This window comes from Lonsdalea populi (genome assembly GCF_015999465.1).
GTDB lineage: Bacteria > Pseudomonadota > Gammaproteobacteria > Enterobacterales > Enterobacteriaceae > Lonsdalea > Lonsdalea populi.
On the sequence record NZ_CP065534.1, the window covers coordinates 922,747 to 1,153,432 of the forward strand.

At 55.5% G+C, this 230,686-nt stretch carries 182 protein-coding genes, 4 tRNA genes, 1 other RNA gene, 3 pseudogenes and 1 other annotated feature (1 of these 191 cut by a window edge); of the genes and pseudogenes, 114 read left to right on the plus strand and 76 right to left on the minus strand.

Features of this window, described 5'->3' with window-relative positions:
• Positions 1-108: 108 nt before the first annotated feature.
• A tRNA-Phe gene (locus I6N93_RS04150) sits at positions 109-184 on the minus strand.
• Positions 185-791: 607 nt separating this feature from the next.
• Here I6N93_RS04150 and I6N93_RS04155 point away from each other — a divergent pair.
• Positions 792-2,945, plus strand: coding sequence for an ornithine decarboxylase (locus I6N93_RS04155; RefSeq protein WP_085686751.1), 2,154 nt, complete (start codon positions 792-794; stop codon positions 2,943-2,945).
• A 49-nt stretch (positions 2,946-2,994) separates the two neighbouring features.
• Here the strand turns inward: I6N93_RS04155 and ansP are convergent, their stop codons facing one another.
• The 4 genes from ansP to mutY form a co-directional block, all read right to left on the minus strand.
• The gene (gene ansP, locus I6N93_RS04160) at positions 2,995-4,473 is read right to left on the minus strand and encodes an L-asparagine permease (protein ID WP_085686749.1); all 1,479 of its coding nucleotides are present in this window, start codon (positions 4,471-4,473) and stop codon (positions 2,995-2,997) included.
• Positions 4,474-4,948: 475 nt separating this feature from the next.
• A complete protein-coding gene (gene mltC / locus I6N93_RS04165; RefSeq protein WP_085686747.1) occupies positions 4,949-6,022 on the minus strand; it encodes a membrane-bound lytic murein transglycosylase MltC in 1,074 nt (357 codons plus the stop codon).
• A gap of 55 nt (positions 6,023-6,077) precedes the next feature.
• Positions 6,078-6,350 (minus strand): oxidative damage protection protein, encoded by a 273-nt coding sequence (locus tag I6N93_RS04170; protein ID WP_085686745.1) that lies wholly within the window; start codon positions 6,348-6,350, stop codon positions 6,078-6,080.
• A 2-nt stretch (positions 6,351-6,352) separates the two neighbouring features.
• Positions 6,353-7,441, minus strand: a complete 1,089-nt coding sequence (gene mutY / locus I6N93_RS04175; RefSeq protein ID WP_085686743.1) for an A/G-specific adenine glycosylase — start codon at positions 7,439-7,441, stop codon at positions 6,353-6,355.
• A gap of 194 nt (positions 7,442-7,635) precedes the next feature.
• On the opposite strand from mutY, the gene trmB reads away from it, so the two are divergent.
• The 4 genes from trmB to I6N93_RS04195 all read left to right on the plus strand — a co-directional run bounded on the left by trmB (position 7,636) and on the right by I6N93_RS04195 (position 13,147).
• Positions 7,636-8,355, plus strand: coding sequence for a tRNA (guanosine(46)-N7)-methyltransferase TrmB (trmB, locus tag I6N93_RS04180; RefSeq protein WP_085686741.1), 720 nt, complete (start codon positions 7,636-7,638; stop codon positions 8,353-8,355).
• Entirely contained in the window at positions 8,355-8,699 is a 345-nt protein-coding gene (locus I6N93_RS04185; protein WP_085686739.1) for a YggL family protein, read from the plus strand. The genes trmB and I6N93_RS04185 overlap by 1 nt, the downstream gene beginning before the upstream one ends.
• A gap of 94 nt (positions 8,700-8,793) precedes the next feature.
• A complete protein-coding gene (locus I6N93_RS04190; RefSeq protein ID WP_099017419.1) occupies positions 8,794-9,516 on the plus strand; it encodes a YggN family protein in 723 nt (240 codons plus the stop codon).
• A 529-nt stretch (positions 9,517-10,045) separates the two neighbouring features.
• Positions 10,046-13,147 carry an autotransporter serine protease gene (locus I6N93_RS04195; RefSeq protein WP_176222534.1) on the plus strand — a complete coding sequence of 1,034 codons (3,102 nt, stop codon included), beginning with the start codon at positions 10,046-10,048 and terminating at the stop codon, positions 13,145-13,147.
• A 57-nt stretch (positions 13,148-13,204) separates the two neighbouring features.
• On the opposite strand, the gene I6N93_RS04200 is transcribed toward I6N93_RS04195, so the two are convergent.
• The 4 genes from I6N93_RS04200 to mutH all read right to left on the minus strand — a co-directional run bounded on the left by I6N93_RS04200 (position 13,205) and on the right by mutH (position 16,360).
• Complete coding sequence (locus I6N93_RS04200) at positions 13,205-14,245, minus strand: NADP(H)-dependent aldo-keto reductase (RefSeq protein WP_085686735.1); 1,041 nt, start codon at positions 14,243-14,245, stop codon at positions 13,205-13,207.
• A gap of 117 nt (positions 14,246-14,362) precedes the next feature.
• Positions 14,363-14,581: a YgdI/YgdR family lipoprotein gene (locus I6N93_RS04205; RefSeq protein WP_085686733.1), complete on the minus strand. Its 219-nt coding sequence runs from the start codon at positions 14,579-14,581 to the stop codon at positions 14,363-14,365.
• Between the two features lie 295 nt (positions 14,582-14,876).
• Positions 14,877-15,593: a TerC family protein gene (locus I6N93_RS04210; RefSeq protein ID WP_085686731.1), complete on the minus strand. Its 717-nt coding sequence runs from the start codon at positions 15,591-15,593 to the stop codon at positions 14,877-14,879.
• Positions 15,594-15,673: 80 nt separating this feature from the next.
• Positions 15,674-16,360, minus strand: coding sequence for a DNA mismatch repair endonuclease MutH (gene mutH / locus I6N93_RS04215; protein WP_085686729.1), 687 nt, complete (start codon positions 16,358-16,360; stop codon positions 15,674-15,676).
• A 687-nt stretch (positions 16,361-17,047) separates the two neighbouring features.
• Here mutH and rppH point away from each other — a divergent pair.
• The 11 genes from rppH to recD all read left to right on the plus strand — a co-directional run bounded on the left by rppH (position 17,048) and on the right by recD (position 32,887).
• Positions 17,048-17,572 carry an RNA pyrophosphohydrolase gene (rppH, locus tag I6N93_RS04220; RefSeq protein ID WP_085686881.1) on the plus strand — a complete coding sequence of 175 codons (525 nt, stop codon included), beginning with the start codon at positions 17,048-17,050 and terminating at the stop codon, positions 17,570-17,572.
• 11 nt (positions 17,573-17,583) lie between these two features.
• Positions 17,584-19,830: a phosphoenolpyruvate--protein phosphotransferase gene (ptsP, locus tag I6N93_RS04225; RefSeq protein ID WP_085686727.1), complete on the plus strand. Its 2,247-nt coding sequence runs from the start codon at positions 17,584-17,586 to the stop codon at positions 19,828-19,830.
• A gap of 179 nt (positions 19,831-20,009) precedes the next feature.
• Positions 20,010-20,876: a prolipoprotein diacylglyceryl transferase gene (gene lgt, locus I6N93_RS04230; protein WP_085686725.1), complete on the plus strand. Its 867-nt coding sequence runs from the start codon at positions 20,010-20,012 to the stop codon at positions 20,874-20,876.
• 31 nt (positions 20,877-20,907) lie between these two features.
• Complete coding sequence (gene thyA, locus I6N93_RS04235; RefSeq protein WP_085686723.1) at positions 20,908-21,702, plus strand: thymidylate synthase; 795 nt, start codon at positions 20,908-20,910, stop codon at positions 21,700-21,702.
• A 272-nt stretch (positions 21,703-21,974) separates the two neighbouring features.
• Entirely contained in the window at positions 21,975-22,466 is a 492-nt protein-coding gene (locus tag I6N93_RS04240) for a prepilin peptidase-dependent protein (protein ID WP_085686879.1), read from the plus strand.
• Entirely contained in the window at positions 22,466-23,059 is a 594-nt protein-coding gene (locus tag I6N93_RS04245; protein ID WP_309251402.1) for a prepilin peptidase-dependent protein, read from the plus strand. Before I6N93_RS04240 ends, I6N93_RS04245 begins: the two co-directional genes overlap by 1 nt.
• Positions 23,049-23,498, plus strand: coding sequence for a YgdB family protein (locus I6N93_RS04250; protein WP_085686719.1), 450 nt, complete (start codon positions 23,049-23,051; stop codon positions 23,496-23,498). The genes I6N93_RS04245 and I6N93_RS04250 overlap by 11 nt, the downstream gene beginning before the upstream one ends.
• Positions 23,485-23,883, plus strand: coding sequence for a prepilin-type N-terminal cleavage/methylation domain-containing protein (locus I6N93_RS04255; protein WP_085686717.1), 399 nt, complete (start codon positions 23,485-23,487; stop codon positions 23,881-23,883). The genes I6N93_RS04250 and I6N93_RS04255 overlap by 14 nt, the downstream gene beginning before the upstream one ends.
• Before the next feature lie 26 nt (positions 23,884-23,909).
• A complete protein-coding gene (gene recC / locus I6N93_RS04260; RefSeq protein ID WP_112111541.1) occupies positions 23,910-27,326 on the plus strand; it encodes an exodeoxyribonuclease V subunit gamma in 3,417 nt (1,138 codons plus the stop codon).
• 148 nt (positions 27,327-27,474) lie between these two features.
• Positions 27,475-31,041, plus strand: a complete 3,567-nt coding sequence (gene recB, locus I6N93_RS04265; protein ID WP_085688227.1) for an exodeoxyribonuclease V subunit beta — start codon at positions 27,475-27,477, stop codon at positions 31,039-31,041.
• Positions 31,034-32,887: an exodeoxyribonuclease V subunit alpha gene (recD, locus tag I6N93_RS04270; RefSeq protein WP_085688239.1), complete on the plus strand. Its 1,854-nt coding sequence runs from the start codon at positions 31,034-31,036 to the stop codon at positions 32,885-32,887. Before recB ends, recD begins: the two co-directional genes overlap by 8 nt.
• A gap of 83 nt (positions 32,888-32,970) precedes the next feature.
• Here recD and argA read toward each other — a convergent pair whose 3' ends face one another.
• Positions 32,971-34,308 carry an amino-acid N-acetyltransferase gene (gene argA / locus I6N93_RS04275; protein ID WP_167459580.1) on the minus strand — a complete coding sequence of 446 codons (1,338 nt, stop codon included), beginning with the start codon at positions 34,306-34,308 and terminating at the stop codon, positions 32,971-32,973.
• Between the two features lie 219 nt (positions 34,309-34,527).
• Here argA and amiC point away from each other — a divergent pair, with 219 nt between their 5' ends.
• Complete coding sequence (gene amiC, locus I6N93_RS04280; protein WP_085688223.1) at positions 34,528-35,766, plus strand: N-acetylmuramoyl-L-alanine amidase AmiC; 1,239 nt, start codon at positions 34,528-34,530, stop codon at positions 35,764-35,766.
• 112 nt (positions 35,767-35,878) lie between these two features.
• Here the strand turns inward: amiC and I6N93_RS04285 are convergent.
• The 3 genes from I6N93_RS04285 to I6N93_RS04295 all read right to left on the minus strand — a co-directional run bounded on the left by I6N93_RS04285 (position 35,879) and on the right by I6N93_RS04295 (position 36,206).
• Positions 35,879-35,955: transfer RNA gene (locus I6N93_RS04285), tRNA-Met, on the minus strand.
• Positions 35,956-36,003: 48 nt separating this feature from the next.
• Positions 36,004-36,080, minus strand: a tRNA-Met gene (locus tag I6N93_RS04290).
• A 49-nt stretch (positions 36,081-36,129) separates the two neighbouring features.
• Positions 36,130-36,206: transfer RNA gene (locus I6N93_RS04295), tRNA-Met, on the minus strand.
• 226 nt (positions 36,207-36,432) lie between these two features.
• Between I6N93_RS04295 and mltA the strand changes: the two genes are divergently transcribed.
• Both mltA and tcdA read left to right on the plus strand, forming a co-directional pair.
• Positions 36,433-37,608, plus strand: coding sequence for a murein transglycosylase A (gene mltA / locus I6N93_RS04300; protein ID WP_085688221.1), 1,176 nt, complete (start codon positions 36,433-36,435; stop codon positions 37,606-37,608).
• A 176-nt stretch (positions 37,609-37,784) separates the two neighbouring features.
• A complete protein-coding gene (gene tcdA, locus I6N93_RS04305) occupies positions 37,785-38,609 on the plus strand; it encodes a tRNA cyclic N6-threonylcarbamoyladenosine(37) synthase TcdA (protein WP_085688219.1) in 825 nt (274 codons plus the stop codon).
• Here tcdA and csdE read toward each other — a convergent pair.
• Together csdE and csdA are read right to left on the minus strand one after the other, a co-directional pair.
• Entirely contained in the window at positions 38,597-39,040 is a 444-nt protein-coding gene (csdE, locus tag I6N93_RS04310) for a cysteine desulfurase sulfur acceptor subunit CsdE (protein WP_085688217.1), read from the minus strand. The two genes, tcdA and csdE, sit on opposite strands and share 13 nt — an antisense overlap.
• Before the next feature lie 5 nt (positions 39,041-39,045).
• Positions 39,046-40,251, minus strand: a complete 1,206-nt coding sequence (gene csdA, locus I6N93_RS04315) for a cysteine desulfurase CsdA (protein ID WP_085688215.1) — start codon at positions 40,249-40,251, stop codon at positions 39,046-39,048.
• 184 nt (positions 40,252-40,435) lie between these two features.
• Here csdA and I6N93_RS04320 point away from each other — a divergent pair, with 184 nt between their 5' ends.
• The 4 genes from I6N93_RS04320 to rlmM all read left to right on the plus strand — a co-directional run bounded on the left by I6N93_RS04320 (position 40,436) and on the right by rlmM (position 43,475).
• Positions 40,436-40,657, plus strand: coding sequence for a YgdI/YgdR family lipoprotein (locus I6N93_RS04320; protein ID WP_085688213.1), 222 nt, complete (start codon positions 40,436-40,438; stop codon positions 40,655-40,657).
• 347 nt (positions 40,658-41,004) lie between these two features.
• A complete protein-coding gene (locus I6N93_RS04325; protein WP_085688211.1) occupies positions 41,005-41,934 on the plus strand; it encodes a transcriptional regulator GcvA in 930 nt (309 codons plus the stop codon).
• Positions 41,935-41,986: 52 nt separating this feature from the next.
• Positions 41,987-42,382: a DUF423 domain-containing protein gene (locus tag I6N93_RS04330; RefSeq protein ID WP_085688237.1), complete on the plus strand. Its 396-nt coding sequence runs from the start codon at positions 41,987-41,989 to the stop codon at positions 42,380-42,382.
• Entirely contained in the window at positions 42,375-43,475 is a 1,101-nt protein-coding gene (rlmM, locus tag I6N93_RS04335; RefSeq protein ID WP_085688209.1) for a 23S rRNA (cytidine(2498)-2'-O)-methyltransferase RlmM, read from the plus strand. The genes I6N93_RS04330 and rlmM overlap by 8 nt, the downstream gene beginning before the upstream one ends.
• Before the next feature lie 28 nt (positions 43,476-43,503).
• Here rlmM and xni read toward each other — a convergent pair whose 3' ends face one another.
• Positions 43,504-44,256: a flap endonuclease Xni gene (gene xni, locus I6N93_RS04340; protein ID WP_085688207.1), complete on the minus strand. Its 753-nt coding sequence runs from the start codon at positions 44,254-44,256 to the stop codon at positions 43,504-43,506.
• Between the two features lie 72 nt (positions 44,257-44,328).
• Positions 44,329-45,693, minus strand: coding sequence for a nucleotide 5'-monophosphate nucleosidase PpnN (gene ppnN, locus I6N93_RS04345; RefSeq protein ID WP_085688205.1), 1,365 nt, complete (start codon positions 45,691-45,693; stop codon positions 44,329-44,331).
• Between the two features lie 227 nt (positions 45,694-45,920).
• On the opposite strand from ppnN, the gene syd reads away from it, so the two are divergent.
• From syd to I6N93_RS04365, 4 genes are all read left to right on the plus strand, one after another.
• Positions 45,921-46,475, plus strand: coding sequence for a SecY-interacting protein (gene syd, locus I6N93_RS04350; protein WP_085688203.1), 555 nt, complete (start codon positions 45,921-45,923; stop codon positions 46,473-46,475).
• A gap of 665 nt (positions 46,476-47,140) precedes the next feature.
• Positions 47,141-47,461, plus strand: a complete 321-nt coding sequence (locus I6N93_RS04355) for a YqcC family protein (protein WP_085688201.1) — start codon at positions 47,141-47,143, stop codon at positions 47,459-47,461.
• A 4-nt stretch (positions 47,462-47,465) separates the two neighbouring features.
• Positions 47,466-48,221: a tRNA pseudouridine(65) synthase TruC gene (gene truC / locus I6N93_RS04360; protein ID WP_085688235.1), complete on the plus strand. Its 756-nt coding sequence runs from the start codon at positions 47,466-47,468 to the stop codon at positions 48,219-48,221.
• Positions 48,222-48,267: 46 nt separating this feature from the next.
• A complete protein-coding gene (locus I6N93_RS04365) occupies positions 48,268-48,726 on the plus strand; it encodes a flavodoxin (protein WP_085688199.1) in 459 nt (152 codons plus the stop codon).
• A gap of 94 nt (positions 48,727-48,820) precedes the next feature.
• On the opposite strand, the gene I6N93_RS04370 is transcribed toward I6N93_RS04365, so the two are convergent.
• From I6N93_RS04370 to map, 4 genes are all read right to left on the minus strand, one after another.
• Complete coding sequence (locus tag I6N93_RS04370; protein WP_085688197.1) at positions 48,821-49,210, minus strand: DUF3461 family protein; 390 nt, start codon at positions 49,208-49,210, stop codon at positions 48,821-48,823.
• 120 nt (positions 49,211-49,330) lie between these two features.
• On the minus strand, positions 49,331-50,155 hold the full coding sequence (gene dapD, locus I6N93_RS04375; RefSeq protein WP_085688195.1) for a 2,3,4,5-tetrahydropyridine-2,6-dicarboxylate N-succinyltransferase: 825 nt from the start codon (positions 50,153-50,155) through the stop codon (positions 49,331-49,333).
• Positions 50,156-50,194: 39 nt separating this feature from the next.
• Positions 50,195-52,888, minus strand: coding sequence for a bifunctional uridylyltransferase/uridylyl-removing protein GlnD (gene glnD / locus I6N93_RS04380; RefSeq protein ID WP_085688193.1), 2,694 nt, complete (start codon positions 52,886-52,888; stop codon positions 50,195-50,197).
• A gap of 41 nt (positions 52,889-52,929) precedes the next feature.
• Positions 52,930-53,724 carry a type I methionyl aminopeptidase gene (gene map, locus I6N93_RS04385; protein ID WP_085688191.1) on the minus strand — a complete coding sequence of 265 codons (795 nt, stop codon included), beginning with the start codon at positions 53,722-53,724 and terminating at the stop codon, positions 52,930-52,932.
• A 338-nt stretch (positions 53,725-54,062) separates the two neighbouring features.
• On the opposite strand from map, the gene rpsB reads away from it, so the two are divergent.
• From rpsB to tilS, 19 genes are all read left to right on the plus strand, one after another.
• Entirely contained in the window at positions 54,063-54,788 is a 726-nt protein-coding gene (gene rpsB / locus I6N93_RS04390; protein ID WP_026738759.1) for a 30S ribosomal protein S2, read from the plus strand.
• Positions 54,789-54,900: 112 nt separating this feature from the next.
• The gene (tsf, locus tag I6N93_RS04395) at positions 54,901-55,758 is read left to right on the plus strand and encodes a translation elongation factor Ts (RefSeq protein WP_085688189.1); all 858 of its coding nucleotides are present in this window, start codon (positions 54,901-54,903) and stop codon (positions 55,756-55,758) included.
• A gap of 141 nt (positions 55,759-55,899) precedes the next feature.
• The gene (gene pyrH, locus I6N93_RS04400; protein ID WP_026738761.1) at positions 55,900-56,631 is read left to right on the plus strand and encodes a UMP kinase; all 732 of its coding nucleotides are present in this window, start codon (positions 55,900-55,902) and stop codon (positions 56,629-56,631) included.
• A 135-nt stretch (positions 56,632-56,766) separates the two neighbouring features.
• The gene (frr, locus tag I6N93_RS04405) at positions 56,767-57,324 is read left to right on the plus strand and encodes a ribosome recycling factor (RefSeq protein WP_085688187.1); all 558 of its coding nucleotides are present in this window, start codon (positions 56,767-56,769) and stop codon (positions 57,322-57,324) included.
• A gap of 200 nt (positions 57,325-57,524) precedes the next feature.
• On the plus strand, positions 57,525-58,718 hold the full coding sequence (ispC, locus tag I6N93_RS04410; RefSeq protein WP_085688185.1) for a 1-deoxy-D-xylulose-5-phosphate reductoisomerase: 1,194 nt from the start codon (positions 57,525-57,527) through the stop codon (positions 58,716-58,718).
• A 189-nt stretch (positions 58,719-58,907) separates the two neighbouring features.
• Positions 58,908-59,669, plus strand: a complete 762-nt coding sequence (gene ispU / locus I6N93_RS04415) for a (2E,6E)-farnesyl-diphosphate-specific ditrans,polycis-undecaprenyl-diphosphate synthase (RefSeq protein WP_085688183.1) — start codon at positions 58,908-58,910, stop codon at positions 59,667-59,669.
• Positions 59,670-59,678: 9 nt separating this feature from the next.
• On the plus strand, positions 59,679-60,536 hold the full coding sequence (gene cdsA, locus I6N93_RS04420; RefSeq protein WP_085688181.1) for a phosphatidate cytidylyltransferase: 858 nt from the start codon (positions 59,679-59,681) through the stop codon (positions 60,534-60,536).
• A gap of 21 nt (positions 60,537-60,557) precedes the next feature.
• Complete coding sequence (rseP, locus tag I6N93_RS04425) at positions 60,558-61,913, plus strand: sigma E protease regulator RseP (RefSeq protein ID WP_085688179.1); 1,356 nt, start codon at positions 60,558-60,560, stop codon at positions 61,911-61,913.
• A 35-nt stretch (positions 61,914-61,948) separates the two neighbouring features.
• Entirely contained in the window at positions 61,949-64,375 is a 2,427-nt protein-coding gene (bamA, locus tag I6N93_RS04430) for an outer membrane protein assembly factor BamA (protein WP_085688178.1), read from the plus strand.
• A 142-nt stretch (positions 64,376-64,517) separates the two neighbouring features.
• The gene (gene skp / locus I6N93_RS04435) at positions 64,518-65,015 is read left to right on the plus strand and encodes a molecular chaperone Skp (RefSeq protein WP_085688176.1); all 498 of its coding nucleotides are present in this window, start codon (positions 64,518-64,520) and stop codon (positions 65,013-65,015) included.
• A 4-nt stretch (positions 65,016-65,019) separates the two neighbouring features.
• Positions 65,020-66,042: a UDP-3-O-(3-hydroxymyristoyl)glucosamine N-acyltransferase gene (gene lpxD / locus I6N93_RS04440; protein WP_085688174.1), complete on the plus strand. Its 1,023-nt coding sequence runs from the start codon at positions 65,020-65,022 to the stop codon at positions 66,040-66,042.
• A gap of 150 nt (positions 66,043-66,192) precedes the next feature.
• Positions 66,193-66,648, plus strand: coding sequence for a 3-hydroxyacyl-ACP dehydratase FabZ (gene fabZ / locus I6N93_RS04445; RefSeq protein WP_026738770.1), 456 nt, complete (start codon positions 66,193-66,195; stop codon positions 66,646-66,648).
• A gap of 4 nt (positions 66,649-66,652) precedes the next feature.
• On the plus strand, positions 66,653-67,441 hold the full coding sequence (lpxA, locus tag I6N93_RS04450; protein ID WP_085688172.1) for an acyl-ACP--UDP-N-acetylglucosamine O-acyltransferase: 789 nt from the start codon (positions 66,653-66,655) through the stop codon (positions 67,439-67,441).
• Between the two features lie 5 nt (positions 67,442-67,446).
• On the plus strand, positions 67,447-68,592 hold the full coding sequence (gene lpxB / locus I6N93_RS04455) for a lipid-A-disaccharide synthase (protein WP_085688170.1): 1,146 nt from the start codon (positions 67,447-67,449) through the stop codon (positions 68,590-68,592).
• Positions 68,589-69,185 (plus strand): ribonuclease HII, encoded by a 597-nt coding sequence (gene rnhB, locus I6N93_RS04460; protein ID WP_085688169.1) that lies wholly within the window; start codon positions 68,589-68,591, stop codon positions 69,183-69,185. Before lpxB ends, rnhB begins: the two co-directional genes overlap by 4 nt.
• A 78-nt stretch (positions 69,186-69,263) precedes the next feature.
• Positions 69,264-72,746: a DNA polymerase III subunit alpha gene (dnaE, locus tag I6N93_RS04465; RefSeq protein WP_085688167.1), complete on the plus strand. Its 3,483-nt coding sequence runs from the start codon at positions 69,264-69,266 to the stop codon at positions 72,744-72,746.
• Between the two features lie 12 nt (positions 72,747-72,758).
• Positions 72,759-73,718 (plus strand): acetyl-CoA carboxylase carboxyl transferase subunit alpha, encoded by a 960-nt coding sequence (accA, locus tag I6N93_RS04470; RefSeq protein WP_085688165.1) that lies wholly within the window; start codon positions 72,759-72,761, stop codon positions 73,716-73,718.
• Between the two features lie 102 nt (positions 73,719-73,820).
• Positions 73,821-74,210, plus strand: coding sequence for a VOC family protein (locus I6N93_RS04475; RefSeq protein WP_085688163.1), 390 nt, complete (start codon positions 73,821-73,823; stop codon positions 74,208-74,210).
• Positions 74,200-75,555, plus strand: a complete 1,356-nt coding sequence (tilS, locus tag I6N93_RS04480; protein WP_232100118.1) for a tRNA lysidine(34) synthetase TilS — start codon at positions 74,200-74,202, stop codon at positions 75,553-75,555. The genes I6N93_RS04475 and tilS overlap by 11 nt, the downstream gene beginning before the upstream one ends.
• Before the next feature lie 51 nt (positions 75,556-75,606).
• Here tilS and rof read toward each other — a convergent pair whose 3' ends face one another.
• Both rof and I6N93_RS04490 read right to left on the minus strand, forming a co-directional pair.
• Positions 75,607-75,867 (minus strand): Rho-binding antiterminator, encoded by a 261-nt coding sequence (rof, locus tag I6N93_RS04485; RefSeq protein ID WP_085688159.1) that lies wholly within the window; start codon positions 75,865-75,867, stop codon positions 75,607-75,609.
• Entirely contained in the window at positions 75,854-76,054 is a 201-nt protein-coding gene (locus I6N93_RS04490) for a YaeP family protein (RefSeq protein WP_085688157.1), read from the minus strand. The genes rof and I6N93_RS04490 overlap by 14 nt, the downstream gene beginning before the upstream one ends.
• Positions 76,055-76,265: 211 nt before the next feature.
• On the opposite strand from I6N93_RS04490, the gene I6N93_RS04495 reads away from it, so the two are divergent.
• Entirely contained in the window at positions 76,266-76,814 is a 549-nt protein-coding gene (locus I6N93_RS04495; protein ID WP_085688156.1) for a YaeQ family protein, read from the plus strand.
• 147 nt (positions 76,815-76,961) lie between these two features.
• Here the strand turns inward: I6N93_RS04495 and mutS are convergent, their stop codons facing one another.
• A complete protein-coding gene (gene mutS / locus I6N93_RS04500; RefSeq protein ID WP_085688233.1) occupies positions 76,962-79,520 on the minus strand; it encodes a DNA mismatch repair protein MutS in 2,559 nt (852 codons plus the stop codon).
• Between the two features lie 270 nt (positions 79,521-79,790).
• On the opposite strand from mutS, the gene I6N93_RS04505 reads away from it, so the two are divergent.
• The 12 genes and pseudogenes from I6N93_RS04505 to I6N93_RS04560 all read left to right on the plus strand — a co-directional run bounded on the left by I6N93_RS04505 (position 79,791) and on the right by I6N93_RS04560 (position 96,666).
• The gene (locus I6N93_RS04505; RefSeq protein WP_176222554.1) at positions 79,791-80,447 is read left to right on the plus strand and encodes a phage integrase central domain-containing protein; all 657 of its coding nucleotides are present in this window, start codon (positions 79,791-79,793) and stop codon (positions 80,445-80,447) included.
• Positions 80,448-80,524: 77 nt separating this feature from the next.
• Positions 80,525-81,407: pseudogene (locus tag I6N93_RS04510) on the plus strand (nucleotidyl transferase AbiEii/AbiGii toxin family protein).
• Between the two features lie 676 nt (positions 81,408-82,083).
• Positions 82,084-83,742: a methyl-accepting chemotaxis protein gene (locus tag I6N93_RS04515; RefSeq protein WP_085688154.1), complete on the plus strand. Its 1,659-nt coding sequence runs from the start codon at positions 82,084-82,086 to the stop codon at positions 83,740-83,742.
• A 1,004-nt stretch (positions 83,743-84,746) separates the two neighbouring features.
• Entirely contained in the window at positions 84,747-85,853 is a 1,107-nt protein-coding gene (locus I6N93_RS04520) for a glycerol dehydrogenase (RefSeq protein WP_085688152.1), read from the plus strand.
• Positions 85,854-86,142: 289 nt separating this feature from the next.
• Positions 86,143-86,793 carry a DUF421 domain-containing protein gene (locus tag I6N93_RS04525; protein WP_085688150.1) on the plus strand — a complete coding sequence of 217 codons (651 nt, stop codon included), beginning with the start codon at positions 86,143-86,145 and terminating at the stop codon, positions 86,791-86,793.
• A 272-nt stretch (positions 86,794-87,065) separates the two neighbouring features.
• Complete coding sequence (locus I6N93_RS04530; RefSeq protein WP_085688148.1) at positions 87,066-87,407, plus strand: zinc ribbon domain-containing protein YjdM; 342 nt, start codon at positions 87,066-87,068, stop codon at positions 87,405-87,407.
• A 1,396-nt stretch (positions 87,408-88,803) separates the two neighbouring features.
• Positions 88,804-89,430, plus strand: coding sequence for a hypothetical protein (locus I6N93_RS04535; RefSeq protein ID WP_085688144.1), 627 nt, complete (start codon positions 88,804-88,806; stop codon positions 89,428-89,430).
• 715 nt (positions 89,431-90,145) lie between these two features.
• Complete coding sequence (locus I6N93_RS04540) at positions 90,146-91,255, plus strand: 5-methyltetrahydropteroyltriglutamate--homocysteine S-methyltransferase (protein ID WP_085688142.1); 1,110 nt, start codon at positions 90,146-90,148, stop codon at positions 91,253-91,255.
• A 132-nt stretch (positions 91,256-91,387) separates the two neighbouring features.
• Positions 91,388-93,043: a multidrug ABC transporter permease/ATP-binding protein gene (locus tag I6N93_RS04545; protein WP_085688140.1), complete on the plus strand. Its 1,656-nt coding sequence runs from the start codon at positions 91,388-91,390 to the stop codon at positions 93,041-93,043.
• Between the two features lie 332 nt (positions 93,044-93,375).
• A complete protein-coding gene (gene aroL, locus I6N93_RS04550) occupies positions 93,376-93,897 on the plus strand; it encodes a shikimate kinase AroL (protein WP_085688138.1) in 522 nt (173 codons plus the stop codon).
• An 86-nt stretch (positions 93,898-93,983) separates the two neighbouring features.
• On the plus strand, positions 93,984-94,268 hold the full coding sequence (ppnP, locus tag I6N93_RS04555) for a pyrimidine/purine nucleoside phosphorylase (protein ID WP_085688136.1): 285 nt from the start codon (positions 93,984-93,986) through the stop codon (positions 94,266-94,268).
• Positions 94,269-94,875: 607 nt separating this feature from the next.
• Entirely contained in the window at positions 94,876-96,666 is a 1,791-nt protein-coding gene (locus I6N93_RS04560) for a methyl-accepting chemotaxis protein (protein ID WP_085688231.1), read from the plus strand.
• Positions 96,667-96,718: 52 nt separating this feature from the next.
• Here I6N93_RS04560 and rdgC read toward each other — a convergent pair whose 3' ends face one another.
• From rdgC to sbcD, 3 genes are all read right to left on the minus strand, one after another.
• Positions 96,719-97,630 carry a recombination-associated protein RdgC gene (gene rdgC, locus I6N93_RS04565; RefSeq protein ID WP_112104295.1) on the minus strand — a complete coding sequence of 304 codons (912 nt, stop codon included), beginning with the start codon at positions 97,628-97,630 and terminating at the stop codon, positions 96,719-96,721.
• A gap of 141 nt (positions 97,631-97,771) precedes the next feature.
• Positions 97,772-101,455: an AAA family ATPase gene (locus tag I6N93_RS04570; protein WP_197669188.1), complete on the minus strand. Its 3,684-nt coding sequence runs from the start codon at positions 101,453-101,455 to the stop codon at positions 97,772-97,774.
• Positions 101,452-102,684: an exonuclease subunit SbcD gene (sbcD, locus tag I6N93_RS04575; protein WP_085690262.1), complete on the minus strand. Its 1,233-nt coding sequence runs from the start codon at positions 102,682-102,684 to the stop codon at positions 101,452-101,454. The genes I6N93_RS04570 and sbcD overlap by 4 nt, the downstream gene beginning before the upstream one ends.
• 211 nt (positions 102,685-102,895) lie before the next feature.
• On the opposite strand from sbcD, the gene phoB reads away from it, so the two are divergent.
• The 5 genes from phoB (at position 102,896) to proY (ending at position 109,438) form a co-directional block, all read left to right on the plus strand.
• Positions 102,896-103,585 carry a phosphate response regulator transcription factor PhoB gene (gene phoB, locus I6N93_RS04580; RefSeq protein WP_112094847.1) on the plus strand — a complete coding sequence of 230 codons (690 nt, stop codon included), beginning with the start codon at positions 102,896-102,898 and terminating at the stop codon, positions 103,583-103,585.
• Between the two features lie 27 nt (positions 103,586-103,612).
• Positions 103,613-104,938 carry a phosphate regulon sensor histidine kinase PhoR gene (phoR, locus tag I6N93_RS04585; protein ID WP_094107278.1) on the plus strand — a complete coding sequence of 442 codons (1,326 nt, stop codon included), beginning with the start codon at positions 103,613-103,615 and terminating at the stop codon, positions 104,936-104,938.
• A 237-nt stretch (positions 104,939-105,175) separates the two neighbouring features.
• The gene (locus I6N93_RS04590; protein WP_085688471.1) at positions 105,176-106,282 is read left to right on the plus strand and encodes a cobalamin-independent methionine synthase II family protein; all 1,107 of its coding nucleotides are present in this window, start codon (positions 105,176-105,178) and stop codon (positions 106,280-106,282) included.
• Positions 106,283-106,680: 398 nt separating this feature from the next.
• A complete protein-coding gene (gene brnQ, locus I6N93_RS04595) occupies positions 106,681-108,000 on the plus strand; it encodes a branched-chain amino acid transport system II carrier protein (protein WP_085688473.1) in 1,320 nt (439 codons plus the stop codon).
• A 73-nt stretch (positions 108,001-108,073) separates the two neighbouring features.
• A complete protein-coding gene (proY, locus tag I6N93_RS04600; protein ID WP_085688475.1) occupies positions 108,074-109,438 on the plus strand; it encodes a proline-specific permease ProY in 1,365 nt (454 codons plus the stop codon).
• A 108-nt stretch (positions 109,439-109,546) separates the two neighbouring features.
• Here proY and I6N93_RS04605 read toward each other — a convergent pair whose 3' ends face one another.
• Positions 109,547-110,149, minus strand: coding sequence for a peroxiredoxin C (locus I6N93_RS04605; protein ID WP_085688477.1), 603 nt, complete (start codon positions 110,147-110,149; stop codon positions 109,547-109,549).
• Between the two features lie 154 nt (positions 110,150-110,303).
• Positions 110,304-110,903: an acyl carrier protein phosphodiesterase gene (locus tag I6N93_RS04610; protein ID WP_085688479.1), complete on the minus strand. Its 600-nt coding sequence runs from the start codon at positions 110,901-110,903 to the stop codon at positions 110,304-110,306.
• Positions 110,904-111,019: 116 nt separating this feature from the next.
• Between I6N93_RS04610 and queA the strand changes: the two genes are divergently transcribed.
• From queA to secF, 5 genes are all read left to right on the plus strand, one after another.
• Positions 111,020-112,090: a tRNA preQ1(34) S-adenosylmethionine ribosyltransferase-isomerase QueA gene (gene queA / locus I6N93_RS04615; protein ID WP_085688481.1), complete on the plus strand. Its 1,071-nt coding sequence runs from the start codon at positions 111,020-111,022 to the stop codon at positions 112,088-112,090.
• 93 nt (positions 112,091-112,183) lie between these two features.
• Positions 112,184-113,314, plus strand: coding sequence for a tRNA guanosine(34) transglycosylase Tgt (gene tgt, locus I6N93_RS04620; protein WP_085688483.1), 1,131 nt, complete (start codon positions 112,184-112,186; stop codon positions 113,312-113,314).
• A gap of 93 nt (positions 113,315-113,407) precedes the next feature.
• On the plus strand, positions 113,408-113,743 hold the full coding sequence (yajC, locus tag I6N93_RS04625; protein WP_085688485.1) for a preprotein translocase subunit YajC: 336 nt from the start codon (positions 113,408-113,410) through the stop codon (positions 113,741-113,743).
• 28 nt (positions 113,744-113,771) lie between these two features.
• Positions 113,772-115,619 carry a protein translocase subunit SecD gene (secD, locus tag I6N93_RS04630; protein WP_085688487.1) on the plus strand — a complete coding sequence of 616 codons (1,848 nt, stop codon included), beginning with the start codon at positions 113,772-113,774 and terminating at the stop codon, positions 115,617-115,619.
• Between the two features lie 10 nt (positions 115,620-115,629).
• Positions 115,630-116,598: a protein translocase subunit SecF gene (secF, locus tag I6N93_RS04635; RefSeq protein WP_027063691.1), complete on the plus strand. Its 969-nt coding sequence runs from the start codon at positions 115,630-115,632 to the stop codon at positions 116,596-116,598.
• Between the two features lie 122 nt (positions 116,599-116,720).
• Here secF and I6N93_RS04640 read toward each other — a convergent pair whose 3' ends face one another.
• Together I6N93_RS04640 and mgtA are read right to left on the minus strand one after the other, a co-directional pair.
• Positions 116,721-117,293: a DUF3251 domain-containing protein gene (locus I6N93_RS04640; protein WP_085688489.1), complete on the minus strand. Its 573-nt coding sequence runs from the start codon at positions 117,291-117,293 to the stop codon at positions 116,721-116,723.
• A 225-nt stretch (positions 117,294-117,518) separates the two neighbouring features.
• Complete coding sequence (gene mgtA / locus I6N93_RS04645) at positions 117,519-120,221, minus strand: magnesium-translocating P-type ATPase (RefSeq protein WP_085688491.1); 2,703 nt, start codon at positions 120,219-120,221, stop codon at positions 117,519-117,521.
• A gap of 453 nt (positions 120,222-120,674) precedes the next feature.
• Between mgtA and nrdR the strand changes: the two genes are divergently transcribed.
• From nrdR to pgpA, 6 genes are all read left to right on the plus strand, one after another.
• On the plus strand, positions 120,675-121,124 hold the full coding sequence (nrdR, locus tag I6N93_RS04650; protein ID WP_026738810.1) for a transcriptional regulator NrdR: 450 nt from the start codon (positions 120,675-120,677) through the stop codon (positions 121,122-121,124).
• Between the two features lie 35 nt (positions 121,125-121,159).
• Complete coding sequence (gene ribD, locus I6N93_RS04655; RefSeq protein ID WP_085688493.1) at positions 121,160-122,275, plus strand: bifunctional diaminohydroxyphosphoribosylaminopyrimidine deaminase/5-amino-6-(5-phosphoribosylamino)uracil reductase RibD; 1,116 nt, start codon at positions 121,160-121,162, stop codon at positions 122,273-122,275.
• A gap of 119 nt (positions 122,276-122,394) precedes the next feature.
• Positions 122,395-122,877, plus strand: coding sequence for a 6,7-dimethyl-8-ribityllumazine synthase (gene ribH / locus I6N93_RS04660; protein WP_085688495.1), 483 nt, complete (start codon positions 122,395-122,397; stop codon positions 122,875-122,877).
• A 19-nt stretch (positions 122,878-122,896) separates the two neighbouring features.
• Entirely contained in the window at positions 122,897-123,310 is a 414-nt protein-coding gene (gene nusB / locus I6N93_RS04665) for a transcription antitermination factor NusB (RefSeq protein WP_085688497.1), read from the plus strand.
• 61 nt (positions 123,311-123,371) lie between these two features.
• Positions 123,372-124,346 carry a thiamine-phosphate kinase gene (gene thiL / locus I6N93_RS04670; RefSeq protein ID WP_085688499.1) on the plus strand — a complete coding sequence of 325 codons (975 nt, stop codon included), beginning with the start codon at positions 123,372-123,374 and terminating at the stop codon, positions 124,344-124,346.
• Positions 124,327-124,842: a phosphatidylglycerophosphatase A gene (gene pgpA / locus I6N93_RS04675; protein WP_085688501.1), complete on the plus strand. Its 516-nt coding sequence runs from the start codon at positions 124,327-124,329 to the stop codon at positions 124,840-124,842. The genes thiL and pgpA overlap by 20 nt, the downstream gene beginning before the upstream one ends.
• A 90-nt stretch (positions 124,843-124,932) precedes the next feature.
• Here the strand turns inward: pgpA and dxs are convergent, their stop codons facing one another.
• The 3 genes from dxs to xseB are packed head-to-tail and all read right to left on the minus strand — an operon-like array spanning position 124,933 to position 127,990.
• Complete coding sequence (gene dxs, locus I6N93_RS04680; RefSeq protein WP_085688503.1) at positions 124,933-126,795, minus strand: 1-deoxy-D-xylulose-5-phosphate synthase; 1,863 nt, start codon at positions 126,793-126,795, stop codon at positions 124,933-124,935.
• A gap of 33 nt (positions 126,796-126,828) precedes the next feature.
• Positions 126,829-127,740, minus strand: a complete 912-nt coding sequence (ispA, locus tag I6N93_RS04685; protein ID WP_085688505.1) for a (2E,6E)-farnesyl diphosphate synthase — start codon at positions 127,738-127,740, stop codon at positions 126,829-126,831.
• A gap of 7 nt (positions 127,741-127,747) precedes the next feature.
• Positions 127,748-127,990, minus strand: coding sequence for an exodeoxyribonuclease VII small subunit (gene xseB / locus I6N93_RS04690; protein ID WP_085688507.1), 243 nt, complete (start codon positions 127,988-127,990; stop codon positions 127,748-127,750).
• Between the two features lie 235 nt (positions 127,991-128,225).
• On the opposite strand from xseB, the gene thiI reads away from it, so the two are divergent.
• On the plus strand, positions 128,226-129,674 hold the full coding sequence (gene thiI / locus I6N93_RS04695; protein ID WP_085688509.1) for a tRNA uracil 4-sulfurtransferase ThiI: 1,449 nt from the start codon (positions 128,226-128,228) through the stop codon (positions 129,672-129,674).
• A gap of 68 nt (positions 129,675-129,742) precedes the next feature.
• On the opposite strand, the gene yajL is transcribed toward thiI, so the two are convergent.
• Together yajL and panE are read right to left on the minus strand one after the other, a co-directional pair.
• Positions 129,743-130,333: a protein deglycase YajL gene (gene yajL / locus I6N93_RS04700; protein WP_085688511.1), complete on the minus strand. Its 591-nt coding sequence runs from the start codon at positions 130,331-130,333 to the stop codon at positions 129,743-129,745.
• Positions 130,296-131,204: a 2-dehydropantoate 2-reductase gene (panE, locus tag I6N93_RS04705; RefSeq protein ID WP_085688513.1), complete on the minus strand. Its 909-nt coding sequence runs from the start codon at positions 131,202-131,204 to the stop codon at positions 130,296-130,298. Before panE ends, yajL begins: the two co-directional genes overlap by 38 nt.
• Positions 131,205-131,382: 178 nt before the next feature.
• Here panE and I6N93_RS04710 point away from each other — a divergent pair, with 178 nt between their 5' ends.
• Positions 131,383-131,874 (plus strand): YajQ family cyclic di-GMP-binding protein, encoded by a 492-nt coding sequence (locus I6N93_RS04710; protein ID WP_085688515.1) that lies wholly within the window; start codon positions 131,383-131,385, stop codon positions 131,872-131,874.
• Positions 131,875-131,923: 49 nt separating this feature from the next.
• Here the strand turns inward: I6N93_RS04710 and putA are convergent, their stop codons facing one another.
• From putA to I6N93_RS04765, 11 genes are all read right to left on the minus strand, one after another.
• A complete protein-coding gene (gene putA / locus I6N93_RS04715) occupies positions 131,924-135,703 on the minus strand; it encodes a trifunctional transcriptional regulator/proline dehydrogenase/L-glutamate gamma-semialdehyde dehydrogenase (protein ID WP_085688517.1) in 3,780 nt (1,259 codons plus the stop codon).
• An 80-nt stretch (positions 135,704-135,783) separates the two neighbouring features.
• The gene (locus I6N93_RS04720) at positions 135,784-137,325 is read right to left on the minus strand and encodes an amino acid ABC transporter permease/ATP-binding protein (protein WP_085688519.1); all 1,542 of its coding nucleotides are present in this window, start codon (positions 137,323-137,325) and stop codon (positions 135,784-135,786) included.
• 251 nt (positions 137,326-137,576) lie between these two features.
• Positions 137,577-138,416, minus strand: coding sequence for a transporter substrate-binding domain-containing protein (locus I6N93_RS04725; protein WP_085688521.1), 840 nt, complete (start codon positions 138,414-138,416; stop codon positions 137,577-137,579).
• Between the two features lie 466 nt (positions 138,417-138,882).
• On the minus strand, positions 138,883-140,262 hold the full coding sequence (locus I6N93_RS04730) for an MFS transporter (protein WP_085688523.1): 1,380 nt from the start codon (positions 140,260-140,262) through the stop codon (positions 138,883-138,885).
• Between the two features lie 147 nt (positions 140,263-140,409).
• Positions 140,410-141,300 (minus strand): heme o synthase, encoded by an 891-nt coding sequence (gene cyoE / locus I6N93_RS04735; RefSeq protein ID WP_085688559.1) that lies wholly within the window; start codon positions 141,298-141,300, stop codon positions 140,410-140,412.
• Between the two features lie 16 nt (positions 141,301-141,316).
• Positions 141,317-141,649: a cytochrome o ubiquinol oxidase subunit IV gene (locus I6N93_RS04740; RefSeq protein WP_085688525.1), complete on the minus strand. Its 333-nt coding sequence runs from the start codon at positions 141,647-141,649 to the stop codon at positions 141,317-141,319.
• Entirely contained in the window at positions 141,649-142,263 is a 615-nt protein-coding gene (locus I6N93_RS04745) for a cytochrome o ubiquinol oxidase subunit III (RefSeq protein WP_085688530.1), read from the minus strand. The genes I6N93_RS04740 and I6N93_RS04745 overlap by 1 nt, the downstream gene beginning before the upstream one ends.
• Positions 142,253-144,247 carry a cytochrome o ubiquinol oxidase subunit I gene (gene cyoB / locus I6N93_RS04750; RefSeq protein ID WP_085688532.1) on the minus strand — a complete coding sequence of 665 codons (1,995 nt, stop codon included), beginning with the start codon at positions 144,245-144,247 and terminating at the stop codon, positions 142,253-142,255. Before cyoB ends, I6N93_RS04745 begins: the two co-directional genes overlap by 11 nt.
• A 20-nt stretch (positions 144,248-144,267) precedes the next feature.
• Complete coding sequence (cyoA, locus tag I6N93_RS04755) at positions 144,268-145,215, minus strand: cytochrome o ubiquinol oxidase subunit II (RefSeq protein ID WP_085688534.1); 948 nt, start codon at positions 145,213-145,215, stop codon at positions 144,268-144,270.
• 399 nt (positions 145,216-145,614) lie between these two features.
• Complete coding sequence (ampG, locus tag I6N93_RS04760; protein ID WP_085688536.1) at positions 145,615-147,084, minus strand: muropeptide MFS transporter AmpG; 1,470 nt, start codon at positions 147,082-147,084, stop codon at positions 145,615-145,617.
• A 52-nt stretch (positions 147,085-147,136) separates the two neighbouring features.
• A complete protein-coding gene (locus I6N93_RS04765) occupies positions 147,137-147,715 on the minus strand; it encodes a lipoprotein (protein ID WP_085688538.1) in 579 nt (192 codons plus the stop codon).
• Between the two features lie 345 nt (positions 147,716-148,060).
• Here I6N93_RS04765 and bolA point away from each other — a divergent pair, with 345 nt between their 5' ends.
• The 8 genes from bolA to I6N93_RS04805 all read left to right on the plus strand — a co-directional run bounded on the left by bolA (position 148,061) and on the right by I6N93_RS04805 (position 158,055).
• Positions 148,061-148,375, plus strand: a complete 315-nt coding sequence (gene bolA, locus I6N93_RS04770; RefSeq protein ID WP_085688540.1) for a transcriptional regulator BolA — start codon at positions 148,061-148,063, stop codon at positions 148,373-148,375.
• Positions 148,376-148,663: 288 nt separating this feature from the next.
• Positions 148,664-149,968, plus strand: a complete 1,305-nt coding sequence (gene tig / locus I6N93_RS04775; RefSeq protein WP_085688542.1) for a trigger factor — start codon at positions 148,664-148,666, stop codon at positions 149,966-149,968.
• Between the two features lie 388 nt (positions 149,969-150,356).
• Positions 150,357-150,980, plus strand: a complete 624-nt coding sequence (gene clpP / locus I6N93_RS04780) for an ATP-dependent Clp endopeptidase proteolytic subunit ClpP (protein WP_085688544.1) — start codon at positions 150,357-150,359, stop codon at positions 150,978-150,980.
• Positions 150,981-151,142: 162 nt separating this feature from the next.
• Complete coding sequence (gene clpX, locus I6N93_RS04785; RefSeq protein WP_085688546.1) at positions 151,143-152,417, plus strand: ATP-dependent protease ATP-binding subunit ClpX; 1,275 nt, start codon at positions 151,143-151,145, stop codon at positions 152,415-152,417.
• A gap of 188 nt (positions 152,418-152,605) precedes the next feature.
• Positions 152,606-154,966 (plus strand): endopeptidase La, encoded by a 2,361-nt coding sequence (gene lon, locus I6N93_RS04790; RefSeq protein WP_085688547.1) that lies wholly within the window; start codon positions 152,606-152,608, stop codon positions 154,964-154,966.
• Between the two features lie 193 nt (positions 154,967-155,159).
• Complete coding sequence (hupB, locus tag I6N93_RS04795) at positions 155,160-155,432, plus strand: nucleoid-associated protein HU-beta (protein ID WP_085688561.1); 273 nt, start codon at positions 155,160-155,162, stop codon at positions 155,430-155,432.
• A gap of 235 nt (positions 155,433-155,667) precedes the next feature.
• Positions 155,668-157,548, plus strand: a complete 1,881-nt coding sequence (gene ppiD, locus I6N93_RS04800; RefSeq protein ID WP_085688549.1) for a peptidylprolyl isomerase — start codon at positions 155,668-155,670, stop codon at positions 157,546-157,548.
• Positions 157,549-157,686: 138 nt separating this feature from the next.
• Entirely contained in the window at positions 157,687-158,055 is a 369-nt protein-coding gene (locus I6N93_RS04805; protein ID WP_085688551.1) for a ComEA family DNA-binding protein, read from the plus strand.
• A gap of 278 nt (positions 158,056-158,333) precedes the next feature.
• On the opposite strand, the gene queC is transcribed toward I6N93_RS04805, so the two are convergent.
• Together queC and I6N93_RS04815 are read right to left on the minus strand one after the other, a co-directional pair.
• On the minus strand, positions 158,334-159,029 hold the full coding sequence (queC, locus tag I6N93_RS04810; RefSeq protein ID WP_085688553.1) for a 7-cyano-7-deazaguanine synthase QueC: 696 nt from the start codon (positions 159,027-159,029) through the stop codon (positions 158,334-158,336).
• Positions 159,030-159,140: 111 nt separating this feature from the next.
• Entirely contained in the window at positions 159,141-160,214 is a 1,074-nt protein-coding gene (locus tag I6N93_RS04815) for a PLP-dependent cysteine synthase family protein (RefSeq protein ID WP_085688555.1), read from the minus strand.
• A gap of 120 nt (positions 160,215-160,334) precedes the next feature.
• On the opposite strand from I6N93_RS04815, the gene I6N93_RS04820 reads away from it, so the two are divergent.
• The 5 genes from I6N93_RS04820 (at position 160,335) to amtB (ending at position 166,407) form a co-directional block, all read left to right on the plus strand.
• Entirely contained in the window at positions 160,335-160,796 is a 462-nt protein-coding gene (locus I6N93_RS04820) for an Lrp/AsnC family transcriptional regulator (RefSeq protein WP_085688557.1), read from the plus strand.
• Positions 160,797-160,877: 81 nt separating this feature from the next.
• On the plus strand, positions 160,878-162,647 hold the full coding sequence (locus tag I6N93_RS04825; protein ID WP_112092406.1) for a SmdA family multidrug ABC transporter permease/ATP-binding protein: 1,770 nt from the start codon (positions 160,878-160,880) through the stop codon (positions 162,645-162,647).
• On the plus strand, positions 162,640-164,430 hold the full coding sequence (locus I6N93_RS04830; RefSeq protein ID WP_085689881.1) for a SmdB family multidrug efflux ABC transporter permease/ATP-binding protein: 1,791 nt from the start codon (positions 162,640-162,642) through the stop codon (positions 164,428-164,430). The genes I6N93_RS04825 and I6N93_RS04830 overlap by 8 nt, the downstream gene beginning before the upstream one ends.
• A gap of 305 nt (positions 164,431-164,735) precedes the next feature.
• The gene (glnK, locus tag I6N93_RS04835; RefSeq protein ID WP_009114005.1) at positions 164,736-165,074 is read left to right on the plus strand and encodes a P-II family nitrogen regulator; all 339 of its coding nucleotides are present in this window, start codon (positions 164,736-164,738) and stop codon (positions 165,072-165,074) included.
• A 40-nt stretch (positions 165,075-165,114) separates the two neighbouring features.
• On the plus strand, positions 165,115-166,407 hold the full coding sequence (gene amtB, locus I6N93_RS04840; protein ID WP_085689883.1) for an ammonium transporter AmtB: 1,293 nt from the start codon (positions 165,115-165,117) through the stop codon (positions 166,405-166,407).
• 104 nt (positions 166,408-166,511) lie between these two features.
• On the opposite strand, the gene tesB is transcribed toward amtB, so the two are convergent.
• Complete coding sequence (tesB, locus tag I6N93_RS04845) at positions 166,512-167,375, minus strand: acyl-CoA thioesterase II (protein ID WP_085689915.1); 864 nt, start codon at positions 167,373-167,375, stop codon at positions 166,512-166,514.
• Between the two features lie 209 nt (positions 167,376-167,584).
• Between tesB and I6N93_RS04850 the strand changes: the two genes are divergently transcribed.
• Positions 167,585-168,157 carry a YbaY family lipoprotein gene (locus I6N93_RS04850; RefSeq protein ID WP_085689885.1) on the plus strand — a complete coding sequence of 191 codons (573 nt, stop codon included), beginning with the start codon at positions 167,585-167,587 and terminating at the stop codon, positions 168,155-168,157.
• A gap of 20 nt (positions 168,158-168,177) precedes the next feature.
• On the opposite strand, the gene I6N93_RS04855 is transcribed toward I6N93_RS04850, so the two are convergent.
• The gene (locus I6N93_RS04855; RefSeq protein ID WP_085689887.1) at positions 168,178-168,498 is read right to left on the minus strand and encodes an MGMT family protein; all 321 of its coding nucleotides are present in this window, start codon (positions 168,496-168,498) and stop codon (positions 168,178-168,180) included.
• A gap of 162 nt (positions 168,499-168,660) precedes the next feature.
• On the opposite strand from I6N93_RS04855, the gene ffs reads away from it, so the two are divergent.
• Positions 168,661-168,757: signal recognition particle sRNA small type (gene ffs, locus I6N93_RS04860), an RNA gene on the plus strand.
• A gap of 347 nt (positions 168,758-169,104) precedes the next feature.
• Here ffs and I6N93_RS04865 read toward each other — a convergent pair.
• The 5 genes and pseudogenes from I6N93_RS04865 to I6N93_RS04880 all read right to left on the minus strand — a co-directional run bounded on the left by I6N93_RS04865 (position 169,105) and on the right by I6N93_RS04880 (position 176,344).
• The gene (locus I6N93_RS04865; protein ID WP_009114000.1) at positions 169,105-169,308 is read right to left on the minus strand and encodes an HHA domain-containing protein; all 204 of its coding nucleotides are present in this window, start codon (positions 169,306-169,308) and stop codon (positions 169,105-169,107) included.
• Between the two features lie 52 nt (positions 169,309-169,360).
• A complete protein-coding gene (gene tomB / locus I6N93_RS04870; protein WP_085689888.1) occupies positions 169,361-169,729 on the minus strand; it encodes an Hha toxicity modulator TomB in 369 nt (122 codons plus the stop codon).
• Between the two features lie 1,103 nt (positions 169,730-170,832).
• Positions 170,833-171,752 (minus strand): annotated as a pseudogene (locus tag I6N93_RS17425) (transposase); the annotation flags it as partial.
• A 241-nt stretch (positions 171,753-171,993) separates the two neighbouring features.
• Positions 171,994-175,140 (minus strand): efflux RND transporter permease subunit, encoded by a 3,147-nt coding sequence (locus I6N93_RS04875; RefSeq protein WP_085689892.1) that lies wholly within the window; start codon positions 175,138-175,140, stop codon positions 171,994-171,996.
• A gap of 16 nt (positions 175,141-175,156) precedes the next feature.
• Entirely contained in the window at positions 175,157-176,344 is a 1,188-nt protein-coding gene (locus tag I6N93_RS04880; RefSeq protein WP_085689918.1) for an efflux RND transporter periplasmic adaptor subunit, read from the minus strand.
• Positions 176,345-176,486: 142 nt separating this feature from the next.
• Between I6N93_RS04880 and acrR the strand changes: the two genes are divergently transcribed.
• Both acrR and mscK read left to right on the plus strand, forming a co-directional pair.
• Positions 176,487-177,125: a multidrug efflux transporter transcriptional repressor AcrR gene (gene acrR / locus I6N93_RS04885; RefSeq protein WP_085689894.1), complete on the plus strand. Its 639-nt coding sequence runs from the start codon at positions 176,487-176,489 to the stop codon at positions 177,123-177,125.
• Between the two features lie 121 nt (positions 177,126-177,246).
• On the plus strand, positions 177,247-180,621 hold the full coding sequence (gene mscK / locus I6N93_RS04890) for a mechanosensitive channel MscK (protein WP_085689896.1): 3,375 nt from the start codon (positions 177,247-177,249) through the stop codon (positions 180,619-180,621).
• Positions 180,622-180,676: 55 nt separating this feature from the next.
• On the opposite strand, the gene rsmS is transcribed toward mscK, so the two are convergent.
• The 3 genes from rsmS to miaE all read right to left on the minus strand — a co-directional run bounded on the left by rsmS (position 180,677) and on the right by miaE (position 181,695).
• Complete coding sequence (gene rsmS / locus I6N93_RS04895) at positions 180,677-180,841, minus strand: pleiotropic regulatory protein RsmS (protein ID WP_085689898.1); 165 nt, start codon at positions 180,839-180,841, stop codon at positions 180,677-180,679.
• Between the two features lie 71 nt (positions 180,842-180,912).
• Entirely contained in the window at positions 180,913-181,449 is a 537-nt protein-coding gene (gene priC, locus I6N93_RS04900) for a primosomal replication protein PriC (RefSeq protein ID WP_085689900.1), read from the minus strand.
• Between the two features lie 30 nt (positions 181,450-181,479).
• Complete coding sequence (miaE, locus tag I6N93_RS04905) at positions 181,480-181,695, minus strand: tRNA isopentenyl-2-thiomethyl-A-37 hydroxylase MiaE (protein WP_085689920.1); 216 nt, start codon at positions 181,693-181,695, stop codon at positions 181,480-181,482.
• A gap of 155 nt (positions 181,696-181,850) precedes the next feature.
• Between miaE and I6N93_RS04910 the strand changes: the two genes are divergently transcribed.
• The 8 genes from I6N93_RS04910 to hemH all read left to right on the plus strand — a co-directional run bounded on the left by I6N93_RS04910 (position 181,851) and on the right by hemH (position 190,072).
• The gene (locus I6N93_RS04910; protein WP_085689902.1) at positions 181,851-182,219 is read left to right on the plus strand and encodes a DUF454 family protein; all 369 of its coding nucleotides are present in this window, start codon (positions 181,851-181,853) and stop codon (positions 182,217-182,219) included.
• Positions 182,220-182,394: 175 nt separating this feature from the next.
• Entirely contained in the window at positions 182,395-182,940 is a 546-nt protein-coding gene (apt, locus tag I6N93_RS04915; RefSeq protein ID WP_085689904.1) for an adenine phosphoribosyltransferase, read from the plus strand.
• Positions 182,941-183,014: 74 nt separating this feature from the next.
• Positions 183,015-185,024 (plus strand): DNA polymerase III subunit gamma/tau, encoded by a 2,010-nt coding sequence (gene dnaX, locus I6N93_RS04920; protein ID WP_085689906.1) that lies wholly within the window; start codon positions 183,015-183,017, stop codon positions 185,022-185,024.
• Positions 184,351-184,415 (plus strand) — a sequence feature (DnaX frameshifting element). (Overlaps the previous gene by 65 nt.)
• A 37-nt stretch (positions 185,025-185,061) precedes the next feature.
• Positions 185,062-185,391: a YbaB/EbfC family nucleoid-associated protein gene (locus I6N93_RS04925; protein ID WP_026738860.1), complete on the plus strand. Its 330-nt coding sequence runs from the start codon at positions 185,062-185,064 to the stop codon at positions 185,389-185,391.
• Entirely contained in the window at positions 185,391-185,996 is a 606-nt protein-coding gene (gene recR, locus I6N93_RS04930) for a recombination mediator RecR (protein WP_085689908.1), read from the plus strand. Before I6N93_RS04925 ends, recR begins: the two co-directional genes overlap by 1 nt.
• Positions 185,997-186,159: 163 nt before the next feature.
• Positions 186,160-188,043 carry a molecular chaperone HtpG gene (htpG, locus tag I6N93_RS04935; protein WP_176222573.1) on the plus strand — a complete coding sequence of 628 codons (1,884 nt, stop codon included), beginning with the start codon at positions 186,160-186,162 and terminating at the stop codon, positions 188,041-188,043.
• Between the two features lie 172 nt (positions 188,044-188,215).
• A complete protein-coding gene (gene adk, locus I6N93_RS04940) occupies positions 188,216-188,860 on the plus strand; it encodes an adenylate kinase (protein ID WP_085689912.1) in 645 nt (214 codons plus the stop codon).
• A 252-nt stretch (positions 188,861-189,112) separates the two neighbouring features.
• Complete coding sequence (gene hemH, locus I6N93_RS04945) at positions 189,113-190,072, plus strand: ferrochelatase (protein ID WP_085689914.1); 960 nt, start codon at positions 189,113-189,115, stop codon at positions 190,070-190,072.
• Between the two features lie 61 nt (positions 190,073-190,133).
• Here hemH and I6N93_RS04950 read toward each other — a convergent pair.
• Together I6N93_RS04950 and ybaL are read right to left on the minus strand one after the other, a co-directional pair.
• Positions 190,134-191,280: pseudogene (locus I6N93_RS04950) on the minus strand (IS4 family transposase).
• Positions 191,281-191,437: 157 nt separating this feature from the next.
• Positions 191,438-193,120 carry a YbaL family putative K(+) efflux transporter gene (ybaL, locus tag I6N93_RS04955; RefSeq protein ID WP_085687135.1) on the minus strand — a complete coding sequence of 561 codons (1,683 nt, stop codon included), beginning with the start codon at positions 193,118-193,120 and terminating at the stop codon, positions 191,438-191,440.
• Positions 193,121-193,765: 645 nt separating this feature from the next.
• On the opposite strand from ybaL, the gene ushA reads away from it, so the two are divergent.
• Positions 193,766-195,418: a bifunctional UDP-sugar hydrolase/5'-nucleotidase UshA gene (gene ushA, locus I6N93_RS04960; RefSeq protein WP_085687133.1), complete on the plus strand. Its 1,653-nt coding sequence runs from the start codon at positions 193,766-193,768 to the stop codon at positions 195,416-195,418.
• A 78-nt stretch (positions 195,419-195,496) separates the two neighbouring features.
• On the opposite strand, the gene ybaK is transcribed toward ushA, so the two are convergent.
• From ybaK to ubiG, 8 genes are all read right to left on the minus strand, one after another.
• A complete protein-coding gene (gene ybaK, locus I6N93_RS04965; protein ID WP_085687131.1) occupies positions 195,497-195,976 on the minus strand; it encodes a Cys-tRNA(Pro)/Cys-tRNA(Cys) deacylase YbaK in 480 nt (159 codons plus the stop codon).
• Positions 195,977-195,997: 21 nt separating this feature from the next.
• Entirely contained in the window at positions 195,998-196,801 is an 804-nt protein-coding gene (locus I6N93_RS04970) for a TraB/GumN family protein (RefSeq protein WP_085687129.1), read from the minus strand.
• A 327-nt stretch (positions 196,802-197,128) separates the two neighbouring features.
• On the minus strand, positions 197,129-197,584 hold the full coding sequence (locus I6N93_RS04975) for an NfeD family protein (RefSeq protein WP_085687127.1): 456 nt from the start codon (positions 197,582-197,584) through the stop codon (positions 197,129-197,131).
• Entirely contained in the window at positions 197,584-198,498 is a 915-nt protein-coding gene (locus I6N93_RS04980) for an SPFH domain-containing protein (protein WP_085687125.1), read from the minus strand. The genes I6N93_RS04975 and I6N93_RS04980 overlap by 1 nt, the downstream gene beginning before the upstream one ends.
• A 420-nt stretch (positions 198,499-198,918) precedes the next feature.
• Positions 198,919-199,182, minus strand: a complete 264-nt coding sequence (yfaE, locus tag I6N93_RS04985; RefSeq protein WP_085687123.1) for a class I ribonucleotide reductase maintenance protein YfaE — start codon at positions 199,180-199,182, stop codon at positions 198,919-198,921.
• A 2-nt stretch (positions 199,183-199,184) separates the two neighbouring features.
• Positions 199,185-200,315, minus strand: coding sequence for a class Ia ribonucleoside-diphosphate reductase subunit beta (gene nrdB / locus I6N93_RS04990; protein ID WP_085687146.1), 1,131 nt, complete (start codon positions 200,313-200,315; stop codon positions 199,185-199,187).
• Between the two features lie 187 nt (positions 200,316-200,502).
• Positions 200,503-202,791 carry a class 1a ribonucleoside-diphosphate reductase subunit alpha gene (gene nrdA, locus I6N93_RS04995; protein ID WP_085687121.1) on the minus strand — a complete coding sequence of 763 codons (2,289 nt, stop codon included), beginning with the start codon at positions 202,789-202,791 and terminating at the stop codon, positions 200,503-200,505.
• Positions 202,792-204,592: 1,801 nt separating this feature from the next.
• Positions 204,593-205,318, minus strand: coding sequence for a bifunctional 2-polyprenyl-6-hydroxyphenol methylase/3-demethylubiquinol 3-O-methyltransferase UbiG (gene ubiG / locus I6N93_RS05000; protein WP_085687119.1), 726 nt, complete (start codon positions 205,316-205,318; stop codon positions 204,593-204,595).
• 242 nt (positions 205,319-205,560) lie between these two features.
• On the opposite strand from ubiG, the gene gyrA reads away from it, so the two are divergent.
• Together gyrA and rcsC are read left to right on the plus strand one after the other, a co-directional pair.
• A complete protein-coding gene (gyrA, locus tag I6N93_RS05005; protein ID WP_085687115.1) occupies positions 205,561-208,194 on the plus strand; it encodes a DNA topoisomerase (ATP-hydrolyzing) subunit A in 2,634 nt (877 codons plus the stop codon).
• 131 nt (positions 208,195-208,325) lie between these two features.
• Positions 208,326-211,187 carry a two-component system sensor histidine kinase RcsC gene (gene rcsC / locus I6N93_RS05010; RefSeq protein WP_085687113.1) on the plus strand — a complete coding sequence of 954 codons (2,862 nt, stop codon included), beginning with the start codon at positions 208,326-208,328 and terminating at the stop codon, positions 211,185-211,187.
• Positions 211,188-211,321: 134 nt separating this feature from the next.
• Here rcsC and rcsB read toward each other — a convergent pair whose 3' ends face one another.
• Genes rcsB through I6N93_RS05025 form a run of 3 tightly spaced genes read right to left on the minus strand, consistent with a single transcriptional unit; the run spans position 211,322 to position 215,835 of the window.
• The gene (gene rcsB / locus I6N93_RS05015; protein WP_026738877.1) at positions 211,322-211,972 is read right to left on the minus strand and encodes a response regulator transcription factor RcsB; all 651 of its coding nucleotides are present in this window, start codon (positions 211,970-211,972) and stop codon (positions 211,322-211,324) included.
• A gap of 6 nt (positions 211,973-211,978) precedes the next feature.
• On the minus strand, positions 211,979-214,648 hold the full coding sequence (gene rcsD / locus I6N93_RS05020) for a phosphotransferase RcsD (RefSeq protein WP_085687111.1): 2,670 nt from the start codon (positions 214,646-214,648) through the stop codon (positions 211,979-211,981).
• Positions 214,649-214,653: 5 nt separating this feature from the next.
• Complete coding sequence (locus I6N93_RS05025) at positions 214,654-215,835, minus strand: MFS transporter (RefSeq protein WP_085687110.1); 1,182 nt, start codon at positions 215,833-215,835, stop codon at positions 214,654-214,656.
• A 556-nt stretch (positions 215,836-216,391) separates the two neighbouring features.
• On the opposite strand from I6N93_RS05025, the gene menD reads away from it, so the two are divergent.
• Genes menD through menE form a run of 5 tightly spaced genes read left to right on the plus strand, consistent with a single transcriptional unit; the run spans position 216,392 to position 222,041 of the window.
• Complete coding sequence (gene menD, locus I6N93_RS05030; RefSeq protein ID WP_085687108.1) at positions 216,392-218,074, plus strand: 2-succinyl-5-enolpyruvyl-6-hydroxy-3-cyclohexene-1-carboxylic-acid synthase; 1,683 nt, start codon at positions 216,392-216,394, stop codon at positions 218,072-218,074.
• Positions 218,074-218,835 carry a 2-succinyl-6-hydroxy-2,4-cyclohexadiene-1-carboxylate synthase gene (gene menH / locus I6N93_RS05035; protein ID WP_085687144.1) on the plus strand — a complete coding sequence of 254 codons (762 nt, stop codon included), beginning with the start codon at positions 218,074-218,076 and terminating at the stop codon, positions 218,833-218,835. Before menD ends, menH begins: the two co-directional genes overlap by 1 nt.
• 13 nt (positions 218,836-218,848) lie before the next feature.
• Positions 218,849-219,706: a 1,4-dihydroxy-2-naphthoyl-CoA synthase gene (menB, locus tag I6N93_RS05040; RefSeq protein ID WP_085687106.1), complete on the plus strand. Its 858-nt coding sequence runs from the start codon at positions 218,849-218,851 to the stop codon at positions 219,704-219,706.
• On the plus strand, positions 219,706-220,674 hold the full coding sequence (gene menC, locus I6N93_RS05045; protein WP_085687104.1) for an o-succinylbenzoate synthase: 969 nt from the start codon (positions 219,706-219,708) through the stop codon (positions 220,672-220,674). The genes menB and menC overlap by 1 nt, the downstream gene beginning before the upstream one ends.
• Complete coding sequence (menE, locus tag I6N93_RS05050; protein WP_085687102.1) at positions 220,662-222,041, plus strand: o-succinylbenzoate--CoA ligase; 1,380 nt, start codon at positions 220,662-220,664, stop codon at positions 222,039-222,041. Before menC ends, menE begins: the two co-directional genes overlap by 13 nt.
• A 54-nt stretch (positions 222,042-222,095) precedes the next feature.
• Here menE and katA read toward each other — a convergent pair whose 3' ends face one another.
• On the minus strand, positions 222,096-223,535 hold the full coding sequence (katA, locus tag I6N93_RS05055) for a catalase KatA (RefSeq protein ID WP_085687100.1): 1,440 nt from the start codon (positions 223,533-223,535) through the stop codon (positions 222,096-222,098).
• 274 nt (positions 223,536-223,809) lie between these two features.
• On the opposite strand from katA, the gene I6N93_RS05060 reads away from it, so the two are divergent.
• Together I6N93_RS05060 and I6N93_RS05065 are read left to right on the plus strand one after the other, a co-directional pair.
• The gene (locus tag I6N93_RS05060; RefSeq protein ID WP_085687098.1) at positions 223,810-224,349 is read left to right on the plus strand and encodes a YfaZ family outer membrane protein; all 540 of its coding nucleotides are present in this window, start codon (positions 223,810-223,812) and stop codon (positions 224,347-224,349) included.
• Between the two features lie 236 nt (positions 224,350-224,585).
• A complete protein-coding gene (locus I6N93_RS05065) occupies positions 224,586-225,785 on the plus strand; it encodes a nicotinamide mononucleotide deamidase-related protein YfaY (RefSeq protein WP_085687097.1) in 1,200 nt (399 codons plus the stop codon).
• A 67-nt stretch (positions 225,786-225,852) separates the two neighbouring features.
• On the opposite strand, the gene I6N93_RS05070 is transcribed toward I6N93_RS05065, so the two are convergent.
• From I6N93_RS05070 to tesA, 3 genes are all read right to left on the minus strand, one after another.
• Positions 225,853-226,713 carry a co-chaperone YbbN gene (locus tag I6N93_RS05070; protein ID WP_085687095.1) on the minus strand — a complete coding sequence of 287 codons (861 nt, stop codon included), beginning with the start codon at positions 226,711-226,713 and terminating at the stop codon, positions 225,853-225,855.
• Between the two features lie 61 nt (positions 226,714-226,774).
• The gene (locus tag I6N93_RS05075) at positions 226,775-227,551 is read right to left on the minus strand and encodes an SDR family oxidoreductase (protein WP_085687093.1); all 777 of its coding nucleotides are present in this window, start codon (positions 227,549-227,551) and stop codon (positions 226,775-226,777) included.
• A 29-nt stretch (positions 227,552-227,580) separates the two neighbouring features.
• Positions 227,581-228,219, minus strand: coding sequence for a multifunctional acyl-CoA thioesterase I/protease I/lysophospholipase L1 (gene tesA / locus I6N93_RS05080; protein WP_139829922.1), 639 nt, complete (start codon positions 228,217-228,219; stop codon positions 227,581-227,583).
• Between tesA and ybbA the strand changes: the two genes are divergently transcribed.
• Both ybbA and ybbP read left to right on the plus strand, forming a co-directional pair.
• Complete coding sequence (ybbA, locus tag I6N93_RS05085) at positions 228,187-228,873, plus strand: putative ABC transporter ATP-binding protein YbbA (RefSeq protein ID WP_085687142.1); 687 nt, start codon at positions 228,187-228,189, stop codon at positions 228,871-228,873. The two genes, tesA and ybbA, sit on opposite strands and share 33 nt — an antisense overlap.
• Positions 228,870-230,686: the 5' portion of a putative ABC transporter permease subunit YbbP gene (ybbP, locus tag I6N93_RS05090; RefSeq protein ID WP_085687089.1), read on the plus strand. It continues 616 nt past the right edge of the window; only the first 1,817 of its 2,433 coding nucleotides appear in the window; the start codon lies at positions 228,870-228,872; its stop codon lies beyond the right edge, outside the window. The genes ybbA and ybbP overlap by 4 nt, the downstream gene beginning before the upstream one ends.

Consider the following 230,686-nt stretch of genomic DNA (forward strand, 5'->3'; position numbering starts at 1 on the left):
CTACGGATGTCAAAAAAACTGGTAGTACCTGTTGGTACTCCAGATTCTTATCAACTCACTGATTTTTCTATGTTCCCGGACGCATAAGGACATCCTGAAACTAAATAATGGTGCCCGGACTCGGAATCGAACCAAGGACACGGGGATTTTCAATCCCCTGCTCTACCGACTGAGCTATCCGGGCAACGGGGCGCATTAAACCGTATATCACCGGAGTCGTCAACGGGTTTCTGCCTTACGGTGCCTGCTTGCTCTATTTTCAAACAATGCCCCTAAATTCCTGCATGGGAGTGCTGCCTGCCACATCAAGGAAGGCGGTCTCTGATTTTCGCGGCTGTGTGGCGGGGGCTTTCTTGAATTCGATAAAAAATAGTGCGACTATTGCCCGGTTTTTGGCTTTTCTTTCATCTGTGATTATCGAGGGTCGTTGTTATGTCGGACTCAATGCTTTTGGTGCAGACGCTTGGCGCCATGACTTTGATGATGTCCCGGGACTCCGGTCACACTGCTGTAGCGCTTTCCTTCCCCAGTCTATCTCCCTTCATTATGCGGTGAGGCGTGTCGACGCTCATTGTTAGGCATGATTAAAAATAGAGTTATCGCTCTGATTTTACTGATGTCTATCGGATGGAGCTGGCTCCCGTTTTCCCTTTGTTCCGGCAGTTTTCTACATGAGCCATACACTTGAAGATATTGGCTGGCGGAACACGATCGGCGACGGCTGAGCGCGTCATCCCTGCGCTGTGTCTTTCAGGCACGTATACTCATCCTTGATCGTTTGGATTTGTTACATGAAACAGTTGAAAATTGCGGCTAATTCAGCGGTTGCCGCCCGTTTAATCACTGAACGACCGGTAGTAGCCCTGAGTCAGACCGACTTTACGGATATCGCTGCGGTAGTGGTCTCCGTAGAAGAAGCTCATAGCGGCATTTTGTCTGTGTTACATCACACGGGATTTTCCATTCCGGCCTTTGTGCTGCGCACGCCGGAAGAGGGCCGTCTCGAAATGCTCCCTCTGGGGAGTGAGTGGTTGATCCTGGACGACGCGGGTGAGCATGTCGCTCTGCTGGAGAATGCGGCCCGTGCCTATGAAGATGCGCTGTTGCCGCCGTTTTTCGACACGCTGACCCAATATATTGAAATGGGCACAACCACATTTGCGTGCCCGGGGCATCAGGGAGGGCAGTTCTTCCGCAAGCATCCCGCAGGGCGTCAGTTTTATGAATTTTATGGCGAAACACTGTTTCGATCGGATATCTGCAATGCGGATGTGACGTTGGGCGACCTGCTGATCCACGAAGGCGCCGCGAAAAAGGCCCAGAAATTTGCAGCCAAAGTCTTTAACGCGGACAAAACCTACTTTGTGCTGAACGGCACCTCGGCGGCGAACAAAGTCGTCACCAATGCCCTGCTGACGCGGGGCGATCTGGTGCTTTTCGACCGTAACAACCACAAGTCAAACCATCACGGCGCGTTGATTCAGGCAGGCGCAACGCCGGTGTATCTCGAAACGGCGCGAAACCCCTTCGGCTTGATTGGCGGCATCGACGCACACTGCTTCGACGAGGCTTATCTGCGTGAACAGATCAGGGCGGTAGCTCCTGAACGTGCGGAGGAAGCGAGGCCATTCCGTCTGGCGGTGATCCAATTGGGTACCTATGACGGCACCATTTATAACGCGCGTCAGGTGGTCGACAGCATCGGTCATCTGTGTGACTACATTTTGTTTGATTCCGCCTGGGTGGGCTACGAACAGTTTATTCCGATGATGGAGCAGTGCTCGCCGCTTCTGCTGGAACTCAATGAGAACGATCCGGGGATCTTCGTTACGCAGTCGGTACATAAGCAACAGGCCGGGTTCTCCCAGACGTCGCAGATCCACAAGAAAGACACGCACATCAAGGGGCAGAAGCGCTTCTGTAACCATAAGCGGCTCAACAACGCCTTTATGCTGCATGCCTCGACGAGTCCGTTCTATCCACTCTTCGCCGCGCTGGATGTCAACGCTAAGATGCATGAAGGTACCAGCGGCCGCCGTCTATGGCAGGAGTGTGTGAAGCTGGGGATTGAAACCCGCAAACAGTTGCTTGAACTGTGTGCCATGATCGCGCCTTTCGTCCCGACCTCGGTAGGGGGCATTCCCTGGCAGGATCACGACACGGACGCGATGGCGCAGGATGTGCGCTTTTTCCTCTTTGAGCCGGGAGAGCGCTGGCATGCCTTTGAGGGATATGCGCAGGATCAGTATTTCGTCGACCCGTGTAAGCTGCTGCTGACCACGCCCGGTATTGATGTGGAAACCGGTGAGTACACGCCGTTCGGTATACCGGCCACCATTCTGGCCAACTATCTACGCGAACACGGCATCATCCCGGAAAAATGCGATCTCAATACGATTCTGTTCCTGCTGACTCCGGCGGAAGATAGTCTCAAAATGCGGCATCTGGTGCAGGCGCTGGTGCGTTTCGAGCAGCTGATTGAGCAAGACGCCCTGCTGAGCGACGTTCTGCCGAGCCTGTATCAGAAGTATCGTCAGCGTTATGAAGGTTATACGCTGCGTCGGCTGTGTCAGGAAATGCACGATTTCTACGCGCGTCATGACGTGAAATGTCTGCAGAAGGCGATGTTCCGTCAGGTGGAGTTCCCGGCGGCGGTTATGCTGCCGCAGGAGGCGCACAGTTATTTCATCCGTGGCGATATCGAACTAATTGCGCTGGACGAGGCCGAAGGACGTATCGCCGCTGAGGGGGCGTTGCCGTATCCGCCGGGCGTGCTGTGCGTGGTGCCGGGAGAAGTGTGGGGGGGGGCGGTGCTACGTTACTTCCTGGCGCTGGAGGCCGGCCTGAGTCTGATGCCGGGCTTTGCGCCGGAGCTGCAGGGCGTCTATGCGGTGACGGAAGAAGATGGGCGCAAACGGCTATACACCCATGTGGTGTCGAACTAGGAACCGGATGAACCGGGGCGAAAGCCCCGGTGATAGACGTCAGGAAGCGTTACTGCTGGCTTGAGACTTCCTGCTGCTGCTCGTGCTCCTGTTTGACCAGATTCGCATCCTGCTTTTGGCGGCGCAGGCTGTACCAGCCCAACGTCAGCATGATGGCAAGCAGCGGCAGCGTAGAGATGGTGTAGGTGCCGTTGGGGTAATCGAACGCCATTAGTACTAGTACCGAAAGCAGGAATCCAAGCGTCAGCCAAGAGGTCACCGGCGCGCCGGGCATTTTGAAGCTGACCGATTTGGCTTTCCCTGCTTTAATCGCCTGACGCAGCTTCATCTGGCAGACAATGATAAAGCCCCATGAGCTGATGATGCCGAGCGAAGCGATATTCAATACGATCTCAAACACCTGCGACGGAACGATATAGTTCAGGAACACGCCGATGGCGTGGATACCTACGGTGACCAGAATACCGGCGTAAGGCACGGACTGCGCGCTCATTTTGGACATGAACTTCGGCGCAGAGCCGCCCAACGACAGCGAGCGTAGAATACGTCCAGTGGAGTACAGCCCGGAGTTGAGGCTGGACAGCGCCGCCGACAGCACCACGATATTCATGATGGTGCCGATGTAGGGGACGCCCAATTTGCTGAAGAACGTCACGAACGGACTTTGCCCTGCCTGATAGGCATTCCACGGCAGCAGACACACCAGCAGAATTACCGAGCCGACGTAGAACAGACCCACGCGCCAGATAACGCTGTTGATCGCCTTGGGCAGCATTTTCTCGGGATCTTTACACTCACCGGCGGCGGTACCGATTAGCTCCACCCCAGCAAAGGCGAATATGACGCCTTGTATCAGCACCAGCGCCGGCAGCATGCCGTGCGGGAATAGCCCGCCATTGTCGGTAATAAGATGGAAGCCGGTACGATTGCCGTCGAGCTCAAGGCCGGTGCCGAGATAAATGGTCCCCACGATCAGGAACAGTGAAATCGCGACGACTTTGACGAGCGCGAACCAGAACTCCGCTTCCGCAAACCATTTCACGCCGATCATGTTCATGGTGGTGATAAGCGCCAGCGCGCTGAGGGCGAAGACCCACTGCGGCACGTCGGCAAATGTGCCCCAGTAGTGCATGTAGAGCGCTACGGCGGTGATGTCGACGATACCGGTCATTGCCCAGTTAAGAAAATACATCCAACCTGCGACGTATGAGGCTTTCTCTCCGAGAAACTCTCGGGCATAGGAGACGAAGCTGCCGCTGCTAGGGCGGTGCAGTACCAGTTCACCCAATGCGCGCAGAATGAAAAAGGAAAAAATACCGCAAGCCAGATAAACGAGAGCCAAGGAGGGGCCGGCCATCTGTAAACGAGCGCCCGCGCCTAAAAACAGGCCGGTACCGATAGATCCGCCGATGGCGATCATCTGTACCTGTCGGTTACCCATGGTTTTGTGATATCCCACTTCGTGTGAATCGAGCCAGCGTCGCTTGGCCGCATGGCGTTCAGAGTCTTTGCTTTTATGCTGATTCATTACCCGTCCAGATCCCTTTTCTTATCATTCATAAGAAAGAAATGACATATTATTTAATAAGTTAACCGTTAAAGTTCGGCCTCTGCATATGCCGCCAGTCCCTAGCGGTATGCTGGGGCAGGAATTAAGAAACGACTGCGATGCTACCTTTTCTTGGCATCCTAGGCAAAAATTGTCTGCGTTAGTAGTGCATGAAATAAAGATAATAATCATGCTTGATTATAATAACATAGTGAAATATTGGGGTGTTTTAGGTTTTTTGTAGTGATTGTCACTGTTCAACAGAGTGGGCATAGCATTTGCTTATAAGCGCTCTCTTGCTGGTGCTGGCCGCAAATTCGTCAAGGAACGGGGCACTGGAGTGAAGCCGTTAACCGCGATGAACGCGATAGACAGTGGTCTGGCATCCTCAACAGAGTACCGAGGGAGGCTTACCGCTCCCGAACCTCCAGCCGGGCCGGAGGTTCGGGCGTCATCAGCGACGGTAGTTTCTCTGCGCCGAGTTCACCTTGTACAGATAGCGGCGGGACTCCTGAGAAGGGTGCCGCGTCGTCAGCGTTTGGTAGACATCGTTAGGAGACATGCCGTTAATGGCGCTCACCGCGGCGTCTTTGTCGCTGGAAAACACACGCAGCACGCTGCCCGCGCCGCCATTATAAGCGGTGATGACCGCATAGCGTTGTGATGTCGGGTTCTTGATGCCCGCCAGATACACATTTTTCAGTATGGCTAGATAAGCCGCGCCGGTATCGATATTGTTTTCCGGATCGAACAGGTAGCTGCGGCTCGGCTGCCCCCATTTCCCCTTCATCTTGAAGACATCGCGTCCTGCGCTGTGCTGCACGACCTGCATCAGACCCAGGGCGTCGGAATGGCTGACGGCATAGGGGTTGAAGCTCGATTCGGTCTGCATGATAGCCAAGATCAGGGAAGGTTCGACACCATAGCGATCCGCAGCCTTACGTACCAGCGGCAGATATTTGTGGGCACGCTTGTCCAGATGGTTCGGCACCAGCTGAAGGGTGACCGTCCAGATCACATGCACGCCCGAGGTGCGGCGTTGCAGCTTGTGCTGGATCAGATAATCCGCAAAGCTGCCGGCGCGGCCTTCCCAACGGATAGGTTCGCCGGTGTTATCCAGCACCTGACCGTACAGCAGCGGCTCACGGCTGATCTGAATATCGTTGGCATCCGAATACAGGTCGGCGTTACTGGCGTCATCGCCCATCAACAGCGTGGTGACGATCGCCTGACGGAGGCTGGTTTCGTAGTTAGTCGGGTTAATGGTTTCGATCGTGATCGTACCGGCATCGAAGTTGACGTGGCTACGGGTCAGATATTGGTCGGAATATTTAACGTAATCCTTGGGGCCGGCGATCAACACTTCGTTGATGCCCCAGATGTTTTCGATGTTATTGGCGAATTGCCCCATCAAAATATCAAAGGCGTTGGTGTCTTTGACATAGGCTTCAGCATCCTCGCTGCCTTTGTTGCTGGAACAAGAGATCAGCAGCGGAGCGATGCACAGCAAAGCTAGCAGTTTCTTCATCATATCAGGCCATGTCGGGAGCGTGAGTTATCAGGGCCGGCAGGCCCCTGCGCGATTACTGATCTTCCGGCGTGTAGCCGTCGATTTTCACGTCCTTGCCTTCAAAAAGAAACTTTCTCATCTCTTCTTCCAGCAGCTTACGGTCTTCCACATTCATCATGCTGAGCTTTTTCTCGTTGATCAGCATCGTCTGCTTGGTTTGCCACTGGCCCCAGGCTTCCTTGGATATTTCGTTATAAATGCGTTTTCCCAGCTCGCCCGGATACAGCTGAAAATCCTGGCCTTCGGCCTCACATTGTAAAAAAGTACAAAAAATAGTTCTGCTCATGCTTATTCCTCGTGATTGGGCGCGCAGACGTCTACGAAGACAGACTGCGACTGAGCCAACTGTTGCAGCAGGCGTTCTACCGGGGCTGCAAGCCCCACAGATGGCGGCTGGGCTAAGTTATACCAGAGACCGGCGCCTTCATCCATGCAGGCGCTCTGGCTGGAAACATCCAGCAACAGAGGGACGATATCCAGATGAAAGTGGCTGAAGGTATGTCGAAACGCGATACCCTGTTGTAGTCCGGTTAATGGCATTCCCCGCTGGCGAAGCCAGGTGTGCGCTTCATCATGGGTCGCGAACTGGGGAAAACAGAATAATCCGCCCCACAGCCCCACGGCCGGACGCTGTTCCAGCCAGACGCGCTGTTGTTGCCGGACCATCACAAACCAGGCGCTTTTCTCCGGAATCGTCTGCTTGGGTTTTTTGCCCGGATAATCCGCCCAGTTGTGGTTAGCGTAGGCGATACACTGGGCGTTGAGCGGACAAAGTTCGCATTTGGGGCGGCTGCGTGTGCAGATCATCGCGCCCAAATCCATCATAGCCTGATTAAACGCGCCTACGCCTTTTGCTGGCGTAACGGTTTCGCTGATATTCCACAGGCGGTTCTCCACCTCTTTTTTACCCGGCCAGCCGGTGACGGCGTAGCAGCGTGCGAGCACGCGCTTCACGTTGCCATCCAGAATAGGGTAGTGCTGGCCCTGAGCCAGAGAAAGAATAGCGCCTGCGGTCGAACGACCAATGCCAGGCAGCGCGACGATATCGTCGAAGGTCGTGGGGAATTCACCGCCATGCTGTTCGACGATGATCTGCGCCGCTTTGTACAGGTTCCGTGCCCGGGCATAGTAGCCAAGCCCGGTCCAGAGGTGCAGCACCTCATCCAACGGCGCGGCCGCCAGCGCGCGAACGTCCGGGAAGCGGTCGATAAAGCGCTGAAAGTAAGGGATAACGGTGGCGACCTGCGTTTGTTGCAGCATGACCTCGGACAGCCAGACCTGATAGGCCGTTTTATCGCGTTGCCAGGGCAGCGTTTTACGACCGTAGCGTTCGTACCATTCCAGCACCTGTTGTGCGAACTGTTGCGCTTGCATCATAAGAAAGAATCGCTATACGGCGGCTAAAAATTGACAGCGATTCCAGCACAGTGTGAATGGGCTGTAAACCCGAACTTTCATGATCTTCTTCCCGCCCAAGCCGGCGGGCCTGCCGAGGAGATAGGAAAGCATTTTTCATAGGTATCCATTATACTGCGCGCTTGTTTCATAACCCCTGACCACGTGTAAGCACTATGATCAACAACGTCATCTCTCCGGAATTTGATGAAAATGGTCGCCCTATGCGGCGTATTCGCAGTTTCGTTCGTCGCCAGGGGCGATTGACCAAAGGGCAACAACAGGCGCTGGACAGCCTGTGGCCGGCGATGGGCGTGGAGTATCAGGACGACGCGCTGGACTTTACCTCGCTGTTCGGACGCGATGCGCCGGTAGTGCTGGAAATCGGATTCGGCATGGGCGCTTCGCTGGTCAAGATGGCCGAACAGCATCCGGAACAGAACTTCCTGGGCATCGAAGTGCATCTGCCCGGCGTGGGCGCCTGCCTGGCTTCCGCGCACGAAGCCGGCATCGAGAATCTGCGCGTGATGTGCCACGATGCGGTAGACGTGATGAACAAGATGATCCCCGCGGGATCGCTGTCCATGGTGCAGTTGTTCTTCCCCGATCCGTGGCACAAAGCGCGGCACAATAAGCGGCGTATCGTACAGCCGCCGTTTGCCGAGCTGGTGCGCAGCAAGTTGAACATCGGCGGTGTGTTCCATATGGCGACCGACTGGGAACCTTATGCCGAGCACATGCTCGAAGTGATGGGGGCGCTCGACGGTTATCGCAACCTGTCCGACAGCCAGGACTATGTACCGCGTCCGGCGTCACGCCCGTTAACGAAATTTGAAGCCCGCGGCCAGCGTTTAGGCCACGGCGTTTGGGATCTCATGTTTGAGAGGAAAGAGTAATGGCGATTAATCGCAGCCGACGTTTACGTAAAAAGTTACACATTGAAGAATTCAAGGAACTGGGTTTCTCAGTCGGCTTCCGTTTCGCGGAAGGCTCGTCTGTTGAAACTATCGACGGGCTGCTGAATAGCTTTGTTGACGATGTTATCGAACCCCGCGGTCTGGCTTTTGAAGGCAGCGGCTACCTACAGTGGCAGGGACTGGTTTGCCAGCAGAAACTGGGCAACTGTACGGACGAACACCGTCAGTGGGTCAAAGAGTGGCTGGAGTCACAGCCACTGAGCGACGTGACCGTCAGCGACCTGTTCGACATCTGGTGGGATCTGCCGCCGAACCTTGGCTAAAGCGCAGGCGCATGGCGGCAGGCCGATTTTGATCCTGTGCCTATACTGCTATCGTTGAGGCGCCTGATGGGCGCCCTTTTTTTCAGGAGTCACTATGTTGTTGCGTAATCTTGTCTTCGGTGCACTGATGCTATTGACCTGGCAGGCGCGGGCGGAGTACCAATGCCCGGTTCAGCCGCAGGATGACATCACCATCACTCCGCAAAGCGTGAAGGTGGTGGGTGCCAGCGGTAACCTGCAGTTCTCGCCGGAAGGGAATGTGGTCAAAGATAACCGTGAGCTGACCCTGACGTCTGAACAGCGGCGGCAGGCCAGAGAATATCAGGCGGAACTGCGCGAGCAACTGCCGTGGATAGATGCGGGCGCGCAACAGCATCTGGAAAAGGCGCGTCAGTCGCTGGATAAAGTGATCGTTCAGCAACTGGGGAGCGACAGTCATGTCCGTAGCCGCCTGACCACGCTTAATACCCAGCTCAAACAACAAATGAATCGCATCATTGAGCACCGTCCCGACGGGCTGGCCTTCCACCATCAGGCGATTAAGCAGGTAGAGCAGGATGGCCGCCAGATGGTGCAGCAGACGCTGGGCGGCGTGTTGCAGGACAGCCTGAATGAGATGGGCGTCAAACAAATGGCCAACGCCGGCGGCGATAACCCGTTGCAGGCCGTCATGAGTAATCTCGGCGGGCTGCAACAGGCGATTCAAACGGAATGGAACAATCAGGAAATGGATTTTCAACGCTTCGGACGTGACGTGTGCCAGCGCGTGACCGGTCTGGAAGAACAGCGTAAAACGCTGCTAAAAACTCTGCCTTAACGGGCACCAGACGACGGGGCTGCATGCCCCGTTTCTTTTTCGTACATCGTTACGCCGCCTGTTTCTTTGGCTTTTCAGCGCTCAAGGCCATTGATCTCTCCCCCTTTTGCCATTCTATTAAATTCCTTATGTGCCTTATCCAATATCGTCAGGATAGCGTAAAGAAAGCGTCCTTTTCTCGTTATTGAAAGCGGGGTTCCTGCCTATAATGGCCGCTGCAGCGACGACATTGCATGGATGCAGAGGCAGTGTGAAAGGCTATTTCTTTCGTCGCGGGTATAGGCATCATCGCCCCCGCGCAACGCGACGCATTCCTCAGGCTGACACCGTCTTATGGACGCCTCTCTTTGCTGAGAGGAGAGCCGTGCATTACCCGTATTTCGTACAACGTCATTTCTGTTTTCACGGCAGCCCACCGACTACGCGCCCCACATAAGGCGAGAAAGTCAGAGGGAATGCCATGTGCACTGCGCGTTCGGAATTAATACGCGGCACCACCATCACGTCAACGTTTCACAGGGAGCAGTCTATGAAGGGAATTCTCAACCCGCATCACGCGGGCGGCACGGATCAATACCGCCGCAGACTGACGCCGCTGGCCTGTATGGTCATCACGTCATTATTATCGCCCGCGTTTTCCGCCGGGGCGGAGAGCGCCGATGACTTTCGTACCCGGGAGTATCAGAACAATGGCCTCGCGCTGGATGCGATGTCAGCGGCGGAGGCCTACTCGCTGGGATACAGCGGCGCCGGAGCTACGGTGGGCATCATCGATAGTCAATCCGACTTGAGCGGCCCCGAATTCTTGGGGCGCGTGGCGGACGGTACGCAGTGGATATCCACTCCGAATCAGTACAACAGACATGGCTACGCGGTTGCAGGAGTGGTGGGAGCGGCTAAAAATAACGTCGGCATACACGGCCTGGCCTTTAACGCCAATATTCTGTCTCTGGGCGTCGATTTATCGACGTCGAGTATAGCGTATGCGCTGGATATCATGGCACAGCACCCTGAAGCGAAGATCGTTAACAACAGCTGGGGCTTCAATATTTATCCCGATGAGCTGTTTTCCTATGATGCGGACGTGCAAAGCGAGCTGCTCGACATCTTGATACCGGGATTCAGCGAACTGACGACGCGTAACGCGGAGCAGGGGCAACTGCTGGTTTTCTCCGCGGGTAATGAGGGGCATCTGACGCCAACCTTGCTGTCTGCATTGCCTACCGTGCTGGATATGACGGGCTTCGAGAACAAAATAGCCAACAACTGGCTTAGCGTGATGTCTTTCGACGCGACGCAGCCGACGACCAGCGCTGCGTTTATCGCGTCGTTCAGCAACTTGGCGCAGGGGGCCGCTGAGTACAGTCTGCTTGCGCCGGGCGTCGGCATTTATACGACTTACGATCAGACCTATTACTCCTCGCTCAGCGGAACGTCGTTCTCCGCCCCCTATGTAGCGGCCGTGGGCGCGCTGGTCAGTGAGGCCTTCCCCTATATGTCAGGCAAACAGCTGGCCGATGTGCTGCTGTCTACCGCAACGCCCCTAAGCGGAGCGCAGCTGCCGCGGGCCGTGGTGCTGGTGCGCAACAACGTCGACAGCGCCCTCAACATGACGGGCGTGGAAATCAAAGTCTATGCGGCGGCAGGCGGCATCACGTTTAGCGACGAGGAAATGGCCGCGCTGGTAAAATCTCTTAAGCTCGATAATCCGTTTTACAGCATGAGTAACGGTGACGTGGAGGCCGCGATTTTGGCGGCGGCGGCCGATGGCTCGATGACGCTAATGCCGCAGGAGGAGTATCAGGCGCTGTTCGGTCAGGGGATCGTCAACGCCTATAAGGCAGTGCAGGGGCCGGGAAAACTGGACGCTAAACGGCTGACCGACGGCGATCTGAGTTCGGACGCCTATGGAGGACGCTATGCGCTGTACAGCGTCGATACTCAGGGGAGCGACAGCACCTGGAGCAACGACATTATTCAGGTACGGACCCCCCATGCCAGCAGCGCGTTGTACGATCTGGACGTCGGTTTACGCAAGCAGGGAGACGGCACGCTGTACCTGACGGGCGTTGACACCTATCGCGGTCCGACCGTGGTGGAGGGCGGAAGGCTGGTTGTGGCGAAAAGCGCCGGCGGCAGCGGTAGTTTGGCCGGGGACGTCTGGGTGATGTCGAGCGCGGTGCTGGGCGGGCACGGCAAAATCGGCGGCTCTGTCACTATCGACTCGGGCGGCACGTTGGCGCCTGGGACATCTATCGGTACGTTAACCGTCGGCAACGTCCGCTTCACGCCGGGTTCGATCTACGAATTCGAGATCGATGCACAAGGGCAGTCGGACCAGCTTATCGTCGAGCAAAATGCCAGTTTGGCAGGCACCGTGCGGGTGATCAATCTTCGTCGCGGTACGCTCGGCACTCGCTATACGCTGCTTGATGCCAGTGGCACGATATCCGGTCGATTCGATGCGCTGGAGCTCAGCAGCGATGGGGGATCGTCTGCCGATGCCTTGTTTCTGACCGACGCCTTAGGCTATGGCGACCATCGTGCATGGCTTGAAACGGTGCGCAACAGCCTGAGGTTTAGCGATGTCGCGGCAACCGCCAATCAGCAGGCGGCGGCTGATGCGCTCGATAGCCTGAACGGCGGGGCGGCATATAGCGCCATCGCGAATTTAAGATCGGCTGATGTGGCGCGCGATGCCTTCGATAACCTTAGCGGCGAGTTCTATGCGGCTTCGCGCTCAGCCATGATTCTGCGTAGCCAGAACGTGCGTGATGCGCTCAACGGCGCGATGCGCTCCCGTCACGACGCCCCACTTTGGCTGACAACCTGGTCCAACGACGGGCGATTATCGGGTCAGCAGGGCGAGGCGACAGTGGACCATCAAGGTTACGGCTTCCTGCTGGGCAGTGGCGTTCAGTGGGGCGAGTCGAGCGCTTTGGGTGTCGCGGTCGGCAGCGAAAAGAGCCGAATCAGCATGAACGATAGAGCGTCTCGCGCGGATATCACCGCCTATCATGCGGCGCTTTATCTGGAGGGCGCACTGGCGGGAATGGATTGGCGTACTGGTCTGAACTACAGCTATCTGGATATGTCGAGTCAGCGCACGCTCCACGTACCTGGTCTGGAAGGCAAGGCCCGCGCGAGCTATCACGCCCATCAGGCGCAGGGCTTTATTGAGGGCAGTCGGCATTTCTCCATCACGCAGAATCTGGGGCTAGAGCCCTATGCCAACGCCGCTTACGCCTGGCTACAAACGCCGGGCGCTCGGGAGTTCGGCAGCGAGGCGGCGCTGGGTTGGAATACGCAAAATACCTCTTCAGCGTTTTCAACGCTGGGACTGCGCGGCGATGTGCATTTCACCGCCGTTCTGCCGCTGTCGTTATACGGTGATATCGGTTATCAACATCGTCTGAGCGAACGGGAGCGCGCGGCGCGGCTGCATTTCACGCGCGGGGGCGATGATTTCAACGTTGACGGCGTGGCGACGCCAAAAAATGCCGTATTGATGCATGCCGGGTTAGCGGCGGACCTCAGTCAGCATGCCCGCCTGTCTCTGGGCTATCAGGGGATGCACGCCAGCAAAGTCCGCGACGACGGTGTACGTATGCAGTTCAGCGTGGCATTTTAAGCGGGGAATCGGGTCAGTAGCAGGGCCGAGGCTGGCCCTGTCATGACGAAAGAAAAGTTATGGGGCCGGGAAGGTGAAGCGCTGGTGGATAGCTTCCAGCTCGTTCAGCACGTCTTCATCCAGCGTGACCGTCAGGCTCTCCAGATTCATGCGCAGCTGTTCGAGGGACGTGGCGCCCAGCAAAGTGCTGGCAACAAACGGCTGTTGTCGGACAAACGCCAACGCCATTTGCGCCGGGTTAAGCCCGTGACGCTGCGCCAGCGCGACATACTCTGCGATGGCCTGCTCGGTATACGGTCCGTTATATCGGGAGAAACGGCTGAACAACGTGTTACGTGCGCCTGCCGGCTTGGCGCCGTTGAGGTATTTACCGGTCAGCGTACCGAATGCCAGTGCGGAGTAGGCCAGCAGCTCGACCCCTTCATGCTGGCTGATTTCAGCCAGACCGACCTCAAAACTGCGGTTGAGCAGGCTGTACGGGTTTTGAATGGAGACGATGCGCGGCAAGTCGTGTTTTTCCGCCAGTTGCAGATAGCGCATCACGCCCCACGGCGTTTCGTTGGAGACGCCGATGTAGCGAATTTTCCCTGCCCGAACCTGTTCGTTGAGCGCCTCCAGCGTTTCCAGCAGCGTGACCACCGGTTTTTCGTCGGTATAGTGATAGTTCAGTTTGCCGAAGAAATTGCTTTGGCGCTGCGGCCAGTGCAACTGATACAGATCGATGTAGTCGGTGTTCAGACGCGTCAGGCTGTCGTTGAGAGCTTCACGGATATTCTTGCGATCCAGCGCCTGCTGAGGGCGAATGTTGTGATCGCTGCCACGTACCGGGCCGCTGACTTTCGAGGCAATGACCAGTTTTTCGCGACCGCCGCGCTGTTTCAACCACGAGCCGATGTAGCTTTCTGTCAGCCCCTGCGTTTCCGGGCGCGGAGGAACCGGATACAGTTCGGCGGTATCAATCAGATTAACCCCGGCTGCAATGGCGTGATCCAGCTGGGCGTGAGCGTCTGCTTCACTGTTTTGTTCACCGAAAGTCATGGTGCCCAGTCCCAGCTTGCTGACTTCTAGAGCAGTATGAGGGATACGATGATATTGCATTGTGCCAGCTTCCTTTTTATTTGAAGAGGAACCGGTGCGTTTGAAAGCACCTTCCATTGACTATAACCAAGCCTCGTCAAGGGGGAAAGCCTCTTGGCACATCATCGTCATTCAGCCTCAGCGTTCGACGACCTGCGAAATATCATTGTTGTCGATCGCATGCTTGTGCCCATCTTCATCCGTAAAAATCATCAGTCCCGTGCTTTCATCCACCTGAGGTTTACCCTTGGTCAGCAGTACCTGACCCTCTTTGGTGGCGACGACATAATGGCTGGAGCAGCCGGCGAGCAGAGTGATGACGCTGAGCGCCGCCAGCGTTTTCATGACTGAGTGCATAAGGGGTTACCTGTTGTTGACCGCAATAATTCTGAAAAATTGAGCTAAGTTTAGCAAAGGAAGTCACAGGTTCGATTCGGATTCATGGAAAGAAAAGATGGGCAAAATGTAAAAATTTAGTCGGCGAATGGCCTCATTGACGGCGTTGCTGCGGCAATCACTCAGGCCTTTTTCTTTTACGGCATGGCGTTGTCATTTCTGAATCGACTTGTCTGGAAAAAAATGCCTCCGCAACGAGTCGGAGGCATCTGGCGTTATGGTTCTTTCGCGTGGGAAACTTCTGGCGAGGCGGGCATCACTTTTGCTGTGCCGCTTTGTTACCGCGCAGCAGGTTGAGGGTTTCCACCGCCATCGAGAAGAACATGGCGAAGTAGATGTAGCCTTTTGGCACATGAATATCCACGCTTTCGAGAATCAACGTGAAGCCCACCAGCACCAGGAAGGCGAGCGCCAGCATTTTTACCGACGGATGCTTATCGACGAACTCGCCGATAGGCCGCGCGCTCAGCATCATGACGCCGACGGCGATGACGACGGCGGCCATCATGATGAACAGGTGGTCGGAAAGGCCGACGGCGGTGATCACCGAGTCGAGGCTGAAAATGATATCCAACAGCATGATCTGCACGATAGCGCCGAAGAATGAATGCACCTTCGAATCATGCGTTTCCGAACCGCCTTTGATGGTCTCATGAATCTCTTTGCCGGATTTCCAGATAAGGAACAGACCACCGAAGAACAAGATGAGGTCGCGGACGGAAATGGCCTGATCCAGAACGTAAAACAGCGGGTTGGTCAGTTTGATCACCCAGGCGATGGAGGCGAGCAGCCCCAGGCGCATCAACATCGCGCCCAGCAAACCGATACGGCGGGCTTTGTTCTGATGGTGTTTGGGCAGTTTAGCGACAACCAGAGACAGGAAAATGATGTTGTCGATGCCGAGAACGATTTCCAGAATGGTGAGTGTGCCCAGCGCCAGCCAGGCATTGGGATCCGCAATCCAATCAAACATTGTATCAATACACCTTAAATAAATCGTAAACGATAATTATACTCTGCTCTCTGTAGCGGCAGGCAAGGAAAGAGTGGCCATTAAAGCAGAAAGTGGCGAGCGAGCAGAGGGCCGGTAAAGGTTTTTTTAAGATAAAAACCACGAGGGAGCGTCATGATCGGCTGTCCGAGTTCGCCTATCGCTTCTGTCAGAGCACGGCTGTTAGCGGCTTTAGGCCTCAATTGCAGCACTTCACCGTGGCGGGCCGTGATGTTTTCCACCTTGCCGAGTACGATCAAATCCATCAGTTCTTCCCAATCCTGACGTAACTGTTCCTCTTCCTCTGGGCTGGGGCTCCACAGCAGCGGTGCGCCGATGCGCCGCTCGCCCAGAGGGATTTGCCTGCCGCCTTCCACCGGCATCCATAGAACCCGGGTCAGTTTATGGCGAACATGGCAGCGCTCCCAGGTGACGCCGCTATTACCCGTTAACGGCGCGACGCAGACAAAGGTGGTTTCCAGCGGCCGTCCCTGTTCATCGATAGGGATCGTTTTCAGCTCGACGCCGAGATCGGGAAAATCTTGTTCTGGTTTGCTGCCAGCGCTGGCGCCTAGAAAACGCTCCAGCAAGATGCCTGTCCATCCTTTGTCCCGCTTCAGATTTGCAGGCAACGGCAGTTCAGCGATCGCGGCCAGCTCAGCCAGATTATATCCGGCGAGGGACTGGGCGCGCTGTAGCAATGTCAGCTCGTCAGGAGGCGGATCGCGGTACAGAAATGGGGTGTTCATAAGTCTCCCGGGTTGTATAAAAAAAGCACAGCTCCCGTCGGGGAATAGTTTTTAGTGGTCCCGTTCATGAGATGAAAATAATAATAGCATGATTACGCAGTGGTTTTTTCCCCGTGGCGTAGAGGTGGTAAACGGATTAGGTGACTTGTTCACGATAAGCCACCGGGAATGAACAGGATTCTACACCCTGTTATCCACAGATTTTTGGGATAACTGGGGTAATTCTGGAGCACTGTTTCCATCCACAGCCTTGACGAAGGGTTTTTTTGCCGGTTCCGCTGGTTTTTTGGCATAAATCAGGAGGGGGATTGTGGATAAGCTCTCGGTAGTGCGATCTTTCGCCACTTTGGAAAAGGCTGAATTCTGTGCAACGTTTTTGATGGGGAAAAACGGTAGAAAAGTGACTTAACTATATTAATTTAAAGAACTATTTTTACGGTCATGGATGGGCGTGTGAAACCTTGAAACCGATTTTCGCACTTTCTTCACGGTGTTCTTCACAAAGATGTCCACAGAAAAAGTGAATAAACCGGTGATATTGGCCAGGTAATGTTTATAACTTTGATTCTATCTGTGGGTTACCGGCTTCTTATTATAAAGAAGACGATGATAAGCAGGAGTTTACCGTCTGCCGGGAGTATGAAACAATCAGGTTATCTTAGCATTTCAGTTTATCGAGGTAGTCCGGTGATCGATGATGATGGCTACCGCCCGAATGTTGGTATTGTAATTTGTAATCGGCAGGGGCAGGTGCTGTGGGCCCGCCGCTACGGCCAGCACTCCTGGCAGTTTCCACAGGGGGGAATCAATCCTGGTGAAACGGCGGAACAGGCGATGTACCGTGAGCTGTATGAGGAAGTTGGACTGCGGAAAAAGGATGTGCGTATTCTGGCGTCGACTCGCAGCTGGTTACGCTATAAATTGCCAAAACGTTTGGTGCGTTGGGACACAAAACCCGTCTGTATCGGCCAGAAGCAAAAATGGTTTCTGTTGCAGTTAATGTGCAATGAGTCAGAGATCAACATGCAAAGCAGCGGCACGCCGGAATTCGATGGCTGGCGCTGGGTTAGCTTTTGGTATCCGGTGCGGCAGGTCGTCTCCTTTAAACGTGACGTCTATCGGCGGGTCATGAAGGAGTTCATTTCCCCGGTTATTCAATTGCAGGAGAATTCGGCCCGGTCGCCCTCCAGTCCCCGACGGAAGAGAGGATAATTCAGCCCACCATGCTCACGCGCCTGCGAGAAGTCATTGAGAAAGTCGCCGCGACGGCGCAGTTATCGGATGCGCTGGATATTCTGGTCAACGAAATCTGTCTGGCGATGGACACCGAAGTCTGTTCTATCTACCTGGCCGATCACGATCGTCACTGTTATTACTTGATGGCGACCCGAGGGTTAAAAAAACCGCGTGGTCGTCCCGTCACTCTCGCTTTCGGGCAAGGGATCGTCGGATTGGTCGGCGAACGCGCCGAACTCATCAATCTGGCCGACGCTCAAAGCCACCCCAGCTTTAAATTCATCCCTGCGGTCCGGGAACAGCAATTCCGCTCTTTCTTGGGTGTGCCGATCATTCACCGGCGTCAGTTGCTGGGGGTTTTGGTTGTGCAGCAAAGGGAACTGAGACAGTTCGATAAGAACGACGAATCTTTCATGGTGACGCTGGCCACTCAGATGGCGGCCATTCTGTCCCAGTCCCAGATCAAAGCGCTGTTTGGGCAATATCGGCAAACGCGGATCAACGCGCTGGCCGCCGCGCCGGGCGTGGCAATCGCCTCCGGCTGGCAGGATCGCAGTCAGCCCTCGCTTGAGCAAGTCTTCCCCGCATCCAGCCTGGATAGTGACCGTGAGCGTTCGCGACTGCTGCTGGCGATGGAAAATGCCGCAGCGGAGTTCCGCCGCTACAGCAAACGCTTTAGCGCCAGCGCGCAGAAAGAAAGCGCCGCGATATTCGATCTCTATTCCCATCTGCTAAACGACGCTCGGCTAAAGCGAGAGCTGAGCCAAGAGGTTGATACCGGCAGTTCCGCGGAGTGGGCGGTCAAGGTGGTCATCGAGCGCTTTTCGGCCCAGTTCGCCGCGCTGCAAGATACCTATCTGCGCGAACGCGCCGGCGACCTGCGAGCGCTGGGACAGCGGTTGCTGTTTCATCTTGATGATAGCGTTCAGGGAACGGCGCAGTGGCCGGAACGTTTTATTCTGGTGGCGGATGAACTGACGGCGACGCTGCTGGCCGAGTTGCCGCAAGACAGGCTCGCCGGGATCGTGGTTCACGAAGGCGCCGCCAACTCGCATGCCGCGATCCTGGTCAGGGCCATGGGGATCCCCACCCTGATGGACGCGGATATTCAGCCAGCTTTGTTGCATCAGCGGCTGCTGATCCTTGACGGCTATCGCGGTGAGCTGCTGGTCGATCCTGAGCCGGTGCTGGTGCAGGAATACCAGCGCGTACTGGATGAAGAGCAGGAGCTCAACCGGCTGACGGAAGATGACGGCAACCGCCCGGCCATGCTGAAAAGCGGAGAGCGGGTTCGCGTTATGCTCAATGCCGGTCTCAGCGCAGAGCATGAAAAACGCTTCATCGATCAGGTCGACGGCGTCGGGCTGTACCGCACGGAAATTCCCTTCATGGTGCAAAGCGGGTTTCCGTCTGAGGACGAGCAGATGGCGCAGTATGAAAGCATGCTGCGTCTTTATCCCGAAAATCCGGTCATGCTGCGCACGCTGGACATCGGCGCCGACAAACCTCTGCCCTATATGCCGATCAGCGAGGAGAACCCCTCTCTCGGATGGCGAGGCATTCGCGTCACGCTCGATCAGCCGGAAATCTTTCTGATCCAGGTGCGCGCCATGCTGCGCGCCAATGCGGCGCTGGGTAACCTACATATCCTGCTGCCGATGATCAACAGCCTGGATGAGATTGACGAAGCGCGTCGGTTGATCGACCGCGCGGCGGGCGAAGTGACGGAAATGCTGAACTGCCCGCAGCCCCGGCCGCGTATTGGGATTATGATCGAAGTGCCCTCGATGCTGTTCCTGTTGCCTCACCTGAGTTCACGCATTGATTTCGTTTCGGTGGGAACGAACGACCTTACGCAGTATTTGCTGGCGGTGGATCGCAACAATCCCCACGTTGGCGCTCTATACGACAGTCTTCATCCGTCGATGTTGCAGGCGTTGCATTTGATCGTCACGCAGTGCCGCCAGGCGCGTATGCCGGTTTCGGTCTGCGGTGAGATGGCGGGCGAACCTATTGGCGCCTTGCTGTTAATCGGCATGGGTTATCGATCGCTGAGTATGAACGGACGCAACGTGGCGCGTATCAAGTATCTGCTGCGGCATATCGAGCAGGAAGAGGCGGGATGGCTTGCGGACAAAGTGCTGACGGCGCAGACCGCCACTGAGGCGAGACAGTGGGCATCGCTGTTTATTGAAGAGCGCGGTCTGGGCGGCCTGATCCGCGGTGGCCGATGATGCCATGTGACCGTGGGTAATGAAGCGATGTTTTACAGATCTTTTGCTGCAGCACCGGCATAGGGCCTGATGCGTTATGCTATTATGCGCAACCGCGAAATGCGGCAGGTTTTCCATCGGTTTTCCTGCCTTTAGCTGAACCCGTAATCAGGGATAAAACAACGAGAATGTGGTGATTGATGACGACGAGCTATCTGGAATTTCCTCAATTTGATCCGGTAATTTTTTCCATCGGCCCCGTATCGCTGCACTGGTACGGTCTGATGTACCTGGTTGGCTTTGTCTTTGCCATGTGGCTGGCGGTTCGCCGGGCGAACAAACCGGGCAGCGGCTGGAAAAAAGACGAAGTCGAAAACCTGCTTTATCTGGGTTTTCTCGGCGTATTTATCGGCGGTCGACTGGGATACGTGTTGTTCTATGCTTTTTCCAGCTTCGTGGAGAATCCGCTGTACTTATTTAAGGTCTGGGATGGCGGCATGTCGTTCCACGGGGGCCTGATCGGCGTGATTGTCGTCATGCTGTGCTTCGCTTACCGCACCCAGCGCAACTTCTTCCAGGTCTCCGACTTCATTGCGCCGCTGATACCGTTCGGCCTTGGCGCGGGGCGCTTGGGTAATTTCATCAACGGCGAACTATGGGGCCGCGTAACGACCGATACGCCGTGGGCGATGCTCTTTCCCGGTTCGCGCGGTGAAGACATGGTGTTGGCGGCGACGCATCCGGAGTGGCAGGATATCCTTAGCCAGTATGGCATGTTGCCGCGTCACCCGTCGCAGCTGTATGAACTGCTGCTGGAAGGCATTGTCCTGTTTATCATTCTGAATCTTTTTATCCGCAAACCGCGCCCGATGGGCAGCGTGTCCGGCCTGTTCCTGATCGGCTACGGCATGTTCCGCATCATCGTTGAGTTTTTCCGTCAGCCGGACGCTCAGTTGGGACTTTTCGGCGGCATCATGAGCATGGGACAAATCCTGTCGATTCCGATGGTGCTGGTAGGTCTTTTTATGATGATTTGGGCTTACCGCCGTCAGCCGGCCCGGCAATGATGGCAATGACTCGATTTTTAAATGAGGTAGTATGAAACAGTATCTGGAACTGATGAAAAAAGTGCTTGATGAGGGGACGCCAAAAGACGACCGCACGGGCACGGGGACGCTGTCGATTTTCGGTCATCAGATGCGTTTCAACTTGCAGCAGGGATTCCCGCTGGTGACGACTAAACGCTGCCATTTGCGCTCCATTATCCATGAGCTGCTGTGGTTCCTGAACGGCGATACCAACGTCGGTTATTTGCACGAAAACAAAGTCTCCATTTGGGATGAATGGGCCGATGATAATGGAGACCTGGGGCCGGTGTACGGCAAACAGTGGCGCGCGTGGGGCGCGGCGGATGGCAGTCAGATCGATCAACTGGAGAAAGTGATGACCCAGTTGAAGCAGGATCCTGACTCGCGCCGCATCATCGTCTCCGCCTGGAATGTAGGCGAGATCGACCAGATGGCGCTGGCGCCTTGCCATGCGTTTTTCCAGTTTTACGTCGCCGACGGCAAGCTCTCTTGCCAGCTTTACCAGCGTTCATGCGATGTATTCCTGGGGCTGCCGTTTAACATCGCCAGCTACGCGCTGTTGGTGCACATGGTGGCGCAACAGTGTGATTTGGACGTCGGTGACTTCGTCTGGACCGGGGGCGATACGCACCTTTACAGCAACCATATGGAGCAGACGAATCTGCAACTGACTCGGGAACCGCGTCCGTTGCCAAAACTAATCATCAAACGCCGTCCCGCCTCTCTGTTTGACTATCGTTTCGAAGACTTCGAAATTGAAGGTTACGATCCGCATCCGCCGATCAAAGCGCCTGTCGCGATCTAATCGTTGGTGTGAGGCGTTCACGCCTCTGGTCCTGACTCCGGCGGCATCGCCTGATCTCGCCTGAGTGAATGTAGACCTCGCTCGGTCAGTCATAACAATATCCTGTGGGCAATTCGCCGACAGGATATTTTTTATGGCAAAGACGGTTTTTGCAAACCGCTTCGCATTTAATTAGTAATAAACTGTTTTCGCTTCAAAAAATCTACGCGTCGCTGCGCAAAGCCGATACCATTTTGCTGTCGGTAATAGGAATTGTCGCTACACTGAGCGGCATGAAAAAATGCAATGGATGGCAACAGGGGTTCACCCTGCTGGAGTTAGTGATGGTAATAGCGGTGATATCACTCCTGGTCGGCACAGGGCTACATAGCTGGTTGGGATATCGTCAGGCAATGCTACTGGAGCAGAATGCCCGGCAGTTGATGGGCGTAGTGGCGCGCATACAAACTCAGGCCAATTGGCGCAACGCGACGCTTACGGCGCAGATACACCGCATCGGGGAACGTTGGTGTGTCGGGCCGGGAACATCAGGCGGTGACTGTCCGGCTGACAGCGCGCTTTTTTTTACCGCGACATCCCGCGACGTTGAGCTGGTAGACGCTACGGCGCAGCAGTTTTCCTTCTTTGGTCTACGCCACACGGCGCAATCGGGTCACTTGACGCTGAGAAGTGCGGCGGGGCGTGTCCGGCTGGTGCTTTCCGTACGTGGCCGATTACGTCTGTGCAGTGAAGGTCAGCCGCTGCTGAGTACCCCGATATGCTGATGCCGGATAAAAAATGTCGCATCGGCGGTTTTTCTCTGCCGGAAGTGATACTGGCGCTTGCCATTGTCAGCATTATTATTCTTGCTGTCGTACAGCTATTTTCAGTGTTGAATAAGCAGAGCCAGCAGGGACTTAACGCGTTTCGTCTCGAGCAGACGCTCAGCGAGGCTTTATCCGTTATCGAAAAAGATATCCTTCGCGCGGGATATTGCGCGGGCCGCTGTCGGGGCGAAGCGGTTACATTGAGCGCCGACGACACGAATTCGGCTCAAAGTTGCCTGACGGTGTCTTACGACGTGAATCATAGCGGTCACTGGGATCCCGGCGAACGGCAGGAGGGAGAATTTTTCAGCTACCGCCTGCGCAACGGCGCTCTGGAGGTTCAGACCGGCTACGCCCGGTGTCGGGGAAAACGCTGGGAGAAATTCTTCGATCCGAATGAAGTGACCATCACCGGGTTTCAGGTCTCTTCGCAACAGGGCAGTCGAGGAACATTGTACCTGCTGGATCTTTCAGGCTACTGGACCGACAGGCCGCAGATCAAACAGCAGGTGCAGCGATGGGTCGCGAGGCGTAATCACGATGCCGTCTAAATGTCACCAGTCGGGCAACGCCCTGATGATTGTCATGGTGCTTATCTCGCTTGGCGTGCTGCTGCTGGTCGGTATGCAAAAGCAACTGGAAACCTGGACGGAGCAGGGCAAGGACGAACAGCATTATTGGAAAGCCTTTAATCAGGGACTATCTTCTCTTGAATGGGGGATTAGCCAACGTTGGCAGGACAGCGGGGATGTGTGGCAGTGCCGCACGCTCTCTGTGGACCGTCTGCGGGTATGCCTGCATTTATCGTCCTCCGGCAATCAGGGCGTGCTGCGGGGCGAGGGTCAGTTTGAGGTGAATACTCCGCCGTTGCGGTTATACCAGCGCGTAGCGGCGCAGACCATCGACGGTGCCGTGCTGCTGCAAGCGATGTCGCAGGGATGGCTCGACTTCTGCCCGGAACCGGAGGCGCATTACTGTGTCGTTTATTAAGAAACTGTCGTTCGAAGGAAATCAAAGCGGGTTCAGCCTGCTTGAAACGCTGATCGCCGCATTGCTGTTCGCGGTTTCTCTAACCGGATTATTGCAATATCATTTAATCCTTCAACGGTCATTACAGTACCAATGGCAGCAGCGTCAGGCCTGGCGGTGGGTGAATGAACAGCTGGAGGCGCAGGACGCAGGCGTGCCCGTTCGAACCGTCACCGCGCCGTTGCCGGAAGGCTGGACCAGCTCTATAAACGTGCAGCCTTATGGCCCGCAGTGCCAGCGGGTCACGGCTGCCGTAGTGACGCCGCGGCACTATTCCGCCTCGCTCACCCGTTGGCTCTGCTCTCCGCCGACGGAAACTGAAGAGCCAACCTCAAAGACATCATAAACGGCAGCGAACGGTCAGGAGTCACCATGTTCACGGTTTACCATTCCAATCAGCTGGATATATTGAAGGAACTGACGGTGGTGCTGATGCAGCAACAGCCGCTTACCGACCCTTTCCAGCAGGAAGTGGTGTTAGTGCAAAGTCCGGGTATGGCGCAGTGGCTCCAAATCGAACTGGCCGAAAAATTTCATATCGCCGCTAATATCCAATTTCCGCTGCCGGGCGTCTTTTTGTGGGACATGTGTCGGCGGTTGATCCCCGAAATCCCCAAAGAAAGCGCCTTTGGCAAAGAAGCCATGAGCTGGAAGCTGATGCATCTGCTGCCTCAGCAACTGGACGATCCGGCTTTTGCTCTCTTGGCCCACTATCTGGAAGAGGACGACGGCGACCGCAAGCTTCATCAACTGGCCGGTCGCACGGCCGACCTATTCGATCAATATCTGATTTATCGCCCTGACTGGATTATGCGCTGGCAGCAGGGACAATGGGTGGACGAGGCTGGGGAAGCTCAGCAGTGGCAGGCGCCGCTCTGGCGGCGGCTGGTGGAGTACACGCAGTCTCTGGGTCAGCTCGAATGGCACCACACCATCCTGTATCAGCGTTTTATTCAGGTGCTTGACCGGGCGGAAAGCCGTCCTCCCGGTCTACCGGATCGGGTTTTTATCTGTGGCATTTCCGCACTGCCGCCGGTTTATCTGCAAGCCCTGAAGGCGCTGGGTAAACATATCGACGTACACCTGCTGTTTACCAATCCCTGCCGCTACTATTGGGGCGATATTCAGGACGAAGCGTCTCTGGCCCGCCTGAAAGGGCGCCAGTGGCGCTTGTATCAGCATCGGCAGATGACGGCAGAAAGCCGGCCGTTGTTCCGCGACCCGACGCGTGCCGAGTCCTTGTTTAAAGAGGATGGCGAACAAAATGTGGGTAACCCGCTGCTGGCCTCCTGGGGCAAGCTGGGGCGCGACAATTTACACCTGCTTGAGCAGTTGGATGAGGCGAACGGCGTCTCCGCGTATGTCGATATCGAGGCGCAACACCTGCTCAGTGCGCTACAGCGGGACATCCTGGAGCTGGAGGATAGCCGTGTCGTCGTGACCGGCAACAATAGTGAAATTGCACCGGCGGCAGACGATAGCGTAGAAAAAAAACGCCGCAAACGTCCGCTGATGCCGGAAGATCGTTCAGTGTCCGTTCATGCCTGCCACAGCCCGCAGCGTGAAGTGGAAGTGCTGCATGACCAACTGCTAGCGATGATGGCTGACGACCCTGAGCTGATGCCGCGCGACATTATCGTGATGGTGGCGGACATCGACAGCTATTCGCCGTTTATTCAGGCGGTGTTCGGCAACGCGCCGGAAGATCGCTATCTGCCGTTTTCCATTTCCGATCAGCGCGCGCGGCATGCGCATCCCGCCTTGCAGGCGGTGCTGACACTGCTGGAACTGCCAACCAGCCGATTTATGGCGGAGCAGGTATTGGCGCTGTTGGAAGTTCCGGCGCTGGCGAACCGATTCGGCATTCATGAAGAGGGGCTGAGACGCCTGCGGCTATGGGTGACGGAGTCCGGCATCCGCTGGGGGCTGGATGACGACAACGTCCGAGAACTGATGCTGCCGCCCACCGGTCAGCACACTTGGCGTTTCGGCATCACGCGTATGCTGCTGGGATATGCGATGGACAGCCATGCCGGAGACTGGCGGGGCGTGCTTCCCTACGATGAGTCTAGCGGGTTGATCGCCGAACTGGCCGGACAACTGGCGGATCTGCTGATGCGGCTGAGCCAGTGGCGGCAGCGTTTGCAGCAGTTGCGCACGCTGGAAGAGTGGCAGCCGCTGTGCCGTCAATTGGTGGATGATTTCTTTTTGCCGGACGGCGACGCCGAAGCGGCGTTGACGCTGATTGAGGAGCACTGGCAGCAGATCATCAACACCGGCATGCTGGCGCGCTATCCGCAGCCTATCTCCGTAACGCTTCTACGCAGCTCCCTGTCGGGCCGGCTCGACAGGGAGCTGCTCAGCCAGCGTTTCCTGGCTGGCACCGTGAATTTTTGTACGCTGATGCCTATGCGCTCTATCCCTTTCAAGGTGGTTTGCCTGCTGGGGATGAACGACGGCGTTTATCCGCGCACGCTTCCGCCGTTGGGGTTCGACCTGATGTCGCGGCACCGTCGGCGCGGCGATCGCAGCCGGCGTGAAGACGACCGCTATCTGTTTCTGGAGGCGTTGCTGTCGGCGCAGAATCGGCTTTATATCAGCTATATCGGCCACTCTATTCAGGATAACAGCCAGCGTTTTCCCTCCGTTCTGGTCAGCGAACTGCTGGACTACATCGCTCAAAGTTACTGTGTGCCCGGCGATGAAGATTTGAACGGCGATGTCGGCGTTGAGCGTCTTTTGGCGGAGCTCTGCTGCGAGCATCCTCGCATGCCATTCGATGCGGATAACTTTGTCGCCGACGGCACCTCGCAGAGTTTTGCCGCCGAGTGGCTGGCCGCGGCAGGGCGTGAAGGCGAGTCCCAACCGCCGTTCGACCTGCCTTTGCCGGAGCAGCAGTACAGCGAAGTGACGCTGGATGAGTTGAGACGCTTCTACCGTCATCCTGTACGCGCATTTTTCCAACTGCGTCTCGGCGTGAATTTTGTGCTCGACGATCAGGAGCTGCGGGAAGAGGAGCCGTTTTTAGTCGATCACCTCGATCGCTATCAGATGAATACCCTGCTGCTGAACGCCCTGATCAACGACGGTGACGTGGAACTGCTGTTTCGTCGCGTGCGTGCGGCCGGAGCGCTGCCTTATGGTGCCTTCGGCGAGCTGTATTGGCAGACGCAGCTGGATGAAATGCGTAATCTGGCGGCGCGCGTGCGTGAGGAGCGGCAGTTGGAGACGTTGGACAGTCAGGAACTGGATATCATGCTGGATGGCGTGCGTGTCACAGGCTGGCTGACGCAAATTCAGCATGACGGCCTGCTGCGCTGGCGTCCCGGTAAAATTTCGCTGGTGGATGGCATGATGCTATGGCTGGAGCATCTGATCTACTGTTTAAGTGGTGGGCAGGGTGAAAGCCGGATCTATGGGCGCGAAGACGGCGGCTGGCGTTTTCCCTCGCTGAGCGAAGCGCAGGCGCGGGAGTTTATGGCATTAATGATTAACGGTTATCAGCAAGGAATGAATCAACCGCTGTTGCTGCTTAATCGCTCCGGCGGCGCCTGGCTGAAGGTCGTCTACGATCGCGACAGCGATAGCTTGCTGACCGATGACGCCTCCCTCAATAAGGCGCAGCAAAAACTGCTGGAAGCGTGGCAGGGCACCTATAACCTGCCCGGCGAAGGAGAAGATTATTACCTGCAGCGTATCGTGCGGGAGATGGACAGCGAAAGGATCGCGCAGGTAACGGCCGCGGCGGCGACATGGCTATTACCCGCCGTAAGGTTTAATCAGTTTTGAGCGGCAACCGGTGGAGTAAAACAGCAAAAGCGCAGCGACAGGGGGCGGGCCAAGAAAGTTGGGCGTTCGGCGCGGTAGTGCGACAGCGTCGTCATTTCAACATCTGCGCCTTATCCTGCATCTTGTCACCTCAGCAGGTAGAAAAACCATGACGACTGCGACTCCGCACTCTCTTAATTTATTCACGCTGCCGCTGTCTGGCGAGCGGTTGATTGAAGCGTCGGCGGGAACGGGTAAAACATACACCCTGTCCGCGCTTTATCTACGTTTGCTGCTTGGGCTAGGCGGTGAACACGCCTATCCGCGTCCTTTGCTCGTCGAAGAGATTCTGGTGGTCACCTTTACGGAAGCGGCGACGGAAGAACTGCGCGAGCGTATCCGCAAAAACATCCATACGCTCTATCTCGCCTGTCTAGGCGGGGAGCACTGCGATGCGCTCATGCAGCAACTGCTGGCCGAGATCCCGCAGGACTGGTGTCACCAGGCGGCCGAAGTGCTACTGCGCGCCGAACGGCAGATGGATGAAGCGGCCATCTATACCATTCATGGCTTTTGCCAGCGGATGCTGACAACCCACGCCTTCGAGTCCGGCATCCTGTTTGAACAGCGTCTGCTAGAAGATGAGCAGCCGTTGCGCCGTCAGGCCTGCGCCGACTTCTGGCGTCGCTACTGCTATCCGCTTCCCCTGGAAGTAGTGAGGGTGTTGAGCGAACAATGGCAAGGTCCAGAAGCCTTGTTGCAGACGCTGCAGCCGTATTTGCACGGCGAAATGCCGACGCTGCGCGAACCGCCACAGCAGGAAGAAACCCTGCTGGATCGCCATCAGCGTATCGTAGCGATCATTGACGCTTTTAAACAGACGTGGCGTGAGGCGTCCGATCTGGAGGCATTGATCCGCGGTTCGGGCGTAGATAAACGACGCTACAGTAGTCGCAATCTGCCCAATTGGCTGCGCAGGGTGGGAGAGTGGGCCGATCAGCCGACGCAGAGTTACCATCTGCCTAAAGATCTGGAACGCTTTAGTCAGCAGGAGCTGGTTGAACGAACGACCAAGGGCGAACCCCCGCTGCACCCGGTATTCAGCGCGGTGGAACGGTTGCTGCAAGAATCTTTGACGCTCAAGGATCTGGTCATCTGGCTGGCGCTCAAAGAGATCAAGCGCACGGTGCGGGAAGAGAAGCAGCGGCGGGCGGAGCTGGGCTTCGACGATCTGTTGGGGCGTCTGGATGAAGCATTGCAGCAGCCGGACGGCGGCCAATTGGCCGAGGCGATCCGCACGCGTTATCCGGTGGCGATGATCGATGAGTTCCAGGATACGGATACCCAGCAGTATCGTATTTTCCACACGATCTATGCTGACCAGCCGCAGTGCGGCTGGTTAATGATCGGCGACCCGAAACAGGCGATTTACGCATTTCGCGGGGCGGATATCTTCACCTACATGCGCGCGCGCGCGGAGGTGCGGTCGCACTATACGCTCGACACCAACTGGCGTTCCGCGCCGGGTATGGTGGCCGCGGTGAATCATCTGTTTCAGCGCGTCGATGCTCCCTTTATCTTCGAACAGATCCCGTTCCTGCCCGTCAATCCGGCTCCGCCAAACCAGTCTTATGTCTTCGAAATGGACGGTACAAAAACGCCGGCGCTTCGGTTCTGGCTGACTGGACAAGAAGGGACCGGGGTCGGTGAATATCAGCAGATGATGGCCCGTCAATGTGCGGGACAGATCCGCGACTGGCTGACCGCCGGACAGTCGGGGCAGGCATGGCTGGTCAAAGATAAGAACAAGAAGAGGCCGGTGCGGGCGGCGGATATTACCGTACTGGTGCGCAGCCGCCGCGAGGCGATGCTGATCCGCCGGGCGTTGAGCCGCCTGAATATCCCATCCGTCTACCTGTCCAACCGCGACAGCGTGTTCACCACCGTGGAGGCACGGGAGATGCTATGGATCCTGCAGGCGGTGCTGGCGCCGGAACAGGAGCGCGCGCTGCGTGCGGCGATGGCAACCACCATGATGGGAATGGATGCGCCTTCGTTAGATGCGCTAAGCCGCAGCGAAGCGAGTTGGGACGCCCTGGTGGACGAATTTGCCCGCTACCGGCAGCTCTGGCTTAAACGCGGCGTTTTGCCCATGTTGAGAGCGTTGATGATGCACCGTCGGCTGGCGGAGGATCTGCTGGCGAGTGCCGATGGCGAACGCCGTCTGACAGACATGATGCATATCGGCGAACTGTTGCAGGAGGCCTCGGCGTCGTTGGACAGCGAACACGCGCTGGTGCGCTGGCTGGCCCAGCAGATCGCCCAGCCTAATCCGCAGGCAGAGAATCAGCAGCTGCGGCTGGAAAGCGACCGCCATCTGGTGCAGATAGGGACCATTCATAAATCCAAGGGCCTGGAATATCCGCTGGTCTGGCTGCCCTTCATCGGCAACTTTCGCTCTCAGCAAGAGGGCATTTACCACGACAGGCAGAACTTCCGGGCCATGCTGGATCTGCAAAACGGCGAAGAGAGTCAGCTACTGGCAGAAGAGGAGCGTCTGGCGGAAGATTTACGGTTGTTGTACGTGGCTTTGACCCGAGCTGTTTATCACTGCGCGGTTGGGGTTGCGCCGCTGTTTCAGGGAACCCGCAAGAAAGAGGGCGAAAGCGATATGCACCACAGCGCGTTGGGCTATCTATTACAGCGCGGTCAGGCCGCTACCGCCCAGGCGTTAATCGCCGAGCTGGAAGGCATGGTGGGAGAGGATATCGCGCTAAGCATGGCGACCGAACAGGACGAACAGCCGTGGCAGCCTGAGTCGGCGCTGCCGCCATTGCTCGAGGCGCGGCGGACTACCCGGCGGCTGCGCGACGGCTGGCGGGTGACCAGCTATTCAGGATTGCAGCAGCACGGTTCCGATACCATTCAGGCGTTGTTGCCCCATTTTGATATCGACTCGATGGGCGAAACGGCGGAAGAGGAAGCGGCGGAGCGTTCGCCGCACTCATTTCCGCGCGGTGCAGCGCCGGGGACGTTTTTGCACAGCCTGTTTGAAACGCTGGATTTTACCCAACCGATCGACGACGAGTGGCTGCTGGAACGGCTGCGGCGCTATGGCATTGATGATGCGTGGCTGCCGGTGCTGAAGCTCTGGATGGAGAACGTCCTGAGTCTGCCGCTCAACGGTGACGGTATTCGGCTCGCCGAACTGGATAACGGACATAAACAGGCCGAGCTGCAGTTCTACCTGCCGATCCAGCGGATGCTCACCGCTGACGCGCTGGACCGTCTGACTAGACATCATGATCCGCTCTCCGCGCTCTGCCCGGCGTTATCGTTTCAGCAGGTCAAAGGCATGCTGAAGGGATTTATCGACCTGATATTTGTCTGGCAGGGCCGCTACTACTTGCTGGATTACAAATCCAACTGGCTGGGGCATGACGCCAGCGCCTATACGCAGGACGCCATGATGCGGGCGATGGCGGAACATCGCTACGACCTGCAGTATCAACTCTACACGCTGGCGCTGCACCGTTATCTGCGGCATCGACTGCCGGACTACGGCTATGAACAGCATTTCGGCGGCGTTTTTTATCTGTTTCTGCGCGGCGTCAGCGCCGAGCATCCCGGCAACGGGATCTACTTCTCGCGTCCTTCCCGGGCGTTTATCGACGATATGGATGGTTTGTTTTGCGGGGAAGCGTTAACGGAGGGTACGCATGTCGAGCATGATTGATCTATTGGAAGAAGCCCGTCAGCGGCGATGGTTGCGTCCGCTGGACGTGCAGTTTGCCCGGATGCTGGCGGAAGACGACCAGCCGCATCTCCTGCTGGCGGCGGCGTGCCTCAGCGCCTACGCCGGTGCGGGGCACGTTTGCCTGCCGTTGTCACAGCTTCATCCCAACGCGCTATTTGACGGGCGGGATCGGGCGCTGGCTCAGGACATCTGGCAGCGGTTGGGAAGGCCGGATGAAGCTGAATGGCGGCAGCATTTGTCGAACGACCCAGCCGTCGGCGAGGGTGAAGATCCCACCCCGCTGGTTTTTCAGCAGGACAATCTGTACTTGCAGCGCAGTTGGCAGGGAGAGTGCCGCGTCGCGCAGTTTATCGCCGGCAATCGTGCCGAGCCTGTCTATGACGAAGCCCGTATCCGTGCGGTGTTGGATGACCTGTTTCCTGCGGTTGAGGGCGAAGCCGACTGGCAAAAGATCGCCGCGGCGGTCGCGTTGACCCGCAGGATTGCGGTGATTTCCGGGGGGCCGGGCACAGGTAAAACGACGACGGTCGCCAGACTGCTGGCGGCCCTGATAGAGCTGCAGGATGGGCCGTCGCCGCGTATTGAGCTGGCTGCGCCGACAGGAAAGGCCGCCGCCCGTCTCACCGAGTCTTTGGGCAGCGTGTTGAGTCAACTGCCGCTCAGCGACGCGCAGCGGCAGGCTTTCCCGCAGGAGGCCACCACGCTGCATCGCCTGCTGGGCGCGGTGCCGGACAGCCAGCGCCTGCGCTACCATCAGGATAATCCGCTGCACTTGGATGTACTGGTGGTGGACGAAGCCTCAATGGTCGATCTTCCGATGATGGCGAATCTGATAGCCGCGCTGCCGCCGCAGGCCCGCATCATACTGTTAGGCGACCGCGACCAGCTGGCTTCGGTCGAGGCCGGGGCGGTGCTGGGCGACGTCTGCCGTTTCGCCGAACAGGGGTACAGTAGGAGGCGGAGTCAGCAGTTGAACCGTCTCACCGGCTGCACGCTGGAACCGGGCACGGCGGAAAACGCCTCGGTGACCGACAGTATTTGTCTGTTGCGCAAGAGTTACCGTTTCACTGCGGACTCGGGCATAGGACAGCTGGCGAAGGCGGTAAATCGGGGCGACGAGGCGCAGCTGCTGGCCGTTTTGCAACAGGGCTATGGCGATATCGCGTGTCTGCCGCTGGCGGATAATTCAGATTATCAGCGCCTGCTGGATCAGGCGGTGGAAGGATACACGGATTATCTCCAACGTATCGCCAGCGGTGACGCTCCGGAACAAGTATTACACGCCTTTCAACGTTACCGACAACTGTGCGCGCTAAGAGAGGGGCCGTTTGGCGTTTCCGGACTGAATCAGCGGATTGAACGCGCGTTGCAGGCGGCGGGATTGATTCAACGACCCGCGCTCAACGGCGGGCGCTGGTATGTCGGCCGCCCGGTGATGATTGAGCGCAACGACGCCGTGCTGGGGCTATTCAACGGCGACATCGGCATTAGTATGACAAACGATCAGGGTGAGCTCCGTGTCTATTTCCAACTGCCGGATGGTCGAACCAAATCGGTCGCTCCCAGCCGGCTGCCGCCGCATGAAACGGCCTATGCCATGACCGTGCATAAGTCTCAGGGCTCTGAGTTCGAACACACGGCGTTGGCGCTGCCGAATCACTTTCTGCCTGTTCTGACGCGGGAATTGGTGTACACCGCGATCACTCGCGCCCGGAAGCGGCTGTCGCTATACAGCGATAGGGCATTACTGTGCCGGGCGGTGAGCACGCCGACGCAGCGCTATAGCGGACTCGAGGCGCGTATTCGATCCTTGATGGCGGAGTAGACGGTCGAATCCGGAAAGGGTAGGCCAAGGGAGCGGCGCGAAAGAACAGGGCTTGCGCGCCGGTCTGGTCCGGCGATAGTGCTTTAGAGATCCATAACCAGTATTTTCGAACGGCGCTGATAGTTATACAGCTCCTGCTTACGCCTCGGCAGCATCGCGACCTCAGCGGGCTGGAAGCCGCGCTCCTGGAACCAGTGGATACTGTGCGTCGTCAGCACGAACAGGCGTTTAAGCCCCTGATGACGAGCCTGAGTCTCGATGTGATGCAGCAGTTGGTCGCCGCGGGAAGAGTTGCGGTATTCCGGGTGAACCGCCACGCAGGCCATCTCGGCAATGCTTTCTTCAGGGAACGGATAAAGCGCCGCACAGGCGATAGTCAGGTTATCCCTGACGACCACGGTGAATTTGTCGATTTCCATTTCCAGCTGTTCGCGGGAGCGACGCACCAGAATGCCTTGCTGTTCCAGCGGATGAATCAGTTCCAGAATCCCCCCGATATCGTTGATGGTCGCGCGGCGCACCTGCTCGGCGCTCTCCATGACGACCTGCGTCCCGATACCATCACGGGAAAACAGTTCCTGCAACAGCGCGCCATCTTCCTGATAGCTAATCAGATGGCTGCGGCGTACTCCGCTGCGGCAGGCTTTCACGGCGCCGCGCAGGAAACGTACCACTTCGGAATTGAAGTCTTCTAATTCCTCCTGGTTATGGATCAGGCGCTGAGCCTCTTCCGGCAGCATTTCAGGGATGACTTTACCGTTCTGGTCAGTGACGCCTTGCTCGGCGCAGAAGCCAATCATCTTTTCCGCCCGCAGTTTTATCGCCAACTGCGTCGCGACCTCTTCTGAGGTCAGATTGAAGCTTTCGCCGGTCACGGAAACCGCGACGGGGCCAAGCAATACGATAGCGCCGCTCGCCAACTGGCGGTGGAGCGCCTCTTCATCAATACGGCGAATGCGCCCGCTGTGACAGTAGTCCACGCCGTCGTCGACGCCGAGCGGCTGGGCGATAACAAAATTGCCGCTGACAACGTTGATATGCGCGCCCTGCAGCGGCGTATTGGTCAGGCTCATAGACAGACGGGCGGTGATATCCAGTTGCAGCATGCCGGCGGCTTGCTTGACCAGCTCCAGCGTGGTGCTGTCGGTGATGCGGGTATGTTTGTGGTAGGTCGGCTCGCAATGGTGTGCGACCAGATTGGCGTCGATCTGCGGACGGGCGCCATAGACCACAACCAACTTGATGCCCAGGCTGTGAAGCAGACCGATGTCGCTGACGATATTACTGAAGTTTTCATGTTCAATCGCTTCACCGCCTAGCATGATGACGAACGTTTTGCCGCGATGCGCGTTGATATAAGGAACTGAATGGCGGAAGCCTTGGACCAGTTCTGTACTACGTTCCTTCACTGCAAGCCTCATGAATTTTTATTCGGTATTTTTGTATTTTTATTCTTAATGGCGTAAAAGGCAAGCGTTTCGTCGTCCGCGTGTGTTCTTGCGCAAACCCCGTATTCACGCTTTACCAGAAAACATTTTTCATGACAGTATCGGGCAGATTCGCTAAAGTTTCGGGCATTTCCAAAAAACATAACCTTTTTTATCGTCATTGGTTGTTATCCCGTACTTAACCGGAGCTGCATGTCTGATTCGACCCCCCCTCTGACCCGCCGACGACTATTGCAGGGTGCGGCCGCGACCTGGCTGCTGAGCGTCACCGGCGTGGGTATCGCCGCCACATCGCAGGTTATTGCCGTGCGTATCTGGCCCGCATCGGCCTATACCCGCGTCACGCTGGAATCCAGTCATCCTCTGAAGTATCGGCAATTCATGCTGGATAACCCCCGGCGGTTGGTGGTGGACATCGAAAATGTCTCGCTGAACAGCGTGCTGAAAAATGTAGGCCAACGCTTCAATCAGGGTGACCCTTATATCAAGACCGCCCGGGCAGGACAGTTCGATAAGCAGACGGTGCGGCTAGTGTTGGAACTTAAGCAGCAGGTCAGCCCCAAAACGTTTGCGCTTTCTCCGGTCGCCGGATTCAAAAATCGTCTGGTGCTCGATCTATACCCGGTAGAAGGACGCTACGACAATGCGGACGATCCGCTGTTGGCGCTGCTGGAGGATTACAACAAGGGCGATCTTGAACGAACGCTGCCGACGGAAGCGCCGCTTGCCGGGAAACCTGGGCGGGAGCGGCCGCTGGTGGTGATGTTGGATCCGGGGCATGGCGGGGAAGATCCCGGCGCGATCGGCAAAAATCGGACGCGTGAAAAGGACGTTGTGCTGCAAATTGCACGTCGCCTGAAGGCATTGATCGATCGCGAGCCCTACATGAAAGCGTTTATGACGCGCAATGAAGACGTGTTTATCCCGCTACAGGTGCGTGTGGCGAAAGCCCGCAAGCAGCGGTCCGATTTGTTTATCTCTATTCATGCGGATGCCTTTACCAACCGAGCAGCTAAAGGTTCGTCGGTGTTTGCGCTGTCGAAGAAAGGCGCGACCAGTTCCGCCGCGCGTTTTCTGGCCCAGACGCAGAACGAATCCGATTTAATCGGCGGGGTCAGCATGAGCGGCGATCGTTATCTTGACCACACCATGCTGGATATGGTGCAGACGCTGACAATCAACGACAGCCTCAAATTCGGCGGAGAAATTCTGCGTCGCATGGGGCGGATCAACCATCTGCATAAAAACAGCGTCGATCAGGCGGGATTTGCGGTATTAAAAGCGCCGGATATTCCTTCTGTACTGGTGGAAACGGCCTTTATCAGTAATCCGGAAGAAGAGCGTAAATTGCGTACCGCGCGATTCCAACAGCAGGTGGCGCAGTCAATTCTCGAAGGGATCAAAGCGTATTTCGCTCAGCGGGCCAGATAGGTCAGGAGTCGAAGAGGGGGATGAGCTGCGGCGCACCCCTCCCAGTTCACAGATCTCAGGATGAGGTGGCCTTAAAACGCAAAAAACACCTGTTAAGGTGTTTAATGATAATTGGTTGCGGGGGCCGGATTCGAACCGACGACCTTCGGGTTATGAGCCCGACGAGCTACCAGACTGCTCCACCCCGCGTCCCTATTATAACTTTTCTTTCTGACTGCTTTCACTTCTCAGGCATAATGGTTGCGGGGGCCGGATTTGAACCGACGACCTTCGGGTTATGAGCCCGACGAGCTACCAGGCTGCTCCACCCCGCGGCCGTATTATGGCTTTCTTTCTGACTGCTTTCACGTCTCAGACGTAAATTGGTTGCGGGGGCCGGATTTGAACCGACGACCTTCGGGTTATGAGCCCGACGAGCTACCAGGCTGCTCCACCCCGCGTCCGTGGAAGCGCACTATACTCTCCGAGCGTTTCTATGCAACCCCTTTTTAGCAAAAATCCATGATTTCACTTGTCTTTGTTTGTTTCTTCATCTATTGCCGTAAAATAGGTAAGGATATTGTTTACGTAGAACGGCGCGGTTTGGGATATGGGGCGCATTTCATTTTACCCACCCGTTTGCTATCGTTCCATGTTGGACACCACTTAAGAAGAGAGCGCGGAACAATGAAAGGATGGCGGGGCAGTTGTGTGTTGGTCGGTTTAGCGATCGCCGTTTTGGCAGGATGTCAGAGCCGGCCTACCGATCAGGGTCAGCAGTATAAAGACGGACATCTCGCTCAGCCACTAAAAATGGTGAACGAGCCGAACACGCACGGCAAGCCGATCAACGCCGGCGACTTCGCCAATCAGGTCACCCACATTCAGACGGATTCTCCCACGCTTCATAGCAACAATAACGCCACGTTCCAGGCCGTTCAGAACTGGATGCTGTCGGGTGGCGATACGCGCGAACTCAGCAAGTTTGGTCTGGGCTCCTGGCAAATGGAAGGGGTAGATGGCTTCGGCAACGTTCAGTTCACCGGCTACTACACTCCGGTAGTGCAGGCGCGCTACACCCGGCAGGGTGAGTTCCAGTATCCCATCTACGGCATGCCGTCACGTGGCAAGAAAAACCGTCGTCTTCCCGATCGCGCGGGCATTTACGCGGGCGCGCTCGGCAATGCGCCGATTCTGGGCTGGAGCAACTCTTTAATGGATAACTTCATGATGGAGGTTCAGGGGAGCGGGTATGTTGACTTCGGCGACGGCCGCCCTCTGACGTTCTTTGCCTACGCGGGCAAAAATGGTCACGCCTATCGCAGCATCGGCAAAGTCCTCATCGATGAAGGCGAAGTCGCGAAAGAAAATATGTCGATGCAGGCGATTCGTCGCTGGGCGGACACCCACTCTGAACAGGAAGTTCGCCAACTGCTGGAACAGAACCCTTCCTTTGTATTCTTCAAGCCGATGGATGCGGCGTTAGTGCGTGGCGCGAGCGCGGTGCCGCTGATCGCCAAGGCCTCTGTTGCCTCCGACCGCTCGCTAATCCCCGAAGGCAGCGTGTTGCTGGCGGAAGTTCCGCTGCTGGATAATCAGGGCAAATTCAACGGCAAATATGAGATGCGCCTGATGATCGCGTTGGACGTCGGTGGTGCGATCAAAGGACAGCACTTTGACATCTATCAGGGGATCGGCCCTGAAGCGGGTCACACCGCCGGTTTCTATAACCACTACGGGCGAGTCTGGGTGTTGCGAAACACGCAACCGCAAAGTTCCGGGCTGCTGCTGAGCGCTGCGCCAGCGCAGACAACAAGCGGCGGGTTACCTGGAAAGCCGCCGGTCGCGACCTTCTTTGAGTAATGGCGTCACGAAGCGGGTACCGCCGCCGCGCCCGCTTCATCATACTTGCGCTCTGACAGTAAATTATCCACAAAGCATACATTTGGTTTTATCTCTTACTCCGCAAATGCGCCGCTCTGCGTTATTATCCTCGCCGTTTGATTTCTACACGTTGTTACCCGTTAAGGTGGTGAGTCATGAGTTCACGGTTATCTGAAAGCTATCTGCAGCGCTTCGGCGGCACCGCCCGGCTGTACGGCCGGCAGGCGCTGTCGCTGTTCGCCGAGGCTCACATCTGCGTGATCGGCATCGGCGGGGTGGGCTCCTGGGCGGCGGAAGCGCTGGCGCGCACGGGCATCGGCGCGATTACCTTGATTGATATGGACGATGTCTGCGTCAGTAATACCAACCGGCAGATTCATGCGTTGCGTCAGCATACCGGGCAGCCGAAAACGGCAGTGATGGCGGAGCGCATACTGGCGATCAACCCAGAGTGTCGAGTGACCTGCGTGGACGACTTTATCAGCCCTGACAATATGGCGGAGCTGTTGAATAACGAATTCAGCTATGTGATTGACGCCATCGACAGCGTGCGGGCGAAGGCTGCGCTGTTGGCGTACTGCCGGCGCAACAAAATCCCGGTCGTCACCACCGGCGGCGCCGGCGGGCAGATCGATCCCACTCGCATCGCCGTGGCGGATCTGGCCAAAACCATTCAGGATCCGCTGGCGGCCAAGCTGCGTGAGCGTCTGAAACATGATTTTAATGTCGTGAAAAACAGTAAAGGAAAGCTGGGCATCGACTGCGTATTTTCCAGTGAAGCGCTGGTTTATCCTCAGCCGGACGGCAGTGTCTGCGCGTTCAAACGAACCGCCGATGGCGTTAAACGGATGGATTGCGCGTCCGGATTCGGCGCGGCGACGATGGTAACCGCCACCTTCGCATTTGTGGCGGTTTCGCATGCCTTAAAGAAAATGATGGCGAAAGCCCAGCGTCAAACAGCCTCTAATCATGACTCCTGACGCGTAATATCCTTGATTCTGGTGGCCAGCGCCGCCAGTCCGGCTGAGCGTGACGCGCTCAACTGAGCTTTCAGAGCCAATGTCTCCAGCAGCGCTAACGGGTCTTGCGTTTGCAGCTGCGCTGCAGTTTTGCCTTCAATGGCCGTAAGCAGTATCGCCAGCAATCCACGAACGATGCGGCCATCGCTGTCGCCATAGAAATGCAGGGCGCCAGACGCTGCTTGTTCGTATCCCAACCACACCTGATTTTCACACCCCGATAGCGCAATGGCGGACTGCTTTTTATCTTCGGGTAATGGGGGAAGCTGTTTGGCCAGTAGGATGATCTGGCGATAGCGATCTTCCCAACTTCGGCAGGCGCAGAAACGTTGACGCAGATCGTCTTCAGTGATGTCGGTGCCAAAGGGATGGCGAGTCGAATTCAGAGTCATGTCATTTAGTCCAGCAGCAGGTCGAGCGCCTTACGCGATGCAGCGATCAATTGCGCCACGTCCTGCTCATTATTATAAGGAGAGAATGAGGCCCGCAGTGTGCCTTTCACGCCGAGCGCAGTCATCAGCGGCTGCGCGCAGTGATGCCCGGCGCGCAGCGCGATGCCCTCTTCCGCCAGCAGGGGGACGAGATCGCTGTGGTGTACGTCGTTGAACGTAAAGGACAGCAGGCTGCTATCGGCGCTGCGCCAACTGCGAAAGCCAGGCAATGTCATCAGTGCTTTTTCCGCCTGCTCGGCCAGCGCGACGCTATATTGTTCCGCCGCGTGGCGGTCGTAGCTTTTAAGCCATTCGAGGGTGGCCGAGAGCCCGATGACGCCTGCGATATGCGGCGTTCCTGCTTCAAACTTCTGCGGGCTGTCCTGGGGGATAAAACCGTCGAAAGAGACTTCCTGCATCATCTTCCCTCCGCCTTGCCAGGGCGGCATTCCCGCCAACAGCTCCGGTTTGCCATATAGGATGCCGATGCCGGTGGGGCCATACAGCTTGTGAGCCGAAAACGCATAAAAATCGATATCTAATGCCCTAACATCGACGGACTTATGTACGATCCCCTGTGCGCCATCGACCACAACGACGGCGTCAGCCTGATGCGCCAGTGCGATAGCGCGTTGCAGGTTCGGTTGACCACCGGTGACGTTGGACATCTGGGTGAGCGCCAGGATTCGCGTTCGAGATGACAGCAAGGCGGGCAGGCATCCAACATCCGGCAGCAGATCGTCGCCCAACGGCCATTTAACAACGTTCGCACCGGTTTGCCGGGCCACCATCAGCCAAGGCAACAGGTTGGCGTGGTGCTCAGCCTCGCTGACCACTATTTCGTCGCCGGGCGTGAGCAGAGGGCGGGCAAAGCTTTGCGCGACCAGATTGATCGATTCCGTCGCCCCTCGCGTCCAGATCACGCTGTGCGGATCTGGCGCGCCGATCAGCGCCGCTACCTGCCGCCGCGTCTCCTCAAAGCACTGGGTCAGTCGTTGCGCCTCGCGATGCTGGCTGCGATGCACATTGCCGCCTTGCAAGCCATAGTAGCGGCCAATCGCGTCGATCATCGACTGAGGTTTGAGTGCGGTCGCAGCGCTGTCCAGATAGACGCCGGGCTGCTGTAGAGCCGGGAACTGTTGGCGAAAGTGGGGGGCGTTAAACGATATCATGACTGTCCTCTGTTCAAGGGGAGGATCCTGTCCCATTTTTCAGGCTTAAACAAGTTTCAGACAATACTTACACGTTCTCGGTGGCAAAAATTATGCGGGTTGCTACGCTTAGTAGTATCAATTTGTGGAATTTAATGGCGTTCAATAGAAGATATTAAATTTATAAAACTACTTGGAGTGTAATATGAAGAATAAAATATCAATCATTGCGGCCATTGTGATGGCCTTCTCTGTGGCGGCCTGTTCCAGCAACTATGTCCTGCATACTAATGACGGACGGACCATCATCTCGGACGGCAAACCGAAAGTGGATAATGATACCGGCCTGATTAGTTACACCGACGCCTTTGGCCATGAACAGCAGATCAACCGTTCCGATGTGAAACAGATGACGGAAGTGAAATAAACGTCTCTCGACGCCCATGAGCGATTCGCATCAAAAAAAAGCACCGCAATCTTGCGGTGCCCTACACAATATTGTGAATAGACAGGGGAAAAACAGGAAATGAAAAGGTAGCAGGGCTACCTTGTCTGAAATCCAGACGGTAAATAGCAAACACAACATCACATTCACAAGCCAAAAGCACTTTGGTACCCCCTCCGTACTTTTCATTCCGGCTCAGGAAGTGGCGCTAATATAGGTATTTGCTGGTGCATCCTCAACGGACAATTTATAATGTCTCGGATTAAAAAAACTAATGAATGAGCATGCGTCAGCCCCGCGCTGACGGGCCTGAGCCAAGAATCCGATCTATGTCAAAACGACTTCCTCCCCTTAATGCGCTGCGCGTGTTTGATGCCGCCGCGCGCCACCTGAGTTTTACCAAAGCCGCTGAAGAGCTGTTTGTGACTCAGGCGGCGGTAAGCCATCAAATCAAATCTCTCGAAGATTTTCTCGGCCTTAAATTATTTCGTCGTCGCAATCGTTCACTGCTGCTAACGGAGGAAGGGCAGAGCTACTTTCTGGACATCAAAGAAATTTTTCTCGCCTTGAACGACGCCACGCGCAAGCTGCAGGCCCGCAGCGCGAAAGGGGCGCTGACGGTGAGCATGCTGCCTAGTTTCGCTATCCATTGGCTTGTACCTCGACTGTCCAGTTTCAATGCCGACTATCCGGGGATCGATGTCCGCATTCAGGCGGTATCACGAGAGGAAGATCACCGTCTGGCGGATGATGTCGACGTGGCGATTTTTTATGGCCGTGGCAACTGGTCTGGACTGCGGGTGGAGAAGCTCTATGCCGAATATTTACTGCCGGTTTGCTCGCCTCAACTGTTGACGGGGGAGCACCCGCTGAATGCTCCAGCAGATTTGGTTCTCCATACTTTATTGCATGATGCTTCCCGCCGGGACTGGCTGACTTATACGCGGCAATTGGGCGTTCAGCAGATCAACGTTCAACAGGGGCCGATATTCAGTCATAGCGCGATGGTATTACAGGCGGCGATCCACGGTCAGGGTATCGCGCTGGCCAATAATGTGATGGCGCAGACGGAAATCGAAGCGGGCAGATTGGTGTGTCCATTCAATGATGTGCTGGTGAGTAAAAACGCTTTTTATCTGGTATGTCATGACAGTCAGGCCGAACTGGGTAAAATAGCCGCCTTTCGCCAGTGGATACTGGCGCGTGCGGCGAGCGAACAGGAGAAATTTCGCTTCCGCTATGACAGCGGCTCGCGCTGAGTCTTCGGGATTCGAGCACCTTGCTTACTTCAAAAGAAAATGGATAACGATGATGAATAGCCGTTTCATGCTGATCTTTGCGGCCATCAGTGGATTTATATATGTCGCTTTAGGCGCGTTCGGCGCTCATGTTCTAAGCCGTTCGCTCGGCGAAGCTGAACTGGATTGGCTTCATACCGGGCTGCAGTATCAGGCCGTGCACACGCTGGCGATTCTGGCGTTGAGCGTGGCCATGAACCAACGCGCTAACGTGTGGTTTTACTGGAGCGCGGCGCTCCTTGGGCTGGGAACCATACTGTTTAGCGGCAGCTTATACTGTCTGGCACTGTCCCAACTGAGGATATGGGCTTATGTGACGCCGGTGGGCGGCGTTTGCTTCCTGGGCGGCTGGTTATTGTTGTTGATAGGCGCTCTGCGCCAGAAAAGAAAGGCTGACTCGCATGAATAAAGTCATTTTGTACTGCCGTCCCGGCTTTGAAAAAGAGTGTGCGGCGGAAATTACCGATAAAGCCGCACAGCATAACGTTTACGGCTTCGTGCGGGTCAAAGACAACAGCGGCTACGTCATTTTTGAGTGCTATCAGTACGAAGATGCCGATCGCCTGATTAAGGAGCTTCCGTTCAAGAGCCTGATCTTCGCCCGTCAGATGATGGTGTGCGGTGAGCTGTTGCGCGACCTGCCGCAGGAAGACCGCATCTCGCCGATTGTCGGCATGCTGACCGGGGTATTGGAGCGTGCGGGTGAGCTGCGCGTTGAGGTGCCCGACACCAACGAAAGCAAAGAATTGATGAAGTTCTGCCGTAAGTTCACCGTGCCGCTGCGCGCGGCGTTGCGTGAAAGTAAGATATTGTTACCTCAAGAAAAACCCGGTCGGCCGGTGATACATGTAATGTTTATCGCGCCAGGCTGCTGCTACGTGGGTTACTCCTACAGTAACAACAATTCTCCGTTCTACATGGGGATCCCGCGTCTTAAGCTTCCGGCGGATGCACCGAGCCGTTCCACGCTCAAACTGGAAGAAGCCTTCCACGTGTTCATTCCGGTGGATGAGTGGGAAGAGCGTTTGGGCAGCGGCATGTATGCGGTGGATTTGGGCGCCTGTCCCGGCGGCTGGACCTATCAATTGGTCAAGCGCAGCATGATGGTTCATGCGGTGGATAACGGGCTGATGGCGCAGAGCCTAATGGATACCGGTCAGGTAATTCATCATCAGGCAGACGGTTTCCGGTTCGAACCGCCGCGCAACAACGTGTACTGGCTGGTGTGCGATATGGTGGAGAAACCGGCCAAAGTCACCAACCTCATGGCTGACTGGCTTGTGAAAGGCTGGTGCCGCGAAGTGATTTTTAACCTCAAGCTGCCGATGAAAAAACGCTACGAGGAAGTGAATCAGAATCTGGGACTGCTTATGGAGCGCCTGCACGAAAACGGCATTAATGCGGAAGCTCACGCCAAGCAGCTCTACCACGATCGTGAGGAAATCACGATCCACGCCCGACGGATCTGGGGTGCGGTTCCCGGTCGTCGCGACGAGCGTTAAGACAAAGGCGGGCACTCTAGCCCGCCTTCTATGCCAGTCGCAGCTGCTGCAAATTGCCGTTCAAAGTGAGATCGGTTTTTAGCGTGGCGACCTGGCGACAAATCCAGGCCGCTTCCCGCTGCGGCTCCAGCTTTTTACGCCATTTTACCGGCAGTTGTTCCAACTGCTGGTAAAGCTGTTCCAACGACCCCGCCTGTTGCAGGAGCTGTGCTGCGGTTTTTGCGCCGATGCCGCTGACGCCGGGGATCTTGCTGCTGCTGATGCCCGCCAATCCCCAATAGTCGGGAAGCTGCTGCGGGGGGACGCCAAACTCTTGGCGGATAAAAGGCACATCCAGCCAGCGTTTTTGAAAGTAATCCCGGATTTGAATCGTGGGAGCCAGCAACTGACAATATCCCTTGTCCGTTGAAACGATGGTGGCCTGATGGCCCAGCGCGGCAACTTTGCAGGCCAGGGTTGCGGCTAAATCGTCCGCTTCGTCTCCAGGGGAGTGCCAGCTTTCGACACCCAGTTCTCTGAAGGCCTCTTTGATTTGCGGCAACTCCTGATGCAGCGAGTCCGGCATTGGAGGACGCCCGGCTTTATAGTCAGGTAAAAGTTGGTGACGCCAGCTCGACGCTCTCTGTTCGTCGTCGAATACGGCAACGGCATGAGTCGGTTGGCTGTGTTGCAACAGCAGGCTCAGCGCATGTCGGCAGGCAGGTAAACAGGGGGAGCCCTGTACGGCATGGATGCGTCTGATAAGGTTCAGCGCATCCACAATCAATAGATGCAAGGGCATGATTCGTCTCCGCGAATAAACGCTCTGCCGCCGCCCTGACGAGTACAGAACAATGGCAGAGAAGACATCTTGTCAGGCCAAAATGTCATAGCAGGGGATATAGGCGCTGCCCGGCAGCTTCATCCGCTGTTGCGCGACGAAGCCCTGCAGCAGGCGGTCCATGTTTTTCATGATCTCCGCGTTGCCGTCGAGCTTATAGGGGCCGAATTGTTCGATGGCCTGAATGCCGCCTTCTTTAACGTTGCCCGCCACGATACCCGAAAACGCCTTGCGCAGCGCCGCGGCGAGTTGTTCGGTCGGCTGGTCGGGGTGCAGATGCAGATTCGCCATGTTTTCATGCGTGGGTTCGAACGGTATCTGCAAATCAGGCGCGATACGCAGCGACCAGTTGAAGCTATAGGCGTCGCCAGTATGACGGCGATGCTCTTTCACCAGCGGCATCGACTTCTTCATCTCTCGCGCGACTGCGGCGGCATCGTTAATGATGATGTTGTAGTAACGGCGGGCCTGACGTCCCAGCGTGCTGACGATGAATTCGTCCAGCACCCGGAAATAGTCCGCACTCTCTTCAGGCCCTGTCAGAATGATCGGCAGAACCTGCTCGCTGTTGGCGGGATCCATCATGATCCCAAGCAGGTACAGGAACTCCTCTGCCGTGCCGACGCCTCCCGGAAAAATAATGATCCCATGGCCGATGCGGACAAAGGCTTCCAGCCGTTTTTCAATATCCGGCATGATGATCAATTCGTTGACCAGCGGGTTCGGCGGCTCGGCTGCGATGATTGATGGCTCCGTCATGCCGATGAAACGGCCGTCTCTATAGCGCTGCTGCGCATGGCCGACGGCGGCGCCTTTCATGGGCGCTTCCATTGCGCCGGGTCCGCAGCCTGTGCAGATATTCAGTTCGCGCAGCCCCAGCTGGCTACCCACCCGGCGGGCGTAAAGATACTCTTTTTCGTTGATGGAGTGGCCGCCCCAGCAAACAACCATGTTGGGTTCTTCGCCCACGTGCAGCGCCCGGGCATTGCGGAGAATGGAAAAGACGATGTTGGTGATATGCGTCGAATTCTCCAGATCGAGATTCTGATACTGCCCTGTTTTCGTGATCTGACCGTTGACGAACAGAATATCGCGCAGGACGGCGAACAGGTTGGCCTGCAACGAACGAATCAACTGACCATCCACGAACGCTTCTTCAGGCGGATTAACCAGTTCAAGCTTCACGCCGCGCTCACGTCGCAGCACATTGATGTCGAAACTCTCGAAACGGGAAAGTAATTCTTTGCTGTTGTCCGTCTGGCTGCCGGAGTTCAATACAGCCAGCGAGCAGTTACGAAATAAACGGTAAAGGTCACTGCTGGCGCTGCTTTTCAGCCTGTCTACTTCCAACTGTGACAGCAAATCCATAGACCCGAGCGGGCTGATATGTGTGATCAATTTTGCTCCTTGATACGCAGGGTATGACGTCGGTTCTTTCATCGGACTTTTTTCGACTCGCCTCTTCACCTTAACGTGAGCTAATCATTTTGCCAATCTTCGACAGCGTCGTGACGTCGGCTCTGCGCGGCGTTACGCATTTTGGCCGTGAGGCTATCGACGACCGGCAGTACTCTCAGGTTACAATGCGGGGTAGTGTAACCCGACCGGTAGAGTAATAAAGAATGATGGATCAACACGTGTTGCAGGCGTTAACCGATTTTACCCAGCGCTATGTGGATCGTTGGCTGGATCTTGAGGGGCATCCTCCCGCGTCTGAAGCGCTGTATGGCATTCCCTCGCCTTGTATCGTCGGCACCCATGACGGACAGGTGCGGTGGTTGCCACAGTCAGGCGGAGACGACAAGTGTCTGGACGGCGTCGAACGTGCGATGGATATCCAACTGCACCCAGACGCACACGTGTTCTACACCAGCCAGTATGCCGGAGATATGGAGGCGTGCTTTGACGATATTCATTGCACATTGTTGCAGGCATGGAGCGATGACGACCTTATCCGCATGCAGGAAAACCTGATCGGTCACCTGGTGACGCAGAAGCGACGGAAGCTGCCGCCGACGCTGTTTTTAGCGACAACGGCGTCGGAAATGACGTTAATATCTCTGTGCAATATAAGTGGTGACGTCATTCTGGAAGAGTTTGGAACGCAGAAAAGACGTGTGCTTGCCGCGACATTAGCTGAATTTTTATATAAGCTTCAGCCATTGATTCAGAACCATTGAAGCGTGTTTCGCTTTTTAGCGTGTGAGAAATGTCTCACAATAGCTGTAGGTTATCGCTTATATTTTATATTAACGTAGTGTTAAAATAACAATTAACCATTATTTTTCAGCTAATTGCAAATTATGGTATTGAGGTTGACCGAGCGGAAGGTATGTTGCTTTGAATTAGGGGCTTGCTGATTTGCTTTAATTAATACATCTTATTATTCGCCAGGCAACATGGTAACAGGACGAAGTAATACCGTTATTTAATGATTACTCGTCCGTTCCAGCCGAAAAGCTGCAGGATGAAATGTTTTCAGGATGAAAACACGGACACCTCCATGATGGAGAATGGGAGCCGGCTTGGACATGCTGGTGGGGCTGGAGCCTAAAGGGAACAAGATTAGGACGATCGTGAAGGAACGGCAGTCAGGGAAGAAAGAGGGATCGCCAGCGAAGGAATCGCGGGTCGGGATGACCACAAAGGAAAAGTTTTCAAGGATGAGCAGGGAAGCAATTGTGTAGCTGGATTGCTATAAAACGAATCGGGGGTACTGAGCAATCGGTACCCCCATTTTTTTGTTCCGGCGATATCTCGACGCGAAGACATTTCGCTGGATGCCATCGCGCGGCATCAATGCTATCCTTTGCCGCCCTACCGTTAGTCTGTTTGAGACCCCTGTATGAGTGAAGAAATTCATCTTCGGCAAACTCTGTTCGCGGTTGAATACGCCCTGAAACAAAGTGAATTGTGGCAGAACAAACCGCCGGAGGCGGAAGCCTTCTCCAGCGCCGAGCCTTTCTGCGTGGATACCATGGAAGCTTCACAGTGGCTGCAGTGGGTGCTGTTGCCGCGTATGCATGCCTTGCTGGACAGCGGCGCGCCATTGCCTGAGAGTTTTGCCATCCACCCCTATTTCGAAATGGCGTTCGAAGGACGCAAAGAGGAATTACAGCCTCTTTTGAACACGCTGCGCGAGCTGGATGATTTCTTTGGAGAGTAAACCGATGTTGGACATTCTCTATCAGGATGATTATCTGGTGGCGGTTAATAAGCCGCCCGGATGGCTGGTACATCGTAGCTGGCTCGACCGCAAAGAAAAAGTGGTGGTCATGCAGACGGTGCGCGACCAGATAGGTCGGCACGTTTATACCGTGCATCGTCTCGATCGGCCGACTTCCGGCGTGCTGCTGCTGGCGCTATCCAGCGATGTCGCTCGCCAGCTGTCCTCGCTGTTTGAACAGCACGACCTTAAGAAAACCTATCATGCCGTTGTGCGCGGACACATTTTTGATTCTGCTACCATTGACTATGCATTAACGGAAGAGCTGGACAAGATTGCGGACAAGTTCGCCAATCCCAATAAGGGCCCACAGCCTGCGGTCAGCCATTATCGTGCGCTGGCGCAGGCGGATATGCCGGTTGCCATCGGCCGCTATCCGACGTCTCGTTACACGTTGATGGAACTGCGACCGGAAAACGGGCGTAAGCATCAGCTTCGGCGGCATATGAGTCATATCCATCACCCCATTATCGGTGACAGCACGCACGGCGATTTGAAGCAAAATCGCGGTATGGCCGCCCATTTTGGCTGTCAGCGGATGATGCTGCATGCCAGCTGTCTGTCGCTCGTCCACCCTGCTACAGGGGAGCCGTTGGAGCTTAAGGCACGTTGGGATGAGACTTGGCAGAGCGTGATGTCGCAGTTCGGTTGGGAGGGTATTCTCCCTGATATTGAAAGGGTTGAGTTTCCCGCAGCCTGAGGTCAGGATAGCGGGGTTAAATCTGTCTGATTGAGGGAGTCGCGTCATGGCTCAGATCGGTATTTTTGTTGGCACCGTTTACGGTAATGCGTTGTTGGTAGCAGAAGAAGCGGAAAATATTCTCAGAGAGCGCGGACACGAAGTGAAAATTTTCGAGGGTGCCTCGTTGGAAGACTGGCTGACGTATCGTGAGCAGTGGGTGCTGGTTGTGACCTCCACGACAGGGCAGGGGGAACTGCCTGAGTCTATCGTCTCTTTGTACACGGCACTGCGCGATACCTGCGGGCCTTTACCTCATATGGGCTACGGTCTGATTGCGCTGGGCGACAGTAGCTATGACGTTTACTGCGGCGGCGGGCGTCAATTCGATGCCTTGTTGCAAGAGCTGGGGGCCGAGCGAATCGGCGAGCGGCTAGAGATCGACGCCACCGAGCAGCCGGAGCCGGAAGTCGTGTCCTGTGCATGGGTTGAAACCTGGGCTGACCAGGTGGAAAGTCGCGCCTAATTTCGACTTTTGCGGTTGCGGTACAAATTCAGCGCATAAAAAACGGGGCTTCGGCCCCGTTTTGCTGCATAGCGCAATAAGTAATTAGACGCTTTTAACGGTTTTTGGTCAGTTTTTCCAAATCAGATTCAATCTCGCTTATCTTGTTGGTGACGACGCTTTCAAGATGACGCAAATCGGCCAGAATTTTGCTTTTCAAGTCGACTTCCACCTGTTCGCGCTGACAGATTTGGTCAAGCTCATCAACGACATAACGGAGATTGGGACTGATTTCGTTAATTTCCCGGAAGCCCTGACCCGCATTATCCGCCGCAATGGTTTTGCGTTGACGGGGATATTTGAATTTCACGCTTTTGGCGAAAAACTCTCCTTTATCCTTGCGGAAATAGATTTTCAGAATGTCATTGCTGGCTTCCTGCCGCAGGCTATAACGGTCGATATCTCCCGGGTTGCTGATCCCCAGGCTCTTCAGATTGTCATACATAGCATCACCTCTTCCTGTTCTAAGCCATGCTACATTTTTATGCAATGCAGCGGGTCCGTAGCGCCGTGTCCCGACCGGTCATAAAATGGCGGGTCATTTCACCCGCCAAATGTATGTTTATCAGTCGATGGTGCGCAACAGCTCGTTGATGCCCACTTTACCGCGGGTTTTCGCATCGACTTTCTTGACGATGACGGCGCAGTAAAGGCTGTGGCTGCCATCTTTGGAGGGCATATTGCCGGAAACGACGACAGAGCCTGCCGGTACGCGACCGAAGTGGACTTCACCGGTTTCGCGGTCATAAATGCGGGTGCTTTGGCTGATGAATACGCCCATTGAAATGACGGAGCCTTCTTCGACGATCACGCCCTCCACGATTTCGGAACGCGCGCCGATGAAGCAGTTGTCTTCAATGATGGTCGGATTGGCCTGCAGCGGTTCCAGAACGCCGCCGATACCGACGCCGCCGGACAGGTGGACGTTTTTACCGATCTGCGCGCAAGAGCCCACGGTGACCCAGGTATCGACCATTGTGCCTTCATCGACATAGGCGCCGATGTTGACGTAGGAAGGCATCAGGACGGTATTCCGCGCGATAAAGGCGCCCTGACGAACGCTGGCCGGCGGCGCGACACGGAAGCCTTCGCGCTGGAAGCGTGCTTCGTCGTAGTCGGCGAATTTCATCGGCACTTTGTCGTAGTAACGTGTTTCGTTGCCATCAATGATGCGGTTTTCATTGATACGGAAGGAAAGCAGTACGGCTTTTTTCAGCCACTGATGAGTGACCCACTGACCGTCGATTTTCTCTGCGACGCGCAGCGCGCCGCTGTCCAGCAGGCTAATGGCCTGGTTGACCGCTTCACGCGTGGCGGTATCTGCATTAGCCGGAGTGATTTCTGCGCGGCGTTCGAAGGCGGTTTCGATGACGTTTTGTAATTGCTGCATCCTGACTCTCTATCTCGTGATTACCAAAGTGATGATTAATTAACACAAGCCTACTTTATCGTTTGGGTTGAGGGCCTCTGTCAACCGTTGTTGCAATTTAAGCTGCAATTCCAGGCTCAATGCCCGCCGATCGTTGTCCGCCAGAATAAATAAATCCTCTACGCGTTCGCCGATGGTGGAAATACGGGCGCCGTGCAGCGATATGCGAAGTTCGGCGAATACCTCACCGACCTGAGCCAACAGGCCGGGTTGATCGAGGGCGACCAGCTCCATGTAACTGCGGCGATCGGTGTGCGTCGTCGGCAGAAAGCCGACTTCGGTCTCGACGCTGAAATGACGGAGCTTGGACGACGTGCGGCGAATGCGGGGAGAGTGATAGTCCTTCTGCGTCAGCGCCTGTTCAATCGCAAGCTGAATCATGTTGTGACGATCCTGCGCTACCGGGGTGCCCTCGGGCTCCAGCACGATGAAGGTATCCATCGCCATCCCGTCACGGCTGGTAAAGATCTGCGCATCATGAACGTTCAGATTACGGCGATCCAGCTCGCCGGCTACGGTAGCGAACAGATAGGGGCGGTCGGGACTCCAGATAAAGATTTCCGTGCCGCCGCGCGTGGTGTCATCACCGATTAGCACCAGCGGTTTGCTGGGATCGTGGTTCACCAGGTGTACGGCATGCCAGGCCAGCTGATTGGGCGTATGGCGCAGGAAATAGTCGGCGCGGCAGCGGCTCCAAATACCATTCAGCGCAGTTTCGTCGATATTTTCCATACGCAGCAGCGCCAGCGCCTGCTGACGATGATGCCGTACCCGCTTCCGAAGGTCGGGGGAATGTTGCATACCGCGTCGTAGCTGTTTTTCGGTGGCGAAGTACAGTTCGTGCAACAGGCTCTGTTTCCAGCTATTCCACAGCGTTTCATTGGTCGCACAGATATCGGCGACGGTCAGATTAATCAGGTAGCGCAGCCGGGTTTCACTCTGTACTTCCTCGGCGAACTGCTGAATGACCGCCGGATCCTGAATATCGCGGCGTTGTGCGGTGACCGACATCATCAGATGACAGCGTACCAGCCACGAAACCAGCTGCGCTTCACGCAGGTTCAGTCCATGCAACGCAGCGAACTCCAGCGCATCTTTCGCGCCCAGCTCCGAGTGGTCGCCGCCGCGGCCCTTGGCGATGTCGTGGAACAATGCGGCCAGCAGCAGCAGTTCCGGTTGAGGCAGCCGCGGATACAGTTTCACGCACAACGGATGCTCCTCCAGCGTGGACTCATCGGCGAAGCTTTCCAGCTTGAGCAAGACGCGAATGGTGTGTTCGTCCACGGTGTAGGCGTGGAATAAATCGAACTGCATCTGGCCGACGATATTACTCCACTGCGGCATATAGGCCCACAGCACGCTGTGCCGGTGCATAGGCAACAGCGCCTGAGTGACCGCGCGCGGGTGACGGAGAATATTCATGAACAGGCTGCGGGCTTCCGGGATGGTGCACAACGGTTTGGCAAGGTGACGGCGGGCGTAACGCAGTCGGCGCAGCGTCGTCGAATAGATGCCGGTGATTTCAGGATGACGCACCATGGCATAGAACATGCGCATGATGGCTTCGGGTTTATTATCGAACAGCGTATCATCCTGCAGATCGATAAGCGTGCCGCGCAGCTGGAACTCGTCGTCCAGCATTCGCGGTTTTTCATGCGGATCGAGCGCCAGAATGGCTTCATCGAACAGCTGAAGCAGCATCTGATTAAGCTCATATACCCGTCTCGTGACCCGGAAAAAGTCTTTCATCATGCGCTCGACGGGCGCGTTTCCCTCTCCCTGATACCGCAACAACTGCGCCACGTTCAACTGGCGGTCAAACAGCAAACGGTTGTCGTAGCGGCTTAGCAGTAAGTGCAGAGCGAAGCGGATGCGCCACAGAAAGCTTTGGCATTCGTTGAGTTCGTTGCGCTCGGCTTCTGTCAGGTATCCGAAACCGACCATTTCATTCAGAGACGTCGCGCCGAAGTGGCGCCGCGCAACCCAAAGCAGCGTATGGATATCGCGCAGGCCGCCGGGGATGCTTTTGATATCCGGCTCCAGGTTATAGCTGGTGCCGTGGTAGCGCTGATGACGTTCTCGCTGTTCGGCGACTTTAGCGGCGAAGAAGGAGGCCGACGGCCAGAAGTCGACGCTGAAAATGTGTTTCTGCAGAGACAGAAACAGGGCGACGTCGCCGCAGATCATGCGGGATTCGATCAGGTTGGTCGCGACGGAGATATCCGCCTGACCTTCCTCCAGACACTCGTCCAGCGTTCTTACGCTGTGACCGACCTCCAGACGCAGATCCCAGAGCAGGGTAATCAACTGGCTGACGGCCTGTGACTGCGCTTCGTCAAATCCATCACGGCTCAGAACAAGCAGATCGATATCGGAGAGCGGATGTAGTTCTCCGCGCCCGTAGCCGCCGACGGCAACCAAAGCCGTTTGCTCCGCGCTGTCCAATTGGTAGAAGTGCCACAGCCGTTGCAACAGGCGGTCGATGAACAGTGTCCGGGCGTCGATCAGGGTTTCCGCGCTGACGCCGGCCTTGAACTCATCCGTCAGCCACATCTGGAACTGTTCTAGATGCTGTTTTAGCGTCTGGCGTTCCAGCATGTCGTCGCTGAAGGTCAGCGGAGATTGGGGGGCGGGGTAGGCCGTCGTCGGCGTCCCTTGAGTGATGTGCGGCAGGTTCTGATCGATTTCGTTCATGTACGGCGCCCATAAAAAAGCCGGCGATTGCCGGCAGCTGTTTATTCCTGATGCGTGATGATTTTTGGGATGGTGTCATCCTTACGCAACGTCATTATTTCGCATCCGTCTTCTGTCACCACAATAGTGTGCTCGTACTGCGCCGACAAGCTGCGATCTTTGGTTTTCACCGTCCAGCCGTCTTTCATGGTGCGAATGCGGAAATCACCGGCATTGACCATCGGCTCGATGGTGAACGCCATGCCGGGCTTCAGTACGACGCCGCCATCGTCCGCATTATAGTGCAGAACCTGCGGTTCTTCGTGGAAGCCGGTGCCGATACCGTGTCCGCAGTATTCGCGCACCACCGAGAAATCCTGCGCTTCGACGAACTGCTGAATGGCTTTACCGAGCGAACGCAGACGAATGCCGGGTTTCACCATTTTTATCGCCAGATACAGGCTGTCCTGCGTGACGCGACACAGACGTTCGCCCAGGATCGTAGGCTTGCCGACGATGAACATTTTGGAGGTATCACCGTGGAAACCGTCCTTGATAACCGTCACGTCGATATTGACGATGTCGCCGTCTTTGAGGTGTTTCTCATCAGAGGGAATACCGTGGCAGATGACTTCATTGATGGAGATGCACACCGACTTGGGAAAGCCGTGGTAACCCAGACAGGCTGAAATCGCATGCTGCTTGTTGGTGATGTGATCGTGACAAATGCGATCCAGTTCACCCGTAGTGACGCCCGGTACGACGTGAGGCTCGATGATTTCAAGCACTTCAGCCGCCAGTCGCCCAGCTACACGCATTTTTTCAATATCTTCCGGAGTTTTAATAGAAATAGCCATTGAGTGTGTCCGCAGGTGTGAATGTTCCTAACGAAAATAGGGTCAGCAAAGAGTGACTTATGGTATCAGCCCTGCCGGGGACTGCCAAATCATCATTGGCGCGCGGGCGCAAAAGCGCAAGTAAAGTTGGTGTCAGTGGGCTGTTTATGGTATAAAGCGCGCCGGTGATCCGGCTGGCGATGAAACGCTGATGTCTGCTTCGGATAACTAAATACTCACTATGTGTAAATAACACACACGTGTCGGCACATTTGCCGGGGTGCTCTGCAGCATGCTGCGGGGTCGGCATAATGGGACACGTGGAGGCATAACCCCATACTTAATTTATAGAGGTAATCATGGCAACTGTTTCCATGCGCGACATGCTCAAGGCTGGCGTACACTTTGGTCACCAGACCCGTTACTGGAACCCGAAAATGAAGCCCTTCATCTTCGGTGCACGTAACAAAGTTCACATCATCAACCTTGAAAAAACCGTACCGATGTTCAACGACGCACTGGCTGAGCTGAGCAAAATCTCTTCTCGCAAGGGCAAAATTCTGTTCGTTGGTACCAAACGCGCAGCAAGCGAAGCGGTAAAAGAAGCTGCTACCAACTGCGATCAGTTCTTCGTGAACCATCGCTGGTTGGGCGGCATGCTGACTAACTGGAAAACAGTTCGTCAGTCCATCAAACGTTTGAAAGATTTGGAAACGCAGTCTCAGGACGGCACTTTCGATAAGCTGACCAAAAAAGAAGCCCTGGTTCGTACTCGTGAACTGGACAAGCTGGAAAACAGCCTGGGCGGTATCAAAGACATGGGCGGTCTGCCTGACGCGCTGTTCGTGATCGATGCCGATCACGAACACATTGCGATCAAAGAAGCTAACAACCTGGGTATCCCGGTATTCTCTATCGTTGATACCAACTCCGATCCCGATGGCGTTGACTACATTATCCCTGGTAACGATGACGCCATCCGCGCCGTTAGCCTGTACCTGAATGCCGTTGCCGCAGCAGTGCGCGAAGGCCGTTCTCAGGACCTGGTTGAGCAGGCTGAAGAGAGCTTCGTCGAAGCTGAATAATAAGGCTGGCTCTGTAGAGCCCTTATTAACCAGGTATTGATATATGTTGGTTAGGGGGCCTGTAAAGGCCCCCTTTTACTTATCTCCCCCACGAGATAACGAGGAAAAGATAATGGCTGAAATTACCGCTGCCCTGGTAAAAGAACTGCGCGAACGTACTGGCGCAGGCATGATGGAATGTAAAAAAGCGCTGGTTGAAGCGAATGGCGACATTGAGCTGGCCATCGACAACATGCGTAAATCCGGCCAGGCTAAAGCTGCCAAGAAAGCGGGTCGAGTTGCTGCCGAAGGCATCATCCTGACCAAGATTTCTGCAGACGGCAAATACGGCGTCATCGCTGAACTGAACTGTGAAACTGACTTTGTCGCCAAAGATGCCGGTTTCAAAGCGTTTGGTGAAGAAGTCGCTACCGCTGCTCTGAACGATCGCATTACCGACGTTGAAGAACTGAAAGCCAAGTTTGAAGATCAGCGTACTGCGCTGGTGGCCAAAATCGGTGAAAATATCAACATCCGTCGTATCTCCGTACTGTCCGGCGACGCGCTGGGTTGCTACCTGCACGGCGCGCGTATCGGCGTTATGGTTGCTGCAACGGGTGCCGACGAAGAGCTGATCAAGCACATCGCTATGCATATCGCCGCCAGCAAGCCTGAATACGTGAAGGCCGAAGATGTTCCGGCTGACGTTGTTGCCCGCGAGCACCAGATCCAGCTGGACATCGCCATGCAGTCCGGCAAACCGCGTGAAATCGCAGAAAAAATGGTCGAAGGCCGTATGCGTAAATTCACCGGCGAAATCTCTCTGTCCGGCCAGCACTTCGTGATGGACCCGAGCAAAACCGTCGGCCAGTTGCTGAAAGAGCACAACGCAGACGTCACCAGCTTCATTCGTTATGAAGTGGGTGAAGGTATTGAGAAAGCTGAAGTTGATTTTGCTGCTGAAGTTGCAGCAATGAGCAAGCAGTCTTAATAAAAAAAGGAGCCGCCGGTTGGCGGTTCCTTTTTATCCAGCCAAAAGAGTTCATGACATCGGGTAGCTCGCTATTCTGCGAACCGGGTGTAGCAGTGTAACCATCCCCAATACGACGACAGCCTGTTAGGACAAAACACCATGGCAACCAACGCAAAACCCGTATATCAACGTATCCTGCTCAAGCTCAGCGGCGAAGCCCTGCAAGGCGCGGACGGTTTCGGTATTGATGCTAGCATTCTGGATCGCATGGCTCAGGAAGTGAAAGAACTGGTTGAGCTGGGCATTCAGGTCGGTGTGGTTATCGGCGGCGGCAACCTGTTTCGCGGCGCTGGGCTCGCCAAGGCGGGAATGAACCGTGTTGTGGGCGACCATATGGGGATGCTGGCGACGGTAATGAATGGTCTGGCGATGCGTGATGCCTTGCACCGCGCATACGTCAATGCCCGACTGATGTCGGCGATCCCGCTGAACGGCGTGTGCGATAACTATAGTTGGGCGGAGGCCATCAGCCTGCTGCGTAACAACCGCGTCGTCATTTTCTCCGCCGGCACCGGCAACCCGTTCTTCACCACTGACTCCGCGGCGTGTCTGCGCGGCATTGAGATCGAAGCCGACGTGGTATTAAAGGCGACTAAAGTCGATGGCGTTTACTCCGCCGACCCGGTAAAAGATCCTAACGCGACGTTGTACGAAACGCTGGACTACCAGGATGTGCTGGAGCGTGAGCTGAAGGTCATGGATCTTGCCGCATTTACGCTGGCGCGAGACCACAATCTGCCGATCCGCGTGTTCAACATGAACAAGCCTGGCGCATTGCGTCGTGTGGTGATGGGTGAAAAAGAAGGCACGTTGATCAGTAATAACGGCTAACGTCAAAGTAGGGTAATATCCTGTTTCGGCGATACAAGATAGCGCTATCTCTGCCTGCTACGGCGGGCATAAATTATTCACCGGATTATGCTAAGGCGTGATCTGACAGGCAACCAGTTTTCAAGGGTTCACAACGTGATTAATGAAATCAGAAAAGATGCTGATACTCGCATGGAAAAATGCGTAGAGGTTTTCAAAAACCAAATCAGCAAAGTCCGTACCGGACGGGCTTCTCCCAGCCTGCTGGACGGCATCCATGTAGAATATTACGGTAGCGCAACGCCGCTGCGTCAGGTCGCCAACGTCGTTGCGGAAGATGCCCGCACTTTGGCTGTGACGGTCTTCGATCGCTCTCTGAGCGCGGCCGTTGAAAAAGCGATCATGGCGTCCGATCTCGGTCTGAATCCGATGTCCGCCGGTACGGTCATTCGTGTACCGCTGCCTGCGTTGACCGAAGAACGCCGTAAAGATCTGATCAAAGTGGTTCGCGGCGAAGCCGAGCAGGGGCGCGTCTCCGTGCGTAATGTGCGTCGCGATGCGAACGACAAGCTGAAGGCGCAGTTGAAGGATAAAACCATCAGCGAAGACGAAGAACGCCGCGCTCAGGATGAGATCCAAAAGCTGACCGACAGCTTTATTAAGAAAATCGACACCGCGCTGGCTGACAAAGAAAAAGAACTGATGGATTTCTAAATCCATCGGTCAGGATAGCGCCGCCAGTAGGTGAAGGTTTATCCCTTCCTCTCGCGGCGCTTTATTTTTTTATGCTTCCTTGATTCAGGTTTGGCGGTATCTATACCGGTTCAACCCACATTGCCGACAGCAATGGAAGAGTCGATTCCCGCCTGCTGCCACATCTGACCATCAATCGCTATATGTATTAGAGCATCCCTATGAAGAAGCTGACAATTTTAGGTTCAACGGGTTCGATCGGCATGAGTACGCTGGCTGTGGTCAAGGCGAATCCGAACGACTTTTCGGTGAACGCGCTGGTGGCCGGACGAAATGTGCCGCGAATGGTGGAACAGTGTCTGGCGTTCCGCCCTGAATTTGCTGCGATGGCGGATGAAAACAGCGCGAGTGAATTGCGCCGACGGCTAAAAGAGCAGGGTTGTAAAACCGAGGTGCTGTGCGGCGAGCAGGGCGCCTGTGAGTTAGCCGGCCTTGACGGCGTCGACCAGGTTATGGCGGCCATCGTGGGGGCGGCGGGACTATTGCCGACGCTGGCGGGGATTCGCGCGGGCAAGCAGGTACTATTGGCGAATAAAGAGTCGCTCGTAACCTGCGGGCACCTGTTTATGCGTGAAGTCGCGGCTAACCGAGCCCAGCTCCTGCCTATCGACAGCGAACATAATGCCATTTTTCAGAGTTTACCTGAGCAAATTCAGCATCAGCTGGGTTACGCTGACCTGATGGATTACGGCGTTGAACAGATTGTCCTGACCGGTTCCGGTGGTCCTTTCCGTGATACCTCGTTGGCGGAACTGAAGGCGATGACGCCCGATCAGGCTTGCGCTCATCCCAACTGGTCGATGGGACGCAAGATTTCCGTGGATTCCGCGACCATGATGAACAAAGGTCTGGAATACATCGAAGCCCGCTGGCTGTTCAACGCGTCGGAAGCGCAGATGGAAGTGGTGATTCACCCTCAGTCGGTCATCCATTCCATGGTGCGTTATCGGGACGGCAGCGTATTGGCGCAGTTGGGATCTCCGGATATGCGGACGCCCATTGCGCACGCGATGGCTTATCCGGCACGCGTGGCCTCTGGGGCGCCGAAGCTGGACTTTTGCCAACTGGGCGCGTTGACGTTTTCGGCGCCGGATTATCAGCGATATCCTTGTCTGACGCTGGCGATAGAAGCCTGTAACCACGGGCAGGCGGCGACAACGGCGTTGAATGCAGCCAATGAGGTCGCCGTCGGGGCTTTTCTGCAGTCGGCTATCCGTTTTACGGACATCGCTCTGGTCAACCGACAGGTTCTGGAACAGTTGGCACTGCCGGAGCCCGCCAGCGTGGATGATGTGCTTGCTATCGACCGCTGGGCAAGGATACAGGCACAACAGGAACTGCAGCGCCACCGCTGATCGGGCAAGGGTGTGCGTTTGTGGCACGTGTTTTGAAATGATATAGTCTGCGCCGCTAGGCGTAGGCTGTTTACGTGATAAGCCAATGGTAACGATAAGCTGTGCAAGTTCACGGCTTTTTTTGCGCTGCCAGGTCCGATGACTGAAAGAACCTATCGATATTCTTGCTTGAGGAAATCAGTACACGCTATGCCCTCCAAAAATCAACAAGGCAGCCAAAGCCAGCAGCTATGCAGTCCTCGTCATGTGGCCATCATCATGGATGGTAACGGACGTTGGGCAAAGCAGCGGGGTAAACTACGCGTTTTTGGCCATCAGGCGGGAGTCAAATCCGTTCGCCGGGCAGTCAGTTTCGCCGCCCGTCACCAGTTGAATGCCCTAACGCTCTATGCGTTCAGTAGCGAGAATTGGAGTCGGCCGGCGCAAGAAGTGTCCGCGTTAATGCAGCTGTTTATGCGTGCGCTGGATAGCGAAGTCAAAAGCTTGCACAAACACAATGTTAAACTGCGCATTATTGGCGATATCAGTCGCTTTAGCTCACGTTTGCAGGAGCGTATTCGTTTCTCGGAGGAACTCACTGCGAATAATACCGGTCTGACCCTGAATATTGCTGCGAATTATGGCGGCCGTTGGGATATCATTCAGGGTGTCAGACAAATCGCCGAGCAGGTCCAGGAAGGTGCGCTGCGTCCCGATACCATCGATGAAGCCACCCTGTGCCAGTACACCTGCCTTAACGAGCAGGCACCGGTTGATTTAGTAATAAGAACGGGCGGAGAACATCGCATCAGCAACTTTTTATTGTGGCAAATAGCCTATGCTGAATTGTATTTTACCGATGTCCTCTGGCCCGATTTTGATGAAGAAGTCTTTGAAGGTGCGCTGAATGCTTTTGCTCAACGAGAGCGTCGCTTCGGAGGAGCCACACCTAACGATGTCGTTGCATCCTAGGGGGACCTTTTGCTGAAGTATCGCTTGATTACCGCTTTAATTCTTATTCCTGCCGTTATTGCCGCGCTCTTTTTTCTGCCGCTGCTGGGCTTTTCTTTGGTGACGTTGGCCGTTTGTATGCTGGCCGCCTGGGAATGGGGACAGTTGGCTGGATTCGTCTCGTACAGTCAACGGATCTGGCTGGCGCTGCTCTTTGGGCTATTGCTGGCCGTCATGTTGTTAACGATGCCCGCTTACCAACGCTCGGTGCACATGATGCAGGTCGCGGCGTCTCTGTGGTCCTCGGTCGCCTGGTGGTGCCTGGCGCTGGTGATGGTACTGTCCTATCCGGCTTCGGCCCTGGCCTGGCGCCATTCACGCATACTGCGGCTGGTCGCCGGTATGCTGACCATTATCCCGTTCTTTTGGGGAATGGTGGCGCTGCGCCAACTGGGCTACGAAGCCAACTCCTTCACCGGTGCGTGGTGGCTACTGTACGTCATGTTGCTCGTGTGGGGCGCCGACAGTGGCGCTTACGTTTTCGGCAAGCTCTTTGGCCGACACAAGCTGGCGCCGAAAATCTCTCCGGGAAAAACCTGGGAAGGTCTGATCGGCGGGCTGGCGAGCTCTGCGTTGATTTCCGTTGTTTTCAATTACTTTGTTCCGCTGACAAATTCGGGTCATATCCTGCTGATTTGCTCGATTGTCGCCGTGCTGGCTTCCGTATTGGGCGATTTGACCGAAAGCATGTTCAAACGCGAAGCGGGCGTTAAAGACAGTAGTCATCTTATTCCCGGTCACGGCGGGGTAATGGATCGCATTGATAGTCTTACGGCGGCGGTGCCTGTGTTTTCCTGCCTGATGCTATTACTGTTCAACGCTGTTTAGGGATACCGATAGAGCCTGTTTATGATGAATATTCTCTGGAGTCTGGCCGCATTTATCGTCGCCCTTGGCGTGCTGATCACGGTTCATGAATTCGGCCACTTCTGGGTCGCCCGTCGGTGCGGCGTCCGGGTGGAGCGTTTTTCTATCGGCTTCGGAAAGGCGCTATGGCGACGTTGGGATCGCCAAGGCACCGAATATGTCATCGCACTTATCCCGCTGGGCGGCTATGTGAAAATGCTTGACGGCCGCGTGGTGGATGTTCCGCCTGAGTTGGTCAATCAGGCGTTTGACCGCAAGACCGTCTGGCAGCGCGCGGCCATCGTCAGCGCCGGCCCCATGGCTAATTTCATCTTTGCCATTTTCGCCTATTGGCTGGTCTTTATTCTTGGCGTTCCAGGCGTCCGTCCGGTGGTTGGCGAAGTTTTGCCCGACTCGATTGCCGCCCAGGCGCAAATTTCGCCGGGGATGGAACTAAAGTCAATTGACGGTATCGAAACGCCTGATTGGGACAGCGTTCGTCTCGCTTTTATCAGCAAGATCGGCGACGCTGATATGACGATAGGCACCGCCCCGCTTGGGTCGTCGCTTATCGAACAGAAAAAACTGGATCTGCGCAGCTGGAGTTTCGAACCGGACAAGCAGGATCCGGCGGTTTCTCTGGGCATCGTGCCCCGTGGGCCGCAGGTTGAAGCGGTGTTGGCCGAAATACAGCCCCATTCAGCCGCTGAAAAAGCAGGTTTGCAAGCTGGGGACAGGATCGTTAAAGTCGATGGTCGACAGTTGTCTCGCTGGCAGCAATTTGTCATTGCCGTCCGCGAACGGCCCGGTGAGCGCGTCGAGTTGTCGGTAGAGCGGGAAGGGGAAACCTTGTCAATCGTCCTGACCCCCGACAGCAAAATGCTAGGAAAAGACAGGGTTGAAGGGTTTGCCGGCGTTGTCCCGCGGGTGACGCCGCTGCCTGAAGAGTATAAAACCGTTCGCCAGTACGGACCGTTCAGCGCCGTTTACGAAGCCACTGACAAAACGTGGCAGTTGATGAAGTTGACGGTCGGCATGATAGGCAAACTGATTGCTGGCGACGTTAAGCTGAATAGCCTGAGCGGGCCGATATCCATCGCTCAGGGTGCAGGAATGTCAGCTGATTATGGATTGATTTATTACCTGATGTTTTTGGCACTGATAAGCGTCAATTTGGGGATCATCAATCTGTTCCCGCTGCCGGTATTAGATGGTGGTCACCTGCTCTTTCTGGCGATAGAGAAGCTAAAAGGTGGACCGGTTTCCGAGCGTGTGCAGGACTTCAGTTATCGTATTGGCACTGTGCTGCTGATGATGCTAATGGGACTCGCACTTTTCAATGATTTCTCGCGCCTTTAAGGTGTGGATTAAGTTAGGAAAAACGCATAACAACGATGGCGATTAAAAAGTTGCTCATAGCGTCGCTACTGTTCAGTAGCGCCACCGTATACGGTGCAGACGGATTCGTAGTGAAAGACATTCATTTCGAGGGCCTGCAACGGGTTGCCGTCGGTGCGGCATTGCTCAGCATGCCGGTCCGTGTCGGAGATAACGTCAGCGATGAAGACATCGGGAATATTATCCGTGCTTTATTTGCGACCGGAAACTTCGAAGATGTTCGAGTTCTGCGAGATGGCGATACGCTGCTTGTTCAGGTGAAAGAACGTCCCACTATCGCCAGCATCACTTTTTCCGGCAATAAGTCGGTGAAGGAAGACATGCTGAAAGAGAACCTGGAAGCATCCGGCGTTCGCGTGGGCGAAGCGCTTGACCGCACGATGATTTCCAACATCGAAAAAGGGTTGGAAGACTTTTACTACAGCGTCGGTAAATACAGTGCAACGGTGAAAGCCGTGGTCACGCCGCTGCCGCGTAATCGTGTCGATCTCAAGCTGGTGTTCACCGAGGGCGTTTCCGCCAAAATCCAACAGATCAACATCGTTGGCAACGAAGCGTTCAGCAGCGATGAGCTGATTTCACGCTTCCAGTTGCGCGACGAAGTGCCTTGGTGGAACGTCGTGGGCGACCGCAAATATCAGAAGCAGAAACTGTCAGGCGATCTCGAAACGCTGCGTAGCTTCTACCTCGATCGCGGCTACGCGCGCTTCACTATCGATTCCACTCAGGTGAGCCTGACGCCGGATAAAAAAGGCATCTATATCACCATCAACCTGACGGAAGGCGACCAGTACAAGCTTTCCGGCGTAGATGTCCGTGGCAATCTGGCCGGGCACTCCGCGGAAATCGAAGGGTTGACCAAAATCCAGCCGGGCGAGCTGTACAACGGCACGAAAGTGACCCGGATGGAAGAAAGCATCAAGAAACTGTTGGGTCGCTACGGTTACGCCTATCCGCGCGTCGTCACTCAGCCGGAAATCAACGATGCCGATAAGACGGTGCGCCTGAACATCAATGTGGATGCGGGCAACCGCTTCTCTGTTCGCCGCATTCGCTTTGAAGGCAACGACACCTCTAAAGACTCTGTGCTGCGTCGTGAGATGCGCCAGATGGAGGGCGGCTGGCTCGGCAATGATTTGGTCGATCAGGGTAAAGAGCGTCTGAATCGACTCGGTTACTTCGAAAGCGTCGATACGGAAACGCAGCGCGTTCCCGGTACGCCGGACCAGGTCGACGTGGTTTATAAGGTGAAAGAACGTAACACCGGTAGCCTGAACTTCGGTATCGGTTTCGGGACCGAGAGCGGCGTGAGCTTCCAGGCCGGGGTCCAGCAGGACAACTGGCTGGGTACGGGGAACTCTGTCGGGATCACCGGAACGAAAAACGACTACCAGACCTATATCGAACTGTCGATGACAGACCCTTACTTTACGGTGGACGGCGTCAGTCTGGGCGGCCGTATCTTCTATAACGACTTCAAGGCGTATGACGCCGACTTGTCCGACTACACCAACCGCAGCTATGGCGTGGGCACGACGCTGGGCTTCCCGATCAACGAGAACAACTCGTTGCGTCTGGGCCTCGACTACGTTCACAACGACCTGTCCGACATGGAGCCGCAGGTCGCGATGTGGCGCTACCTCTCTAAATCCGGCGTTGAACCGGGCGTCGTGACCGGCAGCTCCGACAGCGCGGACTTCTCGGCTGATGACTTCTTCCTGACGCAAGGGTGGACGTACAATAACCTCGACCGGGGTTATTTCCCGACGTCGGGTAGCCGCGTGACGCTGAACGGTAAGGTGACGATTCCTGGTTCGGACAACGAGTACTACAAAGTCACTCTGGATTCGACCAGCTATCTGCCGCTGAGCGAAAATCGTAACTGGGTGCTGATGGGCCGCTCTCGTCTGGGTTATGGCGATGGGCTGGGCGGTAAGGAAATGCCGTTCTACGACAACTTCTACGCCGGTGGTTCGAGTTCAGTGCGTGGTTTCCAGTCTAATACCATCGGTCCTAAAGCCGCCTACTACAAATGTAACGGAACAGAGTCTTCCTATACAGGTTGTCCGATCGACAAAGACAATCTCGATGATGCAGTGGGCGGTAACGCAGTCATGGTGCTGAGCGCCGAACTGATCGTGCCTACGCCGTTCATCAGCGAAAAATATGCTAACTCCGTGCGCACATCCTTGTTCGTCGATGGCGGCACGGCGTGGGATACCAATTGGGAAAACACGCCGGCGACGCTTGCCGCCGGCGTACCGGATTACAGCAAACCGGGTAACTTCCGCGTATCAAGTGGTATTGCGCTGCAGTGGATGTCTCCGCTGGGGCCGTTGGTCTTCTCCTATGCCCAGCCGATCAAAAAATACGATGGGGATAAATCGGAGCAGTTCCAGTTCAACATAGGAAAAACTTGGTAATCTGAGGCCAGCAGAACGTATGCAGGCAAGCCGCACGGCAGGCAGCGTTGAGGACGCCGGCCTTTATGGAGCGTCACCGCGCTGCCTGTTGCGCATATACGAGTGTGTTAAGACACAAATAGGTTAGCGTGAGGAGTTTATAGTGAAAAAGTGGTTGTGTGCCGCAGGTCTTGGCCTGGCATTAGCTGCATCAGCAGGCGTTCAGGCTGCTGATAAAATTGCAGTGGTAAACGTATCCAGCATCTTCCAGCAATTGCCGCAACGCGAAACCGTCGCCAAGCAGCTGGACAGTGAGTTCCGTGGCCGTGCGTCAGAGCTCCAGAATATGGAACGCGATCTGCAGCAGAAAATGCAGAAACTGCAGCGTGATGGCTCTACGATGAAAGCCAGCGAACGCAGCAAGATGGAAAAAGACGTCATGGCACAGCGCGAACAGTTCTCTACCAAAGCGCAGGCATTTGATCAGGACAACCGTCGTCGCCAGATGGAAGAACGTAACAAAATCCTGAGCCGTATTCAGGATGCTGTGAAAAGTGTTGCCAACAAGCAGGGTTACGACATCGTCATCGATGCCAACGCTGTCGCCTACGCGGACAATGCGAAAGACATTACTGCCGACGTGCTGAAACAGGTTAAATAATTCGATGTTTTCAATTCGACTGGATGCTTTGGCACAACAGTTGGATGCACAGTTGCACGGTGATGGCGATATTGTCATCACCGCCGTCGCATCAATGCATTCTGCTCAGTCAGGTCAGATCACTTTCTTGTCTGACAGCCGTTATCGCGATCGCCTTGCGACCACTCAGGCTTCCGCCGTCGTAGTGACCGAAGCCGATTTGCCTTTCTGTCACACCGCCGCTCTGGTGGTGAAAAACCCTTATTTGACCTATGCGCGTATGGCGCAGGTGATGGATACGACGCCGGCGCCGGCCGAGCAGATCTCCCCTGCGGCGACGATTGCGTCGGACGCACGTTTGGGTAAAGGCGTCTCAATCGGGCCGAATGCGGTGATTGAGTCCGGCGTTGAGCTGGGCGACGGAGCCGTAATTGGCGCTAACTGTTTCATCGGCAAGAATGCGCGCATCGGCGCGGGCAGCCGTTTGTGGGCCAATGTCACGATTTATCACAATGTCGTGCTGGGTGAACAGTGCCTGATTCAGTCTGGGGCGGTCATCGGCTCGGACGGTTTTGGTTATGCCAACGATCGCGGCAACTGGGTGAAGATCCCTCAGTTAGGTACGGTCATGATTGGCGATCGCGTTGAGATAGGTGCCAATACGACGATCGACCGTGGCGCGTTGGATGACACGATCATCGGCAACGGCGTCATCATCGATAACCAATGCCAGATTGCACACAACGTGGTGATTGGCGACAATACCGCCGTTGCCGGGGGCGTTATCATGGCGGGCAGTCTGACCATCGGACGTTACTGCATGATTGGCGGTGCCAGCGTGATAAATGGTCACATGGAAATTTGCGACAAAGTTACGGTGACGGGAATGGGGATGGTTATGCGTCCTATCACCGAGCCTGGTGTATACTCCTCTGGCATACCACTGCAGCCGAATAAAGCATGGCGTAAAACGGCGGCTTTGGTCATGAATATTGATGACATGAGCAAGCGATTGAAGGCCATAGAGCGAAAACTCGATAAAAGTTAAGTCCGTTGGCTTCAGTTCTACCGAGCTTTGCTGCAGGGAAGGGCAAAGCTGTTTTGCTTTGTTATTGGCAGACTGTGTGAGGCTCCCTCGATTGGGGAGCCGCAGCCTGCATTGTTGATGACGTTTTTTTATTAAGACAGGAAGAGTATTTTGAATACTGACACCCATACTCTGCACATTGAAGAGATTCTGGAACTGTTGCCGCACCGCTATCCGTTTTTGCTGGTAGACCGCGTACTGCATTTCGAGGAAGGCAAATTTTTACGTGCAGTGAAAAACATTTCCTTTAATGAACCTTTTTTCCAGGGGCATTTCCCAGGTAAACCGATTTTCCCCGGCGTACTGATCCTGGAAGCCATGGCTCAGGCTACTGGTATTCTGGCGTTTAAAAGCGTCGGTAAACTCGAACCCGGCGAGCTGTACTACTTTGCCGCGATCGACAATGCGCGCTTCAAACGTCCTGTTGAGCCGGGCGATCAGATGGTACTGGAAGTGGAATTCATCAAAGAACGCCGTGGCGTCGCTCGTTTCAGAGGCGTTGCGAAAGTGGATGGTGAAATCGCTTGTGAAGCAGAGATGATGTGCGCTCGTCGTCGGGAGGCCTGATAACGTGATTGATCAAACCGCCTTTATTCATCCCAGTTCGATTGTTGAAGACGGAGCCGTCATCGGTGCCGGCGTACACATCGGCCCCTTCTGCTGGATCGGTTCTCAGGTTGAGATCGGTGCGGGAACGGTGCTGAAATCGCACGTCGTGGTTAACGGAGTCACCCGCATCGGAAACGATAACGAGATCTATCAGTTCGTTTCCATCGGGGAAGTTAATCAGGACCTGAAATACGCTGGTGAGCCGACCCGCGTTGAGATAGGCGATCGCAACCGCATCCGCGAAAGCGTGACCATCCACCGGGGTACAGCGCAGGACGAGGGGTTGACTAAAGTCGGCAGCGATAACCTGCTGATGATCAATACGCATATCGCCCACGACTGTATCGTGGGAAATCACTGCATCCTGGCGAATAACGCGACGCTCGGCGGCCATGTCTCCGTCGATGATTATGCCATCATCGGCGGTATGACCGCTGTGCATCAGTTCTGCGTCATCGGTGCGCACGTCATGGTAGGGGGATGCTCCGGCGTTGCCCAGGACGTGCCGCCGTATGTGATTGCTCAGGGGAACCACGCCACGCCGTTCGGCATCAATATCGAAGGGCTGAAGCGCAGGGGCTTTGATAAAGCGACGTTGCATGCAATACGCAACGCCTACAAGCTTATCTACCGTGGCGGTAAGACGCTGGATGAGGTCAAGCCGGAGATTGAAGCGCTGGCCGCGGACCACCCAGCGGTCCAGGCGTATCTGGACTTCTTCACCCGCTCTACGCGCGGCATTATTCGCTGACGCTTATGACCCGTCCCCTGACGATTGCCCTTGTCGCCGGAGAAACCTCCGGCGATATTCTTGGCGCCGGTTTAATTCGCGCCATTAAAAACCACGTCCCGGATGCATGCTTTGTGGGCGTGGCCGGTCCGCGTATGCAAGCCGAAGGTTGTGACGCCTGGTACGAGATGGAAGAGCTGGCGGTGATGGGCATCGTGGAGGTGCTGGAGCGCCTGCCGCGCCTGCTGAAAGTTCGCCGTGATCTTACCCAGCGTTTCACCGAGTTACAGCCGGATGTTTTCGTCGGTATCGACGCGCCGGACTTCAATATCACGCTCGAAGGGCGTCTGAAGCAGCGCGGGATCAAGACCATTCATTACGTCAGCCCTTCCGTATGGGCATGGCGCCAAAAACGCGTTTTCAAAATCGGTCGAGCCACAGATTTGGTATTGGCCTTTTTGCCTTTTGAAAAAGCGTTTTACGATCGTTTTAACGTTCCTTGTCGTTTCATCGGGCACACCATGGCCGACGCGATGCCGTTGCATCCCGACAAACGGGCCGCCCGGTCAACGCTGGGGATCGCTCCTGATGTCTGCTGTCTGGCGATACTGCCGGGGAGCCGTGGCGCGGAAGTCGACATGCTGAGCAAGGATTTCCTTCTGACGGCCAGACTCCTGCGCGAAGCCCGTCCCGATCTGGAAATTGTCGTCCCGATGGTCAATGCCAAGCGACGGCAGCAGTTCGAAGAGATCAAAAATGCGGTCGCGCCGGATTTGAACGTCCGCCTGCTGGATGGGTTAGCGCGCGAAGCGATGATCGCCAGCGATGCGGCGCTGTTGGCCTCGGGAACTGCGGCGCTGGAGTGCATGCTGGCGAAGTGTCCGATGGTGGTGGGGTATCGGATGAAGTCGTTCACCTTCTGGCTGGCCAGCAAGCTGGTCAAAACGCCGTGGGTTTCATTGCCCAATCTGCTGGCCGGTCGTGAGCTGGTAAAAGAGCTGCTGCAAACCGAATGCACGCCGGACAAACTGGCTGAGGCGCTGTTGCCTTGGTTGCAGGACAGCGTTCAGGTCCACGAACTACAAGAAACCTTTTTACATCTGCATCAGCAGATACGTTGTGATGCCGATGAGCAGGCGGCTCAAGCGGTACTGGAGTTGGCAAAATCATGAATGATGTTTTCGTTTATCCGCAGGCGACCTGTATTGCCGGTGTGGATGAAGTTGGACGGGGTCCGCTGGTGGGCGCTGTTGTGACCGCCGCCGTCATTCTCGATCCGGCTCGACCAATCGTCGGTCTGGCCGATTCCAAAAAGCTCAGCGCGAAACGGCGTGAGGCGCTATATCATGAAATCAAAGAAAAAGCGCTGGCATGGAGCCTGGGCCGGGCAGAACCGGACGAAATCGATAGCCTGAACATCCTGCACGCCACCATGCTGGCGATGCAGCGCGCCGTGGCCGGGCTGTCTGTGACGCCGAACTATGTGTTGATCGACGGCAACCGCTGTCCTGTTTTGCCGATGCCGTCACAAGCGGTCGTCAAAGGCGATAGCCGGGTGCCCGAGATCAGCGCCGCGTCTATTCTGGCGAAGGTGACGCGGGATCGTGAGATGGAAGCGCTGGATTTGCTTTTCCCGCATTACGGTTTTGCGAAGCATAAAGGCTATCCCACCGCCTTCCATCTGGAAAAATTGGCGATGCACGGCGTAACCCATCTTCATCGCCGCAGTTTTGCTCCGGTGAAGCGGGCGTTGGGGCTGGCGTAACGTCAGGCAGACTATGTGATGCTTGCGAACGCATGAATCGCAGGCGACATTCGATTTAATCAATACTGGGATCTGGAGATGGCCGAACCACGTTTTGTTCACCTGCGTGTTCACAGTGACTATTCCATGATCGATGGGCTGGCTAAGGTCGGACCGTTGGTGAAAAAAGCGGCGTCGATGGGCATGCCTGCGCTGGCGATCACCGACCACTCCAACCTGTGCGGTCTGGTGAAATTTTACGGCGGCGCGCATGGCGCTGGCGTCAAGCCGATCGTCGGCGCGGATTTTTATCTTCAGAGCGAGGAGCTGGCCGACGAACTGGCGCACCTCACTATTCTGGCGATGAACAACGCCGGCTACCAGAATCTGACGCTGCTGATCTCCCGCGCCTACCAGCGCGGCTATGGCGCTGCTGGCCCGACGATAGATCGCGACTGGCTGGTGGAACATCAGGAAGGCCTGCTGTTGCTGTCCGGCGGTCGTCAGGGTGATATCGGCAAATTCCTGCTTCGTGGCAATGACGCGTTAGTGGAACAGTGTCTGGCTTTTTATCAGGAACATTTCCCGCAGCGTTACTATCTGGAGCTGATTCGTACCGGTCGGTCGGATGAAGAAAGCTATCTGCATGCGGCGGTAGCGCTGGCGACCCAGCACGGCCTGCCGGTCGTCGCGACCAACGACGTGCGTTTCATCAACGCCGACGAATTCGACGCCCACGAAATTCGCGTCGCGATCCACGACGGCTACACGCTGGACGATCCCAAGCGGCCGCGCAACTACAGTCCTCAGCAGTACATGCGCAGCGAAGAGGAAATGTGCGGGCTGTTTGCCGACGTTCCTGAAGCGCTGGCCAACAGCGTTGAAATCGCCAAGCGCTGCAACGTGACGATACGGCTGGGTGAATATTTCCTGCCGCAGTTCCCCACCGGCGATATGTCGACGGAAGATTATTTGGTCATGCGTTCCCGGGAGGGACTGGAGGAACGTCTTGCTTTCCTGTTCCCCGATGAAGAAGAGCGCATCCAGCGGCGGCAGGTCTATGACGAGCGTCTCGATATTGAGTTGCAGGTCATCAACCAGATGGGATTCCCCGGCTACTTTCTGATCGTAATGGAATTTATCCAGTGGTCGAAAGATAACGACGTGCCCGTCGGGCCGGGACGAGGTTCCGGCGCCGGGTCGCTTGTCGCCTATGCGCTGAAAATCACCGATCTCGATCCGTTGGCCTTTGACCTGCTGTTCGAACGATTCCTGAACCCGGAACGTGTGTCCATGCCCGACTTCGACGTCGACTTCTGCATGGAAAAACGCGATCTGGTTATTGACCACGTGGCGGATATGTACGGCCGCGATGCGGTATCGCAGATTATCACATTCGGTACGATGGCGGCGAAGGCGGTGATCCGAGACGTGGGGCGCGTGCTGGGCCATCCTTACGGATTTGTTGATCGCATCTCCAAGCTGGTGCCGCCCGATCCGGGAATGACGCTGGAAAAAGCGTTCGCCGCGGAGCCGCAGCTGGGCGAAATCTATGAGGCGGATGAAGAAGTCAAAGCGCTGATCGACATGGCGCGCAAACTCGAAGGGGTTACCCGTAACGCCGGTAAACACGCCGGGGGCGTGGTGATTTCACCGACCAAAATTACCGACTTCGCGCCGCTGTATTGCGACCCGGAGGGGCAGCACCCGGTCACCCAGTTCGACAAGAGCGATGTGGAGTACGCCGGGCTGGTGAAGTTCGACTTCCTTGGTTTGCGCACGTTGACCATCATCAACTGGGCGCTGGAAATGATCAACCCGCGCCAGGAAAAGCACGGGTTGCCGCCGGTCGATATTGCCGCCATTCCGCTCGACGACAAGAAAAGTTTCGACATGCTGCAGCGGTCGGAAACCACCGCGGTGTTCCAGTTGGAATCCCGTGGCATGAAGGACTTGATCAAACGTCTGAAACCCGACTGCTTTGAGGACATGATCGCGCTGGTGGCCCTGTTCCGTCCAGGCCCGTTGCAGTCAGGAATGGTCGATAACTTTATCGACCGTAAACACGGCCGGGAGGCCATCTCTTATCCGGATATCGAGTGGCAGCACGAGTCGCTGAAACCGGTGCTGGAACCGACCTATGGTATCATCCTGTATCAGGAACAGGTGATGCAGATCGCGCAGGTGCTCTCCGGCTATACGCTTGGGGGCGCGGATATGCTGCGTCGCGCTATGGGTAAGAAAAAGCCCGAAGAGATGGCCAAGCAACGCTCAGTTTTTAAAGCCGGTTCAGAGAAGATGGGCATCGACGGAGAACTGTCGATGAAGATCTTCGACCTGGTGGAGAAATTCGCCGGTTACGGCTTCAATAAGTCGCACTCGGCCGCCTATGCGCTGGTGTCTTACCAGACGTTATGGTTGAAGGCGCATTACCCGGCGGAATTCATGGCGGCGGTCATGACGGCGGATATGGATAACACCGACAAGATCGTCGGACTGGTGGATGAATGCTGGCGTATGGAGCTCAAAATCCTGCCGCCGGATATCAACAGCGGTCTGTACCACTTCCACGTCAACGACGCCGGTGAGATTGTGTATGGCATCGGCGCAATCAAAGGCGTGGGCGAAGGGCCGATTGAGGCTATCATCGAAGCCCGTAATCAGGGCGGTTATTTTCGCGATCTGTTCGACCTTTGCGCGCGCGCGGACATCAAAAAGCTCAACCGCCGCGTGCTGGAAAAGTTGATCATGTCCGGCGCGTTCGACCGTCTTGGCCCGCATCGCGCGGCGCTGATGAACTCACTGCAGGATGCGATGAAATCGGCCGAACAACATGCCAAAGCGGAGGCTACCGGTCAGGTGGACATGTTCGGCGTGCTGGCGGAAACGCATGAGCAGGTCGAGCAGTCCTACAGCACGGTTGCCCCCTGGCCGGAACAGGTCGTATTGGACGGTGAGCGGGAAACGCTGGGACTGTATTTGACCGGCCATCCCATCAACCAATATCTGAAGGAAATCGAACGTTATGCCGCCGGCGTGCGTTTGAAAGATATGCGCCCAACGGATCGGGGAAAAATCACCACTGCGGTGGGTCTGGTGCTTTCCGCCCGCGTTATGGTGACCAAACGAGGCAACCGCATCGGTTTGTGTACTCTGGACGATCGCTCCGGTCGTCTGGAGGTGATGTTATTCACCGATGCATTGGATAAATACCAGCATTTGCTGGAGCAAGACCGTATTTTGATCGTCAGTGGACAGGTCAGTTTTGATGATTTCAGCGGTGGGCTTAAAATGACCGCTCGCGAGATTTTGGATATCAGCGAAGCGCGGGAAAAATATGCGCGTGGACTTGCTATCTCGCTGACTGACAGGCAAATTGATGACCAGTTGTTAAACCGTCTCCGTCAGTCGTTGGAACCCCATCGATCAGGGACGATTCCGGTGCATCTTTATTACCAGAGGGAGGATGCGCGAGCTCGGCTACGCTTCGGCGCAGCATGGCGCGTGACCCCGACCGACGTGCTCCTGAACGATCTGCGCACCGTAGTGGGTAATGAACAGGTAGAACTGGAATTTGACTAATATAGGATTACTATGAGTCTGAATTTTCTTGATTTTGAGCAGCCGATTGCAGAGTTGGAGGCGAAAATTGACTCTCTGACCGCCGTCAGCCGTCAAGACGAAAAATTGGATATAAACCTGGACGAAGAGGTTAAGCGTCTGCGCGAAAAAAGCGTAGAATTGACGCGTAAAATCTTCGCCGACCTGGGCGCATGGCAGGTTGCTCAACTGGCGCGTCATCCTCAGCGTCCTTATACGCTTGACTATATCAACCGCGTTTTCACCGATTTCGATGAGCTGGCAGGCGACCGCGCCTACGCTGACGATAAAGCGATCGTTGGGGGCATTGCGCGTCTGGATGGCCGTCCCGTCATGGTTATCGGTCATCAGAAAGGCCGTGAAACCAAAGAAAAAATTCGTCGTAACTTTGGTATGCCGGCGCCGGAAGGCTATCGTAAAGCACTGCGCCTGATGGAAATGGCCGAGCGTTTTAAAATGCCGATCATCACCTTCATCGACACCCCTGGTGCTTATCCGGGCGTGGGCGCGGAAGAGCGCGGCCAGTCTGAAGCGATTGCCCGTAACCTGCGTGAAATGTCAGAGCTGAGCGTGCCCATTATCTGCACCGTGATTGGCGAAGGTGGTTCCGGTGGCGCGCTGGCAATCGGCGTTGGCGACAAGGTCAATATGTTGCAGTTCAGCACCTACTCCGTGATTTCCCCAGAGGGCTGCGCCTCTATCCTGTGGAAAAGCGCGGACAAGGCGCCGTTGGCCGCAGAAGCGATGGGCATTATCGCCCCGCGTCTGAAAGAACTGGGCCTGATCGACACGGTGATCCCTGAACCGCTGGGTTCAGCGCATCGCGACGTGGACGCCATGTCCGCATCGCTGAAGTCTCAACTACTGGCCGATCTGCGCGAGCTGGATGCGTTCAGCGAACAGGAGCTGTTGAACCGTCGTTATCAGCGGTTGATGAACTACGGCTACTGCTGATTGTTCTCTCCGTCCGAAAAAGTCCGTGGTCAGCAATGACCGCGGACTTTTTGTTATGATGGCCTTTATCCTTTCCTCACACCGCGCTTGTCGGGAGTCGCTATGCTGAAACTTCAGGGAATTCATCATATTGCCATCATTGCGTCTGACTACGAACGGAGCAAACGCTTTTACTGCGGCCTGCTGGGATTTACCCTGCAGCACGAGATTTATCGTGCCGCCAGAGACTCCTGGAAGGGCGATTTGGCGTTGAACGGCCACTACGTCATTGAGCTGTTCTCCTTCCCTGATGCGCCTTCGCGCGTGAGTCGTCCCGAGGCCCAGGGACTCAGACACCTGGCTTTTGCCGTTGAAGATATAGCCCAAGCGGTCAGCGAGCTGACCCGCTTGGGCGTAAACTGCGAGCCCATTCGTATTGATGAAGAGACCGGTCAACGGTTCACTTTCTTTGCCGATCCAGATGACTTGCCGTTGGAATTGTATGAACGATAACGCATCGACTCGCAGCGATGAGGTGCTGTTAAACGCGGTCTCGCGCCAGGTGACGTCCGGAGGCAGTTACCTGCTCGCCTACAGCGGCGGGTTGGACTCCACCGTCCTGCTGCATCTGTGTGTGCGCTTAAGAGAACAGTATGGATTCTCGCTGCGGGCGGCGTATGTCCACCACGGACTCAGTGCATTCGCCGATAGCTGGGCGCAGCACTGCGCGGGTCAGTGTTCAGACTGGCATGTTCCTTTCAGCGTTCTGCCGGTGCAGGTGGATGCGCAGCAGGGCGGGATTGAGGCCGCAGCGCGTGAGGCGCGCTATCAGGCTATCCGTAAGCATTTGCACATGAACGAGGTGCTGCTCACGGCACAGCATCTGAACGATCAAAGTGAAACTTTTCTGCTGGCGCTCAAGCGCGGCAGCGGTCCTGCGGGGTTGTCGGCGATGGCGTCGGCGACACAATTTGGCGAACAGACACATTTACGACCGCTGCTGGCTTTCAGCCGCGCTCAACTTGCCGAGTATGCGGCGCATCATGACCTGAGTTGGATTGAAGACGATAGCAATAATGACGATCGCTTTGATCGTAATTTCCTTCGTCGCCAGGTTTTACCCGTTTTGACGCAGCGCTGGCCGCATTTCCCGGCTGCGGTCTCCCGCAGCGCCGAGCTCTGTGCGGAGCAAGAGCAACTGCTGGATGAGCTGCTGGCCGAGTCGCTGCAATCGCTTCGCCGCGCCGACGGCGGGTTGTCGATTACGGCTCTTGAATCTTATGGCCCGCTGCGGCGCGCCGCGTTATTACGGCGTTGGCTGGCGGCTGAAGGTGTGAGGATGCCTTCGCGGGAACAGCTGCAACGGTTGTGGCAAGACGTGGCGCTTAGCCGGCGGGATGCTGAACCGCAGTTGGTACTAGGGCCGTGGCAGATCCGGCGTTTTCGCGATGGTTTATATGTTTTGCCGCAGTGGACGTCGGTCCGAGATACGGTGTTGACCTGGGAACCGGCGTCAGCGCCGCTGGCGCTTCCCTCTGAACTGGGAACGCTGGCATTGGGGCCACAGGGTGTCGCGGTGCGCCGTCCTTATCCCGACGAAGCGGTGACGGTACGCTTTCATGCGCAGGGAAAATTTCACATCGTCGGGCGCGATCATGGGCGTCAGTTGAAAAAACTGTGGCAGGAGTCAGGCGTCGCACCCTGGATGAGAGAGCGCACGCCGCTAATCTTCTACGGTGAACGGCTTATCGCGGCGATGGGGACGTTTGTCACGCGTGAAGGGCGCCCCGAGTCGGAAAACGCCGCCTGGCGTATCGTCTGGCATCCAGCGTCTTTGCCGTCAATGAGGAATTTTTAATGTGAAAACGGACAACCAGGTTGTCCGTTTAATTGGCGAGATAAAGTTCGGTCAGGGTTCGCTAACCACGACTTTACCTATTTCGGGATGGCTGAAGCTGAGGATATGGTCAAGCCGAACTTCCCTGACGTGGCCCGCATCATCAAGCAGCAGATATTCGACATGCTTGCGAGAGATGATGTCGCTGGCTTTCCCGGCCACCACTTCACCGTTACGCAATTCCACCGTCAACGTCAGGCGCTGTTGGCAGGTGGCTTCAAGATTATCGTAATCATCACAATTGATGGGTTGATATTCATTACTCATTGACATAATCGCTCACCAATAAGTTAGCGGCGGCATACGCCGCCTGTTCCCTGACTGAGGACGGCAAATCGCTATTTAAGGCAATTTCGTCCAGGGTTTTTAATACACAACCCAGTGCATCGGGTAGATAACCTAGGTTACCGCTGGCGATCTCTGCATAGAGACGACGTACTAATTCACCGTATTGTTGCACTATACCCTCCCTTAGAGCTCAGCCTGGTAGCCTTCATATTGACGTCACCGGAGGTATAAACCTATGAAGAAAATGAACGCTATCCTGCCAGCCGACTATAGCATAGGCATTTACTGGTTATCATTATTATGCCTGAGGCCTAATACAAAACCTGGGGTGTGAGGCACGGCGGTTCTCCAGTACACTGTCGGCCCAAACCAAGAGGTGAAACATGGCGTTAAAAGCAACGGTGTACAAAGCGGCAGTCAATATTGCCGATATGGATCGCCATTTTTTCCACGATGCCACATTGACGATAGCGCAGCATCCTTCCGAAACCGACCAGCGAATGATGCTGCGTCTGCTGGCGTGGATTTGCCACGCCGACGAGACATTACGGTTCACAAAAGGACTGTGTGCGGACAACGAACCCGAAATCTGGCGGCACAGTGACGATCAGCAGATTGAGCAGTGGATCGAACTGGGATTGCCGGACGAGAAGCGTTTGAAGAAAGCGTGCAGCCTGACGCGCGAGGCGGTGTTGTATGCCTACAACGAGCGCGCGGCCCGAGTCTGGTGGCAGTCGATGGCGGATAAAGCGGCGCAGCTCCCCAATCTGACGGTGCGTTTTTTGGATGATAAACAGCTGATGCAGCTGACCACATTGGTCCGCCGCAATATGTCGCTGCAGGCCACGTTGCAGGAAGGCACCATCTGGTTGTCAGACGATCAGCATCATCTGGAAGTCGTTTTTGATGACTGGCAAATCGTGCGGCAATAGGGATGTTGGCTATTTAATCACCCCATCCTTTCCTTTGTTTCTGCGCTGAACGAGTGGCAGTGTAGAAAGCCGCCGTCACGTGGAACTCATGCGATAGGCGTGAGTCACGGCCGCCTTGCGACAGCCGTGTGATAGTTTGCCTTCGATTCAGAGCATCTTTTTCAACTGATAGAGCCAGTCAAGCGCCTGACGCGGAGTCAGCATATCGGGGTCGAGGGTTTCCAACGCTTCAATTGCGGCAGACGGCTCTTCGGGAGCCAGCAACATTAACTGGGCTCCGTCGATATGGCTGCTTGAAGCATTATTGGACAGCGTTTCCAGCTCTTTCAGTTTTTGGCGGGCGCGTTTGATCACGTCTTTCGGCACGCCGGCCAGCGCAGCCACCGCCAGGCCGTAGCTCTTGCTGGCGGCCCCATCCTGCACGCTGTGCATAAAGGCGATGGTATCGCCGTGCTCCAGAGCATCCAGATGAACATTGACGACGCCTTCCATTTTCTCCGGCAGATTGGTCAGTTCGAAGTAGTGGGTGGCGAACAGCGTCATGGCTTTAATCTTGTTCGCCAGCGTTTCTGCGCACGACCAGGCCAGAGACAGGCCGTCATAGGTCGACGTCCCTCGGCCGATCTCATCCATCAGCACCAGACTTTGCTCCGTCGCGTTATGCAGAATATTGGCGGTCTCGGTCATTTCCACCATGAAGGTGGAGCGACCTGACGCCAGATCGTCCGCTGCGCCGACGCGGGTAAAGATGCGGTCGACCGGGCCAATGACGGCCTGATCCGCCGGTACATAGCTGCCGATATGGGCCATCAGTACGATAAGCGCCGCCTGACGCATATAGGTACTTTTCCCGCCCATATTCGGACCGGTGATGATCAGCAGGCGACGCTGCGGGGACAGTGACAGCGGATTGGCGATAAACGGCTCGCTCAGCACCTGTTCCACGACGGGGTGCCGGCCGCCGGTAATCTTGATACCGGGCCGGTCGCTTAACGTCGGACAGATATAGTTGAGCGTGTCCGCGCGCTCCGCCAGGTTGGTCAGGACGTCCAGTTCCGCCAGCGCGCTGGCGCTTTGTTGCAGCGCCTCCAAATGGGGAAGCAGCATGTCGAATAACTGATCGTAAAGCGCCTTCTCCAGCGCCAGCGCCTTGCCTTTAGAGGTGAGAACTTTGTCTTCGTATTCTTTCAGCTCTGGGATGATGTAGCGTTCGGCGTTTTTCAGCGTTTGGCGACGCACATAGTGCATCGGCACCAGATGGCTCTGGCCGCGGCTAACCTGAATGAAATAGCCGTGTACGCCGTTGAAACCGACTTTGAGCGTATCGATGCCAAGCTTTTCGCGTTCACGGATTTCCAGTTTGTCCAGATAGTCGGTGGCGCCTGCGGCAAGGCTGCGCCACTCGTCCAGCTCTTCATTATAGCCGGTGGCGATAACGCCGCCGTCCCGGACCAGAACCGGCGGCGCTGCAACCAGCGCACGCTCCAAGAGATCGCGCAGCTCATCGAACTGGCCTATTTGGCTGGAAAGTCGCTGAACCGCATCAGCGTCGATTGATGACAGCAGGGCATGAATGTCCGGCAGTTGATGGAAAGCATGGCGCATTCTCGCCAGATCGCGCGGACGCGCCGTGCGCAGCGCCAGCCGCGCCAGAATACGCTCCAGATCGCCGACCTGACGCAGAAAAGGCTGCAATTCCACGGCCAGATCCTGTAGTGCTCCGATGGCCTGCTGACGTTGCGTTAACGTCTGAACGTGACGGCTCGGCATGTGCACCCAGCGTTTCAGCATTCGGCTGCCCATCGGCGTCACGGTACAGTCCAGCACGGCTGCTAACGTATTTTCGGGGCCGCCGGACAGGTTTTGCGTGAGTTCCAGATTGCGTCGCGTCGCGGCATCCATGATGATGCCGTCCTGCTGGCGCTCCATCGTGATGCCGCGAATATGCGGCAGCGTAGTACGCTGCGTGTCTTTGGCATATTGCAGCAGACATCCGGCAGCGCGCAGCCCGAGCTTGGCCTGTTCGACGCCAAAGCCCGTCAGGTCGCGCGTACCGAACTGCAGATTCAACTGCTGGCGGGCTGTATCCAGCTCGAACTCCCACAGGGGACGGCGGCGCAGCCCGTTGCGATGCTCAATAAGCGACATCAGTTCAAACGTCTCGGGGTAAAGCAGCTCAGCCGGATTAGTGCGCTGCAGTTCGGCGGCCATGCTTCCAGCATCGGCGGGTTCCGCCAGTCGAAAACGCCCTGAGCTGATGTCCAGCGTGGCATAACCGAATCCGCGACCATCCTGCCAGATAGCCGCCAGCAGGTTATCCTGACGCTCCTCAAGCAACGCTTCGTCGCTAATCGTGCCCGGCGTCACGATGCGCACGACTTTCCGTTCTACCGGCCCTTTACTTAAAGCGGGGTCGCCGATCTGTTCGCAGATGGCGACGGACTCACCCAATTGCACCAGCCGGGCCAGGTAGGTTTCCACAGCATGATGGGGGACGCCAGCCATTGGAATAGGCTCTCCCGCAGAGGCACCGCGTTTGGTTAATGAAATATCCAGCAGCTGCGATGCCCGCTTAGCGTCATCGTAGAACAGCTCGTAAAAATCGCCCATGCGGTAGAACAACAGGATTTCCGGATGTTCTGCTTTCAGCCTAAGGTACTGCTGCATCATGGGCGTGTGATTATCGAGGTTGTCGGTGGTTTTCATGCGGTTTTTTATAATCCATTGATTTTGAGTTATATTTTTTTGTTCTTGTGGGGTGTCGCCGTCGTACCGCAGCGAGCTGCTGAACATGTTCGCATTAAAGTCGGAATGCGACTCCTGCGTATCAATCAGCGGGTCATCATAGCGGAGTGCGTTCGACAGGAAAACAGGTTGGCAAAACGCTCTTGTTTAACGCCAGCAAAATGGTGAGACGGCGGACTAGCTTACCGACGACGCTAGCGGGAATAACAGGCTGAAAGAACATCTACGGCAATGGATATCTCGACCTTTATTGAACGCTATATTAGCTTAGCGACTTGCAAACTGACACAGGCAAAAGCGGGAAGCGCCCTGCAAACTTTGTGTGAAATGGCATGTTTGGAATTGCAGGAATTGACGCAAATCAGGAATGAAGGTCTCTGCCCTGCAACCGAGTTAAGAAAAAAAGCAAAAACAGATCTAAGAAAGCCAGAAACAGCCAACCCTGCCCTCATTTCTCAGAGATTGGTCGAGATTTATCTGTCGGAGCGAATTAAAGATCGTAATAGTACGGAGGGTAAAATCATCCCCGGAGCGCGTAAGAAGAAAGGGCAGATGGAAGTGCGCCGCATTTTGCAGCATGATGCGGTTGCTATAATAGGGGATAAGATTGCCGCCGAAGTGACGCGTAAGGAGATTATCGATCTGGTCAATATCGTGCTTGCACGCGGTGCCAACGTTCAGGCCGGACATTTATTGCGAGAGCTATCTTCAGCCTATGAATTCGCTATTGGCTCAGGCCGTCTCGATGAGAACTTTGCCAATTCGGCGCCGTTGGCGAAATCCAGTCTGCGGCAGATAAAAATCAAGCTGACTTGTGGTCGTGGAACACGTGTTCCGAATGAGAAAGAACCGGCTAAGTTTTCGCGTTGGCTCCCCGGTCCGCATTGACGTCGTCAATCAAGAATGTATTGCGCCTCACGCTATGACCGAGTGCCGAACCGGGGAAGTGTATAACATCGCTATTGATGCGATCATTGCCGCTTGTTGCCACAGAACGCCGTTTTGCATTAAAAGGCGGGACGGCGATTAACTTGTTTTTTCGTGATTTTCCCCGCTTATCGGTTGATATCGATTTGGCTTACATCACGCTGGAAAGCAGGAATGAGGCATTGCCAAATGTCCGCGCCGCATCGAACCATATTGCTGAAATACTGTAACGACAAGCCGATATTTCGGCGGTGCTGCAAACAAATCACCCTGATGAAATGCGCATTGTGGTTTCTTCTCAGAGGGGGCACAGATAAAGATAGAGGTGTCTCCTGTTGCGCGAGGTACGCTGTACCCTTCTGAGGAAAGTGATGTTGTTGACGCGGTAGAGGACGAAACCGGTTTTGCCACCGTTCAGGTTGTCTCTCTTGCCTACCTTTAGGGTGGTAAGCTTTGTGCCGCCATGGACAGGCAGCATCCCCGGATTTTTATGACGTCAAAATGCTACTCGAAACGCAGGGTATTGATCGCCGCATCTTTAATGGTTTCATCACTGATCTACTGGGACACCCATGCCCATTATCAGAGGTACCAAATCCCCGCTGGAAAGATATTTCTGAGCTATGTGCGCATGAATTTATCGGAATGACATTCGATGCGGTCTCTCTGGAAGAACTCAATGCGATACCCAAATTAATGGTGACTGCTTTCAAAGCACAATTCACGCGGCGGGACTATGATTTTTTGATGTCTTTCAAAAGTGGTCAACCAGATTGGAGTCTCGCGCCTGAAGACCAGATTGAGCATTCACAGGCGGTAAAATGGAAGTTGCAAAATATCGGTCGAATGCAAAAAGAAAAGCATATTCAGGCGCTGGAGAAGCTTGAAGAGGGGGGGGAGCGGGTGGCTGAAGTAGTTTAGGATTTTACTCTTACATTCACTGTTGGTTTAACTAAATTGTATTTTGTAAACTATATACAACAATCTATCGATGTACCTTGCCTCTTTCCACGCGACACGCAGTGTGTCGATAAGCTTCTACATCCCAATGCGTTATCCCACTCTTTTAACCCATCGGATCACACTTTGCCGATATGTTGATTGTTCGTTGAAGTACGGCTCCGCGCCAATCGGATATATTGTCTTTGTTCATCATTTCTACGTATTTGTGCTGAAAAATGCGTGGCTTAATGAATATTTATGGAATAATCCCCTTAGTTAAGGATGAATAATTCTTCACGATTATGGGTGATGTTTCACTTTTCTTGGCATCAGTTCCTCTGTCTTATTTTTGATCAAGCAATGACTGATAATCTGTCTGTCATCAGAGCATAAATATAGGCGCGATTTTCCATGCCTTTCCGAATGCCTTCCGCGTGATATTCAATGTCAAAAGACAGTCGTATTGAAGCCCACTGAGTTAATTTGTTATTTATAATCAATGGTTTTTTGTGTTTAGGTTGATCTTGGTTGGCTTTTTGATAAAAAGTCGGTACCAAGTCATATTTAGAGTCCAATTGAGCTTAACTGCGCGCTTTCTCTGCCGATAGTAATCATGTCGGCAATATCGTCACTTTGCTCATTTATAGGACTTATCATGTCAATAAAACGCTTCTCTTTTATTATTCTTGGTACACTTTTACTTATTTTTTTCGCCAGTACGATATCGAATGTCTGGATGCTGATACGCAGCAACGATTCACTGGATAGTGTGAATAAAGAAATACGCGTTGTGCTGTCGGTCATTGACCCCATCAATCACAGCCGCACCATGCGAGTACGTATCATGGAATATATGGAGGATATGGAAGAAGGGGGCCGTCAGAATTCCCAGACGATGCGGGAGGGCGTAAACGCCGTCCTGGCGAAAGCGGATGCGGCATTTCAGGCTTACCTTAATGCTCCCAAGCAACCGTCGGAAGGTCCGCTGGCCGACGCGTATCGCACCACTTATCTCGCCTATCGTCAGGATGGATTGCAGCCTCTGCTGGATGCGGCTGCCAAAAACGACGAACCCACATTTTATGCGCAGCTGGCGGTTGTCCGAAAGCTGGACCGTCAGTACGAAATCGCACTGGATAAACTCCTGGAATTCCGTGAGCAATATGCCAAACAGCTGAATCAGGATGCGCAGAGTAACTTCACCTTCTCAATGGCCCTGATTGTTATCTCCGCTGTGGTGTTTATCGCTATCATCGCCGGGATGATTTTCCTGCTGAAACGCTTTGTTCTGGATCAACTGGGTATTGCCAAAGATCACTGCAGTCAGATTGCCCGCGGTCATCTGGAAACCTCGGTGAATGTGCATCTGAAAGGCGAGATTGGCGATCTGATGCGCTCCATGGAGCAGATGCGTCTCTCACTGGTGCAGATTATCGGGCAGGTGCGCAACTCGAGCTATACCGTCGCTCACGCGTCCCAGGAAATTGCGGCGGGCAACATCGACCTGTCTTCCCGCACAGAACAGCAGGCGTCCGCGCTGGCGCAAACGGCGGCGAGCATGGAAGAGCTGGGCGCGACCGTCAAACAGAATACGGCGAACGTGTATCAGGCGACTAGCCTGACTCAGGACGCGGTGAAAGCGGCGCAGGAGGGGGAAAAGGTGGCCAAAGAAGTGGGTGAGACCATGCTGGGCATCACCTCTAGTTCGAAGAAAATCGAAGATATTACTAGCGTCATCAACGGTATTGCATTCCAGACCAATATACTGGCATTGAACGCGGCGGTAGAAGCGGCCAGAGCCGGAGAGCAAGGGCGGGGGTTCGCTGTTGTGGCCGGTGAGGTCCGCAATCTGGCGCAGCGCAGCGCTCAGGCGGCAAAAGAGATTGAAGGGCTGATTAGCGAATCGGTGAGCGGCGTGCGTATGGGATCGGAGCAGGTCACGAAGACCGGAGAGGCGATGTCCGCCATTATCACCTCCATCACGCGCATTAACGATTTGATGGGAGAAATCGCCACGGCGTCCGACGAGCAGAGCCGCGGTATCGGTCAGATAGAACAAGCGGTGACGGAAATGGATGGCGTGACGCAGCAAAATGCGGCGTTGGTTCAGGAATCCGCGGCAGCAGCCGCGTCGCTGGAAGAGCAGGTGCATCATCTGACTCACGCCGTCTCCTCTTTCAAACTCCCCGCAGATGAAAACACGCTGTTACGGCCTACGCTAACGAAGAAAACGTCATCTTCCTCCAACGCCAAAACGCTGCCTGCGAGCACCGGCAGTAAGAAAACGGGCGAGGATAACTGGGAAAAATTCTAACAACAGGCGCGTCAATCACTCACCGCTGTTAAGTTTTCCCAAGCTGTGGCGGTGACCCGGGTAACTGGCCGAGCCGTATAATGGATATACGGTCAGCAAGTGGACTTCCCGTTTGCCGACAGGCGGTTGGCGATAGGGTGTCGCGGACTGGCAACCTGCGATGCCCGCCTGCCCGGCGTTCGCCCTCTAATTCCCCTTTCTTGTCTTCTCTTCTCTATTTCACGATGAATCGCGATGTCTTGTGGCAGGTCTCTTATGGGAAGTGCTGCGCCGGTCTGGTGGTAATACACCCCCCGTTTTCGTGTGATAACGGCGCTGCTGTCACTGATTTCCGCTCCGATAATCCATCGCATCGGGCAGTTATTTGAATCAGTAATTAGAGAGCCACTCGGTGATTATTTGAACCGATTGTCCGGGAGATAATCGGTTTATTTTTCTTTAATGTCGCAACAACCGGTCGGAAATGATGCCGTATTTATCATCAAATAGGCTGAGTGAAAATGGGGAATGATGATTTAAATGAAACTTATTTTCCTAAGAATAAAAAGATGTTTTCATTCGGGGAGTAATAGTTGTCAAAGCGTAATTTTATGGCCTGGGATCAGGCTAATTGGGGACTCGGGGAGATTAAAAAACGGCACCTGTTTTTATATTCAAATCCCGAGTCATTTCATCAGGTATTGTTGTTTTATTGTCCTTTTCTCAGTTTTATAATTTGTTTTTTAGTTAAAAAACAATGGATTGAGTTTTTAGGTGTGTGGAGCGTGGTATCACACACTTCTAATGTAATTTTATCGAAAAAATTCATTGATTTTTATTCCTTTTATAGCGTTTTTTTGTTTTGTTTTTCATGTTTTACCGGTTTTTGATTTGCGGCAACACGGGTTTGATAAAAATGATTACTTTAGTTTCATAATGGCGGTGTTATTATATCGCGACACCAGGTTGCCGTACGGGTAATCAAACTGGCACGGCAAAACTTAATGATTCAGGAGCTTCAGATAATGAAAACGCCTCGCACTATAACCTCTCCTAAAAAATTCTTTATCGGCAATGGTATTCTCAATCAGCTTCACGATTTCGTAAAAGATTTCGGAGATAACGCATTAATCATTTGTGACGAATTCATTCTGCAAAAAGTCAAAGATGACGCCGTTCCGCCCCTGCTTGAAAAGGGGATGAAATGTACCGCCGAGAAATTCAATTACGAGTGTACCGACGTTGAAATCAATCGCCTTGGCGACATCGTCAACGCTCAGAAAGCGAATATTATTGTCGGCGTGGGCGGGGGTAAAACGCTTGACGTATCTAAAGCTGTGGCGTTCTACCAGAAACTGCCTGTCATCCTGTTCCCGACTATTGCGTCTACCGATGCGCCTTGCACCGCGCTGTCCGTTATCTATAAAGAAAACGGCGAATTTGACCGTTACCTGTTCCTGCCTCAGAACCCGGATGCGGTGATTGCGGACACCGCTATCATTGCTTCTGCGCCGGTCCGTTTCTTTGCGGCGGGCGTGGGTGATGCGCTGGCGACCTATTTTGAAGCTCGCGCCTGTTATCAGGCGGACGGCATCAACCTGGTGCTGAAAAAACCGTCAAGAACGGGGCTGGAACTGGCAAAACTGTGTTATCAACTGCTGAGTGAAAATGTTGAATCCGCCATGGATGCCATCAAAAACAAGGTGGCGACGCCTGCGCTGGAACAGTCGATTGAAGCGACCATCTATTTGAGCGGCGTCGGCGCTGAATCCGGTGGTCTGGCGGCCGCCCATGCGGTGAATAATGGGATGTCCGTCGTGCCGGATTTGCACAGAGCTCAGCACGGTGAAAAAGTGGTGTTCGGCCTGCTGACGCAACTGGTGCTGGAAAACGCGCCGGTGGCTGAGTTTGATGAAGTGATTCGCATCATCAAAACGGCCGGCCTGCCGTTGACGCTGGAAGATATGGGACTGAAAACGTTTGTTGAAGCCGAATGGCGTAAAGTGGCGGAAATCGCCTGCCACAAAGACGACACGATGGGCAACATGCCGATGGAAGTGACCGCAGACGATGTTTACAACGCGATGGTCGCGGCTAACAGCCTGGCCGAGCGTTACAAAGCGAAAGCCTAACGTTAAAACCCGCAATGCTTCATGCCGACCCGCTCGCCGGGTTGGCATGTCTTTGTCTCTCCATTTCGTGCGGCACGCTTTTGCTAGGCCGCGCCAGCTGAACCTCCTTTATCATCCACCGCAGCATTGCGTACCGCTAATAGGCTGCCTGGTCGTGATGCTATGGCGGATTATTATTCGGCATGAATTAATTCCTGGCGGTGCCGAGGTCAGGCGAAGTTCTCATTCTCTATTATACTGTCTTCGGTCATAAAACTGAGGCGCAGCAGACGCTGTGAATAGAGCAGAGATGGAATATTATTGCTTAGTATTAATTAAGTTCATTATTGGTTTTACCATTGTTATCACTCACCTGAATATTTCAGGTAAAACACAGTTATCGCAAATGACGCCGGTGGATTTCATCGGTAACTTCGTTCTCGGGGGGATTATCGGCGGGGTTATTTATAGCGACAGCATACCGCTTTACCAATACATCATCGTATTATTTATCGGCGTCGGACTTATTTCATTGCTGAATTTCATCAGCAAGCATTTTCATCTGTTTCGTTCTATCGCTATTGGCGATCCTTTGCCGATCGTCAAAAAAGGCCGTTTTCTAATGGAAAATATCCTGCGACAGAAAAACAAAATCGATATCCTCAATGTCGCTTCACAGCTTCACTCGCAGGGGATTCGTTCATTTCAACAAATCACCTATGCGCAGATCGAGCCCGGCGGTCAGTTGACGGTGGTCTGCGAAGACACCGAAATGCCCTCTGTGATTGTCATGAAAGATGGCGAAATCCGGCGAAGAGAGTTGGAACAAATCGAAAAAGATGAGGATTGGCTGGCAAAACAGCTCAGAAGGCATGAACTCAAAGAAGACGACATCTTTATCGCCGAATTTTGGGACGGCAATATGATGTTTATCCTGCGTGATGGTTCGATCATTAAATAGCGTATGTGCGCAATTCGGCGAGATAGCAGCCGTTTCGTTCGGTCGAACCTTCGGCATAGACGCCGATAACTTCCTGTCGAGCAGCTTCTTTTTCCCTTTACCGGGACCGTCAACCTGCGTTGATGGTCCCGGTTTTCGTGTCGCCCGAAAGACCTTTACGTAAAGATGGCTACTCAGCGGGGCCTTAAAACGTTAAAATATGCTCAGCTAAATATACTGCTATTGATTTTATTTGTTTTTTACATACATTTTTTATTTTTAGGAATTTTATCATGCAACAGCTACCCAATTGCCCAAAATGCCAATCTGAATACACCTGGCAGGACAACGACATGCTGAACTGTCCTGAGTGCGGGCATGTTTGGTCAATGGCGGGTGAAGCCGCGGAGCAGGAAGAGGGACTGGTCGTTCGCGATGCCAATGGCAACCTGCTGGTTGACGGCGACACGGTCACCGTGATCAAGGATCTGAAAGTGAAGGGCAGTTCTACTCCGCTTAAAATCGGTACGCGCGTGAAAGGGATCCGTTTGGTGGAAGGCGACCACAACATCGACTGCAAAATCGACGGTTTCGGCGCGATGAAGCTGAAATCCGAGTTCGTGAAGAAGAACTAATCCGTCGTTCTCTTGCTTCCTGAAATAGCCGTATTGATTTCAGGAAGCGTCTCTGTTTATTTATTCCACGCGTTAAATTCTCGGTATTTTTAATTACCTCGTTTTTTTATTCCGTAGACTTTTTGATTACCTCCTCCTATTAGCTGAATAAACAATGAATAATACTTTGGCGCAGCGGTATTTTATTTCGACGTACAATAATGAAACTATTTATTTCATGGCACCTTACCGTCGATGATGAGGCGTTCGAAGGGGGGCGCTATCCAGAGAGCAGCCCGGCAGTCACCCGTTCCAGCGCGAGTTCGGTCAAATCGATGGTGGCGCTGAGGTTAAAAACATCGCTCAAGAGATTGTGGGTCGCTTTTTATATTGGCTTGACCACCAGCGAGCGGAGCCGGTTGTTGCGTTGGGCCAGCTCTGGGGCTGCGGGTTCAGGCTGGTGCCTGACTCCCCTGAGGGGAGTGTCGTTTCGTCACTGCTGCCTGCCTTGCTGGATTTTATGCTGCCGCGTCATATGATTAGCCAGTCCCTGCATGGATAGCGACGGCGTTTTTTTGCAGCAGGTGCTGAAATGTCGGCCTCTGATAGTCATAAGGCGCCCTATACTCATGCAGTCTGACTCCAGCTCTAAACAGACGTTTTGCGCCTCCGTGATGATAAAGCGGACATACGCCAACTGCTCTCGTACAAGTGCCCGCTTCCGGTATCGACGAACAGCGCGATAGAATCGCACCTGTCGTTGGAGACCGAGGCCTGGCCGGATTTAATATAGCGATTGATCGGCACGTAGAGGCCTCCGTCGTTCACGACCGGCAGTCTGACCTGAACTTCATTCCTCGTTGAAAAGCTGCAGCACCGTCGCATTGCCTGTCGACGGCGATACCACGTGCTTCTCAATACACAAATCCTGTGCGCTGGGGATCTCAAGAGAAAATAGTGGGTCGAAATACCGAAAGGGCATATCGCGTATTATCTTTGTACTGGATGTCGTTTTGTAAAAAATAACGATGGCGTATGAGGGAATCATGACATCCGTTTTCAACGGGAAATCTGTACAAGGGTGAAATAGTAGCGTGTGCCATGAATAGCCTATTTTTATTCTTTTTTAGTCTTAACAAAAAAATACATTAGCCGATATATTTTAGAGAACAGACTCTTTTTTGACGCTGAAGTCAGCAATCGCTAATTCATGATGTCCTTTCATGGCAAGACGACAGAGGAGCCTGTTTTTTTAATGTGTGATATTCGCCACCAGGAGCCTGTTTGCATTTCCCATAATCGCTGTCGGGATGACGGCATTTGAACTTTATTTCAATGTTTTGGTGTTAGTTATTACGATAACTTGTAATTTTTACGGTGTGACGGCATTAATTGAAATATAACAAGGAGACACATTGTGGCCATATCGGGTATTGAGACACACAGTCAAAACGTTAAGCCTTATTATCCCCTCGTGACATCCATTAACGTGGCGAATAAGAGCGGCTCATCCACGGCGGATAACACAGGCGGTTTTCCGCTGGACAGTCAGACGACGACGAACTGGGACGACGCTTCCACGCCGACGTTTACCACGGCGATCGTGAGCGCGTCGGATTCAACTCAATCGACCGACGAGCGGCTGAAGGATCTGGAGACCCAATTACAGTCTCGCGAAGCCGAGCAGGCTAAGGACGATAGAGAAGAAGTGCAGTCCGACTCGCTTGAACGTTCTCTGCAAATGATGAATGGGATCCCCATGTACGGCGGCACGTTGGTGTCGATGATCAGCTACCCCGACGGGAGTTGGGAAGCATACGATGCTTTCTCCGGCCAGCCCGTCACCACCGAAGAGTTGGTGAATATGGGGCAAGACGGCAGCAGTTCGGACAGCAATATGTTCAGCTTCTACAGCAAAGGGATATACAAAGGCCTCTCCGCCGCTGAAATTTATGAAAAGATACAGCAGATGATGGGAAATGGTTCGGAAGAGATGACCTGGGGAATAATCGGTTCTTCTAAAGTCTCTTCGACGAACTCATAATGATGACTTCGTTGTTTTCCGAGCCTGCTATGGGCGTAGGGGGAGCCGGGCAAAAGTTATTCCAGGCAGTCAGGAGCGACGCCAGTTGTATCTTGACTTTCACACCGCTTCGGACGAATTGGCGTTTTGAACGGCGACCGGAACATTAGTATTTATCCTTATTAATGATGAACCCGCTTTATGTGCTGTTGGCCACCGACAAATCTTCATGCTACACACCTTGTTGATACGAGCGGACCGCCTTTTCCGGTCCGCCCGTATTGACGTTAACGCCAGGGTGCATAACTTATCTTCAGCGTTACGCATCAAACTTTCTTCGTTTTCCATTCTTCAATAACCAAAACCGCCGTCACCTCGGGAAGTCCGACGAGTTCAACACGTTTCTTCGGGTATCCTTGCGCTGAATAAGTTGCCTGACCGCCTCATTCGCCCCCGGTTTATACGACGCTTTTCCCGTTTTCACTCTTCGATACCGGCCCTTCCTGTGATGGGCTCGGTGAAAAACCGGATCTAAATGTTTCAAGAAAAATAATTACTAAAAGTGACTCTTGCTAGCAACTTCAATAAGTTAAGCAATCTTTCGTCATCACTGACCGACCGGTGTTCGCTGTAAAGGGGCGATATCTGCCGCCAACGCGGCCTGGTGATGGCGTTAAGTGAAAGACAGAGCGCAAAGAAGCGCAAATTACTCAAGATATCAAAAGGATCCGTTTTCATGAGTCGTACCACTCACACGTTGTTTCCTCCTTTCCATGCCGAACACCTCGGTAGTCTCGTATGCCCGCCGCGGCTACGACAGGCGCGTCAGGATTGGGAACTGGGGCGGCTTTCTCACGACGCACTGGCTAAAATCGAAGACGAAGAAATCATGCATGCGATAGACCAGCAGAAAGCCTGCGGATTGCGTGTACTTACCGATGGTGAACTGAGATGCGTATGCCGGAAGACCGATTTTTTCACGCATTTCTCGGGTATCGAGCGGCTCTCCGAACCGTCCGCCGGGAGAAAGAAAGGCGCGATCGGCATGAAGATTGTGGGAGAGATTGAATTTGATGCATCCCACCCGTTTCTATCGCATTTTCGCTTTCTGCATCAAGCCATCAGCCGCGAATCTGAGCTGCTGGCCAAGCAGACGCTGCCCAGCCCAACCATGCTGCTGTGTCCCTCCCTACGCAATAACGCGTGTTATCCGTCGCTTGAGGCTTACGGTAGCGCGTTGTCCCACGCCTACCGTCAGGTGATTCGGGCATTTTATGAAGCGGGTTGCCGCTATCTACAGTTTGACGACGCGATGTGGGCTTCTCTATCCGATCGCGCTGTCATCGCTCGCGAGCAGGGCATGGGTAACGATCCGCAGTATCTGCTGGAGTTGTACATTCGTACACTAAATCAGGCGATAGCGGACAAGCCGGAAGACATGTTTATCAGTCTGCATCTGTGCCGGGGCGGGTTTTCCGGTAACTGGCGCTATGGCGACGATTTCAATGCCATGACTTATGCGATGACACACGCACTGGTCGATTGCCTGATGGTGGAATATGACGATCTCCGTCCGGCGGAACTGGAGTTGCTCCGTCATATCACCCATCAAAAGGTCGTTCTCGGAATTGTGAGCAGCCGGCAGGCTGAGCTGGAGGATCCGTCGCGGGTCATGATGGCGGTCAATACGGCATCCCTGTATGTGCCGCTGCGCAGGCTGGCGCTGAGTCCGACCTGCGGTTTCGCCTCAGGAAATGGGGATGCCGTTTTGAGTGAAGCGGAGCAGTGGGCCAAGCTCAAGCACGTCGTCGACATCGCAAAAGCCGCCTGGAAGATCCCTGATTAAGCCCGGGGCTCTGGGCGCAGGTCAAGGTGATGGGCGACGCTTATCGCAGTCGCCTTTCATCTAATCACCGATTGATATCGTTTTGCCGCTAACTAAACTGGCTGCATCCAACTTCCTATCAAGCGGGATCCTATGAAGCTGATTCACCTTGTTTACCGGCGACATCGCTGGCCTTTTATCGCCGTCATCTTCCTGAGTCTGGCCAGTGCGGCGCTGGGAATCGGCCTGATCGCGTTCATTAACCAGCGGCTGATTGTCACAACGCACTCAGATCTCTGGGTCTTGCCGCAGTTTCTGGGCTTACTTCTGCTTTTGATGGTGGTTACTCTAGGTGCCCAACTGGCGCTGACGCTATTGGGGCACCATTTCGTCAGCCGTATGCGCGGGGAGCTCATCAAACGCATTTTGGATACTGGTCTGGAGCGCATTAACCATATTGGTCATGCTCAACTGCTGGCCAGCCTCTCTAACGATATCCGCAGTATCACTATTGCTTTCGTCCGCCTGCCGGAACTGGTGCAGGGCGTCGTCCTGACCGTAGGAGCGGCCTGCTATCTGGCGTGGCTGTCGCCGCGGATGATGCTGTTTACCACGCTGTGGGTGACAATCACCATCTGGGGCGGTTTTTGGCTGGTTTCCCGCGTATACCGCCATTTCAACCGCGTTCGGGACATGGAGGATAGTCTGGATGAAGACTATGAACGGGTCATTTCAGGAGGTAAAGCGCTGAGACTGAATCGGGACCGCGCCCGGCGGCTGTACGAAGAGGATTATCAGCAGCATGCCATCGAATATCAGCACCATATCGTGTGTGCTGACTCCTATCATCTCAGCGCAATCAACGGGTCGAACATTATGATGCTGGGCACGATCGGCGCGGCGTTCTTCATGGCCAACAGTCTCGGATGGGCGGACAACGCGGTGGCCGCGACCTATTCGCTGACGCTGTTGTTCCTGCGCACGCCGTTGTTGCAGGCGGTTGGCGCATTGCCGACGCTGCTCAGCGCACAGGTGGCGTTTGATAAACTGCGCCGACTTAAGCTGGACCCTTATCAGGAAGGTTTTCCGGCGTTCGCCGCGCCTCAGCACTGGCAGTGCGTCGAGCTACGCGACGTCCGCTTTCGCTATGGTCAATCCGGCTTTGACGTCGGTCCGATCAACGTGCGTATTCGACGTGGTGAACAGGTGTTTGTCATTGGTGGCAACGGCAGCGGAAAGTCCACGCTGGCGATGCTGCTGACCGGGCTTTACACGCCGGTCAGCGGCCAGATTCTGTTGGATGGCAATCCGGTGTCGCTGCCGGACTATCGGGCGCTGTTTTCCGCAGTCTTCACCGATTGTCACCTGTTTGACCGCTTGATGGGACCGCAAGGCGAAGCGCCGCCAACGGGGCTGATCGAACGCTGGGTGGAACGTCTCGATATGCAGCACAAACTGAAGCTAAACGGGGCTCAAATCGAAAACCTGTCGTTGTCTCAGGGGCTGCGTAAGCGGGTCGCTTTGCTGCTGGCGCTGGCGGAGCAGCGAGAAATCCTGCTGTTGGACGAATGGGCCGCGGATCAGGATCCCCAGTTTCGACGCGTGTTTTATCAGATGTTGTTGCCGCACCTGATGGCCGAAGGCAAAACGGTCATCGCCATTAGTCATGACGATCGCTACTTTGGCCTGGCGGATCGGCTACTGGAGATGCGCGCCGGCCAACTGGTTGAACTGACCGGACAGTCTCGTGCCGACGCCAGCCGCGATGCCGTCGCGAGGACCAGTCGTGAGGAGGGGGGAGAGCGCTGACAAACCGTTTTTCGTCGCGGCTTTTCGTCGGCGTTGGGTAATCGCCGCGTTGCGGCGGTTCAATATTCTTATTCATTCGCTTTGCTTGTATGATTCAACTCTGGGTATGACAGAAGCCGGCTAATGCGCTGGTCGTCGGCTAAGAGCCTCTCCCCGGCGGGCAATGTCAGCTGCATTTGGGCTCTGACATGCTCGAATAGGCTCCGACATGCTCGAAATCCGCTCGTACTTTCGTGTCCGTGCCGGTTTCTTCACGCTATTGGGCCCAAATGGGCGGCGGCAATTACGCCTTGTGGGATAGGTTCTATGATTAATTAAGGACTCGTCATTACATGACACGACCGATTTTTATGGTTGGCGCCAGAGGGTGTGGCAAGACTACCGTGGGAGGAGCGCTGGCGCGCGCGCTCGGCTATCAGTTCGTCGATACCGATATTTTCATGCAGGAAACCAGCCAGATGACGGTGGCCGATGTCGTAGCAGCGGAAGGCTGGCCGGGTTTTCGCCGCCGCGAGAGCGCAGCGCTTCAGGCGGTGACGCAACCAGAAAGCGTGATTGCCACCGGCGGCGGCATCATCCTGCTGGAGGAAAATCGCCGCTTTATGCAGGAGCGGGGAAGCGTCATCTACCTGCATGCGCCGGCAGGACTGTTGGCCCAACGGCTGGTTGACGATCCCCTGGCTGAACAACGGCCGACGCTGACGGGGCGCCCTATCGCGGTGGAGATGGCGTTGGTGCTGGCTGAACGCGAGGCGTTCTATCAGTCCGTCGCGCATCACGTCATTGATGCGACACAGACCCCACAATCCATTGTGGCGGATGTATTGCAGGCGCTCAGACTGGCGGCGGCCTGAGCTCGCATTGCGGGCGATAGCCCATGCGGCCTTTTTCCAAAATGATTTTTCATAACACGATGACTGTTCGATAAGAGGATGTTTGTATGTTGCAGGTGAACGAGTATTTCTCAGGAAAAGTAAAATCGATTGGCTTAGACAACAGCGTTGATGGCCGCGCGAGCGTTGGGGTAATGGCGGAGGGCGAGTACACCTTCGGGACCGGTCAGCCAGAAGAAATGACGGTCATCAGCGGCGCGTTGAACGTGCTTCTGCCGGGCGCGGTGGAGTGGCGATTGTTCTCCGCAGGGGAAACGTTTTCCGTGCCGGGGAAGAGCGAATTCAATCTTCAGGTCGCCGAACCCACGGCTTATCTGTGCAAATACCTTTGATTCAGGTCGTCTGAAAGGCGGGCACCGCCGGAAACGGTGCTCGCTTCGTCAACGCCTTCGGATTGGGTTGTGTCATATTCCATTCCCCTCGCCGTTTATTTCTTCGCAACGTTGTCAGCGCGTCATTCTTTTTCTCTGCACTTTTTCCTGAAGAAATCATGGTCCGCCTATTTACGCTTTGATGCGTTATTTTCCTTATGATGAAATAAATTGAATCTTGGCTTGAGGCTATTTATTTATTGCGAATTGCTATGTCGGTCGCTATTTTCGGCGCATTATCGGCAGTCAAAATAAAAACTTTATATGCTTTTTTTATAATATAAAAATTGCCTATGGAATTCGGCGTTCTATTTTTTGGCGTTGATCGGAAGCGTAACTCATCAATATTTATTCTATTTTCTTATATTTAAAAAAAGGACATAACGCTGTGAATAATTGTCCTTCCGTTGTATTTTGCTGAAGGGGCCCGCGGCGGTGCGGGAGAAGATAGTGCTTGTCAGGGAGGGAAAGCGAAACGCGGCCTAATTCATAAAGAAAAGAAAACCTCTGAATTGATTGAGGTATTTTTATCGGATATTTAAATCTTTATTACAAGTGGTTGACTATGATGCTCAAGACTACACGCGCACGTATTTTGGCTGTATGTACCGCAATTATCGTATTTTCTCTGATGGTTAATACCTTCCTGAATTACAAGGTGGCAGGGGAATATAACGATAAATCCATTAACAATATGTTATCAGCCGTGACGGAAAGCCACAGCCTGGCCATTGGCGACTGGGTGGAATCGAAAAAACAGATGATGGCCTCGTTGTATGACGTTGCTGTGGGTAGCGACGATCCTGTGCCGATATTCCGGCAGATCACCCTGTCGGGCGACTTTATCAATGTGTATATGGGCTACCCCAACGGAACGGCGAAGTTCGTCGAGACCGGCGGCATTCCCGCGGACTATAACCCAACGCTACGGCCGTGGTATCAGCAGGCGGTGAAAGCCGGAAAGCCGCTGGTAACCGCTCCCTACGTGGACATGGTCACGAACACCATTGTAGTGTCGTTTGTCGCACCGGTGGTGGATAACGGCACGCTTAAAGGCGTGGTCGGCAGCGATATGGCGATGAAGAATGTGATCGCCAACGTCAACGCCATTCATCCCACCACGGAGAGTTACGGCCTGCTCATTCAGGCCGACGGCACCATCATCGCCCATCCCAACCCTGAGCTGACGATGAAACCGCTGAAGGACATCGCGCCTGAGGTGGCCTTAGATCGCATTCTGTCCGCCAAAACTCCCGTCGAGGTGACGCTCTCCGGCGTCAGCAAACTGGTGCTTGCCAAGCCCGTCGCAGGGACGGACTGGTATGTGCTGGTGGCGCTCGACAAGGCGCAGGCGAGGGAAGGGATGGATTCGCTGCTGCTCACGTCGGTGATCACGCTGGTGGTCATTGCGCTGCTTGGCTCGCTGATCGTCGGCCTGATGGTGAATTCGTCTCTGCGACGTCTGCTGCAAGTGCGTGATGCGATGGACGACATCAGCAACGGAACCAATGACCTGACCCTGCGCTTGCCGGATGACGGTCACGATGAAGTAGCGCAGATTGCACGTTCGTTTAACAGCTTCGTTGATAAGCTCAGCATGATTATGCTGCAAATCCGCGATGTGAGCGCCTCGCTGCAGATGGCGGCCAACGAGATTTCTGCAGGTAATAACGACCTGTCCTCTCGTACTGAAGCCTCTGCCGCGAGCCTACAGCAAACGGCGTCGGCGCTGGAACAGATTTCGGCGACGGTCACTCAGTCGGCGGGATCGGCTCAGCACGTGAATGAGCGCTCGCTGATACTGGCGAAAGATGCCCGCAGCGGTGGGAAAGTGGTCTCGGACGTGATTGTGACCATGGACGAAATCGTGGTGGCCTCCGGTAAAATCGGCGACATCATCGGCGTCATTGACGGCATTGCATTTCAGACCAACATTCTGGCGCTTAACGCCGCCGTCGAAGCCGCCCGAGCGGGCGAGCAGGGCAGGGGGTTCGCGGTCGTTGCCGGAGAGGTGCGTGCGCTTGCTCAGCGTAGCGCCCAGGCGGCGAAAGAGATCAAAGACCTGATCGAATCAACGGTACGCAGCGTGGGCGCCGGTTCAAAACAGGTGCGTCAGGCCAGTAGCACCATGAGCGAAATCGTCGGCGGCGTGTCGACGGTGACAACGGTGATGTCGGAGATCACCCATGCATCGGAAGAGCAAATGCGCGGGATTCAGGAGATCAACAAGGCGATGGCGCAACTGGACTCGATGGTGCAGCAGAATGCAGCGTTAGTTCAGGAGTCCGCCGCCGCGTTTGCCTCGCTGCAATCGCAAACCGAGGAGCTCAATTCGGCGGTGAGCCACTTCAAACTGTAATTAACATCCCCCCGCCTCTTGGCGGGGGATGTTGAGGAAGTAAAAGAGAGGCTTAACGCGGAGCTTCGCCGCCCAGCGCTTCTATCAGGTTAGCGATGAGCGCCGCCAGTTCAGCGGTCATCAGAATAAAATCCGCATCGAATTTCTGTGCAAAATCCTCCCGGTCGATATCGTCATTCTGCTCGCGCAGTTCGTCTGAGAACTTCAGGCGTTTCAACGACCCATCGTCCGACAGCATCAGCTGAATGCGTTCCTGCCAGTCCAGCGCCAGTTTGGTAACCAGTTTGCCCGCTTCGATATGTACGGCAATTTCGTCGCTGACCAGATCCTGTTTTTTGCAGCGGATCACGCCGCCGTCTTCCAGAATGGCCTTCAGCTCGGCTTCGTCCTGCAACGCAAAACCCTGCGGCGTTGTGCCGGAGCGGACCCACTCGGTCATCGTCAGCTCGATAGGGCTTTCCATCGTTAGCGGCACGACGGGCAGAGAACCGAGCGTTTTGCGCAGCAGCGCCAACGTATCTTCCGCCTTTTTGGCGCCGGCGGCGTCGACCATAATCAGGCCGTTGACCGTATCAATCCACAGCCAGATCTGGCTGAATCGGCTGAACGCCCGCGGCAGTAGGCTATGCAGCACTTCATCCTTGAGAGCGTCTTTCTCGGTTTTTTTCAGTTTGCGGTGCTGTTCGTTTTCCAGCTTATCGATTTTGGATTCCAGCGCCTGCTTGATGACCGGCGACGGCAGGATTTTTTCCTCTTTGCGGGCGCAGATCAGAATTTGGCCGTTAACTTCGTGCGTCAGGGCTTCGCTGTGGGAACCCATCGGCGATACCCAGCCGCTTTTAGTCATGTCCTGACTGCCGCACGGCGTGAAAGAGAATGAGGCCAGCTGCTTTTCCATCTCGTCCGCAGACAAACGGACATCGCGGCTGAGGCGATAAATCATTAAATTTTTAAACCACAGCATTCTGTTGTTCCAGGCTAATGCGCAAAAAGAGGACGCGCGCAGGATTAATGTCAGCGCGCATGATAACGACTGAGGCGGGCGACGTTAAGATAAAAACGAGGTGCCGTCGACCGCCGGACTGGCGCAGGGATGAAGCCGGGGTTATTTGACCGCGTACTGACTGTCCAACTGACTGATCCCTAACCCGTTGCGTTTTTTCACACGGATTTGCACCTGAATTCGCTCTTTCATCGCCTCAACGTGGCTGATGACGCCGATGGATTTCCCCGTCGCGTTGAGGTTGTCGAGCACGTCCAGCGCGGAGTCCAGCGTGTCTCCGTCCAGCGAGCCGAAGCCTTCGTCGAGGAACAGCGAGTCGATGCGGGTCTTGTTGCTCACCAGATCGGAAAGCGCCAGCGCCAGCGCCAGGCTGACGAGGAAACTTTCACCGCCGGAGAGCGTGCGGGTATCTCGCGTGGCGTCCGCCTGCCAGGTATCGACCACCTGCAGTTCCAGCGTGTCGGAGGCTTTACGCTGTAGCATGTAGCGCCCGTGTAAACGTGATAGCTGACGGTTGGCCAGATACACCAGGTGATCCAGCGTTAGCCCTTGCGCAAATATTCGGAACTTATGGCCACTCTGGGAGCCGATAAGCTGATTGAGCTGCGCCCAGTCTTCGCACTGCTGCCTGCGCCGTGCGACCTCTTCCAGTAAGGTACGCTGTTTATCGTGCAACTGCTGGTCGCTTTGCAGCTGTTGGCGGATCTCGCCCTGCTGCTGCGCGCCGTTTTTCAGGATGTTGCCAAGTTCGACCAGCATCTGCAGCACGTCCACATAGACCAGGTCTTCCGGCAGCGATTTCGGTCTGACCGCTTGGTGCTGGGCCAGTTTTTCATTCGCCTGCGCGTGTAGCGCATCGGCCTGCTGTTGACGCTGGCTAAATCGATCTTTCAGCGCGGTGAGTTGCTCGCGCGCCTCTTCGCTCAACAGCGCGCCGGTGAAGTCGTTTTCATCATTGAACGGGCTGGCCTGCAACGCTTCGGTAAAGCGCTTTGTCACCTCGTTCAGGGTATTTTCGGTGCGTTGCAATTGCTGTTCCAGCGACTGTTTCTCGCCGGTCATCCGGCTGAGTTGAGACTGACCTGACTGCCATTTCTCCTGCGCCAGCCGGAGGTCGCGTTCGTCATCCTGCGCCTGCTGACGCAGGTGCGTCAGTGCCTCTTTAACGCTCTGATTGCCTAACAGATTCCAGCGTGACTGCTGCGCCGTTTCCAGCGATTGCCGTGTTGCTTTCAACTGTTGCTGCAACATGGCGAGAGCCGTCTCTGTTTCTTTCAGGCGTTGTTGCGTATGTTCGGTGCCGGTACTCAGCGCCGATAGCCTGGGCTCGCACAGGTGCTGTTCGTGTTCGTTCTCCTGCCAGCGCTGCCATTCACGCCGACGGAGGTTCAGCCAATCTTCTTGCTGGGCATCGGCGGGAGCGACGAGATGGAGCTCGGCCAGTTTATGGCTCAGCGCATTGTGCAGCCGCGCCAGCTCCTGCTCGGTTTTCTCCTGCGCAAGCCGCAACTCCTCTCGGGACTGCGTCAGCGCTTCCCGTTGCTGCGCATTCAGCGCCAACTGCTGTTCAGTCTGCTGCAGCGACTGCTGCGCGGAGGTCAGTAAATCCTTACTATCCTGGATCTGTCGTCGAGTTTGCTCACGCTCGGCGAGCTGAGACTGCAAGGCTTTCTCCTGTTCGTCGCACTGCGCCTGCCAGTGGACGAACGCTTCCGGTTGATTGAAGTCAAAGTCGATATGCAAGCGCTCACTGACGCTTTGACACTCTTGCCGTAGCGTGGTGATTTCATCGCTAATCTTGTCCAGTCGCAGCTGCATCTGTTGCCGCTGCTGCTGCAACAGATGCAGCTGGGTTGAGGTCTGTACCACTTTAGCCTGTAATGCTTCGACTTCCTGACGCAGCGCGTGCAGCCGCAGTTGGGTTTCTGATGGACGCAGCGACTGATAGCGCTCAATCGCCGGATGATGCGTGGAGCCGCACAGGGGGCACTCTTTGCCGGGTTGCAGCTGTTTTCGCTCGCTTTCCAGATTGGCGATGCGCAGTTCCAGTTCGTGGCGCTTATCCAGATCGTCAAAGTGGCCGACGCGCAGGTGATGCTCACGGCGTTGTTGTTCCAGCTCTCGTTCCAACTGCTGGATACGATGCCCGTCGTCCAGCAACTGAGACTCCAGCAGGGTGTGCTGGCTGAGCAGGCTTTGCAATTCGGTGACGCGGGCGGCGAAGCGTTGACGTTCATGGCGCTGGTCCGCCAAATCGCTGAGCTGTTGGCGTAAGCCGTCCGTCGGTTGGGCCGTCTCGCGTTCATGCAGGCGTTGCTGCAACTGTTCGTCATTTCGCTGGATGCCTTCCGTCGTCTTTCGCTGCGCCTGCTGTTTTTCCAGCAACGTAGCGCGCTGCTGCTGGCAATAATCGGCTCGGACCTGCTGCTCGGCAGCCTTTGCCTGCTGCGTCTTCAGCTCCCGCTGTAAGGCCTGCAACTGGGGAAACTGCGCTTCCCATAACGGAATGTGGCTGCCCCAGTACTGGTAAACGCTGTGTTGCTGCCTGAATTCGGCGATTTGGGCCAGCCGCGCTTTAACCTGCTCGCGCTCCTGACGCAGCGTGGACTGTTTTTCGATCAGGTCTTTTTGCAACTGTTTCTGCTGGTCTTGCGACTGCTGCTGCTGGTCGCGTTGTTCCCGTAGCGTCGCGATACGCTGGTCCAGCGGCTGGACCTGCTCGTTGATGATTGTTTCCTGCCGCTGGCGTTCTTCGGCATGGTGTTGCTGACGCGCTGCCGCATTTTCTTTCTGCGTTTGCAGTTGCGCCAGCGTGCTCTGCTGTTGCGTCATTTGCAGATCGAGTTTGGCGACAAGATTCGCGAGGAGCGTCTTTTCCTGCGCATAACGTTGGCGCTCACTGTAGATCGGGCGCAGTTTTTCTGCGGGAATACTGGCCTCCAGACGCGCCAGTTGGGGCTTTGCCTGAACTCTGTCTAACTGTAGCGACCGCTGTTTTTCCTCACTCGATATAAGCGCGCGCTGATGTTCTTGCAGCGTTTCAAACCAGCGCTGATGGGTGGCGATATCGTCGCGATGACGCGTGTTGTCCTGCTCCTGTAGCTGTAGCTCGCTGAGCTGTTGTTCGAGCTCGGCACGCCGTTCGCTGCTCAGACATTCGATACCGCCCGCCTGCGCCTGCAGCTGTTCGAGCGCGCTTTGCGCCGCTTTATGCTGTTCAAAGACGCGCTCGGAGATCCGTCCGTAGATGTCCGTGCCGGTCAACTCTTCCAGCAATTCGGCGCGCTTACTGGCTTCAGCGTTAAGGAAGGCCGCGAACTGACCCTGAGACAGCATCATGGACTTGGTGAAACGGTCAAAATCCAGCCCGGTAATCTGCGCGATGGTCGCCAGCTTGTCGCTGACTTTATCGGTGATGATTTTGCCGTCCGCGCAGCAGGCGAGCTCCACTTTCGGCGCCTGCAGGTTGCCGTCCGGCGCGTTGCGGGCGCGGCGCTGGCTCCAGAATGCGCGATAGGCAGTGCCTTTTACCTCAAACTCGACTTCGGCCAGGCATTCCGCAGTGTGGCGAGTCATTAGCTCATTCTGACTGGGGCTTACTTTCAGACGCGGGGTCTGGTGGTATAGCGCCAGGCAAATAGCGTCCAGCAGGGTCGTCTTACCGGCGCCGGTGGGGCCGGTGATAGCGAACAGACCGTTGCTGACAAACGGCTCGCGGGTGAAATCGATTTTCCATTCACCCTGCAACGAGTTGAGGTTTTTCAGCCGTAGACTCAGAATCTTCATGCTTTTGCCTCCTGGCTATCGTCCACCACTTCCTGCAACACCTGAGTGAACAGCGTGCGCAAATGTTGCTGTTGTCGCTCCTCCAGATCCGATTCCAGCGCCAGCCGTCTCTCGAAGACTTCTTCGGGGAGGAGTTCGTCCAGCGTCTCTTTCTCCTGCTGAACCAGCATTTGCAGATGTTGTTCGCGTGCGCGGCGTAACAGCACCACTTCCACGTTCAAGTCGTCCGTCAGGTTCTGAATATGTTGCTGGATGTCGCTCAGGTAGTCCTGCGTGGCGATTTCAATATCCAGCCAAACCGGTTTTTCGCCGTCGTATTCGCGAAAACCGGCAAGTCGGCGTTCGATCTCGGGCAGACTGCCTTTGACCAGTTGCATCGGTTGAAATGCAGGGATCGTCAGGGGCGCGACGTCTTCGAGTTTGTCCTGCTCGAAACGCACCAGATACACCGATTTCTCGTGATTCAACTCGTCGAAACTGAGGGGGATCGGCGAGCCGCTGTAGCGGATGTGTTCCGTCTGAGCGATGCGCTGAGGACGGTGGATATGACCGAGAGCGATGTAATCCGCCGGCGGAAACGCCTGAGCGGGAAAAGCATCCAACGTACCGATGTAGATATCCCGAACTGAGTCCGTGGCGGTGACGCCCACGGTCGTTAGGTGCCCGGTGGCGATAACCGGCAGCGCGAGGCCCATTTCATCGCGGCGGCGCACGGCAAGCTGATAGCTGCGCTGATAGTGGTCGGCAATCGCTTCCTGCAACGCCCGCTGTTTGTCGGCGCCCGACTGTCCGGCCTGGCTGGTGAGCACGTCGCGCGGCCGCAGGAACGGAATAGCGCACAGCAGTGCGCCAGGTTCGCCCTGTCGGTTGTTCAGTACGATGACCTGCTGTTCGATATCACCTTCGCAGCTCGCAATGACCTGCGTGTTCAGGCAGGAGAGCAGCAGTCGCGACTCGTTAAGCGTGGCGACGGAATCATGGTTACCGCCTAAAATGACCAATTGACAGCCGGTCTGATGGAGCTCGACCACAAAGCGGTTGTACATTTCCCGGGCGTAGCTCGGCGGCGTGCCGTTATCGAAAATGTCGCCGGCCACAACGACGGCATCGACGTGATGCTGCTCCACCTGCTCAATCAGCCAGCGCAGAAACGCCTGATGTTCTGCGGCCCGGCTCTTGGTATAGAAGTACTGTCCAAGATGCCAGTCGGAGGTATGGATAATTTGCATGGAGCGTCCTGTTGAGGCGTCGGGGTTGGCTGAATGTTACGATTATCGGCGATTATAGACAGACAGTTTAGGGCTGTCTCAGGGAATATCCGCCCCGATGCGGTCAGTTAACAGGATATGACGAGGAAATCGCTTTATCATAAATCTGTCATAAAACTGACGCATAATCCCCACCGCACGCCAATAGCGACGATTAACGGCAGGATTAACGATGGCAAGACGCATTTTGGTAGTAGAAGATGAGGCGCCTATCCGCGAGATGGTGTGTTTCGTTCTGGAACAGAACGGCTATCAGCCCGTAGAAGCCGAAGATTACGATAGCGCGGTCAATCGCCTGTCGGAACCTTACCCTGAGCTGGTATTGCTGGATTGGATGCTCCCCGGTGGTTCTGGTTTGCAGTTCATCAAACACATGAAGCGTGAAACGTTGACCCGCGATATTCCCGTCATGATGCTGACCGCGCGCGGCGAAGAGGAAGACCGCGTCAAAGGTCTGGAAGTCGGCGCGGACGATTACATTACCAAACCGTTCTCCCCCAAAGAGCTGGTGGCGCGTATCAAGGCGGTGATGCGCCGCATCTCTCCGATGGCCGTTGAAGACGTGATCGAGATGCGCGGTCTCAGCCTGGACCCTTCGTCGCATCGCGTCACCACCGAGGACCGGGCGCTGGATATGGGGCCGACCGAGTTCAAACTATTGCATTTCTTTATGACTCACCCGGAACGGGTATATAGTCGGGAACAATTGCTGAACCATGTCTGGGGCACGAATGTCTATGTCGAAGATCGCACCGTCGATGTTCATATACGCCGCCTGCGTAAAGCGCTGGAAGCCAGCGGGCACGACAAAATGGTGCAGACAGTACGGGGAACCGGTTACCGATTCTCGACGCGCTACTGATCCCGGCCGCTGTGGAGACAACCTCACGTGTTAGAACGCTTATCCTGGAAAAGGCTGGCGGCGGAGCTGGCGATCTTCTGCCTTCCCGCGCTGCTGCTGGGAATGATATTCGGTTATCTGTCGTGGTTCTTGCTGGCGGCGGTGCTGTCCGCCCTGTGCTGGAATAACTATAACCAGCTGCGCCTTTCTCACTGGCTCTGGATTGACCGCAGTATGACGCCGCCTCCCGGTCGCGGCAGCTGGGAGCCGTTGCTTTACGGCCTGTATCAAATGCAGTTGCGCAGCCGTCGTCGTCGTCGCGAGCTTGCGGTGCTGATCAAACGCTTTCGCAGCGGGGCGGAGTCGCTCCCCGATGCGCTCGTCATCACGACGGAAGAGGGCGCGATCATTTGGTGTAACCGTCTGGCTCAACATTTGCTGGGGCTGCGCTGGCCCGATGACAGCGGGCAGAATGTGCTCAACCTCCTTCGCTATCCTGAATTCTCCCGCTACATGCAGTCTCAGTCGTTTGAGCGTCCGCTAACTCTGCAACTGAACAACGGTCACCACGTTGAGTTTCGGCTAATGCCTTACTCCGAAGGCCAAACGATGATGGTGGTGCGCGACGTCACACAGATGCATCAACTGGAAGGCGCTCGCCGCAACTTTTTCGCCAACGTGAGCCACGAACTGCGTACTCCGCTCACCGTATTGCAAGGGTATCTGGAGATGATGCACGACGGTCCGATGGACGAGCCGTTGCAGGCCAGGGCGCTCAATACCATGCAAGAACAGACGCGGCGGATGGAGGGGCTGGTGAAACAGCTGCTGACGCTCTCCCGTATTGAAGCGGCCGCGGCCATCAACCTCAACGAAAAAGTCGATATTCCGCTGATGCTGCGGGTGTTGCAGCGCGAAGCGCAAACCTTGAGTCAGGGGAGGCACGAAATTGTCTTTCACGTGAACGAACAGCTGAGGGTGTTCGGGAATGAAGAGCAGTTGCGCAGCGCCGTCTCCAATCTGGTCTATAACGCCATCAACCATACGCCGGAGGGGACTCGGATTGAGGTGACCTGGCAGCGGACGTCGCAGGGCGCGCAATTCCAGGTCAGCGACAACGGTCCAGGCATCGCGCCGGAGCATCTGCCCCGGTTGACGGAACGCTTTTACCGCGTGGACAAGGCGCGTTCGCGCCAGACGGGCGGTAGCGGTTTGGGGTTGGCCATTGTTAAACATGCGCTTAGCCATCACGATACGCGACTGGACATTCTCAGTGACTTGGGGGCCGGCTCTCGATTTTTGTTTACGCTACCCAACCGTCTGATTGTGACAGCGCCATCTCCTCAGCCTCATTCGACGCCTTCCTCGTTGTAATCCCAGCGGGTCATCGGTAAAGCGATGACCCGCTCAGAGAGAGCCGCTGTGTGCCTTTTACTCCATGAAACGCCGTTACGCGCAATGAAAACTATTCTATTGTTGAATGACGCAATTCATGTCAGGATGACGTCATTGTGGCCGTCTGGACATCTGATTCAAGTGCGGCAATCTACGCTATCTTACTAACCCGTCTGTTGCGGTCAGCCACCGCCAGCAGCGACTCAGGAGTTAAACATGACACAACCGAAACCGCCGTTCCGTGCTGATGTTGTGGGCAGTTTGCTGCGCCCGGCGGCGATCAAGCAGGCGCGCCAGCAATGGCAGGCGGGTGAAATCGATGCGGCGCAGCTGCGCGAAGTGGAAGATCGCGAAATTCTGCACGCCGTTGAGCGTCAGAAAGCGGTGGGGCTACAGGTGGTCACCGACGGCGAATTTCGCCGGTCTTGGTGGCACTTCGATTTCTTCGAAGGGCTGGAAGGGGTTGAAGGCTATGAAGCCGACCACGGCATTCAGTTCAACGGTATTCAGACCAAATCCCGCAGTATCAAAGTCACGGGAAAAGTCGGGTTCAATCCGCGCCACCCGATGCTGGGCGACTTTCGCTATCTGAACGGCATTGCGGGAGACGCCGCCGCCAAAATGACGATCCCAAGCCCCAGCGTGTTGCACTTCCGGGGTGGTCGCGCCGCAATTGACAGCTCCGTTTATCCGACGTTAGACGCCTATTTTGACGACCTGGCTCAGACCTGGCACGACGCTATCCAGGCATTTTACGATGCGGGCTGCCGCTATTTGCAGCTGGACGACACCGTGTGGTCGTATCTCTGCTCCGAAGATCAGAAGCGCCAGATCCGCGAACGCGGGGAAGATCCTGACGTCCTCGCCAGCACCTATGCGCGCGTGCTGAATCAGGCGCTGGCCAACAAACCGGCGGATTTGGTGATGGGTTTGCACGTGTGCCGGGGCAATTTCCGTTCCACCTGGATCGCCGAAGGCGGCTATGAGCCCGTCGCCAGCATCCTGTTCGGCGAAGTGAACGTGGATGAATTCTTCCTGGAATATGACACGGAGCGGGCGGGCGGCTTCGAACCGCTGCGCTTTATTCGTCCGGGCCATCAGCAGGTGGTGTTAGGGTTGATCACGACCAAAAACGGCGAGCTGGAGGCGGTGGCCGACGTGGAGAAGCGGATCGCTGAAGCCGCGCAATACGTCGCGATGGATCAGCTCTGCCTGAGTCCGCAATGCGGTTTTGCTTCTACGGAAGAGGGGAATACTCTGTCCGAAGCCGAGCAGTGGGAAAAGCTAAAGCGAGTCGTGGAGATCGCTAAACACGTGTGGTGACGCCGTATAACCTCTGTTTTTATAACGCCGATATGGGATGTCGGCGTTTTTTATATAAATCAGTTTTGTTTATGGCTGAATTTAGCGCAGAGCGGCATGAAAGTGCCATATTATTGCTCTGGATGGGGCTTAAATGCACAAATCATGTGTTAGCCAATAAAGAAAAACTAACCACATTCACTGAATATTATAAATAATTTAGTTCGATATTCTGCTTTTATAATCTCGCCTTGTATTTTTTCGCTATAAACGGTTTACTTAGCCACCACAAACGCTGTGTGGAAAATAACCATCCCTATACTTCTGCGCACCATCCGAAATCAAGAGCGGATCCATACCGGCGACGACCCCGTTCCGGTCTCTTTTCAGTACGTTTTACAGGCAACACGACATACGTTATGAATTATCGTTTAAAAACCAGAGATATCGTGGCATTAGGTTTTATGACCTTTGCCTTGTTTGTTGGCGCGGGTAACATTATTTTCCCGCCCATCGTCGGACTGGAAGCGGGTCCTCACGTCTGGATCGCTGCTCTAGGCTTCCTGATCACCGCCGTGGGTCTACCTGTGATCACCGTCGTTGCGCTGGCGCGCGTGGGCGGCGGGATCGACGCCCTGAGTACGCCGATTGGCCGAAAAGCCGGCATCGTGCTGGCGACGGTCTGCTACCTCGCCGTGGGGCCGCTGTTCGCGACGCCGCGCACCGCGACCGTCTCCTTTGAAGCCGGTATCGCGCCGCTGGTCGGCTCCGGCGGCGTGCCGCTGCTGGTTTATAGCCTCGCCTACTTCGCCATTGTCATCGGTATTTCCCTGTATCCCGGCCGTCTGCTGGATACCGTCGGACATATTCTGGCGCCGGTAAAAATCATCGCGTTAGGCATTCTCGGGATCTCAGCGCTGCTGTGGCCTGCCGGTTCGTCCATTCCGCCTGCGGAAGCGTATCAAACGATGCCGTTCTCCAGCGGTTTTCTGAATGGCTACATTACGATGGACACGCTGGGCGCGATGGTGTTCGGTATCGTGATCGTTAACGCGGCCCGTTCGCGTGGCGTCACCGATGCTAAGCTGCTTACGCGATATACCGTTATGGCCGGTTTGATTGCCGGTATCGGTCTTGCGCTGGTTTATCTGAGTCTGTTCCACCTGGGAGCGCATAGCGGTCAGCTGATCCCGGAAGCTCAGAACGGCGCAGAGATTCTGCATGCCTACGTGCAATACACGTTCGGTAACATGGGCAGCGCGTTCCTGGCGATACTGATTTTCGTAGCCTGTCTGGTGACGGCGGTGGGGCTGACCTGCGCCTGCGCGGAGTTCTTCGCCGAATATCTGCCGCTCTCATACCGCACGCTGGTCTTTATTTTGGGGCTGTTCTCCATGATGGTGTCCAACCTGGGCCTGAGCCATCTCATCCAGTTGTCTATTCCGATCCTGACCGCGATTTACCCACCCTGTATCGTGCTGGTAATGCTGAGTTTTACCCTGCGCTGGTGGAATAACAGCAATTATATCGTCGCGCCCACCATGCTGATCAGTCTGGTCTTCGGCGTGATTGATGGCGTAAAATCGTCGGCCTTTGCTTACTGGTTGCCTGAGTGGGTGAACTACCTGCCGCTGAGTAAGCAAGGGCTGGCCTGGCTATTGCCGTCGCTGGTCGTGTTGCTGGTGGCTGCCGCCTACGATCAGCTTATCGCGCGACAGACAGTGGCAATGCGTACTTAGTACGGCAAGAGGGATTTGCACCACAGGCTTCGGCCTGTGGTTTTTTCGTTTGTAAAACAGGATTGCTTTAAATATGGAACAAGAGTCCAAGCTCAAGCGTGGCTTAAGTGCGCGGCACATCCGTTTTATCGCCTTAGGTTCGGCGATAGGAACCGGTCTGTTTTATGGCTCCGCCAGCGCCATCCAGATGGCGGGCCCCAGCGTTCTGCTGGCTTATCTCATCGGCGGCGTGGCGGCGTATATCATCATGCGCGCGCTCGGTGAGATGTCGGTCAACGATCCTCAGGCCAGCTCCTTTTCGCGCTACGCCCGTGATTACCTCGGTCCCATGGCCGGCTACATCACCGGATGGACCTATTGCTTCGAAATGCTGATTGTGGCGATTGCCGACGTCACGGCGTTCGGCATCTATATGGGCGTCTGGTTTCCTGCGGTGCCGCACTGGGTCTGGGTGCTGAGCGTCGTGCTGATCATCGGGGCGATAAACCTGATGAACGTGAAGGTCTTCGGCGAACTGGAGTTCTGGCTGTCCTTCTTTAAAGTCGCGACCATCATCCTGATGATTGCCGCGGGTATCGGCATCATTGTCTGGGGGATAGGCAACGGCGGCGAACCGACCGGTATTCATAACCTCTGGACCAACGGCGGCTTCTTCAGCAACGGGGTGATGGGGATGATACTGTCGCTGCAAATGGTGATGTTTGCCTACGGCGGCGTGGAAATTATTGGCATCACCGCCGGTGAAGCGCAGGATCCGCGTAAATCCATCCCGCGAGCCATCAATTCCGTGCCCTGGCGCATTCTGGTGTTCTACGTCGGGACACTGTTCGTCATCATGTCTATCTATCCGTGGAATCAGGTTGGCACCAGCGGCAGTCCGTTCGTGATGACCTTCCAGCACATGGGCATCAATGCCGCCGCCGGTATTTTGAATTTCGTGGTGATCACCGCGTCGCTGTCGGCAATCAACAGCGATGTGTTCGGGGTCGGGCGGATGCTGCACGGCATGGCTGAACAGGGCCATGCGCCGAAAGTGTTTATGCGTCTGTCCCGTGGCGGTATTCCGTGGGTGACGGTGGTGGTGATGATGGTGGCGCTGTTGGCGGCTGTCTATCTGAACTACATCATGCCTGAGAAAGTGTTCCTGGTTATTGCTTCCCTGGCGACCTTCGCCACGGTGTGGGTGTGGATTATGATCCTGTGTTCCCAAATCGCCTTCCGCCGCAAGCTGAGCCGTGAACAGACTAAAACGCTGGCGTTCCCGCTGCCGGGCGGGTCGCTGACTTCTTCGGTCGGGATTGTTTTTCTGGTGTTTATCATCGGCCTGATCGGCTACTTCCCGGATACGCGTATCTCGCTGTATGCAGGTTGCCTGTGGATTGCGCTGTTGCTGGCAGGGTACTTTGTCTTCCTGCGACGCAAAGCCGCTTCCGCCTGATAACCGAAGGCCGGACGATATCACCGAATGGCTCGGTCCGGCTTGAACTACAGTCGATAAAAAACCCGCGGGGACCACCGCGGGTTTTAGACGTTACAGGCCGTTGAATTACAGCTTATTGGCGTTCTGAGACAGGTATTTGGCGACGCCGTCCGGCGACGCGCCCATGCCTTCTTCACCCTTCACCCACTGCGCCGGACACACTTCGCCGTGCTCTTCGTGGAACTGCAGGGCATCGACCATACGCAGCATTTCATCAACGTTACGGCCCAGCGGCAGATCATTGACCACCTGATGGCGCACGATGCCGTTTTTATCGATCAGGAAAGAACCGCGCAGAGCGACGCCTGCATCCGGGTGCTCGATGCCGTAGGCTTTCTGAATTTCGCGCTTGATGTCTGCCACCATCGCGTATTTCACTTCGCCAATGCCGCCTTTATCGATAGGGGTGTTACGCCAGGCATTATGGACGAACTCGGAGTCGAAGGAGACGCCGACGACTTCAACGCCGCGCTTCTGGAACTCTTCATAACGATGGTCGAAGGCGATCAGTTCTGAAGGGCAGACGAAGGTAAAATCCATCGGCCAGAAGAAGATGACGGCCGGTTTACCGTTGATATGCTCTTTCAGGTTGAAACTTTCAACGATCTCTCCGCTGCCTAAAACGGCGGCGGCAGTGAAATCGGGGGCGGGACGAGTGACCAGAATCATAATAACTCCCGTGGTGATAAATGAGTGAAGCGGAGGGAAATAAACCTTATTGAGTATAGGTATTTCGCCGGGGTGAATAAAGGGAATGTCGGCCAATCAATGAGATAGGTTTCATCTATTACATCAATTGGCATTGCTTTTCGACATCGGCCGGTTAGCCCCGCGCTGACGATGACCGCCGTCCGCTTTTTACGGTCTCCATCATGACGGGATAGAACTGCCAGAACAGCGTTTCAAACTGATGATAGTGGCGCTCAATATCGTCGAAAGAGCCCGCCAGCGCCGCCAGCCGCGGACGGCGCAGCGCCATTCGGTACAGGACCTCGCCGATGAACGGAAGCTCGGCATAGCGCTCCAGCCAACGTTCGGTCCACAGATAGCTGTTCAGATTGCGGAAACGCTCCGGGGTCTCCGACAGATGCGGTTCTATCTCACGGCGAGCGTCGGAGACGAATTGCGACAATGCGACGTGTGGAGACAGTGTCGTCCAGTTTAGCGCCAGGAAATGGTCCCACAGCACGTCGAGCGTAATCGGCGCGACGCGGCGATGATCGGCGCTGAAATAGCGGCACGCGGCACGGACTTCCGGCAGACTGTCCGTCAGGCCGTCGATTCGGCGGTGTAGCCGAATGCCGGCGACGATCTCGTCGGAAAAAATGCCGTCGGGATTGCCGCGCACAAAGTCAGCCATCAGGTTTCCCAGCAGGGAGCTGTCGGCCAGCGTGGCTAAATGGAGATGGGCGAGAAAATTCATCCCGGCAGTATAAGTGCAATTCCTCCCGCAGACCGCTTATTTCTTGCAGCCGGTCGTTCCCGGCTCTAGACTAGGCCGCCTCTTTTTCCCTCTGTCAGATAGCTAAGTGAATAGTCATGCGTGTTGCCGATTTTTCGTTTGAACTCCCTGAGTCTCTTATCGCCCATTATCCCCAGGCGCAGCGTAGCGCGTGCCGTCTGTTGTCGGTGGATGGGCCGAGCGGAGAGACGTCTCTGGGCATCTTTAGCGATTTATTGGACAAGCTGGAACCCGGCGACCTGCTGGTTTTCAACAATACGCGCGTGATCCCCGCCCGACTGTTCGGACGCAAAGCGAGCGGCGGTAAGCTGGAAGTTCTGGTAGAGCGCGTACTGGACGAGCATCGCGTGCTGGCCCATGTGCGCGCCTCGAAGGCGCCTAAGCCGGGCGCGGAGCTGGTGCTGGGCGAGGATGAAAGCGTGGCGGCCACAATGCTGTCCCGTCAGGATGCATTGTTTGAAATCCGTTTCGACGATCCGCGCGACGTGTTGACCATCCTCAACGATATCGGCCACATTCCACTGCCGCCGTATATTGGCCGCCCTGATGAGGAGGCCGACCGGGAACTGTATCAGACCGTCTACAGCCAGCGTCCCGGCGCAGTCGCGGCGCCAACTGCCGGTCTGCACTTCGACGAGCCGCTGCTGGCGGCGCTGCGCAAGAAGGGCATCGAAATGGCCTTCGTCACCCTGCATGTGGGCGCGGGCACTTTCCAGCCGGTGCGGGTGGACAGCATTGAAGATCACGTTATGCACGCCGAGTATGCGGAAGTCCCCCAGGATGTCGTGGATGCCGTGCTGGCGTGTAAAGCGCGCGGCAACCGGGTGATCGCCGTCGGCACCACCTCCGTGCGTTCGCTGGAGAGCGCTGCGCAGACCTGTTCCGACGCCGTCATCGCGCCATTTTTCGGTGATACCCGCATCTTTATCTATCCCGGCTACCACTATCGCGTCATCGATGCGCTGGTGACCAATTTCCACCTGCCGGAGTCCACGTTGATCATGCTGGTCTCCGCTTTCGCCGGCTATCGCCACACCATGAACGCCTATCGTCAGGCCGTGGCGGAGCAGCTACGCTTTTTCAGCTACGGTGATGCGATGTTTATCACGCGCAATCCCAAGGCAGAACAGGAACACGTCGGCGAATAATCCGACGATTACCGGCGGCATAGGCCGCCAGCAGTCCCTTTTTAGAGGTCATCAACAACGACATCAGACTGTTTCTCTGGTGCTGGAGGTTAAGTGAAGTACGAATTGTTTACGACGGATGGTCGTGCCCGCCGCGGACGACTGGTGTTTGAGCGTGGCGTAGTCGAGACCCCGGCTTTTATGCCGGTGGGGACATACGGCACGGTGAAAGGCATGACGCCGGAAGAAGTGAAAGAGACGGGCGCGCAGATCATTCTGGGCAACACGTTCCACCTGTGGCTGCGCCCGGGTCAGGAGATTATGAAGCTGCACGGCGACCTGCACGACTTCATGCAGTGGCAGGGACCGATTCTGACCGACTCCGGCGGTTTCCAGGTGTTCAGCCTGGGCGATATCCGCAAGATCACCGAAGAAGGCGTGCATTTTCGTAACCCGATCAACGGGGATGCGATCTTCCTCAGTCCGGAAAAATCCATGGAGATCCAGCACGACCTGGGATCGGATGTCGTGATGATTTTCGACGAATGCACGCCATATCCCGCCGACTGGGACTACGCCAAACGCTCGATGGAAATGTCGCTGCGCTGGGCGAAGCGTTGCCGTCGGCGCTTCGACGAACTGGGCAACGGCAATGCGTTGTTCGGCATCGTGCAGGGCAGCGTTTACGAAGATTTACGAGATGTGTCGGTAAAAGGGCTGGTAGACATTGGTTTTGATGGGTACGCTGTGGGCGGCCTGGCGGTCGGTGAGCCGAAAGCGGATATGCATCGCATTCTGGAACACGTCTGCCCTCAGCTTCCGGAAGACAAGCCCCGTTACCTGATGGGCGTTGGAAAGCCTGAAGATTTGGTGGAAGGCGTGCGACGCGGCGTGGATATGTTCGATTGCGTGATGCCGACCCGCAACGCCCGCAATGGTCACCTGTTTGTGACCGACGGCGTGGTGAAAATTCGCAACGCCAAACATAAGGATGATACCGCGCCGCTGGATGCCGAATGTGATTGCTATACATGCCGCCATTACAGCCGCGCTTATCTGCATCATCTTGATCGCTGTAACGAAATACTCGGCGCACGTCTCAATACCATCCATAATTTGCGCTATTATCAGCGGCTGATGGCTGGTTTACGCCAGGCTATCGAAGACGGTAAATTGGACGACTTTGTCGCCGCATTTTACCAGCGTCTTGGTAAGCCGGTTCCGCCGGCGATTGACGCAGTATAAGTCGTATTAGCAGTATGAGGGCGGTGGCGGACGTCGCTCCCTTGACGTTATTTGGTTTGATCACTTTTTCGTTTTTATAAAGAGGAAACTTACATGAATCTTTTCATTTCCGATGCCGTTGCAGCAACAGCGGGGGCTCCGGCGCAGGGAAGCCCTTACTCTCTGATCATCATGCTGGTCGTGTTCGGTCTGATTTTTTACTTCATGATCCTGCGTCCTCAGCAAAAGCGCGCCAAGGAACACAAAAAGTTGATGGACTCCATCAGCAAAGGGGATGAAGTGCTGACTAACGGCGGCCTGGTCGGTCGTGTGACCAAAGTCTCCGAGAATGGCTACATCGCCATCGAACTGAACGAAAACAACGAAGTCGTGATCAAACGTGATTTCGTCGCCTCCGTGCTGCCGAAGGGTACGATGAAAGCCCTGTAATTTTTGCCTTTTCCCAAAGGGAACTACCGTGTTAAACCGTTATCCTTTGTGGAAGTACATCATGCTGATCGTGGCCGTTCTCATCGGTCTGCTGTATGCGCTTCCTAACCTATATGGTGAGGATCCGGCGATTCAGATCACTGGCGCGCGAGGTGCCGCCGCCAGTGAATCGACGCTGGTCCAGGTCCAGAATGTCTTAAAAGAACAGAATCTTTCCAGCAAGTCGATCGCGCTCGAAAACGGCGCGATACTGGCTCGTTTCTCTAACCCTGACGTACAGCTCCGCGCTCGTGAAGCGCTGCTGGGCGAGCTGGGCGACAAGTTCGTGGTTGCGCTCAACCTGGCTCCCGCGACCCCGCAGTGGCTGAGAGTGCTCGGCGCTGAACCCATGAAGCTGGGGCTCGACCTGCGCGGCGGCGTGCACTTCCTGATGGAAGTTGATATGGATACCGCGCTGGGCAAGCTGCAGGAACAAACCATGGATTCCCTGCGCAGCGACCTGCGCGAGAAAAACATTCCTTACGCCTCCGTCCGCAAGAGTGATAATTACGGCGTCGAAATTCGCTTCCGCGACGGTGATACCCGTAATCAAGGCGTCAGTTACCTGACGTCCCGCCACCGCGATCTGGTGATCAACGCCAACGGCGACGCCACGCTGCGTGCGGTTATGAGCGATGCGCGACTGAGCGAAGCCCGCGAGTATGCGGTCCAGCAGAACATCAACATTCTGCGTAACCGTGTGAACCAGTTGGGCGTCGCCGAGCCGTTGGTTCAGCGTCAGGGCGCCGACCGTATCGTCGTCGAACTGCCCGGTATTCAGGATACGGCGCGCGCGAAAGAAATCTTGGGCGCGACGGCGACGCTGGAGTTCCGTTTGGTCAACTCAAACGTGGATTCGACGGCTGCCGCCAGCGGTCGCGTACCGGGTGACTCGGAAGTGAAACAGATGCGTGAAGGCGGTCCTGTCGTGCTGTACAAGCGCGTGATCCTGACCGGCGACCATATCACGGACTCCACGTCCAGCTCCGACGAATACAATCGCCCTCAGGTCAACATCTCTCTGGACAGCGCCGGCGGCAACATCATGTCCGACTTTACCAAGGACAACATCGGCAAACTGATGGCGACGCTGTTCGTGGAATACAAGGACAGCGGTAAGAAAGACGCCAACGGCCGCGCGATTTTGGAGAAACAGGAAGAGGTCATCAACGTCGCGACCATCCAGTCTCGTCTGGGCAACAGCTTCCGTATCACCGGTATCAACAATCCGAACGAAGCGCGTCAGCTGTCGTTGCTGCTGCGCGCCGGCGCGCTGATTGCGCCGATTCAGATCGTCGAAGAGCGGACCATTGGCCCGACGTTGGGGATGCAGAACATCACTCAGGGTCTGGAAGCCTGCCTGTGGGGCCTGATCGCCTCCATCGTGTTCATGGTGGTCTACTACCGTAAATTCGGGATTATCGCGACTACCGCGCTTATCGCTAACCTGGTGCTGATTGTCGGGATTATGTCTCTGCTGCCCGGCGCGACGCTCACCATGCCGGGGATTGCCGGTATCGTGCTGACGCTGGCGGTGGCGGTTGATGCGAACGTGTTGATCAACGAACGTATCAAGGAAGAGCTGAAAAACGGTCGAACGGTGCAACAGGCGATCCATGAGGGTTACAAAGGCGCGTTCTCCAGTATCGTGGATGCGAACGTGACGACCCTGATCACTGCCGTGATCCTGTATGCGGTCGGTACCGGCTCGATCAAAGGCTTTGCCATCACCACGACGATCGGGGTTGCGACCTCGATGTTTACGGCGATTGTCGGTACCCGTGCCATCGTAAACCTGCTTTACGGCGGTAAACGCATTAACAAGCTGTCTATCTGAGGAGTGCGTTGTGGCACAGGAATATACTGTTGAGCAACTCAACTACGGCCGTAAAGTCATCGACTTTATGCGCTGGGACAATCTGGCGTTCCTGATTTCCGGGATTCTGCTGGTGATTTCTCTGGTGCTGATCGGCGCCCGCGGCTTCAACTGGGGACTGGATTTCACTGGCGGTACGGTGATTGAAATTCACCTGGAAAAACCGGGCGATCTGGACGAAATGCGTCAGGCGCTGGAGAAAGCCGGCTTTGCCGATCCGCTGGTTCAGAACTTCGGCAGCAGCCGCGACGTGATGGTGAGAATGTCGCCGAACGTCGGCAACTCCGGGCAGGAGCTGGGCAATCAGGTGTTGAACGTGATTAACCAGAGCACCTCCCAGCACGGCGAAGTGAAGCGTATCGAGTTCGTTGGACCGAGCGTCGGTAACGATCTGGCGCAGGCGGGCGGCATGGCGCTGCTGGCGGCGCTGATCTGCATCCTGATCTACGTCGGCTTCCGTTTCGAATGGCGGTTGGCGCTGGGTGCGGTTATCGCATTGGCGCATGACGTCATCATCACGCTGGGCGTGCTGTCGCTGTTTCAGATCGAAATCGATCTGACGATTGTGGCCTCGCTGATGTCGGTCATCGGCTACTCGCTGAACGACAGCATCGTGGTCTCCGACCGTATCCGTGAGAACTTCCGTAAGATCCGCCGCGGTACGCCGTATGAGATCATGAACGTGTCGCTGACGCAAACGCTGAGCCGTACCATCATGACGTCCGCCACCACGCTGGTGGTGGTGCTGATGCTGTATATCTTCGGTGGTGCGATGCTGTCGGGCTTCTCGCTGGCGATGCTGATCGGCGTCTCCATCGGTACGGTGTCTTCCATTTACGTCGCGTCCGCACTGGCGCTGAAGCTGGGCATGAAGCGCGAGCACATGATTCAGCAAAAAGTCGAGAAAGAGGGAGCGGACCAGCCGTCGCTGTTACCGTAACGCTCTATTTCGATATGAAAAAACCCGCCTTTCACGGCGGGTTTTTTTTGGCTTGTGCCACGGTTCCGGGCAGAAGGCGCGGGCAAGATGGTGCCCGCTATCCCGGCTATCAAGGCGGTTCATCAGTGCGCTGGTGAGGACATGGGGTTTGGCCGCGGCACAGCCGCGGCCTTCTCGATATCGTACAGGCGAATAAAACCCAGCTGTTCGGGGGATAGGCCGGTCAGGCGCAGCGCGATCGCGGCCTCCCATTTAGGGAGCAGCGTTTGCGTCACGGCGAAGGATTGGGTTTGCGCGCCATCCGTCAGCGGTTTTCCCGACGCGTCCAGTTCGCCCCAGTCCAGATGGGCGCGGAAATTCGGCAGGGTTCCGCCGTCGAGCAGTCGGATATGCAACTGGGCGTGCGTCCCGCTGGCTTCTTGCGAAACATGGCTCAGAGAGACGCTGAGTCGGCCGATCGCGCTGTCCACCAACGCATAATTTTTGGCTGCCGGCAGCAGATAAACCCCCGTGTCGGAGTGCGCGTTCAAGGCATTTTGGCGTTTGAGCGCCACGGCCTGCTTGGCGAGCGTTTGCAACCGTTGATTCAACTGACTGATTTCTTGCTGCACCTGGGGCAACGGTTGCTGTTGGGCGCAGCCTGCCAGCGCGATCAACGTTGGCAGCAAAGTAAGCAGACGGAAACGGGCGGTCATGAAAGAGTCTCCTTGAGAAACGGCGGTATATCCTGGACGGAGAAAACGTCGCCGCATTAAGTCAGGCGCCGAGTTGGCGTCATCGCCAGATAAGTGTTCTGCGACAGATAATAGCGGATGCGGAACAAAAACGGAGCATCGGCAGAAAGCGGCGGGACAGAAACCCGAGAGGGGAAAAGGCTGCGCCCGCAGGAGGGAAGCGGGCGCAGCCGTTGCGTCGGCCGGTTACTGCCGGCCGTAACGGCGAGCGAAGAAGCCTTTCATCGCCTGCGTCAGCATCATGTAGCCGCAAAGAATGGCGATGAGCCATGGGAAATAGCTCAGAGGCAGCGGCTGCAGTTCCAGGAACCCGGCCAGCGGTGAGAAGACCAGCGCGATCCCCGTCGCCATAATCAGCAGCGTCATCATTGCCAATGGCCATGACGGACGGCTCTGGATAAACGGAATTTTACGGGTACGGATCATATGCACGATCAGCGTCTGCGACAGCAGCCCTTCAATGAACCAGCCGGACTGGAACAGGGTTTGCATCTCCGGCGTGTTGGCCTGAAATACCCACCACATCAGAGAGAACGTCATCACGTCGAAAATAGAGCTGATCGGGCCGAAGAACACCATGAAACGACCAATATATCCGGCATCCCAGCGCTGCGGGCGGTGAATCTGCTCATCGTCCACGTTATCGAACGGGATAGCGATCTGCGAAATATCGTACATCAGGTTCTGGATCAGCAGATGCAGCGGCAGCATGGGCAGGAACGGGAGAAACGCACTGGCGATCAGCACGCTGAACACGTTGCCGAAGTTGGAGCTGGCGGTCATCTTGATGTATTTCAACATGTTGACGAAGGTTCGACGGCCTTCAATCACCCCTTTCTCCAGCACCATCAGGCTTTTCTCCAGCAGGATGATATCGGCGGCCTCCCGGGCGATGTCCACGGCGGAGTCGACGGAGATGCCGATGTCCGCCGCCCGCAGAGCCGGGGCATCGTTAATGCCGTCCCCCATGAAGCCGACGACATGTCCCTGCGCTCGCAGCAGACGCACAATCCGCTCTTTGTGCATTGGCGTCAGCCGGGCGAACAGCGTAGTGGTTTCTGCCTGAGCCGAGAGTTGCTCGTCGGTCATCTCGTCGAGACGGCTGCCGAGCAGCGTCTTCGAACAGTCGATGCCGACGTCGCGGCATACCTTGGCGGCCACGAGCTCACTGTCCCCGGTCAGGATTTTGACCGCGATCCCGCTGTTGTTCAGCGATTTCAACGCGGGCGCGGTGCTCTCTTTCGGCGGATCGAGGAACGCGATATAGCCTTCCAGAATCAGATCGGACTCATCCACGCGGGCATGATCCCGCGGCTCGGCGTCGATCATCTTGCTGGCGACGGCCACGATTCGCAGGCCCTGGCGATTCCAATCGTCGGTGAGATGGCGGATCCGCAGCAGCCGGTCCTCATCCAGCACCATGGTCTCTTCACCGATTCGCACGGAGGAACAGACGCTCAGCATTTCCTCCAGCGCGCCTTTGCAAATCAGCTGATGCTCCCGATCGTTTTCGGCGACGACGACAGACATCCGGCGGCGTTCGAAGTCGAACGGGATTTCATCCACCTTGCTCCAGCGGGAGAGGACATCATGCTGCTCTTTGTCGGAAATACCTTCCAATACGGCCTGATCGAGCAGGTTTTGCAGCCCGGTTTGGTGGGCGCTGTTCAGCCACGCCAGGCGCAGCACCTTTTGACTGCGGCGTCCAAAGGCATCGGTATGACTTTCCAGCGCGATGCGATCCTGCGTCAGCGTGCCGGTCTTGTCGGTGCACAGAAGATTCATCGCGCCGAAGTTGTGAATAGCGTCCAGACGTTTGACGATCACGTTCTGACGAGAGAGTTTGACCGCGCCTTTCGCCAACGTTGAGGTGACGATCATCGGCAGCATTTCCGGCGTCAGCCCCACGGCGACCGACAGCGCGAACAGCGCCGCCTCCCACCAGTCGCCTTTGGTGTAGCCGTTGATGACCAGCACGATGGGCGTCATCACCATCATAAAGCGGATCAGCAGCCAGCTGACGCGGCTGATGCCCTGCTGAAAGGCGTTTTCCTGCTCGGGCTGATTCGTCACTCGGTCCGCCAACTGGCCGAACCAGGTGTTGGCGCCGGTGCCGATCACTATCGCCTGCGCCGTACCGCTAATCACGTTAGTGCCCATGAAGCACAGCGTGTCGCTTTCCAGCGCCGGAGCGTTTTTCGCCAAGCGACTTTGCGCGACTTTTTCGACGGGCAGCGACTCGCCGGTCAACGAGGCCTGACTGATAAACAGATCGCGCGCTTGTAGCACGCGCAGGTCGGCCGGGATCATGTCGCCGGCCGCCAGCTTGACGATGTCGCCCGGCACCAGCTGATCCATCGGGATGTCCTGATACTCGCTGCGTCCGGTCTGATCATCGCATCGCAGGACGGTGGCGGTATTGCTGACCATCGCCTTCAGCGTATCCGCGGCTTTTCCTGAACGGGCTTCCTGAATAAAGTGCAGCAGCGTCGAAATCAGCACCATCAGCCCAATGACCAGTGCCGCGGTCAGATCTTCCGTGGCGTAGGAAATTAGCGCCAGCAGCGTCAGCAACAGATTGAAAGGGTTGCGATAGCAGCGCCACAAATGCAGCCACCAGGGCGCGGCCTGTTCGCCGGGGATCTTATTTTCACCGTAGGTCAGTCGTGCCTGTCGGACTTCATTAGGCATCAGCCCTTCGGGATGGCTGTCAAAAGCCTGATAAAGCGCTTCTTCACTCTGCCAGGCGTAGTGATGACACTGACGGGCGAGACGCTCCGGAATCTCATTCGCCTGGCCGTCCGGCATGGGTGAGCGATGAAACAAACGAGAAGGCAGATGGCGGCTAATTTGGGCGAGCCATTGCCGGGTGAGGCGTGTAAATAGCATAACAGTCCCTCCGCCACGACGGAGTGACGTCGCGGCGTGCTGACGCGCAGGGGTCATTCACCGGCGCATCGGTTTTTAACAACAGCAGGGACGATTTATGAACGTCGCTGCCTTACTGATCGGTCGGTAAGGCAGCGAGAAAAGCGGGGGCTGCCTTACCGAAGAAGTCCTGCCTGCGCAGGGTGAGGTTCGGGTTCCATTCAATTTCTCCGGTGGTCGATGCCATCCCAGGCGACGCGATCGTGCGGTCGGGAGGCGAGTTTCAGCTCAGGCGAAAGCCGTAAACGGCAGGCGCCATTATGCGGAGTCACAACTTAGCAGATTGATCCTCAACCCAATCTAAACCGATGTCTGGAGGGCGCTTGTGGCCGCGTCGCGCCATATGGAGGCTGGGTTAGGCGCTGAATTCAGGGTAAACTGTTCTTATGATAAACGGAGGGAGCGGGAAAGGTTATGCATTGCCCATTTTGTTCTGCAGTTGATACCAAAGTGATTGATTCCCGGTTAGTTAGTGAGGGAGCACAGGTACGTCGACGTCGTCAGTGTCTGGTCTGCAACGAACGTTTTACCACCTTCGAAGTGGCGGAACTCGTGATGCCTCGTATCATCAAAAGCAACGATGTGCGGGAGCCCTTCAATGAGGACAAACTGCGCAGTGGTATGCAGAAAGCGCTGGAAAAACGGCCGGTCAGCTCCGATGACGTAGAGATGGCGATTAACCATATCAAATCGCAGCTGCGCGCCACCGGAGAACGAGAAGTTACCGCCAAGATGCTGGGTAATCTGGTGATGGATGCGCTGAAAAAGCTGGATAAGGTTGCCTACATCCGTTTCGCCTCGGTTTACCGCAGCTTTGAAGATATCCGAGAATTCGGGGAAGAGATCGCCCGTCTGCAGGATTAACCTCCGTCAGTCGGCGCTGAGAAGAGAGACTGGGAATGACACTACCGTCGGATGAATTTTATATGGCCCGGGCGCTGGAACTGGCGCGCCGGGGCCGTTTCACCACCGCGCCCAATCCCAACGTAGGCTGCGTGATCACCCGCGACGGCGAGATCGTCGGCGAAGGCTATCACCAGAAGGCGGGCGGTCCTCATGCGGAAGTTCACGCGCTGAGCATGGCCGGTGAATGCGCGCGCGGCGCAACGGCTTACGTCACGTTAGAACCCTGTAGTCATCACGGGCGTACACCGCCCTGCGCGGATGCGCTGATCGCCGCCGGCGTGAAACGGGTTGTCGCCGCGATGCAGGATCCCAATCCACAGGTCGCCGGACGCGGGCTGACGCGATTGCATCAGGCCGGTATTGACGTCAGCTACGGCGTGATGGCGGCGGAAGCCGAGCAGCTTAATCGCGGTTTCTCCAAACGTATGCGCACCGGACGGCCCTTCGTACAGCTCAAAATGGCGGCGTCTCTGGATGGCCGCACGGCGATGGCTTCCGGCGAAAGCCGGTGGATCACGTCACCGCAGGCGCGCCAGGACGTACAGCGTTTTCGCGCCGAAAGCGCCGCTATCCTGAGCAGCAGCGCGACCGTGCTGGCGGACGATCCTTCTCTGACAGTGCGTTGGGAAGAGTTCGATCCCGAGATGCAGCGGGCGTATCCGCAGGATCAGCTGCGTCAGCCCGTCCGGGTGATTGTCGACAGCCAGGAGCGTGTCACGTTTCGTCATCGTCTGATTCAGCAGCCCGGGTCGACCTGGCTGGCACGTCGTCAGGCCGATGCGCAGGCATGGCCGTCGTCGGTAGAACAGTTGGCGCTGCCGTTGCAGGGCGAAGGGATCGATTTGGTGGCGTTGATGCTGCTGCTGGGCAAACGCGAGATCAACTCGGTGTGGGTCGAAGCGGGCGCGCGGCTGGCCGGTGCGTTGCTGCGCGCCAATGTGGTGGACGAAGTGCTGCTCTACCTCGCGCCTAAGCTGCTGGGAGAGGCGGCGCGTCCGCTCTGCGTCTTGCCGGGATTGTCCCAGTTGTCCCAGGCGCCTGAGTTTTCGCTGGCGCAGGTGGCGCAGGTGGGTCCCGATCTGCGCGTGACGCTTAAACCGCAGTCTTGAGGCGGCAGTACAGGCGTTTCGCTGAACAACATATCGGCTGACAAAACCGGACACGGCGCCGGAAGAATATGATAGAATCCGCCCCCCTGCGGGGCACTTAAACCAGTCAAAGGAAAGCTATGAACGTTATTGAAGGTGTTGTTGCGACGCCTAACGCCCGCGTGGCGATTGCCATTGCCCGCTTCAACCATTTCATCAACAACAGCCTGTTAGAAGGCGCCGTTGACGCTCTGAAACGCATCGGCCAGGTGAAGGAAGAGAACATCACCGTGGTATGGGTGCCGGGAGCCTACGAACTACCGCTAGCGGTACGCGCGTTGACCAAAAGCACTCAAAACGGCGGTTACGATGCCGTGGTAGCGCTGGGAACGGTGATCCGTGGTGGGACAGCCCATTTTGAATTTGTGGCTGGCGAATGCAGCTCAGGTTTGTCGCAGGTTGCCATGAACAGCGACATTCCCGTGGCTTTCGGCGTACTGACGACGGAAAGCATTGAGCAAGCTATCGAACGCGCCGGCACCAAAGCGGGCAATAAAGGCGCAGAAGCTGCGTTGACCGCGCTTGAAATGATTAATGTATTACACGCTATCCAGCAAGCCTGATTAAGTAAGGGGTATTTCCGTGAAACCTGCTGCTCGTCGCCGCGCCCGTGAATGTGCGGTTCAAGCGCTTTATTCCTGGCAGTTATCTAAAAACGATATTGCCGATGTTGAACTACAATTCCTGAGCGAGCAGGATGTCAAAGGCGTTGACATCACCTATTTCCGCGAGCTGTTGACCGGGGTAGCGACGCAGGCCGAGCGTATGGATGAGTTAATGACGCCATATCTGTCCCGCAAGCTGGAAGAGCTGGGTCAGGTGGAAAAAGCCATCCTGCGTCTGGCGATCTTTGAACTGAGCCGTCGTGACGATGTGCCGTATAAGGTGGCCATCAATGAAGCCATCGAACTGGCTAAAGTGTTCGGCGCTGAAGACAGCCATAAGTTTGTCAACGGCGTGTTGGATAAAGCTGCCCCGCACCTGCGTAAAAAATAAGTCATTCGGGACCGGATTACCCGTCCCGCAAGTTTGAGCTTCGGTACAGTCTGGACGAAATATGGTTGCTGGTGAATTCGATCTGATTGCCCGTTATTTTGACCGGGTGAGAACAACGCGCCGGGACGTTGAACTGGGCATTGGAGACGACTGTGCGTTGCTGACGGTGGCTGATAAAATGCAGCTGGCGGTCAGTACGGATACCCTGGTGGCCGGCGTACACTTCCTGCCGGACATCGATCCGGCGGACTTGGCCTACAAATCGTTGGCCGTCAATCTGAGCGATCTTGCCGCTATGGGCGCCGATCCGGCATGGGTATCCCTCGCCTTGACGCTGCCGTCTATCAACAGCGGCTGGTTGGAGGCCTATAGCAACAGCCTGTTCGAACTGCTCGATTACTACGATATGCAACTGGTCGGTGGCGACACCACCCGCGGTCCGCTTAGTATTACCCTGACGATTCAGGGACTGGTGCCCGCCGGACGCGCCCTGCGGCGCGATGGCGCACACGTCGGCGACTGGATCTACGTCACGGGGACGCTGGGCGACAGCGCTGCGGGTCTGGCTATTTTGCAGGATCGCCTGCAGGTCGAGGACGACGAAAGGCGACGCTACCTGTTGCAACGTCATCTGCGGCCTCAGCCGCGCATTTTGCAAGGGCAGGCGCTACGTGGTCTAGCGCATTCCGCCATCGACCTGTCCGACGGTCTGGCTTCCGATCTTCGCCATATTCTTACCGCCAGCGAATGCGGCGCGCACATCAATCTGGATAGGCTACCGTATTCTGATGCGCTGGCACAGTCGGTAAATGCCGATTGCGCCAGACGTTGGGCGTTAGGCGGGGGAGAGGATTACGAACTGTGCTTCACCGTGCCGGAGCTAAATCGCGGCGCGATAGATGTGGCGCTTAGCCACCTGGGCGTGCGCTATACCTGCATCGGACAGATGTGTCCGGCTGCCGAAGGGCTGCGCTTCTTCCAACACGACGAACCTGTCGACATCGACCTCAAAGGCTATGACCACTTTGGTGAGTGAAAATAAAGGCTCGCGTGAGGCGAAAGGTCGCCTGCGAATGCTGAACCCGTGGCATTTTCTGGCGACCGGGCTGGGCAGTGGATTATCACCCTGGATGCCGGGAACGGTAGGATCATTGGCAGCGATCCCGCTGTGGTATCTGATGATTTTGTTGCCGTGGCAGCTGTATTCTCTGTTGGTCATGCTCGGCATCGGCATCGGCGTTTACCTCTGTCAGCGTACCGCGAAAGATATGGGCGTTCACGATCACGGCAGTATTGTGTGGGACGAATTCGTCGGGATGTGGATTACGCTGATGGCCCTGCCTTCCATGCATTGGGGTTGGGTGGCGGCAGGTTTTGTGCTGTTCCGTCTTCTTGATATCTGGAAGCCGTGGCCCATCCGCTGGTTTGACCGTAACGTGCATGGTGGCATGGGGATTATGGTCGATGATGTGATTGCCGGCGTGGCGGCGGCGGCCATGATCTATCTGTTGGGTCACGCTCAGCCGTGGTAAGCGCGCGCCACCGCGAGCCTGCTTGATTAGATTCCGAATATACCCCGCTGACGCCGCTGCGTCGGCGGGGTATAAGCGCTGAGTCTGAGATCAGGCCAGCCACTCCCGGATACGTTGTTCAATACCCGCCGCATCCAGTCCCAGATCGGCGCGTACCTCCTGCTGCGAGCCCTGAGAAATAAACCGATCCGGCAGGCCAAGATTCAGCACCGACACGGGTCGGCGCTTCGTCATCACCCACTCGTTCACGCCGCTGCCTGCTCCCCCCATTACCGCATTCTCTTCCAGCGTCACCAGCGCGTCGTGGTTTGCCATCAGCGTTTCAAGCAGCTCGACGTCCAACGGTTTGACGAAACGCATATCCACCAGCGTCGCATTCAGCTTTTCGGCCGCCTCACTCGCTTCAGGCAGCAGCGTCCCGAAGTTGAGAATGGCCAGCTTCCCGCCTTCGCGACGCACGATGCCTTTGCCGATCGCAATTGATTCCAGCGGCGTCAGTTCTATGCCCAGACCATTGCCGCGCGGATAGCGAACGGCCACCGGCCCGTCCTGATAGTGATAGCCGGTGTGCAGCATAAGACGACATTCATTCTCGTCGCTCGGCGTCATGATCACCATATTAGGGATGCAGCGCAGGAATGAGAGGTCGAATGCGCCTTGGTGCGTCGGCCCATCGGCACCCACGATACCGCCGCGATCGATAGCGAACAGGACCGGTAGCTTCTGAATCGCGACGTCGTGAATGACCTGATCGTAGGCCCGCTGCAAAAAGGTGGAGTAGATCGCGACGACCGGTTTGTAGCCGCCAATCGCCAGTCCGGCGGCGAAGGTCACCGCATGCTGTTCGGCGATGGCCACGTCGAAATACTGTTTGGGATATTGGCGGGAGAACTCGACCATCCCGGAGCCTTCCCGCATGGCTGGCGTGATCGCCATTAGCTTGCTGTCGCCCGCAGCGGTCTCTGTCAGCCACTGACCGAAGATTTTGGAGTAGGTTGGCAGCCCTTCCTTGCTCTTTGGCAGCATCCCGCTGGCCGGGTCGAATTTAGGCACGGCGTGCCAGCTGATCGGGTCCTGTTCGGCGGGCGCATAGCCACGGCCTTTCTTGGTCATGATGTGCAGCAACTGCGGCCCTTTCAGGCCCCGCATGTTTTTCAGCGTCTGCGTTAGTACATTGACGTCGTGACCGTCGATGGGACCAATGTAGTTGAAGCCCAACTCCTCGAACAGCGTGCCGGGGACGACCATTGCCTTGAGATGCTCTTCGGTGCGCCGCACCAGCTCTTTGATGGGCGGCACGCCGGACAGCACTTTTTTGCCGCCTTCGCGCAGCGTGGTGTAGAGCTTGCCGGACAGCAGCTGCGCCAGATGATTGTTCAAGGCACCCACGTTTTCGGAAATCGACATCTCATTATCGTTGAGCACCACCAGCATATCCGGGTCGATATCTCCCGCGTGGTTCATGGCTTCAAACGCCATGCCCGCGGTGATGGCGCCGTCGCCGATGACGCAGACGGTCCGCCTGCCCAGGCCTTCACGGTCGGCGGCGACCGCCAGGCCGATGCCGGCGCTGATGGAGGTGGAGGAGTGGCCGACGCTCAGTACATCGAATTCGCTCTCTTCACGCCAGGGGAACGGGTGCAGGCCGCCTTTCTGCCGGATGGTCGCGATACGATCGCGCCGGCCGGTCAGGATTTTGTGCGGATAGGCCTGATGGCCAACGTCCCAGATCACGCGATCAAACGGGGTGTTGTAGACGTAGTGCAGGGCTACCGTCAATTCCACCGTCCCGAGACCGGAGGCAAAATGCCCGCTTGAACGGCTGACGCTGTCCAGCAGATATTGCCGAAGCTCATCGCACAGTTTCGGCAGACTTTCTTTGGGCAGCAGGCGCAGTTCGTCCGGGGTTTCCACCAGCGCCAGCGTGGGATATTTCGCTATATCAAGGGTCATCGGATACTCATTAAGCGGTGTCTTATGTTGAAATTATTTATCGCGTTCAACGATGTAACTCGCCAGCGCCTGCAGCGGCGCAACGTCCAGCGTAATGGAACTGACTTTGACCAGATCGTCCAGCGCCTCCAGCGAGTCCTGATAGAGACGCCGCGCCTTGTCTTTCGCCTCATCCAACCCCAGTAGCCCCGGATAGGTACTTTTACCCAGTTGCTGATCGGCTCCCTGGCGTTTGCCGGTGGTGGCGCTGTCGCCGATGACATCCAGAATGTCATCCTGTACCTGAAAAGCTAATCCGATGGCGGCAGCGTAGCGGTCGAGACAGGGCAAAGCCTGCCGGCCCGCTTCGCCTGCGGCCAGAGCGCCCATCCGTATGGCTGCTCGAATCAGCGCCCCGGTTTTATGGCTGTGGATCTGTTGCAGCGAGGCCAAATCGACCTGGTGCCCTTCGGCGACCAAATCCAGCGACTGGCCACCACACATGCCCGCGACGCCGCTGGCCTGCGCCAGCTCGGAGACCATCGCCAGACGGTCGCGGTCGCTAACCTGCGGCATCGGCGCATCGGCCAGAATCGAAAACGCCAGCGTTTGCAGCGCGTCTCCAGCCAGGATCGCGCTGGCTTCGCCGAAACGAATGTGGCAGGTCGGCTGCCCGCGGCGCAGATCGTCGTTGTCCATGGCAGGCAGGTCGTCATGAATCAATGAGTAGGCGTGTATGCACTCGACGGCCGCCGCTGGCGCGTCCAGGCTTTCCCGCTTTAGGCCGAAAAGCTGTCCGGTCGTATACACCAGAAACGGACGCAGCCGTTTACCCCCCAGTAATGCCCCATAGCTCATGGCATCAACCAGAGGAGTATTCTGAAATGGCAGAGCGGCGATGAACTGACTCAGCGTGGCGTCCGTGCGCTGATGGTGGGCACGCAGTTGCTCAAAGAATTCTGTCATGGCGTGACTACTCGTTATCCGGAGTAAAAGGCGTCAAGGCCGCTTCGGGTTCATCGTTAAGCAGGATTTGTACGCGTTGCTCCGCCTGCTGCAGCTTCAACTGGCCTTGTCGCGCAAGTTGAATACCTTGTTCGAACGCCTGCAGCGCCTCTTCCAACGGCAGATCGCCCGACTCAAGGCGGGCGACAATCTGTTCCAGCTCACTTAGCGAGCTTTCGAAACTCACGGGTGGTTCGTTTTTTTTCGGCATAGTCGGTTCTGGGTCCTGTTCCTTCGTATCGGAGCGCAAAAGGGGGCGTAGCTCGTCGTTCCGCATCGTGCATTCGTGCGGTTAAGACGCGCCGTATGCCGCAATTAAGTGATATACTCCGCGCCCTGGATGCTATTGGGAAGATTGCCGGAGCAACGGCGACATTGCCAATAACGTGATTTTAGCCTTAGGGTAAAATTATTTACGCCTTTACGATCAAGTAACGACAGCCACCATGAAGTTTATCATTAAATTGTTCCCGGAAATCACCATCAAAAGCCAATCTGTGCGGTTGCGCTTTATCAAAATCCTCACAGGGAATATCCGAAACGTTTTAAAACAGTATGATGAAACGCTGGCGGTTGTCCGTCACTGGGATCATATCGAAGTTCGTGCTCAAGACGAAAGCCAGCGCCTTATTATACGTGATGCCCTGACGCGTATCCCGGGGATTCACCACGTCCTCGAAGTGGAAGAACACGACTATACCGATCTGCACAATATCTTCGAGCAAACGCTGGACATGTACCGCGATCAGGTGGAAGGCAAAACCTTCTGCGTGCGCGTCAAACGGCGCGGCAAGCACGACTTCAGCTCTCAGGACGTCGAGCGTTACGTCGGCGGCGGCCTGAACCAGCACATCGAGAGCGCGAAGGTCAATCTGACCTCGCCGCAGGTCACCGTGCATCTGGAAATCGAGCAGGATCGCCTGCTGCTGATCAAAGGCCGCTACGAAGGCATCGGCGGCTATCCGATCGGTACGCAGGAAGATGTCCTGTCGTTGATTTCGGGCGGCTTCGACTCCGGCGTGTCCAGCTACATGCTGATGCGCCGCGGTTGCCGAGTGCACTACTGCTTCTTCAACCTGGGCGGCGCGGCGCATGAGATAGGCGTAAAGCAGGTGGCCCACTACTTGTGGAACCGCTTCGGCAGCTCGCATCGCGTTCGCTTTGTCGCCGTCGATTTTGAACCGGTAGTCGGCGAAATTCTTGAGAAAGTCGACGACGGCCAGATGGGCGTGGTGCTGAAACGCATGATGGTGCGGGCGGCATCGAAAGTGGCTGAACGCTACGGCGTGCAGGCGCTGGTGACCGGCGAAGCGCTAGGACAGGTGTCCAGCCAGACGCTGACCAACCTGCGTATGATCGACAACGCGACGGATACGTTGATTCTGCGTCCGCTGATCTCGCACGATAAAGAACACATCATCAATATGGCGCGTCAGCTGGGCACCGAAGACTTTGCCAAGACCATGCCGGAGTATTGCGGCGTGATCTCGAAGAACCCAACGGTCAAAGCGGTGAAAGCCAAAATCGAGCACGAAGAGAGCCAGTTCGACTTCGATATTCTCGATCGCGTCGTGAGCGAAGCCCGTAATCTGGATATTCGCGAAATTGCCGAGCAGACCACGCAGGAAGTGGTGGCGGTCGAAACGGTGGATGCATTCGCCGCTAACGATATCCTGCTGGACATTCGCTCTCCGGATGAACAGGACGATCGCCCGCTGTCGCTGGAACAGATCGATATCAAGTCGTTGCCGTTCTACAAACTGGCGACCCAGTTCGGCGATCTGGACCAGAGCAAAACCTATCTGCTCTACTGCGAACGCGGTGTGATGAGCCGTTTGCAGGCGCTCTATTTGCGCGAGCAGGGCTTTGATAACGTGAAGGTTTATCGCCCCTGAATCCGGTTACTCGATAGAAAAAAGGCGCCCCGGCGCCTTTTTTCATGCCTGATATTCCGCGCTGACGATCAATCCCGATAATTGTAGATGCCCGGCGGCAGCACCAGCTGAGCGGCGACGTCGGCCGCTTTGGCCTTGCCGACCAGCAGGTCAATCAGCTTCAGGGCGAAGTCGATGCTGGTGCCCGGCCCCTGGCTGGTCAGCAGGTTGACGCGCGGGTCAAAGACGACGCGTTTCTCCAGCCATTTCTCTTCCGGGATGTGCGATTTCATCCCCGGATAGCCGGTCATATTCCCGACAGGGAACAGCTGGTGATACTCCAGCACTAAGGCGGGCGAGGCACAGATCGCCGCGACGATGCCGCCCTCCAGATGTGTCTGGCGCAGGCGTTCAATCAGCAGCGGACTATCGCGAAAGCACTCAGCCCCTTCCAGTCCGCCCGGCAAGACCACTGCGTCAAAGGCGCGATCGGCTACGGCCACCAGCGGAACCTCCGCCAGAATACGCACGCCGCGAGAGCAGACGATGTTCAGATCGCCATCGCCGGCAACGCTGGCGGTCGTCACCTGAATACCGGCTCTCACCAGCAGGTCTATCGTGGTGACCGCTTCGATCTCTTCACTACCAGGGGCCAGGCAGACCAGTACCGATGCGCTCATATTCACTCTCCTTTTGCTTAATCTGTTCGAACAGGCGGCGGTTCTCCGGCAGCGTTAAGCCGTGGGCGCGTCCGCGTTTCAGCAGATACCCGGTGATATAGTCAATCTCGGTATGCCGCTGCGCCAATAAATCCTGCAGCATGGAGGAGGTATTGGCCGCCGTGTTGTGGATGATTTGATTGATATAGAGTAACAGGCTTTCGGTCGAGGTGTGCAGCCCCTCCCGATCCATGACCTGCGCTATCTCCTGACACAGCGACGTCAATTCCTGTGGGCGAGACGCCAGCTCGCCGTTGGTGCAGAGATACAGGGCGGTCAGCGGGTTGATGACGCAGTTGGCGGCCAGCTTCAGCCAGCAGGTGGCGGTGATGTTGTTGTACCAGGCCACGTCCGGCAGGGCATGGTGCAGGAGATCCGCCAGCGGACTTAGGTCCTCGATGCCGTTGACGCTGCCGATGCGCGTGGTGCCTGCGGCGACATGCGTCACGACGGTGCGATCGCGTCGTGCGGCGTGAGTGGTAATGCCGGCCAGCACCGGCTGCGTCAACTTCGGGAGCTCTTCCAGCGTACCCATGCCGTTATGCAACAGCAGGATCGTGCATTTCGGGCTCAGCCGCGGCAGCAGGGCGCAGACCGCATCCGAGACCTGCCACGCCTTCAACGTCACCAGCAACAGCTCGCTCAGCGCCAGATGATCGGGATCGTTGGCGGTCAAATTCAGGTTGTGGTGTTCGCCGTTGAGCGCGATCACATTCACCGGGCAGTAGGGACGAGGGATGCGCAGCCAGCCTTGGACGTCATGGCCTTGCTGATGAAGCGCGGCGAGCCAGAGTTGCCCGATGGCGCCGCAGCCGAGGACGGTAATTTTCATGCCTCTCTCCCAGGTGAAAATGAAAATGTGATCTGTATCACTTTATACATGATAAGCCATCGCCCAGCGTTTTGTCCGCCTGCCGATAGCGCGTTCTGATATGCTCCGGCCCCCATTTTGCTTATTAACGGCGAGCGGGTATCATGCTCGGCAGCCTTTTTGTGTCAGGAGATAAATCATGCCATCTTTCGATATTGTTTCGGAAATTGATATGCAGGAAGTCCGCAATGCGGTGGAGAATGCATCGCGCGAGCTGAGCACCCGCTGGGATTTCCGCAACGTGCCCGCCAGCTTCGATCTGAATGAGAAAGCGCAAACCATTAAGATGGCGAGTGAGTCCGACTTTCAGGTTAAGCAACTGGTGGATATTCTGCGTGAGAAGCTGGCTAAACGCGGCATCGAAGGCAGCGCGGTAGAGGTGCCTGAAGAGCTCGAACACAGCGGTAAAACCTACAGCGTGGAAGCCGGGCTGAAGCAGGGAATTGAGACTGCGCAGGCGAAGAAGCTGGTCAAGCTGATCAAAGACAGCAAGCTGAAAGTTCAGGCGCAGATTCAGGGCGAGCAGGTGCGAGTGACCGGTAAGTCCCGCGACGATCTGCAAAACGTGATCGCGCTGGTGCGCGGCGCGGATCTGGGCCAGCCTTTCCAGTTCAATAATTTCCGCGACTAAGCGGACTTCCTTACAGAAGCAAAAGGCCAGCAATGCTGGCCTTTCTGTTTTAAAGCGTCATCAGACGCGTATTGCCTCCCGCCGCCGCCGAATTGGCGCAGACTACGCGCTCAATCAGCAGGCGCTCAAGCCGAATCGCGTTGTCTCCGTTGCTCAACCCCTGCACGGATACGATAGGGCCGTGTCTGGCGGCCAACTGGGTGCAGACGTTCCGCAGCGATACGGCGTTGCCGTGATGGATCACCGCATCGAAAGACTGTTCGTAAAGCGTAGAGGCCGGCGTTATATCGATGGCCGCTTTCACGTCGGCCGGCAGTTTTTCATAGAGCGCAATGTTCACGGAGGCGTCCGGCCACAGCATCTTGCCGCCCACGCTGGCGACCGCCGCCAGTTGGATCAGCAAATCCTGCGGGTTCAGCGCCAATCCCAAAACCCGCGCTCGGGGCAGAAGGCGATAACTGTTCTCTTCGCCGGTGGGGCCGGGAAGGCCGCTTACGGTATATCCGGCGCTATTTTCTTTAAACGCTTTGCAGCATTGCAGCAACTCGCTGTTTTGCTGCTGCTCCGCCCATGCTTTCAGTGCCGTAAAGGCGTTGAAGGTGCCGGGCTCCGTCGGCATGGCTTCCGGTCCGGCGACCGCGGTGTAGCGTAAGCCTTGCAGCGAGGCATCGGCAGGGCACCGGCTCAGCAGACGATACAGATACAGCGGCCCGCCCGCCTTGGGGCCGGTGCCGGAGAGCCCTTCGCCCCCGAAGGGTTGTACGCCGACGACCGCTCCCACTACATTGCGGTTGATATACACATTGCCCACGTTGATGCTTTCGGTCACTTTATGGATGGTACGGTCGATGCGGGAGTGAATGCCGAAGGTAAGACCATATCCTAATGCGTTGATTTTATTCACCAACGCCGGCAACTGGCGGCTGTCATAGCGCAGTACGTGCAGCACGGGGCCAAATACCTCTTTCTTTAAATCCTCGATGGCGTTGATCTCGATGAGTGCGGGCGCGATGAAGTAACCCTGAGCATCGTCTGTGGCGCTGTGCACCGAGGTGTAACTGGCTTGGTATACGGGGAAACCTTTGTCCCGCATCGCGCTGATGTGCGCACGGATGGCGCCTATCGCGTCTTCGTCGATGACCGGGCCGATATCCGTTGAGAGCCGTTCAGGGGTGCCCATCTGATATTCGACCATCGTGCCGCGCAAGGCTTCAAGCAGCGGCTCGGCGACGTCATTCTGGATACATAACAATCTTAAGGCGGAGCAGCGCTGACCGGCGCTATCAAATGCGGAGGTCATACAGTCGATAATCACCTGTTCCAATAAAGCGGACGAATCGACGATCATGGCATTGATGCCGCCGGTTTCCGCGATGAGGGGAATGGGGCGTCCGGCTTCGTCCAGGCGTCCCGCAATCTTTTGGTTGATCGACAGGGCGACGGCGGTAGAGCCGGTGAACATGACTCCTTTAACATTATCATCGGCGATCAGCGGCTCGCCAACGGTTTCGCCTCGTCCCGGCAGCATCTGCAAGACGTCGTTCGGAATACCGGCTTCATACAGAATGTTCACGGCGAGGTAGGCGATGAGCGGCGTCTGCTCGGCCGGTTTGGCAATCACCGTATTGCCGGTCGCCAGCGCGGCGGCTATCTGGCCGGTGAAAATGGCCAGCGGGAAATTCCAGGGGCTGATGCAGACGACGACGCCCAGCGGTACGTGGCTGTCATTTTCGAATGTCTGCTGAACCTGCAGGGCGTAATAGTTGAGAAAATCCACGGCTTCGCGCACTTCGGCGATGGCATTACTGTAGGTTTTTCCGGCCTCTCTGACCAGCACGCCGATGAGTTCGCCGATGCGTTGCTCCATCAATTCGGCGGCGCGGATCAATGTTGCCGCACGGATCGACGGAGAAACGGCGGCCCACTGGCGCGTTGCCCGCTGCGCGGCCGCCAGCGCCTGGGCGACATCGCTTTCAGTGGCTTCGCAGACGGTGCCCACGATATCGCGCGGGTCGGCAGGATTGATGACATCGATCGGCGTTGCAAGAGGGGAACCCGCTGCCGTTGTGGGCTGTGCACGGATCTTTTCCTGCGCGCCGTGCGTCAGGGTGGTGAACAGTTCGTGCAGGCAGGCTTCGTTATACAGGTTCAGTCCCCGCGCGTTCTTCCGAGTCGTGCCGTAGATATCTTGCGGCAACGGGATGCGAGGGTGGGGCAATCCCCGCTGGTTCTCCGTTTTCGCCAGCGCAGCGACGACATTGATGGGGCTCGCAATCAGGCTGTCGAGCGAAACCCCCAGGTCGGCTATTTGATTCACGAATGAACTGTTGGCGCCGTTTTCCAGTAACCGGCGGACCAGATAGGGCAACAGGGTTTCGTGTGAACCGACCGGGGCGTAGATGCGGCAGGGGCGATTTAGGCGCTCTTCGCCCACCACTTCCCGGTAGAGCGGAACGCCCATGCCGTGGAGGCACTGAAACTCATACTGGTGCGGGGTAAAGGTCTCCCCCGCCAGATAAAAGATGGCCGCCAGCGAGTGTGCGTTATGCGTAGCGAACTGGGGATAGAACAGTTCCGGCTCGGACAAAAGGGCCTTCGCGCAGGCCAGATAGGAGACATCGGAGTAGACCTTGCGCGTAAACACCGGGTACGCGCTAAGCCCGGCGACCTGCGCGCGTTTGATTTCGCTGTCCCAGTAAGCGCCTTTGACCAGTCGTACCCGCAGGCGGCGCTGGGTTTGGCGGGCCAAGTCTTTCAGGTAGTCGATCACGCTGAAGCAGCGCTTCTGGTAGGCCTGGACGACAAAGCCGATGCCGTCCCAGGACTGCAGTTCCGGCTCTTCACACAGCCGGGTCAGTAAATCCAACGAGATGTCCAGCCGGTCGGCCTCTTCGGCATCCATGGTGATCGGCACATCATAGGATTTGGCGAGGAGCACCAGCGACTTCAGCGTGGGATACAGTTCGCTGAACATCCGTTCATACTGGTGCAGCGTATAACGGGGATGCAGCGCCGAGAGCTTGAGTGAAAACTCCGTGCCGTTATAAATGCCTTTCTCCCGGCTGTGCTTGCCGATGGCGTGCAACGCGTTCTGACAGCGTTGCACGTAGTTATTGGCGTCTCGCTGGGTCAGCGCCGCTTCGCCCAGCATGTCAAAGGTGTAGGTGAACCCGGCTTTCTCGGTGCGGGCTATCGACTGCAACGCCTGGGAAATGGTTTCTCCGGTGACGAAATGTTCGCTCATAACATGCATGGCGACGTCCATCGCTTTTCGGATCAGCGCGGAAGAGGCGGTCGCGATAATAGTATTTACGCTGTGAGACAAGGCGTGCTTGTCGCTGTAACTGACGACAGAACCGGTGACGAGCAGTCCCCACGTCGCCGCATTAATAAACAGCGACGAGTTTTTCCCCAGATGCGACTTCCAGTTCTGTCCCGAGAGTTTATCGCGAATCAGCAGGTCGCGGGTGTCGTCATCCGGGATACGCAGTAGGGCTTCGGCCAGACACATCAGCGCCACCCCTTCCCGTGAGGACAGAGAATACTCCTGCAACAGGTTTTGAATCATCGATTCGCGATCTTTACTGACTTTCCTTTTGCGTAACGATGAGGCAAGAGAATAGGCTAATTGATGGATCTTTTGGTCGGTATCGTCAGGGATCTTGAGGGGATCAAACAGAGAGGACACCACTTCCTGCTCAGACTTGTCCCAGACCCGCGCAATAGTTTTTCGCTTGTTATCTCTGGAGGTCCAATGCGTAGATAACTCAGCGAACGGCGAAACGTCTTCTCTGTCCATAACCTCATCTCTTACGATATCGATAGCCATAATAAATCTCACGTTACTTAATCGTAGTCTACGGTGGGAAAGCAGCCGCTACGGTAATCAGCCCATCCATCGTTCGGGCGTTACAGCGCGAGGGTCGTCAGCGCACTTTTCTGGTTATGGAGAAATTTCACTAATCTCTCGTCCGTGGAATGCAGGATGTCATTGGGGGTGCCAGCGGCGAGAATCTCACCTTCCTCCATAAAGACGATGCGGTCGGAGATTTTGAATGCGAAGGACATTTCGTGAGTGACGATCACCATCGTCATCCCCTCATTAGCCAGGTTTTCAATGACTTTCAGCACGTCGCCGACCAGTTCCGGGTCCAGGGCAGAGGTCGGTTCGTCGAACAGCATGATGGAAGGCGTCATCGCCAGCGCACGGGCGATCGCCACGCGCTGCTGCTGGCCGCCGGAAAGCTGGTGGGGGTATTTATGCACATGTTCAAGCAGCCCGACTTTTTTCAGCAGCGTTAACCCCTGAGCCAGAACATCGTCTTTGGCGCCGGTCTGATGGTAGAGCGGCGCGAACATGACATTCTCCAGCGCGGTCATATGGGGAAAGAGATAGAACCCCTGGAAAACCATGCCGATTTTCTCGGCCTGCTGGTAATAGTGTTGCGTCGGCCTGCCGTTGTCCGTGGGGTGAAGGAATGGCTGGTCATCCAGCAAAATTTTCCCGGCATCAAGCGATTCCAGACCATTCATGGTGCGGATTAACGACGTTTTGCCCGAGCCGGAAGGGCCGATGATGGCGATCACTTCACCTTTTTTGATCGCCAGATTGATATTCTTCAGCACCGGTTTATTGCCGTAGCGCTTGCAGATCCCCTCCAGCGCCAGGGTTACGCGGTGTTTGTCGCTGGCATATTTACGGGCGGGCTGCAGCGCGGGCGTCGGCAACTGCGCCTGCAACAAGGCGAGTTCGTGTTCGCTTAATCCCCGCGCTTTCCTGCTGCTGGTATCGAGCCATTTTTCCAGCGTGGTCACCAGCCGGTCGAAGATGGTCACGATGAAGATGTAGTAGCACGACACGGCGAGCAGCGTTTCGATGACCTTGAAGTTCTGGGTATACAGCCGCTGTCCCACCAGAAGAATTTCCCCGAGTGAAATGACGGACACCAACGACGTCAGTTTGACGATGACGATGAATTCATTCGCCAGCGCGGGAAGCGCGATGCGCATCGCCTGTGGAATGATGATGCGCGTTTGTATGCCGCCGTAATTAATGTTGAGAGATTTGGCCGCTTCCAACTGCCCTTTGTGTACGGACATTAAGCCGCCGCGGTAAATCTCGGCGATAAACGCGGATTCGCACAGCACCATCGCGATCAGACCGGAAACAAACGGCGATGATAGAAGGTCTGACGTCGACGTGAAAAATTGCGGCAGGTTATAGATCAGGATAATTAAAACCAGCAGCGGCAAGCTTCTGAAAAACCAGATATACACTTTGGCAAAAGCGCGTAGCAGCAGGAAATGGGATTGTTTCGCCAGCGCCAGAACCAGGCCGAGAATATTGCCGCCGGCCCAGGAAGCGACGCTCAGCGCAATCACGACGAGGGTGGCTTGCCAGAAATCAGAATAAGAGAACAGCCCAAAGAAATAATGAGTATCAAAAACCATAGTTTATCCTGTGATGAAATTGACGCTGGCATCAGCGGTCATGCATCTGGATTGCTCACCGGAATAACACGCGTAATGAAAAGCGAAGGCCGTGCGATCGCGATGATGTGACAACGGCGGATCGGTGACGTCCTGTTCGTCACGCCGACGCGAGCCGGACAAGCCGGTCGAGACGCGTAGGGAGCCTGACTGATGATGCCCCTCTCCACACGGTCAACCCGCATCGGTGAGAGAAGGGAACGGGATGATATTTACTGTAGCGTGCCGTTTAACGCCGCCTGCACTTCACTGGGGGAATACGCCTTCAGGTTGTATTTTGTCAACAGCTGCTGGTATGCCGGCGACTTGATGACCGTTTGGACGGCAGTATTAAGGCTGCTGAATTTCTCTTGGTTGCCTTTCTTCACACCCAGCCCTATCAGAATGGGATAGACGATTCCGCTGCTGACCGTCAGCCTCTGGGTTTTATTGGCGACGTCAAAAGCCACCGCCGCATCATCAAACTGGACGTCTACCGCGCGCGACAGCACTGCCTGACTGGCTTCAGGCGCGGTCGGGAACTCCCGGATATCAATCGGTTTCAGCCCTTTATCCACACACAGCGTTTGGGAGCCCTGCGACATTTTTAATACCCACGCCGCTCCGCTGATGGAACTGACTTTTTTACCGCACAGCATGCCGAGTTCCGTCGGCTGAAACGGATCTCCTTTTCTCGCGATCAGGACACCGCCGGTTTTGACGTAGGGAATGAAATCGATCTGTTTGGCGCGCTCGGGTGTGATGTAGAGCGAAGACGCGATCACGTCAAATTTGCCCGTATTCAATCCCATAATCAGGTTGGCGAAGCGGGTATCAATAAATTCGGGTTTGGTTTTAAGTTCAGCTGCGACGAGCTGGATAAACTCGGCATCGAACCCCGCAGGCTGATGATTATCAAGATAGTTGTAGGGGGGATAGGTGAGGTCGGCACCGATTTTCAGCGGTGCGGAAAAGGCCGGCGCGTTCGCCAGGACACTCAGTGCGGTGCACAGATAGAGCGCCTTTCTGAGCTTGAAAAACGCGGAGGAGTTGAGCGGTTTTTTCCCAGTCATAATGATTTCCTTATTATGCAGTAGCCAGTCTGCTGTGTAGGTGCGAGTCCGGGTTACTAAGCATATACCATGCCATTTCCCCGCCAGGGGGTTCGGCGCGGCGCTTCGTTTGCGCCAAGGGGCGATGAATACCGGCAAGACGGCACCGCTGCCCGGGATTGTTAAGAAAAAATAATCAATCCGGCTTTCGACGATTCGGGGCCGTGGCTGCCGGGCGGCGCAGGCGCGACATTTATCTCAGCCGTATCGTGCAGGTGAGCTGTTCAGGGAAGAACGAGAGATGTTCTACCGTTGTGCGGCTGCACAAAGGCAGTGCGGCGCATGGTGCAACGGCTGCATCAAAAAAAGGTGTCTGAATTGACGAAGGTTTTGGTCTGAGGACGTATGGACGCTCCTCGATCGACGGGGCGTTTCACGCTTAACACCGAGTAGAATGTGGCGGCACCCTACAGCCGGTAGCGCAGTGTTACAGCAACGTCAAAGCCTTATCAATCCTCTGCTCCAGCATTTTTCGGTTGGTCTGTTTGTTGTCGATTTTGACATAGGCGCTGAGCTCGTCAGGCACAATGATGACTTCGGCGACACCCGGCAGGCCGCGCATCTTTTGCTCCAACCGGGGGTCTTGCAGCGCTTTATCGGACAGGGTGATCCGCAGGCTGCTGAGATAGGGCGGTTCCTGCATGGTGAAGCTGAGTATCAGCCAACCCAGCGCGATGATGGCTCCGGCGCTGAAAACCAGCGCTGCGCCGTGCAGGTCGAACAACGCGCCGCCGAGACTGCCGCCAATCGCAACGCCGATAAACTGCGTGGTGGAGTAAACGCCCATGGCGGTGCCTTTGTATCCGGCCGGGGCCTCTTTACTGATGAGCGAAGGCAGCAGGGCCTCCATCACGTTGAATCCCAGCAGAAATAGCTGAATGCCGATGATAATCCGCCACAGCTGGTTGGCATTTGCGCTCAGTAATACCAGTTCGGCGGCGATCAGAATGACGATGCAGACGACGAATATCTGCTTCATGCGGCGCTTCAGCTCGGCATAAATGATGAAAGGCACGACGGCCACGAACGAAATCAGCATCGTCGCCAGATAGACTTTCCAGTGGTCCTGAGGCGGAAGTCCTGCTTGCTCCATCGCCCGCGGCAGTGCTATGAAGCTGGACATCAGCAGGATATGCAGACACATGATGCCGACGTTCAGCTTCAGCAGTCGGCTATTCGCCAGCACTTTTCTGACGCTGCCGCGCACGATCGCCGACTCACGATTAAGTACATGCTTTGAGGCGTTCGGGATAAAGGCGAGCGTGATAACAATCGCGATAACGGAAAGGAGGGCGATTCCCCAGAAAAGGGCATGCAGACCCAGCGCGTGGGTAACGATAGGGCCGACCACCATCGCGATGGCGAAGGTGACGCCGAAGCTGACGCCGATGAACGCCATGGCTTTGGTGCGATTCTGTTCACGCGTTAAATCCGACAGCAAGGCCATGACCGCGGCGGAGATCGCCCCCGAGCCTTGTAGGGCCCGGCCGAGAATAATGCCCCAAATAGAGTCGCTGAGGGCGGCGATAACGCTACCGGCGGCGAACATCAGCAGGCCGCCGACGATGAGAGGTTTACGTCCGATGCGGTCCGACATCAGTCCGAACGGGATCTGGAACAGCGCCTGCATCAGGCCATAAATACCAATGGCGACGCCTATCAGGAATTCACTGGCGCCCTGCAACGCCATTCCGTAAGTGGTCAACACCGGGAGGACCATGAACATGCCTAGCATGCGAAGTGAAAAGACCGTTCCCAGTCCCCACGTGGCCCGTAACTCGGCAGGCGTCATTCGGTTATCGTTCATCTGCACCTCGGGTATTTTTCTGGCGCTATTTTAGAGCCTGGGACGCATGTGCGTAAATGCGCGTTTTGTTACCTGATTTGGCGGGGTGGGGGGAGAAATAAAAAACAGACGGCATGCCGTCTGTTTTTTGTCTGCAAGCTGACGCCGTTAGCGCAGGTATGTCAGCATCGTTTCTTGAGCGGGCGTGATGGAGTCGATCGACATCATCACGCTCAGCGAAGTGATGGCGACAATCGAAAACATGAACAGTTTCTTGGCCCAGAGACGGTCGTCGTTCAGGTTTTTGTACCCGGACAGCGCCATGCCCAGCCACCACAGGCTCACCGCCGCCGCAACCACCAGATATTTGTATCCGGCGTAGCCGCCGAGGGAGAGCATCAGCGTGGCAATCATAAACGCCAGAATGTACAGCGTAATATGATGCTTCGCGACGGAGATCCCTTTAACCACCGGCAGTACCGGAATATTGGCGGCCTGGTAGTCTTTGAAGCGGAAGATGGCGATGGCGTAGGAGTGCGGCATTTGCCACAGGCTGAAAATCAGCAGCAGGATCAGCGCGCCGGCGTCAAACTGGTTGCTGACGGCGCAGTAGCCGATGACCGGCGGGGCCGCGCCAGACAGGCTGCCGATCAGCGTGCCGTAGACAGAATGCCGTTTCATATAGAGGCTGTAGACGCCGACATAGACGACGAAGCCAATCACGGCCAGCCACATGGACAGCGGATTAGCGGCGACATACAGTAAGGCAAAGCCCGCAATACCCAGCAGCGCGGCATACGCCAACGTCACCTTCAGCGAAATCAGTCCGCGCACCAGAACGCGGTTTTTGGTCCTCTCCATTTTTTTGTCGATATCGCGGTCGATGACGTTGTTAAAAACGCAACCGGAAGCCACGACTAGCGACACGCCGAAGAGCGTCGCTATAAACAGGGAATAATCAATGCTGCCGTTGGCCGCGAGTAAAAATCCCCCGATGACAGAAATCAGGTTGCCAAAAATAATGCCCGGCTTGGTGACCTGTAGGTATTGCTTAATCATCATTGTGACGGTCCAGTTACTGAATCATCATGTTGTAATGGGTGTTCCACATAATCCATATAGAACCCCCAACTACAATCGCGATAATCAGGGCGGTAAAGGCAAGCGCGACAACGTTCCAGCGCTCTTGCGACGACGAGTTCAGGTGCAGGAAGTACACCAGATGGACCAGAATCTGTACGACGGCGCAGCCGACCACGGTCAGCAGGATGACGTGCGTCGCCGCGGCTCCCGTCATCACCATCGCGAAGGGGATCACGGTGAGGATGATGGACAGGATAAAGCCGGTCAGATAGGACTTGGCGCTGCCATGGCTGGCACCCGCATTGTCATGCGTTGAATGACTCATTACATCACCCCCATCAGGTAAACCACGGTGAAGACGCAGATCCACACCACGTCAAGGAAGTGCCAGAACAGGCTGAGGCACATCAGGCGGGTTTTGTTGGTCGCGGTCAGACCCCGGCGGGAGACCTGAATCATCATGATAACCAGCCAGATCAGGCCGCTGGTGACATGGATACCGTGCGTGCCGACCAGTGCGAAGAATGCGGACAGAAACGCGCTGCGGTTCGGGCCGTAGCCTTCCGAGATCAGATTATGGAATTCGTAAATCTCCATGCAGATGAAGATCAGGCCGAACAGGAACGTCAGGGCCAGCCACTGATTAACCCGCGACTTGTCGCCCTTGTTCATGGCGATCATTGCCATGCCGTAGGTGATGCTGCTGAACAGCAGGGTAAAGGTTTCCACCAGCACGAACGGCAGTTCGAAAATGTCCCTGCCCGTTGGTCCGCCCGCCACGCCGTTGACCAGAACGGCATAGGTGGCGAACAGAGATGCGAACAGGATGCAGTCGCTCATCAGGTAGATCCAGAAGCCGAAAACCTTCGTCGCTCCCGCATCGTGATGCCCATGCTCGGCATGGGCGACGTTATGCTTGGTCAAAGTATCAGTGGACATTTTTCACGCCTGCCTTGCTAAGTTTCTCGAAATTTGCGTTTTCAATGCGCTCGATTTCTGTCACGGGAACGTAATAGTCCACGTCCTGATTGAAACTGTGCACAATCCAGGTCGCTATCATGCCGACGAAACTGACGGCAGCCAGCCACCAAATGTACCAGATCATCGCGAAACCAAAGAGCAGAGCGAAGGCGGAGATCACCAGGCCCGCCGCGGTGTTCTTAGGCATATGAATTTCTTCATAGCCGCCGTTTGGTCGACGATAGGCCTCGCCCTTCTCTTTCTCTTCCCAGAACGCATCGCGGTCATGAACCTGTGGGACGACCGCAAAGTTATAGAACGGGGCAGGGGAGGAGGTCGCCCACTCCAGCGTGCGCGCATCCCACGGGTCGCCGGTCAGGTCGCGGTTTTGGTCGCGGTCGCGGATGCTGACGTAGAACTGAATCAACTGACACAGGATCCCCAGCGCAATCAGCGCGGCGCCGGCTGAAGCCACCAGCAGCAGCGGATGGAATTCCGGATTGATCTGCTGGCTCAGGCGGCGAGTCATGCCCATGAAGCCCAGCGCATACAGCGGCATAAAGGCGACAAAGAAGCCGATAATCCAGCACCAGAAAGCACGCTTACCCCAGGTTTCATTCAGGGTGAAGCCGAAGGCTTTAGGGAACCAGTAGGTGATCCCTGCGAAGCAGCCGAACACCACGCCGCCGATAATCACGTTATGGAAGTGGGCGATCAAAAACAGGCTGTTGTGCAGCACGAAGTTGGCGCCCGGCACGGCCAGCAGCACGCCGGTCATCCCGCCGATGGAAAAGGTGATGATGAAACCGATGGTCCACAGCATGGCCGAGTGCATTTGGATACGGCCCTGGTACATCGTGAATAGCCAGTTGAAGATTTTCACCCCGGTCGGGATGGAAATGATCATGGTGGCGATGCCGAAGAAGGCATTAACGTTCGCGCCGGATCCCATCGTGAAGAAATGGTGCAGCCAGACGACGAATGACAGCACGGTGATGGCAATGGTCGCCCATACCAGAGACGTATAACCGAACAAGCGTTTGCGGCAGAAAGTCGCCGTTACCTCGGAGAATACGCCGAAGACCGGCAGCACCAGGATATACACCTCAGGATGGCCCCAGGCCCAGATGAGGTTGATGTACATCATCATGTTGCCGCCCATATCGTTGGTGAAGAAATGGGTGCCCAGATAGCGGTCCAACGTCAGTAGCGCAATGGTGACCGTCAGGATCGGGAATGCCGCGATTATCAGGACGTTGGTGCACAGTGAAGCCCAGGTGAAAACCGGCATTTTCATCATGCTCATGCCGGGCGCGCGCATTTTCATGATGGTGGCGAAGAAGTTCACGCCGGTCAGCGTGGTTCCCAGCCCGGAAATCTGCAGACTCCATATCCAGTAGTCGACCCCGACGCCGGGACTGTACTCCTTACCCGAAAGGGGGGGATAGGCGACCCAACCGGTCTGGGCGAATTCACCCACGCCCAGCGAGATGTTCATCAGGATGACCCCGGCGACAAACAGCCAGAAGCTGAGCGAGTTCAGGAAGGGGAAGGCAACGTCGCGGGCACCGATTTGCAATGGAACGACCAGATTCATCAGGCCGACCACGAATGGTGTCGCCACGAAGAAAATCATGATCACGCCGTGTGCGGTAAAGATCTGGTCATAGTGATGAGGAGGGAGGAAACCCGCCTCACCCGCCGAAGCCAAGGCCTGCTGACTACGCATCATGATGGCGTCGGCGAAGCCACGCAGCATCATCACCAGGGCGACGATGACGTACATGATGCCGATTTTTTTATGATCAACGGACGTGAGCCATTCGGTCCACAGCCATTTCCATTTGCCGAAATAGGTGATTAAGGCCAGCAGCGCCAGCCCACCCAGAATGATTGCTGCCACGGTGACCATGATAATAGGTTCATGGTACGGAACCGCATCAAGAGTTAATTTTCCGAACATCGTATTATCCCTCGGCTCCTTTAATGAGAGGAGTGCTCGCTCATGTCCATGCCTTCATGAGACTGCATGCCTTCATCTTTCGGCGCGCTTTCCGCATGGTGCTGCATGTACATTTCGTTGCCAGTAAATTTAGTAATCACCTGTCGGAACAGGTCCGGCTGTACCTGCGAGAAGTACTCGACGGGATGATATTCACTGGGGAGTGCCAGTTTTTCGAATTCACCCATGTTGCTCAGCGTATGGGAGGATTGGCGCACCGTATTCACCCACTGATCAAACGCCTGCTGATTCGGCGTCGCGATGGCGGTGAATTTCATACCGGAGAAGCCTTTGCCGCTATAAGCACCGGAAATGCCGTCGTACTTGCCCGGTTCATTCGCGATCAGGTGCAACTTCGTCTGCATACCGGCCATGGCGTAAATCTGCCCGCCGAGGCGAGGGATGAACAGCGAGTTCATGACGGAGTTGGACGTGATTTTGAACGAGACGGGAACGTTGGCCGGGAAGGCGAGTTCGTTCACGCTGGCAATGCCCAAATCGGGGTAGATAAACAGCCATTTCCAGTCAAGCGACACGACTTCGACGTTGATGGGTTTGACGTCGGAATCCAGCGGTTTGTACGGGTCAAGCTCGTGAGTCGTCTTCCAGGTGATGGCCGCCAGGATGACGATGATGATAATCGGCACCGTCCAGACTACGGCTTCGACTTTGTTGGAATGCGACCAGTGTGGCGTGTATTTGGCCTGATCGTTGGAAGCTCTGTACTTCCGGGCGAACACGATCGCCATAATGATCACTGGGATGACAACGATCAACATCAGCCCGAGGGCGGTCAGTATCAGCGAACGTTGTTCAAGCCCTATTTGTCCTTTGGGGTTCATCAATGCCATATCACAGCCGCTGAGAAGCAGGGTGGCTGTAAATAAAGAGAACATCCCCAAAAATTTATTGTATTTCCTGAGTCTCATCTAGCGACCTCAATAACAAGGGGCTCAATCATTATTTAACGCGAGCGGGCATTTTACGGGATGGTTACCACACTGTAAACATGATTAAAGAGTTGTCAGGCATGTGTTGAGGTGATTCTCTTTGTGTTTTACGAATGTGGTTGTTTGTAAAAAAATATATTTAAAAACAGTGAGTAATAGTTTCTCTGAAAAATGATATGCCCTTATGACATATGACGGCGTGTCCTCAAAAATTATCGAGCCACAGCTATTAAGGTCTAGTGCGAGATAGAGGGTTGTCAAAGGAAAAAATTGGGAAAAAGGATAAAAAGACACGGTCGAAATATAAAAGCGCCGCTGCCGCGGCCGTGAAAAATGATGAGGTTCGACGGCGTGAAATCCGGCGAATAAGCGGCTTGATTACGTCTTTTTCAGCGACAGATAGTCCAGTATGCTGCCCAACAGGATGCCGCATGCGGCCAGCGCCGCGCCCGCGGCCATCATCATTTCCGCCGTAGCCGGGCGGTCGAGCCAGCCGAGCCCGTGCATTCCCCACGCGGCGGCGCCGATCGTGAAGAGTGCGACGCCGACGAATAGGCCCCGCACCGCCAGCGAGTAAGCCCGCGAATAGGCGCGCCGCGGCAGAAACGCATCGTTGACCTGGGTGTATTCCAGCGTGCGGCGACACAGCAGTAGCAGCAGCAGACCGGGAAACGAGATGCCGACCGAGAACAGATAGAACCACGCCCAGCCATAGTTTTCGACGAACCCTCCCGCTATCGGACCGACATAGACGCGGCCAACGGCAGCCAGCGCGGACAACAGGGCGAACTGCGTGGCTGAAAATGACTTGTTGCACAGCGTCATCAGCAGGGCCACGAACGCCGCCGTCCCCATGCCGCCGCACAGATTTTCAACGAAAATGGCGGCGGCCATGGAGTACAGATGCTTGTCCGTGACCGCAAGAAGCCAGTAGCCCGCATTGGATGCCGTCTGCAGCAGGCCGAAAATCATCAGCGCCCGGAACAGCGACCACCGTTGCATCAGAATGCCGCCGTATAGCGCGCCGACGATGGTGGCGAAAAGTCCGAGCGTTTTGTTGATGAGGCCGACGTCGCCGGCGTTGAAGCCGACTCCGCGGATGAGAAAGGTGGTGCTGAGGCTGACGGCGAAGGCGTCGCCGAGCTTATAGAAAATAATCAGCAGCAGGATCAGCCAGGCGTTATTGCGGCCAAAGAAATCCCGCAGCGGCGCCATAACGGCCTGTTCCATCGAATGCGGCGCAGGTTGGGTATTGACCGGCTCCGGTGCCAGCCATGTGGCCAGCGTACAAAGCAACATCAGACCGGCCATCAGCCAATAGGTCGACTGCCATCCCAGGAACCGGTCGGCAATCCACAGCGCCAGTCCGCCTGAGACCAGCATCGCCAGCCGATACCCCAGCACGGAGACCGCGGCCCCGCTGCCGCGTTCCTGAGGGGGCAATAAATCTGTTTTGTAGGCGTCGAAGACAATGTCCTGCGACGCGGAAAAGAAAGCGATAACGACTGCCAGCGCGGCCAACCACCAGAGGTCCCGAGCTGGGTTCAATGTGCCGGTAGCCGCAATAGCAGCGACCAGGCCCAACTGCGTGAGCAGCAACCAGCCGCGACGGCGGCCAAAGAAAGACGGCGTATAACGATCCATCATCGGCGACCATAGAAACTTAAACACATAGGCTTGGCCGACCAGCGAGAAGAAGCCGATGGTTTTAAGATTGACGTTCTCCACGGTCATCCAGGCTTGTAGTGTGCCCGAGGTTAAAGCCAGAGGAAGGCCAGAGGAAAACCCCAGAATGAGCAGGATCAGTGAATTGCGTTGGTTGAAAAGCGTGTGGAGCTGACGAGGCATGCAACATCCTTTTGCTTACCCCGCTAACGGGGTAAGGGAAACTGCGTGAAAATTAGCGTGCGTTGGTCTTGATAAATTCGTTGACGCTGGTGTCTTGCGCCATGTCGCTGATGACATCGCTCAACACTTGGTTCACCGCGGTGGTGATTTTGTTGTTGGTCGCGGTCAATGCGCCTTGAACATTGTAGGTTGAACGGTAGTTTTTGACCTGCTTATTGCCGTTTGAAGCTTGAGCGATGATCGAAATGTCCGCCTTGGTCGTAATGGTGTAGCGCAGATTGCCTTCAGATACGTCGGCATAAAGGGTGTTGACCACAATCTGCAGCGCGACCGGACCGCCGGTGCCAATCATGTAACCGCGGGCGGTCATCTGTTTCTCCAGCGCTTCTTGCAGCAGGAAGCGCAGATCGCGTGAGGGGACCAGCGTCACTAACTGACTGTCGCGGTTTACTTTGGCCAGCGCCTGATCTTGTCGCTGATCGGCTCCGTTGATGCTGATTGTCACGCCCATCAGGCTAGGGTCCTGAGAAGGCAACGCGATGTTAGGGTTGATATTCAGCGTATTACCTTTGCCTGCGCAGCTCGCCAGCGCCATGACGGCCAGCAGCGGAAAAATGAATTTTTTTAACATGCGAATGTTCTCAGTAATAATAAGAAGAAGGATAATCGTTAAAAACGAGCGATATCGTACCATTACCTCAGGCAAGAGAAAGAGCGGAGAATCGCTCGCGTCGCGAGTTCTTTGCCTGTCGGGAAACCGGTTCTGTTTTTATCACAACTTCCCGAAGAAAAGATATGCCGCCCATGCCGCAGTAGCCTCCGCGCTGGCATTAGCGGATTATTCTGCATGCGATTTCAGCATAAAACCTTATAACGGCATCGTCGCCAGCGCGAGAGAATTCCTGTGATCGTACACACCGGTCGTGTAAAAATGACGCCCATCTTGTCCGCTCTCAATCTGCTATTAAGGTTAACCATGATTCGTGAAACCATTGAAGCCAAGCTGCAAACCGGGCTGACCCCGGAACACCTCGAGGTAATCAACGAAAGCCATCGCCATCGAGTGCCGGCGGGTTCGGAAAGCCATTTTAAAGTGGTGCTGGTCAGCGATCGGTTCGACGGTAAACGCCTGATTCAGCGACATCGTGCGGTTTATGAGCTCCTGGCGGAGGAGATGGCTGGCGCAGTCCATGCGCTTGCGCTCTACGTCTATACCCCGCAGGAGTGGCGCGATCAGCATCAAACGGCCCCCACGTCACCTGCCTGCGGCGGTGCGGGAATCGACCGTTAACATTGACAGAGTCGTGGCGCAAAGCATCCTCATACCTTATTTAAAAGCGGCGATTGCCCATGCGGCACGACGCTGGTGACTCTCCTCGACTCGGTCAGTCTATGCCGCTATAATGCCGCGTCTTATTTTTCCTGAATGTATTCGGGACGCTTCTGACTACAAGGAACGGGTCTGGTTCGCGAGGCCGTCCTGGTGATGTGAGTCTGTGATCAGAAAGTCTGCCTTCGGGCGCTTTGTGAAAAAGACTTTTGAGGTTGACCGAGCACTGTGATTTTTTGAGGTAACAAGATGCAAGTTTCAGTTGAAACCACCCAAGGCCTTGGGCGCCGCGTAACGATTACCGTTGCTGCTGACAGCATCGAGAATGCTGTTAAGAGCGAGCTGGTCAACGTGGCAAAAAAAGTTCGTATCGACGGCTTCCGTAAAGGCAAAGTGCCGATGAATATCGTTGCTCAGCGTTATGGCGCTTCCGTGCGTCAGGACGTGCTGGGCGACTTGATGCAGCGTCAGTTTGTTGATGCGATCATCAAGGAAAAGATCACTCCTGCAGGCGCGCCGAACTATGTTCCGGGCGAGTACAATGCGGGATCTGACTTCACCTACACCGTTGAATTCGAAGTGTATCCAGAAGTTGAACTGAAAGGTCTGGATAGCATTGAAGTCGAAAAACCGCTGGTGGAAGTTAAAGACGAAGACGTCGACGCCATGCTGGATACCCTGCGTAAGCAGCAGGCGACTTGGAAAGATGTTGAACGCGCAGCTGAAGCTGAAGACCGCGTAACCATCGACTTCATCGGTTCTGTCGACGGCGAAGAGTTTGAAGGCGGCAAAGCCTCTGACTTCGTGCTGGCGATGGGCCAGAACCGTATGATCCCGGGATTCGAAGACGGTGTTGTCGGGCACAAGGCGGGTGAAGAGTTCACTATCGAAGTCACCTTCCCGGAAGACTACCACGCTGAAAACCTGAAGGGTAAAGCCGCTCAGTTCGCTATCGTACTGAAAAAAGTCGAAGAGCGTGAGCTGCCGGAACTGACTGCTGACTTCATCAAACGTTTTGGCGTTGAAGATGGTTCTGTCGCCGGTCTGCGTACCGAAGTGCGAAAAAACATGGAGCGTGAGCTTAAAGCCGCTGTGCGTAACCGTGTGAAAACTCAGGTTATCGACGGTCTGGTCGATGCTAACGACATCGATGTTCCTGCTGCGCTGGTCGACGGTGAAATCGACGTACTGCGCCGTCAGGCTGCACAGCGCTTCGGTGGCGATGAAAAACAGGCTCTGGAACTGCCGCGCGAACTGTTTGAAGCTCAGGCTAAACGTCGCGTAGTCGTCGGCCTACTGTTGGGCGAAGTCATCACCACCAACGAGCTGAAAGCCGATGAGGACCGTGTTTCCGCGATGATCGACGAAATGGCAGCAGCCTACGAAGATCCGCAGGAAGTGGTTGAGTTCTACAAAAAGAACAAAGAAATGATGAACAACATGCGTAATGTCGCTCTGGAAGAGCAGGCGATTGAAACGCTGTTGTCTCAGGCGAAAGTGACCGAAAAAGAAGTCGGGTTTAGCGACCTGATGAACCAGACTAATAACGCGTAACCGCGTTAACCTCTCGAGGTCGTCAGACTGATACTGCCCGTAGTTTAAACGCTGCGGGCTTTTTTTCTGCCTGATTATGGGACGGCTTTTCCTTAAATTACGACTGCCAGGCATTTATTTGCACTAACATTAATTCTAACTGAAACAGAATTCACAGCGCTTTTTTCGGAGTAATGCAGAGTTAATCGAAAATAATCGGTGGTGTAAGCTTGAAAATCGACATAAGACGCCCAATTGTCCGATAATTGATGACGCATCGCTGGGTATTCTGGCGGATTCTGAGATCTTAAGGTACGGCGACCCCACTCGGTCTGGGCGTGGTTTTCACTTCGTATCTCAAGTAGAATCAGGCAATATGCGCCGAATGCATTTTATCTAGGAGACGTTGATGTCATACAGTGGCGAACAAGTAAAACAGGCTCCGCATATGGCCCTGGTGCCAATGGTCGTAGAGCAGACTGCACGCGGGGAACGTTCTTACGACATCTATTCCCGCTTATTAAAAGAGCGTGTGATCTTCCTGACCGGTCAGGTTGAAGATCATATGGCGAACCTGATTACGGCTCAGATGTTGTTTCTGGAAGCCGAAAATCCCGAGAAAGACATTTATTTGTACATCAACTCGCCGGGCGGGGTGATCACTGCGGGAATGTCCATCTATGACACCATGCAGTTCATCAAGCCGGATGTCAGTACTATCTGTATGGGACAGGCGTGTTCAATGGGGGCGTTTCTGCTGACTTCCGGTGCGGAAGGCAAACGTTTTTGCCTGCCTAATTCACGCGTCATGATTCACCAACCGCTGGGCGGTTACCAGGGACAGGCGACGGATATTGAAATTCACGCCAAAGAAATCCTGAAAGTGAAGTCACGCATGAATGAACTGATGGCTAAACATACGGGACGGTCTCTTGAAGAAATAGAAAGAGACACGGAACGTGACCGTTTCCTCTCTGCCAATGAGGCAGTAGACTACGGATTAGTCGATTCTGTATTGACTCATCGCGACTGACTCCATTTGTGAGGGTTGCTCTGTATAGCTGTAGACGGTGTTCGGCCGATAGTCTTTTGTGCGAGTGTGATTGCGCTTATTGGCTATAGATAGTGGCGTTCGCTGTAGCGCTATCGCTGTATGGTTAGCCTGCGGGCAAGAGACTAAAGAAGAGGTTTACTGATGACAGATAAGCGCAAAGACGGTTCAGGAAAGTTGCTGTACTGCTCTTTCTGCGGCAAAAGCCAGCACGAGGTTCGTAAGCTGATTGCCGGGCCGTCAGTGTATATCTGCGATGAATGTGTTGACTTGTGTAACGACATTATTCGCGAAGAGATTAAAGAAGTGGCCCCGCATCGTGAACGCAGCGCGTTGCCGACCCCGCACGAAATTCGCCATCACCTTGACGATTACGTGATTGGTCAAGAGCAGGCCAAGAAAGTCCTGGCTGTGGCCGTATACAACCACTACAAACGTTTACGCAACGGTGACAGTAGCAACGGCGTTGAGCTGGGCAAAAGCAACATCCTGCTCATCGGCCCCACCGGCAGCGGTAAGACTCTGCTGGCAGAAACGCTGGCTCGATTCCTCGACGTGCCTTTCACCATGGCTGACGCCACGACGTTGACTGAAGCGGGTTACGTGGGTGAAGACGTCGAGAACATCATCCAGAAACTGCTGCAGAAATGTGATTACGACGTACAGAAAGCGCAGCGCGGCATCGTTTATATCGATGAAATCGACAAAATTTCCCGTAAGTCGGATAACCCGTCGATTACGCGTGACGTTTCAGGCGAAGGCGTACAGCAGGCCCTGCTGAAGTTGATTGAAGGGACTATCGCCGCCGTTCCGCCTCAGGGCGGTCGCAAGCATCCGCAGCAGGAATTCCTGCAGGTCGATACCTCGAAAATCCTGTTCATCTGCGGCGGTGCATTCGCTGGATTAGATAAGGTCATTGAGCAGCGAACCGACACCGGCCGCGGCATTGGCTTCAATGCAACGGTTAAAGGTCTTTCGCAGAAAGTGACCGAAGGCGAACTGCTGGGCCAGGTAGAGCCGGGCGATCTGATCAAGTTTGGTCTGATTCCTGAGTTTATTGGTCGTCTGCCGGTGGTAGCGACCCTGAAAGAGCTGGATGAAGCCGCGCTGATTCAGATTCTGCGTGAGCCGAAGAACGCGCTGACCAAGCAGTATCAGGCTCTGTTCAAACTCGAAGGCGTTGAGCTGGAATTCCGTGACGACGCGTTGACGGCGATTGCAAAAAAAGCCATGGCGCGCAGGACCGGAGCACGCGGCCTGCGTTCCATCGTGGAAGCGGCGCTGCTGGAAACCATGTATGAGCTGCCTTCTCAGGACAGCGTGGACAAAGTTGTGATCGACGAATCCGTCATCGCGGGTCAGTCCGAACCGCTCTTGATTTACGGCAAGCACGAAGCGCAACAAGCCTCTGGCGAATAATTCGCCTAAAAATCATCATCGAACAACAAAATGGGGGGTGTTGGCCCCCCATTCCTTTTTCAGCGCGATCTAACGTTGAATGTAGGATATTTATCCCCATATACTCGAATACCTAGAGGCGAAACCGTGAAGAGCCTGTTTCACGAGATTCCCTTAACCTGGCGGAAATGAAACTAAGAGAGAGCTCTATGAACCCTGAGCGTTCCGAACGCATAGAAATCCCCGTATTGCCGCTGCGCGATGTGGTGGTTTATCCGCACATGGTCATTCCGTTGTTTGTTGGTCGGGAGAAGTCAATTCGGTGCCTTGAAGCCGCAATGGATCACGATAAAAAGATCATGCTGGTTGCACAGAAAGAGGCCTCAACGGATGAGCCAGGTGTTAACGATCTTTTCTCGGTTGGGACGGTAGCCTCCATTCTTCAGATGCTGAAATTGCCTGATGGCACCGTCAAGGTGTTGGTCGAAGGCTTACAGAGAGCGCGTATCACTACGCTGTCTGACAGTGGGGAGCACTTTGCCGCGCAGGCTGAATATCTGGACTCGCCTGAAATCGAAGAGCCTGAGCAGGAAGTGCTCATGCGCACGGCGGTCAATCAGTTTGAAGGCTATATCAAGCTGAACAAAAAAATCCCGCCAGAAGTTCTGACGTCTCTTAACAGCATTGATGATGCGGCCCGCCTGGCCGACACCATTGCTGCACATATGCCGCTGAAACTGTCCGACAAGCAGTCGGTGCTGGAAATGTTCGACGTGACCGAACGTCTGGAATACCTGATGGCGATGATGGAGTCGGAAATCGACCTGCTGCAGGTTGAAAAGCGTATCCGTAGTCGCGTCAAAAAACAGATGGAAAAAAGCCAGCGCGAGTACTACCTGAATGAGCAAATGAAAGCCATTCAGAAAGAGCTGGGCGAAATGGATGATGCGCCGGACGAAAACGAAGCGCTGAAACGCAAAATTGAAGCAGCCAACATGCCGAAAGAAGCCCGGGAAAAAACCGAAGCTGAACTGCAGAAACTGCGGATGATGTCGCCGATGTCCGCGGAAGCCACCGTCGTGCGCAGCTATATCGACTGGATGGTGCAGGTGCCCTGGAATTCGCGTAGCAAAGTCAAAAAGGATCTGGTCAAAGCCCAGCAAATGCTGGACAGCGACCACTATGGTTTGGACCGCGTAAAAGAGCGCATCCTTGAATATCTGGCAGTACAGAGCCGAGTCAGCAAAATCAAGGGGCCGATTCTGTGCCTGGTAGGGCCGCCGGGGGTGGGTAAAACCTCCCTGGGACAGTCCATTGCCAAAGCGACCGGACGTAAATATGTCCGTATGGCGCTGGGCGGCGTGCGTGATGAGGCGGAAATCCGCGGTCATCGTCGTACCTATATCGGTTCCATGCCGGGCAAACTGATCCAGAAGATGGCGAAGGTCGGGGTAAAAAACCCGCTTTTCCTGCTGGATGAGATCGACAAAATGTCTTCGGACATGCGAGGCGATCCGGCCTCTGCGTTGCTCGAAGTGCTCGATCCGGAACAGAACGTGGCGTTCAACGATCACTACCTGGAAGTGGATTACGATCTCTCGGACGTCATGTTCGTGGCGACGTCCAACTCCATGAACATTCCGGCCCCGCTGCTGGACCGTATGGAAGTGATTCGTCTGTCTGGCTATACCGAGGATGAAAAACTCAACATCGCGCGGGAACACCTGTTGCCGAAGCAAGTTGAGCGCAACGCCCTGAAGAAGAACGAGCTGAAGGTGGATGACAGCGCGATTATCGGCATCATCCGTTACTACACCCGCGAAGCGGGGGTACGTAGTCTGGAGCGTGAACTCTCCAAGCTGTGTCGTAAGGCGGTTAAATCGCTGCTGATGGACAAGTCCCTCAAGCACATCGAGATCAACGGCGATAACCTGAAAGAGTTCTTGGGCGTTCAGCGCTTCGACTACGGTCGTGCGGACGATGAGAACCGCATTGGTCAGGTGACCGGCCTGGCGTGGACTGAAGTCGGCGGCGAGCTGCTGACGATCGAAACCGCCTGCGTGCCAGGTAAAGGCAAGCTGACTTACACCGGTTCTTTAGGTGAAGTCATGCAGGAATCGATTCAAGCCGCATTGACCGTGGTACGCGCGCGCGCTGACTCTCTGGGTATCAACTCAGACTTCTACGAGAAGCGCGACATCCATGTTCACGTACCGGAAGGTGCGACGCCGAAAGACGGTCCGAGCGCGGGTATCGCCATGTGCACCGCTCTGGTCTCATGCCTGACGGGGAACCCGGTACGAGCCGACGTGGCGATGACCGGTGAGATTACGCTGCGGGGTTTGGTGCTGCCCATCGGCGGACTGAAGGAGAAGCTGCTGGCGGCTCATCGCGGTGGTATCAAAACCGTGCTGATTCCAGATGAAAACAAGCGTGATCTGGAAGAGATACCGTCAAACGTGATTGCCGATCTGGACATCCACCCGGTAAAACGTATTGAAGAAGTGCTGGAGTTGGCGCTGCAAAACTCGCCTCATGGCATGAAGGTGGTGACTGCGGCGGCGAAATAGTGACCCATCGCAAGAACCTTTCATAAAATAAAGGCTGGCAAGTGTAATGATGCTTGCCAGCCTTTTTTTGTGCGGCTAAGTTAGAGCACTGTTAATTGTACGGCTAATCTCCGTGGATTTAACTGAATGTCATAAAGCTACTGCTGCGCCAAAATAAGGGATGCAGCCACAGGATTTCAGAGGGGATGAAAGAGTGAACAAGTCACAATTGATCGACAAAATTGCTGCAGATGCTGATATTTCCAAAGCAGCGGCAGGGCGTGTGTTGGATGCAATTATTGGGTCTGTTACTGAATCTCTGAAAGAAGGGGATAACGTTGCTTTAGTCGGGTTCGGGACATTTTCTTTACGCGAGCGTGCAGCTCGCACTGGACGCAATCCGCAGACCGGTAAGGAAATCAGTATTCCTGCCGCCAAAGTCCCGGGCTTCCGTGCAGGTAAGGCGCTGAAAGACGCCGTAAATTAATGTCAGAGGGGAGAATTTCTCCCCTAAACATTACCTGACGTCACGATGTGGGTAAGGTAAGATATGGGGCGCATCATTTAATGATGTGCCTTTTTTTACCGGAAATCCGGACCACTATCATCAGGCAGTTGCCTGAGTGCGCCCTGGCCGTTTGGCGGCTATAGCATCGCAAGGAAGCATGGCTGCAGCCTGCGCAGGGAGTTTCATCCATTCTACAGCGGAGTGTTGTCACATTATGATGGACAATTTACGCGCGGCCGCGAATAACGTCGTGCTTAAAATTATTCTGGCCCTGATCATCGGTTCATTTGTGCTGACTGGCGTAGGTGATTATTTGATTCGTGGGTCAGGTGATTACGCAGCGAAGGTCAACGGGCAGGAAATTTCCCGTTCCCAGCTGGAACAGGCAGTGCAAAACGAACGTAGCCGGCAGCAGCAGATGCTGGGAGAAAACTTCTCTATTCTGGCGAGCAACGAAGGCTATATGCAGCAGTTGCGTAAGCAGGCGTTGTCACAGCTGATCGATGAAACGCTGCTGGATCAATATTCTCACACGCTGGGTTTGAGCATCAGCGACGATCAGATCAAGCAGGCCATTTTCGCTATCCCCGAATTCCAGACCGAAAACCGTTTCGATAACGAAAAATACCTAACCCAGGTGCGTCGTCTCGGCCTGAGCCCGGATTCCTTTGCCCAGATGCTGCGCAAGCAGTTGACCACCCAGCAGTTGGTTCGTGGTCTGGGGGGCACCGAATTCCTTCTGCCTCAGGAGCTTGATCGCCTAGAACAGTTGGCTGCACAGGATCGCACCATCCGCACGGCGACCATCAATACGGCCGACCGCGCGCAGGCTCAAACGGTCAGTGATGATGAAGTTCAGAGTTTCTATGATCAGAACAAGAGCCGCTATCTGGCGGCTGAACAGTTCAAGGTCAGCTACATCCTGCTGGATGCTGCCGCTATCATGGATAAAACTAAGGTGGACGATGCGGCAATCAGCGCCTATTACGAGCAGCACAAAAAAGATTTTACGCAGGGCGCACGTAAAAAATACAGCCTCATTCAGGTGAAAACCGAAGTGGAAGCCAACGACGCGCTGAATAAACTGCAGCAGGGCAACGACTTCTCCACGTTGGCTAAGCAGATCTCAATGGATGTGGTCTCTCGCCGTAATGGCGGCGACCTGGGTTGGATGGACGACAATTCCACCGTGGACGAACTGAAGCAGGCGAAACTGACCGAAAAAGGGCAGCTTTCCGGCGTGATCAAATCCTCGGTGGGTTACCTGATTGTCCGTCTGGACGATATACAGCCGCAGCAAATCAAGCCGCTGGCTGACGTTCGCACCGAACTGGCTGAGAAGGTGAAACGCGAAAGAGCGCTGGATGCCTTCTATGCTTTGCAACAGAAGGTCAGCGAAGCGGCCAGCAACGACAATGAGTCGCTGGCTTCCGCGGAACAGGCCGCCGGCGTGAAAGTCGTTCAGACTGAGTGGTTTACTCGCGATAAAGTGCCTGCGGCGCTGAATTTCCAGCCGGTAACTCAGGCTATCTTCGGTGGTTCTTTGTTAGGTGAAAACGGCGCGCCTGGCAGCAACTCGGATGTGATCAGCGTTGATGGCGATCGCGCTTTCGTTGTGCGCATCAGCGAGCACAAAGCGGAGAGCACCGAAGCGCTGGATCAGGTTCGCGAGCAGGTAGTTCAAACATTGAAGCGCCAGAAGGCGGATCAACAGGCGCGTCTCGAGGCTGAGAAAATCCTCTCCGATCTTAAGGAAGGCAAGATGGACAGCCTGAAAGCCGCGAATCTGAGCTTCAGCACGCCAAAAACACTTTCTTCTTTGAACCAGAATGAAGTGATGGCGGAGTCTATCTTTGCTCTGCCCATCCCGCAGAAGGACAAGCCTTCTTACGGTTTATCGAAGGATCAGTCAGGCAATGTGGTGATTGTGGCGCTGGATAGCATTCAGCCTCACATGTTGCAAGACCAGCAGAAACAGCAGTTTGCTAATCAAGTGAAACAGAATGCCGTAGGCTCTCTGTTTGATGTTTTGATTAATAGCCTGCGCAGTGAAGCGAAAATTAAGCTGGGTAATGCGGCTCAAGAGCAGGAATAGCCCGCGCAAGATAATGTAACGTACTGCAACAGACAGAGGCCGCTTTCGCGGCCTTTTCCACATCTGAACATTGTGTGTTGTTGCTGATTTCCGCTTCGGGCAAGGTGGGGGTGCTGTCAAACACAAGGAGATAACAGCATGAAAAAATCAGGAATCAAGGCAATGTGCTTCATCGTCGGTCTGACGCTGTCGAGCTTGCCCGCACTTGTTCAGGCCGCGACAAAAGTAGGCACGGAAAAAACGGCTGCCACTTTGCAGCAGGATGCCGCGGGTAAAAAGCTGGAACAGGCCATACCGTCGGCCAGCGATGAAGAAAAAGTGAGTATCAATTCGGCATCGGCGGAAGAGCTAGCCGATATCCTTAATGGCGTGGGGTTGAAAAAAGCGCAGGCGATTGTGAGCTATCGGGAGCAAAACGGTCCTTTCACTCAGGTTGATCAGCTACAAGAAGTTCCGGGGATTGGCGCATCGCTGATTGAACGCAACCAAGCACGTTTGCGACTCTAAGGCTTCGTTCACCAAGGCCGGGCTGTCCAATCGTAACGGGTGTAAATGACTTTTGGTCAGGATGACAACGTGAATGGCATGACGCCCCCAACGCGGCTTTTGCTATCAGGCTAAGGTCACGGCTGGAACAGGTCAGTAAAGAGGGTAAGCCTATCGGCATCGCGCTGGCTATATCGGCTCATGAGCCTGAGTTATGCCGGTAAGCAGATACTGACGGTGGTTAAACGCGAGTGCGTTGGCGAATAACCACCGGTGCTGCAATCAGTGTTCGGAGCCGGTTACTTCAGACCGGTTTTCTTGGCCAGAGACGCCCTGACGTCCTCAGGATTCAGCTGATACTGATCCAATCCTTTTTGGCGCAAATGGCAGGCGGCGCATTGACCGCAGCCGTCGCCTTTGACGCCGTTATAACAGGTCAGCGTATGGTAACGGATCGTCTCCAACTGCTGGTAGTAGTCGGCCAAAGCCCAGGTTTCGGCTTTGTCCAGCCACATCAGCGGCGTAATGAAACGGATATCTTTGGCCAAACCGAGAGCAACCCCTTTGTTGAGGGCTTTGACGAACTCGTCGCGGCAATCGGGATAGCCCGAAAAGTCGGTTTCGCAGACGCCGGTAATCACCGTGTCGGCGCCTACCTGATAGGCATAGATCGCGGCCAACGTGAGGAAAAGGATATTGCGGCCAGGAACGAAGGTACTGGGAAGTCCGTCCGGTTTCTCGTCGAAGTCAGGTACGGGAATGTTGTCCCGCGTCAGGCTGCTGACCGCGAGTTCATTCAGTAGACGAACGTCCAACACTTTATGGGCGCAGGCACCCAGGCGTTGAGCCAGCTCGGCAGCTACGTCGATTTCAGCCCGATGACGCTGTCCATAATCGAATGTCACGCAATGCACGTGGTCGTATTGCTTGAGTGCCTGTATTAGGCAGGTTGTGGAATCCTGTCCACCGCTAAAAACAACTACTGCGCTTCTCATGCTGATTCACCTTAATGAGCAGGGGGGCCTTACATCCAGACTACGGCTTAACATGTTACGAAGCGGGTATGGTAACTTAAAACTTTCTTCGCTTCAGCGCAGTAAATGACATCATGCCGGGCAGGGCGTTAGGCGGCCCTGCTGCCGTTCCGAGGCAAGCTGCCGGCTGTAAGGCGCCAGATTACCGATGTGAGCTGCCACCCATTCGGGGTTGTAATAGGTATCCAGGTAGCGCTCGCCGCTGTCGCATAGCAGCGTCACAATGGCGCCTTGACGCCCTTCGGTTTTCATCTTCTCGGCTAGCTGCAACGTGGTCCAGACATTGGTGCCGGTAGAAGGGCCAACTTTGCGGCCAAGAACATCTTCCAGCCAGAGGAGGGTCGCCACGCTGGCGGCATCAGGCACTTTAATCATGTCGTCTATCACACTGGGAATGAAAGACGGTTCGGCGCGCGGGCGGCCAATACCTTCGATTCTGCTGCTGCAAGCGGCGGTCAACGAACGGTCTTGCTGACGATAGCAATCGTAAAATACGGAGTTTTCGGGGTCGGCGACCACCAGCTTCGAATCCAGTCCTTTATAGCGAATATAACGCCCAAGAGTGGCAGAAGTACCGCCTGTGCCCGCGCTCATCACCAGATAATCAGGAACCGGGAAAGGCTCTCTGGACATCTGACGATAAATGCTGTCGGCGATATTGTTGTTGCCGCGCCAGTCGGTCGCACGTTCAGCGTAGGTGAACTGATCCATATAGTGACCGTTCAGATCGCGGGCCAGCTGCTCTGACGCCGCGTAGATCTGTCCAGACTGTTCGACGAAATGGCAGCGGCCGCCATAAAACGTAATTTGTTCGATTTTGCGTTTTGCTGTGCAGGCGGGCATGACGGCAATGAAAGGCAGGCCCAGCAAGCGAGCGAAGTAAGCCTCGGAGACGGCGGTACTGCCGGAGGAAGCCTCAATGATCGTCGTGCCTTCCTCAATCCAGCCGTTGCTAAGGCCATATAAAAATAGCGAGCGTGCCAGCCGATGTTTCAGGCTCCCGGTGGGATGGGTGCTTTCGTCCTTCAGATAAAAATAGATGCCGGGGTAGGTGGGTAATGTCAGGCGTATAAGGTGCGTGTCGGCGGAACGTTGGAAATCAGCTTCAATCGCGCTGACGGCGTTTTTAACCCAAGTATTGGTCATAAGAGAACGTCCATTGTATCTGAAGGGTGAACTTAGACTACCGGAGTCACGAGGGAAAAATATTGCATAATTTTCTTTATTTGGACTAAATGGTAGAAAATTTTTCTATGGTTATCCCATATGCTAGATAAAATCGATCGCACTTTGCTCTCTCTACTACAACGTGACTGTACGCTCTCGCTACAGACGTTGGCCGATGCCGTCAATCTTACATCCACCCCCTGTTGGAAAAGGCTGAAGCGTTTGGAGGAGTCTGGGTATATCAAGGCGCGTGTCGCCCTGCTGGATAACGAACGGCTGGGGTTGGGCTTAACGGCTTTTGTGCTCCTGAAGACTCAGCAACACAACAGCGACTGGTATCGAGACTTCTGCCATTTCGTTTCCGATATGCCCGAAGTGTTGTCCTTTTATCGCATGGCCGGCGAGTACGATTATCTGATGCAGGTTCGGGTAGAAGATATGAAAAACTATGACAACTTCTACAAGCGTCTCGTCAAAGGTATTCCAGGTTTAGTGGACGTCACGTCCAGCTTTGCGATGGAAGAGATAAAACACACAACGGCATTGCCGATTAGGGTCTAAATTTATCCATCAGGGCAATCATGTATACTAGTGTTCTGCCCGCAATAATAATGATGCTACTAGCTTTGGAATGAAGACCGCGTGAGACTTTTTGCTCAACTAGGATGGTATTTCCGCCGTGAATGGAAGCGTTATCTGGGGGCGGTAATCCTCTTAATCGTCATCGCCATACTGCAATTACTGCCTCCGGCGCTTGTCGGAATTGTCGTCGATGGCGTAACGCAACACGATATGCCGGCCGCTACCGCGATGGGGTGGATCGGGCTCATGGCGCTGTCCGCCGTATTAACTTACGTGCTGAGATATTTCTGGCGCGTTCTGCTGTTTGGCGCGTCCTATCAACTGGCGGTGGAGCTGCGTGGTGATTTTTATCGTCAACTCAGCCGTCAGCATCCTGCCTTTTATCTGCGTCATCGCACCGGAGATTTGATCGCGAGAGCCACCAATGACGTCGACCGAGTAGTCTTTGCCGCCGGTGAAGGCGTGCTGACGTTTGTCGATTCTCTGATGATGGGGTGCGCCGTGCTGGTGGTGATGTGCACACAGCTCAGCTGGCAATTGACGCTGCTGTCTTTGGCGCCAATGCCGATCATGTCCATCATTATCAAGCACTACGGTACGCAGCTGCACCACCGTTTCAAAGCCGCTCAAGCGGCGTTTTCAATGCTGAATAATCAGACGCAGGAAAGCCTGACCAGTATCCGGATGATCAAATCGTTTGGGCTGGAGGATTATCAGTCTCAGCGTTTCGCCGAAGTCGCCGCCGACACGGGTGCCAAAAATATGCGAGTGGCACGCGTGGATGCGCGGTTCGACCCAACAATTTATATTGCTGTTGCATTGTCCAACCTTCTGGCAATTGGTGGCGGCAGTTGGATGGTGATCCATGGGACGATGACGCTGGGCGAATTGACCAGCTTCGTCATGTATTTGGGACTGATGATTTGGCCGATGTTGGCGCTAGCCTGGATGTTAAACATCGTTGAACGTGGCAGTGCCGGCTATAGCCGTATCCGTCAGCTCCTGTCCGAGAAACCGGTGGTGGTTGATGGTGTTCAGCCTCTGCCGGACGAGCCCGGAACGCTGGCGGCAAATATTCAGGCATTTCATTATCCGCAGCACGGTCAGACCGTATTACATAACGTCAGTTTCACGCTGCAACCGGGAAGAATGCTGGGGCTCTGCGGCCCCACGGGTTCCGGAAAAAGTACGTTGATCGCTTTGTTGCTGCGTTCATTCGATGTGGAGGAGGGAAGAATCTCTTACCACGGGCTTCCCCTCGACAGTATTCGTCTGGATGACCTGAGGAGCCGGTTCGCCGTCGTGGGACAAACGCCGTTCCTGTTTGCGGATACGGTAGCAGGCAATATTGCCTTGGGACGACCGGATGCGACCAAAGCGCAAATTGAGGAAGCGGCGCGTCTGGCGAATGTTCACGACGATATTCTGCGTTTGCCGCAGGGGTATGAGACCGAAGTGGGCGAGCGCGGCGTCATGCTCTCCGGCGGTCAGAAGCAGCGGATTGCTATTGCCCGCGCGCTCCTGCTGGAAGCCGAGGTGCTGGTGCTGGATGATGCCTTGTCTGCCGTGGACGGACGCACCGAACACGAAATATTGAACAACCTGCGTGAGTGGGGTGAAAGGCGCACGCTGATCATCAGCGCACACCGGCTTTCCGCCTTGGTCAACGCGGATGAAATCCTCGTGCTGCAACAGGGCCAGGTGGCGCAGCGCGGCAATCATCAGGCGTTGTCACTCGAATCAGGTTGGTATCAGGACATGTATCGTTACCAGCAACTGGAAGCCGCATTGGACGAGCCGACGTCGCTTGAGGAGGTCAAAGGTGAATAATTCACATCCGCTCTGGCCGACGCTGAAACGTCTACTGGCCTACGGCTCACCCTGGCGTAAGCCGCTGGCGGTAGGCGTGGTGATGCTCTGGGTTGCGGCGGCGGCTGAAGTCGCAGGACCCATACTCATCAGTTATTTTATCGACCATCTCGTCTCAAAAGGGCAGTTCCCGCTGATGTTGGCCAGCGGTTTGGCGGCAGTTTACGTGTTGCTGCAACTCCTCGCCGCATCACTGCACTACCTGCAATCGTTGACCTTTAATCGGGTTGCGGTGGGCGTCGTACAGCAATTACGCATCGATGTGATGGACGCCGCGTTACGTCAACCGCTGTCGACGTTCGATACTCAGCCTGTCGGGCAACTGATTTCCCGGGTGACGAACGATACGGAAGTGGTCCGGGATCTCTACGTGATGGTGGTGGCGACGGTGCTGCGCAGCGCGGCGCTCATCAGCGCCATGATGGTGGCGATGTTCAGCCTTGATTGGCGTATGGCGCTCGTTGCGCTGACCATTTTTCCGGCTGTGATGGTGGTGATGGTTATTTACCAGCGCTATAGTACGCCCATCGTGCGCCGTGTGCGTAGTTATCTGGCGGATATCAACGATGGCTTTAACGAAGTCATCAGTGGTATGAGCGTCATTCAGCAATTTCGTCAGCAGGCTCGGTTCGGCAAACGCCTGAGTGAAGTCAGTCAAAAGCACTATTTAGCGCGTATGCAAACGCTGCGTCTGGAAGGCTTTCTGTTACGTCCGCTGCTGAGCCTGTTTTCCGCGTTGGTGATGTGCGGGCTTCTGTTGCAGTTCGGCTTTAGCTCGGTCGGCTCGGTAGGTGTTGGCGTGTTATATGCCTTCATTAACTATCTTGGACGGCTCAACGAACCCTTGATTGAGCTGACGACTCAGCAGTCGATGCTGCAGCAAGCCGTCGTGGCCGGAGAGCGTATTTTCGCGCTGATGGATGGCACGCGTCAGGATTATGGCGACGATTTACGTCCCCTAGCCAGCGGGCGCATTGATATCGGCGATGTAACTTTCTCTTACCGCAGCGGCAAGCCGGTATTACGTAACATCAATCTGCACATCCCTGATAAGGGATTTGTCGCGCTGGTGGGGCATACCGGCAGCGGCAAGAGCACGCTGGCGAATCTGCTTATGGGGTATTACACCCCCGATATTGGCGTCATTCGGCTGGATCAGCGTCCGCTGCCGACGTTGTCTCACACCGTGCTGCGCAGCAATGTGGCAATGGTTCAGCAGGATCCGGTGGTCCTCGCGGACTCGGTCTATGCAAACGTCACGTTGGGTCGAGATATCGATGAAGAGAACGTGTGGCACGTGCTGAAAATGGTGCAACTGGCTGAGCTGGTCAGGGATATGCCTGAGGGGATTCATAGCCGAATCGGCGAGCAGGGTAATAACCTTTCCGTGGGGCAAAAACAGCTGCTTGCGCTGGCCCGCGTACTGGTGAATTCGCCTAAAGTGCTCATTCTTGATGAGGCGACCGCTAATATCGATTCTGGAACCGAACAAGCTATCCAGAAGGCGCTACGGTTGATTAGAGTTCAAACCACGCTGGTGGTCATCGCCCACCGCTTATCCACCATCGTCGAGGCGGACAATATTCTGGTGCTTAACCACGGAGAAATTGCTGAGCAGGGAACACATATGCAATTGCTGGCTCAGCAAGGACGTTATTATCAGATGTATCAGCTACAGCTGGCAGGACAAGCCCTTGCAGAGGCTAAACGCTACGACACTGACACTGCGGAGATGTCTTTCTAGACTCCCTCTAAACCGCGTCTGATTGTTGGTACGCACCATAACTTGGCAGAGATTCTCCTGCCAAAAGGTGGCATGCACCGGAATTAGGCGTCACGCACAAAAATGGTGCGCTGGTTGTGTGCGCTTTCATTCCTGATCGTCCATACTTTATTCAAACGCGATTTCCGCGATGCGCGCATTCATCACCTTTCACCGCTTTTCCAACGTCGAATCATTTATGGCACATCAATTGCTTTCAATGATGGCGTAGAGACATTGGATAGTGACGGCACAGGCCTGAACTTAACGGGTTAAGGGGGATGAGAATGAAACTGGTGACTGTGGTAATTAAACCATTCAAGTTGGAAGACGTGCGAGAAGCCCTGTCTTCTATTGGTATTCAAGGTCTTACCGTCACAGAGGTGAAGGGGTTCGGACGCCAAAAGGGCCATGCGGAATTGTACCGCGGCGCGGAATACAGTGTGAACTTCTTGCCTAAAGTGAAAATAGATATCGCTATCGCTGACGATCAGCTCGATGAAGTGATTGATGTGATCAGCAAAGCCGCCTACACCGGCAAGATTGGCGACGGTAAGATCTTTGTCGCCGAATTACAGCGCGTCATTCGCATCCGTACCGGCGAAACAGATGAAGCTGCACTATAACAACTACCTGATTTAGCCTTATAAATAGGGATGAATGAAAATGAAAAAACTATCCTTCTTGTCTGGTCTGGGTACCGCAGCTATGCTCCCAGCATGCGCCATGGCAGACACTGCAGCACCAGTGATTGATAAAGCCGATAATGCTTTCATGATGATTTGTACTGCTTTGGTGCTTTTTATGACCATTCCGGGTATTGCGCTGTTCTACGGCGGTTTGATTCGTTCTAAAAACGTCCTGTCCGTACTGTCCCAGGTTATTGTCGCCTTCGCGCTGGTTTGTCTGCTATGGGTCACCTATGGCTACAGCGTTGCGTTCAGCTCTGGCAACGCCTTTTTCGGCGGTCTAAGCAACTTTATGCTGAATGGCATCGATATTAATTCTCAGAGCGGTACGTTCTACCAGTACATCCACGTCGCCTTCCAAGGCTCCTTCGCGTGCATCACCGTTGCTCTCGTAATTGGTGCTCTGGCGGAGCGTATTCGTTTCTCCGCCGCGCTGATTTTTGTGGTCCTGTGGCTAACATTGTCCTACCTGCCAATGACTCACATGGTATGGGGTGGCGGCTATTTGGCTGCTGACGGCGCCCTAGACTTTGCAGGTGGCACTGTAGTGCATATCAACGCCGCAGTTGCGGGGCTGGTTGGCGCGATCTTGCTGGGTAAACGCGTTGGCTTCGGCAAAGAAGCATTCAAACCTCATAATCTGCCGATGGTGTGCATCGGTACCGCTATCCTGTATATCGGTTGGTTCGGCTTCAACGCCGGTTCTGCCAGTTCTGCCAACAATATCGCCGGTCTGGCATTTTTGACAACGGTGATCGCTACTGCGGCCGCGATTCTGGCTTGGGTGGTTGGTGAATGGGTTCTGCGTGGCAAGCCTTCTCTGCTGGGCGCATGCTCCGGTTGTATCGCAGGTTTGGTTGCGATTACGCCTGCAGCGGGCACGGTCGGCGTAGGCGGTGCGATGGTCATTGGTTTCGCGGGCGGCTTTGCTGGTCTGTGGGGTGTGACAGTGTTAAAACGTTGGCTGCGTGTTGACGATCCGTGCGACGTTTTCGGCATTCACGGCGTCTGCGGTATCGTCGGCTGCATTCTGACGGGCGTCTTCACCTCGTCTTCCTTGGGCGGCGTAGGTTACGCAGAGGGTGTCACCATGGCCCGTCAGGTCTGGGTACAGCTGTTTAGCGTGATCGTTTCTATCGTATGGTCTGGCGTAGCCGCATTCATTGCCTTCAAAGTCGCTGATATGGCCGTTGGTCTGCGCGTACCGGAAGAGCAAGAACGTGAAGGGCTGGATGTTAACAGCCACGGCGAAAACGCATACAACCAATAATCAGTATCTGGAGGCGTGTATCGCACGCACGCCTCGACTGCCACAAAAAACCACCCGTCGGTTACTGCGGGTGGTTTTTTGTGGAAAGTCATGAGGTAGAGCGGTTATGCGTTGCGTCGCCGAATGACGCCCTCTTGCATGCTGGAGGCAATAAGCACGCCGTCTCGAGTGTAGAACTGGCCTCGGACTAACCCTCTGGCACCGGAGGCCGATGGGCTGTCGACCGCATAAAGCAGCCAGTCATCCATACGGAATGGTCGATGGAACCACATTGAGTGATCGATAGTGGCGACTTGCATACCGGGCTCGAGAAAACCGACGCCGTGGGGTTGGAGTGCAGTCAGCAGGCAATTGCAGTCGGAGGTATATCCCAAAAGGTACTGGTGAACACGCTCATCGTCAGTCAGTTTACCGTTAGCGCGACACCAGACGTGGCGGATAGGCGGTTCAACTTCCCCTTTTAGCGGGTTATGGAATTTTACCGGTCGCATTTCGATAGGGTGTTCTTTAGTGAACGTCGCTTTCAATTGAGGCGGCAGCAAATGAGCCAGACTCTGGGCTATATCTTGCTCCGAAGGCAAGCTTTCAGGCATAGGCACCTGTGGCATCACGCTCTGGTGTTCAAAACCCGACTCTGGCTGCTGGAATGAGGCGGTCATATGAAAAATAGGACGGCCATTCTGAATTGCATCTACACGAAGCGTGCTGAAGCTCTTACCTTCGCGCAGGGTAGTAACCTGATAGATAATGGGCTTATGACTTTCTCCCGGCAAAAGAAAGTAGCAGTGGAAAGAGTGTACGCTGCGTTGCTTGGATACTGTCTGTTTCGCCGCCGAAAGCGCCTGACCGACAACCTGGCCGCCAAAGACTTGTCGCAACCCTAAATCCTGACTTTGACCACGAAATAAACCTTCCTCGATTTTTTCTAGATTCAGCAAATCGAGAAGCTGTTGTAGTGCCTGACTCATCATTATCAGCCTTGTCAGTAATACGCCATGTTGCGGGTCCTTGTAGCGATAACCACATGACCCCACTTTTTTGTTTTTGGTTCTTTCTGTCATCCCTTATGAAAATATCAAGATATTGAACCATAATTAAAACGCCGAGTGGTTCTTGCTACTTAGCGGTCATCGGTTTTCGCCGAAGGCCAGATAAATGATAAAGGGAGACTTACCAAATGAAATTATGGCATATCTTGGGCGGTATCATGGTATCGATCGGCTTGGTTGGGTGTGCAGATAAAAGTGATAGTGGTGTAGCTCCGGATGTCAGAGGCCCTATCCCGGCGAGTGGCAGCTATCTGCCCGGTATTGCGCAGCCTTCCGTGACCGGTACGGTGAATATTCGACAAAAAATCGCACTGCCAGCGGATGCTGTGTTAACGGTGACCGTTTCAGATGCCTCATTAGCTGACGCACCTTCGAAAATCATTGCCCAGCGGGTGACATTGACTCACGGAAAACAGTCGCCTTTCAACTTCGTTCTGCCTTATAACCCGAACGATATCCAACCTAACGCACGAGTGCTTTTGAGCGCTGCAGTCGCCATCAACCACCGTGTCACACTGATTACAGAAAGCGTTGTTCCTGTTATCAATAATGGCGTTCGTTCCGCCGAATTGACCTTGGTTCCGGTGGAGTCTGTTCCTGTGCCGGCTAACCCGTCAGTACCGTTAGCGGCCGGAACGGATGTCCACAGCGGAGCTACGGTGCCGCCCCTTGGCGGTACTACCGTGTCACCGATCCAGTAATCAACGGCGGGCGAGCAAATTTACTCGGTTGGTCGCCAACGAAATAGGTCGAGATCAATTTTGCCTGCCAAATTAAATCTTATTCCTTCCGTCACCAGCGCTTTTTTTTGGCGCTGGTGACTAGGTCCCGCCAACGATAGCTCGCCTTTTCGATTGACCACCCGGTGCCAGGGGAGCGTTGTTCCTTCAGGCAGATTACGCAATACTGCGCCGACTTGACGAGCAGCCCGCGGCGAACCGGCCAAGTGCGCAATATCCCCGTAGGTTGCGACTTGACCAAAGGGGATCGCCGCAATGATATGAAAAACGCGTTGTCGAAAGTTATCTTCGTGGGGCGACATAGCGTATGGATATCCTGTTTGCCATGAGACTGATAAATAGCGCATGGTATCAAGCAAGTTATGGATAAGAAAACAGCGGTTACGTTGTGTCGGCTTGCAATTGACTAGGCCATCGCTGATAATGCCCACCGCTTCGCAGTGCGGAGCCGTCAATGGAGGCCCTGTTGGTTCTCCCGCAACACTAACCTGTGGACTCGGTCAGGTCCGGAAGGAAGCAGCCGCAGCAGGCGATGTGTGTGCCGGGATGTAGCTGGCGGGGCCTCCGCCATTTCAGATGTTTCCTGCCTCTTTTCCCTTTCTTGTTTTTTATTTTTCAGAATGACCGTTGTTTAGGAATCTGACGTTACCTTGTTTTTAATTTATTGGACGCTACCGGATTTAAGCATTGAAACCATTGAAGGTAAGTTTATAAAAAGACATATCTCAATCGGTAGGGTGGTGTTTCATGAAATGGATGTTAAGTTGTTTCAGATGAATTAAGGAAGAAATACGCACATACGAGTTGTTACTAATTTTAGCATATTGCTTAATTTTTCTAATAAGAAAAAGGCCGATCATGATATCGGCTCAATGTACTTTTAGCTTAACTTGGGTGATTAATACGTATTAACGCACGTATTTCCATACGGCGGTGGGAACTTTATCGTAGAGCTTATTCATGGTCAGCTCGGCCAAACGGTGGTCCGCCGCGGAATAGAACATTTCTAACTCATCGTTTGAGAGTTCATACTTGTTTTTTTCAATAACTCGTTCAAGAGTGTCAATGGTTGTGCATTTGCGCAAACGCATCAAGTAATCTATTTTTTTCATAATAACCTTTATGATTTTTCCTGGGTTAAATAAGTATAAGGCAAATAATTTCTTAAGTTCTTACTGTTGCATAGTTGCTCTTTTCTGAGAGCATTCTGAATAATTGCGACTTAGATTTTTGCCATCTCCGCAGCTCTGCATCATTAATGCCGTAATTGCTAAAAAGAATATAAGTATCGTCTAGATATTTTTCAACCCGCATGTACAACTCTTCATCATCCGGATATTTAATTTTATAGGTGCCAATAAAGGCCGCAATGTGCTCAATAAGTTCATTGAGTTGAAGATTTATTGCGGAGGTCGGATCATTCACCCAGCCGTGATTACTGTCACCTAGAGTCGCGATACTTTCATCGCGCAGATTCTCACACAAGAATCTGAGTTGGGCAATATCATAATGTTTGGGTGAGTACTCATCCATTTCAATCCCTCCGTTAAGCCATGGTTCAGTCTTACTTAGGGTTTACTCCTGCCTTAGCAGGTAAAGCGATGAATTGCATAAGAGAGATTACACTCTGCCGTCCTCAATAGACCAACTAAGGATAACACGGTGAATGTAAAGAATGTCCTCACGCCATTGTAAAAATCATTCCGTAACAACTATAGCAAAGAACGTGTAGGTTCGCACAGCGCGGACATTTTATGTAGCAATTGCTGTTATCGAACTCACCGTTTAAATTTTGTAATGTATTCATTGAGTCACAAGACTATTTAAAGTCCCTTTTAAGGGTAGTCTTTACGATGTTAATTAGTTTTCCCAAAATTGAATGTAAGGCATTTATATAAAGTGTAACAAAAATAGCATCAGAAAATTACAACGGTGTTGACTGAAAGGCGGGTGGTATAGGGACTCTGATTCTCCTATGGGGGTCAAAAGGCCGACGGTGCTTAAAGGCAATAGAACAAAATAGGCTGATTCATTAACAGTTAGTGGGTTACCTAATTGTTAAAACCACAAGAGCGAGAGAGGTTTCTTCAAGTTTGATTGTTTGATTATTGATTGCAGCATAGAAGTCCGATGAGTTATTCATTAGTTTTTTTTATTTTTCTGGTCCTGAACCGCAATAAACCGAGGGTTACTTTTACAAATGACGTAAATTTGTCGTGCTGTCTAAAACGATCCAATCCTTGTGGAGATTCTAGCGCTGCGCAGTGAGCTTAATACCTGCATGAAGTTTCCCCCGTCTTTAAGATATAAGAAAACAACTTTATCTTTTTTGGGAGCGTATTGTGCCTCCCTTTTTGAATACTCATTTGCTCATCTGCGCAGTAAAGATGAGAGGCTATAGAAACCTCAATGGTGACACTGAGATAAAATTTCTCCTCATATTCATGGTTTTTTGCGTTGTTATCCTGGAACCTGCGGTGTAGTTGGTGATTACGCTGTTGTCATGGGAAAACAAAGTGAGGTAATGGGGAGGCATATATTAAGTAGTATTATATGTCATTTTTCATGTTATGTTATAACAAAGATCGCCCTTTTTTTATTTGCCGACCACTGTGACTTGTAGTCATGGGGTTCTTTTAAGACTGCAGGTCGAGACTGAGATATTTTGGCCTTTCATGCCATGAGACTTTCAACGCCATCTTTTGCCTCTGGTTAGGCCTTATCGGCCCGCATTCTGCCAGTAGCAGCAGACAAAACAGCATCATCTTCCTCATATTCTGCGCCGTCGCCGCCAGCAGGCATTGCACCCACTTTCTTCATCCCCAGGAACCGCGCATAGCAATAGCCATGATGTTGTTTCGCATCCGTGAAGCTCCGTTCTAACGTATCCTTGCGCCGCGCGTATATCGTTTTACCCCATTTTGTCTACCTTAGCGCATTCGCTTTCTCCTTTGCCTCTTCGCGCACATGTCGGGTGAGAGTCTTCTGCATCTCACTGTTTTTTATGTGCTTACTTCGAAAATGGAAGGCAGGGCATTTTCCGGCATCAGACCATAGTGTCGGTAGCCGTTACGGTCTGTTGTACTGTACATCAGTCACTTTTCCGCTATAAGGCTGGCTGTCATGCACGTTGCCCGGTGTGACATGTGTATCCATGATGATGCCGTATTTCTCCTCTGTCGCGCGGTGCTAGATGGAAGAAGCGCTGCGGCTTGTTGTCCCGGTGTATGAAGCCGCTTTGCGGGGCGGTGCTGACTCGGGTGTTCTTAACGGAGGCTTCGCTTTTCGTCTACTTTTTTATGGCGGGCGGCGGTTTTTTTCGTGTTTTTCCGGCCGGCCTCCACTGCGGAGTTAAGCTGTTCCATATATTCGTTTACCCTTTCAGGGCGCCATTCGTTTACCCCCCTTGCGTGGGTTGGCGTTGGCTTTCAGGTACTGTCGGTATAAAGCGCCCGGCCATTGGCGATACCATTTACCCGCGCCAGCTCGACGACAGGGCCAAAATCTGCTGGACGACACTGCTGTCTTTGAAGTAGCGGAGGCCGTTCTCGCTGAGGGGGCGGTGTGCGGATAAATTTAAGTCGATGGCGGCATCAATCTTGCGTACCAGATGGTCTTCGGGGGTCTTCGAGGGTAACCATTTCTAACGGATATTGCCGTGGGGGCGAGTTCTCTGAGTATGGAGGTCAGTCCGTTTTTGCACTGACCATATAGATCAAATTCCTGGCCGGGAGGCCAGGACTTTGTCACAGTTTGGAGAGGCCGCTTTAGCGGCCTATTTTGACTGAGGATGCGAGTCAGTGCTGGTCGGGCTGGTGTCCTGTATTCTCCGCGCCTTTCTTTTTACTGAAGCGTCGACTGACGACGACATAAAAGACGGGCACGAAGTAAATAGCCAAAATGGTGGCGGTCAACATCCCGCCCATGACCCCCGTACCTACCGCGTTCTGAGCGCCGGAGCCAGCGCCGGAGCTGATGACCAGCGGCACGACGCCCAAAATAAAGGCTAGGGAAGTCATTAGGATGGGGCGCAAACGCATCCGCACGGCATCAAGCGTTGCTTCCACCAACCCTTTCCCTTCTTTTTCCATCAGGTCTTTCGCAAATTCCACGATTAGGATGGCGTTCTTGGCCGATAGCCCAATGGTTGTGAGCATCCCTACCTTAAAGTACACGTCGTTTTCTAACCCGCGCATACTGGCAGCGACGACGGCCCCCAAAATCCCAAGCGGCACAACGAGCATGACGGAGAAGGGGATCGACCAGCTTTCATATAGTGCGGCAAGACACAGGAACACGACGATAGCAGAAATGACAATCAGTGCCGGCGCCTGGTTCCCTGCCAGACGTTCCTGATAAGACATCCCCGTCCAGTCGAAATTGACCCCTTCAGGCAACTGCGAAGCCAGCTCCTCCATCAGCGCCATCGCTTCACCGGTACTTTTTCCCGGTGCGGCTTCACCCAGAATTTCCATCGAGGGTAAGCCGTTATAACGTTCCAGACGCGGGGAACCATATTCCCAGTGGGCTGAGCCAAAGGCGGAGAACGGAACCATCTGGCCGGCGGTACCGCGCACATACCAATTCTGAATATCGCCAGGGAGCATGCGGAACTTCGCATCCGCTTGAACGTATACTTTTTTCACCCGGCCGCGGTCAATGAAGTCATTGACGTAACTTCCCCCCAGCGCGGTCGCCAACGTCGAGTTGATTTCATTCAGCGTGACGCCCAGCGCAAGCGCTTTCTCCTGATCGATATCCAGACGATATTGCGGTGTATCTTCCATGCCGTTCGGACGGACGCTCTCCAGCGTATCTGGATGCTGAGCGACCATGCCCAACAGTTGGTTACGGGCCTGCATCAGCTTGTCATGACCCAGGTTGCCCTGGTCAATCAGTTGGAAGTCGAAGCCGCTGGCGGTACCCAGTTCAACGATGGCGGGGATGTTAAACGGAATGACCAATCCTTCTTTTATCTGGGAGAAGGCGGCATAAGCACGGCCGGCGATGGCATCGACCTTATTTTCCGCTCCGCTACGCTCATCCCAGTCTTTTAGGCTGGCAAAGGCGATCCCCATATTTTGTCCGCGTCCGGCGAATCCGAAACCGTTGACGGTAAAGACAGAGTTAACGTTGTCCTTTTCGTTATTCAGGTAGTAAGCATCAACCTTATCCATCACTTTTTGTGTGCTTTCCTGCGTGGAGCCAACGGGCAACTGCACCATGGTGAGCAACACGCCCTGGTCTTCTTGAGGCAGGAATGAACTGGGAAGACGCATGAATAGCAGACAGAGACCAATGACCAGCAGCAGGTAAATCACAACATAGCGACCGCTGCTGCGCAGAATATTGGCAACGCTGTCGGTGTAGTGATGCGTGCTTTTTTCAAACAGGCGGTTGAACCAGCCAAAGAAGCCTTTGGTTTTGCCGTGACCATGATTATCAATGGGTTTAAGCAGCGTGGCGCACAACGCTGGTGTCAGGATCAATGCCACCAGTACGGACAGCACCATAGAGGATACGATGGTGACTGAGAACTGACGGTAGATGGCGCCGGTTGAGCCGCCGGAGAAGGCCATCGGCACAAACACGGCGGACAGCACAAGTGCGATCCCTACCAGCGCGCCTTGAATCTGGCCCATGGATTTCCGCGTCGCTTCTTTTGGTGATAGTCCTTCTTCCGCCATAACACGTTCGACGTTTTCTACAACGACGATGGCGTCATCCACCAAAAGACCGATAGCCAATACCATGGCGAACATAGTCAGGGTATTGATGGAGTAGCCAAATGCCGAGAGGATAGCAAATGTCCCCAGCAATACGACCGGCACCGCAATGGTCGGGATTAGCGTTGCGCGGAAGTTTTGCAGGAACAGATACATGACCAGGAATACCAGCACGATGGCTTCAATCAGCGTTTTCACCACTTCGTTGATAGAAATTTTAACGAACGGCGTGGTGTCATACGGGTAGACGACCTTCAAACCGGCGGGGAACTGCGCCTGAAGTTTTACCAGCTCGGCTTTAACGGCGTTGGAGGTATCTAGCGCGTTGGCCCCAGTCGCCAGTTTGATGCCCAGACCGGTAGCTGGCTGTCCGTTGTAACGGGCAACGACGCTGTAGTCCTCACCGCCCAATTCTATTCTGGCGACGTCTTTCAGTCGAACCTGCGAACCGTCTTGGTTTACGCGAATAAGGATGTTGCCGAACTGCTCGGTATTGTTAAGTCTTGTCTGAGCGATAATCGACGAGTTCAGTTTTTGCCCAGGCACCGGCGGCGTGCCACCTAACTGACCGGCGGCAATCTGCGTATTCTGAACCGTGATCGCCGAAATCACGTCTGACGTGGTCATCTGATAATTGATCAGTTTGTTGGGATCGAGCCAGATCCGCATGGCGTACTGGGCGCCAAACAGCTGAGTATCGCCGACGCCGGTGACGCGGCTGATAGGGTCTTTGACGCTGGAGCCGACGTAATCCGCAATATCCTGTTGGGTCATGTTTTTATCATCGCTGATAAATCCGATGACCATCAGAAAGCTGCTGCTGGACTTTTGTACGCTGACGCCTTGCTGCTGAACTTCCTGTGGTAAAAGCGGCATGGCGAGCTGCAACTTGTTCTGCACCTGTACCTGCGCGATGTCAGGGTTAGCTTTGGCATCGAAGGTTAACGTGATCTGAGCGTTACCGGACGAGTCGCTGTTCGATGACATGTACAGCAGATTATCGATGCCGCTCATGTTCTGTTCGATGACCTGCGTTACCGTATCCTGCACCGTTTTGGCGTCAGCCCCCGGATAAGAGGCGGTCACTTCAACGGACGGTGGCGCAATGCTCGGATATTGGGCCACCGGCAACTGCGTTATCGCCAATAGCCCGGTCAGCATCACCATAATGGCAATGACCCATGCGAAGATGGGACGATCTATAAAAAACTTAGCCATAGATTACCGGCTCCTGTTAAGACTTGGCGGGTTGGGGTTGGGGCTGCTGAGTGCTGTCTGATTTGACTTCCTGCGCTGTCACCACCATACCGGGTTTAATCTTTTGCAAGCCGGAAACAATCACGCGATCGCCGGGTTTGATGCCTGAAGTCACCACCCACTTGTCGCCAATAGCCTGAGCCGTGGTGATCGAGCGGACTTCAACTTTGTCGCCTTCACCCACGACCAGTGTGGAAGCATCGCCGCGAGGGGTGCGGGTGACGCTTTCCTGAGGCACCAGAATCGCGTTTTGATTAACGCCCGCATCCAGACGCGCACGAACGAACATACCGGGCAGCAGGTTGTGTGAAGGGTTCGGGAAGATAGCACGCAGTGTGATGGAGCCGGTGGTTTCATCTACGGTCACGTCGGAAAACTCCAGCGTACCTTGCTGATCGTATTCGGTCCCATTTTCTAGCGACAGACGGACGTTGGCTTTACCGTTGGCAACCTGGATCGTGCCACTTTTTAAGTCGTTCTTAAGCTGCAGAAAATCATTGCTGGACTGCGTCACGTCCACGTAAATGGGATCGAGCTGCTGAATAGTGGTGAGTGCGGTCGTTTGAGCGCTTGAAACTAAGGCGCCTTCGGTGACGGTTGACTTGCCAATGCGGCCTGAAATTGGCGCGGTGACTTTGGTGTAATCGAGGTTGATCTGGGCTGAGTCTACGGCGGCTTTACCGGAAACGACCGTTGCGTCAGCCTGACGGGAGGTCGCGACGGCCTGATCGTAATCCTGCTTGCTGATGTAATTGGTGCCTAGCAGAGGTTTGTAGCGGTTGACGGTCAAACGCGCGACTTCGGCGTTGGCCTGCGCTTCCGCCAGCGTTCCTTTCGCGCTATTGAGCTGTGCCTCATAAGGCGCAGGGTCGATTTGATACAGCGATACGCCAGCCTGGACGTCGCCGCCTTCCACGAAGTTACGCTTGAGGATAATGCCGCCGACCTGAGGACGGACTTCAGCCACCCGGAAAGAGTTGGTGCGTCCCGGCAGTTCGGTGATGATATTCAGAGGTTGTGCTTTTATGGTGACAATATCTACTGCCGGAGCGCTTCCCGCTGCGTTGTCTTGGCTTCCATCCTTATTATCACATCCTGTGAGTACTAAGCCGCCAGAAAGCATCAGCACCGCCGCCAGAGGCAAAAGCCTTCTGTTTTTATTCATAAAATAAGCCTCAAGATTCCGATTCGAGAATTGATCAATGGATAACCAGCCCAAACCCATTGCTGCGATAATATCCAGTGCATGCTATGGTACATACATACACGAATGTATGTAAATCGCACCTTTCAGTTAAAATAATGCTATGGCACGAAAAACCAAAAAACAGGCTGAGGAAACCCGCCTCCATATTATGGAGACGGCTCTACGCCTCTTCTCCGAGCACGGTGTCTCTGCGACGTCATTGTGTGACATTGCGGTCGCTGCGGGTGTAACACGAGGTGCTATTTACTGGCATTTCAGAAACAAAACTGAGCTGTTTAATGAAATTTGGGCGCGCTCAGAAACAAAGATGACTGATTTTGAAACTGAGTATCATGCAAAATTTCCGGATGATCCACTTCATGTTATGCGCGAACTACTCATTTATATGCTTAAGCAGATTGAATGCGATGGCGAGTGGCGCTCAATGATGGAGATTATTTTTCATAAATGCGAGTTTATCGGAGAAATTCGCTCGTCTTGCCACGGACGTAAAGCAATCCACCTCGACTGTTACAATAAAGTGGATATTTTGCTGAATGGCTGCATTCTCTCCGGCAAATTACCCGAGAATACGGATGCCCGCCGGGCGGCTATTGCGCTGCGAGCCTACCTGTCGGGTGTGATGGAAAACTGGTTATTTATGCCGGAAAGCTTCGAATTAAGCACCGAAGCGCCATTTCTAGTTGATGGCCTGATTGATATGCTACGTTTTAGTCCTGCCATGCGTCAGGCCCGCTGACCTGGATAATGTCTGCAAATCGTAAATACCGTTACGTTTCCCCACGGATTCAGATATCTCGGCCTGACCGAGGCATGATAAACTCGATGTATCTCCGCCCCTACCATTACGATGATGTGCCATGAGTTTCAGGTTCCCTATTTTGCGCCAATTCCACTCCTCTTTTCCCCGCGTGGCGGATTCCATCCTGTGCTCCCTGTCGACACACCTTTGGATGATATGTCTGGCGTTGACCGTGTGCGCGCCGGCGTTGGCGGTCATGAATGATTTACCGGTCCGCAGCGATATTCAAAACCGTCTCGACACGCTAAATAAACAAAAAAGCCAGTCTCCGGCTGACAAGCTGGTTATGGAAGATTACACCAAAACGCTTGACGTGCTGGACGCAATAGAACGGGTTAAGCAGGAAACCGCGCAACTGAAACTCCAGGCGGCGCAAGCCCCGACCAAGCTGCGTCAGACCAGCGATGATTTGGCGGCGCTCACCACATCGCCGGAAGTCTCGCTCACCTCTCTCGAGTCTTTTTCTATTAAACAACTGGAATCGCGGTTAAATGATACGCTGGCTGGCCTGCAGTCGGCGCAGGAAAACCTCTCCAGTTACAATAGCCAGTTGATTTCGCTGCAGACGCAGCCGGAAAGAGTTCAGAGCGCCATGTTGACGGCCGCGCAGCGCAGCCAGCAGTTGCGCAATCAGCTTAATGGTCTGGAGCCGGGTCAGGCGACGTTGCGGCCTAGCCAGCAAACACTTTTATTGACGGAACAGGCTCTGCTGAACGCTCAGATGGAGCAGCAGCGCAAAAGTCTGGAAGTGAACACAACGCTGCAGGATATGCTGCAAAAGCAGCGTGATTACACGGCGGCCCAGATTAACCAGCAAGAACGGATGGTGCAGGCGCTGCAAAATGTGGTCAGCCACAAGCGTCTCAACCTGTCGGAGAAAACGGCCAAAGAGGCGCAGACGTCCGGCGAGCTGCAGCGCATTCAGGAACATCCGTTAGTCAAGACGGAAATGGAGACCAACCGACAGCTCAGCCAGCGATTAATTGCCGCAACTGAAGCCGGAAATACGCTGGTGCAGCAAAGCATTCAGGTAAAAAACTGGTTGGATCGCGCCACGCAGTCCGAGCGTAATCTGAAAGAGCAGGTCACCGTACTCAAAGGCAGCCTGCTGTTGTCGCGCATCTTGTACCAACAACAGCAAAACCTCCCTTCGGCAGATGAACTGAGCGACATGAGCACGCAGATCGCCGATCTGCGCCTGGAGCAGTTCGACATCAACCAGCAGCGCGATGAGCTGTTTCGCGGCGATGAATATATTCAGAAGTTGCTGGCGCGCAGCAATGCGGCTTCCGACAGTGAAGTGACCGATGCGCTGGAGCAGATTTTGGACATGCGCCGGGAACTGCTCGATCAGTTGAACAAGCAGCTCGGCAACCAGCTCATGCTCGCGATCAACCTGCAGATCAACCGGCAGCAGCTTGGCAGCGTGAATGCCTCGCTGCAAAGAACACTGACTCAGCAGATCTTTTGGGTCAACAGCAACAAGCCGATGGGCTGGAGCTGGCTGAAAGAGTTTCCGTCCTCGCTTAAACAGCAACTGCACGGCATCCATATCGGGGTTAAATCGGAACAGTTTGTTCAGGGGGCTTTACGGTCTTTGCTTTATGTTGTTCCGGCGATGCTGCTGGTGGGGCTGATCTTCTGGCGTCGAAAATCTATCGACCATTATCTCGACAAATTGTCTAAAGACGTCGGACAGCTCAAACGCGACAGCCAGCTACATACCCCTCAGGCTATTCTGCTGCTGCTGATTAAGGTGCTGCCCGTCACGCTGATAGTTCTGTGCGTGGGACTGTGGCTGGAACGCTCCGGAGGGCAAATCGGCGAATTTGCGTGGTTGCTGAGCCAAGACCTGGCGCTGTTCTGGCTCGTCTTTAGTCTGGCCTGGCAGGGATTGAAGCCCGGGGGCATGTTTGAACGGCATTTCAACTTTGCTCCCTCATTAAGTGCTCACTATCGCAGGCAGACGCTGCGGCTGGGATGTGCGCTGCTGCCGCTGATTTTTTGGTCTGTCATCGGCGAACAGATACCGTTGTATCTGGTGGACGACGTTATCGGACAGTTGGTTATTGTCCTCAATTTAGTGCTGCTGTCGGTGCTGGTATTTCCGCTTTGTCGCGATAGCTGGCGCGATAAGGACCGTCACTCGATGCGTTTGATTGTCGTTACGGCGATCGCGCTGATGCCGCCGTTTTTGATTGTGCTGATGTTTAGCGGTTACTTCTATACGACGCTACGCCTGTCCGGGCGTTGGATCGAAAGCCTATATCTGCTGATTATCTGGAATGTGGTCTACATGGCGACGATCCGCGGACTGAGCGTCGCCGCCCGACGTCTGGCTTATCGTCGTGCGCTGGCCAGGCGGCAGAACACGGTCAAAGAGGGCGCAGAAGGAAGCGAACCGGTGCCCGAAGCGCCGCTGGCGCTGGAACAAATCAGCCAGCAGTCGTTGAGGTTGACCACTATGGTCCTGGTCATGGTTTTCTGCGGAGCTATCTATGGAATTTGGGCGGACCTGGTGACGGTGTTCTCGTATCTCGATAGCGTCACCCTGTGGCACTACAACGCGTCCGTGGGTGGCAGCAACGTCCTGCAAGCGGTAACGCTCGGCAACCTGCTGTTGTCGCTGGCGGTGATTGTGATTGCCTACGTCATGACCCGCAATTTACCGGGGCTGCTTGAAGTGCTGGTGCTTTCCCGATTGCAGTTGCGGCAGGGGACATCCTACGCCATTACGACGATATTGACCTATCTGATTACGTCAATCGGCGCGGTGACCGCCCTTAGCTCGCTCGGCGTATCGTGGGACAAACTACAGTGGCTGGTCGCGGCGTTGTCCGTCGGGCTTGGGTTCGGTTTACAGGAGATCTTCGCCAACTTCGTCTCCGGTCTGATCATTCTGTTCGAACGACCGGTGCGTATCGGCGATACCATTACCATCGGTACGTTTTCGGGAACGGTCAGTAAGATAAGAATCCGGGCGACGACGATTACGGATTTTGACCGCAAAGAAGTGATTATCCCCAACAAAGCCTTCGTGACGGAACGTCTGATCAACTGGTCGCTGTCTGACACTATTACACGCGTCATCATCAGCATCGGCGTGGCCTATGGGTCGGATCTGGATAAGGTGAAATCCGTTTTGCTGCAGGCCGCGCGAGAAAATGCCCGAGTGATGATCGATCCGGAGCCACAGGTGTTTTTCCTCGCGTTCGGCGCCAGCACGCTTAATCATGAGCTGAGACTCTATGTGCGCGAGCTGCGCGATCGCAGTTACACCGTGGACGAGCTGAACCGGGCCATCGACCGTCTATGCCGGGAAAATGACATCAATATCGCGTTCAATCAGTTGGACGTGTATTTGCACAACGAGCAGGGCAAGGAAGTGAAGGAAGTGTCGCGTCCGCTGCCGGAAAATCCATCGCCCTTGTGAGTGCCTGAAATAGCCGGAACAAATGCCTGAAACGTCTGTTCCGGCCGAACAACCGCTAGTCGGCTGAGAGATCGCCCTGTCCCTGAGATTTGTGCAGATAATCCTTACGTACAATGTCGAGTGCGGCCAGCACCACCTCGGGTTCAATCTGGTTGGTCTCAAACAACATGATGAGATCCACCGCCAGTTTGACTTCAGGTGCTGCATTTTCCAGTGACATAGTGGGTTCACCTTCCCGTTCGCTCGGAATCAGCGTGTAGATATAGCAGATATCACCGCGAGCAACGAGTTTTAGGAACCTAGTTCCCGTCTTTCAATCTGACGCTCCAAACGCGTTAACGCCTGTCGACACCGCGCCAGCCGGCCTTCCAGCGCCGCCAATTCTTTTTGCAACCGCTGTTGCTCGTCAAATGCGGTTTGCTTAATAAGTAAACGTTCACGATCCTGAATCATCGCGATCAAACGCCGTTCATAGCCTTGATGCTCCGCCAGCTTGTGGTAAAGATCGGCGGGCGGCGGTGGGGCGGCAGGGTTTTGTTGCCGCATTTTCCAGGTCCCCAGCTCACGCTGCAGCGCGGTAATCTGGGCCAGCAGTTTCTCGGCCATATAGGCCACTCGGTCGGTGCGATTCTCGGCGACATATTGCCGCAGGTGCTGGTGATTTTGCTTCACTTCGGCCAGATAGTCGCCGAAACGTGTGCCATAACAGCCGAACAGCTGGCGGTCGAAACGGGAACGAGCCGTCGTCATCCCTATCACCGGCGCTATCTGCTCGCCCAGGCTGGCGATCTGATAGTCTAGCGTTTGCAATAGCGTAGAGGTGCTCATTCGGTTGCCCCATTCATCAAGCGGTGAAACTCAGAGGCGGCCGCCGTTAAACACGGGGCTTGCCGCTATGAAATTTAAAATCGTCGTCTGGTGCGCCGCATTTTGCGCCGCTTTCAATTCGCACAGCGTGTGGTCGCATAAGATGGTCGGTAGATTATCGGTTTTTTGTGCCTCGATAACTCCCTCATCAGTCGTTTCAGCCGCTAAAAATAGACAAATTGGGGTAAGAATAGCGCAATCGAACATGAACCAAGCACAGAACAACGGTGGGTTAAACGTGATGCCATAATACCTCCTTTATTGTCATTTGCGACCCTGTTCCGGGATGGTCAAATCGGCGTTGTGCCCGTTACTATATGTGGGCAAGCATTTGGCGGTGCCTATCAGCGGGAGTGTTGTGTATGTATCGGATGATCTTAATCGTGCTGGGATGGCTTGCCGTCGTGCTGGCGACGCTGGGCGTCGTGCTGCCGCTTTTGCCCACCACGCCGTTTCTGCTCTTGGCCGCTTGGTGTTTCGCCCGATCGTCGCCGCGTTTTCACTACTGGTTGTTGCATCGCTCGTGGTTCGGCGGTTATTTACGGCATTGGCAACAGCACCGGGCTTTACCGCCGGGCGTCAAGGCCAAAGCGGTTATGGCGATCGTCGCCACTTTCGCAGTATCGATATGGATGGTCAATATTCTGTGGGTCAGGGGGTTGTTACTGGTAATAATGGCCTGTCTGCTGATCTTCATGTTGCGTCTGCCGGTGGTTGATCGGGAGCAATAAAAGTAAGCGACCAGATGCAGGGCTGTTGCATTTGTCAGCCAGTTTGACTAGATTTGAGCGTTTTCGTGCGCGTCCCGCCTCTATTCCTTTTCCGGCGAAGGATGCGTGATGGCCGCCAGAGCGACACCGGGCGTCCGTTATTCACTGAACAGATTGTTTTATCAGGCACAGGATTATGACCGTAACACAGCCAGAATTAATTAAAAACAGTATCAAGAGCGTTCCCGACTACCCAAAGCCGGGCATACTGTTCCGTGACGTCACAAGCCTGTTGGAAAATCCGCAGGCCTACGCGGCCAGCATTTCCCTCCTGGCAGAGCGTTATCGTCATGCTGGCATCACTAAAGTCGTAGGAACCGAAGCGCGTGGCTTTCTGTTCGGTGCGCCGGTGGCGCTGGCGATGAACGTCGGCTTCGTTCCGGTACGCAAGCCCGGAAAATTGCCGCGCAAAACGTTGAGCGAAAGTTATGAGCTGGAATACGGCACCGATACGCTGGAGATCCACGAAGACTCCATTACTGCCGACGATAAAGTACTGATTATCGACGATCTGCTGGCGACCGGCGGAACCGTTGAAGCGACGGTAAAGCTAATCCGTCGGTTAGGCGGCGAAGTTACCGACGCTGCCTTTGTCATCAACCTGTTTGACCTCGGTGGTCAGCAGCGCCTGGAAGCCATGGGCGTACAGTGTTTCAGCCTGGTCGACTTCCCCGGTCATTAAGCACAACAGTCTCGCCGATGGCGACGAGACTGTGTTAGCATCACCACCTCAATAACTCAACTGTTGCGGTATTGATGAGCTATCAGGTTCTTGCCCGTAAGTGGCGCCCTCAAACCTTTGCCGATGTCGTCGGTCAGAAACATGTCCTGACCGCGCTGGCTAATGGTCTTTCGCTAGGCCGGATCCACCATGCCTATCTGTTTTCCGGCACCCGCGGGGTGGGGAAGACCACTATCGCGCGTCTACTGGCGAAAGGACTGAACTGTGAGGCCGGCATCACGGCAACGCCCTGCGGCAAGTGCGAGAACTGCCTTGAGATCGAGCAGGGCCGTTTTGTCGATCTGATTGAGATCGACGCCGCTTCCCGCACGAAAGTCGAAGATACTCGTGACCTGCTGGACAACGTGCAGTACGCTCCGGCGCGCGGCCGCTTCAAGGTGTACCTCATTGATGAGGTGCACATGCTTTCCCGCCACAGCTTCAATGCGCTGCTCAAAACGCTGGAAGAGCCGCCGTCTCACGTCAAATTCTTGCTGGCTACCACCGATCCCCAAAAGCTCCCGGTGACGATTCTGTCGCGCTGCCTGCAGTTCCATCTCAAAGCGTTGGATGCGGAACAAATTCGCGCCCATCTACAGCACGTCTTGCAGGAAGAGCAACTGCCCGCCGAGGCGCGTGCATTGCAACTGCTGGCGCGTGCGGCGGAAGGTAGCCTGCGTGATGCGCTCTCTCTGGCCGACCAGGCTATCGCTATCGGTCAAGGGCAGGTCACAACCGAAACGGTCAGCCAGATGCTGGGAACGCTGGACGACGAGCAGCCGCTGGCGTTGATAGAGGCGCTGGTGAAAGCCGATAGCGCACAGGTGATGGCCTTGTTGCAACAAGCGGCCTCGCGCGGCGTGGATTGGGAAACGCTGTTGGTGGAAACGCTGACCTTGCTGCATCGTATCGCGATGGTGCAAATGCTGCCTTCGGCGCTGGGCGATGAGTACAGCAGCGTGGCGCCTCGCCTGCGGGAACTGGCCCGCGTCGTTCCCCCTGCGGAAGTGCAGCTCTATTATCAGACCCTGTTGATTGGCCGCAAAGAGCTGGCCTATGCACCGGACCCGCGAATGGGCGTTGAAATGACGTTGTTGCGCGCGCTGGCGTTTCATCCCAGCCAGGTGATCGAAGCGCCCACGCTCGTCACCGTCGCGGCAACGGTAGCCGCCCCGCAGACGCCGACGAACACGGCCAATACGCCGGTGGCGCCGGTTCGTCAGGCTGCGGCCATGCCGTCCGACGAGATGACGCAATCACCTCCGCAGCAGGCGGAGCCCGCTCAGTCGCCGGCGTCCGCTCTACAGACGGCGAGCCATTTACCGGACACGACTGCGCAGCTGTTGCAGGCGCGCAGCCAGCTGTTACAGAAACAGGGAACGCCTCCTCCAAAAAAGTCTGAACCGGCAGCGTCAGGAAGAGTGCGGCCGGGGACGTCAGCGCTGGAACGATTGGCCTCAGTAAGCGAGCGCGGTCAGAAGCGGATGGCGTCGAAGGCAGAAGAAAAACGCGAACCGAAGAAGCCGGAAGCCTACCGCTGGAAGGCACAGAATACGGTTCCGCAGGAACAAAAAGTGGAAGTTGCGACGCCGAAGGCGCTGCGCTCCGCATTGGAACATGAGAAAACGCCGGAGCTGGTCGCCCGGTTGGCGGAAGAAGCCAAAACGCGCGATGAGTGGGCGGCTGAAATCGACCATCTGACGCTGCCGAAATTGGTGCAGCAGTTAGCGCTTAACGCGTTCAGAGAGAGACCGGCGGAGTGCGAGATTCATCTGCATCTGCGTTCGTCTCAACGTCATCTTAACACCAGCGCGGCGCAGCAGACTCTGGCGTCGGCGCTATCGGCGTATTATGGGCGCGATATCGCGCTGACGGTCTCTGAAGATGATAACTCGGCGGTTCGGACGCCGCTGGAGTGGCGACACGCCATTTATGAAGAAAAACTGGCGCAGGCGCGTCAGTCGATCATGACGGATAATAACATTCAGACGCTGCGGCGATTCTTTGACGCAGAGCTGGATGAAGACAGTATCCGACCCGTTTAACTGCTGCTGTAGCAGCCCGAGTGATAGAGAGAACGATATGTTTGGTAAAGGCGGTTTAGGCAATCTGATGAAGCAGGCTCAGCAGATGCAGGAAAAAATGCAGCAGGCTCAGGAAGAAATTGCCAATCTGGAAGTCACTGGGGAATCCGGTGCCGGACTGGTCAAAGTCACCATCAACGGCGCGCACAACTGCCGTCGCGTTGAGCTGGATCCCAGCTTGCTCGAAGACGACAAAGACATGCTGGAAGATCTGATCGCGGCTGCGTTCAACGATGCGGCGCGCCGCATTGCGGAAACGCAGAAAGAGAAAATGGCCGCAGTTTCTGGCGGGATGCAGCTGCCGCCGGGCTTCAAGATGCCGTTCTGATGCAAACCAGTCCGCTTCTTGAATCACTGATGGAGTCCCTGCGCTGTTTACCCGGCATAGGGCCTAAATCAGCCCAGCGTATGGCTTTTCACCTGCTGCAGCGCGATCGCAGCGGCGGGATGAAACTGGCTCAGGCGCTGACTCGCGCCATGTCGGAAATTGGCCACTGCGAAAATTGCCGTACCTTTACCGAGCAGGACGTTTGCAACATCTGTGCGAACGTCCGTCGTCAGGAAAACGGCCTGATCTGCGTGGTGGAAAGTCCGGCCGATATTCATGCCATCGAGCAAACCGGCCAGTTCGCCGGCCGCTACTTTGTTTTAATGGGGCACCTCTCGCCGCTGGACGGCATTGGTCCGGATGATATCGGCCTGAGTCGACTGGAAGAGCGACTGGAAACGGAGAGTATCCGCGAGGTGATTCTGGCGACCAATCCGACGGTAGAAGGCGACGCCACCGCGAACTACATTGCCGAGCTATGCGCCGAGTATGGCGTGATGGCAAGCCGCATCGCCCACGGTGTGCCGGTAGGCGGCGAGTTGGAAATGGTGGACGGCACGACGCTGTCGCATTCGCTGGCGGGACGCCACCCCTTCAAGTTCTGACTGTCCGGCTGCCGAAAATATCGGCAGTCGCACTTTATTCCGCGTTTTTTGCGCCTGAGCGCAATCATTCCCCCTTGAAATCTCCATGTCTGACCCCACCTGTTGCTTATCTGAGAATAAATCAGCCTGAATAAAACACGTTTTGAGGTGAGTCATAATGAGTATGAAAGGCCAAGAGACCCGCGGCTTCCAGTCTGAAGTGAAGCAATTACTGCACCTGATGATCCATTCACTGTATTCCAACAAGGAAGTGTTCCTGCGTGAATTGATTTCCAATGCGTCAGATGCGGCGGATAAACTGCGTTTTCGCGCGTTATCCACTCCCGATCTTTATGAAGGCGACGGCGACCTGCGTGTCCGCGTGTCCACCGACAAAGAAAAACGCACGCTGACCATCTCCGATAACGGTATCGGGATGTCACGCGAAGAGGTGATCGAGAATCTTGGTACTATCGCCAAATCCGGCACCAAAGCGTTTCTGGAATCGCTGGGTTCCGATCAGGTGAAAGACAGCCAACTGATCGGCCAGTTCGGCGTGGGCTTTTACTCCGCGTTTATCGTCGCTGACAAAGTCACCGTTCGTACCCGTGCCGCCGGTGCCGGCGCCGATCAGGGCGTTTTCTGGGAATCCGAGGGTGAGGGCGACTACACCATCGCCGATATCGACAAGCCTGAACGTGGTACTGAAATTACGTTGCACCTGCGTGAAGGTGAAGACGAGTTCCTCGATACCTGGCGTGTGCGCTCCATCATCAGCAAATATTCCGACCACATCGCCCTGCCGGTAGAAATTCGAAACGAAACGGAAAGCGAAGAAGAAGGTGGGGAAAAAACCGTCACCTGGGAGAAAATCAACAAGGCTCAGGCGCTGTGGACGCGTAATAAATCCGATATTAGCGACGAAGAGTATGTGGAGTTCTACAAACACATTTCTCACGACTTCGCCGATCCGCTGACCTGGAGCCACAACCGTGTGGAAGGGAAGCAGGAGTACACTAGTCTGCTGTATATCCCTTCTCAGGCACCGTGGGACATGTGGAACCGCGATCATAAACATGGCCTGAAGCTCTACGTCCAGCGCGTTTTCATCATGGATGACGCAGAACAATTTATGCCGAACTACCTGCGTTTCGTGCGCGGTCTTATCGACTCCAACGATCTGCCGCTGAATGTATCGCGGGAAATCCTGCAGGACAACCGCGTCACTCACAGCCTGCGTACCGCGCTGACCAAACGCGTATTGCAAATGCTGGAACACCTGGCGAAAACCGACAGCGAAAAATATCAGACGGTTTGGCAGCAGTTCGGTCAGGTACTGAAAGAAGGTCCGGCGGAAGACGGCGGAAACCGCGAAACCATCGCTAAACTGCTGCGTTTTGCCTCTACCCATACCGACAGCGCGGCGCAGACCGTCTCGCTGGAAGACTATGTCGGTCGCATGGTGGAAGGACAGGACAAGATCTATTACATCACCGCCGACAGCTATGCCGCCGCCAAGAGCAGCCCGCATCTGGAACTGTTCCGTAAGAAAGGCATCGAGGTGCTGCTGCTGTCCGATCGCATCGACGAGTGGATGATGAGCTACCTGACCGAGTTTGACGGTAAATCCTTCCAGTCCGTCAGCAAGGCTGACGAAGCGCTGGATAAGCTGGCGGATGATGCCGACGAAAGCCAGAAAGAAGCGGAAAAAGCGCTGGAACCGTTTGTCGATCGAGTCAAAAGCCTGCTGGGCGATCGCGTGAAAGAGGTGCGTCTGACGCATCGTCTGACCGATACCCCTGCTATCGTCACCACGGGTGCCGACGAAATGGGCACGCAGATGGCGAAACTGTTTGCCGCCGCTGGCCAGCAGGCCCCGGAAGTGAAATACATCTTCGAACTGAATCCGGACCATGTGCTGGTCAAACGCGCGTCTGACACCACCGACGACGCTCAGTTCGGCGAGTGGGTCGAGCTGCTGCTGGATCAGGCGTTGTTCGCCGAACGCGGTACGCTGGAAGATCCTAACCAGTTTATCCGTCGTATGAACCAACTGCTGACGGCCTAATATCTGTTCTTTCAGCCCCGGTTCTCCGGGGCTTTTTTTTTGCAGGCGCGACCTCCATTTATTTCCGATCGGACGACGGCTGAACCGAGCCCGTTCCTTGAGGATGGCGGTACGGAGTGGTATGGTTTAGCGTTTTTTTAATTTTGTTTAAATTTTCGAGGGGATCTACGCGATGCGTATTATTCTGCTGGGCGCTCCGGGCGCAGGCAAAGGCACTCAGGCTCAGTTCATCATGGCAAAGTATGGCATTCCGCAGATTTCCACGGGTGACATGCTGCGTGCTGCGGTAAAAGCCGGCAGCGAGCTGGGTAAACAGGCAAAAGAGATCATGGATGCGGGCAAATTGGTGACTGACGAACTCGTCATTGCTCTGGTCAAAGAACGCATCGCTCAGGACGATTGCCGCAATGGTTTCCTTTTGGACGGATTCCCGCGGACCATCCCTCAGGCCGATGCCATGAAAGACGCCGGCATCAACGTTGACTACGTGCTGGAATTCGCCGTACCGGACGAACTCATTGTCGAGCGCATCGTCGGCCGTCGCGTACACGCGGCGTCAGGCCGTGTTTACCACGTCAAATTCAATCCTCCGCAGGTGGAAGGCAAAGACGACGTCACCGGTGAAGATCTGACTACCCGTAAAGACGATCAGGAAGAGACAGTACGTAAACGTCTGGTCGAGTACCATCAGCAGACGGCTCCGCTGGTCAGCTATTACCAGAAAGAAGCCGATGCCGGTCACACACAATACTGCAAACTGAATGGCACCCGCAGCGTGAGCGACATCAGCGACGAGTTGGCTCGCATTCTGGGTTAAGTGACATCGCCTGTGGAGGCTATCGCGCGAAAAGAACACTGCCAGACTTAGTCTGGCATTTTTTATGCCCGTCGTTCGGCGTAATGACGCAGATAGCGGCGTGTATTTCGCCGGCATTGCTTCTGGCGATTGTTGATATCGGTACTAACCTCGCTATCGGTCCCGACTCGGGCCGGTTTTTAGCTACAATAAGCGCCTGATCCAGAATGAAGGGCGGAAATCCAGCCCGCAGTCGGAATGAGGAATGCATCAATGAAAGAAGAAAAACACGGTGTGCTGTTGGTCAATCTGGGCACGCCTGATGCGCCCACCCCCCAGGCGGTGAAGCGCTATTTGGCCGAGTTCCTCAGCGACAGGCGCGTTGTCGATGTGAACCCCTTACTGTGGGCGCTAATTTTACGCGGCGCTATCTTGCCGTTCCGGTCACCCCGTGTGGCCAAGCTGTACCAGTCCGTATGGATGGAGGAGGGATCGCCGCTGTTGGTCTTCAGCCGCCGTCAGGAAAAAACTTTGGCTGAGCGCCTGTCCGGCACGCCGGTGGCGCTGGGGATGAGTTACGGTTCTCCTAGTCTGCGTTCCGCGTTGGAAAACCTGATGGCGCAAGGGGTGACATCCCTGACCGTCCTGCCGCTGTATCCGCAATATTCCTGTTCTACGACCGCCGCGGTGTGGGATGGCCTCGCTAACCTCATGAAGTCCACGCGACGGATGCCGGGCATCCGGTTTATTCGCGACTATGCCGAACACCCCGCTTACATCGCCGCGCTGAAGCACAGCGTAGAAACCTCGTTTGCCGAGCATGGCATGCCTGAGCGGCTGGTGATGTCATTCCACGGCATTCCTCAGCGTTATGCCAATGAGGGCGATGATTATCCGCTACGCTGTGCCGCCACGACGGCAGCGCTGACCGCGGCGCTGGGATTACCTCAGGACCGGGTAATGATGACCTTCCAGTCGCGTTTCGGACGTGAGCCTTGGCTAACGCCATATACCGATGAAACCATGCGGGCATTAGGTGCCCAGGGCGTGAAGGATATTCAAATTATCTGTCCCGGATTCGCCGCCGACTGTCTGGAAACGCTGGAGGAAATTCAGGAACAAAACCGGGAAATTTTCCTGCACGCGGGAGGGGCGCGGTTTAACTATATTCCTGCGCTGAACGATGACCCGTTGCATATCGACCTGTTGGAACAGCTGGTCAGCGCCCCCTGAGGAGCTCGTAGGGCGTGAGCTAGACATAAAAACGCCAGACTGCGTCTGTAATGCCAGTCAGTTAAGCCACTGACTGGCCCTTTTTCGGGGCTGAGGGTATTTCCAGGGCCTCTCCTTTACCACTCTCGGGAAGGCCCTTTCCCTTCTTGTCGGTAACTTTACCCGTTGCCCCATACTTTCAAGATCACCCATCAGCTCCGGGCTCCGCCCCGGTGAAGCGCCCTGCAGGGTCATCAGCATTCTCATTACCATTCCGCATGACTCAGAGAAGCTCAGCTGATTCGGCCAGTATCCTTTCAGATGTCCCGCCATTTTAATCATCTGATGTCTCACCAGATTAGTTAGCAGATGGACGACTTTTCCTTTGCGCGTCACGGTCAGCAAACGAGCTGTCATCTCATTTCCCATACCCGGCCACTTTTTTCGTGCCTGTGGACGGGTTTTCAGCTTCACCAGATGGTCGCCTTTACCCAGTTTTCTGACCTCTTCATACTGAGCTCCCTTTCTGAGAGGAAGCATCCAGTGGCGGTGCTCTCCCGCCTGGCTCCATGCATTTAACAGCCCCAGTTAGTAATAGCCTTTATCCATTAACGTCAGGGTGTTATCTCCGGTTGGCTCTATAAGTTGCTCAGCGAGCTCATTTTCGCTGTTTTTCATTGTGCCGAAGGCAGCTGCCGTCGGCAGATGGCCGGTCAGCTCCATCTGACAGACCCTTTTTACCTGCGGGTAGAGTCCTGGTTTCCCGCCATGCGTCTGGCGGGGGAAGGCGATTTCGTTTTCTGGCGTGTCCGGCGTTCGCCGGAACACACCAACGAGGGCCAGCAGGGTCAGGCCGCACCAGTGCGGATGCGGCGTGGCGTTATGCCGGAGCTGCGCTGTTTGCGTGAACACGCGGCGGACGGCCTCGCTTCCCAGACGCTGACGGGCCTGGATCACAGCGCTGGGTGCGACAAAGGGACGACTGCCCGGCAGCAAGTGTCCAGCCGATTAACAAGCTGATGGAGGGGGTCTTTACGTTCAAGGGCCATGCCGACGATACACCAGACCATCATTTCCAGCGGCAGACGACGTTTGCGCAGGGTGACTGTGCCGGCTTCGGCAAGACAGCGGGAAATGAGTTCCGGGTTCAGATAATCACCCAGAGAAGTCAGCGGGTTACGCAGAGAATCGTAACGGGATATCAGATCAGGAGCCTGTCCAATGCGCATAAAAAAATCCGGAAATGGGTGAGCATTTCCGGATTCTTACACAGCCACTGGATCGGCCAACCGATCCTTAACTGACCGGCATTACAGACTGCGTCTGGCATTTTTTTATCTGCGCTAGCTTCGGGCCATGCGGGTGACTGCGCCTGAGCCCTGTTTGTTAAATTGGACACTCCCTCGCCGGCATGTCGGGGGTAATGTTCAGCATGGTAATCATGGTATCCGCGATTTCCCTTTCGCCCATCACCACATGATCGGCACCGTGTTCGGCGATATAGCTGACTTCATCGTCGTAGTGCGCGCGCGCGATGATTTCGAGATCCGGACGCCGGGCGCGGGCGGTGGCGACGATTTCACCGGCCTCGTAGCCGTTGGGAATGGTCAGCAGCAGCCAGCGTGCGCAGTCGAGGCGGGCGATATCCATAATCTCAGGTTTGGTCGCGTTGCCCAATACCGCCTTGATGCCCTGCTCACGCAGCGCGTCCACTCGTGCGCGGGAGGTTTCAACCACCACCATCGGTATGCCGGATTCATGCAACTGAGCGCCGATCAGACTACCGACGCGGCCGTAGCCCACCAGGCAGGCGTGGTCGCATAGATCCACCGGAATCTGTTTTTCCTCTTCGATAGCCTCTTCCACAATCTGTTCTTCAATGGTTTCGTTCTTGGCCAGATAGCGCTCCAGCAGCGAGAACAACAGCGGGTTGAGCATAATGGACAGAATCGACCCGGCCAGCACCAAGTGGCGGCCGTCTTCAGTGAGGAGACCAAGGTAGATCCCCAGTCCAGCCAGAATAAAGGCGAACTCACCGATTTGGGCCAGACTGACGGAAATGGTCAGCGCCGTGCGTTTCGAATGACCGAACAGCCTGACGATGGCGAAGGCCGCCAGCGATTTGCCGAAGACGACGATGAGCAGCGTACACAGGACGGCCAGCGGTTCGTTGATTAGGATCATCGGGTCGAACAGCATCCCGACCGAGACGAAGAACAGCACCGCGAAGGCATCTCGTAGGGGAAGAGTGTCGTGGGCGGCGCGCTGACTCAGCTCGGATTCGTTCAGTACGACGCCGGCGAAGAATGCGCCCAGCGCAAAGGAGACATCGAACAGCTTGACCGCGCCGAAGGCGATACCCAGCGCCATGGCCAGCACAGCCAATGTGAACAGCTCTCGGGAGCCGGTACTGGCGCTTTTCGCCAGCACCCAGGGCACCAGGCGGCGACCGACGACGACCATCAGGGTGATGAAGGCGATGACTTTACCCAGCGTCAAAGCCAGATCCTTGAGCAGTTTATTGGTGTCGGCCGTTTCGGACCCCAGCATATCGCTAAAGGCGGGCAGTAGTACCAGCGTCAGTACCATCGCCAGATCTTCTACTATCAGCCAACCGATGGCTATCTGGCCTCGCTGACTGTCGACAAGCTGGCGTTCTTCCAACGCTCGCAGCAGCACGACGGTGCTAGCGGTGGACAGACATAGCCCGAACACGAGCCCGCTTTGCAGACTCCAGCCCAGCAGCGAGGAGAGCCCCAGTCCGAGCAGCGTCGCGACGACGATCTGAACGATAGCGCCTGGGATGGCGATCGATTTGACGGCCATTAGATCACGTAAAGAGAAGTGCAGGCCGACGCCGAACATCAAAAGAATCACGCCCAGCTCGGCGATTTCCGGCGCCAGCTTGGTATCAGCGACGAAACCGGGGGTAAATGGACCCAGCAAAACGCCCGCCAGCAGGTAGCCGACCAAAGGTGAAATTCGCAGGCGATGTGCCAAAATACCCAAAAGAAAGGCAAGGACCAGTCCTGCGGCCATTGTGGAAATTAACGGGGTGGTATCATGCATTCCGACTCCTTTGCTAGGGTAAAGTGAGTGAGCGGATGTTCCTGAGCCTTGCATCGTCCGGGCTGGAGCCTGCGACTCTTGAACCCTGGCAGCCCTTGTTATCGCTGGCTCTGCCTCTATACTTGTGCGCTTATGTGACAAACAGATAAATCAATTTATATAAATAAAGCCAGAGTGGGGCAATGAGAATTTTTTGTAGAAATGCTGGCCCCCGGCAGCTTATGAAGTGGAATGTGCCTTTTTTTATGATAATTAGATTTCATAGTTGATATAGAAGAATAAAAATCATAAAAAAAAGCATAAATGCCGCCTTTATGGCTAAGTAGCGCAGTTATCAGCCTGTTTATATTTGCCGCATGTATCTACTATGCCACAAAATAGTCATTTATGGGGGGGACGGCGAGAATTTCATCTAAAACGTCTTTTTTGCAAAAGCCAAAACCGACAGGTGTTATTCGCACAACGTCTCACTACCGACATCAACCGCTGCTATAACCGATTTTCTCTTGGCAGTGATGATGGTCAAAAGCCAAAAGTTAACTTATGTTAACGTAATGCCCGTTTTTTTGGCAGTAAATAACGCCTAAAAGGCGATAAATACACTTTATTATAAGTATTTTTAATATTTAATTGTGGAGATTTGCCATGGATTTTTCTAGGAAGGCGCTGGGCTTTGCGATCGCACTGACGCTAGCGCTGGCATCGACTTTTGCGCAGGCGTGGGAAAAAGATAAAACCTATAACATCACTATTCTGCATACCAACGATCATCATGGTCGCTTCTGGCAAAACGATGCCGGTGAATACGGCTTAGCGGCGCAAAAAACGGTTGTGGATGCTATCCGGCGCGAAGTGCAGCGAAAAGGCGGCAGCCTGCTGTTATTGTCCGGCGGCGATATCAACACCGGCGTGCCTGAGTCCGACCTGCAGGATGCCGAGCCGGATTTCCGTGGTATGAATCTGGTGGGCTACGATGCCATGGCCATCGGTAACCATGAATTCGATAATCCGCTGTCCGTCCTGCGCCAGCAGGAAAAATGGGCGAACTTCCCGCTGCTTTCCGCCAACATTTATCAGAAAAGCACCCAACAGCGTCTGTTTACGCCTTATCGTTTGTTCGACAAACAAGGGCTGAAAATCGCGGTTATCGGCCTGACGACCGATGATACGGCCAAAATCGGCAATCCGGAGTTCTTTACCGACATGGAATTCCGCAATCCGGCCGAAGAGGCTCGGCAGGTGGTGGAAGAACTGCGCAGCCGGGAGAAACCGGACATCATCATCGCGGCGACCCACATGGGCCACTACGATGACGGGCAGCACGGCAACAACGCTCCCGGCGACGTGGAGATGGCGCGCAGCCTGCCGGCGGGCTATCTGGATATGATTGTCGGAGGTCACTCTCAGGATCCGGTATGTATGGCGAGCCGGAATAAGAAAGAAGCGAACTATGTGCCCGGCACGCCTTGCACGCCGGACCGTCAGAAAGGCGTGTGGATTGTGCAGGCGCACGAATGGGGGAAATACGTCGGCCGCGCCGATTTTACGTACCGCAACGGCAAACTGACGCTGAAACACTACCAATTGATACCCATCAACCTGAAAAAGCGCGTGACCCGGGAGGACGGCAAGGTCGAAAGGGCGTATTACACCCAGGAGATCGAGCAGAACCCCGAGATGCTGAAACTGCTGACGCCGTTTCAGGAGAAAGGTCGCGCCCAATTGGAGGTGAAAATCGGCAGCACGCTGGGACGTCTGGAAGGGGATCGCAGCAAAGTGCGTTTTGAACAGACCGATCTGGCCCACGTGGTGCTTTCTGGGATCGTGGACCGTACGAATGCAGATTTCGCTGTGATGAGCGGCGGCGGCCTACGTGACTCCATTGAAGCGGGAGATATCACCTATAAATCGATTTTGCAGGTACAGCCCTTTGGCAATACGGTGGTATATGTCGAGATGAAAGGCCGTGAAGTCGAGCAGTATCTGGCGACGGTAGCGAACTTCAAGGTGGATGCCGGTGCTTACGCCCAGTTCCTCAACGTCAGCCTGGAAGCCGATGGCACCGGCGTTGGAAACGTCAAGATTAAGGGCGAACCGCTGCAGGCGGACAAGGTCTATCGGGTAGCGACGCTGAGTTTTAATGCCGACGGTGGGGACGGATATCCGGTTGTAAGCAAGCGTTCAGATTTCGTAAATACCGGCTTTGTCGACGCTGAAGTGCTTAAAGAGTATATCGCGCAACATTCGCCGTTGAATCCGGCGGATTATGCGCCGAAAGGCGAGATCGTTTATCACTAAGTTCGTGTGTTGCGATGAACGACGGGCGACGTGGGTGAAAACCGGCGTCGCCCGTTTTGTTATGCGCTTCTGCGAACGTCAGTCGCGCTTGGCGATATCGGCAAAGCCAGCGTCGAGCAGCGAACTCAAATCTGAGGCCGCCAGTTCAATGTCCAGTCCGCGCTTGCCGCCGGAAATAAAAATGGTGTCGAACGGCTCTGCGGCGATGTCGATGGTCGTCGGCAGGCGCTTTTTCTGCCCGAGCGGGCTGATGCCGCCGACCAGATAGCCGGTAACGCGCTGGGCCAGCTGCGGATCGGCCATGTCCGCTTTTTTGGCGCCGAACGCTTTAGCCACTTTTTTCAGATCCAACTGACCCGCTACCGACGTTACCGCAACGGCCAGATTTTTAGCATCGCCGTTCAGCGCGACCAGCAGCGTTTTGTATATCTGCTGCTTATCGACCCCAAGTTTACACGCAGCTTCTTCGCCGAAATTGGTTTCATCGGCGTCGTGATGATAGCTGTGCAGAGTAAAGTTGATTTTGTGCTTCTCAAGCAGCTTGACTGCGGGTGTCATGATTTCTGTCCTTACATACTGTCAAAATGAGTGCGCCCGCAGTAGGGCGGGCAAATTATCATCGCCAAACAGGTGCAGCGCGCCTACCGAGATCACATAGTTTCCCTCGGGTAATGCCGTCAGCCGTTGCTGCCAGCATCGATTGCGCTGCCGAATCAATATTTCCGACATGGCGTTGCCGAAGCTGTCGGGCAAATTGTCGATGCGCAGGGTTTTATAATCCAGCCATCCGTTGATCATGGTTTGCAGCAGGCGTGCGTTGCTGTGCCAGTGGATCAGGGTATCTTCCAGCAGAGGCAGTCCGCCGCGGGGCAGCCGCTCAAGCAGTTCGACCTGCGCCTGTTGGCCCTCAAGTTCGATAATGGGCAAGCCGCGCTTCCGGGCGATGTGGATCAACTGATAATCAATGCCGTATTGCGGGCGCAGGCCCAGCGAGGTTGCCTGTCTGGCCTGCAACATCAACGCGACCTGCCAGGCAGGTAGACGGTCGAGGCTATCGTAGCTGAGTGCCAGCGAATGACAACATTGTTGCAGCCGATCGAGTGCCTCGGCGTCCAGTCTTTCAGACAGCGGCGGCGCTTCTTCAGTCGAGGAGAAGGGCGAGCCGCTGTCTGAAATATCCGCCTCGACGACCAACGCCGTCGCCGAGTCCAGCCGTTTAAGCAGCGCGTCCGGCAGCGGCGACATATCCGCCGTCCCCATATGAATACTGCCGACCAGATGATAGCGATGATTGGCGAGTGTAATATCGACCGCGGGATAGCCCCCGCTGCGCGGAGAGATCAGGCCGAGGAACGTAGCGATGCGGCGTAATAAGGGCTTCATAGCGTTATCTCCGGATGATCAATACGTTATGCTAAACGCTTCGCGGGCAAAGTTGTATCGGTAATTGCGGCGGGCAGCGGTGTGAGGCGGTAAGCCGGTTGTGAGTGTCGTATGGGCCGAGGGCACTCGCGCTGGAACTCTCCAAAACCGGGTAAGAAACTTGGTCAGACGCTGATGAAATGACGGCGACACGCGTAGGCGACGTTGATTAGGGCGTGATGAAAATGCGCCATCGCCAACAGACGATGGAGGGTCTTGAAGACAGCCTTAAGGCCTTCTGTCGAGCGGCCAGCCAGAAGCGGTCTGCGCGACAAGGGGACGGTAACACTACTCGGTCCGCGGGCGAACGCGCAGCGTAATACCTACCACCTCAATGATTTCGACCGGGGTTCCCGCGGGTAGATCGCCGTCGGCCGTGACTCGCCAACTGCCATCGTCAAGGGTGATGCGCCCCAGCCCGTTGACGACGGGCTCGCTCAGATTAGCCTTGCGCCCCACTAACTGTTGTCCGCGCTGATTGAGCGTAGAAGCCGGGCTGCGCAGCGTTTGCCGGCGTAGCCAATACCACCACAGACACGCCGTGAGCACGGTCAGCAGCGCAAACGCGACGCCTTGCGCCGGCAACCCCAGAGGCAGCAGCCAAACCAGTATGCCGACCAATAGCGCGGAAATGCCGTTCCACAGCAGATACCCGCCCGCGCCCAGCATTTCCGCTGCGAGCAGCAGGCCGCCAAGCGTCAGCCAGAACCAGCGTGCATAGGTCATCAGCATATCGGTCATCATCAGGCTTTCCGGCCGGACTGGCTCTCTTTAATCAGTTCGCTGATCCCGCCAATAGCGCCCATCAGGTTGCTGGCATCCAGCGGCATCATGATGACTTTGCTGTTATTGGCTGAACCGATGTTCTGCAATGCGTCGGTATATTTCTGCGCGACAAAGTAATTGATAGCCTGAATGTTCCCGGCGGCGATGGCATCAGACACCATCTGGGTCGCACGGGCTTCGGCCTCGGCGGAGCGTTCGCGGGCTTCGGCTTCCAGGAAGGCGGACTGACGCTGCCCTTCGGACTTCAGAATCTGCGACTGTTTTTCCCCTTCGGCTTTCAGAATGGCCGCCTGACGCACGCCTTCGGCTTCCAGAATATCGGCGCGTTTGTTTCGCTCGGCTTTCATCTGAGCGTTCATGGCTTCAATCAGCTCTGCCGGCGGACGAACGTCGCGGATCTCAATACGGGTGACTTTAATCCCCCAAGGGTTGGTGGCCTCATCCACAATGTGCAGCAGGCGGGTGTTGATGCTGTCGCGCTGAGACAACATTTCGTCCAGCTCCATCGAACCCAGCACGGTACGAATGTTGGTCATGGTCAGATTGATGATGGCCAGTTCCAGATTGCTGACTTCATAGGCGGCCTGCGCGGCGTCGATGACCTGGATGAAACATACGGCATCGATGGTGACGTTGGCGTTGTCCTTAGAGATGATTTCCTGAGACGGAATTTCCAGCACCTGTTCCATCATGTTGATCTTACGGCCCACTCGGTCCATGAAAGGAACGATCAGATTGAGGCCGGGCATGAGCGTGCGGGTATAACGTCCAAAGCGTTCCACCGTCCACTGGTAGCCCTGAGGGACGATTTTAATGCCGGACCAGACGATGATCAGCGCAACGATAATAATCACAAAAATAAAAGTTAGCATTGACTTCACTCTCTCTAATGTTTTATCCGACAAGTGTAACCCAATTTGCGCGACGAAATGGCGCGATGAGGCGGGATTTTCATGGCTTTATCTCCGACCGTCGGCGTCGCTGCTTACCGGGGTGACAGCTGGCGGTGTAATAAGTGAAATAAGACAATGTTATAGGAGGACTTTGTGTGTTTCTTGTCGCGTGCGGTTAAGTCATTGCTGCGCTAACGTTGTTTTCTGATTTTCCGTCGTCGCGCCTACGTGAAAGCGGAGAGTAGGGCATCAGTCTTAACGACGGCGTGAGAGACGTCTTGCATCAGCCAGCGTATGTCGGTCTGGCGTCATCAAGAAGAATTCGGGGGACGAACACGAGGAGCCTGCAGAGAAGGGCGTGGTGGTGGATGGAAAGTGCCAGCGGCGCGAACCGGCTGGCTAGATATCCAACTCGACGTCGTTAAGCGGTTTACAGCAGCAGGGGAGAATCTCGTCCGGCAGAAAGAACGCCAACGGCGTCTGCGCATAGGCGACTTCGCCTTTGAGAAGGCGCATGCGGCAGGCGCCGCAGTAGCCTGAGCGGCAGTGGTACTCCACGTTGACCCGCTGCGTTTCTAACGCCTCCAGCAATGTGGCGTTTTCCTTTTCGCTGTACTCAAACTGCGCACCGGACGTGCGCAGGGTGATGGTTGGCGTACTCATGCTTACAGCTGGAAGTCGCTCAGATCGTCGGCATTGATTTCCGAGTCGATTTGTCCAACCAGATAGGAGCTGACTTCGACTTCCTGCGGAGCAACCTGTACGTTGTCCGAAACCAGCCAGGCATTAATCCACGGAATCGGGTTGGTGCGGGTTTCAAACGGCAGCGGCAGCCCGACGGCCTGCATGCGGATATTGGTGATGTACTCGATGTACTGGCACAGAATATCTTTGTTGAGACCGATCATAGAGCCGTCGCGGAACAGATATTCCGCCCACTCTTTTTCCTGCTGCGCAGCCAGTACGAACAGGTCGTAGCTCTGCTGCTGGCACTCTTCCGCCACCTTCGCCATTTCCGGATCGTCATGGCCTGAACGCAAAAGATTCAGCATATGCTGCGTTCCGGTCAGGTGCAGCGCCTCATCGCGGGCGATCAGCTTGATGATTTTGGCGTTGCCCTCCATCAGTTCGCGCTCCGCAAAGGCGAACGAGCAGGCGAAGCTGACGTAAAAACGGATCGCTTCCAATGCGTTGACGCTCATCAGACACAGGTACAGCTGTTTTTTCAACTGATACAGGTTGACCTCGACGGTCTTGCCGTTCACCTGGTGTGTCCCTTTACCCAGCAGATGATAGTAATTGGTCATCTCGATCAGATCGTCATAGTACCCGGAGATATCTTTGGCGCGCTTAAGGATTTCGTCGTTGGTGACGATGTCGTCAAACACCAGAGACGGGTCGTTGACGATGTTTCGGATGATATGCGTGTAAGAGCGGGAGTGAATGGTCTCGGAAAACGCCCAGGTTTCCACCCACGTTTCCAGCTCTGGAATCGAAATGAGCGGCAGCAGCGCCACGTTCGGGCTACGCCCCTGAATGGAGTCCAGCAACGTCTGATACTTCAGGTTGCTGATGAAAATATGCTTCTCGTGATCCGGCAGCGCCTGATAATCGATGCGATCGCGGGAGACGTCGACTTCTTCAGGGCGCCAGAAAAAGGAGAGCTGTTTTTCTATCAGCCTTTCGAAAATCTCGTATTTCTGCTGGTCGTAACGCGCCACGTTAACCGGCTGGCCGAAGAACATCGGCTCCAGCAGCTGATTATTTTTGTTCTGTGAAAAAGTGGTATAGGCCATGGTATCTCCAAAAAAAGGCCGGAGCATTTTTCAACGCCGTTTGCGGCGATCTCGGACGGACTGCGTGTCCGTCATAGAAAATCAGAAAACTGCCGTCCGGAAGACGGCAGTTTCTAGTGAGTTTACTGATAACCCGGCGATGACGAAACGATCATTCGACAGAATGAAAATCCTTTCGCGCACGGCGTTAGATTTTGCAGGCGCCGCCTTCGCAGCCATCATCCTGCGCGGCGACGTCCAGCAGGTCATCCTGTGAATCCTCGGCGCCGTCACGGGTATTTTGATAATAGAGCGTTTTGACGCCGAGTTTGTAGGCCGTCAGCAGATCTTTCAGCAGCTGTTTCATCGGCACTTTGCCTGATGCAAAACGCGACGGATCGTAGTTGGTGTTGGACGAAATCGCCTGGTCGACGAATTTCTGCATCAGTCCCACCAATTGCAGATAGCCGTCGTTGTTCGGCATTTCCCACAGCAGTTCGTACTGGCCTTTCAGGCGCTCATACTCCGGCACGACCTGACGCAAAATGCCGTCTTTCGACGCCTTCACGCTGATGTGGCCGCGCGGCGGTTCGATGCCGTTGGTGGCGTTGGAAATCTGCGACGACGTTTCGGACGGCATCAGCGCGGACAGCGTGGAGTTGCGCAGACCGTGGGTTTTGATGTCCTGGCGCAGCGCTTCCCAGTCGAAGTGCAGCGGCTCGTTGCTGATGGTGTCCAGATCGCGCTTGTAGGTGTCGATCGGCAGTACGCCCTGCGAGTAGGTGGTTTCGTTGAACCACGGGCAGGCGCCCTGCTCGCGCGCCAGCACGTTGGAGGCTTTCAGCAGGTAGTACTGAATGGCTTCAAAGGTGCGGTGCGTCAGGTTGTTGGCGCTGCCGTCGGAGTAACGGACGCCGTTCTTCGCCAAATAGTAGGCGAAGTTGATAACGCCGATACCCAGCGTGCGGCGGCCCATCGCGCCACGTTCTGCGGCGAGAATAGGGTAGTCCTGATAGTCCAGCAGCGCATCCAGTGCGCGCACGGCCAACGTCGCCAGCTCTTCCAGATCGTCCAGGCTGTCGATGGCGCCGAGGTTAAAGGCGGACAGCGTACACAGCGCGATTTCGCCGTTTTCGTCATTCACGTCGTTCAGCGGTTTGGTCGGCAGCGCGATTTCCAGGCACAGGTTGGACTGACGTACCGGCGCGATCTGCGGGTCGAACGGGCTGTGGGTGTTGCAGTGATCGACGTTTTGTATATAGATACGGCCGGTAGATGCGCGCTCTTGCATCATCAGCGAGAACAGTTCGACCGCTTTGATGCGCTGCTTGCGAATGCTCTCGTCCTGCTCGTACTTGACGTACAGACGTTCGAACTCTTCCTGGTTGACGAAGAAGGCGTCGTACAGGCCGGGCACGTCGGACGGGCTGAACAGGGTGATATCTTCGCCCTTGAGCAGGCGCTGGTACATCAGCTTGTTGAGCTGCACGCCGTAGTCGAGGTGGCGAACGCGGTTGCCTTCAACGCCGCGGTTGTTTTTCAGCACCAGCAGGCTTTCGACTTCTAAATGCCACAGCGGGTAGAACAGCGTTGCCGCGCCGCCGCGCACGCCGCCCTGAGAGCAGGACTTCACCGCCGTCTGGAAGTGTTTGTAGAACGGCACGCAGCCGGTGTGGAAGGCTTCGCCGCCGCGGATCGGGCTGCCCAGCGCACGAATACGCCCGGCGTTGATGCCGATGCCTGCGCGCTGAGACACGTATTTTACGATAGCGCTGGAGGTCGCATTGATAGAGTCCAGGCTGTCGCCGCACTCGATCAGGACGCAGGAGCTGAACTGGCGGGTCGGGGTGCGGACGCCGGACATGATCGGGGTCGGCAGAGAAATCTTGAAGGATGACACCGCGTCATAGAAGCGTCTGACGTAGTCCAGTCGCGTCTCACGCGGGTAGCCCGAGAACAGGCAGGCCGCCACCAGCATGTACAGGAACTGGGCGCTCTCATAGATCTCGCCGGTCACACGGTTCTGTACCAGATATTTGCCTTCCAGCTGTTTCACGGCGGCATAAGAGAAGTTCATATCGCGCCAGTGATCGATGAAATCGTTCATCTGGGCGAACTCTTCCCGCGTGTAGTCTTCCAGCAGGTGGCGGTCGTATTTACCCATGTCGACCATTTTCACTACATGATCGTACAGCTTGGGCGGCTCGAACTGTCCATACGCTTTTTTGCGCAGGTGGAAGATAGCCAGACGGGCGGCCAGATATTGATAATCCGGGCTTTCTTTGGAAATCAGGTCTGCTGCGGCCTTGATGATGGTCTCATGAATGTCGGCGGTTTTGATGCCGTCGTAAAACTGGATATGGGAGCGCAGCTCAACCTGTGAAACCGACACGTTGTGCAACCCTTCGGCGGCCCAAGTGATAACCCGGTGAATCTTATCCAGATTGATACGTTCTTTACTGCCATCGCGTTTGGTAACGAGCAGACTCTGGTTCATGTGGAGGAATACCTGTTTGAGTTCTTGGCAGCCCGATCGCCTGCATTTTTGCATGCTGAAAATAGTGTTTGATACATAAGATAAACACTATATATAGGGGGCTGGGTTGGTTTTGATAACAAGATAGTGAGAAATACATGTTAATGCAAGTAAGTGCATCGTGCAGATTTTGACCCGGACATTGAGTTGGAATGGAGTGAAACCAGCCGATCCCAGACGCGATGCGGCTTTGTTTCATGTCAACCTTTTACGCCAGTAAGAAAAAAAATTGATCGACTGCTGGATTCTTATTCGAACACAAAAAGTGACTTCTTGATCTGGTCACATTTTTGGCTATTTGGCTGCCGGAAGGGGCGGCCACGCAAGCGCATCTTCATTTCTTCTGACGTCTTCTCAACGGATCAGGCCTTTTTAGCTGCAATGTCATCCTATTGTCATAGCGCTCCCGGCTTTGCCATCTGCGGTGAACGTGTGCCGAGCCGGGGACGGCAAGGCGCGGGGGGCTGAGACGGCCGTATGCGCGCTAAAACCGCCGTCATAGAGAAATGAGATGGCGCGCGGTTAGTTGCGTCGTCTGGCAAATGTCCGGAATGGCATTCGGTGCAGCGATCTCTATTGATATAATGTATTAAAAATGTTTATTGTTTTATACCCTTTCAAGAAAGGGTTTTATTTTAAATGTTATTTTTAGGTTTTTGTGAAAGGTATAAATAAAGGCGTAGCTTTATTTTTGTCTATATATTTTTCCATAAAAATGCACCGAATAATAATATTGTACTATAACTATCTCAGTAAAAATAAATGCGTGGCGTTTGCTTTTATCATATTGCGTTACATTTATTACATTATGTTTATTTTTTAATATTATCGTATTGGGTTAATGTTTAAATGGTTTCATTAAATACACGAATAAGGAAAATTCAATATGCAATATAGAAAAGTCTCTATTTTACTGAGTTCTATTACTGGTTTGGTAATATCAATGGCGTCATTAAGCGCCTATTCAGGTACCGAAAATATTTATCCGGGTCCTGTGAATAGCGATAGCCATGCCGCAACGTCCGGCCATCAGCCTCAGTGGGTGTTGGCATCCAGCTCGGCGACCAGCCGCAGCAGCAGCCCTTCGCAGGGTAGCTCCAGCGGAAAGTCATCAGGGCATAGCAATAAAGGGAGTAACGAAAATAGAAACGGCCGATTCTAAAATGATTCCGCGAAACTCCAGGGGGTAATTTCCTCTCCGGTGCCACGTGTAACGCAAAGTAATCTCTGCGCCGAAAAATGAATTGTTGTAGCTACGCTATTTCGGCAACGATTTTATACTCATCGATTATTTAGTGTGGTTACATTAAGTCTATCGATTGTTATTATTTGGGCTGTATTCAGGGGCGGTTTTTTCCGCCCTTGTGACCTGGGTAAGTGCTTGGGCTAAAATATCAAATAAAAAAAGATGAGTGGCTTTTTAGGAATAATCTGGAAGAAATAATTAAAATATCGAAAATACTTTTACCGCACTGAAATATAGAAATTCTTAACATCAAAGGCGGCATCTTATTCATCTGTGGTGGACAGACATCAAGTCAGCGATGGTTTTGCCTCGTCCCCGACCAAATGATGGCGTCACCATCAGCCAAAGAGGAGGAGTGACAGTGTCAGCGGCAAGTTGGAAAGCAATAGTCAGACAGGAACAGGGCGGACAATGTGGTTTCTCCCTCTGTTACGCCGTCCTCCCGAATCGATGATGAGAGCGTATTCGATGCGGAAGGAACGAGGAGAACTCAAACGCCTGGCGTGGCTCGTCAGCTTATTCGGCGTTTTCACGTTGAGCATGCAGCATATAGTTGACATCTATACTCCCGCCCAGGCTGAATGTGTCGAACAGCGGATTATAGCGCAGCCCAGTGATGTGCTTTTCCCGCAATGGCGTCGAATCAAGCCATCCCAGCAGTTCGGCAGGGCGTATAAACTTTTTGATATCGTGCGTTCCTCGCGGCACCATGTTCGCGACATATTCGGCACCGACTATCATCATCAGCCACGCTTTGGCGTTGCGGTTGATCGTGGAGAAAAACACCTGTCCTCCGGGTTTGACCAAACGGGCGCAGGCTTCGATGACGGAACGCGGGTCGGGCACATGTTCGAGCATTTCCATGCAGGTCACCACGTCGTATTCGCCGGCGTGAGCCTCGGCATGAGCCTCTACGGTTTCCTGCACGTAATGTACGTCGACCCCGCTTTCCAGAGCGTGAAGGCGCGCAACCTGCAGGGGTTCGCTCCCCATGTCCAGCCCCGTGACCTGAGCGCCTTCGCGCGCCATGCTTTCGGACAAAATACCGCCCCCGCAGCCCACATCCAGGATTTTCTTGCCAAACAGGCCTTCGGTGTGGCGGGAGATATAGCCCAGACGCAGCGGATTAATGCGGTGTAGAGGTTTGAATTCGCCTTCCAGGTCCCACCAGCGGGAGGCGACGGCTTCAAATTTGGCGATTTCGTCGTGGTCGACGTTTTGGGTATAGGAATCAGCCTTCATGTACATGTCTACCTTATCGTCATTTTTCGCTGTTAGTGAGTATATCCGGCCTGCTGCGGTTGTTGTAGTCAAGTCGACATCCGTGGACAGGCGCGCGTCGGCCCGGGCCACAAAAATCAGCATCCTGGCCCGGCGGTACAACCCGGCGCGGGGTGCGGAGTTTTCCCCGAAACGCCGCTTTGTGATATACTTTTTCACCTTTTGAACTCGGGTAGATGCATTAATAGAGGGATAGCGGCTCCATGAGCGACCTTGCCAGAGAAATTACACCGGTTAACATCGAAGAGGAGCTGAAAAGCTCGTATCTGGACTATGCCATGTCTGTGATCGTCGGACGTGCGTTGCCGGATGTTCGCGATGGCCTGAAGCCGGTACACCGTCGCGTACTGTTCGCGATGAACGTACTCGGGAATGACTGGAACAAACCTTATAAAAAATCGGCCCGTGTGGTCGGGGACGTCATCGGTAAATACCACCCCCACGGTGACAGTGCGGTTTATGACACCATCGTGCGTATGGCCCAGCCATTCTCGCTGCGTTACATGCTGGTGGATGGACAGGGTAACTTTGGCTCGATCGACGGAGATTCCGCTGCCGCCATGCGTTACACCGAAGTTCGCATGTCGAAAATCGCCCATGAATTGCTGTCCGACCTGGATAAAGAAACGGTCGATTTCGTGCCGAACTACGATGGCACGGAACAGATTCCAGATGTCATGCCGACGCGCATTCCCAACCTGCTGGTCAACGGATCTTCCGGTATCGCGGTGGGGATGGCGACCAACATTCCTCCTCACAACCTGTCTGAAGTGATTGACGGCTGTCTGGCCTACATCAATGACGAAAATATCAGCCTCGAAGGGCTGATGGAGCACATCAAGGGACCCGATTTCCCTACCGCCGCCATCATTAACGGTAAGCGCGGCATCGAAGAAGCGTATCGCACAGGCCGCGGCAAGGTGTACATCCGTGCTCGCGCCGAAGTTGAAGCGGATGCGAAAACCGGCCGTGAAACCATCATCGTGCACGAAATTCCTTATCAGGTGAACAAAGCCCGCCTGATAGAAAAGATGGCCGAGTTGGTAAAAGAGAAGCGTATCGAAGGCATCAGCGCGCTGCGCGATGAGTCCGACAAGGACGGGATGCGCATCGTCATCGAGATCAAACGCGATGCGGTGGGTGAAGTGGTTCTAAACCATCTCTACTCCCAGACGCAGATGCAGGTGTCTTTCGGCATCAACATGGTGGCGCTGCATCAGGGCCAGCCTCGTTTGATGACGCTGAAAGAGATCCTGTCCGCGTTTGTACGTCACCGCCGTGAAGTGGTGACGCGCCGCACGATTTATGAGCTGCGCAAAGCGCGCGATCGCGCCCATATTCTGGAAGGTCTGGCCATTGCGCTGGCGAATATCGACCCGATCATCGAGATGATCCGTCAGGCACCAGCGCCTGCCGAAGCGAAAGCCGCGCTGGTTTCACATGCCTGGGAGCTGGGCTCCGTCGCCGCCATGCTGGAACGCGCCGGCGACGATGCCGCGCGTCCGGAGTGGCTGGAGCCGGAATTCGGTATCCGCGACGGTCGCTATTACCTGACCGAACAGCAGGCTCAGGCCATTCTGGATCTGCGTCTGCAGAAACTGACCGGTCTGGAACATGAAAAGCTGCTGGACGAATACAAGGCGTTGCTGGAGCAAATCGCCGAACTGCTGTTCATTCTGAACAGCCCGGATCGCCTGATGGAAGTGATCCGCGAAGAGCTCGAAGCGATCAAGGAACAATACAACGATCCGCGTCGCACTGAAATCACCGCAAACAGCGCCGACATCAACATCGAAGATCTGATCAACCAGGAAGATGTGGTCGTGACGCTGTCTCATCAGGGTTATGTGAAGTATCAGCCGCTGACCGACTACGAGGCGCAGCGTCGTGGCGGTCGCGGCAAGTCCGCCGCCCGCATCAAGGAAGAGGACTTCATCGATCGTCTGCTGGTGGCGAACACCCACGACACGATCCTGTGCTTCTCCAGCCGAGGGCGTCTGTATTGGATGAAAGTCTATCAGCTGCCGGAAGCCAGCCGTGGAGCCCGTGGACGTCCTATCGTCAACCTGCTGCCGCTGGAGCCGAACGAACGTATCACCGCCATTCTGCCGGTACGTGAATACGAAGAAGGGCTAAACATCTTTATGGCGACGGCCAGCGGTACGGTTAAGAAGACCGCGCTGACCGAGTTCAGCCGTCCGCGCAGCGCCGGTATCATCGCCGTTAACCTGAACGACGGCGACGAACTGATTGGCGTCGACCTGACGGATGGCAGCAACGAAGTCATGCTGTTCTCCGCCTCAGGGAAAGTCGTGCGCTTCTCCGAGCAGGCGGTACGTACTATGGGGCGCACTGCGACCGGCGTGCGCGGCATCAACCTGCAGGATGACGACCGTGTGGTCTCGCTGATTGTTCCTCGCGGCGACGGCGATATCCTGACCGTCACGCAGAACGGCTTCGGCAAGCGGACTGCGGTGGGCGAATACCCGGTGAAATCCCGCGCCACTAAAGGGGTTATCTCCATCAAGGTGAGTGAGCGTAACGGACAGGTCATCGGCGCGGTGCAGGTCGATACGGCCGATCAGATTATGATGATTACCGATGCAGGAACGCTGGTACGTACCCGCGTATCCGAGGTCAGCATCGTCGGTCGTAACACCCAGGGCGTCACGCTGATCCGTACTGCTGAAGACGAAAACGTCGTCGGCTTGCAGCGCGTTGCCGAACCGGTGGAAGACGAAGAGCTGGACGGTATCGTCGACGGTGAGATCTTGGAAGAGGAAGGCGATGAGCACGAATCTGACAACGACGACGATGAAGCCGTGGACGACGAGTAATCCGCAGGAGTTTCTCCGCATGCGGTAACTAAGCCAGCGCGTGATGCGCTGGCTTTTTTTATGCGGGATCGGTACTGTGGTAGCCGCCGGTTCGGCGGCAGTTCTCTATCCTATAACCTGACGGTATTCCCTTGAAATTTGTAGCTTCATTTCAGACCACTCTGAAATTTTCCCGGTATTTGTTCCGGGCGCTGGCTCTGGCGCTATGGCTCCTGGGAGCGCTGATCTCATTGTTTTATATCAGCAAGGCGCTTAACGAACGCGAGTCGCAACTGAGGCACCTTTTTACCCTGAACTCCGATCAGTCTTTGGGATATATTCGCCGCGCTACCGACGTGGCGCGCGAGCTAAAATATATGGCGACCAATCGGCTGAGTGTGGTCAGTCCCAGTAGGGAGCATCTTACCGAGGTGCAGGAGAAGGCCTACTCGATTTACGGTATGTCGTCGTCGGTCAACTGCGCCGCGGAGTATGAGAAGAACCCCTCCCAGTTGACGCCGCTCATCCACTTTTTTGAGCAGTGGCACCAAGATTTCTCTTCCGTCTACGATCTGAACCGTATTTTCTTTGTCGATCGGCGCCAGCAGTGCCTGGTGGATTTCGGCATCCGTAACCAGTCGCTGGACAGCGAGAGTCTGGTCAGAAACGTGCAGGAGCGCCTGCAGGGGCAGCGCAATAGCAAGCTGTCGACCCGCCGCGACGACAGCCTGTTCTGGGTCAGTTCTGGTCTGACGTCTGAAACCGGTTACTTCTATGCCTTGATGCCCATCTATGTGGAAAACCAACTGGTGGCGGTGATGGGAATTGAACAGCCCATCCGTCTGGATGATTTTATGCTGAGCAGCGATCTGCCGTTCAGCGTCAAACTACTCGACCAAAACAACCGCACGCTGATGCAGTTCAGCGATGCGGCGCGCAATAATATCAATGGGCCTTACCCGGACGTCAGCGCCTATTTCGGTTACATCAACAACTACAACGCCCTGATTCTGAAGAAGGCATTGCTGCCGACCTCGCTGAGTGTGGTGTACGCACTGCCGCTGGAAGTCATTCTGGCGGCGCTCAACTCCCTGATCATGAACATGGCGTTGCTGAATCTGCTGTCGGCCATCGCGCTGTTTGTGATTACCCGAGTGCTGGAGAAGCGCATGTTTCTGCCCGCAGAAAGAAACGCGTTCCAACTGGAGGAGAACGAACAGTTCAATCGTAAGATCGTAGCCTCCGCGCCGGTGGGGATCTGTATCCTGCGTATCAGCGACGGCGCCAATATTCTGAGTAATGAGCTGGCCCACAAGTATCTCAGCCTGCTGACCTACGAAGACCGTATCCGCGTGAACAAGATTATCTGCGAACAGCAGTCTAAGTCCGTGGATGTGCTGACCAGCCGTAACCATCATCTGCAAATCAGCTTTGTGCATTCCCGCTATCGTAATGAGAACGTGGCGATTTGCGTACTGCTGGACGTCAGCGCCCGCGTCAGAATGGAAGAGTCGCTGCAGGAAATGGCCAACGCGGCCGAGCAGGCCAGCCAATCCAAATCCATGTTCCTGGCGACGGTCAGTCATGAACTGCGCACGCCTTTGTACGGCATCATCGGCAACCTGGATTTGCTGCAAACCAAGACGCTGCCGAAAGACGCTAACCGGCTGGTGGCGGCCATGCACAATTCGTCTGAACTGCTGTTGAAAATCATCAGCGATATTCTCGACTTCTCCAAAATCGAGTCTGAGCAGTTGAAAATCGAAAACTGCCAGTTTACTCCGCGTGAAGTGATCAGCCACGTAGTGAGCAACTACCTGCCGCTGGTGGTCAAGAAGCGCCTGACGCTCTATTGCTTTATCGAACCCAAGGTGCCGTTGAGCCTGCTGGGCGATCCGGTGCGTCTGCAGCAAGTGCTGTCCAACCTGCTGAGCAACGCCATTAAGTTCACCGATACCGGCTGTATCGTCTTTCAGGTGCGCTGTCGCGATGGGTATATTGAGTTTCTGGTGCGGGATACTGGCGTCGGGATCAATACGCGTGAAGTCATGAAATTGTTCGATCCCTTCTTCCAGGCTGGAACCGGCGTGCAGCGGCATTTTCAGGGCACCGGTCTGGGGCTGGCGATTTGTGAGAAACTGGTCAACCTGATGGACGGCGACATCACGATCGAGTCGGCGCCGGGACTGGGCAGCCAGTTCGGCATTCGCATTCCTCTCTATCAGGCTCAGTACCCGCTGACGGTGATTAACCCGCTATTGCAGGGGAAAAACGCCTGGCTGCGTATTCGCAACGCCTATATGGGAAATTACCTGCGTGCGTTCCTGCAAGAGCATGGTCTGAACGTACAGGACTATCATGGACAGACCGTAGCGGCCGATGAGATTGTCATCAGCGACTATCCGTTGAGCCAGAACCTGGGCGGGCGGGCGCACATCCTGATCAGTGGGTCTCACACCGGATCGGCGCAGGAAGTGTCGCCGGGATGTTGGGAGCACAGCACGTCAGCGCCGCAGGATCTGCCGCTGCTGCTGCAACGCATTTACCGTGGTAAAGATGCGCTGCCGATGCCAGCGTCCGCCGCCCCGGCTTCGGTAAGCTATAGCCGCGATAATGACGATATTCATATTCTGGTCGTGGACGACCACCCGATTAACCGCCGCCTGCTGGCGGACCAGTTGGGATCGTTGGGCTATGAGGTCATAACGGCCAACGATGGGTTGGACGCGCTCGACGTGCTAAGCAAATCTTCCGTAGATATCGTGTTGACGGACGTCAACATGCCGAATCTGGACGGGTACGGCTTTACCCGCCGGATGCGGGAGATGGCGATGACGCTGCCCGTGATTGGCGTGACCGCAAACGCGCTGGCGGAAGAGCGGCAGCGCTGTTTAGAAGCCGGTATGGATAACTGTCTCTCGAAACCGGTCACGCTAAATACGCTGCAACAGTCTCTGGCGTATTACGCCAATCTGGTGCGTCAGGGTAAGGCCACGCAGTCCCAGGATAGCTGACAGACGTCTTCCGCTCAGTACATGCTTGTTGCGGAAGGGCTTGCGATGGGAGGAGGGGAAGGGGAAATAAAAAAGGCTCTAAGAAGAGCCTGAGCATTGAATGCCCGCCGAGACGATCGGCGGATGATCGGAGATTACTCTTTTTCTGTTGACGCGACGCCGACGGAAGAGAGGTAGTTCAACAACGCGATATCGTTATCGACCCCGAGTTTGGTCATAGCCGATTTCTTCTGGCTGCTGATGGTCTTAATGCTGCGGTTAAGCTTTCTGGCGATCTCAGTCACCAGGAAACCTTCCGCGAAGAGACGCAGCACTTCGCTTTCCTTCGGCGACAGGCGTTTATCGCCATAGCCGCTGGCGCTGATTTTCTCCAACACTTTGCTCACGCTTTCCGGCGTGAACTTCTTGCCTTTCTGCAATGCGGCCAATGCCTTAGGCAGATCCGTCGGCGCGCCTTGTTTCAGGACGATCCCTTCGATATCCAGCTCCAGTACGGCGCTGAGAATCGCGGGGTTATTGTTCATGGTCAGAACAATAATCGACAGCTGCGGAAAGTGACGCTTGATATATTTGATCAACGTGATCCCGTCGCCGTATTTATCCCCCGGCATGGATAAATCAGTAATAAGAACGTTGGCATTGAGCTTTGGTAAATTATTGATTAATGCTGTTGAGTCTTCAAATTCCCCAACGACGTTCACCCACTCGATTTGTTCCAGTGATTTTCTGATGCCGAAAAGAACGATAGGATGGTCGTCTGCAATAATTACATTAATGTTGTTCATTGTTGTTTACTCATATTGTTGGCCACCTTGCTGTAGTAATGCACTGACAAAACGTTCAATCTGTTGAAGGTTATTTATTATCTGCACACTATCCTGCGAGGTTATCAGTTGTTCCAGGACTTCACACAATTGTTTGCCCGGATGCAGATTCAGCATGGCAAACACGCCTTTGAGCCGGTGGGCTGTTTGAGCCAGTGACACAAAATCGCCATCTTGAATTTCAGTATACAGCCTGTTCATATCCTCCGGTACTGTCTCTACGAACAGTGAAAAGTAGTCGCTGCTGCGCAGTTGGCGAGCGTAAAAACCGATGTCGTCATCCGTTGCCGGACGGTTATCGCCGGTAGACGTTTCCAACTGCTGCTCGATCAGTTTCAGCAGAGCATCCAGCATCAGCTGGCTGATATTGTAGCTGGTGCGCAGTCGCCGTTTGCCCAGAGAAACCCACTGCGTGCTTTCTCCGGTTACTAATAGTGTGTCGTCTGCGACTTTCCCTGCGTCATCCGTAATCGTGAGGTCCGTTTCCTGATCAATCAGGCGCTCGTCATAAATAACGAAGTCCGCACCCCACTGACTGACCATGCGGCTAACAATTTGCCGAACTTCATCCGTGGTGATATCCAGTAATACCGTAATACCATCCAGCAGCCTTTCCTCTTCCTCTTCCTGGAGTTCGACGGGCTCCATTTTTAGCGTCAGCGTATATTGCGTACCTAAATCCGGCAATCGGTTGATTTGCAATTGACCGCCCAGTTTGTGGCAAAGCTGATGACATAAAAATAAGGTTAATCCGGAATTTTGCCTGAATCGATCGGAAAGTGCCGGCGCGGCGAACGGATGCAGTTCATTATCAAGTTCTTCGACGGAAACATCCGTACCTGTATCGTTAATTTGTATGATCCATTGTCCCGATGTTTTTTCAGGCTGTTTCAGCGTCAGCGTAATTTTGCCGTAGTCCGTATTTGTAATGGCATAATCCATTAATAACGAAAGCGTTTTCTTTAATAGTTCACTGTCGCCCAGATAGGTTTGCCGAATATCGAGCTGGAAATGATTGAACAGGCTGATGCCTTTTTGCTGTATGCGCGGCAATAGCGGCAACAGTAAATCGTCGACGAGTGCGAGCGGCGCAAACGGCGCGTGCGCCACATCCCACTTGTCGGTTTCCAACTGTGCCTGCAGAGCGATATTTTCCATTAGGCTCAGGGCGCAGGCGGCCTCGCTAATCAGTAGTTGCAGCGACTGCTGCCGTTCGTCCGGCGTCTGCTCATTGCTCAGCGAAAGCGCGAGCTGATGCACGGCGTTGAGCGGTTGTTTGAACTCCTGACTCAGGTTGTGGAACAATTGCTTACGCACGGCGATGTTCTTGTCAAACTCCTGTTGCGCCAGCTGTAGTTTCTTATTGATGACGATTTCCTGTTCTTGTTCGCGGAGCAAGAACAGGCAGTAGTCCGGTACGAACAGGCTATAGAACAGCCTCACTTCATACATCTCATTATCGACGGTGGCCTGAATCACACCCTGATGCTCTTCCGCTAGCGTTGCGATTTTCTTCAGGCTGAGGTGCGGATACAGTCGTTCCGCCAGCGCGTTCGCCACCACCACTTTATTGGTGCTGAAGTCATAGACCAGCACGCCCACCGGTAGATGACCGATGATTTCGGTATACATGTTCTGCTGTTTTTTCAGTCGATATGACAGGTCTTCCCGAGGGCGGGAAAAGTGGCGACGGAAGGCGTAGAAGCCCATCAATGCGATCAGCAGCAGCGCCAGATTAAGCAATATCATCCAGATATTGCTGCGCAGCATGTCGCTGATCAGACGGTCCAGCGGGATGCTGTACACCATTTTCAGCGGTGCGTTGGTCAACTGGGCGGACACTTCCACCATCGTGCCTTCCAGACGGACATCGGTCGGTGTTTCGTTATCCGTGCCGGTTTCCATGCTCATTGGCAGCGTTTGCTGACGCAGCATCAGATTTTCCCGCTCCAGGTTGCGCGGGATTAAATCGTTGATCGACAGGTCAAAGGCAATCACGGTCGCGAGATGCCCCGGCTGGTTGAAGGTCGTGCGCAGGGTGAAATAGTAGTTGTTATAGAAGCGCAGTTTGCGCAGAGGCGAGAAGCTTTCACGTTCGTCCAGTGCATTCGCCTGCTGCAGCATTTCGGCCTTGCGGGCCTCAATCAACGCTGCGATATAGCTGCCGCGAAACTGGGAAGAGACGTCTTTCAGCGGCTGGGTGGAAACCATCGTCAGGCTGTTATCGGTGCCGTTGAGGTAGTACATCGAAAACACGTCGGTCTTCGCGCCCCACAGAATGTCCAGATATTGCGAGATCCTGTGCATGGAGTAGAGCGTACTTTTCTCGTGCTGCCCGAACATCAGCGTATCGGTTTTCTGACCGCGCTGCTCGACGTAGAACACGTTCGGCACCAGCGTGATGACATTCACCGCGCCTTCGGTCGGGGGCGGGGCATCCACGAGCAGGTTTTTATAAATCTGATCGGTAAAGAAGCGATAGGTGTCGATTCGCTTTTGCATGCTTTCAGCGACATCGGTCAGAGCATACATCTTCCCCGTCATCCAGCCATTGATATAGTTATAGCTAAACGCCCCGAACACCAGCAGTAGCAGTAAAACGAACAGAGAGAAATAACGCATGATGATGGCGGGCATTTCAATCAATCTCCAGACGAACGGATAATGGCGTGAGAGCTGGCGCAGATCGCCAGCAATAAGATAACGATAATGCCCAGCGCCAGCGACAGGCTGCTGATCTGGGCAACAAATCCTAACAGCGTGGGCCCCAGCAGCGAACCGGCGTAGCCCAGGGTCGTAATGGACGCCAGCGCCAGATGCGGCGGCATAACCGTCTGGTTGCCGGCGCTGGAAAACAGAATAGGCACCACATTGGCCGCGCCCAGACCAACGAGCGCAAAACCGCCGATGGCGGTGATCGGATTGTCGATCGTAATCGTCATCAGCAATCCCGCGGCCGCGCACAGACTCCCGCCGGCAACGATGGCGAAGCGGCCCAGACGGTTGACGAGGCGATCGCCATAGAGCCGACCCAACGTCATCGTGATGGAGAAGACCGCGAAGCCGATACCGGCCTGACGCGGGTCGATGCCGCGGAACGCGGTTAAGTACAGCGCTCCCCAGTCAAGCATTGCGCCCTCGGTCAGAAACATGACGAAGCATAAAATGCCGATGAACAGCACCCGGCCCCGCGGCACCGCCAGCAGCGGCCCCTCGTTGGCGCGGGATGTGGCGCGCAGCATATGGCGCTGGGACCAAAACAGCATCAGCCAGACCAGCAGAGCCATCGCCAGCGTGGCCGGTAGAGGAGGCAGTCCGAGCCACAGCAGCAGACTGACGCAGCCGGCGCCGACGATCCCTCCGACGCTGTAAAACCCATGAAAACTGGACATCTGGGCCCGTTGATTAGCGCGTTCCACCTCAACGGCTTGCACATTGATGGCGACATCCATCAACCCCAGCATCGCGCCCAAACATCCCAAAACCAGCGCCATCGACAAAACCGCGTCGGGAAGCGTCAGCAACGGCAGCAACACGCAGAGTGCCGTGCCGGAGGCGAAAATCACACGTCGACAGCTAAACCGGGCCGTCAGGAATCCGGCCAGCGGCATGGAGATCAGCGAGCCGATGCCGATGCTCAGCAGCAACATGCCGAGCGTGGCGTCATTGATGTGCAGCCGCTGCTTGGTGTAAGGCACCAGCGGAGCCCATGACGATACGACCGTGCCGGAGATCAAAAAACCGATCCGGGTGGCGGCTTGCACGGCTTTGTCCGTCGGGGAAGAAAAAGGGGATATAGGCTGGGTGTTGGCGGTTGAACGCATGAGAGACAGAGACCACGTCTGGAATCAGAGATATAAATTACTTTTATCATAACTCGGGGCTTTTATCGAAAGGGGATCTGCTTTTCATCAACGGGAAATCATCTTTTATCGGCTGGTCTCGCCAGGTTGAGGCTATGGCACGAGTGGCTCGGCGGCACCCAAGCTAAAGAAGCGTCCGCGCCGAGACGCGCGTGGCGCGGCCAATCTCCCCCGAAAGACCACCGGCGTTTTTTTTCTGTGGTCTCACCCGTATAATCCCACACTTTCAATTAGGATTTCCGGACGTCGCGACGAGACGCTCAGATCTGCCGCCGCGAATGGAGCCGGCGTTCGGCGGCCCTCGATGCGGCGCGGGGAGCGCGGCCGGAACTGATCCAGAACAAGAAAGTCAGAAATTGGAAAACAAGGCGGCGGGTCCCAAATCGCTGCTGAACGGCGATATGTCATAGTTTTGTTTTATGTTTGTTGTTCCTGCTAAGGGTTTACATCAAAGTTGGTTGTATAAAACAAAATATAATTATTCCTACAACCCGCAACCAGAGTTGTTGAGTCGATCATGTCTACAAGTGTATTTAATCGCCGCTGGGCGGTAGTTTTGCTGGAAACGCTAACCCGGCATGGTATACGCCATGTCTGCATCGCGCCCGGCTCACGCTCGACGCCGCTGACCCTCGCGGCGGCAGAGCACCCGGTGCTAACCTGTCATACCCACTTCGATGAACGTGGGCTGGGGCACTTGGCGTTGGGGCTGGCAAAGACGTCCGGGCAGACGGTGGCGGTGATCGTGACGTCGGGAACGGCGGCGGCGAACCTGTATCCGGCGATCATTGAAGCCGGTCTGACCGGTGAAAAGCTGGTGGTGCTAACGGCCGACCGGCCGCCGGAGCTGATCGACTGCGGCGCAAATCAGGCCATCCGCCAACCCGGCATGTTCGCCTCTCATACCACGCATACGCTGGCGCTCCCCCGACCCACCCCGGACATTCCGGCAAGCTGGCTGGTCTCCGCGGTTGACGATGTCGTGGGACGCTTGACGCACGGCGCGCTGCATATCAATTGCCCTTTCGCCGAGCCTCTGTACGGCCCGGACGACCCGGAGGCCCATCAAATCTGGCTACAGGCGTTGGGATCCTGGTGGCGTGAATCGTCGTCGTGGCTGCGGGCGGATGAATCTGCGCCGTGTTGCGCCGCGCAGCCTGACTGGCCGGCGTGGCGTCGGAAACGCGGCGTGGTCATCGCCGGTCGCGTACCGGCCGAGTGCGGCGAAGCCATCGCGCGCTGGGCGCGTCAACTGGGCTGGCCGTTGATCGGCGATGTGCTCTCCCAGTCCGGCCAGCCATTGCCTCATGCGGATCTGTGGCTGGCGCATCCCGAGGCTTATTGTCTGCAACAGGCCGAGATTGTCATCCAGCTCGGCGCCGGTTTGATCGGTAAGCGGCTGTTGCAGTGGCAGGCGGCGATCCGGCCGCAGGAGTACTGGCTGGTGGACGCGCTGCCCGGTCGTCTGGACCCGGCGCATCATTGCGGGCGTCGGCTGGTCGCGCCTATCGCCGACTGGCTGACCGCACATCCTCCTGAGCCTGAGCCGCTCCAACCGTGGGCCGCCGCCTTGCCTGAGTGCGTGGAACGCGTCGGCGCGCAGGTGAGTGCCCGACTAACGGAAGGGTTTGGCGAAGCGCAGCTGGCGCACCGCCTGCCGGCGTTGTTGCCGGCGGACGGACAGCTTTTTCTGGGCAACAGCCTGACGATCCGCCTGGTGGATGCATTGGCCCGACTGCCCGCGGGCTATCCGGTTTACGCCAATCGGGGCGCCAGCGGCATCGACGGCCTGGTCTCGACGCTGGCCGGCGTCCAGCGCGGCAACGGGCGGCCCATGCTGGCGGTTATCGGCGATCTGTCAGCACTTTATGACGTCAACGCGCTGGCGCTCCTGCGTCATCCTCCCGCGCCGCTGGTGCTGATCGTGGTGAATAACAACGGCGGCCAGATTTTCTCTTTATTGCCGACGCCTGAGCAGGCGCGGGAGACATTCTATTGTATGCCGCAGCAGGTGGCGTTCAGCCACGCCGCCGCATTGTTCGGCCTGCGCTACGCCCGGGCGACCAACTGGCGCGAGGTCGTCGATGCCGCGTCAGACGGGTTTAAACAGGCGACGACGACGCTATTGGAAGTGTCGGTATCGCCAAAAGCGGGAGCGGAGTGCCTGCAACAGCTTTTGACCGAGGTCGTCACATGGTGATGCGCGCGCGCAGTCTTCATCAGGGGGAACCGGGACAGCCGTGGCTGATTTTACTCCACGGTCTGCTGGGCAGCGGCGAAGACTGGCGGCCCATCCTTCCTTTTCTGAACGATCGCCCTGTGTTGCTGGTCGATTTGCCGGGCCACGGCGACTCCCGCCATCAGTCCGCCGAGGGTTTTGACGATGTCAGCCGCCAACTCACCGCGCTGTTGGTGGAGCAGAGCATCCGCGACTACTGGCTGCTGGGCTATTCGCTCGGCGGCCGTATCGCCATGTTCCACGCCTGTCACGGCGAGACGCCGGGGCTGCGTGGTTTGCTGGTGGAAGGCGGGCATCCGGGGCTGGCGACGACGGCGGAGCGCGAGGCGCGTGCGGCGCACGATGCCCGCTGGGCGCGCCGTTTTGCGCAGGAGCCGCTGGCTCAGGTACTGGCGGACTGGTATCGGCAGCCGGTTTTCGCGCACCTGAACTGCGCACAGCGGCAGGCGTTGATAGAGCGGCGCAGCCGCAACGACGGCGCGGAGGTGGCCGGCATGCTGATCGCCACTTCGTTGTCCCGACAGCCGCCGTTATCGGCGGCGTTGCGACGGCTGCCGGTGCCGTTCGGCTATCTGTGCGGCGAGCGCGACATCAAGTTTCAGACGCTGGCGCGGCGGGAGCATCTGCCGCTGCTGAGCGTGGCCGACTGCGGCCATAATGCCCATCAGGAGAATCCGGCCGACTATGCGGCGCGGATCCGTTCATTGATTTCCCTCCCGTAAAGGAATAATCCCTATGCTGTATCCGAGTGAAGAATTGCTGTACGCCCCTATCGACTGGCATGACTGCAGCGGTGATTTTGTCGATATTCTCTACCACAAATCGGCTGACGGCATTGCCAAAATCACCATCAACCGCCCCCAGGTACGTAATGCCTTCCGTCCGCTGACGGTCAAAGAGATGCTTCAGGCGCTGGACAACGCGCGCCATGACGACGGCATCGGCGTGATCATCCTGACCGGCGCAGGCGACATGGCGTTCTGCTCCGGCGGAGACCAAAAAGTCCGCGGCGACTACGGTGGTTATCAGGACGACAGCGGCGTTCATCACCTGAACGTGCTCGACTTCCAGCGCCAGATCCGTACTTGCCCGAAACCGGTGGTGGCGATGGTGGCGGGTTATTCCATCGGCGGCGGCCACGTGCTGCATATGATGTGCGACCTGACCGTGGCGGCGGAAAATGCCATCTTCGGTCAGACCGGCCCGCGTGTCGGCTCCTTCGACGGCGGTTGGGGCGCCTCCTACATGGCGCGCATCGTCGGTCAGAAAAAGGCGCGGGAAATCTGGTTCCTGTGCCGCCAGTACGATGCGCGGCAGGCGCTGGAGATGGGACTGGTGAATACCGTCGTCCCGTTGGCGGACCTGGAAAAAGAGACGGTGCGCTGGTGCCGCGAAATGCTGCAGAACAGCCCGATGGCGCTGCGTTGCCTGAAAGCGGCGCTCAACGCCGACTGTGACGGTCAGGCGGGATTGCAAGAGCTGGCGGGCAACGCCACCATGCTGTTCTACATGACCGACGAAGGACAGGAAGGGCGCAATGCCTTCAATGAAAAACGCCAGCCTGACTTCAGCAAATTCCGGCGGAATCCGTAATGCGTCGGGCGACGCTCTACCGCTACAGCGTACCGATGGATGCCGGCGTGGTGCTGCGCAATCAGCGGCTCAAAAACCGCGACGGCCTAATCGTGCAGCTGTGCGACGGCGAACGGGGCGGTTGGGGCGAGATAGCCCCGCTGCCGCAGTTCAGCGTTGAAACGCTGGGCGACGCCGAGACCGCCGTCCGCGAGTCGTTGTTGCGCTGGTTAAACGGTGACTCGCTGGAAGAAACCGGCGTGCCGTCGGTCGACTTCGGTCTGAGCTTCGCCGACGCGGAGCTTTCAGGAATGCTGCCACAGGACGCCGACTACCGCAAAGCGCCGCTGTGCAGCGGCGATCCGGATGAGCTGTTCGCGATGTTGCAGGGGCTGCCGAATCCGGTGGCGAAAGTCAAAGTCGGGTTATACGAAGCCGTGCGGGACGGCATGATCGTCAACCTACTGCTTGATGCTTTGCCGCAGCTGTCCTTGCGTTTGGACGCCAACCGCAGCTGGACGCGGGCCAAAGCCGACGGTTTTGCACGCTATGTCGATCCGGCCGTGCGATCCCGCATCGCCTTTCTGGAAGAGCCGTGCAAAACCCGCGAGGAGTCGCGGGCCTTCGCGCGCGACACCGGCATCAATATCGCGTGGGACGAGAGCGTGCGTGAGCCGGACTTCCGCGTGGAAGCCGAGCCGGGAGTCAGCGCCATCATCATCAAACCCACGCTGGTCGGCAGCCTGACTCGCTGCCGACAGCTGGTTATGCAGGCGCATCAGGCGGGCCTGACGGCGGTGATCAGCTCCAGCATCGAATCCAGTCTGGGTTTGACGCAGCTGGCGCGATTGGCGCACTGGCTTACGCCAGAGGTCATCCCCGGTCTGGATACGCTGGATCTGATGCAGATGCAGGTGTTGCGGCCCTGGCCGGATAGCTCCCTGCCGCTGCTCAAGGCCGAGCAGTTGGACGCACTATGGCGGTCGTGACCGACTGGTCGTGGCGGCACTGGGCGCGACGGCAGCCTAACGCGGCGGCGTTAATCCGTGATGATGACGTGTGGAGCTGGCGCAAGCTGGCCGGTGAGGTTGAAAAGCGAGCTGCGGCATTCTCCCGTCAGGGCGTGACGGAAGGAAGCGGCGTGGCGCTGCGCGGGCGCAACAGCAGCGAGATGCTGTTGAGCTACCTGGCGCTGTTGCAGTGCGGCGCACGGTTGCTGCCGCTCAATCCGCAGCTGCCCGTCACGCAGACGGACGTGCTGCTGCCATCGTTGGATATCCGCTTTGGCCTGTGCTTCAGCGATGCCGATTGGCCCGGCGCGATTGTCCCTCTCTCTGCAGCGGTCAACGATGCCGTAGACACCGATCCGCGCATCGCATGGGATCAGGAGCGGCTGGCGACGATGACGCTGACCTCCGGCTCCAACGGTCTGCCGAAGGCGGCGGTGCATACCTTCGCCGCGCATCTGGCGAGCGCGGAGGGCGTATGCGGACTGATGCCCTACGCGATGGGCGATAGTTGGCTGCTCTCCTTGCCGTTGTTTCATGTGTCCGGGCAGGGCATCGTCTGGCGCTGGCTGGCGGCGGGAGCCACGCTGGTCGTGCGGCCGGGTCGTTCGCTGGATATCGCGCTGCGGGGCTGTACACATGCTTCGCTGGTGCCTACTCAGCTATGGCGGCTGCTGGCGCAGGGCGACGTGCCGACATCGCTGACCTCGGTGCTGCTGGGCGGCGCGATGATCCCACTGACGTTGACGCAACAGGCCGAAGCGAGCGGCATTCGTTGCTGGTGCGGTTACGGGCTGACTGAACTGGCTTCTACCGTGTGCGCCAAGCGCGCCGACGGCCGGCCCGGCGTAGGCATGCCGCTGGCCGGGCGGCAGATCAAGGCGGTGGATGAGGAGATCTGGCTGCGCGGCGACAGTCTCGCGTCCGGCTACTGGCGCGACGGCGCGCTGCATCCGCTGACCGACGCGCAGGGCTGGTTCCACACCCGCGATCGCGGCTGCTGGGATGGCAGCGAGTGGCGCATTATGGGGCGGTTGGATAATCAGTTTTTCAGCGGCGGGGAAGGCGTGCAGCCGGAGGACGTGGAAGCGGTGTTATTGCGGCATCCGGCGGTGGAGTTCGCCTGCGTCGTGCCGGTGGATGACGCGGAGTTCGGGCAACGCCCGGTGGCGGTGGTGGAAATGACGGGAGAGGACGGACTGGCCGCGCTGCGCGACTGGCTCGCTCCGCAGCTGGCGGGGTATCAGCGTCCCGTGGCGTTCTATCGGCTGCCCGAAGCGCTGAAAAACGGCGGGATAAAGATTTCCCGTCAGCAGGTGACCGCCTGGGTGAGACGTCAACGCGGCTGACGTACCTGCGGGCGGCGTGTCCGTAAAAGACACTCGCCGTCTGCAGGTAGGACATTAACGGCCCAGCGCTTTGGCGACGCCCGCGCCGTAGGCCGGATCGACCAGGTTAAACAGCGCGATCTGACGCTCCTGGATGAACTCAGGCACCTGAGACAGCTCGCCGGCGATACGCTGGAACATCCGCTGATGCTCTTCTTCGCTCAACAGCTGGAACAGCGCGCGCGGCTGGCTGAAGTAATCGTCGTCTTCGCGGTGGTTCCAGTGGTCGGCTGCGCCTTCCAGCGACAGCGGCGGCTCGCTGAAATCAGGCTGTTCCTGAAATACGTTGAAGCTGTTCGGCTCATAGGTTGCGCCGTTGCCGCTGTTGCCGTCCACGCGCATGGCGCCGTCACGGTGATAGCTATGGAACGGGCAGCGCGGTTTATTGACCGGGATCTGATGGTGGTTGACACCCAGTCGGTAACGCTCGGCATCGCCGTAGGAGAACAGACGGCCCTGCAGCATTCTGTCCGGCGAGAAGCTGACGCCGGGCACGACATTCGCCGGGCTGAACGCGGACTGTTCCACTTCGGCGAAGTAGTTTTCCGGGTTGCGGTTCAGTTCGAAATAACCCACATCGATCGGCGGATAGTCGGCATGCGGCCAGACTTTGGTCAGATCGAACGGGTTGTACGGTACCTGAGAGGCTTCTGCTTCCGGCATGATCTGCACCTGCAAATTCCAGCGCGGGAAATCGCCGCGCTCAATGGCGTCGAACAGATCGCGCTGCGAGCTTTCGCGGTCTTTACCGATCAGGCGTTCGGCTTCGTCGTCCATCAGGTTTTCAATTCCCTGCTGGCAGCGAAAGTGGAATTTCACCCAGAAGCGTTCGTTGGCGGCGTTAATGAAGCTGTAGGCGTGGCTGCCGAATCCGTGAATGTGGCGATAGGATCTCGGCAGACCGCGATCGCTGAAGTCGATGGTCAGCTGATGCAGCGATTCCGGCAGCTGGGAGAAGAAGTCCCATTTGTAGACCGGGTTGCGCAGGTTAGTGCGCGGGTCGCGTTTCACCACATGGTTCAGGTCCGGGAATTTCAGCGGATCGCGCAGGTAAAATACCGGCGTGTTGTTGCCGACCAAATCCCAGTTGCCCTCTTCGGTGTAAAACTTCATCGCGAAACCGCGAATATCGCGCTCGGCGTCGGCGCCGCCCCGTTCGCCCGCCACGGTGGAGAAGCGCATGAACATGTCCGTTTGCTTACCGACTGCGGAGAAGATTTTAGCGCGGGTGTAGCGGGTGATATCGTGGGTGACGGTGAAAGTGCCGTAAGCGCCGGAGCCTTTGGCATGCATACGCCGCTCAGGGATTACCTCGCGGTCAAAATGCGCCAGCTTTTCCAAAAACCAGACGTCTTGTAGCAGCATGGGGCCTCGGGAACCTGCGGTCATGACATTGTTATTGCTGACGACTGGCGCACCGGAGGCGGTGGTCAGCTTTTGTTTTTCATTGCTCATTGGGACTTCCTTACGGTTTACTTGACTGGTTAGAACTATCAATCGGCGCGAATAAATAGGCAAATCGGTGATTCTTATTAGTGGCATCGCCAGAGTTGAAGAATGCGAATAGGTCTCATCCGGAGACGTCGGCCCCTATTTTTAGCCATATTCTGTCTTCCGCCGCCGCCGACTTGACGTAGAATCACCCCGTTTTCGTAACGTCTCTATCGGCCTTGCGTCCGGCAACCGGCGCAGGGCCGATGTTCCCAAACCATGATGAAGGATGACAATAATGAAGAAATTGATGACCGCCTGCCTAAGCGGCCTTTTGCTGGCCTCGGCGGGCGCTCAGGCTATCGGCGTTTCGGCGGAAGCGGGAAATGACTATGTGGGCGGCGGCGCCAGCATTGGGTTGCCATTCCCCGGCCTGTCCGCCAACGCGGGCTGGGGTCACGATAATGACAACAACAACGACGCCTACACCCTGGGAGTGGATTACGGCTTTAGCCTCGGCCGCGCCGCCGTCAAAGCGGGCGTCAAAGGCGTTTATCTGCAGCCCGATCGCGGAGACGACGGTTACGGTCTGGCGCTCGGCGGCGGCGTGCAGTTCCCGCTGATCTCGTCTTTCTCGCTGTTCGGGGAAGGCTACTACTCGCCGGATGCGTTCACCAGCCATCTGGATCGTTATGTTGAAGCGAAAGGCGGCGTGCGTTGGCAGCCGCTGCGTCCGCTCTCCGTGGACGTGGGCTATCGCTACATCACGATGGGATCGTCCAACGACGATCGCAGAATCGCCGACGGTTTCTATCTGAGCGCGGGGCTAAGCTTCTAACGTCTGCCATAGGGCGCGGTTTTCCGCGCCTTCGTCTCGTGATCTTCAATCCCACGTTTATCCGCAGCGTCATTCCTTTATTATTTAGGTATCATAAATTGTGATGACTTCGTGCCGACAGGCGCAGGATCGCAGCTTGCCAATCGGCGATGTCCTCTTATTGACCGCATATCCGACGAGGCGCGCCAACGTCAGGTAGACGAAGGCCCGACGATTCACGAATGGAGAAAGTAAACATGCTTAGGGTTGAGATGCTTTGCACCGGCGATGAGGTGCTGCACGGCCAGATCGTCGACACCAATGCGGCCTGGTTGGCGGATTATCTGTTTCAACAAGGCGCGCCGATGGCCAGCCGCATGACGGTTGGCGATGAATTGGATGCGCTGGTGACGGCATTGACCGAACGCAGTCATGTCGCAGACGTGCTGATCGTTAACGGCGGACTGGGGCCGACCAGCGACGATTTGAGTTCGCTGGCGGCGGCGACGGCGGCAGACGTATCGCTGGTGGAGCACTCGGCGTGGCTGGCGAAAATGACGGCTTACTTTGCCGATCGCGGGCGTCCCATGTCGTCGTTGAATCGGAAGCAGGCGCTGATCCCGGACGGCGCGGAGCTCCTCGATAACCCGATCGGCACCGCCTGCGGCTTCGCGCTAAAGCTGAACCGCTGCATGCTATTTTTCACGCCCGGCGTGCCGTCTGAATTCAAGGTGATGGTGGACCAGCAGATTATGCCGCGGTTACGTCAGCGTTTCACGCTCGGCGAAGCGCCGCTGTGTCTGCGCCTGACCACCTTCGGGCGCGGTGAAAGCGATTTGGCGAGCGCGCTGGCGCCGCTCATCCTGCCGCCGGGCGTCGTGCTGGGATACCGCTGCGCCGTGCCCATCGTCGAAATCAAACTGACCGGCCCTGCATCGCAGCAGCACGCTATGCAGACGCTGTGGCGACAGGTGAAGGCGATCGTCGGCGACAGTATGGTGTTCGAGGGGACCGCGGGTCTGCCTGTGCAGCTGGCGCAGACGCTGTCTGAGCGTCAACTGCGGTTGGCGGTCGCCGAGGAATTCACCGCCGGGCTGCTGCACTGGCAGCTGCGTGGCGCCAATGCGCCGTTGGCGGGCGGCGAGCTGTCGACGGCATCCCCTGTAATATCCAATACCTTGGCGGCGGTGGCGCAACAGGCACGTGAGCTGGCGCAGCGACGCTCGGCGCAGATGGCTCTGGTGGTGGGTGGGCTAGGCGAAGGACGCTTGTCTCTGGCGTTGCATACGCCTTCGCAAACGCTGGCTCAGACCCTGAGGTTCAATGCGGCGCGCTACGCGTTATCGACGCAGCAGGAGATTGTCGCTATGGCGGCGATGAATATGCTGCGGCGTTGGTCGAGCGGCGTCTCGCCCTACGGCGGCAACGGCTGGATTGAAACGTTGGAAACACTCTAGCGGGATACAATGGCCTGGCGGGATACAACGACGACGGGCCGGGGCGGCCCGTCGAAAAGCGCGGTAATCAATAAAGCAGGGCGTAGAGCTGGCGACGATAGCGCGCGGCCAGCGCGTCACCGGTGCCCAGCGCGGACATGATGTCCATCATCGTTTTGCGCGCGCTGCCGTTGGCGGCCGTCAGATCTTTCTTTAGCATGCCGATCAGCAATTCCAGCGCTTCTTCGTTGCGCCCGACCTGATGCAGCTGCAAGGCCAGCTTCACCGCCAGCTCCGCGTTGTCCGGATCCGCGTCCAGCTCCTGCTGCAGCTGTTTGATCTCCGGCGTATCGGCGGCCTGCTTCATGAGATCAATCTGCGCCACCAACCCGTGATAGCGGCTATCCTGATCCTGCAGCGGAATGGCGCTCAGCACGGTTTCGGCGTCTTCCGCACGATTCAGCTCAATCTGCACTTCGGCCAGCAACAGGGCGATGTCGCTGCGTTTGCTATCCAACTGCCAGGCATCTTTCAACAGCGGCAGGGCGTCCTGCAGCTTGCCTTCCTGAATCAAACGCTCGGCTTCTGCCGTTTTGAGATCTTCCTCTTTCGGCAGAACGCGCTGCAGCAGTTCGCGGATCGCTGCTTCCGGCTGCGGCCCCTGAAAGCCGTCCAACGGCTGACCATCCTTAAACAGATAGACGGTGGGGATCGCGCGCAGGCCGAATTGCGCGGCGACGCGCTGCTCGGCGTCGCAGTCCACTTTGGCCAGCAAGAACTGCCCCGCGTATTCGGTGGCCAGCCGGTCTAGTACCGGACCTAATTCCTGACAGTGCGGGCTGCGCTCCGACCAGAAGTAGATCAGCACCGGGGCGGTCATCGACTGCTCCAGCACCTGCTGCAGATTCGTTTCGTTAATATCAATCACATTGGCGTGTTGTTCTAGCATGGAATTCTCTCTTATCCGTTTCAGCGAGTTATGGGGGCAAATCCCTCTGCTTCAACCCCTGTTAGGAGCGAGTGCGTAATAAGCCGTCGAGCGCACGCCCGGGGAGCAGGCGGCGGAGTATCGACAGCGCATGGGTCATCAAGGTGACCGGATAGCGTAATTTGGGGCGCGGACTTTCCAAAGCATGGCGCAGTTTGGGCAATATCGCCTCTGGCGTTAGCGTGAATCGCTTGGCGATGCCGGGATTGGTGACGGGACGATCGCGCTGCGTTTGGTTTACGTTGGCGGAGAACTGTGTGCTAATCGGCCCCGGTTCTATCAATGAAACGTGTATCCCGCTGCCGTGCAGTTCCATACGTAGCGCGTCCGACCAGGCTTCGAGCGCAAACTTGCTGGCGGCATAGGCGCCGCGTCCCGGCGTGACCACCAGCCCCATGACGGAACTGGTCTGGATGATTCGCCCCTCGCCGTGCGCGAGCATGGCGGGCAGCAGCCGCTGCGTCAGTTGATGGGTGCCGAACAGATTGCTGGAAAACTGCTGTTCCAACTGCTGGCGGGAGATCGTATTCAGCGGCCCGTACACGCCGTAGCCAGCGTTGTTGAACAGCCCGTACAACCGGTTTCCGGTGAGCGAAATCACGCGGTCGGCGGCGCGGTCCACACTGTCGCCGTCATCCAGATCTAGTTCGATGCCTTCCAGCCCCAGCGTGTTCATTTTTTCCACATCTTCCGCACGTCGGCAGGCCGCCAGAACACGGTAGCCGCGCAGCTTAAGATCCTGTGCGGCGATCAGGCCGATACCGCTGGAACAGCCGGTGATTAAAATCGTTTTTTGCATAACTTTACCTAACTATAAAGTCCTGAATATCAAGAGTCGTGATTAACTAGAGGGCCGAGTTTTTGCGCCATCCAGTCAGCGATAAACGGCTGGGCATTGCGGTTGGGATGGAGGCCGTCATCCTGCATCCACTCGGGTTTGAGATAGACCTGCTCCATGAAAAACGGCAGCAGCGGAATGGCGAACTGCGTGGCGAGCTTCGGATACACGGCCGCAAAGGTCTCAGTATAGCGCCGGCCGTAGTTGGCCGGCAGTCGGATCTGCATCAGCAGCGGCTGTGCGCCGGCATCTTTGACCAGAGAGATGATTTTTATCAGATCTTGTTCCAGACTGGACGGTGGAAAACCGCGCAGTCCATCGTTGCCGCCCAGTTCGATCAACACCCAGCGCGGGCGGTGCTGTTGCAGTAAGGCCGGAACGCGGGACAGCCCCTGAGCGGCGGTGTCGCCGCTGATGCTGGCGTTAACGACGTTAACGCCGCCGGGAGCTGACTGCCATCGGTTATTCAGCAAGGCTGGCCAGGCCTGCGTCGCCGACATGCGATAGCCCGCGCTCAGACTGTCGCCCAGCACCAGCAGCGTATCCGCTGCGATAGCACGTAAACTGACTATTCCCAGCAGTAAAAGGACCAGAAAATGCCAGCGGAAAACATTCTTGAAGTTCATCATCTTAGTAAACACGTTGGTCAGGGGGAACATGAGCTGTCCATCCTTACCGGAGTTGAGCTGGTTGTCAAACCTGCCCAGACCCTGGCGTTAATCGGCGAGTCGGGTTCGGGCAAGTCGACGTTGTTGGGCATTCTGGCCGGACTGGACGACGGCAGCAGTGGGGACGTCGCGCTGTTAGGGGCGTCGCTCAACCGGTTGGATGAAGAGGGACGTGCGGCGCTGCGGGCGCGAGACGTCGGTTTTGTGTTTCAGTCTTTTATGCTGGTGCCGACGCTAAATGCGTTGGAAAACGTCCAGTTACCCGCATTGCTGCGGGGTGAAAGCGACCGTGACAGCCGCCAACAGGCCGAACAGCTGCTGCAACAACTCGGGCTGGGGGCGCGTCTTCAGCATCTGCCTGCTCAACTGTCCGGCGGCGAACAGCAGCGCGTGGCGCTCGCGCGCGCGTTCAGCGGTCGTCCCAAAGTGTTGTTTGCCGATGAGCCGACCGGCAATCTCGATCGGCAGACCGGCGAACGCATCGTGGACCTGCTGTTTGCGATGAACCGCGACTATGCCACGACCCTGATTCTGGTTACCCATGACGAACAACTGGCCGCGCGCTGCGAGCGGCGTTTGCGCCTGCGTGACGGCAAACTGTGGGAGGAATCATGATCTGGCGCTGGTTTTGGCGTGAATGGCGTTCTCCTTCGCTGCTGATCGTCTGGCTGGCGCTGACGCTGGCCGTGGCCTGCGTGCTGGCGCTCGGCACCATCAGCGATCGTATGGAACAGGGACTGAGTCAGCAGAGTCGCGATTTTCTGGCGGGCGATCGGGTGCTGCGCGCATCAAGGCCGGTGGATGAAGCGGTGCTGCAACGGGCGGCGCAAGATAGCCTCACCGTCAGCCGGCAGGTGTCGTTTATGACGATGACCTACGCCGGAGAAAATGCGCAGTTGGCGCAGGTTAAAGCTACTGACGATCGCTATCCGCTGTATGGCAATTTGCAGACCCGGCCTGCGCAGCTGCGTGCCGCTCCCGGCACGATACTGGTTGCCCCGCGCCTGCTGGCGCTGTTGGGTGCGCAGGTCGGAGACCGAATTGATATCGGCGATACCACGCTGCGCATCGCGGGCGAGCTGATTCAGGAGCCGGACAACGGTTTCAATCCCTTTGAAACCGCGCCGCGCGTCCTGATGAATATGGCCGATGTCGCCAGTACCGGCGCGATTCAGCCCGGCGGCCGCATCACCTGGCGTTACATGTTCGCGGGAGAATCTCAAGACATCGCGCAGTACGGCGATTGGATTAAACCCCAACTGAAAGCGGACCAGCGCTGGTATGGCATGGAAGATTCGCCGGGCGCCTTGAGCAAGTCTCTCCAACGTTCACAGCAGTTCCTGCTGCTGTCCGCGCTGTTGACGCTGCTGCTGGCCATTGCGGCGGTGACTGTTGCGATGAGTCATTACTGCCGTACTCGCTACGATCTGGTCGCGGTGCTGAAAACGTTGGGAGCCGGTCGTGGCGCGCTGCGTCGGCTGATTGTCGGTCAGTGGCTGTCGGTGCTGGCGCTGGCGGCCGTTGCGGGAAGCATACTGGGACTGGGCTTCGAGGCGGTATTAATGCGAGCGCTGGCCCCCGTACTGCCCGCCACGCTTCCGCCCGCCGGACTCTGGCCCTGGGCATGGGCGCTCGGCACGCTGACGTTGATTTCGCTGTTGGTGGGCTTGAGGCCGTATCGCCTTCTGCTGGCGACCCAGCCGTTGCGCGTGTTGCGGCGGGATGTGACGGTCAACGTCTGGCCGCTGCGCTACTATCTGCCTGCCGTCGCGGTGGTGGTGATCGGGCTGTTGTTTGTGTTGTCTGGCAGCGGCTCGCTGCTGTGGTCGTTGCTGGGGGGAATGGTGGTGCTGGCGCTGCTGTTGGGGACGATAGGCTGGGGCAGTCTGCTGGTGCTGCGACGCCTCACGCTGAAACGGTTATCCCTGCGTCTCGCGATCAACCGACTGCTGCGTCAGCCTTGGTCAACCATCGGTCAACTGGCGGCGTTCGCGCTCTCGTTTATGCTGCTGGCGCTGTTGCTGCTCTTACGCGGCGACCTGCTGGACCGCTGGCAGCAGCAGCTGCCGCCGGACAGTCCGAACTACTTCGTGCTGAATATCACCGGCGAGCAGATCCCGGCGGTAAAAGATTTCCTGATCCAGCATCAGGTGCAGCCGGATCTCTTTTATCCGATCGTCCGGGCGCGGCTGACGGAGATTAACGGACGCGTCGCCACCGAGCTGATCCCCGAGGGTGCGCCCGGCGGGGAAACGGTCAACCGTGAGCTGAATCTGACCTGGCTGCCAGATTTGCCGCAACATAACGTGTTGTTGTCCGGACAATGGCCGCCGAAGCAGGGCGAGGTGTCGATAGAGCAGGGTGTGGCGGAGCGTCTCGGAGTGTCTCTGGGCGATACGCTGACGTTCACCGGGGACACCCAGCCGTT

Coding starts and splice junctions, on each gene's coding strand:
- I6N93_RS04590 (WP_085688471.1), top strand. CDS start 105,176: ATGACACAACCGAAACCGCCGTTCCGTGCTGATGTTGTGGGCAGTTTG.
- clpP (WP_085688544.1), top strand. CDS start 150,357: ATGTCATACAGTGGCGAACAAGTAAAACAGGCTCCGCATATGGCCCTG.
- I6N93_RS04325 (WP_085688211.1), top strand. CDS start 41,005: ATGTCAAAACGACTTCCTCCCCTTAATGCGCTGCGCGTGTTTGATGCC.
- I6N93_RS04640 (WP_085688489.1), bottom strand. CDS start 117,293: ATGACCGCCCGTTTCCGTCTGCTTACTTTGCTGCCAACGTTGATCGCG.
- I6N93_RS04240 (WP_085686879.1), top strand. CDS start 21,975: ATGAAAAAATGCAATGGATGGCAACAGGGGTTCACCCTGCTGGAGTTA.
- apt (WP_085689904.1), top strand. CDS start 182,395: ATGACCGTAACACAGCCAGAATTAATTAAAAACAGTATCAAGAGCGTT.
- I6N93_RS04815 (WP_085688555.1), bottom strand. CDS start 160,214: ATGACCAATACTTGGGTTAAAAACGCCGTCAGCGCGATTGAAGCTGAT.
- I6N93_RS05025 (WP_085687110.1), bottom strand. CDS start 215,835: ATGCGTTCAACCGCCAACACCCAGCCTATATCCCCTTTTTCTTCCCCG.
- I6N93_RS04745 (WP_085688530.1), bottom strand. CDS start 142,263: ATGTCCACTGATACTTTGACCAAGCATAACGTCGCCCATGCCGAGCAT.
- thiL (WP_085688499.1), top strand. CDS start 123,372: ATGGTTGCTGGTGAATTCGATCTGATTGCCCGTTATTTTGACCGGGTG.
- rdgC (WP_112104295.1), bottom strand. CDS start 97,630: ATGCTGTGGTTTAAAAATTTAATGATTTATCGCCTCAGCCGCGATGTC.
- I6N93_RS05070 (WP_085687095.1), bottom strand. CDS start 226,713: ATGCTAGAACAACACGCCAATGTGATTGATATTAACGAAACGAATCTG.
- ubiG (WP_085687119.1), bottom strand. CDS start 205,318: ATGAAGGCTGATTCCTATACCCAAAACGTCGACCACGACGAAATCGCC.
- I6N93_RS04515 (WP_085688154.1), top strand. CDS start 82,084: ATGTCAATAAAACGCTTCTCTTTTATTATTCTTGGTACACTTTTACTT.
- I6N93_RS04975 (WP_085687127.1), bottom strand. CDS start 197,584: ATGATGACCGATATGCTGATGACCTATGCACGCTGGTTCTGGCTGACG.
- I6N93_RS05065 (WP_085687097.1), top strand. CDS start 224,586: ATGCTTAGGGTTGAGATGCTTTGCACCGGCGATGAGGTGCTGCACGGC.
- rlmM (WP_085688209.1), top strand. CDS start 42,375: ATGAATAAAGTCATTTTGTACTGCCGTCCCGGCTTTGAAAAAGAGTGT.
- yajL (WP_085688511.1), bottom strand. CDS start 130,333: ATGAGCGCATCGGTACTGGTCTGCCTGGCCCCTGGTAGTGAAGAGATC.
- miaE (WP_085689920.1), bottom strand. CDS start 181,695: ATGTTCGATTGCGCTATTCTTACCCCAATTTGTCTATTTTTAGCGGCT.
- tig (WP_085688542.1), top strand. CDS start 148,664: ATGCAAGTTTCAGTTGAAACCACCCAAGGCCTTGGGCGCCGCGTAACG.
- I6N93_RS04710 (WP_085688515.1), top strand. CDS start 131,383: ATGCCATCTTTCGATATTGTTTCGGAAATTGATATGCAGGAAGTCCGC.
- I6N93_RS04330 (WP_085688237.1), top strand. CDS start 41,987: ATGAATAGCCGTTTCATGCTGATCTTTGCGGCCATCAGTGGATTTATA.
- katA (WP_085687100.1), bottom strand. CDS start 223,535: ATGAGCAATGAAAAACAAAAGCTGACCACCGCCTCCGGTGCGCCAGTC.
- I6N93_RS04210 (WP_085686731.1), bottom strand. CDS start 15,593: ATGTTTGATTGGATTGCGGATCCCAATGCCTGGCTGGCGCTGGGCACA.
- I6N93_RS04205 (WP_085686733.1), bottom strand. CDS start 14,581: ATGCACTCAGTCATGAAAACGCTGGCGGCGCTCAGCGTCATCACTCTG.
- mutH (WP_085686729.1), bottom strand. CDS start 16,360: ATGAACACCCCATTTCTGTACCGCGATCCGCCTCCTGACGAGCTGACA.
- queC (WP_085688553.1), bottom strand. CDS start 159,029: ATGAGAAGCGCAGTAGTTGTTTTTAGCGGTGGACAGGATTCCACAACC.
- I6N93_RS04730 (WP_085688523.1), bottom strand. CDS start 140,262: ATGAACGATAACCGAATGACGCCTGCCGAGTTACGGGCCACGTGGGGA.
- menB (WP_085687106.1), top strand. CDS start 218,849: ATGCTGTATCCGAGTGAAGAATTGCTGTACGCCCCTATCGACTGGCAT.
- dxs (WP_085688503.1), bottom strand. CDS start 126,795: ATGACCCTTGATATAGCGAAATATCCCACGCTGGCGCTGGTGGAAACC.
- map (WP_085688191.1), bottom strand. CDS start 53,724: ATGGCTATTTCTATTAAAACTCCGGAAGATATTGAAAAAATGCGTGTA.
- truC (WP_085688235.1), top strand. CDS start 47,466: ATGTTGGACATTCTCTATCAGGATGATTATCTGGTGGCGGTTAATAAG.
- recB (WP_085688227.1), top strand. CDS start 27,475: ATGACGACTGCGACTCCGCACTCTCTTAATTTATTCACGCTGCCGCTG.
- tilS (WP_232100118.1), top strand. CDS start 74,200: ATGAACGATAACGCATCGACTCGCAGCGATGAGGTGCTGTTAAACGCG.
- I6N93_RS04880 (WP_085689918.1), bottom strand. CDS start 176,344: ATGAATAAAAACAGAAGGCTTTTGCCTCTGGCGGCGGTGCTGATGCTT.
- dnaX (WP_085689906.1), top strand. CDS start 183,015: ATGAGCTATCAGGTTCTTGCCCGTAAGTGGCGCCCTCAAACCTTTGCC.
- I6N93_RS04170 (WP_085686745.1), bottom strand. CDS start 6,350: ATGAGCAGAACTATTTTTTGTACTTTTTTACAATGTGAGGCCGAAGGC.
- I6N93_RS04475 (WP_085688163.1), top strand. CDS start 73,821: ATGCTGAAACTTCAGGGAATTCATCATATTGCCATCATTGCGTCTGAC.
- glnK (WP_009114005.1), top strand. CDS start 164,736: ATGAAACTGGTGACTGTGGTAATTAAACCATTCAAGTTGGAAGACGTG.
- I6N93_RS04740 (WP_085688525.1), bottom strand. CDS start 141,649: ATGAGTCATTCAACGCATGACAATGCGGGTGCCAGCCATGGCAGCGCC.
- rcsD (WP_085687111.1), bottom strand. CDS start 214,648: ATGCCCGCCATCATCATGCGTTATTTCTCTCTGTTCGTTTTACTGCTA.
- nrdA (WP_085687121.1), bottom strand. CDS start 202,791: ATGAACCAGAGTCTGCTCGTTACCAAACGCGATGGCAGTAAAGAACGT.
- tsf (WP_085688189.1), top strand. CDS start 54,901: ATGGCTGAAATTACCGCTGCCCTGGTAAAAGAACTGCGCGAACGTACT.
- I6N93_RS04570 (WP_197669188.1), bottom strand. CDS start 101,455: ATGAAGATTCTGAGTCTACGGCTGAAAAACCTCAACTCGTTGCAGGGT.
- rof (WP_085688159.1), bottom strand. CDS start 75,867: ATGTCAATGAGTAATGAATATCAACCCATCAATTGTGATGATTACGAT.
- tesA (WP_139829922.1), bottom strand. CDS start 228,219: ATGATGAACTTCAAGAATGTTTTCCGCTGGCATTTTCTGGTCCTTTTA.
- putA (WP_085688517.1), bottom strand. CDS start 135,703: ATGGCTATCGATATCGTAAGAGATGAGGTTATGGACAGAGAAGACGTT.
- ppnP (WP_085688136.1), top strand. CDS start 93,984: ATGTTGCAGGTGAACGAGTATTTCTCAGGAAAAGTAAAATCGATTGGC.
- ybaL (WP_085687135.1), bottom strand. CDS start 193,120: ATGCATGATACCACCCCGTTAATTTCCACAATGGCCGCAGGACTGGTC.
- lpxD (WP_085688174.1), top strand. CDS start 65,020: ATGTTTTCAATTCGACTGGATGCTTTGGCACAACAGTTGGATGCACAG.
- aroL (WP_085688138.1), top strand. CDS start 93,376: ATGACACGACCGATTTTTATGGTTGGCGCCAGAGGGTGTGGCAAGACT.
- rpsB (WP_026738759.1), top strand. CDS start 54,063: ATGGCAACTGTTTCCATGCGCGACATGCTCAAGGCTGGCGTACACTTT.
- I6N93_RS04610 (WP_085688479.1), bottom strand. CDS start 110,903: ATGAATTTTCTCGCCCATCTCCATTTAGCCACGCTGGCCGACAGCTCC.
- pyrH (WP_026738761.1), top strand. CDS start 55,900: ATGGCAACCAACGCAAAACCCGTATATCAACGTATCCTGCTCAAGCTC.
- ribD (WP_085688493.1), top strand. CDS start 121,160: ATGACACTACCGTCGGATGAATTTTATATGGCCCGGGCGCTGGAACTG.
- lgt (WP_085686725.1), top strand. CDS start 20,010: ATGACGACGAGCTATCTGGAATTTCCTCAATTTGATCCGGTAATTTTT.
- I6N93_RS04850 (WP_085689885.1), top strand. CDS start 167,585: ATGAAATTATGGCATATCTTGGGCGGTATCATGGTATCGATCGGCTTG.
- I6N93_RS04365 (WP_085688199.1), top strand. CDS start 48,268: ATGGCTCAGATCGGTATTTTTGTTGGCACCGTTTACGGTAATGCGTTG.
- I6N93_RS04910 (WP_085689902.1), top strand. CDS start 181,851: ATGTATCGGATGATCTTAATCGTGCTGGGATGGCTTGCCGTCGTGCTG.
- mscK (WP_085689896.1), top strand. CDS start 177,247: ATGAGTTTCAGGTTCCCTATTTTGCGCCAATTCCACTCCTCTTTTCCC.
- cyoE (WP_085688559.1), bottom strand. CDS start 141,300: ATGATTAAGCAATACCTACAGGTCACCAAGCCGGGCATTATTTTTGGC.
- I6N93_RS04805 (WP_085688551.1), top strand. CDS start 157,687: ATGAAAAAATCAGGAATCAAGGCAATGTGCTTCATCGTCGGTCTGACG.
- I6N93_RS04190 (WP_099017419.1), top strand. CDS start 8,794: ATGTTGTTGCGTAATCTTGTCTTCGGTGCACTGATGCTATTGACCTGG.
- I6N93_RS04875 (WP_085689892.1), bottom strand. CDS start 175,140: ATGGCTAAGTTTTTTATAGATCGTCCCATCTTCGCATGGGTCATTGCC.
- recR (WP_085689908.1), top strand. CDS start 185,391: ATGCAAACCAGTCCGCTTCTTGAATCACTGATGGAGTCCCTGCGCTGT.
- I6N93_RS04245 (WP_309251402.1), top strand. CDS start 22,466: ATGCCGGATAAAAAATGTCGCATCGGCGGTTTTTCTCTGCCGGAAGTG.
- tesB (WP_085689915.1), bottom strand. CDS start 167,375: ATGAGTCAGGCACTACAACAGCTTCTCGATTTGCTGAATCTAGAAAAA.
- amiC (WP_085688223.1), top strand. CDS start 34,528: ATGTCTGATTCGACCCCCCCTCTGACCCGCCGACGACTATTGCAGGGT.
- I6N93_RS04200 (WP_085686735.1), bottom strand. CDS start 14,245: ATGCAATATCATCGTATCCCTCATACTGCTCTAGAAGTCAGCAAGCTG.
- I6N93_RS04520 (WP_085688152.1), top strand. CDS start 84,747: ATGAAAACGCCTCGCACTATAACCTCTCCTAAAAAATTCTTTATCGGC.
- I6N93_RS04250 (WP_085686719.1), top strand. CDS start 23,049: ATGCCGTCTAAATGTCACCAGTCGGGCAACGCCCTGATGATTGTCATG.
- csdE (WP_085688217.1), bottom strand. CDS start 39,040: ATGACTCTGAATTCGACTCGCCATCCCTTTGGCACCGACATCACTGAA.
- queA (WP_085688481.1), top strand. CDS start 111,020: ATGCGTGTTGCCGATTTTTCGTTTGAACTCCCTGAGTCTCTTATCGCC.
- I6N93_RS04970 (WP_085687129.1), bottom strand. CDS start 196,801: ATGAAGCCCTTATTACGCCGCATCGCTACGTTCCTCGGCCTGATCTCT.
- I6N93_RS04530 (WP_085688148.1), top strand. CDS start 87,066: ATGCAACAGCTACCCAATTGCCCAAAATGCCAATCTGAATACACCTGG.
- mltA (WP_085688221.1), top strand. CDS start 36,433: ATGAAAGGATGGCGGGGCAGTTGTGTGTTGGTCGGTTTAGCGATCGCC.
- ampG (WP_085688536.1), bottom strand. CDS start 147,084: ATGCCTCGTCAGCTCCACACGCTTTTCAACCAACGCAATTCACTGATC.
- I6N93_RS04185 (WP_085686739.1), top strand. CDS start 8,355: ATGGCGATTAATCGCAGCCGACGTTTACGTAAAAAGTTACACATTGAA.
- nrdR (WP_026738810.1), top strand. CDS start 120,675: ATGCATTGCCCATTTTGTTCTGCAGTTGATACCAAAGTGATTGATTCC.
- rsmS (WP_085689898.1), bottom strand. CDS start 180,841: ATGTCACTGGAAAATGCAGCACCTGAAGTCAAACTGGCGGTGGATCTC.
- I6N93_RS04525 (WP_085688150.1), top strand. CDS start 86,143: ATGGAATATTATTGCTTAGTATTAATTAAGTTCATTATTGGTTTTACC.
- pgpA (WP_085688501.1), top strand. CDS start 124,327: ATGACCACTTTGGTGAGTGAAAATAAAGGCTCGCGTGAGGCGAAAGGT.
- nrdB (WP_085687146.1), bottom strand. CDS start 200,315: ATGGCCTATACCACTTTTTCACAGAACAAAAATAATCAGCTGCTGGAG.
- ppiD (WP_085688549.1), top strand. CDS start 155,668: ATGATGGACAATTTACGCGCGGCCGCGAATAACGTCGTGCTTAAAATT.
- accA (WP_085688165.1), top strand. CDS start 72,759: ATGAGTCTGAATTTTCTTGATTTTGAGCAGCCGATTGCAGAGTTGGAG.
- menC (WP_085687104.1), top strand. CDS start 219,706: ATGCGTCGGGCGACGCTCTACCGCTACAGCGTACCGATGGATGCCGGC.
- ispA (WP_085688505.1), bottom strand. CDS start 127,740: ATGACAGAATTCTTTGAGCAACTGCGTGCCCACCATCAGCGCACGGAC.
- menH (WP_085687144.1), top strand. CDS start 218,074: ATGCGCGCGCGCAGTCTTCATCAGGGGGAACCGGGACAGCCGTGGCTG.
- sbcD (WP_085690262.1), bottom strand. CDS start 102,684: ATGCAAATTATCCATACCTCCGACTGGCATCTTGGACAGTACTTCTAT.
- ispC (WP_085688185.1), top strand. CDS start 57,525: ATGAAGAAGCTGACAATTTTAGGTTCAACGGGTTCGATCGGCATGAGT.
- I6N93_RS04605 (WP_085688477.1), bottom strand. CDS start 110,149: ATGATTCTGGTCACTCGTCCCGCCCCCGATTTCACTGCCGCCGCCGTT.
- cyoA (WP_085688534.1), bottom strand. CDS start 145,215: ATGAGACTCAGGAAATACAATAAATTTTTGGGGATGTTCTCTTTATTT.
- glnD (WP_085688193.1), bottom strand. CDS start 52,888: ATGAACGAAATCGATCAGAACCTGCCGCACATCACTCAAGGGACGCCG.
- I6N93_RS05075 (WP_085687093.1), bottom strand. CDS start 227,551: ATGCAAAAAACGATTTTAATCACCGGCTGTTCCAGCGGTATCGGCCTG.
- argA (WP_167459580.1), bottom strand. CDS start 34,308: ATGAGGCTTGCAGTGAAGGAACGTAGTACAGAACTGGTCCAAGGCTTC.
- brnQ (WP_085688473.1), top strand. CDS start 106,681: ATGAATTATCGTTTAAAAACCAGAGATATCGTGGCATTAGGTTTTATG.
- I6N93_RS04195 (WP_176222534.1), top strand. CDS start 10,046: ATGAAGGGAATTCTCAACCCGCATCACGCGGGCGGCACGGATCAATAC.
- I6N93_RS04980 (WP_085687125.1), bottom strand. CDS start 198,498: ATGCTAACTTTTATTTTTGTGATTATTATCGTTGCGCTGATCATCGTC.
- I6N93_RS05060 (WP_085687098.1), top strand. CDS start 223,810: ATGAAGAAATTGATGACCGCCTGCCTAAGCGGCCTTTTGCTGGCCTCG.
- I6N93_RS04320 (WP_085688213.1), top strand. CDS start 40,436: ATGAAGAATAAAATATCAATCATTGCGGCCATTGTGATGGCCTTCTCT.
- ispU (WP_085688183.1), top strand. CDS start 58,908: ATGCCCTCCAAAAATCAACAAGGCAGCCAAAGCCAGCAGCTATGCAGT.
- lon (WP_085688547.1), top strand. CDS start 152,606: ATGAACCCTGAGCGTTCCGAACGCATAGAAATCCCCGTATTGCCGCTG.
- I6N93_RS04720 (WP_085688519.1), bottom strand. CDS start 137,325: ATGGTTTTTGATACTCATTATTTCTTTGGGCTGTTCTCTTATTCTGAT.
- I6N93_RS04155 (WP_085686751.1), top strand. CDS start 792: ATGAAACAGTTGAAAATTGCGGCTAATTCAGCGGTTGCCGCCCGTTTA.
- recC (WP_112111541.1), top strand. CDS start 23,910: ATGTTCACGGTTTACCATTCCAATCAGCTGGATATATTGAAGGAACTG.
- I6N93_RS04865 (WP_009114000.1), bottom strand. CDS start 169,308: ATGAAAAAAATAGATTACTTGATGCGTTTGCGCAAATGCACAACCATT.
- dnaE (WP_085688167.1), top strand. CDS start 69,264: ATGGCCGAACCACGTTTTGTTCACCTGCGTGTTCACAGTGACTATTCC.
- ribH (WP_085688495.1), top strand. CDS start 122,395: ATGAACGTTATTGAAGGTGTTGTTGCGACGCCTAACGCCCGCGTGGCG.
- mutY (WP_085686743.1), bottom strand. CDS start 7,441: ATGATGCAAGCGCAACAGTTCGCACAACAGGTGCTGGAATGGTACGAA.
- tcdA (WP_085688219.1), top strand. CDS start 37,785: ATGAGTTCACGGTTATCTGAAAGCTATCTGCAGCGCTTCGGCGGCACC.
- gyrA (WP_085687115.1), top strand. CDS start 205,561: ATGAGCGACCTTGCCAGAGAAATTACACCGGTTAACATCGAAGAGGAG.
- thyA (WP_085686723.1), top strand. CDS start 20,908: ATGAAACAGTATCTGGAACTGATGAAAAAAGTGCTTGATGAGGGGACG.
- rseP (WP_085688179.1), top strand. CDS start 60,558: ATGATGAATATTCTCTGGAGTCTGGCCGCATTTATCGTCGCCCTTGGC.
- I6N93_RS04855 (WP_085689887.1), bottom strand. CDS start 168,498: ATGTCGCCCCACGAAGATAACTTTCGACAACGCGTTTTTCATATCATT.
- I6N93_RS04505 (WP_176222554.1), top strand. CDS start 79,791: ATGGATATCTCGACCTTTATTGAACGCTATATTAGCTTAGCGACTTGC.
- lpxB (WP_085688170.1), top strand. CDS start 67,447: ATGACCCGTCCCCTGACGATTGCCCTTGTCGCCGGAGAAACCTCCGGC.
- clpX (WP_085688546.1), top strand. CDS start 151,143: ATGACAGATAAGCGCAAAGACGGTTCAGGAAAGTTGCTGTACTGCTCT.
- I6N93_RS04370 (WP_085688197.1), bottom strand. CDS start 49,210: ATGTATGACAATCTGAAGAGCCTGGGGATCAGCAACCCGGGAGATATC.
- mgtA (WP_085688491.1), bottom strand. CDS start 120,221: ATGCTATTTACACGCCTCACCCGGCAATGGCTCGCCCAAATTAGCCGC.
- amtB (WP_085689883.1), top strand. CDS start 165,115: ATGAAAAAACTATCCTTCTTGTCTGGTCTGGGTACCGCAGCTATGCTC.
- ybbA (WP_085687142.1), top strand. CDS start 228,187: ATGCCAGCGGAAAACATTCTTGAAGTTCATCATCTTAGTAAACACGTT.
- rnhB (WP_085688169.1), top strand. CDS start 68,589: ATGAATGATGTTTTCGTTTATCCGCAGGCGACCTGTATTGCCGGTGTG.
- I6N93_RS04495 (WP_085688156.1), top strand. CDS start 76,266: ATGGCGTTAAAAGCAACGGTGTACAAAGCGGCAGTCAATATTGCCGAT.
- syd (WP_085688203.1), top strand. CDS start 45,921: ATGGATCAACACGTGTTGCAGGCGTTAACCGATTTTACCCAGCGCTAT.
- dapD (WP_085688195.1), bottom strand. CDS start 50,155: ATGCAGCAATTACAAAACGTCATCGAAACCGCCTTCGAACGCCGCGCA.
- I6N93_RS04545 (WP_085688140.1), top strand. CDS start 91,388: ATGAAGCTGATTCACCTTGTTTACCGGCGACATCGCTGGCCTTTTATC.
- hemH (WP_085689914.1), top strand. CDS start 189,113: ATGAAAGAAGAAAAACACGGTGTGCTGTTGGTCAATCTGGGCACGCCT.
- acrR (WP_085689894.1), top strand. CDS start 176,487: ATGGCACGAAAAACCAAAAAACAGGCTGAGGAAACCCGCCTCCATATT.
- bamA (WP_085688178.1), top strand. CDS start 61,949: ATGGCGATTAAAAAGTTGCTCATAGCGTCGCTACTGTTCAGTAGCGCC.
- tomB (WP_085689888.1), bottom strand. CDS start 169,729: ATGGATGAGTACTCACCCAAACATTATGATATTGCCCAACTCAGATTC.
- I6N93_RS04355 (WP_085688201.1), top strand. CDS start 47,141: ATGAGTGAAGAAATTCATCTTCGGCAAACTCTGTTCGCGGTTGAATAC.
- bolA (WP_085688540.1), top strand. CDS start 148,061: ATGATTCGTGAAACCATTGAAGCCAAGCTGCAAACCGGGCTGACCCCG.
- menD (WP_085687108.1), top strand. CDS start 216,392: ATGTCTACAAGTGTATTTAATCGCCGCTGGGCGGTAGTTTTGCTGGAA.
- ybaK (WP_085687131.1), bottom strand. CDS start 195,976: ATGACACCCGCAGTCAAGCTGCTTGAGAAGCACAAAATCAACTTTACT.
- ushA (WP_085687133.1), top strand. CDS start 193,766: ATGGATTTTTCTAGGAAGGCGCTGGGCTTTGCGATCGCACTGACGCTA.
- ptsP (WP_085686727.1), top strand. CDS start 17,584: ATGCTCACGCGCCTGCGAGAAGTCATTGAGAAAGTCGCCGCGACGGCG.
- ansP (WP_085686749.1), bottom strand. CDS start 4,473: ATGAATCAGCATAAAAGCAAAGACTCTGAACGCCATGCGGCCAAGCGA.
- mltC (WP_085686747.1), bottom strand. CDS start 6,022: ATGAAGAAACTGCTAGCTTTGCTGTGCATCGCTCCGCTGCTGATCTCT.
- proY (WP_085688475.1), top strand. CDS start 108,074: ATGGAACAAGAGTCCAAGCTCAAGCGTGGCTTAAGTGCGCGGCACATC.
- menE (WP_085687102.1), top strand. CDS start 220,662: ATGGCGGTCGTGACCGACTGGTCGTGGCGGCACTGGGCGCGACGGCAG.
- mutS (WP_085688233.1), bottom strand. CDS start 79,520: ATGAAAACCACCGACAACCTCGATAATCACACGCCCATGATGCAGCAG.
- trmB (WP_085686741.1), top strand. CDS start 7,636: ATGATCAACAACGTCATCTCTCCGGAATTTGATGAAAATGGTCGCCCT.
- htpG (WP_176222573.1), top strand. CDS start 186,160: ATGAAAGGCCAAGAGACCCGCGGCTTCCAGTCTGAAGTGAAGCAATTA.
- recD (WP_085688239.1), top strand. CDS start 31,034: ATGATTGATCTATTGGAAGAAGCCCGTCAGCGGCGATGGTTGCGTCCG.
- I6N93_RS04725 (WP_085688521.1), bottom strand. CDS start 138,416: ATGACTGGGAAAAAACCGCTCAACTCCTCCGCGTTTTTCAAGCTCAGA.
- I6N93_RS04765 (WP_085688538.1), bottom strand. CDS start 147,715: ATGTTAAAAAAATTCATTTTTCCGCTGCTGGCCGTCATGGCGCTGGCG.
- I6N93_RS04540 (WP_085688142.1), top strand. CDS start 90,146: ATGAGTCGTACCACTCACACGTTGTTTCCTCCTTTCCATGCCGAACAC.
- I6N93_RS04925 (WP_026738860.1), top strand. CDS start 185,062: ATGTTTGGTAAAGGCGGTTTAGGCAATCTGATGAAGCAGGCTCAGCAG.
- adk (WP_085689912.1), top strand. CDS start 188,216: ATGCGTATTATTCTGCTGGGCGCTCCGGGCGCAGGCAAAGGCACTCAG.
- I6N93_RS04820 (WP_085688557.1), top strand. CDS start 160,335: ATGCTAGATAAAATCGATCGCACTTTGCTCTCTCTACTACAACGTGAC.
- phoB (WP_112094847.1), top strand. CDS start 102,896: ATGGCAAGACGCATTTTGGTAGTAGAAGATGAGGCGCCTATCCGCGAG.
- xni (WP_085688207.1), bottom strand. CDS start 44,256: ATGCCCTTGCATCTATTGATTGTGGATGCGCTGAACCTTATCAGACGC.
- rcsB (WP_026738877.1), bottom strand. CDS start 211,972: ATGAACAACATTAATGTAATTATTGCAGACGACCATCCTATCGTTCTT.
- thiI (WP_085688509.1), top strand. CDS start 128,226: ATGAAGTTTATCATTAAATTGTTCCCGGAAATCACCATCAAAAGCCAA.
- I6N93_RS04560 (WP_085688231.1), top strand. CDS start 94,876: ATGCTCAAGACTACACGCGCACGTATTTTGGCTGTATGTACCGCAATT.
- csdA (WP_085688215.1), bottom strand. CDS start 40,251: ATGATATCGTTTAACGCCCCCCACTTTCGCCAACAGTTCCCGGCTCTA.
- yfaE (WP_085687123.1), bottom strand. CDS start 199,182: ATGAGTACGCCAACCATCACCCTGCGCACGTCCGGTGCGCAGTTTGAG.
- priC (WP_085689900.1), bottom strand. CDS start 181,449: ATGAGCACCTCTACGCTATTGCAAACGCTAGACTATCAGATCGCCAGC.
- yajC (WP_085688485.1), top strand. CDS start 113,408: ATGAATCTTTTCATTTCCGATGCCGTTGCAGCAACAGCGGGGGCTCCG.
- xseB (WP_085688507.1), bottom strand. CDS start 127,990: ATGCCGAAAAAAAACGAACCACCCGTGAGTTTCGAAAGCTCGCTAAGT.
- cyoB (WP_085688532.1), bottom strand. CDS start 144,247: ATGTTCGGAAAATTAACTCTTGATGCGGTTCCGTACCATGAACCTATT.
- panE (WP_085688513.1), bottom strand. CDS start 131,204: ATGAAAATTACCGTCCTCGGCTGCGGCGCCATCGGGCAACTCTGGCTC.